General features: G+C 32.3%; 208 protein-coding genes and 3 tRNA genes (2 of these 211 only partly in view). 98 read left to right on the top strand and 113 right to left on the bottom strand.

Annotated features, from left to right (window positions below; genetic code table 11):
* A protein-coding gene (locus HM985_RS12720) for a tryptophan-rich sensory protein (RefSeq protein ID WP_173587958.1) crosses the window boundary here: on the bottom strand, nucleotides 1-762 show its 5' portion. 36 nt of this gene lie to the left of the window's left edge; 762 of the gene's 798 nt are visible here — the first part of the coding sequence; it begins with the start codon at nucleotides 760-762; its stop codon lies off the left edge, out of view.
* Between the two features lie 181 nt (nucleotides 763-943).
* On the opposite strand from HM985_RS12720, the gene HM985_RS12725 reads away from it, so the two are divergent.
* The 5 genes from HM985_RS12725 to HM985_RS12745 all read left to right on the top strand — a co-directional run bounded on the left by HM985_RS12725 (nucleotide 944) and on the right by HM985_RS12745 (nucleotide 7154).
* Nucleotides 944-1510, top strand: coding sequence for a hypothetical protein (locus HM985_RS12725; RefSeq protein WP_179376623.1), 567 nt, complete (start codon nucleotides 944-946; stop codon nucleotides 1508-1510).
* 152 nt (nucleotides 1511-1662) lie between these two features.
* A complete protein-coding gene (locus tag HM985_RS12730) occupies nucleotides 1663-2739 on the top strand; it encodes a YHYH protein (protein WP_179376624.1) in 1077 nt (358 codons plus the stop codon).
* A gap of 40 nt (nucleotides 2740-2779) precedes the next feature.
* Nucleotides 2780-3352 (top strand): hypothetical protein, encoded by a 573-nt coding sequence (locus HM985_RS12735; RefSeq protein ID WP_179376625.1) that lies wholly within the window; start codon nucleotides 2780-2782, stop codon nucleotides 3350-3352.
* A 243-nt stretch (nucleotides 3353-3595) separates the two neighbouring features.
* Nucleotides 3596-5968: a TonB-dependent receptor gene (locus HM985_RS12740; protein ID WP_179376626.1), complete on the top strand. Its 2373-nt coding sequence runs from the start codon at nucleotides 3596-3598 to the stop codon at nucleotides 5966-5968.
* Between the two features lie 64 nt (nucleotides 5969-6032).
* Nucleotides 6033-7154, top strand: a complete 1122-nt coding sequence (locus tag HM985_RS12745; protein ID WP_179376627.1) for a PepSY-associated TM helix domain-containing protein — start codon at nucleotides 6033-6035, stop codon at nucleotides 7152-7154.
* 18 nt (nucleotides 7155-7172) lie between these two features.
* Here the strand turns inward: HM985_RS12745 and HM985_RS12750 are convergent, their stop codons facing one another.
* From HM985_RS12750 to HM985_RS12765, 4 genes are all read right to left on the bottom strand, one after another.
* Nucleotides 7173-7898: a hypothetical protein gene (locus HM985_RS12750; RefSeq protein ID WP_179376628.1), complete on the bottom strand. Its 726-nt coding sequence runs from the start codon at nucleotides 7896-7898 to the stop codon at nucleotides 7173-7175.
* Between the two features lie 29 nt (nucleotides 7899-7927).
* Nucleotides 7928-8686 (bottom strand): peroxide stress protein YaaA, encoded by a 759-nt coding sequence (yaaA, locus tag HM985_RS12755; protein WP_179376629.1) that lies wholly within the window; start codon nucleotides 8684-8686, stop codon nucleotides 7928-7930.
* A 347-nt stretch (nucleotides 8687-9033) separates the two neighbouring features.
* The gene (locus tag HM985_RS12760; protein ID WP_179376630.1) at nucleotides 9034-10071 is read right to left on the bottom strand and encodes an RluA family pseudouridine synthase; all 1038 of its coding nucleotides are present in this window, start codon (nucleotides 10069-10071) and stop codon (nucleotides 9034-9036) included.
* A 9-nt stretch (nucleotides 10072-10080) separates the two neighbouring features.
* Entirely contained in the window at nucleotides 10081-10629 is a 549-nt protein-coding gene (locus HM985_RS12765; RefSeq protein ID WP_179376631.1) for a PASTA domain-containing protein, read from the bottom strand.
* A gap of 125 nt (nucleotides 10630-10754) precedes the next feature.
* On the opposite strand from HM985_RS12765, the gene HM985_RS12770 reads away from it, so the two are divergent.
* The 3 genes from HM985_RS12770 (at nucleotide 10755) to HM985_RS12780 (ending at nucleotide 14404) form a co-directional block, all read left to right on the top strand.
* The gene (locus HM985_RS12770) at nucleotides 10755-11729 is read left to right on the top strand and encodes a D-alanine--D-alanine ligase (protein ID WP_179376632.1); all 975 of its coding nucleotides are present in this window, start codon (nucleotides 10755-10757) and stop codon (nucleotides 11727-11729) included.
* A gap of 61 nt (nucleotides 11730-11790) precedes the next feature.
* Nucleotides 11791-12252 (top strand): pantetheine-phosphate adenylyltransferase, encoded by a 462-nt coding sequence (gene coaD / locus HM985_RS12775; RefSeq protein ID WP_179376633.1) that lies wholly within the window; start codon nucleotides 11791-11793, stop codon nucleotides 12250-12252.
* Between the two features lie 43 nt (nucleotides 12253-12295).
* On the top strand, nucleotides 12296-14404 hold the full coding sequence (locus HM985_RS12780; protein WP_179376634.1) for a glycoside hydrolase family 9 protein: 2109 nt from the start codon (nucleotides 12296-12298) through the stop codon (nucleotides 14402-14404).
* Nucleotides 14405-14434: 30 nt separating this feature from the next.
* On the opposite strand, the gene HM985_RS12785 is transcribed toward HM985_RS12780, so the two are convergent.
* Both HM985_RS12785 and alaS read right to left on the bottom strand, forming a co-directional pair.
* Nucleotides 14435-15388 (bottom strand): GSCFA domain-containing protein, encoded by a 954-nt coding sequence (locus tag HM985_RS12785; protein ID WP_179376635.1) that lies wholly within the window; start codon nucleotides 15386-15388, stop codon nucleotides 14435-14437.
* Nucleotides 15389-15589: 201 nt separating this feature from the next.
* Nucleotides 15590-18226: an alanine--tRNA ligase gene (gene alaS / locus HM985_RS12790; RefSeq protein WP_179376636.1), complete on the bottom strand. Its 2637-nt coding sequence runs from the start codon at nucleotides 18224-18226 to the stop codon at nucleotides 15590-15592.
* A 131-nt stretch (nucleotides 18227-18357) separates the two neighbouring features.
* On the opposite strand from alaS, the gene HM985_RS12795 reads away from it, so the two are divergent.
* The 5 genes from HM985_RS12795 to HM985_RS12815 are packed head-to-tail and all read left to right on the top strand — an operon-like array spanning nucleotide 18358 to nucleotide 21540.
* Entirely contained in the window at nucleotides 18358-19329 is a 972-nt protein-coding gene (locus HM985_RS12795) for a M23 family metallopeptidase (protein ID WP_179376637.1), read from the top strand.
* 1 nt (nucleotide 19330) lies between these two features.
* Entirely contained in the window at nucleotides 19331-19660 is a 330-nt protein-coding gene (locus HM985_RS12800; RefSeq protein WP_179376638.1) for a MerR family transcriptional regulator, read from the top strand.
* A 12-nt stretch (nucleotides 19661-19672) separates the two neighbouring features.
* Entirely contained in the window at nucleotides 19673-20269 is a 597-nt protein-coding gene (locus HM985_RS12805) for a LemA family protein (RefSeq protein WP_179376639.1), read from the top strand.
* A gap of 12 nt (nucleotides 20270-20281) precedes the next feature.
* Nucleotides 20282-20719: a TPM domain-containing protein gene (locus HM985_RS12810; protein ID WP_179376640.1), complete on the top strand. Its 438-nt coding sequence runs from the start codon at nucleotides 20282-20284 to the stop codon at nucleotides 20717-20719.
* Complete coding sequence (locus HM985_RS12815) at nucleotides 20719-21540, top strand: TPM domain-containing protein (protein ID WP_179376641.1); 822 nt, start codon at nucleotides 20719-20721, stop codon at nucleotides 21538-21540. Before HM985_RS12810 ends, HM985_RS12815 begins: the two co-directional genes overlap by 1 nt.
* Before the next feature lie 98 nt (nucleotides 21541-21638).
* Here the strand turns inward: HM985_RS12815 and HM985_RS12820 are convergent, their stop codons facing one another.
* Both HM985_RS12820 and der read right to left on the bottom strand, forming a co-directional pair.
* Nucleotides 21639-24419 carry an outer membrane beta-barrel protein gene (locus tag HM985_RS12820; RefSeq protein ID WP_179376642.1) on the bottom strand — a complete coding sequence of 927 codons (2781 nt, stop codon included), beginning with the start codon at nucleotides 24417-24419 and terminating at the stop codon, nucleotides 21639-21641.
* 290 nt (nucleotides 24420-24709) lie between these two features.
* Nucleotides 24710-26014, bottom strand: coding sequence for a ribosome biogenesis GTPase Der (gene der, locus HM985_RS12825; protein ID WP_179376643.1), 1305 nt, complete (start codon nucleotides 26012-26014; stop codon nucleotides 24710-24712).
* 364 nt (nucleotides 26015-26378) lie between these two features.
* Between der and HM985_RS12830 the strand changes: the two genes are divergently transcribed.
* The 5 genes from HM985_RS12830 to HM985_RS12850 all read left to right on the top strand — a co-directional run bounded on the left by HM985_RS12830 (nucleotide 26379) and on the right by HM985_RS12850 (nucleotide 36211).
* Complete coding sequence (locus HM985_RS12830) at nucleotides 26379-28214, top strand: LysM peptidoglycan-binding domain-containing protein (protein ID WP_179376644.1); 1836 nt, start codon at nucleotides 26379-26381, stop codon at nucleotides 28212-28214.
* Nucleotides 28215-28619: 405 nt separating this feature from the next.
* Entirely contained in the window at nucleotides 28620-32852 is a 4233-nt protein-coding gene (locus HM985_RS12835; RefSeq protein WP_179376645.1) for a gliding motility-associated C-terminal domain-containing protein, read from the top strand.
* 4 nt (nucleotides 32853-32856) lie between these two features.
* Entirely contained in the window at nucleotides 32857-33798 is a 942-nt protein-coding gene (locus HM985_RS12840; RefSeq protein WP_179376646.1) for a PorP/SprF family type IX secretion system membrane protein, read from the top strand.
* Between the two features lie 10 nt (nucleotides 33799-33808).
* Nucleotides 33809-35692, top strand: a complete 1884-nt coding sequence (locus HM985_RS12845; protein ID WP_179376647.1) for an OmpA family protein — start codon at nucleotides 33809-33811, stop codon at nucleotides 35690-35692.
* Between the two features lie 18 nt (nucleotides 35693-35710).
* Nucleotides 35711-36211, top strand: a complete 501-nt coding sequence (locus HM985_RS12850; RefSeq protein WP_179376648.1) for a GTP-binding protein — start codon at nucleotides 35711-35713, stop codon at nucleotides 36209-36211.
* Here HM985_RS12850 and era read toward each other — a convergent pair.
* From era to proS, 4 genes are all read right to left on the bottom strand, one after another.
* A complete protein-coding gene (gene era / locus HM985_RS12855) occupies nucleotides 36202-37083 on the bottom strand; it encodes a GTPase Era (protein WP_179376649.1) in 882 nt (293 codons plus the stop codon). The genes HM985_RS12850 and era overlap by 10 nt on opposite strands.
* 166 nt (nucleotides 37084-37249) lie before the next feature.
* A complete protein-coding gene (gene rpsT / locus HM985_RS12860; RefSeq protein ID WP_179376650.1) occupies nucleotides 37250-37501 on the bottom strand; it encodes a 30S ribosomal protein S20 in 252 nt (83 codons plus the stop codon).
* A gap of 25 nt (nucleotides 37502-37526) precedes the next feature.
* Nucleotides 37527-37598 (bottom strand) — tRNA-Glu (locus tag HM985_RS12865).
* Between the two features lie 108 nt (nucleotides 37599-37706).
* On the bottom strand, nucleotides 37707-39185 hold the full coding sequence (proS, locus tag HM985_RS12870) for a proline--tRNA ligase (protein ID WP_179376651.1): 1479 nt from the start codon (nucleotides 39183-39185) through the stop codon (nucleotides 37707-37709).
* A 101-nt stretch (nucleotides 39186-39286) separates the two neighbouring features.
* Between proS and HM985_RS12875 the strand changes: the two genes are divergently transcribed.
* Nucleotides 39287-40348: a hypothetical protein gene (locus HM985_RS12875; RefSeq protein ID WP_179376652.1), complete on the top strand. Its 1062-nt coding sequence runs from the start codon at nucleotides 39287-39289 to the stop codon at nucleotides 40346-40348.
* Between the two features lie 34 nt (nucleotides 40349-40382).
* On the top strand, nucleotides 40383-41918 hold the full coding sequence (locus tag HM985_RS12880; protein ID WP_179376653.1) for an OmpP1/FadL family transporter: 1536 nt from the start codon (nucleotides 40383-40385) through the stop codon (nucleotides 41916-41918).
* A 315-nt stretch (nucleotides 41919-42233) separates the two neighbouring features.
* Here HM985_RS12880 and HM985_RS12885 read toward each other — a convergent pair whose 3' ends face one another.
* Together HM985_RS12885 and HM985_RS12890 are read right to left on the bottom strand one after the other, a co-directional pair.
* Nucleotides 42234-47414: a T9SS type B sorting domain-containing protein gene (locus HM985_RS12885; RefSeq protein WP_179376654.1), complete on the bottom strand. Its 5181-nt coding sequence runs from the start codon at nucleotides 47412-47414 to the stop codon at nucleotides 42234-42236.
* A 25-nt stretch (nucleotides 47415-47439) separates the two neighbouring features.
* Nucleotides 47440-47901: a hypothetical protein gene (locus HM985_RS12890; protein ID WP_179376655.1), complete on the bottom strand. Its 462-nt coding sequence runs from the start codon at nucleotides 47899-47901 to the stop codon at nucleotides 47440-47442.
* Nucleotides 47902-48078: 177 nt separating this feature from the next.
* Here HM985_RS12890 and folE point away from each other — a divergent pair, with 177 nt between their 5' ends.
* The 5 genes from folE (at nucleotide 48079) to HM985_RS12915 (ending at nucleotide 51909) form a co-directional block, all read left to right on the top strand.
* The gene (gene folE / locus HM985_RS12895) at nucleotides 48079-48756 is read left to right on the top strand and encodes a GTP cyclohydrolase I FolE (RefSeq protein ID WP_179376656.1); all 678 of its coding nucleotides are present in this window, start codon (nucleotides 48079-48081) and stop codon (nucleotides 48754-48756) included.
* Between the two features lie 46 nt (nucleotides 48757-48802).
* Nucleotides 48803-50284: a cysteine--tRNA ligase gene (cysS, locus tag HM985_RS12900; RefSeq protein WP_179376657.1), complete on the top strand. Its 1482-nt coding sequence runs from the start codon at nucleotides 48803-48805 to the stop codon at nucleotides 50282-50284.
* Between the two features lie 4 nt (nucleotides 50285-50288).
* Nucleotides 50289-50522, top strand: coding sequence for a membrane protein insertion efficiency factor YidD (yidD, locus tag HM985_RS12905; protein WP_317167139.1), 234 nt, complete (start codon nucleotides 50289-50291; stop codon nucleotides 50520-50522).
* Nucleotides 50523-50587: 65 nt separating this feature from the next.
* On the top strand, nucleotides 50588-51412 hold the full coding sequence (gene lgt / locus HM985_RS12910; RefSeq protein ID WP_179376658.1) for a prolipoprotein diacylglyceryl transferase: 825 nt from the start codon (nucleotides 50588-50590) through the stop codon (nucleotides 51410-51412).
* Nucleotides 51412-51909, top strand: coding sequence for a DUF192 domain-containing protein (locus HM985_RS12915; protein WP_179376659.1), 498 nt, complete (start codon nucleotides 51412-51414; stop codon nucleotides 51907-51909). The genes lgt and HM985_RS12915 overlap by 1 nt, the downstream gene beginning before the upstream one ends.
* Nucleotides 51910-52331: 422 nt before the next feature.
* On the opposite strand, the gene secDF is transcribed toward HM985_RS12915, so the two are convergent.
* The 8 genes from secDF to asnB all read right to left on the bottom strand — a co-directional run bounded on the left by secDF (nucleotide 52332) and on the right by asnB (nucleotide 63863).
* Nucleotides 52332-55382 (bottom strand): protein translocase subunit SecDF, encoded by a 3051-nt coding sequence (gene secDF, locus HM985_RS12920; protein WP_179376660.1) that lies wholly within the window; start codon nucleotides 55380-55382, stop codon nucleotides 52332-52334.
* Between the two features lie 177 nt (nucleotides 55383-55559).
* Nucleotides 55560-56171: a hypothetical protein gene (locus HM985_RS12925; RefSeq protein ID WP_179376661.1), complete on the bottom strand. Its 612-nt coding sequence runs from the start codon at nucleotides 56169-56171 to the stop codon at nucleotides 55560-55562.
* A gap of 75 nt (nucleotides 56172-56246) precedes the next feature.
* On the bottom strand, nucleotides 56247-56903 hold the full coding sequence (locus HM985_RS12930; RefSeq protein WP_179376662.1) for a DUF4412 domain-containing protein: 657 nt from the start codon (nucleotides 56901-56903) through the stop codon (nucleotides 56247-56249).
* A 91-nt stretch (nucleotides 56904-56994) separates the two neighbouring features.
* Nucleotides 56995-57921, bottom strand: a complete 927-nt coding sequence (gene mdh, locus HM985_RS12935) for a malate dehydrogenase (protein WP_179376663.1) — start codon at nucleotides 57919-57921, stop codon at nucleotides 56995-56997.
* Between the two features lie 309 nt (nucleotides 57922-58230).
* Nucleotides 58231-60180, bottom strand: a complete 1950-nt coding sequence (gyrB, locus tag HM985_RS12940; RefSeq protein WP_179376664.1) for a DNA topoisomerase (ATP-hydrolyzing) subunit B — start codon at nucleotides 60178-60180, stop codon at nucleotides 58231-58233.
* Nucleotides 60181-60541: 361 nt separating this feature from the next.
* Nucleotides 60542-61408: a pirin family protein gene (locus HM985_RS12945; RefSeq protein ID WP_179376665.1), complete on the bottom strand. Its 867-nt coding sequence runs from the start codon at nucleotides 61406-61408 to the stop codon at nucleotides 60542-60544.
* A gap of 82 nt (nucleotides 61409-61490) precedes the next feature.
* On the bottom strand, nucleotides 61491-62087 hold the full coding sequence (locus HM985_RS12950; RefSeq protein ID WP_179376666.1) for a Crp/Fnr family transcriptional regulator: 597 nt from the start codon (nucleotides 62085-62087) through the stop codon (nucleotides 61491-61493).
* Between the two features lie 102 nt (nucleotides 62088-62189).
* A complete protein-coding gene (asnB, locus tag HM985_RS12955; protein WP_179376667.1) occupies nucleotides 62190-63863 on the bottom strand; it encodes an asparagine synthase B in 1674 nt (557 codons plus the stop codon).
* Between the two features lie 270 nt (nucleotides 63864-64133).
* Between asnB and HM985_RS12960 the strand changes: the two genes are divergently transcribed.
* Both HM985_RS12960 and HM985_RS12965 read left to right on the top strand, forming a co-directional pair.
* Nucleotides 64134-64724: a DUF2911 domain-containing protein gene (locus HM985_RS12960; protein ID WP_179376668.1), complete on the top strand. Its 591-nt coding sequence runs from the start codon at nucleotides 64134-64136 to the stop codon at nucleotides 64722-64724.
* Between the two features lie 101 nt (nucleotides 64725-64825).
* A complete protein-coding gene (locus HM985_RS12965; RefSeq protein WP_179376669.1) occupies nucleotides 64826-65362 on the top strand; it encodes a DUF2911 domain-containing protein in 537 nt (178 codons plus the stop codon).
* 95 nt (nucleotides 65363-65457) lie between these two features.
* Here the strand turns inward: HM985_RS12965 and HM985_RS12970 are convergent, their stop codons facing one another.
* Nucleotides 65458-66090, bottom strand: coding sequence for a 7-carboxy-7-deazaguanine synthase QueE (locus HM985_RS12970; RefSeq protein WP_179376670.1), 633 nt, complete (start codon nucleotides 66088-66090; stop codon nucleotides 65458-65460).
* Between the two features lie 183 nt (nucleotides 66091-66273).
* Between HM985_RS12970 and HM985_RS12975 the strand changes: the two genes are divergently transcribed.
* From HM985_RS12975 to HM985_RS13000, 6 genes are read left to right on the top strand one after another with little or no spacing between them, the layout of a single operon-like run.
* Nucleotides 66274-67803 carry a helicase HerA-like domain-containing protein gene (locus tag HM985_RS12975; protein ID WP_179376671.1) on the top strand — a complete coding sequence of 510 codons (1530 nt, stop codon included), beginning with the start codon at nucleotides 66274-66276 and terminating at the stop codon, nucleotides 67801-67803.
* A 17-nt stretch (nucleotides 67804-67820) separates the two neighbouring features.
* On the top strand, nucleotides 67821-68375 hold the full coding sequence (locus HM985_RS12980; RefSeq protein WP_179376672.1) for a hypothetical protein: 555 nt from the start codon (nucleotides 67821-67823) through the stop codon (nucleotides 68373-68375).
* Between the two features lie 23 nt (nucleotides 68376-68398).
* Nucleotides 68399-68770, top strand: coding sequence for a cupin domain-containing protein (locus HM985_RS12985; protein ID WP_179376673.1), 372 nt, complete (start codon nucleotides 68399-68401; stop codon nucleotides 68768-68770).
* Nucleotides 68767-69594, top strand: a complete 828-nt coding sequence (locus HM985_RS12990; RefSeq protein WP_179376674.1) for an alpha/beta fold hydrolase — start codon at nucleotides 68767-68769, stop codon at nucleotides 69592-69594. Before HM985_RS12985 ends, HM985_RS12990 begins: the two co-directional genes overlap by 4 nt.
* A 21-nt stretch (nucleotides 69595-69615) precedes the next feature.
* Nucleotides 69616-70383 (top strand): pseudouridine synthase, encoded by a 768-nt coding sequence (locus tag HM985_RS12995; RefSeq protein ID WP_179376675.1) that lies wholly within the window; start codon nucleotides 69616-69618, stop codon nucleotides 70381-70383.
* Nucleotides 70383-70805 (top strand): VOC family protein, encoded by a 423-nt coding sequence (locus HM985_RS13000; RefSeq protein WP_179376805.1) that lies wholly within the window; start codon nucleotides 70383-70385, stop codon nucleotides 70803-70805. The genes HM985_RS12995 and HM985_RS13000 overlap by 1 nt, the downstream gene beginning before the upstream one ends.
* A gap of 81 nt (nucleotides 70806-70886) precedes the next feature.
* On the opposite strand, the gene HM985_RS13005 is transcribed toward HM985_RS13000, so the two are convergent.
* From HM985_RS13005 to HM985_RS13015, 3 genes are all read right to left on the bottom strand, one after another.
* Complete coding sequence (locus tag HM985_RS13005) at nucleotides 70887-71768, bottom strand: bifunctional 5,10-methylenetetrahydrofolate dehydrogenase/5,10-methenyltetrahydrofolate cyclohydrolase (protein ID WP_179376676.1); 882 nt, start codon at nucleotides 71766-71768, stop codon at nucleotides 70887-70889.
* Nucleotides 71769-71882: 114 nt separating this feature from the next.
* On the bottom strand, nucleotides 71883-73214 hold the full coding sequence (ffh, locus tag HM985_RS13010) for a signal recognition particle protein (protein ID WP_179315600.1): 1332 nt from the start codon (nucleotides 73212-73214) through the stop codon (nucleotides 71883-71885).
* A 250-nt stretch (nucleotides 73215-73464) separates the two neighbouring features.
* Complete coding sequence (locus HM985_RS13015) at nucleotides 73465-75111, bottom strand: hypothetical protein (RefSeq protein ID WP_179376677.1); 1647 nt, start codon at nucleotides 75109-75111, stop codon at nucleotides 73465-73467.
* Nucleotides 75112-75221: 110 nt separating this feature from the next.
* Here HM985_RS13015 and HM985_RS13020 point away from each other — a divergent pair, with 110 nt between their 5' ends.
* The 3 genes from HM985_RS13020 (at nucleotide 75222) to HM985_RS13030 (ending at nucleotide 79038) form a co-directional block, all read left to right on the top strand.
* Nucleotides 75222-75737 carry an RNA polymerase sigma factor gene (locus tag HM985_RS13020; protein WP_179376678.1) on the top strand — a complete coding sequence of 172 codons (516 nt, stop codon included), beginning with the start codon at nucleotides 75222-75224 and terminating at the stop codon, nucleotides 75735-75737.
* Between the two features lie 96 nt (nucleotides 75738-75833).
* Entirely contained in the window at nucleotides 75834-76730 is an 897-nt protein-coding gene (locus tag HM985_RS13025; RefSeq protein WP_179376679.1) for a FecR family protein, read from the top strand.
* Nucleotides 76723-79038 (top strand): TonB-dependent receptor plug domain-containing protein, encoded by a 2316-nt coding sequence (locus tag HM985_RS13030; protein ID WP_179376680.1) that lies wholly within the window; start codon nucleotides 76723-76725, stop codon nucleotides 79036-79038. The genes HM985_RS13025 and HM985_RS13030 overlap by 8 nt, the downstream gene beginning before the upstream one ends.
* A 135-nt stretch (nucleotides 79039-79173) precedes the next feature.
* Here the strand turns inward: HM985_RS13030 and argS are convergent, their stop codons facing one another.
* Nucleotides 79174-80952 (bottom strand): arginine--tRNA ligase, encoded by a 1779-nt coding sequence (gene argS / locus HM985_RS13035; RefSeq protein ID WP_179376681.1) that lies wholly within the window; start codon nucleotides 80950-80952, stop codon nucleotides 79174-79176.
* Nucleotides 80953-81631: 679 nt separating this feature from the next.
* On the opposite strand from argS, the gene HM985_RS13040 reads away from it, so the two are divergent.
* Nucleotides 81632-83668 carry a tetratricopeptide repeat-containing sensor histidine kinase gene (locus HM985_RS13040; protein WP_179376682.1) on the top strand — a complete coding sequence of 679 codons (2037 nt, stop codon included), beginning with the start codon at nucleotides 81632-81634 and terminating at the stop codon, nucleotides 83666-83668.
* Nucleotides 83669-83704: 36 nt separating this feature from the next.
* Here the strand turns inward: HM985_RS13040 and ctlX are convergent, their stop codons facing one another.
* Entirely contained in the window at nucleotides 83705-84637 is a 933-nt protein-coding gene (gene ctlX / locus HM985_RS13045; protein ID WP_179376806.1) for a citrulline utilization hydrolase CtlX, read from the bottom strand.
* 367 nt (nucleotides 84638-85004) lie between these two features.
* Between ctlX and HM985_RS13050 the strand changes: the two genes are divergently transcribed.
* From HM985_RS13050 to HM985_RS13070, 5 genes are all read left to right on the top strand, one after another.
* On the top strand, nucleotides 85005-86762 hold the full coding sequence (locus HM985_RS13050) for a M14 family metallopeptidase (RefSeq protein ID WP_179376683.1): 1758 nt from the start codon (nucleotides 85005-85007) through the stop codon (nucleotides 86760-86762).
* Nucleotides 86763-86817: 55 nt separating this feature from the next.
* Nucleotides 86818-87264 carry a hypothetical protein gene (locus tag HM985_RS13055; protein WP_179376684.1) on the top strand — a complete coding sequence of 149 codons (447 nt, stop codon included), beginning with the start codon at nucleotides 86818-86820 and terminating at the stop codon, nucleotides 87262-87264.
* 135 nt (nucleotides 87265-87399) lie between these two features.
* On the top strand, nucleotides 87400-88845 hold the full coding sequence (locus tag HM985_RS13060) for a RimK family protein (protein WP_179376685.1): 1446 nt from the start codon (nucleotides 87400-87402) through the stop codon (nucleotides 88843-88845).
* 3 nt (nucleotides 88846-88848) lie between these two features.
* Nucleotides 88849-90075, top strand: coding sequence for a glutamate-cysteine ligase family protein (locus HM985_RS13065; RefSeq protein ID WP_179376686.1), 1227 nt, complete (start codon nucleotides 88849-88851; stop codon nucleotides 90073-90075).
* Nucleotides 90072-90755 (top strand): N-formylglutamate amidohydrolase, encoded by a 684-nt coding sequence (locus tag HM985_RS13070; RefSeq protein WP_179376687.1) that lies wholly within the window; start codon nucleotides 90072-90074, stop codon nucleotides 90753-90755. Before HM985_RS13065 ends, HM985_RS13070 begins: the two co-directional genes overlap by 4 nt.
* A gap of 166 nt (nucleotides 90756-90921) precedes the next feature.
* On the opposite strand, the gene HM985_RS13075 is transcribed toward HM985_RS13070, so the two are convergent.
* A complete protein-coding gene (locus tag HM985_RS13075) occupies nucleotides 90922-91503 on the bottom strand; it encodes an NUDIX hydrolase (RefSeq protein ID WP_179376688.1) in 582 nt (193 codons plus the stop codon).
* A 119-nt stretch (nucleotides 91504-91622) separates the two neighbouring features.
* Here HM985_RS13075 and pyrE point away from each other — a divergent pair, with 119 nt between their 5' ends.
* Nucleotides 91623-92267 carry an orotate phosphoribosyltransferase gene (pyrE, locus tag HM985_RS13080; protein WP_179376689.1) on the top strand — a complete coding sequence of 215 codons (645 nt, stop codon included), beginning with the start codon at nucleotides 91623-91625 and terminating at the stop codon, nucleotides 92265-92267.
* A gap of 102 nt (nucleotides 92268-92369) precedes the next feature.
* On the top strand, nucleotides 92370-92765 hold the full coding sequence (locus tag HM985_RS13085; RefSeq protein ID WP_179376690.1) for an SRPBCC family protein: 396 nt from the start codon (nucleotides 92370-92372) through the stop codon (nucleotides 92763-92765).
* A 24-nt stretch (nucleotides 92766-92789) separates the two neighbouring features.
* Here the strand turns inward: HM985_RS13085 and HM985_RS13090 are convergent, their stop codons facing one another.
* Nucleotides 92790-93524, bottom strand: coding sequence for a biotin--[acetyl-CoA-carboxylase] ligase (locus HM985_RS13090; RefSeq protein WP_179376691.1), 735 nt, complete (start codon nucleotides 93522-93524; stop codon nucleotides 92790-92792).
* Nucleotides 93525-93618: 94 nt separating this feature from the next.
* On the opposite strand from HM985_RS13090, the gene rsfS reads away from it, so the two are divergent.
* From rsfS to HM985_RS13120, 6 genes are all read left to right on the top strand, one after another.
* Nucleotides 93619-93990: a ribosome silencing factor gene (gene rsfS / locus HM985_RS13095; protein ID WP_179376692.1), complete on the top strand. Its 372-nt coding sequence runs from the start codon at nucleotides 93619-93621 to the stop codon at nucleotides 93988-93990.
* Nucleotides 93991-94009: 19 nt separating this feature from the next.
* On the top strand, nucleotides 94010-95953 hold the full coding sequence (gene ftsH / locus HM985_RS13100) for an ATP-dependent zinc metalloprotease FtsH (protein WP_179376693.1): 1944 nt from the start codon (nucleotides 94010-94012) through the stop codon (nucleotides 95951-95953).
* Between the two features lie 107 nt (nucleotides 95954-96060).
* Entirely contained in the window at nucleotides 96061-96672 is a 612-nt protein-coding gene (locus HM985_RS13105; RefSeq protein ID WP_179376694.1) for an LUD domain-containing protein, read from the top strand.
* Complete coding sequence (locus HM985_RS13110; protein WP_179376695.1) at nucleotides 96672-97493, top strand: phosphatidate cytidylyltransferase; 822 nt, start codon at nucleotides 96672-96674, stop codon at nucleotides 97491-97493. Before HM985_RS13105 ends, HM985_RS13110 begins: the two co-directional genes overlap by 1 nt.
* Nucleotides 97483-98136, top strand: a complete 654-nt coding sequence (locus HM985_RS13115) for a phosphatidylserine decarboxylase family protein (protein ID WP_179376696.1) — start codon at nucleotides 97483-97485, stop codon at nucleotides 98134-98136. Before HM985_RS13110 ends, HM985_RS13115 begins: the two co-directional genes overlap by 11 nt.
* Nucleotides 98136-98402 (top strand): acyl-CoA-binding protein, encoded by a 267-nt coding sequence (locus HM985_RS13120; protein ID WP_179376697.1) that lies wholly within the window; start codon nucleotides 98136-98138, stop codon nucleotides 98400-98402. Before HM985_RS13115 ends, HM985_RS13120 begins: the two co-directional genes overlap by 1 nt.
* Nucleotide 98403: 1 nt before the next feature.
* Here the strand turns inward: HM985_RS13120 and HM985_RS13125 are convergent, their stop codons facing one another.
* The 36 genes from HM985_RS13125 to rpsL all read right to left on the bottom strand — a co-directional run bounded on the left by HM985_RS13125 (nucleotide 98404) and on the right by rpsL (nucleotide 121326).
* Nucleotides 98404-99315, bottom strand: a complete 912-nt coding sequence (locus HM985_RS13125) for a dimethylarginine dimethylaminohydrolase family protein (RefSeq protein WP_179376698.1) — start codon at nucleotides 99313-99315, stop codon at nucleotides 98404-98406.
* A gap of 142 nt (nucleotides 99316-99457) precedes the next feature.
* Nucleotides 99458-100744: a citrate synthase gene (locus HM985_RS13130; protein ID WP_179376699.1), complete on the bottom strand. Its 1287-nt coding sequence runs from the start codon at nucleotides 100742-100744 to the stop codon at nucleotides 99458-99460.
* Between the two features lie 318 nt (nucleotides 100745-101062).
* Nucleotides 101063-102358 carry a phosphopyruvate hydratase gene (gene eno / locus HM985_RS13135; protein ID WP_179376700.1) on the bottom strand — a complete coding sequence of 432 codons (1296 nt, stop codon included), beginning with the start codon at nucleotides 102356-102358 and terminating at the stop codon, nucleotides 101063-101065.
* Between the two features lie 223 nt (nucleotides 102359-102581).
* Nucleotides 102582-103685, bottom strand: coding sequence for a glutamine-hydrolyzing carbamoyl-phosphate synthase small subunit (carA, locus tag HM985_RS13140; protein WP_179376701.1), 1104 nt, complete (start codon nucleotides 103683-103685; stop codon nucleotides 102582-102584).
* A 262-nt stretch (nucleotides 103686-103947) separates the two neighbouring features.
* Nucleotides 103948-104421, bottom strand: a complete 474-nt coding sequence (gene rplQ, locus HM985_RS13145) for a 50S ribosomal protein L17 (protein WP_179376702.1) — start codon at nucleotides 104419-104421, stop codon at nucleotides 103948-103950.
* 113 nt (nucleotides 104422-104534) lie between these two features.
* Nucleotides 104535-105527 (bottom strand): DNA-directed RNA polymerase subunit alpha, encoded by a 993-nt coding sequence (locus HM985_RS13150; RefSeq protein ID WP_179376703.1) that lies wholly within the window; start codon nucleotides 105525-105527, stop codon nucleotides 104535-104537.
* Nucleotides 105528-105621: 94 nt separating this feature from the next.
* Nucleotides 105622-106227: a 30S ribosomal protein S4 gene (rpsD, locus tag HM985_RS13155; RefSeq protein WP_179376704.1), complete on the bottom strand. Its 606-nt coding sequence runs from the start codon at nucleotides 106225-106227 to the stop codon at nucleotides 105622-105624.
* Between the two features lie 216 nt (nucleotides 106228-106443).
* Nucleotides 106444-106827, bottom strand: coding sequence for a 30S ribosomal protein S11 (gene rpsK, locus HM985_RS13160; RefSeq protein WP_179376705.1), 384 nt, complete (start codon nucleotides 106825-106827; stop codon nucleotides 106444-106446).
* A gap of 100 nt (nucleotides 106828-106927) precedes the next feature.
* Nucleotides 106928-107302 carry a 30S ribosomal protein S13 gene (rpsM, locus tag HM985_RS13165; protein ID WP_173587869.1) on the bottom strand — a complete coding sequence of 125 codons (375 nt, stop codon included), beginning with the start codon at nucleotides 107300-107302 and terminating at the stop codon, nucleotides 106928-106930.
* Nucleotides 107303-107304: 2 nt separating this feature from the next.
* Nucleotides 107305-107421, bottom strand: a complete 117-nt coding sequence (gene ykgO / locus HM985_RS13170; protein WP_008269159.1) for a type B 50S ribosomal protein L36 — start codon at nucleotides 107419-107421, stop codon at nucleotides 107305-107307.
* Between the two features lie 4 nt (nucleotides 107422-107425).
* Nucleotides 107426-107641, bottom strand: a complete 216-nt coding sequence (infA, locus tag HM985_RS13175) for a translation initiation factor IF-1 (protein WP_007094967.1) — start codon at nucleotides 107639-107641, stop codon at nucleotides 107426-107428.
* 9 nt (nucleotides 107642-107650) lie between these two features.
* Nucleotides 107651-109015 carry a preprotein translocase subunit SecY gene (gene secY, locus HM985_RS13180; protein ID WP_179376706.1) on the bottom strand — a complete coding sequence of 455 codons (1365 nt, stop codon included), beginning with the start codon at nucleotides 109013-109015 and terminating at the stop codon, nucleotides 107651-107653.
* Nucleotides 109016-109025: 10 nt separating this feature from the next.
* Nucleotides 109026-109478, bottom strand: coding sequence for a 50S ribosomal protein L15 (rplO, locus tag HM985_RS13185; protein ID WP_179315574.1), 453 nt, complete (start codon nucleotides 109476-109478; stop codon nucleotides 109026-109028).
* 15 nt (nucleotides 109479-109493) lie between these two features.
* Entirely contained in the window at nucleotides 109494-109673 is a 180-nt protein-coding gene (gene rpmD / locus HM985_RS13190; protein WP_020897638.1) for a 50S ribosomal protein L30, read from the bottom strand.
* Between the two features lie 13 nt (nucleotides 109674-109686).
* The gene (rpsE, locus tag HM985_RS13195; protein ID WP_178984433.1) at nucleotides 109687-110211 is read right to left on the bottom strand and encodes a 30S ribosomal protein S5; all 525 of its coding nucleotides are present in this window, start codon (nucleotides 110209-110211) and stop codon (nucleotides 109687-109689) included.
* 6 nt (nucleotides 110212-110217) lie between these two features.
* Nucleotides 110218-110574 carry a 50S ribosomal protein L18 gene (gene rplR, locus HM985_RS13200; protein WP_179376707.1) on the bottom strand — a complete coding sequence of 119 codons (357 nt, stop codon included), beginning with the start codon at nucleotides 110572-110574 and terminating at the stop codon, nucleotides 110218-110220.
* Nucleotides 110575-110584: 10 nt separating this feature from the next.
* A complete protein-coding gene (rplF, locus tag HM985_RS13205) occupies nucleotides 110585-111127 on the bottom strand; it encodes a 50S ribosomal protein L6 (protein ID WP_179376708.1) in 543 nt (180 codons plus the stop codon).
* A gap of 12 nt (nucleotides 111128-111139) precedes the next feature.
* A complete protein-coding gene (rpsH, locus tag HM985_RS13210; RefSeq protein ID WP_173587863.1) occupies nucleotides 111140-111538 on the bottom strand; it encodes a 30S ribosomal protein S8 in 399 nt (132 codons plus the stop codon).
* A gap of 62 nt (nucleotides 111539-111600) precedes the next feature.
* Nucleotides 111601-111870 (bottom strand): 30S ribosomal protein S14, encoded by a 270-nt coding sequence (rpsN, locus tag HM985_RS13215; protein ID WP_179376709.1) that lies wholly within the window; start codon nucleotides 111868-111870, stop codon nucleotides 111601-111603.
* 3 nt (nucleotides 111871-111873) lie between these two features.
* Nucleotides 111874-112425, bottom strand: coding sequence for a 50S ribosomal protein L5 (gene rplE / locus HM985_RS13220; protein WP_179376710.1), 552 nt, complete (start codon nucleotides 112423-112425; stop codon nucleotides 111874-111876).
* Nucleotides 112426-112427: 2 nt separating this feature from the next.
* Nucleotides 112428-112739 carry a 50S ribosomal protein L24 gene (gene rplX, locus HM985_RS13225; protein ID WP_173587860.1) on the bottom strand — a complete coding sequence of 104 codons (312 nt, stop codon included), beginning with the start codon at nucleotides 112737-112739 and terminating at the stop codon, nucleotides 112428-112430.
* 12 nt (nucleotides 112740-112751) lie between these two features.
* Nucleotides 112752-113120, bottom strand: a complete 369-nt coding sequence (gene rplN, locus HM985_RS13230; protein ID WP_179376711.1) for a 50S ribosomal protein L14 — start codon at nucleotides 113118-113120, stop codon at nucleotides 112752-112754.
* A 2-nt stretch (nucleotides 113121-113122) separates the two neighbouring features.
* Nucleotides 113123-113380: a 30S ribosomal protein S17 gene (rpsQ, locus tag HM985_RS13235; protein WP_092469501.1), complete on the bottom strand. Its 258-nt coding sequence runs from the start codon at nucleotides 113378-113380 to the stop codon at nucleotides 113123-113125.
* A 17-nt stretch (nucleotides 113381-113397) separates the two neighbouring features.
* Nucleotides 113398-113589, bottom strand: coding sequence for a 50S ribosomal protein L29 (gene rpmC, locus HM985_RS13240; RefSeq protein ID WP_179376712.1), 192 nt, complete (start codon nucleotides 113587-113589; stop codon nucleotides 113398-113400).
* Nucleotides 113590-113601: 12 nt separating this feature from the next.
* Nucleotides 113602-114021: a 50S ribosomal protein L16 gene (gene rplP / locus HM985_RS13245; RefSeq protein ID WP_179315572.1), complete on the bottom strand. Its 420-nt coding sequence runs from the start codon at nucleotides 114019-114021 to the stop codon at nucleotides 113602-113604.
* A gap of 20 nt (nucleotides 114022-114041) precedes the next feature.
* Nucleotides 114042-114758, bottom strand: coding sequence for a 30S ribosomal protein S3 (gene rpsC, locus HM985_RS13250; protein ID WP_179376713.1), 717 nt, complete (start codon nucleotides 114756-114758; stop codon nucleotides 114042-114044).
* Nucleotides 114759-114767: 9 nt separating this feature from the next.
* On the bottom strand, nucleotides 114768-115175 hold the full coding sequence (rplV, locus tag HM985_RS13255) for a 50S ribosomal protein L22 (RefSeq protein ID WP_179376714.1): 408 nt from the start codon (nucleotides 115173-115175) through the stop codon (nucleotides 114768-114770).
* A 5-nt stretch (nucleotides 115176-115180) separates the two neighbouring features.
* Nucleotides 115181-115459 carry a 30S ribosomal protein S19 gene (gene rpsS / locus HM985_RS13260; protein WP_114310878.1) on the bottom strand — a complete coding sequence of 93 codons (279 nt, stop codon included), beginning with the start codon at nucleotides 115457-115459 and terminating at the stop codon, nucleotides 115181-115183.
* 10 nt (nucleotides 115460-115469) lie between these two features.
* Entirely contained in the window at nucleotides 115470-116297 is an 828-nt protein-coding gene (gene rplB / locus HM985_RS13265) for a 50S ribosomal protein L2 (RefSeq protein ID WP_179376715.1), read from the bottom strand.
* 12 nt (nucleotides 116298-116309) lie between these two features.
* Nucleotides 116310-116600, bottom strand: coding sequence for a 50S ribosomal protein L23 (gene rplW, locus HM985_RS13270; RefSeq protein WP_179376716.1), 291 nt, complete (start codon nucleotides 116598-116600; stop codon nucleotides 116310-116312).
* 5 nt (nucleotides 116601-116605) lie between these two features.
* Nucleotides 116606-117235, bottom strand: coding sequence for a 50S ribosomal protein L4 (rplD, locus tag HM985_RS13275; protein WP_179376717.1), 630 nt, complete (start codon nucleotides 117233-117235; stop codon nucleotides 116606-116608).
* Complete coding sequence (gene rplC / locus HM985_RS13280) at nucleotides 117235-117852, bottom strand: 50S ribosomal protein L3 (RefSeq protein WP_179376718.1); 618 nt, start codon at nucleotides 117850-117852, stop codon at nucleotides 117235-117237. The genes rplD and rplC overlap by 1 nt, the downstream gene beginning before the upstream one ends.
* A gap of 153 nt (nucleotides 117853-118005) precedes the next feature.
* A complete protein-coding gene (gene rpsJ, locus HM985_RS13285; protein WP_007650482.1) occupies nucleotides 118006-118311 on the bottom strand; it encodes a 30S ribosomal protein S10 in 306 nt (101 codons plus the stop codon).
* A gap of 11 nt (nucleotides 118312-118322) precedes the next feature.
* Nucleotides 118323-120449, bottom strand: coding sequence for an elongation factor G (fusA, locus tag HM985_RS13290; RefSeq protein WP_179376719.1), 2127 nt, complete (start codon nucleotides 120447-120449; stop codon nucleotides 118323-118325).
* Between the two features lie 3 nt (nucleotides 120450-120452).
* A complete protein-coding gene (gene rpsG / locus HM985_RS13295; RefSeq protein ID WP_020897658.1) occupies nucleotides 120453-120929 on the bottom strand; it encodes a 30S ribosomal protein S7 in 477 nt (158 codons plus the stop codon).
* A 22-nt stretch (nucleotides 120930-120951) separates the two neighbouring features.
* Nucleotides 120952-121326: a 30S ribosomal protein S12 gene (gene rpsL / locus HM985_RS13300; RefSeq protein ID WP_019386263.1), complete on the bottom strand. Its 375-nt coding sequence runs from the start codon at nucleotides 121324-121326 to the stop codon at nucleotides 120952-120954.
* A 176-nt stretch (nucleotides 121327-121502) separates the two neighbouring features.
* Between rpsL and HM985_RS13305 the strand changes: the two genes are divergently transcribed.
* The 5 genes from HM985_RS13305 to rlmB all read left to right on the top strand — a co-directional run bounded on the left by HM985_RS13305 (nucleotide 121503) and on the right by rlmB (nucleotide 130733).
* Nucleotides 121503-123194, top strand: coding sequence for a POTRA domain-containing protein (locus tag HM985_RS13305; RefSeq protein ID WP_179376720.1), 1692 nt, complete (start codon nucleotides 121503-121505; stop codon nucleotides 123192-123194).
* A 14-nt stretch (nucleotides 123195-123208) separates the two neighbouring features.
* Nucleotides 123209-124840, top strand: a complete 1632-nt coding sequence (locus HM985_RS13310; protein WP_179376721.1) for an aryl-sulfate sulfotransferase — start codon at nucleotides 123209-123211, stop codon at nucleotides 124838-124840.
* A 412-nt stretch (nucleotides 124841-125252) separates the two neighbouring features.
* Nucleotides 125253-128480: a SusC/RagA family TonB-linked outer membrane protein gene (locus HM985_RS13315; RefSeq protein WP_179376722.1), complete on the top strand. Its 3228-nt coding sequence runs from the start codon at nucleotides 125253-125255 to the stop codon at nucleotides 128478-128480.
* 10 nt (nucleotides 128481-128490) lie between these two features.
* Complete coding sequence (locus HM985_RS13320) at nucleotides 128491-129933, top strand: SusD/RagB family nutrient-binding outer membrane lipoprotein (RefSeq protein WP_179376723.1); 1443 nt, start codon at nucleotides 128491-128493, stop codon at nucleotides 129931-129933.
* Nucleotides 129934-129998: 65 nt separating this feature from the next.
* A complete protein-coding gene (gene rlmB / locus HM985_RS13325) occupies nucleotides 129999-130733 on the top strand; it encodes a 23S rRNA (guanosine(2251)-2'-O)-methyltransferase RlmB (protein ID WP_179376724.1) in 735 nt (244 codons plus the stop codon).
* A 29-nt stretch (nucleotides 130734-130762) separates the two neighbouring features.
* On the opposite strand, the gene HM985_RS13330 is transcribed toward rlmB, so the two are convergent.
* Nucleotides 130763-131551 carry a rhomboid family intramembrane serine protease gene (locus tag HM985_RS13330; protein WP_179376725.1) on the bottom strand — a complete coding sequence of 263 codons (789 nt, stop codon included), beginning with the start codon at nucleotides 131549-131551 and terminating at the stop codon, nucleotides 130763-130765.
* A 149-nt stretch (nucleotides 131552-131700) separates the two neighbouring features.
* Between HM985_RS13330 and HM985_RS13335 the strand changes: the two genes are divergently transcribed.
* Nucleotides 131701-132978, top strand: a complete 1278-nt coding sequence (locus tag HM985_RS13335; RefSeq protein ID WP_179376726.1) for a replication-associated recombination protein A — start codon at nucleotides 131701-131703, stop codon at nucleotides 132976-132978.
* Here the strand turns inward: HM985_RS13335 and HM985_RS13340 are convergent.
* From HM985_RS13340 to radC, 4 genes are all read right to left on the bottom strand, one after another.
* Nucleotides 132975-133766: a hypothetical protein gene (locus tag HM985_RS13340; protein WP_179376727.1), complete on the bottom strand. Its 792-nt coding sequence runs from the start codon at nucleotides 133764-133766 to the stop codon at nucleotides 132975-132977. The genes HM985_RS13335 and HM985_RS13340 overlap by 4 nt on opposite strands.
* Nucleotides 133767-133778: 12 nt before the next feature.
* On the bottom strand, nucleotides 133779-134465 hold the full coding sequence (locus HM985_RS13345; protein WP_179376728.1) for a YjjG family noncanonical pyrimidine nucleotidase: 687 nt from the start codon (nucleotides 134463-134465) through the stop codon (nucleotides 133779-133781).
* Nucleotides 134462-135757 carry a polysaccharide deacetylase family protein gene (locus HM985_RS13350; protein ID WP_179376729.1) on the bottom strand — a complete coding sequence of 432 codons (1296 nt, stop codon included), beginning with the start codon at nucleotides 135755-135757 and terminating at the stop codon, nucleotides 134462-134464. The genes HM985_RS13345 and HM985_RS13350 overlap by 4 nt, the downstream gene beginning before the upstream one ends.
* Nucleotides 135758-135862: 105 nt before the next feature.
* Nucleotides 135863-136564, bottom strand: coding sequence for a RadC family protein (gene radC, locus HM985_RS13355; RefSeq protein ID WP_179376730.1), 702 nt, complete (start codon nucleotides 136562-136564; stop codon nucleotides 135863-135865).
* Between the two features lie 51 nt (nucleotides 136565-136615).
* Between radC and HM985_RS13360 the strand changes: the two genes are divergently transcribed.
* The 9 genes from HM985_RS13360 (at nucleotide 136616) to HM985_RS13400 (ending at nucleotide 145040) form a co-directional block, all read left to right on the top strand.
* Nucleotides 136616-137059 (top strand): DUF1569 domain-containing protein, encoded by a 444-nt coding sequence (locus HM985_RS13360; protein ID WP_179376731.1) that lies wholly within the window; start codon nucleotides 136616-136618, stop codon nucleotides 137057-137059.
* Between the two features lie 41 nt (nucleotides 137060-137100).
* On the top strand, nucleotides 137101-137688 hold the full coding sequence (locus HM985_RS13365) for an FMN-binding negative transcriptional regulator (protein ID WP_179376732.1): 588 nt from the start codon (nucleotides 137101-137103) through the stop codon (nucleotides 137686-137688).
* Between the two features lie 10 nt (nucleotides 137689-137698).
* Entirely contained in the window at nucleotides 137699-138106 is a 408-nt protein-coding gene (locus HM985_RS13370; protein ID WP_218843424.1) for a hypothetical protein, read from the top strand.
* Nucleotides 138107-138210: 104 nt separating this feature from the next.
* The gene (locus HM985_RS13375; protein ID WP_179376808.1) at nucleotides 138211-139155 is read left to right on the top strand and encodes a tRNA dihydrouridine synthase; all 945 of its coding nucleotides are present in this window, start codon (nucleotides 138211-138213) and stop codon (nucleotides 139153-139155) included.
* 60 nt (nucleotides 139156-139215) lie between these two features.
* Entirely contained in the window at nucleotides 139216-141396 is a 2181-nt protein-coding gene (locus HM985_RS13380; RefSeq protein WP_179376733.1) for a B12-binding domain-containing radical SAM protein, read from the top strand.
* A gap of 140 nt (nucleotides 141397-141536) precedes the next feature.
* Nucleotides 141537-142097, top strand: a complete 561-nt coding sequence (locus HM985_RS13385; protein WP_179376734.1) for a hypothetical protein — start codon at nucleotides 141537-141539, stop codon at nucleotides 142095-142097.
* Nucleotides 142094-142537 carry a hypothetical protein gene (locus HM985_RS13390; RefSeq protein ID WP_179315555.1) on the top strand — a complete coding sequence of 148 codons (444 nt, stop codon included), beginning with the start codon at nucleotides 142094-142096 and terminating at the stop codon, nucleotides 142535-142537. The genes HM985_RS13385 and HM985_RS13390 overlap by 4 nt, the downstream gene beginning before the upstream one ends.
* Before the next feature lie 164 nt (nucleotides 142538-142701).
* Nucleotides 142702-144546 carry a PLP-dependent aminotransferase family protein gene (locus HM985_RS13395; RefSeq protein ID WP_179376735.1) on the top strand — a complete coding sequence of 615 codons (1845 nt, stop codon included), beginning with the start codon at nucleotides 142702-142704 and terminating at the stop codon, nucleotides 144544-144546.
* 194 nt (nucleotides 144547-144740) lie between these two features.
* On the top strand, nucleotides 144741-145040 hold the full coding sequence (locus tag HM985_RS13400) for an immunity 53 family protein (RefSeq protein WP_179376736.1): 300 nt from the start codon (nucleotides 144741-144743) through the stop codon (nucleotides 145038-145040).
* A gap of 61 nt (nucleotides 145041-145101) precedes the next feature.
* Here the strand turns inward: HM985_RS13400 and HM985_RS13405 are convergent, their stop codons facing one another.
* The 6 genes from HM985_RS13405 to HM985_RS13430 form a co-directional block, all read right to left on the bottom strand.
* A complete protein-coding gene (locus tag HM985_RS13405; RefSeq protein ID WP_179376737.1) occupies nucleotides 145102-146460 on the bottom strand; it encodes a UDP-N-acetylmuramate--L-alanine ligase in 1359 nt (452 codons plus the stop codon).
* Nucleotides 146461-146548: 88 nt separating this feature from the next.
* Nucleotides 146549-147952, bottom strand: a complete 1404-nt coding sequence (locus HM985_RS13410; protein WP_179376738.1) for a TolC family protein — start codon at nucleotides 147950-147952, stop codon at nucleotides 146549-146551.
* 2 nt (nucleotides 147953-147954) lie between these two features.
* A complete protein-coding gene (locus HM985_RS13415) occupies nucleotides 147955-149304 on the bottom strand; it encodes an HlyD family secretion protein (protein ID WP_179376739.1) in 1350 nt (449 codons plus the stop codon).
* 11 nt (nucleotides 149305-149315) lie between these two features.
* Nucleotides 149316-150974: a peptidase domain-containing ABC transporter gene (locus HM985_RS13420; protein ID WP_179376740.1), complete on the bottom strand. Its 1659-nt coding sequence runs from the start codon at nucleotides 150972-150974 to the stop codon at nucleotides 149316-149318.
* A gap of 6 nt (nucleotides 150975-150980) precedes the next feature.
* Nucleotides 150981-151655 carry a TetR/AcrR family transcriptional regulator gene (locus tag HM985_RS13425; RefSeq protein ID WP_179376741.1) on the bottom strand — a complete coding sequence of 225 codons (675 nt, stop codon included), beginning with the start codon at nucleotides 151653-151655 and terminating at the stop codon, nucleotides 150981-150983.
* A 118-nt stretch (nucleotides 151656-151773) separates the two neighbouring features.
* Nucleotides 151774-152727, bottom strand: a complete 954-nt coding sequence (locus tag HM985_RS13430; protein WP_179376742.1) for a tetratricopeptide repeat protein — start codon at nucleotides 152725-152727, stop codon at nucleotides 151774-151776.
* A gap of 149 nt (nucleotides 152728-152876) precedes the next feature.
* On the opposite strand from HM985_RS13430, the gene HM985_RS13435 reads away from it, so the two are divergent.
* Nucleotides 152877-159107, top strand: a complete 6231-nt coding sequence (locus HM985_RS13435) for an alpha-2-macroglobulin family protein (protein ID WP_179376743.1) — start codon at nucleotides 152877-152879, stop codon at nucleotides 159105-159107.
* On the opposite strand, the gene HM985_RS13440 is transcribed toward HM985_RS13435, so the two are convergent.
* The 5 genes from HM985_RS13440 to HM985_RS13460 form a co-directional block, all read right to left on the bottom strand.
* A complete protein-coding gene (locus HM985_RS13440) occupies nucleotides 159104-159838 on the bottom strand; it encodes a LytR/AlgR family response regulator transcription factor (protein WP_179376744.1) in 735 nt (244 codons plus the stop codon). The genes HM985_RS13435 and HM985_RS13440 overlap by 4 nt on opposite strands.
* Nucleotides 159835-160893, bottom strand: a complete 1059-nt coding sequence (locus tag HM985_RS13445; RefSeq protein ID WP_179376745.1) for a sensor histidine kinase — start codon at nucleotides 160891-160893, stop codon at nucleotides 159835-159837. The genes HM985_RS13440 and HM985_RS13445 overlap by 4 nt, the downstream gene beginning before the upstream one ends.
* A gap of 57 nt (nucleotides 160894-160950) precedes the next feature.
* Nucleotides 160951-161460 carry a hypothetical protein gene (locus tag HM985_RS13450; protein WP_179376746.1) on the bottom strand — a complete coding sequence of 170 codons (510 nt, stop codon included), beginning with the start codon at nucleotides 161458-161460 and terminating at the stop codon, nucleotides 160951-160953.
* A gap of 275 nt (nucleotides 161461-161735) precedes the next feature.
* Entirely contained in the window at nucleotides 161736-164015 is a 2280-nt protein-coding gene (locus tag HM985_RS13455) for a S9 family peptidase (protein WP_179376747.1), read from the bottom strand.
* A 343-nt stretch (nucleotides 164016-164358) separates the two neighbouring features.
* On the bottom strand, nucleotides 164359-165084 hold the full coding sequence (locus tag HM985_RS13460) for an SDR family oxidoreductase (protein ID WP_179376748.1): 726 nt from the start codon (nucleotides 165082-165084) through the stop codon (nucleotides 164359-164361).
* Nucleotides 165085-165265: 181 nt separating this feature from the next.
* Here HM985_RS13460 and HM985_RS13465 point away from each other — a divergent pair, with 181 nt between their 5' ends.
* Nucleotides 165266-165754 (top strand): hypothetical protein, encoded by a 489-nt coding sequence (locus tag HM985_RS13465; protein ID WP_179376749.1) that lies wholly within the window; start codon nucleotides 165266-165268, stop codon nucleotides 165752-165754.
* A gap of 2 nt (nucleotides 165755-165756) precedes the next feature.
* Entirely contained in the window at nucleotides 165757-167142 is a 1386-nt protein-coding gene (locus tag HM985_RS13470) for a M64 family metallopeptidase (RefSeq protein ID WP_179376750.1), read from the top strand.
* 2 nt (nucleotides 167143-167144) lie between these two features.
* Here the strand turns inward: HM985_RS13470 and HM985_RS13475 are convergent, their stop codons facing one another.
* The 4 genes from HM985_RS13475 to HM985_RS13490 all read right to left on the bottom strand — a co-directional run bounded on the left by HM985_RS13475 (nucleotide 167145) and on the right by HM985_RS13490 (nucleotide 170652).
* Nucleotides 167145-167666, bottom strand: a complete 522-nt coding sequence (locus HM985_RS13475; RefSeq protein ID WP_179376751.1) for a DUF4136 domain-containing protein — start codon at nucleotides 167664-167666, stop codon at nucleotides 167145-167147.
* 85 nt (nucleotides 167667-167751) lie between these two features.
* Nucleotides 167752-168465, bottom strand: a complete 714-nt coding sequence (locus HM985_RS13480) for an ion transporter (RefSeq protein WP_179376752.1) — start codon at nucleotides 168463-168465, stop codon at nucleotides 167752-167754.
* A 15-nt stretch (nucleotides 168466-168480) separates the two neighbouring features.
* Nucleotides 168481-169479, bottom strand: a complete 999-nt coding sequence (gene obgE, locus HM985_RS13485; RefSeq protein WP_179376753.1) for a GTPase ObgE — start codon at nucleotides 169477-169479, stop codon at nucleotides 168481-168483.
* A gap of 63 nt (nucleotides 169480-169542) precedes the next feature.
* Nucleotides 169543-170652, bottom strand: a complete 1110-nt coding sequence (locus HM985_RS13490) for an adenylate kinase (protein WP_179376754.1) — start codon at nucleotides 170650-170652, stop codon at nucleotides 169543-169545.
* Nucleotides 170653-170818: 166 nt separating this feature from the next.
* Between HM985_RS13490 and HM985_RS13495 the strand changes: the two genes are divergently transcribed.
* From HM985_RS13495 to HM985_RS13550, 12 genes are all read left to right on the top strand, one after another.
* The gene (locus HM985_RS13495; protein ID WP_179376755.1) at nucleotides 170819-171973 is read left to right on the top strand and encodes a 5-(carboxyamino)imidazole ribonucleotide synthase; all 1155 of its coding nucleotides are present in this window, start codon (nucleotides 170819-170821) and stop codon (nucleotides 171971-171973) included.
* A gap of 220 nt (nucleotides 171974-172193) precedes the next feature.
* Nucleotides 172194-172679 carry a 5-(carboxyamino)imidazole ribonucleotide mutase gene (gene purE / locus HM985_RS13500; protein ID WP_173587823.1) on the top strand — a complete coding sequence of 162 codons (486 nt, stop codon included), beginning with the start codon at nucleotides 172194-172196 and terminating at the stop codon, nucleotides 172677-172679.
* A gap of 106 nt (nucleotides 172680-172785) precedes the next feature.
* Nucleotides 172786-173136, top strand: a complete 351-nt coding sequence (locus HM985_RS13505; protein WP_179313650.1) for a GIY-YIG nuclease family protein — start codon at nucleotides 172786-172788, stop codon at nucleotides 173134-173136.
* A 46-nt stretch (nucleotides 173137-173182) separates the two neighbouring features.
* The gene (locus tag HM985_RS13510; RefSeq protein ID WP_179376756.1) at nucleotides 173183-175213 is read left to right on the top strand and encodes a M3 family metallopeptidase; all 2031 of its coding nucleotides are present in this window, start codon (nucleotides 173183-173185) and stop codon (nucleotides 175211-175213) included.
* Nucleotides 175214-175225: 12 nt separating this feature from the next.
* On the top strand, nucleotides 175226-176023 hold the full coding sequence (locus HM985_RS13515) for a hypothetical protein (protein WP_246285009.1): 798 nt from the start codon (nucleotides 175226-175228) through the stop codon (nucleotides 176021-176023).
* A 46-nt stretch (nucleotides 176024-176069) separates the two neighbouring features.
* Nucleotides 176070-176573, top strand: a complete 504-nt coding sequence (locus tag HM985_RS13520) for a GbsR/MarR family transcriptional regulator (RefSeq protein ID WP_179313648.1) — start codon at nucleotides 176070-176072, stop codon at nucleotides 176571-176573.
* Nucleotides 176574-176719: 146 nt separating this feature from the next.
* Nucleotides 176720-177541, top strand: coding sequence for a thiol-disulfide oxidoreductase DCC family protein (locus HM985_RS13525; RefSeq protein WP_179376757.1), 822 nt, complete (start codon nucleotides 176720-176722; stop codon nucleotides 177539-177541).
* 1 nt (nucleotide 177542) lies between these two features.
* On the top strand, nucleotides 177543-177896 hold the full coding sequence (locus HM985_RS13530) for a hypothetical protein (RefSeq protein ID WP_179313646.1): 354 nt from the start codon (nucleotides 177543-177545) through the stop codon (nucleotides 177894-177896).
* A gap of 3 nt (nucleotides 177897-177899) precedes the next feature.
* Entirely contained in the window at nucleotides 177900-178286 is a 387-nt protein-coding gene (locus tag HM985_RS13535) for a hypothetical protein (RefSeq protein WP_173587817.1), read from the top strand.
* A 2-nt stretch (nucleotides 178287-178288) separates the two neighbouring features.
* Complete coding sequence (locus HM985_RS13540; protein WP_179376758.1) at nucleotides 178289-179182, top strand: TIGR01777 family oxidoreductase; 894 nt, start codon at nucleotides 178289-178291, stop codon at nucleotides 179180-179182.
* Between the two features lie 55 nt (nucleotides 179183-179237).
* Nucleotides 179238-179795 carry a sigma-70 family RNA polymerase sigma factor gene (locus tag HM985_RS13545; protein WP_179313644.1) on the top strand — a complete coding sequence of 186 codons (558 nt, stop codon included), beginning with the start codon at nucleotides 179238-179240 and terminating at the stop codon, nucleotides 179793-179795.
* A gap of 32 nt (nucleotides 179796-179827) precedes the next feature.
* A complete protein-coding gene (locus tag HM985_RS13550) occupies nucleotides 179828-180082 on the top strand; it encodes a hypothetical protein (RefSeq protein ID WP_179313643.1) in 255 nt (84 codons plus the stop codon).
* Here HM985_RS13550 and HM985_RS13555 read toward each other — a convergent pair.
* Nucleotides 180068-180904, bottom strand: a complete 837-nt coding sequence (locus HM985_RS13555) for a hypothetical protein (protein ID WP_179376759.1) — start codon at nucleotides 180902-180904, stop codon at nucleotides 180068-180070. The two genes, HM985_RS13550 and HM985_RS13555, sit on opposite strands and share 15 nt — an antisense overlap.
* Nucleotides 180905-181025: 121 nt before the next feature.
* On the opposite strand from HM985_RS13555, the gene gcvP reads away from it, so the two are divergent.
* The 4 genes from gcvP (at nucleotide 181026) to HM985_RS13575 (ending at nucleotide 186587) form a co-directional block, all read left to right on the top strand.
* Entirely contained in the window at nucleotides 181026-183875 is a 2850-nt protein-coding gene (gene gcvP, locus HM985_RS13560; RefSeq protein WP_179376760.1) for an aminomethyl-transferring glycine dehydrogenase, read from the top strand.
* Nucleotides 183876-184045: 170 nt separating this feature from the next.
* Entirely contained in the window at nucleotides 184046-185104 is a 1059-nt protein-coding gene (locus HM985_RS13565) for a 3-oxoacyl-ACP synthase III family protein (protein ID WP_179376761.1), read from the top strand.
* A 33-nt stretch (nucleotides 185105-185137) separates the two neighbouring features.
* Nucleotides 185138-185674: a methyltransferase gene (locus HM985_RS13570; RefSeq protein WP_179376762.1), complete on the top strand. Its 537-nt coding sequence runs from the start codon at nucleotides 185138-185140 to the stop codon at nucleotides 185672-185674.
* A 58-nt stretch (nucleotides 185675-185732) separates the two neighbouring features.
* The gene (locus HM985_RS13575) at nucleotides 185733-186587 is read left to right on the top strand and encodes a glycosyltransferase family 2 protein (protein ID WP_179376763.1); all 855 of its coding nucleotides are present in this window, start codon (nucleotides 185733-185735) and stop codon (nucleotides 186585-186587) included.
* 2 nt (nucleotides 186588-186589) lie between these two features.
* Here HM985_RS13575 and HM985_RS13580 read toward each other — a convergent pair whose 3' ends face one another.
* From HM985_RS13580 to HM985_RS13590, 3 genes are read right to left on the bottom strand one after another with little or no spacing between them, the layout of a single operon-like run.
* The gene (locus tag HM985_RS13580) at nucleotides 186590-187396 is read right to left on the bottom strand and encodes a DNA/RNA non-specific endonuclease (protein WP_179376764.1); all 807 of its coding nucleotides are present in this window, start codon (nucleotides 187394-187396) and stop codon (nucleotides 186590-186592) included.
* Entirely contained in the window at nucleotides 187393-188172 is a 780-nt protein-coding gene (locus tag HM985_RS13585; RefSeq protein WP_179376765.1) for a hypothetical protein, read from the bottom strand. Before HM985_RS13585 ends, HM985_RS13580 begins: the two co-directional genes overlap by 4 nt.
* A 2-nt stretch (nucleotides 188173-188174) precedes the next feature.
* Nucleotides 188175-188738 carry an RNA polymerase sigma factor gene (locus tag HM985_RS13590; RefSeq protein WP_179376766.1) on the bottom strand — a complete coding sequence of 188 codons (564 nt, stop codon included), beginning with the start codon at nucleotides 188736-188738 and terminating at the stop codon, nucleotides 188175-188177.
* 101 nt (nucleotides 188739-188839) lie between these two features.
* Here HM985_RS13590 and HM985_RS13595 point away from each other — a divergent pair, with 101 nt between their 5' ends.
* From HM985_RS13595 to HM985_RS13630, 8 genes are all read left to right on the top strand, one after another.
* Complete coding sequence (locus tag HM985_RS13595) at nucleotides 188840-189373, top strand: hypothetical protein (protein ID WP_179376767.1); 534 nt, start codon at nucleotides 188840-188842, stop codon at nucleotides 189371-189373.
* 81 nt (nucleotides 189374-189454) lie between these two features.
* Nucleotides 189455-192220 (top strand): CHAT domain-containing protein, encoded by a 2766-nt coding sequence (locus tag HM985_RS13600; RefSeq protein ID WP_179376768.1) that lies wholly within the window; start codon nucleotides 189455-189457, stop codon nucleotides 192218-192220.
* 54 nt (nucleotides 192221-192274) lie between these two features.
* Nucleotides 192275-193882 carry a vitamin K epoxide reductase family protein gene (locus HM985_RS13605; protein WP_179376769.1) on the top strand — a complete coding sequence of 536 codons (1608 nt, stop codon included), beginning with the start codon at nucleotides 192275-192277 and terminating at the stop codon, nucleotides 193880-193882.
* Between the two features lie 125 nt (nucleotides 193883-194007).
* Nucleotides 194008-194217 carry a hypothetical protein gene (locus tag HM985_RS13610; RefSeq protein ID WP_179376770.1) on the top strand — a complete coding sequence of 70 codons (210 nt, stop codon included), beginning with the start codon at nucleotides 194008-194010 and terminating at the stop codon, nucleotides 194215-194217.
* A gap of 183 nt (nucleotides 194218-194400) precedes the next feature.
* Nucleotides 194401-196587, top strand: a complete 2187-nt coding sequence (locus HM985_RS13615) for a peptidase domain-containing ABC transporter (protein WP_179376771.1) — start codon at nucleotides 194401-194403, stop codon at nucleotides 196585-196587.
* Between the two features lie 82 nt (nucleotides 196588-196669).
* Entirely contained in the window at nucleotides 196670-196894 is a 225-nt protein-coding gene (locus HM985_RS13620; protein WP_179376772.1) for a hypothetical protein, read from the top strand.
* An 89-nt stretch (nucleotides 196895-196983) separates the two neighbouring features.
* Complete coding sequence (locus HM985_RS13625) at nucleotides 196984-198267, top strand: HlyD family secretion protein (RefSeq protein WP_179376773.1); 1284 nt, start codon at nucleotides 196984-196986, stop codon at nucleotides 198265-198267.
* Between the two features lie 82 nt (nucleotides 198268-198349).
* Nucleotides 198350-198574 (top strand): hypothetical protein, encoded by a 225-nt coding sequence (locus HM985_RS13630; protein WP_179376774.1) that lies wholly within the window; start codon nucleotides 198350-198352, stop codon nucleotides 198572-198574.
* A gap of 460 nt (nucleotides 198575-199034) precedes the next feature.
* Here the strand turns inward: HM985_RS13630 and pafA are convergent, their stop codons facing one another.
* On the bottom strand, nucleotides 199035-200702 hold the full coding sequence (pafA, locus tag HM985_RS13635) for an alkaline phosphatase PafA (RefSeq protein WP_179376775.1): 1668 nt from the start codon (nucleotides 200700-200702) through the stop codon (nucleotides 199035-199037).
* 112 nt (nucleotides 200703-200814) lie between these two features.
* On the opposite strand from pafA, the gene HM985_RS13640 reads away from it, so the two are divergent.
* Complete coding sequence (locus tag HM985_RS13640; protein ID WP_179376776.1) at nucleotides 200815-201552, top strand: MlaE family ABC transporter permease; 738 nt, start codon at nucleotides 200815-200817, stop codon at nucleotides 201550-201552.
* Between the two features lie 2 nt (nucleotides 201553-201554).
* Nucleotides 201555-202325: an ABC transporter ATP-binding protein gene (locus tag HM985_RS13645; protein WP_179376777.1), complete on the top strand. Its 771-nt coding sequence runs from the start codon at nucleotides 201555-201557 to the stop codon at nucleotides 202323-202325.
* A gap of 29 nt (nucleotides 202326-202354) precedes the next feature.
* On the opposite strand, the gene HM985_RS13650 is transcribed toward HM985_RS13645, so the two are convergent.
* From HM985_RS13650 to porU, 10 genes are all read right to left on the bottom strand, one after another.
* The gene (locus HM985_RS13650) at nucleotides 202355-203866 is read right to left on the bottom strand and encodes a DUF389 domain-containing protein (RefSeq protein ID WP_179376778.1); all 1512 of its coding nucleotides are present in this window, start codon (nucleotides 203864-203866) and stop codon (nucleotides 202355-202357) included.
* 71 nt (nucleotides 203867-203937) lie between these two features.
* Nucleotides 203938-205026 (bottom strand): mannose-1-phosphate guanylyltransferase, encoded by a 1089-nt coding sequence (locus HM985_RS13655; RefSeq protein ID WP_246285010.1) that lies wholly within the window; start codon nucleotides 205024-205026, stop codon nucleotides 203938-203940.
* 12 nt (nucleotides 205027-205038) lie between these two features.
* On the bottom strand, nucleotides 205039-205635 hold the full coding sequence (locus HM985_RS13660) for a SprT-like domain-containing protein (RefSeq protein ID WP_179376779.1): 597 nt from the start codon (nucleotides 205633-205635) through the stop codon (nucleotides 205039-205041).
* Between the two features lie 133 nt (nucleotides 205636-205768).
* Nucleotides 205769-206452 carry an SDR family NAD(P)-dependent oxidoreductase gene (locus tag HM985_RS13665; protein WP_179376780.1) on the bottom strand — a complete coding sequence of 228 codons (684 nt, stop codon included), beginning with the start codon at nucleotides 206450-206452 and terminating at the stop codon, nucleotides 205769-205771.
* Nucleotides 206445-207413, bottom strand: a complete 969-nt coding sequence (locus tag HM985_RS13670) for a M28 family metallopeptidase (protein WP_179376781.1) — start codon at nucleotides 207411-207413, stop codon at nucleotides 206445-206447. The genes HM985_RS13665 and HM985_RS13670 overlap by 8 nt, the downstream gene beginning before the upstream one ends.
* A 111-nt stretch (nucleotides 207414-207524) precedes the next feature.
* Nucleotides 207525-209147 carry a pyruvate dehydrogenase complex dihydrolipoamide acetyltransferase gene (locus tag HM985_RS13675; protein ID WP_179376782.1) on the bottom strand — a complete coding sequence of 541 codons (1623 nt, stop codon included), beginning with the start codon at nucleotides 209145-209147 and terminating at the stop codon, nucleotides 207525-207527.
* Between the two features lie 3 nt (nucleotides 209148-209150).
* Complete coding sequence (gene pdhA / locus HM985_RS13680; protein ID WP_179376783.1) at nucleotides 209151-210152, bottom strand: pyruvate dehydrogenase (acetyl-transferring) E1 component subunit alpha; 1002 nt, start codon at nucleotides 210150-210152, stop codon at nucleotides 209151-209153.
* A 111-nt stretch (nucleotides 210153-210263) separates the two neighbouring features.
* Complete coding sequence (cdd, locus tag HM985_RS13685) at nucleotides 210264-210746, bottom strand: cytidine deaminase (protein WP_179376784.1); 483 nt, start codon at nucleotides 210744-210746, stop codon at nucleotides 210264-210266.
* 150 nt (nucleotides 210747-210896) lie between these two features.
* Nucleotides 210897-212138, bottom strand: a complete 1242-nt coding sequence (porV, locus tag HM985_RS13690) for a type IX secretion system outer membrane channel protein PorV (protein ID WP_179376785.1) — start codon at nucleotides 212136-212138, stop codon at nucleotides 210897-210899.
* Nucleotides 212139-212203: 65 nt separating this feature from the next.
* Entirely contained in the window at nucleotides 212204-216070 is a 3867-nt protein-coding gene (porU, locus tag HM985_RS13695; protein ID WP_179376786.1) for a type IX secretion system sortase PorU, read from the bottom strand.
* Between the two features lie 323 nt (nucleotides 216071-216393).
* Here porU and gldJ point away from each other — a divergent pair, with 323 nt between their 5' ends.
* The 3 genes from gldJ to HM985_RS13710 all read left to right on the top strand — a co-directional run bounded on the left by gldJ (nucleotide 216394) and on the right by HM985_RS13710 (nucleotide 220297).
* Complete coding sequence (gldJ, locus tag HM985_RS13700; protein ID WP_179376787.1) at nucleotides 216394-218073, top strand: gliding motility lipoprotein GldJ; 1680 nt, start codon at nucleotides 216394-216396, stop codon at nucleotides 218071-218073.
* A gap of 68 nt (nucleotides 218074-218141) precedes the next feature.
* Nucleotides 218142-219431 (top strand): UDP-N-acetylmuramoyl-tripeptide--D-alanyl-D-alanine ligase, encoded by a 1290-nt coding sequence (locus tag HM985_RS13705; protein ID WP_179376788.1) that lies wholly within the window; start codon nucleotides 218142-218144, stop codon nucleotides 219429-219431.
* A 131-nt stretch (nucleotides 219432-219562) separates the two neighbouring features.
* A complete protein-coding gene (locus tag HM985_RS13710) occupies nucleotides 219563-220297 on the top strand; it encodes a phosphatase PAP2 family protein (protein ID WP_179376789.1) in 735 nt (244 codons plus the stop codon).
* Nucleotides 220298-220363: 66 nt separating this feature from the next.
* Here the strand turns inward: HM985_RS13710 and HM985_RS13715 are convergent, their stop codons facing one another.
* The 10 genes from HM985_RS13715 to HM985_RS13760 form a co-directional block, all read right to left on the bottom strand.
* A complete protein-coding gene (locus tag HM985_RS13715; protein WP_179376790.1) occupies nucleotides 220364-220762 on the bottom strand; it encodes a VOC family protein in 399 nt (132 codons plus the stop codon).
* A 273-nt stretch (nucleotides 220763-221035) separates the two neighbouring features.
* Nucleotides 221036-221110, bottom strand: a tRNA-Val gene (locus HM985_RS13720).
* 49 nt (nucleotides 221111-221159) lie between these two features.
* Nucleotides 221160-221234: transfer RNA gene (locus tag HM985_RS13725), tRNA-Val, on the bottom strand.
* 62 nt (nucleotides 221235-221296) lie between these two features.
* Nucleotides 221297-222514 (bottom strand): bifunctional folylpolyglutamate synthase/dihydrofolate synthase, encoded by a 1218-nt coding sequence (locus tag HM985_RS13730; RefSeq protein ID WP_179376791.1) that lies wholly within the window; start codon nucleotides 222512-222514, stop codon nucleotides 221297-221299.
* 3 nt (nucleotides 222515-222517) lie between these two features.
* Entirely contained in the window at nucleotides 222518-223414 is an 897-nt protein-coding gene (locus tag HM985_RS13735; RefSeq protein ID WP_179376792.1) for an energy transducer TonB, read from the bottom strand.
* 69 nt (nucleotides 223415-223483) lie between these two features.
* Nucleotides 223484-223876, bottom strand: a complete 393-nt coding sequence (locus HM985_RS13740) for an ExbD/TolR family protein (protein WP_179376793.1) — start codon at nucleotides 223874-223876, stop codon at nucleotides 223484-223486.
* Between the two features lie 3 nt (nucleotides 223877-223879).
* Nucleotides 223880-224575 (bottom strand): MotA/TolQ/ExbB proton channel family protein, encoded by a 696-nt coding sequence (locus tag HM985_RS13745; RefSeq protein ID WP_179376794.1) that lies wholly within the window; start codon nucleotides 224573-224575, stop codon nucleotides 223880-223882.
* A gap of 87 nt (nucleotides 224576-224662) precedes the next feature.
* Complete coding sequence (gene nhaD, locus HM985_RS13750; RefSeq protein WP_179376795.1) at nucleotides 224663-226054, bottom strand: sodium:proton antiporter NhaD; 1392 nt, start codon at nucleotides 226052-226054, stop codon at nucleotides 224663-224665.
* 12 nt (nucleotides 226055-226066) lie between these two features.
* The gene (locus tag HM985_RS13755) at nucleotides 226067-227293 is read right to left on the bottom strand and encodes a Glu/Leu/Phe/Val dehydrogenase (protein WP_179376811.1); all 1227 of its coding nucleotides are present in this window, start codon (nucleotides 227291-227293) and stop codon (nucleotides 226067-226069) included.
* A 66-nt stretch (nucleotides 227294-227359) separates the two neighbouring features.
* Nucleotides 227360-228427: an anhydro-N-acetylmuramic acid kinase gene (locus HM985_RS13760; protein ID WP_179376796.1), complete on the bottom strand. Its 1068-nt coding sequence runs from the start codon at nucleotides 228425-228427 to the stop codon at nucleotides 227360-227362.
* A 92-nt stretch (nucleotides 228428-228519) separates the two neighbouring features.
* Here HM985_RS13760 and HM985_RS13765 point away from each other — a divergent pair, with 92 nt between their 5' ends.
* A complete protein-coding gene (locus HM985_RS13765) occupies nucleotides 228520-229662 on the top strand; it encodes an acyl-CoA dehydrogenase (RefSeq protein WP_179376797.1) in 1143 nt (380 codons plus the stop codon).
* Nucleotides 229663-229717: 55 nt separating this feature from the next.
* On the opposite strand, the gene HM985_RS13770 is transcribed toward HM985_RS13765, so the two are convergent.
* A protein-coding gene (locus HM985_RS13770; RefSeq protein ID WP_179376798.1) for a helix-turn-helix domain-containing protein crosses the window boundary here: on the bottom strand, nucleotides 229718-230686 show its 3' end. The gene runs 1464 nt beyond the window's last position; the window shows 969 of its 2433 coding nt (coding positions 1465-2433); its start codon lies off the right edge, out of view; its stop codon occupies nucleotides 229718-229720.

Raw genomic sequence — 230686 nt, forward strand, 5'->3', positions numbered from 1 at the left:
ATTCGTCTCATGATTTTTAAAAGCATGAATAGCGCTGCTAATAATTAAAATCGCTGCACTCACAAAAGCAACATACGTAATAGTCTCTACTGTTAATTTATTAGCATTCCCTATACCTATTAACGCCCAAGCACCAACTAGAGCAAACTCTCTCATATTTCGTTTCCAAGTCACTAGTAAATTAATAACTACAGCTATAAAAATCATTACAATTGTCCAAGTTATATGAGCGTACCCTAAACCACTCCAATCTATTTTTATTAAATAAGTAGAAACATTAGCAATACTTGCCACAGTAACCCAACCTGAATAAATAATAAACGGCCACCAAACAAAAGCAATGATAGGAAACGGTTCATCATCTAATTCCATTCTATTATTCATTACAATTTTTAATAGCGAAAAGAGCAATAAAAAAATAAAGATACAAGACACACCTGTGTATTCATAAATCCAAGCAAATACCCAAAGTGAATTAAAAAGACAAGACCATATAAACCACCATCCTGTTTTTAACACAAAATCATCGTTCTTAACTTTCACAAATAAACTTCTACCTTGATAAATAGCAAAACCTAGAAGTAACAGATAAATTATTCCCCAAATAGCAAATGTATAACCTGCAGGTGTAAATAATGATTTATAGCTATTAGAAACTTCACCTATTGTAGTGTTATTTAATAGCCCTGTATTAGACAGGTAATTAATAACTATTGTTGCAACTAGTGCAATACCATTACCTATTTGTAAAACCTTTTTCATTATACTTATATTTTAAATTGAAATAAAAAACATTCATTATATCAGCTTTTATATGCTTTGATTCTGAATGCATTTATCATTTTATTTTGCGTTTGGTCTAAAGAATTAATTAGTCTCCATAAAGTTAATTTTGTATGTTTAACTGTGAGATAAAACTAGTACATAAATTTAAAGAAATATCATGAAAACCTTAATCTATATCATCCTATTATTACCGCTATACATTGTAGCCCAAGAACAAACTAGTTCAGAAAAATTCTGGAAAAAACTAGAAATACATTGTGGAAAAGCATACCAAGGTAAAATTACGGCAGGCGGAGTTGAAGGAGACGGTTTTACAGATGAAAAATTAGTGATGCATGTGCGATCTTGCGAAACCAATACAATTAGAATTCCTTTTTTTGTAGGTGAAAATAAATCGCGAACCTGGGTTTTACAAATGAATGCAGATAAGATAATGAGCTTAAAACACGATCATCGTCATGAAGATGGTTCTGAAGAAAAACTAACTCAATATGGTGGCACAAGTGCAAATGAAGGACTACCAAATCTTCAAATGTTTCCTGCAGACCAACATACTTCAACTATTTTACCAGCAGCTTCAACAAATATTTGGTGGTTTACTATAGATGAAACAAGCCTAACTTACAATCTTCGTCGTATAGGATCTGACCGCTTATTTAGCTTAAAATTTGATTTAACTAAAACAATTGAAACACCAGTTGCCCCATGGGGAAGTGAGAATTAGATTATAGTACTTTACTTTTAATTTTATGCTCTAAGATATTTCAACTAACTTTCAATCATTATTATCAAGAGTTACCAAAAGTGATGTTTTATTATAAATATCCCCCTTTTAATTAGAATAGTATAATTCATATCAACTAGATAAATATTATTATGGCTAAAAATCATTTTAAATTCATTGCAATAGGATCACTATTAGTAATCTTTTCTGCTTGCAAAAACAATGTTGCTAGCTCAGAAACTACATCCGAAGATGAAGTTGTTATAACGGTTAAAAGTGATAACTTTTTAAATGAAGGATTAGCAGAACCTATTACAATTGAAAGCAGAGAACTCTCTGACGGCACTACTGCTGATTGTTACAAAATTGTTGTGACTTCAGTACCTACAGATCATGACATGGGACCTTGGTGTCCAGATAATATATCAGATGATGCTTCTGCTGGTGGTATTTGGTTAAGTGATGGAAAGGTTTATGATGTAGATGGTGATTTTGTTAAAAATTTAGCCACATTCTATGAAGATGATACTTGGATGTTATACAACCAAGAAACAGGTGAAATTACAAAAACAAGCACAAAACAAGAATGCGAAGATGCAGCAAACCCTAATGTAGGAGAAGAATATCAAAATTATTGTGTAGAATGCTTACCGTCTTATGTAACCGGAATAACGCACACTTACTACATTCCTGTAACTCCGAAGAAAGCAAAAACGGCTTACAGTTTTTCTAGAGGCCCTCAAGGAGGTGGAGGTCTAGGGGGACCACCTCCAGGACATGAAAGACCTAAAAATGGAGAAAGACCTGAAAGACTAGAAGGACATGCTGGTCCACCACAAAATAATTCAACAATGCCATCTAATAGAGGCTTAGCGTTTAATGGTGTAATTTTTAATGCTCCCGCTCCTGTAGATAACATCTTAAGCGCATATACTTTAGCACCTTTTGATGATGCAGGCGGACACATCAATCTGCACGAAGGTTACCATTACCATGCTGCCACAGGTATTTCTACAAAAATTAAACAAGAAGATAAGCACGCAGCAATGATTGGCTATGCTTTTGATGGTTATGGTATTTTTGAAAATACAGATAAAAATGGTAATGAAGAAACAGAGTTAGATGAATCTAGAGGACATTACGATAGTATAAGAGGTTATCATTACCACGTAGATAAAGCAGGAAACAATAATTTTATAGACGGCTTACGTGGTGAATATGCTTTATAAAAAAACTTTATTAAACATATTATTTTTTTGTTGGATGTTAGTGAGCAATTTTATTTTTGCTCACAGTCCTGATTTTTCTAATATTATTATTTCTAAAACGGAAAGTGGACAAATCATTTTACAAGCCAACACCTCACTAACCGCTTTTCAACAGGAAGTAAATTACGTTAACGGAGAAGGTGCTTACAAAAGCCCTGAAGAATTTCAAAAATTGGTGCTTAACCATTTTTACAATAATTTTTCAATTGTTATAAATAATAAAGACACTTTACAGTTTAAGAACCCAAAAGTCTATTTAGGTCATGAAACTAAATTAGTCGCTGAAATAATTGGACTACCAAAAACCATTAGTTCCATTTATATTAATAATAACTTATTTAAAGATATACACCGAAGTGAATCAATCGTTATATTCTTATTAGAAGGTTTTCCTAAAGAAAAACACACTCTAAACCACTCTAATAATCACGAATTAAACATTAGTTTGAAAAATGAGCGTTGGGAAAGTGTAGAAATTGGAGAAACGAATCCTAATTTATCATACCTCTTATATCCTTCTATTTTAATTATACTCGTTTTAATCTTCTTTTTTATTCGAAAAAAATTCAACTAACAACAGTCCTTTCCTAATGCATTTTAATAACCTAAACCATTCTTAGGTGTAACCGTTTATCTTTCCTTATAAATTACTCACACACTTTCACTTATAAAAACACAGCATTTACGGAACTTAACAGACCTTGACATATCTTAAAAATTATTATTTAGATTTATTATAAATAATTTGGTTAATAAATATTACATAAATACATTTGCCAAAATTAACTATTTATATTAAGTCTAAATAAAGCGTAAGATGAAAAATATTTTATCCAGTTTAATACTCATTATATTATTTACACAACTAGGTTTTGCTCAAAACGCAAGCCTATCTGGTACAGTTACGGATAATAACAAAACCTCACTGATTGGTGTAAACTTATTAATTAAAAATACCACAAAAGGAATACAAACTAACGAGAATGGAACATTTGAAATAACAAATATTGAAAATGGAGATTACACACTTTCAGTTTCATACATTGGATTTAAAACAAAGGAGATTGAATTTTCAATTTCTAATAACGAAAACTTAACGCTAGATAACATCATTCTTTATGAGGGAAATGAAATTTTAGAGGAAGTTGTTTTAGATGTGAATCGAAAAAATAAATTTTCACGAAAAACAAGTGCCTATGTTTCTAAAATGCCTTTAAAAAATATTGAAAACTCTCAGGTTTACAATACAATTACCAATCAATTATTAATATCTCAATCCGTTAATACTTTTGAAGACGCCTTAAAAAATGCGGCAGGTATCACTAAACTATGGTCATCTACAGGAAGAAGTGGTGATGGTGCTGGTTATTATTCTAGTCGTGGTTTTGCAGTACAACCACAATTAGTCAATGGTGTTGCGGGTATTACAAACGGATTCATTAACCCTTCAAACGTAGAACGTGTAGAGGTTATTAAAGGACCTTCTGGTACATTGTTTGGTAGTTCTGTAACTTCTTATGGTGGTTTAATAAACATCATTACAAAAAAACCTCATAGCGGAACAGGTGGAGAAATAACAGTTGCTGGTGGTTCTAACGATTTTGCAAAATTTAATGCAGATATTAACGTTAGTCCTACTGATAAATTATCTTTTCGTATCAATACAGGTTTTCAGCAAGAACATAGCTTTCAGGATGCTGGCTTAAAAAAATCAGTATTTATAGCCCCTTCAATTTCTTACAAAGTTAACAATGACCTTACGCTTAACTTTTCTTATGAAGCATCAGATAATGAACAAACTAACGAAACTTTCTTATTCTTAAACCGTTATGCTCCGTTAGCGTTTAATTCTATTGAAGAGTTAGATTATAACACAGACTTATCTTTTACAAGTAATGATGTTACTATTAATAACATTACACAAAACTATCGTGGAGAGGTTGCTTGGAAAATTTCAGACCAATGGTCTTCTCAAACCTTAATCTCAGGTGGCTTAGCAAAATCATTAGGGTATTATACTTATTTATGGAATGGCTCTGATGCACTTTTTAATTTATATGCTCAGGATACGGACTCGAGAACTAAAACAATTAATCTTCAACAAAATTTTACAGGTACTTTTAAAATTGGTGATTTAGAAAATAAATTATTAGTTGGTGCTGATTATTTAGATTATAACATTATTGACAATAGCTCTAATTGGGGTTATTTACACACTATAAATATTGATGGAGATTTAGTTTATGGTGAACCAGAAATTAACGAAGAAAACTTAAGCGCTGCTTTAACAGGATTAGGCTATTTAGATAGTGATATACGTCAAAATGTATTTGGAGCATATGTTTCTGATGTTATTAATATTCTACCTTCTTTATCTGTAATGGCTAGTGTACGTTACGATAGATTTGATTATCAAGGAGACAGAAATACAAACACTGATGATGACAATGAATATACAGAATCTACATTCTCACCAAAATTTGGAATTGTTTTTCAACCTATTATTGATGAATTATCAATTTTTGCCAACTACCAAAATGGCTTTTCTTACGTCAACCCTGAATATATTACAGATTACGATACTGGAGATGTAACATTACAAGCTTTTGATGTTGAACAAGCCAATCAATTTGAAGTTGGAGCAAAATCGAACCTTTTCAATAATAAATTAGAAGCGACTTTAAGTTATTACAACATTAATGTAGACAACGCATATTATTGGGCAACAAAAACGCAAGATGTAGAAGTTAACAGTCAAGGTGTTGAGCTAGAAGTAAATGCCAACCCAATAACTAACTTAAACATTCACTCTGGGTTTAGTTACAACGATTCTGAAATAACAGATTCACCTAGTGCAACTGAATTGGAAGGAAATCGTTACGGAGAATCTGGTGCAGAGTTCACATACAACTTTTGGGCAGACTATAAATTCTTTAAAAACTTTGGTATAGGAACTGGGTTTAACGGTCAATCTGAATATGATACTATGACGGATTACAAAGCTGTTACTGGTAGTTTTTATATTCCTGCTTATACCATATTTAACGCTTCTATTTATTATGAAACGAGTAAGTTTAGAGTTAGTGTAAAAGCAAATAACATTACAGACGAAACTTATTTTTCTGGTTGGAGTACAGTAACACCTCAGCAAAAGCGTGTATTATTAGGTACTTTCTCATATAAATTTTAATTAACTCATACTTAAAGAGCAAGCTTAATTTGTAAGTTTGCTCTTTTTTAATTTAAAAAACAATATGTCCGTAAAAAAAATCATTTTTCAACTACATAAAATTTTAGGTTTAGCAACCGGACTCGTCGTATTTGTTGTTGCTATTACGGGCTGTTCTTGGGCATTTCGAGAAGAAATTGAAGGATTATACGACGATTACAAATATGTTGAACCACAGGATGCAGCTATTCTGACGCCCACCGAAGCTAAGGATTATGCTAAAGTGGTTTTTCCTAATAATACGATTCATGGAACAGTTTTCAAAAAAAATAAAGACGCTATAGAAGTCATTTTTTATGATGCTGAACCTGAATTCTATCAAAGTGTATTTCTTAATCCATACAATGGAGAAGTCATACAAGTAGATGACCATCTTACGGGTTTTTTCGCTTTCATTTTAAAAGGTCATACACGTTTATGGTTACCTAAAGAAATAGGCGAACAATTGGTTGCTGCTTCTATCTTAATTTTTATTCTAATTATTATATCTGGGTTTATTATATGGATCCCTAAAAAGCGTAAAAACCTAAAACAACGTTTAAAATTTGATTGGAAAAAGACAACACGATGGAAACGCAAAAACTTCGATTTACACACTGTTATTGGATTCTACATCTGTTCATTAGCTTTGATAGTCGCGTTTACAGGTTCTGTTATTTCTTATAATTGGTTAAAGTATGTTGTATATAAATCTATTGGTGGAGATAAAGTTCCTGCATTTATTATTCCCGAAAATAAAAGTGAAGCATTAAGTGATAACAGCACGATTCCGATGGATTATCTTATTGTAAAACTTCAAAAAGAATCGCCTGAAGCTGTAGCCTACGAATTACATTATCCTAAAACCGAGGACGAAAGTATCTACGTAGAAGTTTCTAATAGCAAAGGGCTTTATTACGATTCCGATTTTAGATTTTTTGATCAAAATACTTTAGAAGAAATTGAAACACCAGCCATATACGGAAAGTATAAGGATGCTAAATTTGCAGATAAAGTATTACGAATGAATTACGATATTCATATCGGAGCCATTGGTGGTATTGTCGGTAAAATTATAGCCTTTATAATTAGCTTATTAACTGCGACATTACCCGTAACAGGGTTCTTGTTATGGTATGGAAGAAATTATAAAAAGAAGAAAAAATAACTAAAACTGTTTCCTAACTTATTTTAGAGAAGACAACAAACGCTCTACCTCAACAATAGTACTTCCGTATAACTTTTGGTTAGGTTTTGTTAAGCTTTTAGATTCCATAGAAATTTCATTTAACAACGCTTTTCCTTCGGAAGCTTTATTGTTATCTAAATAAAACTTAGCAAGCTCTAAACGTTCTGCGTAATTAGAATACGGTCTATCTATGGTTTTTAATTGCACTTCTGCCTCTTCTCTTTTACCCAATTCATTTAAAGCTAAACCATAACAGAACTGTTGCTTTGAACCTTTAAATTCGTGCTTATCCTTTATCAATTCAGCTTGAGTAATTACAGCATTATAATCACTTAATTGAAAATAACACAAGATCAGTTTTTGTCTCGCATATAAAGGATCTTGAACCGTATCTTCTAAAGTTATGTTATAATTAAGAACGGCTTTATCAAAATCTTTATTTGCGTAATAAGCATCTGCTAAATCAATTCTATTGGTATAGGTGTCAATAAATTTTAGCTTAGCTTCTAAGTCTTTAATCCGTTTTGTAGGATTTAAAACGGTTGTAATTTCCTCTTGTATTTTTTGAGTGTCATTTCTATTATACACCTGAGTGATAATATATATTAATGGCCCCAATATGGGAACAATAAATATAATGAGATACCAATAAAAAGGTTTGTTGTTTTTAAAAGCATGATAGATACAATACGCTTTAAGCGCTAAAAGTAAGAAGTAATACATAGCTGCAAAATTAGCTATTTATATTCACTTTATCTGGTAAACACCAACTCATTTTTTGAAGACAACGCATCGCTAAAACCATAATTCTCATAATTAAAAGCTTTAATATCATCTACCGTTTTTGCATCTGTATCAATAATATATCTGGTCATTAATCCTCTTGCTAATTTGGCATAAAAAGCAACAATTTTATACTTGTCGTTTTTAAATTCTTTGAAAACAATATTTACAACAGGTACTTTTAAAGCTTTAGTGTCAACTGCCTTAAAGTACTCGTTACTTGCTAGGTTGATAAAGAGTTCATCGTCTTCTAATTCTTCATTCAACGCCTTGGTCACCTTCTTTTGCCAGAATTCATACAAATTCTTGTTTTTACCTACAGGCAATTTAGTCCCCATTTCTAATCGGTAAGGTTGCACTAAATCTAAAGGTTTTAAAATTCCATATAAACCTGAAAGAATACGTACAGTATCTTCTACTTTATCTAATTTCTTCGTATCAATTGTATAAGCATCTATTCCTCTGTAAACATCACCACTAAACGCGTAAATAGCTGGTCTGGCATTGTCTTGGGTAAATGGTAATTCCCATTCTTGATTTCGTTCAAAGTTTAACTGCCCTAAATTATCTGAAATGTGCATCAGCTCTGATAAATCCTTTGCTGATTTCTTTTTTAATACTTTATTAAGTTGATCTGCTTCTTTTAAAAATTGACCCTCGGTCGTTTTAGTCGTTGGTAATTTTGTTTCGTAATCTAAAGATTTTGCTGGTGATAATACTAATTTCATATATCGTAAACTGCCAAAGCAGGTGTTTTATTAAAGGTTAAACTATTTTCTTTCTCTATGTAAAAATACAATCTATATGAAAGAGTTTCAAATATTACGGAACACTAATCTAGATAACGATATAAGTGTTTTCTATCAGAATAACAAAAACATAGAGAACATCAATAACACCAAGTAATTTACATTTATAATATTTGAAGAAATAAATTGAAGAAGATCTATTTGAATGATACGCTTCTATCACATTCAAAATAAAATATATAAAAAAACATCTCATTTTTTCTATTAAGCTTAAGATGCTTGTGTAGAAAAAATGAGATGCTGATATAAATAAAAGATAAGTTTATCTACGCATCCATATGCCTTGCATAATGGCGCCACTTCTCAATACATAAGGTCATATCTTCAGGAACTTCAGACTCAAACCTCATAAATTCATTTGTGGTAGGATGCACAAACCCTAAAGTTTTTGCATGCAGCGCTTGTCTTGGTAAAATTTTAAAACAGTTATCTACAAACTGTTTGTATTTTGTAAACGTAGTACCTTTTAAAATACGTTCTCCACCATATCGCTCATCATTAAATAACGTATGTCCTATATATTTCATGTGCACACGTATTTGGTGTGTACGTCCCGTTTCAAGCTTGCAACTCACTAAAGTAACGTAACCTAAACGCTCTATTACCTTATAATGTGTTACAGCATGTTTTCCTTGCTCTTCATCATCGTCTACGAAAACAATGTTTTGTAATCTATTTTTTGGATGGCGACCAATATTACCTTCTATAGTCCCTTCATCTTCTTCCATATTACCCCAAACAATAGCAACATATTCGCGCTCACTTGTTTTCTTAGCAAATTGACTAGAAAGATGTGCCATGGCTTGTTCTGTCTTAGCAACCACTAATAATCCACTGGTATCTTTATCTATTCGGTGTACTAAACCAGGTCTTTCACTTGAGTTATTTGGTAAATTTTCAAAATGAAAAATCAAGGCATTAATTAAAGTCCCAGAGTAATTACCATGACCAGGGTGTACTACCATTCCGGCTGGTTTATTAACTACTAACAAATCATCATCTTCATAAACCACATCAATATCAATATCTTCTGCAACCAAAAGATTTTCATGTGGAGGATGCTCAAATTTTACCGTAATAAAATCATTAGGCTTTACTTTGTAATTCGATTTTACGGGAACGTTATTTACAAAAATACTACCGTCTTTCGCGGCAGCTTGAATTTTATTACGCGTCGCATTTTCAATAAAATTCATTAAGTATTTATCGATACGAAGGGGTTGTTGACCAGCAACAACTTTAAAAGCATGATGCTCGTATAATTCGTTTTCTGCGTCGTCTGAAATTTCAGGAATATTTGGCATTATATAAATTTAAAGTTTACCGTTACCCACTACTAAGTCAATCTTAGAAGTTAAAGGTAATAATGTGCCTGGTTTTAATGTTTTTCCATCATGTGACATAGAAATAACACCTTCGCCTATAGCATCTTTATAGGTTATTTTTCCAATTGTAAACTCTAAGGCTTCTAATTGAGGTTTTGCTTGTCTAAAAGTTCTTTTCAAAATATTTGGCACTTCAACCTTTCTATAACCAGAAGGATTTAAGATTAAATAAATCTTTCTATTCTCTTTGACATTAGATCCTGCGACTGGGTTTTGTTCAATTACAGAATACTTTGGGTATTTTGGATTATAATTTGCAGAATCTTGAATTTCTAAGGCTAAATGATTATCCTTTAACTCGATCCCTACAGTTTCTAGGGATTTACCTTTTAAATCAGGCACAGTTATAAACTCACCATGATTGGTGGTTACACTTAACCATTTTAAGGCTATAAAACACATAACTACAACAGCTATAATAGCTAATGCAATTTGTTTAAAAAAAACTTTACTAGTAAGAAACTTAACAAAACTCATAAGAAAATAATTGTTGGCAAAATTAAGAAATAATAACGACAAGTATATAAAATACGTGCGAACAACTGAATTAGTTTATAAAAAATATATTATACATTTACACTCAGGCTTTTTTAAACTCAAATATGAAGAAAAATATTGCAATAATAATGGGCGGTTATTCTAGCGAATACAAGATTTCCCTCAAGAGTGGTAACGTGGTTTTTAACACTTTAGACAAAGATAAATACAATGCTTACCGCATTCATATTTTTAAAAACAAATGGGTTTTTGTTAATGATTTAGATGAAGAATTTCCTGTAGATAAAAATGATTTTTCGATTCTAATAAACAAAACCAAAATAAAATTTGATTGTGTTTTTAATGCCATTCATGGTTCTCCAGGTGAAGATGGCTATATGCAAGCTTATTTTAAATTACTAAATATGCCACAAACGAGCTGTTCTATGTACCAAGCGGCTTTAACTTTTAACAAACGAGATTTATTAGCTACTTTAAAACCTTTTGGTATTAAAACGGCTGAAAGTTATTACTTAAATTTTGGTGATATTGTAGATGAAGATGCTATTGTCGCAAAAGTAGGTTTACCCTGTTTTGTAAAAGCAAACAAAGCTGGTAGCAGCTTCGGAATTTCTAAAGTATATAAAAAAGAAGAGCTACAAACTGCCATTGACAACTCATTTAAAGAAGATAATGAAATTATAATAGAACAGTTTTTAGATGGTGTAGAAGTCTCTGTTGGTGTAATTACCTATAAAGGAGAAACTCTCGTTTTACCAATCACCGAAATTGTTTCAGAAAATGATTTCTTCGATTACGAAGCAAAGTATTTAGGTAAATCTCAAGAAATAACACCTGCTCGTATTTCTGATGATTATGCAAGTAAAGTGAATATTGAAGCCAAAAGAATTTATGAAACCTTAAACATGAAAGGTTTTTCTAGAAGTGAATTTATCTTTAAAAATGATGAACCTTATTTATTAGAAGTAAATACAGTTCCTGGTCTTATCAATGAAAGCATTTTACCTCAACAAGCTGCACAAGCCGGAATAAGTATGCAAGATTTATTTGATAGTGCAATTAAAGAAGCTCTGAAATAATAATTATCTTTGAATCTATAACGTCTATTTATTTAACGTAAACCACAAAACATTATCACCGATGAAACGAGCCATATTCCCAGGATCTTTTGACCCGCTTACAAACGGACATTACGACATTATAAAACGTGGTATTAAACTTTTTGATGAAGTTATTGTTGCCATCGGTATTAATTCAGACAAGAATTATATGTTTTCATTAGACGAACGAAAACGATTTATTGAAGAAGCATTTATAGATGAACCAAAAGTAAAAGTAGTTACTTACAAAGGATTAACTATTGATTTCTGTAGAGAGATTAATGCAGAATTTATATTAAGAGGTCTACGAAATCCGGCTGATTTCGAGTTTGAAAAAGCCATTGCTCATACCAATAGAAAACTCTCTAAAATAGAAACTGTTTTCTTATTAACTTCATCTAAAACCTCTTTTATATCCTCTTCCATTGTACGTGATGTACTTAGAAATAATGGAGATTATACGGTTTTAGTACCAGAAAGTGTTAGAGTTTCTAAAAGCTAAATAATTTAGAGTTTTATATATTTAACCTTCAAACAAATAAACGATGAAAAAGTTAAGCATACTCTATTTTATTTTTCCTTTATTTTGTTTTGCTCAACACAGTGATTTCATCCATATTGATCAATTTGGTTACAGAACAAATGCGACTAAAGTTGCTGTTATTAGTAATCCGGAGATTGGTTTTAATAGTGATTTAAATTACACACCAAATAGCACACTTGAAGTTCGAAATGCACTAACAGATAATATTGTTTTTTCAGGTACGATTCAACAATGGAATAATGGAAATATACATTCGCAATCTGGCGATATCGGTTGGTGGTTCGATTTTTCATCTGTAATAACCAATGGCAGCTATTATATTTTTGATACTTCTACTAACGAATCTTCAGCAATATTTGAGGTTAATGATACTGTTTATGATAATATTATTAAAACAACCTCTAAAATGTTTTATTATAACAGAGCGGGTATTGAAAAAGCTGAACCTTATGTTTTAGCGCCTTATGTAGATGCTATTTCTTTTACTCAAGATACAGCTGCTCGCGATATTTATGACCAAGATAATACAACAACGACAAAAGATATGAGCGGTGGCTGGTTTGATGCAGGCGATTATAATAAATACGTAACCTTCACAGAATCTACAGTACATAATTTATTATGGGCCTTTACAGAGAATCCTCAAATTTTTGGTGATGATTTTAATATTCCTGAATCGGATAACGGAATTCCAGATCTTATAGATGAAATAAAATGGGAACTCGACTGGTTACTAAAAATGATAAACACAGATGGCTCTGTACATATAAAAATGGGGAGCAGAAATTATAACGAAAACACTAGCACGCCACCAAGCATCAATACAAACACCCGATATTACGGCCCTACCTGTACTTCTGCAGCCATTTCAACGTCCTCTGTACTCGCACATGCTTCTAAAGTCTTAAGTCAATTTACTAGTTTAACAACTTATGCACAAACTCTAGAAGATCAAGCAATTTTATGTTGGAACTGGGCTTTACCCTATTTAAACACGGACACACTTCAAGAAAACTGTGATGATGGTGCCATTGTAGCTGGTGATGCAGATAAAACTATTGAAGAACAACGTGAAATGGCTATTACAGCAGCTATATATCTCTATGCTTTAACGGGCAATAACACATACGATCAATATTTAATTGACAATATTGATGACTCAGCTGTTATTGCCGATGGTGCATGGAATAATTATAATATTTCAAATATTGATGCCTTATTACATTACACGACTTTAAATACGGTAAATACGGCTTTAAAAACCACTATTATTAATTCTGCTCAAACGGCTGCTTCTAATAATTATAGCGAGTATTTTCAATTTAACACGTTAGATTTATATAGAGGATTTACTAATGATTGGATCTACCATTGGGGAAGTAACCAAGCAAAAGCTAATACAGGAAATCTTAATTTAATTTTTAAAAAATATAATATTAACACCTCTAGCACTTCAAGCTATAATCTTAAAGCAAAAGAAATGCTTCACTATTTTCATGGTGTTAATCCATTAGATCTTGTTTACCTAAGTAACATGAATAGTTATGGTGCAGAAAATAGTATTAAAGAAATCTACCACACTTGGTTTTATGATGGGTCTCAATGGGATAATGAAGACATTACAGACTATGGACCCGCTCCAGGCTTTTTAGTTGGAGGTGCTAATGGGGATTATACTGCTAATCCTAATTTAATCCCACCTTATAACCAACCTCTTCAAAAAAGTTACTTAGATTTTAATACAGGTTATCCTGACAACTCATGGGAATTTAGTGAACCAGCCATATACTACCAATCGGCTTATATCCGATTATTAGCAGCTGTATCTCGCATGGAAGAAGACGACACCTTAAACAATGATGACTTTACAATATTAGAAAAGACGCTTAAATTGGTACCAAATCCATCTAAAAATACTTTTAAAATTGAAACACCAAATCTTAATTATGCAAACGTAAATATTATTAATTTGAATGGACAAAAAGTATTAGAATTATCAAATTTTGACACTAGAAAACTTATTGATGTTTCAAATCTGGCTGATGGATTGTATATTGTTTCTGTAGAAGTAAATGGACAGCTTACTAATTTGAAATTTATTAAAAATTAAAAGCACTTTCTTAAGCCTCTATTTTGAATCTTACTCAAAATTAAAAAAAGGATATTCATGTTGTAAATTTTCAATATCAACTTGAAGTTTCTTTAAAAAAACTTGATGAGCTTCAGACTTCGGGTTAAATGGTCGATGTGCTTTTTTAGCCTGTAGAGAAGTTACAATTTTCAAGGTTTTTAAAGTATCATCTGACAACCAAACCGTTTTAAATTTCTCCCAGATGTAATCTATAGCGACCTCACTTGGGTGAATCATGTCGGCATTATAAAACCTATAGTCTCGTAATTCATCCATCATAATTTCATACGACGGAAAATAATACAAATGTTGTCTCGGTTCTACAACTTGATGAATCGCGGTGATTAAATGAGATTTACTCAATGTATTTTCTACAAAACCATCCTTTGTATGTCTCACTGGTGATACTGTAAATAAAAATGAAACTTCGGGATTAACGTTTTTAACTAAGCTGATAATCCCTTCTAAAGATTCTGAAATCTGCTCAACAGAAAGTAATTCTTTTAAAAATTTCTTTTGCGGTAATTTATGGCAATTCGCAACAACATTATCAGATTCTATATCCCTATAAACCCAACTTGTTCCTAATGTAATAATAATATGAGTTGCACTAAGTAAATCATTATAAGTCTTATCTATTTGAGAATTTAAAAGTGTTAATAATTCTTCTTTTGAGGTTTGATTTAATTTTGAATGTGCATCTAAACAAAACCATTGCTCGTTATAAAACTGCAAATCTTCTTCTGTGTAATAATCCTTATTAATTGCTCTGGTGATAAGATTCTCAATTGCTAAAGGATGAAATAATATCCCAAACGGATTAACTACTGTTTGAAATTTATGATACGCAAACTTGTCTCCAATATTCTCAGAAAAACACGAACCAAACAACAGCAATCTAGAGTTATAATCTATTTGATTGTATTGCTGTGGTTGTAATGGTATTTGTGTTATTAGTTTCATGTATTCTCAAAAAAGTCGCAGAGACATAAAGGTTTATCCTATTATCTACTATTCTTATTACTTTTACACAGAGATTCGCAGAGTCTCACTTAGTTTCAGAGAGAGTTGTGATAAAAATATCATCTCCCATTCTATACTAAACAATATATCCCTCTGTAAATCTCTTTGCTTTTCTCTGTGTATCTCTGAGTAATTTCTATTTTACAAATACCCCTTAGCAGCCTCTAAAGCAGCTTCAATCCCCTGAGGATTCTTACCACCTGCAGTTGCAAAGAAAGGTTGTCCTCCACCTCCACCTTGGATGTGTTTTCCTAATTCTCTTACAATAGTACCCGCATTTAAGTTTTTACTCGCTACCAATTCTTTAGAAATGTAACACGACAGAATTGCTTTCCCATCATTCTCAGCTCCAAATAATAAAAATAAGTTATCAAACTGACTTCCTAATTCAAAACAAACATCTTTAACTCCGGCAGCATCTAAATCTAATTTCTTAGCTAAAAACTGAACACCATTAATTTCGGTTAATTCATTTTTAAGCTCCCCTTTAATATTCTTTGCTTTATCTTTTAAGAATCCTTCAATTTGTTTCTTTAATTCAGTATTTTCATCTTGAAGGCTTACTAAAGCTTTTACAGGCTCCTTTACATTATTTAGCAAGGCTTTCATTTGAAGAAAAGCAGAGTTATTATCGGTATAATAATCTCTAACAGATTTATTTGTTATCGCTTCAATTCGTCTAATTCCTGCTGCAACAGCTCCTTCAGAAACTATTTTAAAGTGCCAGATATCTGCAGTATTCTTTACATGAATTCCTCCACATAATTCCATAGACTTTCCAAAACGAATCGTCCTTACGGTATCTCCATATTTCTCACCAAATAATGCCATTGCACCTTCTTCAATAGCTTTTGCCATAGGAACATTCCGCTGTTCTTCTAAAGGAAGCTTTCCTTCTATTCTAGCATTTACAAAATCTTCTATTTCTTGTAATTGCTCTGAAGTTACTTTTGAAAAATGAGAAAAATCAAAGCGTAATGATTTGGGTTTTACTAAGGATCCCTTTTGTTCAACATGCTCTCCTAAAACAGCTCTTAATGCTTGATGCAATAAGTGTGTAGCTGAGTGATTACTAGAAGACAATGCTCTGTGCTCTGCATTAACTACTGCTTTAAAACTTTCATTAATATGTTTTGGTAAATTTTTAGTTAAATGGATAATAACGTTATTTTCCTTTTTAGTATCTAAAATATAAACCACATCGCCATGTGCATCTTGCAACGCTCCTTGCTCTCCTACTTGACCACCACCTTCAGGATAAAATGGTGTTAAATTAAATACCAATTGGTACATTTCACCATCCTTTTTAGAAGTCACTTTTCGGTATCTCGTAATTTTCACATTAGCTTCTAATGCATCATAACCAATAAATTCTTCAACATCATCTTCTGCTAAAACCGTCCAATCTTCCGTAGAAGTTTCACTTGCAGAACGCGATCTTTTTTTCTGTTTTTCTAATTGTTCCTTAAATCCTTTTTCATCGAGTTTTAAATGCTTTTCAGAAAGAATTAAAGCCGTTAAATCTATAGGAAAACCATAAGTATCATATAATTCAAATGCTTTTTCACCAGAAACAGTATCGCCTTTGGTTTCTTCTACAACTCTATTTAATAAAACTAATCCTTGATCTAAAGTTCTAAGAAAAGAAGCTTCTTCTTCTTTAATTACATTTTCAATTAAAGTTTGTTGTGCTTTTAACTCAGGGAATGCATCTCCCATTTTTTTACTCAACACGTCTACTAAACGGTAAATGAAAGGCTCTTTTTTATCCAAAAATGTAAAACCGTATCGTATAGCTCGTCGCAATATTCTACGAATCACATAACCGGCTCCTGTATTACTTGGCAATTGACCATCTGCTATAGAAAATGCTACGGCTCTTACGTGATCTGAAATAACACGAACCGCTATATTTATTTCTTCTTGTTCTTTAGGTAAATTGCTCGATTTCCCTACATATTTTTTATCTGTAATGGTTTCTATTTCACGAATAATCGGCGTAAAAACATCGGTATCGTAATTAGATTGTACATTTTGTAACACCATACATAAGCGCTCAAACCCCATTCCCGTATCAATATGTTTATTTGGCAATGCTTCTAAAGAACCATTGGCTCTTCTGTTGTATTGCATAAATACCAAATTCCAGATTTCCACAACTTGCGGATGATCCATATTCACCAAAGATTTCCCATCTACTTTTGCTTTTTCTTCAGCAGAACGGATATCGACATGGATTTCACTACAAGGTCCGCATGGTCCTTGGTCTCCCATTTCCCAGAAGTTATCTTTCTTGTTTCCTTTTAAAATACGATCTTCAGAAATAAATTGTTTCCAAAGGTCATAAGCTTCCGTATCCATTTCTAAGTTATCAGCATCATCGCTTCCTTCAAAAACAGTAACGTATAAAATATCTTTGTCTATTCCGTAAACCTCAGTAAGTAACTCCCAAGCCCAAGCAATTGCTTCTTTTTTAAAGTAATCACCAAAACTCCAATTCCCTAACATTTCAAATAAAGTATGGTGATAGGTATCGTAACCAACCTCTTCTAAATCGTTATGTTTACCCGAAACACGTAAGCATTTCTGAGAATCTGTCATTCTATTTTTCTTAGGTTCTGCATTTCCTAAAAAGTACTCTTTAAAAGGCGCCATCCCAGCATTAACAAACATTAACGTTGGATCATCTTTTAAAACCATTGGTGCAGAAGGAACAACAAGGTGTTGCTTTTCTTCAAAGAAACTTAAAAATTTAGAACGTATATCTTGAGACTTCATATATTGAAATTAGATCTTGTTTTTAATTAATTGTCAAAAATGCAAAACTATTTTTTTATCTTTGGACGTTAGGCTAATTAAAAAGCTTATTTACTGCCTTTATTAGATGCAAAAATAGTATAAATTCAAACATGGCTAAAGTAAAATATTATTATGATTCTGAAACGCTTTCTTATCGCAGAATAAAGCGAAAAAAAGCGACAACTATTAAGTACGTAAGCGTATTCTTAACAGCTGCAGCACTTTTTGGATTTCTTTTTATTTTTATCTCTAGTCAATATATTGAATCGCCAAAAGAACGACAAATGTCAAGAGAATTGCAAAATATGGAATTGCAATACGAATTGATAAACAAACGTATGGATGACGCTATTGCTGCGTTAGAGAATGTTGAAGAAAGAGACAACGCCATTTACAGATTGTATTTTGAAGCCAACCCAATACCAACAGAACAAAGACGTGCTGGGTTTGGAGGAATTAATCGTTATAAGAAATATGAAGGTTTTGATAATTCACAACTCATTGCTGAAAGTAATAAACGAATGGATATTTTAGAAAAAGCAATCGTTGTACAATCTAAATCTTTAGACGAAATTGCGAAGCTAGCAGATCATAAAGAAAAATTTCTAGAAGCTATCCCAGCTATTCAACCAATAAATAATATAAACCTTACACGGATGGCCTCAGGTTATGGTTATAGAACAGATCCATTTACTAAAGTGCGTAAATTTCATTACGGTATGGATTTTACAGCACCTCGTGGCACTCCAATTTATGCTTCTGGTGATGGTGTTATAAAACGTGCTGATAATAGATCTACAGGTTATGGTAATCATATTCGTATTGACCACGGTTATGGTTACATTTCTTTATATGCGCACATGTATAAGTATAACGTAAAAGTAAACCAACGCGTAAAACGTGGTGATTTAATAGGATTTGTAGGGAGTACAGGCCGCTCAGAAGCACCACATTTACATTATGAAGTTTTTAAGGATGGTGAACGTATAAATCCTATTAATTTCTATTACGGTAATTTATCGGCTGAAGAATACGACATCTTACTGAAGAAAGCTTCTTTAGAAAACCAATCTCTAGATTAAGATGTATATAGACTTACCAGAGAAACTTTATTATGGCATTGGCGAAGTTGCTAAAGCTTTTAAAGTAAATCCTTCGCTCATTAGATTTTGGGAAAAAGAATTTGATGTTTTAAAACCTAAAAAAAACGCTAAAGGCAACAGAAAATTCACTCCTGAAGACATAAAAAATCTTAAGTTTATTTTTCATTTAGTTAAAGAACGGGGATTTACTTTAGATGGAGCTAAAACACATCTAAAAGAAGAAAGAAAACAAGCTTTAGAAAAATTTGAAATCATAGAAAAGCTCGAAAGTATAAAAGCACAACTTAACAAAATAAAAACACAACTTTAAAACTAAATTATCATGAAAAAATGGTTAGTTCCTATAATTATAATCGGACTCTTAGTATTTGCTCTGTACTCTTGGGGTAAAGGTTTCAACAATACCGCTGTAACTCTTAATGAAAATGTAAAAGAATCTTGGGGAAATGTACAAACCTCTTACCAACGTAGAAATGACCTTATCGGAAATTTAGTAAAAACAGTACAAGGTGCTGCCGACTTTGAAAGAGGAACTTTAGAAGCTGTAATTAAAGCTAGATCTGAAGCTACAAAAACAACAATAGACCCTTCTAATATTACACCAGAGCAATTAAAACAATTTAACCAAGCACAAGGAGGGTTAAGCAGTGCTTTATCTAGATTATTAGTTACAGTAGAGAAATATCCTGACTTAAAAACAAATCAAAACTTCTTGAAATTACAAGATGAGTTAACAAGTACAGAAAATACAATTCAAACTGCTAGAACACGCTACAACGAAAAAATCAAACCTTACAACATTCACGTTAACACATTTCCTAATAGCATTTTAGCTGGATTTTTAGATTTTGATGAAAAACCATATTTTGATGCTGAAGTAGGTGCTGAAAAACCAGTAGATGTTGAGTTCGACTTTTAAATAAAATTACAAATGTCTAAACTAGAAGATTTTCTTACCGCAAAAGATGAAGAAAAAATCGTTGAAGCTATACGCCTTGCCGAAAACAAGACTTCAGGTGAAATCCGAGTTCATATAGAAAAAAATTGTACAAAAGATATTCTTGAGCATACCATGGAAGTATTCCATTATCTCAAAATGGACAATACTAAACAACAAAATGGTGTCCTTATTTATGTCGCTATAGAAAATAAGTCTTTTATGATTTATGGAGATGTCGGCATTAATAATGTTGTAGATAATGAGTTTTGGAATACAACACGAGACGTGATCTCTTCTCATTTTAAAAAAGGAGATTTTGCTAACGGATTAATTACTGGTATAGAAAAAGCTGGAAATGAATTAGCAAAATACTTCCCTTGGTTACATGGGGATACTAACGAACTTGAAAACACGATTTCTAAAGGCTAATGCAAAACTTAAAATATACCGTATTCACATTCTTCTTAAGCCTATTAACTAGCTTATGCTTTACTGCTAACGCGCAATACAATATTCCTGAAAAACCAGAATTTATTCCGCCAGTTATTGACAGTACGCATGTTTTACAACAACACGAATTTAATGCGCTTTCAGAAAAACTTCGTCATTACAGCGATAGCACATCCACAGAGGTTATTGTTGTAATAATCCCTACAACTAAAGGTGAGAATATAGGTTTATTAACACCAAAATGGGGACAAAAATGGGGCATTGGACAAGCAGAAGAGGATAACGGGGTATTTATTTTATTAGCGAGAAATGATCGTAACATATGGATCTCACCTGGTTATGGTGTCGAAGATAGGCTCACAGCAGGTATTGTTGGCGAACTTACCCGTAATGTTATTATACCCGAGTTTAAAAATGGAGACTATTATACCGGTCTAGATAAAGGCACTGATGCCATTATAGATGTGCTAAGTGGTGCATATACAAACAATAGAACCAATACTTCTAATGATGGCATGCCAATACAAGTCATTTTTTTCTTAGCTATTATTTTCATCATATTTGTTATTGCCATTTCTAAAACCAGTGGGGGAGGAAATGGTGGAAACGGTGGAAAAAGGTCTCAAGGAAGAGGGCTTCTCGAAGCTATTATTTTAAGCAACATGGGACGCGGCAGTTATTCTCGTGGATCATCTGGTGGTTTTGGCGGAGGTAGTTTTGGTGGAGGCGGAAGCTTTGGAGGTGGTGGCTTCGGCGGCGGGGGCGGTTTCTCTGGTGGAGGTGCTGGCGGAAGTTGGTAAAAGCTATTATACATAACATATCTCAATTACTAAAACTTTGATTTGCTATTCTTTTCTGAAAGATTATAGCAAATCAAAATTATGAGTACTTTTTCTGATTAATCAAAAAAGATAATATCTCCGTCTCTTGACTCTCCCTTACTCCCTAAACTATTAAATTTGTAACTTAAGCTTAGCATAAAATAACGCTTTAATACAATACTTTGACTGTCTTCAATATAATCTTGAGTTGCTAAACGCCTTGCATTAGTATTCTGATTTAATAAATCATATACTTTTAATGTTATAACAGCCTTATCATTAAGAAAGCTATATGCTAATGTTGAATTCCAAAACCAAGCACTTTTTTGAAAATCATCTGCTACATTAGGATTGTAATTAAAATTAATATCGTTTTGCCATTCTAGATCTTTTGGCAAAAAAGTAGTTGTTCTTAATCCAGCGTTATGACTCGTAAACTCTCTATCTTCAAAAGCAGCTATATCATAAGCAGTGTTTGTAAAGCTTAACTGATAATACGGTTTAAAATCTAATACTTTATTCCAAATAAAATCAATTCCTATTCGTGGAGCAATACTCCTTACATGACTAGCATACTTAACATTATTATTAAAATTAATGTTTTTAGAATCACTATAACGCGCTCTAAATTTCAACTTTAAAGTTCTTAAAGTATCAAGTTTAAAATCCTTTGTATAATTCCCTGAAAAACTATAGTTATAATTTCCATCTACGTTTTCATAGGTTGTAGTTCGTTTCAATGTTTCTGTATCCACGATGGTCTTAGACACAACTTGATTATTTGAAAAGCTTGCGTTTGCATTAGCATAAAAACCAGTTCGTTTCTGCCAATCAAAACCATTATAACCAGCATAAATACTATGCCTACTGCTTGGTTCTAAATTAGGATTACCTGTTACCGTCTGCAACGGATTAGACACATCTGTATAAGCTTGTAATTGCCTTAAGCCTGGCGGAGTATTCTCTAACCAATAACCAACGTAAAGTGAAGCTTTTGGACTAAAAGTATAATTTAGAGAATAATCGAGCTCAATATTCTCAAACTCCCTTTCTACATTAAACTGAGGTCTTAATAGATCTTCATTTTTAAGTGTACGCATGTTATAACCAACATTAAAACTTGTGTATAATTTTTCTCCAGAATAGGTTAGTCCAAATGTTGGGATACTCTGCATATCTGTATATTTAAAATCTGTACTTAGATCTGTATTAAAATCTGAATAATCTAGCGTACTATTATTATAATCGAAGGTGCTTTCTCTATTATTATCCTTATCACGTGAATACTCATATTCAAAATTGAGAAAAAACTTTTTAGCAAGTATAGGCAGTCTATATGACAATTCAGTAATAACCCCGTAACCTTCGTTTTCCCCATTCGTATATTGATCTCGACTAATCGTTTCTGGGTTAGAACCAAAAACTTCAGTCTCTGAGTTTAAAAAATCATCACTTTTTTGTTGGTTAACACTTGTCTCTAACTCTAATTTTACAAATCCACCTTTACTACCAAAGCGCTTTGTTGCCGCTATTTGATTTGAAAATGTATTAGCCAAATTTTCTACAATAGAGTTTACATCAGACTGATTGGTTAAAACCAAATTTTCATCTAAAGTCTCTTCATAACTAGAGAATCTTGTTTTTGATTCTGAATAACCAACAGAAGGTTCTATTGTAATTTGAAATGTAGAATCTGTTTCTATTTCAAATTCTAAATTAACAGAATGGCTATCCGTATCATTATCTGATTTTGAATTTGAATTGGTAAAAAATCGAGAATCCGATAAAATAGTTTCGCGTTGCAATGCCGATTCGTTTTCAGAGTTACTTGATGAATAAAAATAATCTGCCGAGACATCTGAATTTTCACCAATAACATCAGCATAATTTATACCTGCGTTTTGAGACGTTGTTATACCTTCTCCTCCTCCGAATGAGCGACCTCCAATAGAAAAAGAACCATTCTCACTAAAAGAAATACCTCCACTGTTTCCAAACATTTTTGATATTTCACCAAAACTAAAGCCTGGTGAATTAGTATTATTACCACCTGCAAGTACACTTACTCTTCTATCATTATCAAACAAATTTACCATCCCTGCAAATTCATAACGATCATCTGTTCCAGCACCCGCAGACACACGTCCAAAAACTCCTTTATTATTTTCTTCTTTAATCGTTAAGTTAATTGTTTTGTTTTCTTTATCTCCTTCTTCTCCTGTAAAAGCTTCAGATTTGGTTTTTGTATCTACAATTTGAATTTTTTCAATAATATCTTTAGTCAAGTTCTTGGTTGTAATTGTTGGATCATCACCAAAAAAGGGTTTACCATTTACTAAAATTTTATTTACAGATTTTCCATTCACAGTGATGTTACCTTCTTCGTCAACCTCAACACCCGGTAATTGTTTTAATAAATCTTCAACATTTGCATCTTTTTTTGTTTTAAAAGATTTTACATTAAATTCTAAGGTATCTTTTTTAATCGTTATTGGAGCTGTAGATTTCACCAGAACTTCACCAAGTTGATTGTCTAGAGACATTAAGATTATTCCTAAATCTATCTTCTCCTTATTTATTTCTATTTTTTTAAAATAAGTACCATAACCTACATACGATACATAAAAATTTAATGCTTGGTCGTAAGTTGAATTTTCAATTTTAAACTTCCCTTTTTTATCTGTAATAGTATAAGTTACCACAGAGCTATCTTTTACACGTTCTAAGTAAACTGTAGCAGATTCTAAGGGTAATTGTGTGTCTTCAGCTTTTAATGTCCCTATTAGTTGGAATGATTTTTCTTGAGAGAATGCTTGTAATACAAATAAGAATGCTAATACTAAGGTTAGTTTCTTCATGTTGCTTGATCGATTGATTGATTGATTGATTGATTGATTGATTGATTGATTGATTGATTGATTGATTGATAATTTTCAATATTACAACGTAAGAAAACTATAAATGGTATTAAAGTTCTTAAAATTATCATAAAACCAAGCCCTAAACAGCTCATAATGAAAATTTACCATAAGACGATTCTTTAACATATCATTTCGAAGATATAATAAAACTAATATTCTTTAAATGAAAAATTCCCCCTGAAAAATATTTCAGGAGGAATTTATAATATTATGGTCTATAAGAAACTTTATTTTTTTCTCATGTAAACACTTACTGGCACACCATTAAAATCGAACTCATCACGTAACTTATTTTCAAGAAAACGTTTATAAGGTTCTTTTACATATTGAGGTAAGTTACAGAAAAATGCAAATTGTGGTTGCGGTGTTGGCAACTGCATAATGTATTTAATTTTTACAAATTTCCCTTTATATGCTGGTGGTGGCTGGTTCTCTATTATAGGTAATAGAGTTTCATTTAACACACTAGTTTTAATACGTTTTGTTCGGTTTTGATAAACCTCTACAGCTGTTTCAATAGCTTTAAAAATACGTTGTTTATTTAATACAGATATAAATACTATTGGCACATCTGTAAATGGAGCCATTTCTTGTCTTATATGCTGTTCAAAAGCTTTAGCTGTTTTTGTATCCTTTTCTATTAAATCCCATTTATTAACAAGAATTACAATTCCTTTTCTGTTACGTTCTGCTAACCAGAAGATATTTTGAACTTGACCATCAAAGCCACGAGTTGCATCTAAAACCACTAAACAAACATCACAATGCTCGATTGCTCTAACACTACGCATTACAGAATAGAACTCTAAATCTTCCTTTACTTTAGATTTACGACGAATACCTGCCGTATCTACCAAATTAAATTCAAATCCAAAACGATTATATTTTGTATCGATAGAATCTCTAGTTGTCCCCGCAATATCTGTTACGATATAGCGCTCTTCACCTATTAATGCATTTATAAAAGAAGATTTTCCTGCATTTGGTCTACCTACTACAGCAAAACGAGGCAATTCATCTTCTTCAACTTCTTCTTTTTCTGGTAAAGCTTTAACAACAGCATCTAATAAATCTCCTGTTCCACTTCCATTGATACTTGCAATGGTAAAATATTCACCTAAACCTAGAGAATAGAATTCAACAGCGTCTTCAGCACGTTTATTATTATCAACTTTATTTACTACTAAAAAAACAGGCTTATCTACTCTTCTAAGTAGTTTAGCTACATCTTCATCCATACCAGTTACGCCAGATTCTACATCCACCATAAAAATAATAGCGTCAGCTTCTTCAATAGCTAACTCTACTTGTTTATCTATTTCTGCTTCGAAAACATCATCACTACCAACGACATAGCCACCAGTATCAATTAAAGAAAATTCTTTCCCGTTCCAATCCGACTTGCCGTAATGACGATCTCTTGTGACACCACTAACAGCATCAACTATAGCTTCACGTCTTTTAATAAGACGGTTAAAAAATGTCGACTTCCCTACATTAGGACGACCTACCACAGCTACTATATTGCTCATTGATTTTTATTTAAGTCTACAAAGATACTATATCCTTGTCTCTTATGATGCACTAATAGTCACTTTTCACTCCTTATATAGTATAAAGAATTTTTATCGCATAAAAATTAAATTAAAAAACCAAATAAAAATTATTCAGCCCCTCTTTATAACATGTGTTATTTTAGGAGAGTTAGCTTAATTTTTAGTAATTTTATCACATGTAATAAATAGGATTTTTTTTACATATTTTTTAATGATTGTATAGATCTATTTGCTCAGGAACAGCTCCTTTCCTGCAGGTTTGTTACAGTTTACAATAATAAAAACGCACGTTAGTTGTTACCTAAAAAACAATGTGTTATACTTAATAATTCAAAAAATAATGGGGAGATTATTTACGCTTATCTTAATTTTAGCTTTAAATTGTAATGTAATATTTGCTCAAGAGAACTACAAAGAGCATGTTATAAAAAAAGGAGAAACTGTTTATATGATTTCTCGACAATATGGTATAAGTCCTAATTCTCTTTTTGAACTCAACCCAGGATCTGAACAAGTAATTTATGTAGGAAGCATTTTGCGTATACCGAATTCTTCTTCAACCAATAATACTCCAAGAAACAACAAACCTGCAGTTAAAACCGTTAATGGCGATGCCATAAAAAATTATGTTGTACAAGAAGGAGATACAAAATTTAGCCTTTCTCGTCGTTTTGGTGTCAGCATTAATAAATTAGAGCAACAAAATCCTCATATTAGAAATATGCTTCAAACTGGGCATATTATTAATTTAGATAAATTTAAAACTAAAGAAACCACTACTGCAAACATAAATGAAACGGTTATTAAAGAAACAGATACTATAACCAACAACACCACTATTAAAGAAGTAAAAACCAAAATCAACGAATATAAAGATTACGTTATAGAACCAAAACAAACACTTTATAGCATTTCTATGATGACAGGTATGTCTACCGAAGAATTAATTACCTTAAATCCACAATTAAGAACAGCAGTTGTTACAGGCGATATAATAAAAATACCTACTAACGCAACACAGGCTAAAGATGTAAAAAACACATTAAACAATTCAGATTCTACTAAAAACATTAAGGCAGAAAAGGTACCAAACATAAAAAACAATAATAACAAAGCTTTATACGCTAATTTAGTAAAAAGCACAGCTAACGGAATTTATTTTTATACTCCTTTTTCAAGCGAAGAGTTTAGTTCTCCTAAGGATCGACAAAAAATATTAGAAACTAATACCGATTATAAAAAATATATTGATTTCTTCCAAGGAGCTCAAATAGCCATTGACTCTGCTAAAGCTTTGAAACTTGAGTTTGATGTTACTTTAATAAAAAAGAATATAGCAGAATCTAAATTAACAGTTGACAGTCCCTATAGCAAGAATGTTATTTTAGTTCCGTTTTTAGATGGTGACTCAAAATTTCCCGAAATTAAATCGGATAAGACTGTTTCAATTATTGATATAAAATCGAATTTAAACAGTAGTGAGAACATTAATATTTATAAATCAATTCCATCAGACACTATTCAGAAAACAAAGACTTTAAATTATTTAGCTCAACAGGATGCCAATACAGTTGTAGTTAGCGATTTAGATGAAGCTAAAAATAAAACTCTAATTAAAAAGATACTTCCTAATTCTAAATTTTTAAAAGTAAATAGTTCCGGTTTTTTTGATTCTGAAAAACTAAAAAATACATTAGACAAAACCAAGCTTAATTATATTGTTTTAGACAGCGAAAAGACGATCATTCTTTTAAATACCACTACAGCCTTAATGAAAGAATTATCAGAGTATAATATTCAGCTGGTTATGATAGAATCTGAACTAATTTCAAAACAAGGTGAAGTTTCAGAAATGAGGTTTAAAATATTAAAACTCATTTTTCCTTCAACCACTAACTCTTTAAATAAGTCTGACATTATAGATTTTGAAAATAAATACAAAACTATTTTCGATACAGCACCTACAGAAAATTCTATTCTAGGTTTTAATGTCACTTTAGATGTATTATTAAGAATCTCTCAAGATTCATCATTTGAAGAAACAATCAGCAATACCATCTCTACACAATCTCATTTAAAGTTTGAGTATAAAAAAATAAGAGATGGTTATTATTTAAATACAGGTATTTATTTAATGCAATATAATTCTGAAGAAGGACTATTAGAAATCGATTAATTGTTCAAAATATTTACATAAATAAGCATCGTAATTATCTTAAATTACATAAATAAAAACTCCTATTCTCATTCAATATCTCGCACTAAAAGAGCTCTTTTTCTAAAAAAGCCACCCATCAAATACATAAAATAACGATAAACAACACTTTTTACTTTTTCAAAAAGACAATTAACACACTTAACAACAGTCTTTTAACGCTAAAAAATGCAAAAATACAAAAGTCAAAAACTGCAAGACTTAATTTTTGCTATATTTAAGCTAATTACATATATTTGTTTCCCTTCCCCTCTGTTTGGCAAGAAGATAGTTTTATTTTGAATTTGCTGCTCTATGCTAATTTCAACAAAAAATAATTATTACAAATTTATGAGAGCCAAAAAGTACAGTTTTAAAAGTTATACTATGTTTTTAGTATTTCTTATGTTGTCAATTACTGGCATACTTACACCTGCTTATGCTCAATGTCCTACAGTAACAGAACCTGCACAATCATTATGTAATGTACAATCTGTTTTAGTTAGTGACTTACAAGCAACTGATACAGGTGGCGGTATTGTTTGGTACGAGTCAGCAACCTCGACAACTCCTTTATCAAATTCTGAAGGTCTAATAAGCGGTGAAGACTACTATGCCGATAGCAGCACAGGTACTTGTACCACAAGAGCTCGAGTAGATGTCATAATCTACAGTGCACCCGTTGGAGATAATTATCAAGGTATTTGTATAGATGATCCTTCACTTGCGACCGTTAGTAGTTTAAATGCTACAGGAAATGACGTACAATGGTATTTAACATCATCAGGAGGCATTCCTTTAAATGAAAATGATGTTCTAATAGATGATACTTTATACTACGCAGATCAATCAAGTCCTGATGGAAACTGTAGAACATCAAGACTATCTGTTTTAGTTAATGTAGGATCCACACTTTTACCTGAAGGAGATCCTATTCAACAGCTTTGTGTTTCATCTAGTTTTCAGCCTACACTTGAAGATTTAGTTGTTACCGGTAGTAATAATTGGTATAACTCCTTATTTTCTGCTGTAACTCTTCCGCTTACAACACCTTTAGTTAATGGACAAACTTATTATGCCACAGCTGTAGATCCACCTTGTGAAAGTACTGCTAGATTAGCTATAACAGTAATTTTAAATAACTATCCTGATGCAGGTGAAAATGCCACAGTAGATATCTGTGAAAATGATAATTCAACAATTGACTTATTTACAGCATTAGGAGGAACACCTCAATCTGGGGGCTTTTGGTCACCGTCACTTAATAGTGGTACGAGTATATTTGATCCTGCTATAGATCCTAGTGGTATTTACACTTACACTGTTGGTGCACCTGCTACTTGTGGTTATGCCACGGCAACAGTTAATGTATCTATTTCTGATAATGAAGACGCTGGTGAAGATGGAACTATAGAGGTTTGCGAAAACAATGGCACTTTTAATCTTTTTAACAGTTTAAATGGCACACCAAACACTGGAGGTACTTGGTCTCCTGCTTTAAATAGCGGAACGGGACTTTTTGATCCTAATTTTGATACTGCAGGAACTTATACTTATACAGTATTAAGCACAACCTCTTGTCCTAATTCTTCTGCAAACGTAGTAGTATCTATTTTACAAGTACCTGATGCTGGTTCTAACGCTATATTAGATATATGTAGTAATAACGAAAACACAATTAACTTATTTGAAACTCTTAATGGAACACCTGAAACAGGAGGGTTTTGGTCACCGTCTCTTAATAGCGGTTCAAATATATTTGATCCATCTATAGATGCTAATGGTGTTTATACTTACACTGTTGGTGACCCTTCTTCTTGTGGTTATGCTACTGCAACAGTTGATATATCTATTTCTATTTATGAGAATGCTGGTGAACATGGAGCTATAGAGGTTTGCGAAAACGACAGTGCTTTTGATCTTTTTAATAGTTTAAATGGCACACCAAGTACTGGTGGTGCTTGGTCACCTACTCTTAATAGCGGAACTGGACTTTTTGATCCTTCTTTTGATACAGCAGGAACATATACCTATACAATATTAGGCACAGCCTCTTGTCCTGGTTCTTCCGCAAACGTTGAAGTTTCTATTTTACAAGAACCTGACGCAGGTTCAAATGCAGTACTAGAAATTTGCAGTAATAATGAAAATACAATTGATTTATTTGACGCTCTTAATGGAACACCTGATACTGGAGGTTTTTGGTCACCGTCTCTTAACAGTGGTACAAATATATTTGATCCTGTTATAGATCCGAGTGGTATATACACTTACACCCTTGGTGATCCTTCTTCTTGTGGTTATGCTACTGCAACAGTAGATATATCTATTTCTGTTTATGAGAATGCTGGTGAACACGGATCTATACAAATTTGCGAAAACGACAGCGCTATTGATCTTTTTAATAGTTTAAATGGCACACCAAGCACAGGAGGTACTTGGTCCCCTGCTCTTAATAGTGGAACTGGACTTTTTGATCCTGCTTTCGATACGGTAGGAACTTATACCTATACAATATCAGGCACAGTTTCTTGTCCTGGTTCTTCTGCAAACATAGAGGTTTCTATTTTACAAGAGCCAGATGCGGGTTCTAATGCTGCTTTAGATATTTGTAGTAATAATGAAAATACAATTAATTTATTTGAAACTCTTAATGGAACACCTGATATTGGGGGAGTATGGACCCCTTCATTAACTAGTGGAACGGGACTTTTTGACCCTACTATAGACCCTAGTGGCATATATACTTATACTATTGGTGACCCTTCTTCTTGTGGTTATGCTACGGCAACAGTAGATATATCTATTTCAGCATATGAAAACGCAGGTGAAAACGGCACTATAGAAGTTTGCGAAAACGACAGTACTTTTGATCTTTTTAATAATTTAAATGGAACACCAAGCACTGGTGGCACTTGGTCCCCTGCTCTAAGTAGTGGAACAGGACTTTTTGACCCTTCTTTTGATACCGCAGGAACTTATACCTATACAATTATAGGCACAGCCTCTTGCCCTGATTCTTCTGCAAACGTAGAGGTTTCTATTTTACAAGAACCTGATTCTGGAACAAATACTACAATAGATATTTGCAGTAATGATATAGTTAACCTATTTGAAAACCTTAGTGGAACACCTGATATTGGAGGAACATGGACTCCTTTATTAAATAGTGGAACAGATATATTTGATCCTAGTGTTGATGTAGCGGGCACTTATACATATGAAGTAAATAATTCATGTGGTACAAGTTCTTCTACTATAATTATAACTATTTCAAACCCCAGTGATGCAGGTATTAACGGTTCTGTTGAATTCTGCTCTGACGAATTAGACACAATTGATTTGTACGATGTTTTAGAAGGAACACCTGAACCAGGAGGAGTATGGAGTCCTACATTAGCTAGTGGCTCAAGCCTTTTTGATCCTAATATTGATGCGCCTGGTATTTACACTTATACCGTTTCAGATACTTCATCTGCCTGTTCTGACGCAACAGCTTCTGTTACTGTCACACTTATAGCACCACCAAATGCAGGTAATGATAGCATAATTAATCTATGTTCTAACGGTACTATTATTGATTTATTTGATAATCTTGATGGTACTCCAGATGCAGGAGGAATCTGGACTCCCTCATTAGCTAGTGGAACAGGCGAATTTGACCCGAGTATAGATCAACCTGGTGATTATACATATACATTAACTTCTCTTGAGTGTGATATTACGGCTACTGCAACAATAACAGTAACCATTATAGAAACACCTAATGCTACAGGACTAACATTACAAATGGAAGATAATTTTGTTTGTCAAAACAATGAAGATATTATCATTAATATAACAAATGCAACTCAATTAACTGATGCTGATTACTCTATAGAATACTCGATAACCGGATCAAACAATTCTATTAATACCTTAATAATAACAATAATTGATGGCAATGCTACGCTGATAATTCCATCCTCACTATTAAGTAATCCTGGAATTAGTATAATAACCATAACTCAGCTTTTTGCATTAGGTCAAAACTGTAGTGCAATAACAGATATTCTAGAACCTATTGAAATTGAAGTCCAAGAATCCTTAATACCCGAAATTATAAATAATGACATTGAGTATTGCTTAGCTGATACTTTAACTATTGCCGATTTAACAAACAATATAGTCTCTGTTGAAGACAATGATATAATTTGGTATGACGAATCTACAAATGGAACTCCATATGATTCTGCAGAAACCTTAGTGGATGGTTTAACGTATTATGCCGCTTATCAATCAGAATATGGTTGTCAAAGTAACACAAGGTTAGAGTTTACTCTTAATTTAGTTTCATGTATTGAAGAACTCTTAATACCCGATGGATTCTCACCAAATGGAGATGGAATTAATGATGTTTTTGATATTTTATTCTTAAATGATTTATACCCCAATTTTAAATTAAGCATCTATAATAGATACGGTAATATATTTTACGAAGGAAATATTAACTCACCTAAATGGAATGGAACAGGTAAAAAAGATAACTCGGTATTACCTTCTGGTGTCTATTTTTACATTTTAGAATTTAATGATGGAGAACGAGAACCAAAACAAGGGAGGGTCTATTTAAATAGATAATTAAATGACAAATAAAATAACAGTATATAGTATTGCGATGATAATCTCATTCTTAAGCTTCTCATCGCATGCACAACAAGATCCACAATTTACGCAATACATGTATAATATGAGTGTTGTGAATCCTGCTTACGCTCTTGATGATGATACTAACATAAATTTAGGTTTATTATACAGGTCACAATGGGTTGGCTCTGTTGGTGGCCCTACAACTGGAACATTTTTTGGCCATACAAAACTTACAGATCGCTTAGAAGGAGGTATTTCTATTGTACATGACGAAATTGGTGATGTTGTAAAGCAAACTAGTACGTATGCAGATATTGCTTATGTAATTCCTGTTGGTCTTAATTCAAAATTATCTTTTGGAATAAAAGCAGGAGCAACATTTTTTAGTACAAATTTTGATGGCTTTTCTTTTTCTGATCAAGTTAATGAAGACCCCGCCTTTTCTGAAAATATAAATAGAACCTTCCCTAATATTGGTGCTGGTCTATATTATTTTTCTGAAAAATATTATTTAGGATTATCTGCACCAAATTTATTACAGTCAAAACATCTTAAAGATGAAAGTGGAGTATTCTCTGAAGCATCAGAAAATATACATTTATTTTTTACAGGAGGTTACGTCTTTAATTTAAATGATAATTTAAAGTTTAAACCTGCTTTTATGACAAAGTACGTAAATAATGCTCCTTTATCTATAGATCTTACAGCAAATGTATTAATGTATGATAAGCTTGAATTTGGTTTAGGTTATCGCTATGATGATTCAATTACTGGTATGATGAATTTTTCAATATCATCAGCAATTAGAATTGGATATGCATATGATTACACACTCACTAATTTAGGAGAATTTAATTCTGGCTCTCACGAAGTTTTTTTATTATTTAACATAGAAAAATTCGGTAAAGGCTATGATAAATCTCCAAGATTTTTCTAATCAAAAATAGATGAAAACACATAAATTTTATATCATATTAGTCCTTTTAATGATCAGTACGCTCTGTTTTTCTCAATCGCAAAGAAGAGCTGATATTTTATATAAAAATAAAGCATACTTAGAAGCAGCTGAAATCTTCTCAACCCTTCCTAAAACGTTAGAAAATTTAGAAAAATTAGGAGATTGTTATTATTATAATACCGATTACGAAAAAGCCTATAAAACTTATAAAAAAATTTATAATACAAAAACGGATAAAAAACTAACAGCGTCGTTCTATTTTAAATATTATGAAGTTTTAAAAGGAACAAAAAATTACAAACAAGCCGATGAGATATCTACATTATACTTAGACGACAAAATAAATACCCCAAATTTTAAAGCTTTATTAGAAAAAATAGTTCCTTATAATTACGAATTAAAAAATCTTACAACAGATGTTGGAGGATCTAATTTTGGCGTAGCACTAAATACGGATAAGATTGTTTTTGCCTCAACAAAAAACATTAAATATCCAAACTATCATTGGAACGGTCAACCTTACTTAGATTTATACGAAACTAAGCTATCTAAAGAAGGAGAAATAAACTTAGACAGTATTCAACCTTTAAGTAAAGAGATTAATAAAGAAAAACAACACGAAAGTAATGCTGTATTTACAAAAGACGGCAAAACAATGTATTTCTCTAGAAATTTAAAAAAACGAATTAGTTTAGACTCTACAAAAATTTCTGTTGTAAGTATATTTAGCGCCCAATTAATTGAAGGTCAATGGACAAATATAAAACCTGTCTCTTTCTCTAGTGATACTTATTCAACCATGCACCCTACCCTTAATAAGAAGGAAGATAAATTATATTTTTCAAGTGATATGCCTGGAACACTTGGGGAATTTGATATTTTTTATGTCGACTTATTCTCAGACGGATCATTCGGTCAAGCCATTAATTTAGGCGGTTCCATTAATTCATTAAGAAGAGAGCAATTTCCTTATATAGCAAATGACACTACCCTATATTTCTCTTCTAATGGTAAGCACGGCTTTGGTGGTTTGGATATTTTTGCAAGTAGTTTTAAAAATGATAAATTTTTAGAAGCTTTAAATTTAGGAGAAACTATAAACAGTGAAAAAGATGACTTTTCCTTTGTACTTATTGATTCTTTAAATACAGGTTTCATCTCGTCAAACAGATCTGGGCTGGACAACATTTACACTTTTAAGCGCTTAGAAAAAGAAAGACACTATTATTTAGAGGGCTTAGTTACAGATATAGTAACAGGTCAAATACTACCAAATACCATAGTTGTATTATATGATAAAAAGGGCAAGAAAATTGGAGAAGAAATTGTAGATAAATATGGAAAATACAGATTCTTAATAAGGCCTAATCAAAGCTACTCTATAGAAGGGTTTCAACCTAAATACATTCCTCATATTGAATATTTTGATACTAATGACAAAGGTGATATTCAATTTAATATTCAATTAAAGATTCGAGCTTATAAGGATGCTGAAGAAATTGTAATTGATGATGGTAAAGGAAATACTTATATTGAGTTAGAAAATATTTATTTCGATTTTGGTCAATGGGATATTAAACCTCAAGCAGCAAAAACACTTGATGTGTTGGTAGAGTTATTAGTAAAATACCCAAGAATGGAGATTCAACTTGGAGCACATACAGATTCTAGATCAAGTGAGCTATTTAATTTAGAATTATCTGAAAAAAGAGCACTTGCCACATTAGAATATTTAGTAGAAAATGGAATTACTAGATCACGTTTAAGATCTAAAGGATATGGAAAAACTCAACCTTTAGTTCGTTGTGGTGATAATTGTACGGAAACAGAACACTCTATCAACAGGCGTTGCGAATTCCTTATTTTACGATAGAAGTTACAGATATACATTATGGAAATTTCTAATGATATTGTTTTACGTCCACGGTTTAAGCTTAAAATCTTAGCGAATAATAATACTGTTTTAGAAAATTTTGAGGTGCATAAAAAAACGCAAACAAAATTTATAATCTCTAGAGTTGATGACCATGTATTTATTAGATTCCCTAAAAAGGATCAACACTTTTGGTCGCCACAGCTTCATTTAGAAATTAATAAAGAAGAAAATAATCATTCTATAGTGCACGGCCTTTTTGGTCCAAATCCTACCGTTTGGACCCTGTTTATATTTCTGCATTTTGTTGTAGCTGTGCTGTGTCTCGGATTTGGAGTTTGGGCATACACCAGCGCCAAACTAGGAAACGCTTTTATTTTACAGCTATGCCTATCATTATTGATGATACTTATTTGGTTTCTGCTTTATTTAGCAGGGAGAATAGGACGTACTAAAGGAAAACCAGAGATGTATCTTCTACATCATTTTATGGAAGAAATTCTTAAAACCTATCGTTGATTATAACCAAAACGTCTCAATTGCGTCTGATTACTTCTCCAATTTTTGTTAACTTTAACATAGAGTTCTAAATGAACTTGTTTGCCAAAGAACTTCTCTAAATCTTTACGAGCTTCTATTCCTACCCGCTTTAATGCTGATCCTTTATGACCGATAATAATACCTTTTTGGGTATCACGTTCAACCATAATCACAGAGCGCATTCTTATAATTTCATCCTCTTCAAAAAATTCTTCTGTATCAACTTCAACAGCATATGGAATTTCCTTTTTATAATGCATTAAGATTTTCTCTCTAATAGCCTCATTTACAAAAAAGCGTTCTGGTTTATCTGTTAACTGATCTTTAGGATAAAATGCAGGAGAAGCTGGTAATAGCTCTATTATCCTATCAAATACATTCTGAACATTAAAACCCTCTAATGCAGATATAGGAAAAAATTCTGCATTAGGCACTTTTTCTTGCCATAACTGAGCTTGCTCTTCTAATTGTTCTTGATTAGAGTTATCTATTTTATTTAATAATAATAAAACTGGAATTTTAGAATTGGTTATTTTATTAAAAAATGCCTCATCCTTTAATTCTTTTTCCCCTATTTCAACCATGTAAACTAAAACATCAGCATCATCAAACGCCGACTTCACAAAGTCCATCATAGAAGCTTGTAGTTCGTAGGCTGGCTTTATAATACCTGGTGTATCACTCAGTATTACCTGAAAATCTTCTCCATTTACAATTCCTAAAATACGATGTCTAGTCGTTTGAGCTTTAGACGTAATTATAGATAATTTTTCACCTATAAACGCATTCATTAATGTAGACTTCCCAACATTCGGATTACCAATAATATTTACAAAACCTGCTTTATGCATTCTTATTTAATTTAGGATATAAAGATAATATTTTTTAAGTATGAAGAGCTTTTACATTCTCTACGCTAGTAAGATAATGATTTTTAAAAAATTAAAGCTAAACTTTAGACACAAAAAAAGTCTTTCCTAATGGAAAGACTTCTTAGTATTTTGAAAGAAAGTATTATTAGATTGCAGCAACATGTTTCGTTAACTGCGATTTTAAGTTACCTGCTTTATTAGAATGTATTACATTCCTTTTCGCTAACTTATCTAACATACTAATAACAGAAGGTAACATTGCTTGCGCCTCTTTAGCATCAGTAATCTCACGTAATTTTTTTATAGCATTACGAGTAGTCTTATGCTGATACTTGTTAAGTACACGTCTTTTTTCGTTACTTCTTATTCTTTTTAAAGCTGACTTATGATTTGCCATTATATTTCTTTCTTGTTAAAAATTGTAGCCCGTAGGGGAATCGAACCCCTCTTACATGGATGAAAACCATGCGTCCTAGCCGATAGACGAACGGGCCATTTGGTTGTTATAATATTTAAATGAACCAACAACGTTTCCATTGCGGGTGCAAATATACAACTCTTTTTTACTTCTGCAACATTAATTTTATTTTTTTTCAAAAAAATTAATATGCCTTAGCAAAAAGCACCCTTTCTTGTGATGGTTTACCACTAAAAACACATACTCCCTCTTCCTTAACATTGTTCATAGGAATACATCTAATCGTTGCTTTTGTTAGTTCTTTGATCTTTTGCTCGGTCTCTGGGGTACCATCCCAATGTGCCGAAATAAATCCTGTCTTTGTTTCTAAAACTTTCTTAAAAGTTTCAAAATCGTCAACTTTAGTAATATGTTCATCTCTATAATTTAAAGCCTTCGCATATAACGCATCTTGAATTACCGTTAAAAGATCTTTTATAGTTGAAGCAATACCATCTATTTGAACGACCTCTTTCGTTAAAGTATCTCGTCGAGCTAATTCAACAGTATTATTTTCTAAATCTTTTGGGCCAATTGCTATACGTAATGGTACACCTTGTAATTCGTGTTGAGCAAATTTAGCCCCTGGTCTATGTGTCGTTCTTTTATCAAACTTACAGCTTACACCTAAAGCTTTTAATTCTTCAATAATAGCTTGAGCTTTATCTGAAATTAATTCGAATTGCTCATCCGTCTTAAATATAGGAACAATCACAACTTGAGATGGCGCTAAGTTTGGTGGTAATACTAAACCTTTATCATCACTATGCGTCATTATTAAGGCTCCCATTAATCTTGTAGATACTCCCCATGATGTTGCCCATACATAATCTTGCTTTCCTTCATTATTAGTAAACTTAACATCAAAGGCTTTAGCGAAATTTTGACCTAAGAAATGAGAAGTACCTGCCTGAAGTGCTTTTCCATCTTGCATTAAAGCTTCAATACAATAGGTATCAAGTGCCCCTGCAAAACGTTCACTTTCTGTTTTTACTCCTTGTATTACAGGAATTGCCATAAAGTTTTGAGCAAACTCTGCATAAACATCATTCATCTGCTCTGCTTCTACTAACGCCTCAGCTTTTGTTGCATGAGCCGTATGCCCTTCTTGCCATAAAAATTCTGCTGTACGTAAAAACAAACGCGTTCGCATTTCCCAACGCACTACATTTGCCCACTGATTAATCAAAATAGGTAAATCTCTATAACTTTGTATCCAGCCTTTATAAGTATTCCAAATAATAGCTTCACTTGTTGGCCTAACCACTAACTCTTCTTCTAATTTAGCTTCAGGGTCTACTCTTAATTTACCTGGATTATCAGGGTCGTTCTGTAATCTATAATGTGTTACAACAGCACATTCTTTAGCAAAACCTTCTGCATTCTTTTCTTCTGCTTCAAATAAACTCTTTGGTACAAATAATGGAAAATAAGCATTCTCATGTCCTGTTTCTTTAAACATTCTATCTAATTCTGCTTGCATCTTTTCCCATATAGCATAACCATAAGGTTTTATAACCATACAACCCCTAACAGCAGAATTTTCTGCTAAATCAGCCTTTACGACTAATTCGTTATACCATTTTGAATAATCTTCAGCTCTACTCGTAAGATTTTTACTCATTTTCCGTGTTTTGGCACAAATATTGCGCTTATGTTAAATGTATTAAATAATACAGCAAAACTAACTATTTTTGCTATGTTCAACAATAAAATAAAAGAGATATGCAATTTAAAACTATAATTACCCAAAAATTGCCATTTTTTGTTGCTCTCGGTTTAATTACCGCGTTAACTTCTTGTGGTTCGTTTCAATATGTAGGCTATGACAATGATGGGATCTACAGCACTGAAGAAAACGAAATAGATGTTGAAGAACCTGTAGTTACAACCTCTGCAAACGACTCTAATTATTATAAAAATTATTTCGCTGAAAATTCAGCAGAAGTTGATGCCATACAAGAAGAATCTGAAGTTTTTACAGATATTGATTCTTATGAAGGTGATTATACTGAACAAGCAATGAATTCTTCAGAAGAACAAGTTGCTTATGGTGGATGGGGTCAAAACAGCAATACCGTTACTATTAATTATATAGATAATGGCTGGTATGGTTATAATAACTACGGTCTGTGGAATGGTGGATTTGGATATTATGGTTGGAATAGGCCTTGGGGTTATAATTATGGTTACGGTTGGAATAACCACTGGAATTATGGTGGATATTATGGTTATGGCTATCATTCCCCTTGGAACTATGGTTATAATAATTACGGCTGGAATAATGGTTACCACAATAACAATAGATATGCTTTTAATAACTCTAGAAGAGGATCCTTATTGTACAGCAACAATTTAAGTCGTAGCTATAACAACAGATTAAGTAGAACAAATAGATCTGCTTTATCTAGAAGAAGTGATTATTCTACACAACGATTATCAAATACATCACGTCTATCTAGAAGCAATTCAACATCTAGAGCAAGTACAACTAGAAGTATTAGAACAACAACACCAAGAACCAGCGCAAGAAGCACCACTAACTTAAGATCTCGTTCTTCAAATACAAGAATATCTAGACCGACAACAACACGATCATCTGCGACAACAAGATCTTCTACAACAAGAAATTCAAGATCATCTTCTGGAACAACTACTAGATCTAGCTCTAACAGCTCTAGATCTAGCGGAACAGCACGATCTTCAGGAAGTTCTAGTTCTAGATCATCTAGTAGCGGTAGCTCATCTAGTAGCAGATCTAGCGGTAGCTCATCTCGTAGAGGATAAAAACATTCATTTTAAAATTATAAAAACACTAACTATGAGAAAGTTACTTATGCTCAGTATAAGCTTAATAAGCACGTCTTATATTATGGCACAAGACATTACCGATGCTGTGAGATATTCTATGGATGAAATTCAAGGCACTGCTCGTTTCAGAGCCATGAGTGGTGCTTTTGGAGCTCTTGGTGGCGATATGTCTAGTATTAATATTAATCCAGCAGGTTCTGCTATATTTAATAGCAGCCATGCCTCTATATCATTAGGAGTATTCAGTTCTAAAAATGATATTAGTTATTTTGACGGAAATAATTCATCATCTAATTCTAATGTTGATTTAAACCAATTAGGTGCTGCTTTTATATTTAAAAACAATAACACAAATTCGGGTTGGAAAAAATTTGCTTTGAGTTTTGCTTATGATCGTTCTGCTGATTTTGATAATGATTGGGTAGCTAGTGGAAATAATGATAATGACAATTCTATAGATAGTTATTTTCTTTCATTTGCAAATGGAAATGAAGTTCCTTTTGGAATATTAAAACTTCAACCAGGCGAATATCTCGAAGAGGCATATGTGGATATTGGAAGAATACCAGAAAATGGTTATGCTATGCAGCAAGCCTTCTTGGGGTATTGGTCTGGAGTTATTGACCCAAACAATCTTGATGATGAAACTAACGATAATGAGACGCTATACAATTCTAATGTAGCTTCTGGAACAATTAATCATAATTACTCTTATTCATCAACAGGCTATAATGGCAAACTTGCTTTTAATTTTGCTACTGATTATAACGATAGGCTGTTTATAGGAATCAACTTGAACTCTCATTTTATTAATTATGAAAAATTCACAAGTTTAAGAGAAACGAACTCTAATAATAGTTCCCTTGTAAATGACGTAGTTTTTGAAAACTTATTAGCAACTACTGGAAGTGGTTTTTCATTTCAATTAGGAACAATTGCCAAACTTACAAATGAATTAAGAGTTGGATTATCTTATAATTCACCAACATGGTATAGAATTAGTGATGAGTTAACCCAAGGTATAAATTCTAACATAGCAGAAGATGATATTAGTTACATTAGTAGCATTATAAATGTTTATGAAGAATACAAATTACAAACGCCAAGCAAAATTACAGGAAGCTTAGCATACATATTTGGACAAACAGGATTATTAAGTTTTGACTATGCAGTTAAAGATTATAGTAATGTAAAATTTAAACCAACATCAGATGTGGTATTTTCAGATTTAAACAATGATATATCCAATACTTTAGATTCATCTATTTCTTATAGATTAGGTGGGGAGTACCGTTATAAACAAATAAGCTTTAGAGGAGGTTATCGTTTTGAAGAAAGTCCATATAAAGATGATAATTTCTATGGTGATTTAAATGGTTATTCATTAGGTTTAGGTTATAATTTTGGAAATATTAATTTAGATTTAGCTTTCAGTCAATCTGAGCGTGATTACAATCATGAACTTTATTCTACAGGTTTAACTGATGCTGCAGAAATTGAATCAAAATATACAGATTTTACTTTAACATTAGGATTTAATCTATAAATCCACGCCTTATCTAGGTTATATTTTATAAAAAGAGCTTAAACATTATATGTTTAAGCTCTTTTTATTTTTAAGGGTAATAGCAATATTCTAAACAAAAAAACATGTTGAATATTACTTATCAGACTAATTTACATACTTAATTTACTAAAACCATATACACCTAAAAGTCATCTTATATCCTCTCTAATCTAAGAAGTAACATATCTTTTAGATCAAAATCTTAATAATAGAAAAAACAGTCATACCGATATAAGATAAAAAAAGCCTGAACATATTAAATGTTCAAGCTTTTTTATTTATTCCGAATTCAATTTATCGTTTTAAAGAAAAATGAGCTTTAAATTCTTTTCGTTCTCCTGTACTTGGTTCATCGTATTCTACTGTAAACCAGTAACCATCTGTTGGCATCGCTTCTCCATTAAATTGACCGTCCCAACCATCTCCATCTGGACTTAACTGCTTTAACAACTTGCCGTATCGGTCAAATATATAAATTTTTGCACTACTTCCAACACCTTCAATGTTCCAAGTTTCATTATTCCCAACACCATTAGGCGTGAAAAACAATGGATAATCTATAACAAATTTTGAGCTCGATCTTAATCCACATCCATTTTTGTCTCTTGCCGTAATCTCATGGTCTCCTGATGACACTCCTGTAAATACTCCTTCATCTTGCCATGGACCTCCGTCTAAACTGTATTCATAGATACCGATTCCGATTGCTGTTGCTTCTAAAACATGGCGATCTGCAAAGGCTTGTGTTAATAGTTCGATTGTTATACTCGGCGGCTCACTTTCTATAACTTCAGTACTATCACTATGAGTACAATTAGTCTCTGTCGAGGTATTTAAATCTGTAACCTCTACACTATAATTACCTTCTTCTAAAGGTATAAGGCTTGCTCCTGTTTCCCCTGCCATTTCTACGTCATTAAAATACCATACAAAACTATAATCTACAGCTGATAAATAGGTGTCTATAACTAAAGGGGCTAAAGCTTCGGTATCATTAGTATTTATACAAAGCACATAACGATCGTCTAAATCAAACTCTGGTAATGCATTTACTTGTAACGTTAATTCGGCTACAGCATAACAAATGGATGTATCAGCACCTGTTACTGGATCTGGAATATCATTATCTACTCTGGCATAAATTACTTGTGGATTTACAATGTTTTCATACAAGGTTGGTAATGGATTCACTTTTAAGTCGGCTTCTTCTTGTGTTTCATAATAAGTTACAATATAATCTGCTGAATTTTGAAGGTCTAAAACCTCGGCATCCATCGTAGCTAAATCAAATTGTACACTATCATTACTTGGGTCTCCATCGATTTCCATTTCATCATCACATAGTTCATATAAGATAGCATCAGTATCTGAATTCGCTTGTGCTGCCTCATGTACTTCTACATTAAAACTTTGGGTACTGATAGAACAACCTGTTGTGTTATCTGTAATTGTTACAAAGATTTGCTGTGGATTACTTGTGTTTGCATAGGGACCTACAATAGCATTCATTCCGGATTCTGCATCAACCAGACTGCTATGGTAGCTCACTATAAATTGGGTTGGGTTTTGACCGTTTAAAACTTCGTCGTCTTTTGTTGTTAAGTCAAAGTTATCAATCCCATCGGTAAATAATTCACATTGTATAAAATCGGTAACGGCAACAACACTTGGTAAAGGGTGAACTATAATCGTAAAGTCGACTAAAGAATAACATCCCGTACTATTTCTGGTTACTCGCACATAGATCTCTTGTTCTGGCGTACCTATATTTGTATACTGTGTTGGATCTGCTATTGCATTTGTCCCTGCGTTCGCATCTTGTAATCTTTCATAATATGTTGCTGTTACTCCAGCCTCACCATTAAGAATTAAGGTTTCATTTGCTGTTAGATCAAAAACTTCCACTCCATCGCCTGTATTTACATCATCACACAACTCAATGTTTGGAATATCTTCACTTAAAGCTGGCGTTGGGTTTGGTAAAACTCTTATGGTTAAAGTAACATAATCTACACAACCGGTATCGGTATCGGTAACCACTGCATAAAGTGTTTGTGGATTAGCATCTAAACCGCCTACTGATGTATTTGTATATTGTGTCGGATCTGCAATAACATTGGTTTGAGATTGTGCATCGGCATTCGTTTCGTAATAAGCTACGGACCAACTGGCATTATCACCTATAATTTCATCGTCTTTAACCGTTAAGTCAAATACGGTGAAATTATCGCCTGGCATCTCTCCTAAATCATCACATAAATTTAATTCGGTTGGTTGTATCGCTTCTGGCAAAGCATTAACTATTAATTCTAAACTCGTGATTTTATAACAACCTTCTATCGTTGTTGTATCTTCTACACGTACCCATATAATTTGATTAAAAGCAGTTGTATTAGTATACGCTGATGGATTAACAATTGCATTAGTTCCTGCTTCTCCATCGGACTCATTGCTATAATAACTAACCTCATACTGTATTGGATTTTGACCATTCAAGATTTCTGGCGCTTTAGCTGTAAGATCAAAACTAATGTAACCATCTGAAGAACCAAGGTCTTCACAAAACTCTAAAGCTGTTGGATCTTCTATTTGAGGTGAAGGCTCTACTATTAATTCTACCACTACAATAACAGCACAATCGGTTGCTATAGTAGGACTTTCAATCCGTGCATATATTATCGCTCCATTAGGATTAATATTCTCATAATCTACAGAAGTATCTATAGCGTTAACCCCATTATTAGCATTGATTTCTGTTTCATGATAAGTGACTTCTAAACCCGGATCACTTCCTGTAATTTCATCATCTAAATCTGTAAGTACAAACAGTCCTAAGCCATCGTTATCTGGATCACAATATATTAATGGTTGCGGTGTATTAGCGATAGGGGCTTGTTCTACTGTAAGTTCTAAACTTGTAGTGCTGTAACATTCTGTTGCTGTATCCTCTACGCGCACGTATACAATTTGCCCATTGCTGGTGTTGGTATATAAGGTTGGTAATGCATTGGTTCCTGACACTGCTTCTGTTGCTAATTCGTGATAAGTCACTGCATACGCCGGGTTATTACCTGTAATTTCTGAGTCCTTTAGGCTTAGATCCATCGCTGTAAGACCATCTGGCGTACCATCGTCACAAACCTCTAATGCCGTCGGATCTATTAATGTGGGTAATGGATTAACTATCACATCAAAATTTGTAGTGCCATAACAATCTGAAAATAATGGATCTTCTACACGCACATAAATTGTTTGTTGATTGGGTGAGCTTGTGTTGGTATAGCTCGTTGGTAAAGCATCTGTATTGGTATTAGCATCATCTTGACTACTATGAAATGTTACATTATACACCGACGCATCTTGACCTCCTAAGATTACAGCTTCTTGGTTACTTAAGTTAAAGGTCTCTATACCATCTCCACCAATATCATCGCACAGTTCTAGGTCTATTGGTGCTGTAGCTAGTGCTCTGATATTTACGACTAAATTGAATAATGGTGTCGCTGATGCATTATAACAGTTTGAGTTAGATGAACTTTCTACTCTCGCATAAATAGGCTGTGAGTTAACACTATTAGTATAAGTTAACGGTAAAGCATTGTCGCCAGATTCTGCATCTTCAGGTGTTAAATAATAAGAAACTGTAAAATCGGCAGCCGCCTGAGAGCCTAAAATTGTGGCCGTTTGATCGCTTAATTCAAAACTCTCAAAACCATTGTTGGAAACATCGTCGCAGGTAAACATATCGGATGCTGAATTGATTGATGGGGCTTCGGCAATAGACAAAGTAACAGTACTTGTTGAATAACAAGCTGCAGCACCTGCAACCTCTACCCTAGCAAAAATAATTTCTCCATCAATACCATTATAAGAATCTGTATTACTAATAGGAGCTGTATTGTTTTCTGCATCATTTAAATTCTCATGAAAATAAACAACATAATCATCAACATTAAGAGGACTTAATATATTAGTAATTTCATCATTTAAATTGAAATCAGCAGAAGTAGCAGTACCACTACAACCTAAAACTGTTATATCATTTAAAACAAAAGGCTCCCCTATAGAAATTACGATGTCGTCTTGAGCAGAACATGCATCTCCATAAACAGCATCAAAACCCTCAGCTATTAATGTATAGGTTCCAGACTCGGTTACAGTTAATGTTGGGCTTGTCTCGCCAGGTATAGTAACACCATCTAATTGCCACTCAAAAGTGTTAAAAGCACCTGTACTATCTGCCGTAATTGTATAATCACCACCACTACACAGGTTTTGATCATCTCCTAAATCTACTTGACAAATAATATCGCAATTCAGAGCCAAACCTGGATTAGGATTTGTATTCTCTAAATTGATATAACCAGCTTGACCACTATAGTTAGTAATTAACAGTACATAATAAGAATTTGCGGGTGCATTAGCTACAAATATATCTTCTTCACCAGATCCTGAGTAACTACAATCTTGTTGATTAGTAGGATTCAAATTTGAAGGCCCACATTCTGGTTGGTCAAACGGTCCCCATATAATAAAGTCTACATCAAGTAAACCTCCTGATCCATTTATACCTGTATTTTGGGTCAATGTAAGCTCTATATTACCTACAACATCACCTGTCTGAATAAAATACCATCTAGGATTAGGTTGAGAAGTTAGACAATCATATTCAATACCAGGTTGAGCAACACTATCACCTACAAGAGATGGCACATCAACAATACCATCACAAATTGGTAATGCACCTACACAGGCATCATTATCTATTACGAAAACCTGAATAGAGCTATCCGAGTCTGAACAACCTAAAGGATTTGTATCTGTAGCAGTAAACGTTACGGTATATGTCCCTGGTACGGCATAGGCGTAATTAACATTTAATCCTTCGATGGTATCACCATTTCCAAAATCCCAAGTATAAGTAGCCCCTGTATCATCATCTGAAAAAATAGCGCTACCCTCAAATGTAATTAAATCGCCTGGGTCTACTTCTATAACACCTAAAGCAGCTGCAGGAGTCGTATTATCTATAGATGCTGTAATATCTTGACACGGAGTAAAACAAGTAATATTAGCTTCCCAACCTGGTTGTGTCCCTGCAGAATTAGAGATAAATTCTACAGTTAAACATCCTGAGCTATTTGCAGAAGAAGCTGAAACCATTCCTGGACCAGTTCCACCTGTGTAAGTATCTATTAAAGGAGCCGAAATATCATCTCCATCATAGATCCTCATTTCATCACCGTCTGTACCAATAAAAAAGAATGGTGTAAAATCTAATTGAATAAAATCACCAACAACATCAGAACAAATTGTCGTTACTAAATTCTCATCTGAGCCATAATTAGCATATTGCGTTCCCGAATCGTAAAACATTCCACTACATTGATTAAATGCACCGTTTTGCATGGTGATGTCTTGAGACAGCACTAAATTAGTTGTAATAAGTGTAAGAAGGAGTAAAATATTTTTCATTATACTGAATTATCCGTTTGTATTATTATTTAAATGTTCTATACTGAGAAGTTACCTGAATAAAATAATTGGTATTGTCAACTTGATAAACATAGGTACCTTTAGCAAAGAAATCTAATTGATACTTTAAAGGGTTAAACTTTTTGAGCTTAAACTTAGTGTCCCTTTTCAAATCTTTATTATATGCATTTGAAAGAGGAACATTAGAAAGCAGCTTACCTTTTTTCTGAGTTTTCGGATCTGTATCCTCATAAATTAAAATCCTATTTCGCAATAGGTGTTTTATATCTTTCAAAAATTCTTCATTGTCATAAACCATTTCTTTGGCTTCACTTTTATACACTTCCTCAATCATGTTTTTCTCCTTTTTTGTGAGAGGAGCATTTACATTATCGGGATAGTTGATATTTGTGCTTTTTTGGTTTTGACTAAAACTCAAAAGACATAAAAATAGGAATGGTAATACTAAGAGGGATTTTAACTTCATTTTTTTTGTATTTAATCTGGCAAATTAAGAAATATATAAGAAAACAGCTGTTCGTTTACCAAGGATAATGGCATTTTAACGCTTTTATAGATATAACAGCTGTAATTATAAAACCCCTACCTTATCCAAACTATTTTTATTGTTTATCTTTGCCCCTCGTTTTAAAAAAAATTTATAATGAAAATCGAAAGTGATTTTAACGATATAGATGCAATAGGTGATGATCATATTGGTACATCTAGTGATACCCCTTTGAGGGCTGATGCCTTTAAGCTTTCTAACACAGAAAAAATAGAAAGTATTAAAACAGATGTTAAGCATATATTAGAAACTTTAGGTCTAGACTTAAATGATGACAGCCTAAAAGGCACACCTAATAGAGTTGCTAAAATGTTTGTTAATGAAATTTTTAGCGGATTAAATCCTAAGAATAAACCAAGTGCTTCTACATTTGATAATAAATATAAATATGGTGAGATGTTAGTTGAAAAAAACATCACTGTTTATTCAACTTGCGAACACCATTTATTACCAATCGTTGGGCGCGCACATATTGCCTATATTTCTAATGGTACCGTTGTTGGTTTATCTAAAATGAATAGAATTGTAGATTATTATTCTAAAAGACCTCAAGTACAAGAACGTTTAACGATTCAAATAGTAAAAGAATTACAAGATGTTTTAGGAACAGATGATGTGGCATGTATTATAGATGCAAAACATTTATGTGTAAACTCTCGTGGTATTAGAGATATTGAAAGTAGCACTGTAACCTCTGAGTTTGGTGGTCAATTCAATAAAAAAGAAACACGCAGAGAACTTTTAGACTATATTAAACTAGAAACGAAGTTTTAGCACTTTACCAAACTTAATTATTGATTCATTCTTTCAACTTCACAACATGTCATTATATCATACGCAACAAATAAAACTTTACAATACACTTACTAGTGAAAAAGAAATTTTTCAACCTATAACAGAAGGCTATGTCGGTATGTACGTTTGCGGCCCAACTGTATATAGTAATGTGCATTTGGGTAATGTAAGGACTTTTATGTCTTTCGATATGATATTTCGCTATTTAAAGCATTTAGGCTATAAAGTACGATATGTTCGTAATATCACTGATGCTGGTCATTTAGAAAATGACGCAGACGTAGGTGAAGATAAAATCACTAAAAAAGCGCGTTTAGAAGCTATAGAGCCAATGGAAATTGTACAGCGCTATACTGTAGATTTTCATAATGTTTTAAACACATTTAATTTTTTACCACCAAGCATAGAACCAACTGCCACAGGTCATATTATAGAACAAATTGAATTAATACAATCTATTATAGATAACGGTTTTGGATACCTTGTAAATGGGTCCGTCTATTTTGATGTTCATAAATACAACGAGTCTAATGAATATGGTATTTTAAGTAAACGTAAGTTAGAAGATTTAATACATAACACACGTGCTCTTGATGGTCAGAGTGACAAGAAGAACCCTCAAGATTTTGCACTTTGGAAAAAAGCCGAACCAACACATATTATGCGTTGGCCTTCTCCATGGAGTGATGGCTTTCCAGGCTGGCATTTAGAGTGTACAGCAATGAGCACTAAATATCTTGGTGAGTTTTTTGATATTCATGGAGGTGGAATGGATTTAAAATTCCCTCATCACGAATGTGAAATTGCACAAAACCAAGCTGCAAAAGGGCAAGCACCTGTTAAATATTGGATGCACGCCAATATGTTAGAACTAAACGGAGCTCGCATGAGTAAATCTACAGGGAATTATATTAACCCTGCAGAATTACTTTCTGGTAATAACGATATAATGTCTAAAGCATATAACCCAAGTGTTATTCGCTTTTTTATAATGCAGGCCTCTTACAGAAGTATTTTAGATTTAACAGATGCAGGATTAGCCGCTGCAGAAAAAGGATTCCATAGATTAATGGAGGCTATTAATTTAACAGACAAATTAAAAACAGGAAAAACATCATCATTTAATATTACAGATTGGAAGCAGAAATGCTACGATGCTATGAATGATGATTTTAATACTCCTATTTTAATTGCAACGCTTTTTGAAGCTGTAAAATTCATCAATCAAATTAAAGATGGAAGTGCAAGCATAACCTCTGAGGATTTAGAATCTCTAAAAACAACTATCGAAACTTTCGTTTTTAACATCCTTGGATTAATAAATGTTGCTGAAACTAATACAGGAACTGATAAGCTCTCTAGCGCTGTAGAAATTCTAATAAACCTTAGAAAAGAAGCTCGTGTTAATAAGGACTTTGCCTTATCTGATAAGATTAGAGATGATTTAGCTGAAGCGGGAATTCAGCTAAAAGATAGCAGAGAAGGTACCACGTTCACAACAAATTAAAATAGTGAAAAAGCTATTAACATATCCTTTTCTCTTTTTAATTAAAGTTTATCAGACTGTAATATCCCCATTTACTCCTGCCACTTGTAGGTATCAACCAACCTGTTCTCATTACGCAAAAGAAGCACTTGAAGTTCATGGTTTTTTTAAAGGTGGATGGTTAGCCGTAAAAAGGATTTTTAGTTGTCATCCATGGGGAGGAAAGGGATTTGACCCAGTTCCTAAAAAAGAAAATTAATATTACGTTAATCTCATTTTCAATCCCTCTCAAAATATTATATTTACCGAATAAATAGATTATCTATGTTTTTATTATCAATTGATTGGGATCCTATAAAGTTTATTGATTTAGGGTTTTTTAAACTTCACTTTTACAGCTTAATGTGGATCACAGCCTTTATTTTGGGCTTTTATGTTACTAAGCGTATTTATAAAAATGAAGGGGAATCAGATGAATCTTTAGATTCTTTGTTTATCTATTCTGTCATAGGTATTATGCTAGGTGCAAGACTTGGTCATGTTATTTTCTACCAACCAGAGCTTATCACAGAAGATTTTTTTAGCATTTTTCTACCTTTTAAATTTAAAGGAGGTTTTGAGTTTACAGGCTTTCAAGGTTTAGCGAGTCATGGAGCTGCTATTGCTATGATAGTTTCTATGTACTTATACAATAAAAAAGTCCTTCATAAAACAGTGTTGTGGATCTTAGATCGTGTCGTAATCCCTGTTGCTTTAGGTGCTGTATTTGTTAGAATCGGAAATTTTATCAATTCAGAAATTATAGGAAAATATACAGGTAGCGACTTCGGTGTTGTCTTTAAGCAACTTGGTGAATCTGCGCCAAGACATCCTGCTCAGTTATATGAAGCATTTTGTTATGTATTTGTATTCTTAATCTTATTTTATTTTTACTGGAAAACAAAAAAATCTGAACAACAAGGCTTTTTATTTGGTCTGTTTCTAGTCTTATTATGGACTGTAAGATTCTTTGTAGAATTTGTAAAAGAAGCTCAGAACGTTGAGCGCGCAGATTGGGCATTAAACACAGGGCAGCTTTTAAGTATTCCTTTTGTATTAATTGGATTATATTTTATGTTTATCTATAAACCAAAAACAAAACTTAGTTAATGCGTATTCAACTGTTTTTAAAGTCTGTAGTTATTGTTTCTGGGCTTGTGTTCCTTTCATCTTGTAAAGAAGAGAAGAAAACAATAACCGAAGATAAAGTTGTGGTTTCCTTTAAGAAAGAAGGCACACTTACACTGAAAAAAGCAGATTCGAATTCTATTATAAAAACAATAGATATTGAGATCGCTGATGATGAATACACTACCCAAACCGGTTTAATGTACAGAAATCAGTTAAAAGTAAATCATGGCATGTTATTTATATTTCCAGATACACAAATGCGCAGTTTCTACATGAAGAATACTAAAATTCCTTTAGATATAATTTATATAGATAAAAACAAAACTATTGTTAGCTTTCAGAAGAATGCGAAGCCAATGGATGAGATATCACTACCTTCTGAAGCACCTGCCAAATATGTGTTAGAAATATATGGTGGACTTAGTGATGTATGGAACCTGAATGTTGGAGATACTATTTCTTTTGAAACTCTATAACAACTTATCATCATAAATAAGATTAATATCTTATCATAAAATTAAAACCCCAGGTTAAATATTAATCTGGGATTTTTTTATTTTAAATTTCATACTCTTACTACTTAAATCCTCAAATGGATATATAAGTTTTAGAAACTGGTTAATTACAAAACAAAACTAGTTAACCTATTAAATAAGTCAATTCCTAACACTGTTAGGTCCTAAATAGAAAATATTTAACAAGAGGACACAACTATAAAATAGCTCTTTAAAACAAGCTCTAATTTAATCTTAAATAGAGATTTCTTACTCTGACACTAATTAGAATAAACACATACTCAATAACACCAACATCTTCTTTTAAGCAAAAAAAATGCCCTTCAACTAAGAAGGGCATTTCTTAATTCTGAATTTAGTTCAGAATTAATAATAATCAAGACTTATACTTCTTCAGTGTCTTCTTCTTTTTCTTTATTCTTAAGTGCATCTGCAGCACTACCTTTTCTAGCAGTATCATACATTATAGGAGTTGCGATAAATACAGAAGAGTAAGTACCCACAATAACACCAACAATTAATGCAAATAATAAATCCTTAAGTGAATCTGCACCAAATAAGAACATCGCTAATAACGCTACTAACGTAGTTAAAGATGTATTTAATGTTCTACTCACCGTACTGTTAATTGATCTGTTAATAGTGGTATCTAATCCCCAACCTAAGTTTTCATTAAAATATTCTCTAATTCTATCGAATACAACAACCGTATCATTCAGCGAGTACCCAATTACAGTTAAGATTGCTGCAATAAACGTTTGGTCAATTTCCATGCTAAATGGCATAATTCTCCATGTTAACGAATAAATCCCTAATACAATTAAAACATCATGGAATACAGCAGCAACTGCACCAAGAGAAAATTGCCATTTCTTAAATCTTAATAAGATATATAAGAATACAACAACTAAAGATCCTAAAATTGCCCAGATAGATGATTTTTTAATATCATCTGCAATTGTTGGACTTACTTTACTTGATAGCATTTTACCAATTTTCTTATCACCAGAGCCATCTAAAAACTCAGCATAAGTCATCCCTTCTGGAAGGTACTTTCTAAGCGTTTCAAACAACATAGATTGTACTTCTTCATCCGCTTCAATAGAACTATCTTCTACCTTATATTTTGTAGAAATTTTTAATTGGTTTGCACCACCAATAGTTTTTACTTCGGCACTTTCAAAAACTTCATGTAGATCATTCTTAACTTCTTCTACACTCATATCTTGATCAAAACGTACTTGGTAAGTTCGTCCCCCAACAAAATCAATACCTTGATCTAATCCTGTTGTAAAAAGCGAACCTAAACTTGCTAAAATAAGCGCTCCAGAAATAATGTAAGCAATCTTACGTTTCTTCAAGAATTCAATATTTAAGTTTGTAAATAAGTTTTTAGTTAAACTTGTAGAGAAATCTAATTTACCACCTCTACCTACATACCAGTCTACTAATAAACGAGTAATGAAAATTGCTGTAAATAATGACGTTAAAATACCTATGATTAATGTTGTTGCAAAACCTTTAATTGGTCCTGTTCCGAAAACAAATAATATAAAAGCAGTTAAACCTGTTGTAATGTTAGCATCTAAAATTGAAGATAATGCATTAGAAAAACCATCTTTAATAGCTTCTTTTTGAGTTTTCCCTTTGGCAATTTCTTCTTTTATCCTTTCAAAGATAAGTACGTTGGCATCGACCGACATACCAATCGTTAATACAATACCAGCAATACCAGGAAGCGTTAATACCGCACCTAAACTTGCTAATACACCAAATATTAATAAGATGTTTAACATTAAAGCGATATCAGCAAATCCACCAGCTTTTCCGTAATAAACCATCATCCAAAGTAATACGAAGGCTAATGCTATCATAAAAGATCGCATTCCACTATCAATAGCTTCTTGACCTAAAGATGGACCAACTTCATCAGCTTGAACGATCTGAGCAGAAGCAGGTAATTTACCAGCTCTTAAAACGTTTGCTAAATCGACAGCTTCTGTTAATGAAAATGATCCTGAAATTTGAGATCTACCACCTGCAATTGGCCCTGAAGATACACTTGGTGCAGAATACACAGTGTTATCTAATACAATAGCAATATACCCTTGAGTTTCGTAAGCTTTTTTAGTCATTTCTTCCCAAACCTTAGAACCTCTAGCATCCATTTGCATACTTACGGCTGGTCTACTTACTTGGTCATAATCTTGACTTGCATCTGTAATAACAGCACCACTTAATTCTGGCTCACCGTCTCTATTACCCTTAATAGCATATAAATCAGAATATTCAGATTCTTCATTTTGAAGTCCCCAAACAAATCTTACATAACGCATTTCTGCCGGTAAAGATGCTCTGTGTTTAGACGAGTTTAATTCCGCCATTACTCTTTCTTTATCTTTAGATAAAAACATACCAACTACAGACCCACCGTTTCCGTAACCTTGAATCCCTAAAGGATTAACATTAGCAACACTTGTAGAGTCTGATTCAATCTGCCCCGTTAACTCATCAATTGCATCTGCTGTACCTTCATCTTCAGTTTCTGTTACATCAGCGACCTCATCTGTAGTTTCCGCTTTTTTATTCGCTTCAACTAATGCTTGGTTTACTTCTAATAAATAAGGAACAACTTCTTCTGTTTTATAAGTTTCCCAAAACTGCAATTGTGCTGTCTTAGTTACTAAATCCTTTACACGTTCAATATCTTTAGCCCCTGGTAATTCTAATAAAATACGACCAGAATTTCCTAAACGTTGAATGTTAGGAGATGTTACACCAAATTTATCAATACGCTTACGTAATACTTCAAAAGCAGAAACGATAGACTCATCTATTTTAGTTTCAAGGATACTTTTAACCTCGCTATCTGACATATCGAATTTAATCTCGTCACTTAACGTACGGTTTGCAAAAATATCTGGTGATGCTAATTTTGTATCTCCTTTAATTGCATCAAATGCCGTAAAGAACGATTGTAAATAAGAGTCTTGTGAATCCTTCTGTAATTCTTCAGCATTATCTAATGCTTTATTAAAAATTGGATCTTTACTATTATCAGCTAATCCTTTTAAAATATCTCTTACAGAAATCTGAAGAATAACATTAATACCACCTTTAAGGTCTAAACCAAGGTTCATAGCATTATTTTCAACTTCAGTATAAGAATACTGAGCGATACCTAAATTATAAACTTCAATAGGCTCAAAGTTATCACCTACTTTAATTTTTGAAGTTTTTAAAGAATCTAGATAACGAAGTTCTTCAATATTTCTTTTTGTTTGGTAATCTTCCTCTGTGTCAGCATATTTTGCTATTGCTGCTGTTTCTGCGGTTTGTTCAATTTGTCCGGATTTGAAAGTAAATGATAATTGATAAATACTTACTAAACCAAATAAAAGCGCAAAAAGCTTAATTATTCCTTTGTTTTGCATTGTGAGTTTTTGTTTAATGTCGACTATTTAATTAATTCCAATAGTTATTGAAACTAGCGCGCAAATATATAGTTTACACTATAATTCGACAATCTTTTTTAATAAATTGATTTTCTGCCTTTAATTGATAAAAGCATTGTAATGTGAAGTGAGAATTATATTAAAGTATTTAATTCCCTAAGCGGTTGGCCCTGCCCTGACCTCAGGAATAATATAAGAGACATTATGAATCGCTGTAGTTAAATCATTAACAATGACTACCGAAATTTTAATATCATAATTATGAATTGAATTTTGGTTATAAAAACCAGAACTATGTATTTTAAAATAAGATAAACGATCCGTTTTTTGATTAACTTCGACAACTTGTGTACCGTTAAAGTCCCAATCGGTATTGTTATTTGTCTTTATTTCTGAAATATTAATCTCGTAATTCTTAAGATGTTTAGAATCTGGAAGATTATGTGATTTATTATGAGAAGAATTGTATGCTATTGTTAAGTCTTCAACATTAAAAAGGGCATGCTGAATATCCTCTACATCTGCATCACTATGATAAATAATTCGAAGTGTTCCTTGATTATTTTCTCCGATTTGAATTTGAGAAACCCCTATGTTTTCTAATTTATTCTGAATAGCAACTATAGCATTTTCAGAATCTTCTGAAGAAATATCCTTGTCTGAAAACTGAATTACAATTTGCTGATTAGGAACTGTATAATGCTCTATATACGTCCCTATAAGCGCCAAGAGTACAGCTAATACAAAAAAATGTAATTTGATTTTCACACGCCAAATATAGACAAAAAAAAGACTGTATTTCTACAGCCTCCTCTAAATTTTACAACTGAATAAAATATTCAATTACATCCCTTCCATTTTAGTATAACCCTCAGGAGGTGTTAAGCTTACTTTATCATCAGAAACAGCTTCTTTCTTAATTTCTATAATTTCTGAAGTCACTTCAATATTAGATCCCATTTGGTTCATCGTCATAACAAAATAAAGCGGAAATCCTTCTACCTGATCTCCCATTGCTGTTGTATTTTGACTTACAGCTGAAATCTTATCTGTTGTAAACATCTCCATTTTTACATCTTGACCGTTTTGTTTCATACTAATCAAATATTGTTGACATTCGTAACCCAATATTGTTTTTGTTTCAGTGCCTTTTGTAACAGTTACTGATTTTAGATCTTCTTCAGTTGGCTGAAAAGATTGTAATACATATTTTTTCCCCATTCCTGGACGATCCATCATCATTAGCATTTGCTTATCTGAAGCATCAATAACAATAACAATATCACCAGTCATAGGACTACTAGTTTCACTTCTCGACTTTTCACCTTTAAAATAGGTCTTAGCCGATGTATCTCCCATAGCTTTAAGCTGTGAATTCATTTGTTCATTATCGCTAGCCATTGTCTGCTTTGCAATAAGAATACCTTCATTAATCTTTTCTTGAGCTGTAACAGCAATACTTAGCATTAATGCTAAACTTAATAATAGTAACTTTTTCATTTCTTATTTTGTGATTTAAATCTAATCACGCAAAAACCTTACCAACAAAATATCGGTAAGGTTTTCACAAATTAGTTATTTATATTATTATCTATAATTCTAATAATGCATTAGTTTTCTTAACACCTTCTGCACTTGCTTTCATGTGTTCTTTTTCTGCATCGCTTAAAGATACATCAACAATTTTTTCGATACCGTTTTTACCTAAAACAACTGGCACACCAATACAAAGATCACTTAAACCATATTCTCCATCTAATAATGTAGAACAAGGATAAATTTTCTTTTGGTCGCAAGCAATTGCTTGTACTAATCCGCTAACAGCTGCTCCTGGAGCATACCAAGCTGAAGTCCCTAATAATTTAGTCAATGTTGCACCACCTACTTTAGTATCTTCTGCAACTTGAGTTAAACGCTCTTCTGATAAAAATTCAGAAACTTTAATACTGTTTCTTGTCGCATGAGATATTAATGGCACCATACCTGTATCGCTATGTCCACCAATTACCATTCCGTCAACATCACTGATAGGCGCTTCTAAAGCTTCAGCTAATCTGTATTTGAAACGTGCAGAATCTAAAGCTCCACCCATACCAATAATTCTATGTTTTGGTAAGCCTGTAGTTTTATGAACCAAATAAGTCATTGTATCCATCGGGTTACTTACAACTATGATAATTGTATTTGGAGAATGTTCTACTAAACTTGAAGATACTGTTTTTACAATACCAGCATTAATACCAATTAATTCTTCTCTTGTCATTCCTGGCTTACGTGGAATACCTGAAGTAATAACACAAATATCACTATCTGCTGTTTTAGAATAATCGTTTGTACTTCCTGTTACTTTAGTATCGAACCCATTTAGAGAAGCACACTGCATTAAATCCATTGCTTTACCTTCTGCATAACCTTCTTTAATATCTAAGATCACTACTTCTGAAGCAAAATTCTTAATTGCGATATACTCTGCACAACTTGCTCCTACGGCACCTGCACCAACTACTGTTACTTTCATGTTTATTATATTTTAATGTGAAACTAAGTGTTATAAATCACTGTAAATTTACAAATAAAATTACTTTTAAAGAAGAAAGGATTAGAGTAAATACCGCTCTTTGTATTAAAAAACGCATAAGATTTATGTATTCTTAAAAATGAAAAAAAATCAATCTTAAGATATCATTATCTATTATTTATAAACCTCAACACCAATTAATACTGAACAGGTTTAATAACCCTTTAAAAATTACAATATATTCTACAAAAAAAGCAACTACGTGAGCTACGTAATTGCTTTTTTTTATAATTTAAATGAAGAATCTATTTAAGCATCAATATTTGCATAAACAGCGTTCTTTTCAATAAACTCTCTACGAGGTGGCACTTCGTCTCCCATTAACATTGAGAATACACGATCTGCTTCAACTCCATTATCAATATGGATTTGACGTAATGTTCTAAACTCAGGATTCATTGTTGTATCCCAAAGTTGTTCTGCATTCATCTCTCCAAGACCTTTATAACGTTGAATTTTTGCACCATCACCATATTGTTCTTGCAATGCCATACGCTCTTCATCGTTCCAAGCATATTCTTTTTTAGCTCCTTTTTTCACTAAGAATAAAGGTGGTGTTGCGATATAAATATGACCATTTTCAATTAACTCCTTCATATAACGGAAGAAGAATGTTAAGATTAAAGTTTCAATGTGAGAACCATCAATATCGGCATCACACATAATCACAATTTTATGATATCTTAATTTTGAAAGATTTAAAGCTTTACTATCTTCTTCTGTTCCGATAGTAACACCTAGAGCTGTAAAAATATTTTTGATTTCTTCGTTTTCGAAAACCTTATGCGTCATCGCTTTTTCTACATTAAGAATCTTACCTCTTAATGGTAGAATAGCTTGAAACATTCTATCACGACCTTGTTTTGCTGTTCCACCTGCCGAATCTCCCTCGACTAAGTAAACTTCACATTTTGAAGGATCTTGTTCTGAACAATCAGAAAGTTTCCCAGGTAACCCCCCAATACTCATTACAGTTTTACGCTGTACCATTTCACGCGCCTTTTGAGCGGCATGACGTGCTTGTGCAGCAAGTATTACTTTTTGAACAATAGTCTTAGCATCATCTGGATTCTCTTCCAAATAATCTGTTAGCATTTCAGAAACAGACTGACTTACTGCTGCAGAAACTTCACGGTTACCTAACTTAGTCTTTGTTTGTCCTTCAAATTGTGGTTCTTGTACTTTTACCGAAATAATTGCAGTTAACCCTTCACGGAAATCATCACCAGCAATATCAAACTTTAATTTGTCTAACATTCCAGATTCATCCGCATACTTTTTAAGGGTATGTGTTAAACCACGACGGAAACCAGAAAGGTGCGTACCTCCTTCATGTGTATTAATATTATTTACATAAGAGTGTAAATTTTCGGCGTATGATGTATTATAAATCATAGCAACCTCTACAGGTACTCCGTTTTTCTCACCTTCAAAAGAAATAACATCTTTCATTAAAGGCTCTCTTGTTGCATCTAAAAATCTGATAAATTCTTTAAGACCTTCTTCAGAATGAAAAGTTTCTCCTTCAAATTCTCCATCTTCTTTTACACTACGCTTATCAATTAAATGAATTGTAATTCCTTTATTCAAATAAGCTAATTCACGCAAACGACTTGCTAAAGTATCGTAGTTATAATCTAAAGTCTGCGTAAAAATTGTTGCATCTGGTTTAAACGTAACAATTGTACCTCTTTTATCAGTTTCACCAACCTTTTTTACAGGATACATGGCTTTACCTCTTTCGTACTCTTGCTCCCAGATTTCACCTTTTCTGTATACGGTAGCTGTTAAATGCTCTGATAATGCGTTAACACAACTTACACCAACACCGTGAAGTCCACCAGAAACTTTGTAAGAATCTTTATCGAATTTACCACCTGCACCAATTTTAGTCATTACAACCTCTAGAGCAGAGACACCTTCTTTTTTGTGTAAATCTACAGGAATACCACGACCGTCATCTTCTGTAGTGATGGAATTATCTTCATTTATAGTAACACTAATATTGTCACAATGACCAGCTAAAGCTTCATCAATTGAGTTATCTACAACCTCATAAACTAAATGGTGTAAACCTCTCACACCTACATCTCCAATGTACATGGAAGGACGCATACGCACGTGCTCCATCCCTTCAAGGGCTTGGATGCTATCTGCGGAATAATTATCCTTGTTAAATTCTTCTCTTTTCTCGCTCATTATTTTGAATACGTTTTAATTCGATTTATGGCATAAAAAAATGACACGTGTGTATCATTTTTGAACACTAACAAATATAAGGATTTAAAAACGCATTTCAAAAGCTTTTTAACCACTCTAAACAATAATCATCACTATTTTCAATTATCACGAAAACGTCTTAAATCGCTTAAAAAGTAGATTAAATCGGATTTCAATGTTTTCAATTCAACATGTAATCTTAAAAAATAAAAAGATGGCTCAGAAGCTTTATTTTGAACCTTATTATTTTATTCATTTAATGCTTTTTCTTCTAAAACAAAGCGTAAATTTAAGATGAAGACTAAACAACTTACTCCTCAGGTCTTGATAATTAATTACACTATTCTAAATATCCAAACTTGCCTGTATTAAAATCTTGAAAAGCTTCTATAAGTTCTTCTTGCGTATTCATTACAAATGGACCGTGAGCTGCAATAGGTTCGTTAATTGGTTCTCCGCTTAATACTAAAATAACACCATCACTTAAGGTTTCTACCGTGAAAGTTTCTCCGTCTGAATTAAATAATACAAAGTGATCTGCTAGCACTTTTGCACCATTAATTGTAGCGCTTCCTTCAACCATTAATAATGAGGTTGTATAATGTTTTGGAAACGTTAATTGTGTTTTTGCACCTTTCTTTAATTTTAAATTGAACATATTCATTGGCGAAAATGTAGATGCTGGTCCTACAACTCCTTGATATGAACCTGCGATGACCTCAACTAAACCTGCTTCATTTGGCAAAATCACTTTTTTTATTTCTGCATTAGAAATCGCTTGATATTTTGGCGGACTCATTTTGTCTTTCGCTGGAAGATTAACCCATAATTGAACCATTTGAAATTCGCCTCCTGTTTTACTCCATTCGGTTTCATGAAACTCTTTATGCAATACTCCTGATGCCGCAGTCATCCATTGTACATCTCCTTCTCCAATTATACCTCCACCTCCTGCACTATCTCCATGTTCCACACGACCTTTGTAAGCAATAGTAACCGTTTCGAATCCGCGATGTGGATGTACACCAACTCCTTTTGGCTTATCTGTTGCTGGAAAATTATATTTTGAATTATAATCTAGCATAATAAAAGGATCCATACGCTTCATCGTTGAAGTTCCTGGAATAAAATTATGTACTCTAAATCCATCACCTACAAAATGAGGTGTTCCTGGTTTTATTATCTTTTCTATAGTTCTTAGCTTCATCGTACTTTACATATTTATTACTGTAAAATTAATAGAACAATAAAGCCTAAGCATTGACCTATGATAAGTAGTTAAGCCTGAATTAATACGGTTTAAAGTTCTCTTTAGATAAAGCTTTACGAACACGACTTAAGCTTTCGGGTGTTATTCCTAAATAAGAGGCGATCATCCATTGTGGTACGCGCAACATAATATCGGGGTACATATTTACAAAATACAGATAACGCTCTCGAGCTGTAGCGCCTAGTAATTGACTTATCCTTTTATATAAATGTCTAATATGATTTTGTAATAGTTTTTCGTTTTCCTTTCTAAAATGAGCATTAACACTTGCTACTTTATTCACAAAATCTTCATCTAACAAAACCGTCACGACATCTTCTATTGCATCTATATAATATGTAGAAGGTTCTTGAAAAAACACACTTCCACGATCGCTAACAATCCAACTTTCTGTAGCAAACTGAAGTATATTTTCCTTTCCTTCTTCATTTAAAGCATAGAATCTTAAAACACCTTGTTCTACAAAAAAGGAATAATTACAAACCACACCTTGTTTAAGTAAAAATTCGCCCTTAGAAATCTTCTTTATTTTTATAAAGCGTTCTATTTCTAAAAATTCAGTTTCAGATAAACCTCCTTTTTCAATAAGGTGTTTCTTAAAATTAGGTAATAACATAGTTCCTTTTAAAGTTATGAATTTACAATATTACTAGACATAAAAAAAAGACCAATCTTTTAATTAGATTGGTCTTTACTATGAAAATTGCTTTTCTTAACATTATGCTTTCACATAAGAATCTGAATGTACTTTCGCTACAGCTCTACCAGAAGGATCATTCATGTTTTTAAATGCTTCATCCCACTCTAAGGCTGTTGCTGTACTACAAGCTACACTTGCTTCTTGCGGTACACTTAATGCTGCTGCATCACTAGGGAAATGACCTTCAAAAATAGTTCTATAATAATACTCTTCTTTGTTTAAAGGTGTATTAATTGGAAAACGGAATTTAGCATTTTTTATTTGCTCATCAGTAACCTCTTTATCAACTAGTTCCTTTAAAGTATCAATCCAACTGTAACCAACTCCATCAGAAAATTGTTCTTTCTGTCGCCATGCTACACTTTCTGGAATCATATCTTCAAATGCCTTACGAACCACCCATTTTTCCATGCGTTCTCCATTAATCATTTTATCTTGTGGGTTGATGCGCATAGCAACATCCATAAATTCTTTATCTAAAAATGGCACACGACCTTCAATTCCCCAAGCTGCTAAACTTTTGTTAGCCCTTAAACAATCGTACATGTGTAATTTATCTAATTTACGCACGGTTTCTTCATGAAACTCTTTTGCATCTGGTGCTTTATGAAAGTATAAATATCCACCAAACAGTTCATCTGCTCCTTCACCAGATAAGACCATTTTTATTCCCATAGATTTAATAACTCGCGCCATTAAATACATTGGTGTAGACGAGCGAATCGTCGTAATATCGTAAGTTTCGATGTTATAAATAACATCTTTGATAGCATCTAAACCTTCTTGGATAGTAAATTTAATTTCATGATGAACAGTACCAATATGATCGGCTACTTTTTTTGCTGCAGCTAAATCTGGCGAACCTTCTAACCCAACAGCAAAAGAATGTAATTGTGGATACCAAGCTTCTGAAACATCATCACTTTCAACACGTTTTTGAGAATATTTTTTTGCAATTGCAGATACTACTGAAGAATCTAATCCTCCAGATAATAATACACCATAAGGCACATCACTCATTAATTGTCTATGCACAGCAGCTTCTAACGCTTCTTTTACTTCTGCAATACTTGTTTCGTTATCTTTTACAGCATCATATTCTGTCCAATCTCTTTTATACCATTGTACAAACTCACCATCTTTACTCGACATGTAATGTCCTGGAGGAAATAATTCAATTTTAGTACAGACACCTTCTAATGCTTTTAATTCTGAAGCCACATAAAAAGTTCCACTTTTATCCCATCCTATATATAAAGGAATAATTCCCATATGATCTCTTGCAATAAAATACTCATCTTTCTCAGCATCATAGATAGCAAAACCAAAAATACCGTTCATCTCATCTACAAAGTCTGCACCCTTTTCTTGATATAAAGCTAAGATGACTTCACAATCACTTTCTGTTTGAAAATCGTACTTACCTTCAAATTGTTTTCTCAATTCTCTATGGTTATAGATTTCTCCGTTGGCTGCTAAAATTAATTTCTTGTCTGGACTTAACAATGGTTGTTTTCCTGAAGCAGGATCAACAATTGCTAAACGCTCATGCGCCATAATTACTTTATCATCACTATATATTCCGCTCCAATCTGGACCACGATGACGAATTGTTTTAGCCATTTCTAATACCTGAGGTCTTAAGTCATCAGTTTTTTGTTTTATATCGAACGCACATACTATTCCGCACATAACTTTTATCTTTTTTGTATTAGGCTTCAATTATTATAAGCCATATATTATTAATTACAGGACAAATATGAACTTAAACTTTCATATTAAAAACACTAACAACAATAATAGTTTCAATATGAAACTAAAAACATAAAATACATGTTAATATAGAATTAAACCAACATTAAATAAACAGATTAACTATTAATCTGTAAATTTTACTATTTAATTACGACTTACGCCACATATTACATTCTAATTTAATCAAACAAAATTTTAATTCTAATTATGAAAACTTCAAACTTATTAACCACTGTTAGCCTAACTTTTGTAATGCTTATTTCACTAAATGTTAATGCTCAAGAATTTGACCAAATGGACAATAGCACAATGGATCGTGCTTATTATCCTTCAAACGCGCCGAAAAGAACCTTTGAAAAAAGTGAAGAAGCTAAGAAACAAGCTGAACCACAAATTAGAGTTACTTATTCTAGACCTGCAAAAAAAGGAAGAGAAGTTTTTGGTAAGCTTTTAAAATTTGGAAAAGCATGGCGCGTTGGAGCTAATGAGTCTACAGAAATATTATTTGTAAATGATGTTACTTTTGGCGGAAAAGAAATTAAAGCCGGACGATATAGCGTGATTATTATTCCTACTGAAAAAGAATGGACTCTTAAATTAAACACAGAACTTGACGGTTGGGGAAATTATGGATACGATGAAACTAAAGACATTGCAAGCGTATCTGTACCTGTAACTAAAAGTAATAAAGAGATTGAAAACTTATCTATAACACTATACAAAGTATCTGAAAATACAGTGAACTTAAAAATAGGATGGGATACAACTATTGCAGAGTTTCCAATGACTCTAAAATAAGACATCAACTTTAACATTCACTTGATACATTTAAGATAAAATTAAGACGAATGGGGTTTATCTTTATCGAATTCACATTAACAAAAACTTAAAAATTAATTATGAAAACACCAAGACTATTAACAACCATTTCATTTGCATTTATGATGCTTATTTCTTTTAATGCTGAAGCACAAAAATTTAGCGGCTTAGACAAAAGCCCTTTAGACGCAGCTTCATTTGGAAGAGGTAATGAACAATTGATAAAAGTATATTATGGTAGACCACAACTTAAAGGTAGAACGGTAAAAGAATTAACTCAAAAAGATAAAATATGGAGAACAGGTGCTAACGAAGCAACTGAACTTATTCTTTTTAAGGATATGAAACTTGGAGGCAAGACGGTTAAAGCTGGCACGTATTCATTATTTACAAATCCTGGAGATAAAGAATGGACTATTATTATAAGTTCTGATGTAAATAACTGGGGAGCTGCAGGATACAAAGAAGACAACACCGTAGCAAGTATTACTGTTCCTGTAACAGAAGGTAAAGAATCATTAGAAGCATTTTCTATTGCTTTTGACAAGTCTGATGATGGCGTACATATGTTCATCGGTTGGGGAACAACTAGAGTTGCTGTACCTTTTACTAAATAAAAAGCTAGAAGCTAGAAGCTAGAAGCTAGAAAAATAAAAAGATCCGATTATATTAATTTATAATCGGATCTTTTTTATTCTGTCTATTTATTATTCTAAGGAATATTTAAATATTTATGTGTCTGTAATGATACTTTCCATTTCGGATTAGCCATAACATAATCTACAATTTTAGGAATTACCTTATCGCGCTTACTCCATTCTGGCTGTAGATATAGAACACAATCCCCATTAACCTTAGCTGCTTCCTCCTCTGCAAACTTAAAATCATCATTATTATAAATAATGCATTTAAGCTCGTGTGCTTTTTCATAAACTTCCTTAGTAGGCAATTTCATTTTCTTAGGAGACAAACAAATCCAATCCCATTCCCCTGTCAACTTATAAGCGCCAGACGTTTCAATATGTGTTTGTACACCTTTAGCTTTTAACTGTGCTGTTAATGGTCCCATATCCCAAGTTAATGGTTCACCACCAGTAACAATAATGGTATTACTATGTTTTACAGCATTCTCTACAATCTTTTCTGTTGCTGTAGGCGGATGTAATTCTGCTAACCAGCTTTCCTTAACGTCGCACCAATGGCAACCAACATCGCAACCACCAATTCTTACAAAATACGCCGCTGTACCTTTGTGAAATCCCTCTCCTTGAATTGTATAAAACTCTTCCATCAAAGGCAGTAATAAGCCTTTATCTATTAACTCTTGTCGTTCTCTTCTTGTCATAAGACCGCAAAGATAGTTATTTAGTTTTCAGTCTCTATATCTGTTTACTGTAAACTATTACTAAAATTCAATATTTACAAATACAAAAATATATCTGCACGTTATTAGCCTCTCTAATTATCAGGTTGAAAACTATTTCATACGTAACATAATTACATTATTTTTATACAAATTTTCTGACCAATGAACAATTCTGAAGCTTTCGTAAAAGAAATTAACGAAGGAAACACCTGTAAAGGCGACTATATTACATTAGGTTCTGCCATGTTAGATGGTAAAACGATGACCAATACTTTTGTAAATGTTCCTTTAAAAACCATGAACAGACATGGACTTATTGCAGGAGCAACAGGTACCGGAAAAACAAAAACATTACAAGTTTTAGCAGAAAATCTTTCTGAAAAAGGTGTTCCTGTTTTGCTAATGGATATTAAAGGCGATTTAAGTGGACTAGCGAAACAAAGTCCTGGTCATACTAAAATAGATGAACGTCACGAACAAATTGGTTTACCTTTTGAACCCAAAGCATTTCCTGTAGAAATGCTAACATTATCCGAACAAGATGGGGTACGTTTAAGAGCAACTATTAGTGAATTTGGTCCTGTTTTAATTTCTAGAATCTTAGACGTTACCGAAACACAAGCTGGCATAATCTCGGTTATTTTTAAATATTGTGACGATAATCATTTACCATTATTAGATCTTAAGGATTTTAAGAAAATTCTTCAATATGCAACTAATGAAGGGAAAGAAGAATTTCAGGAAACTTATGGTCGTATTTCAACAGCTTCGACAGGAGCAATTCTTAGAAAGCTCATTGAAATAGAACAACAAGGTGGGGATTTATTCTTTGGAGAAAAATCTTTTGACACAGATGATTTATTACGAATTGATGACAATGGTCGTGGTTACATAAATATTCTTAGATTAACGGATATACAAGATAAGCCCAAGTTATTTTCGACATTTATGTTGAGTTTGTTAGCTGAAATTTACTCTACTTTCCCAGAGCAAGGTGATACTGGAAGACCAGAGTTAATTATCTTTATTGATGAAGCACATTTAATTTTCGATGAAGCATCAGGTGCCTTACTCAACCAGATTGAAAGTATGGTAAAACTGATCCGCAGTAAAGGTATTGGTTTATATTTTGTAACTCAAAACCCAACAGATGTCCCAGAAGAAGTTTTAGGACAATTGGGATTAAAAATTCAACATGCCTTAAGAGCATTTACAGCAAAAGACCGAAAAGCGATAAAACTAACTGCTCAAAATTATCCTGATTCTGAATATTATGATACTGCAGAAATGCTAACCTCATTAGGAATTGGTGAAGCTTTAGTATCTGCTTTAGATGAAAAAGGAAAACCAACACCATTGGCAGCAACCATGCTACGCGCACCAATGAGCCGAATGGATATTTTAACAGAAACAGAACTCAGCAGCTTAATATCGCAATCGCAACTCGCAAAAAAATATAATGAAGAGATTGATCGTGAAAGTGCTTACGAAATGTTGAATAAAAAAATTAAACAAGCTGAAGCCGAAGAATTAAAACAAAAAGCTAAAAAAGAAAAAGAAGATTTAAAACGCGCCGAAAGCAAAAGAACCACAAGAAGACAAAGCACACGTATGAATCCTTTAATAAAGGTTTTAACAAGTGCTACAGTTATCCGAGGAGTTCTAGGAATTTTAAGTAAAATGATTAAATAAATATAGTAAAACAAAACATGAACAAAACCTTTTTAGCAGCACTTACTGGTGCGCTTATAATTACAAGTTGTACAACAGATAAACCAAATCCTTTTTTAATTAAAAAAAATAATATTGGATTATTAAACGATTCAACTCAAGTTAAAGAATTAGATGCTATTTTCAATAATGATTCTGTTGTCCGCTATATTGCAGGAGATGAGTTTTCAGGCTCAGCAAATATCATTGAAGTTTTTGAAAAAGGAGGAAAAAAATTATTAGATATTTCACCTAGAAAACCCTTAGATTCAACTTCTGTTATCTCAACAGTTCGTATTATAGATGAGCGATTCAAAACCGATAAAAACATTACCGCTTTAAGTACCTTTAAAGATCTTAAGGATAATTATAAAATATCTAAAATCAACATTCTAATTAACTCTATTGTTATTACCGTAGATGAAATCAATGCTTCTTTTACAATAGACAAAAAAGAATTACCCGCTAGTATGCGTTTTAATATGGGATTAACCATAGACCCAATACAGATTCCTGGAAAAGCTAAAATTAAGTTTTTTATGATCCACTGGTAGCCCAAAAAAGATTAATTGACACAATGAAAAAGTACCAAATACAAAACTCGCCCTTTGTTGTTCCAACAAACGATGGTAAAATAATAAAAGAACACTTCGGAAATGCTACTGATGGTAACTCTAAAATTAGTGTTGCACACATGGTTGCACCTGCTGGTTGGTCAGAACCTTTTCAGACACCAGAATTTGAAGAGTATACATTTATCATAAAAGGCAAAAAACAATTTATAATTGAAGGTGAAACTATCATTTTAGAAGCCGGACAATCCATCAAAGTAGAAAAAAACACTAGGCTTCAATATTCAAATCCATTTACAGAACCTTGCGAATACTTAGCGATTTGTTTACCAGCATTTTCAATTGAAGCCGTTAAAAGAGAAGAAGAGTATATATGAGTAGTTTTATTGTTAAATCTATAGGTAGAGCGCTTAATGCAACAAGTATAATCTCTTCAAAATTTGCTTCAAAAAGAGCGCTTAACCTATTTGCATCCCCTAGGAAAGGGCGTTATAACGAAGACCAAAAGCAAATTATTAACTCTGCTTTTTTCGAAGAAACCAGTTATAAAAACATGGAAATTGCAACTTACCGTTGGGTAGGAAAAGGCAAAACGGTTTTATTAGCTCATGGTTGGGAAAGTAATACATCGCGATGGAATTACATTCTAAAAGATCTAAAAGCACAAGACTATAATATTATAGCTTTAGATGCACCAGCTCACGGAAGATCAGACGGAAAACAATTTAATGCTATTCTATATTCTGAATTTATCGCTGCCGTTGCTAAGAAATTTCAACCTGATGTCTTAATAGGTCATTCTGTTGGTGGTATGGCTAGTGTTTTTTGCTTACACGGTAACAAATTACCATCTATAAAGAAATTAGTTTTACTCGGAGCACCAGCACATTTTACAGGTGTTTTTGATCGCTATAAAAGTATGATGGGCTATAACAAAAGAATTTCAAAAGGATTAGATTCTATTATTTTAGATCATTTTAACCAACCTGTATCTTATTTTTCAACAGCTAATTTTACCGAATCTATTGAAGTTAAAGGCTTGGTTATTCATGATAAGAAAGACAGAATAATTCCTTACGAAGACGGACAGTTAATTGCAAATCGCTATAAAAATTCAGAATTTATTACCACTTCTGGTTTTGGACACGGATTAAAAGACACCTCTTTAACACCAAAAATCATTGACTTCATTAATGATTAATCTTTATTGTACTTTTGCAGCATGTCACAAGAATTAAAACGCCTTAACAAATACCTCAGCGAAGCCGGATATTGCTCTCGTAGAGCCGCAGATCGATTAATAGATGCGGGCCGTGTAACAATTAACGATGTTGTACCAGAAATGGGAACAAAAGTGAGCTCTGAAGATATCGTAAAAGTCGATGGAGAAATTATAGGCGAACGTCAACAAGACTTTGTTTACTTAGCATTTAACAAACCTGTCGGTATTGTTTGTACCACAGATACACGTGTTGAAAAAGACAACATCATTGATTATATCAATTACCCAAAACGTATTTTCCCTATAGGTCGATTAGACAAACCAAGTGAGGGATTAATATTACTTACAGATGATGGCGATATCGTTAATAAGATTTTAAGAGCTAGCAATAATCACGAGAAAGAGTACATTGTTACTGTTGATCAACAGATTTCTCAAACCTTTATTGAGCGTATGTCTGGTGGAATCTATATTGAAGACTTAGATAAGCGTACTAAAAAATGTAAGGTTAAGAAAATTGATAAATTTAAGTTTAGTATTATTTTAACTCAAGGTTTAAACCGCCAGATACGTAGAATGTGTGAGTACTTAAATTATGAAGTACAAACTTTAAAGCGTGTGAGGATAATGAATGTAAAGCTTGATATATCTTCAGGTCAATATAGAGAATTAACGAAAGAAGAGTTTAAGGGCTTAACGGAATTGATTAGTGACTCTGATAAAACATTTGAAGAAAGCCAAGAAACCATTAGAAAAAACGGACGTTAATTATGGCATTATCACCTTTTCACTTAGCTATCCCTGTAGATAATCTCTCTGTGTGCAGAAATTTTTATAGTAAAATTTTAAATTTTGAAGAAGGTCGAAGTAGTGATCATTGGGTTGATTATAACTTTTTTGGACATCAATTAGTGATTCATTATAAAAAAAAGCAGACAGAAGATATTGCTACTAATTTAGTTGATGGAAAGGATGTTCCTGTGCCACATTTTGGTGTGGTTTTAGAATGGGCAATTTTTCATGACTTTGCCGAGTTACTAAAATCAAAACATATTAAATTTATTATTGAACCATACCTTCGCTTTGAAGGACAAGTAGGCGAACAAGCCACTATGTTTTTTAAAGATCCTTCAGGAAATGCTTTAGAATTTAAATCTTTTAAAGACAGTAGTCAACTTTTTGCGAAGTAGAAATCTTTTAAATTAAAATCTAACACATAAAAAAAAGGGCAATAAATAAAATTATTGCCCTTTTTTAATATTAACTAATTTTTAGTTATTATTTCTATGTTGGTCTCTAGCAATTAACGTATTCTTTAACAGCATAGCAATAGTCATTGGTCCTACCCCACCAGGAACTGGTGTTATAAAACTTGCTTTTTTACTTACTGTTTCAAAATCTACGTCACCCGTGATATAGTAACCTTTCTCAGAATCATCAGGAACTCGTGTGATTCCTACATCAATAATTACAGCGTCATCTTTAACCATTTCTGCTTTTAAGAATTTAGGAATTCCTAATGCTGAAATAATAATATCTGCTTGAGATGTAATTTGTGTAATATTTTTAGTGTGACTGTGTGTTAGTGTCACTGTAGAGTTTCCTGGAAAACCTTTTCTTCCCATTAAGATACTCATAGGACGGCCAACAATGTGAGAACGACCGATAACAACCGTATGCTTCCCTTTAGTCTCAACACCATAACGATCTAATAACTCTAAGATTCCAAATGGAGTTGCAGGAATAAACGTTGACATATCCAAAGACATTTTTCCAAAGTTCATTGGGTGAAATCCATCGACATCTTTATTAGGATCTACCGCCATTAATACTTTCTGCGTATTAATTTGAGGAGGTAATGGTAACTGAATAATGAAACCATCAATATCATCGTTAGCATTTAATTCTGCTATCTTGTCTAATAATTCTATTTCGCTAGTTGTGTTTGATAATCTTACCATGGTAGACTCAAATCCAACACGCTCACACGCTCTAACTTTACTACCAACGTAAGTTAAACTCGCCCCATCATTACCAACTATAACAGCTGCTAAATGCGGCACTTTTTCACCATTAGCCTTCATCTTATCGACCTCAGCTTTGATTTCGTTTTTAATATCGTTACTTACTTTTTTACCGTCTAAAATTGTCATGCTTTTGGTTATTGTTTTCTTGCAAAAGCGCTATTGCGCAAAAAATTACTGGTTTATAAATTATAATATTTTAAAATCTACTGAAGCCTGTTTTAAAGATAAATACTTTAAACTCTACTTAGGCATATTTTGCATCATCTGCATCATACGTTTTCCACCTCCGCCTTGCATCATCTTCATCATTTTACTCATCTGAGTAAATTGCTTCAAAAGCTGGTTTACTTCTTGAACAGAAGTTCCTGAACCTTTACCAATTCTCTTTTTACGACTTGCATTTATCACTGCAGGATTAGCACGTTCTTCTGGTGTCATAGAATGAATAATGGCTTCAATTCCTTTAAAAGCATCATCATCGATATCGATATCTTTCATCATTTTTCCTGCTCCAGGAATCATGCCTACTAAATCCTTCATGTTACCCATTTTCTTGATCTGCTGAATTTGTTTTAAGAAATCATCAAACCCAAACTGGTTTTTAGCAATCTTCTTTTGAAGTTTTCTTGCTTCCTCTTCGTCAAACTGCTCTTGTGCACGTTCAACTAAAGAAACAACATCTCCCATTCCTAAAATACGATCTGCCATACGTGAAGGATAGAAAACATCAATTGCTTCCATCTTTTCACCTGTACCTATAAATTTAATTGGCTTGTTTACGACAGACTTAATAGAAATTGCAGCACCACCACGTGTATCACCATCTAATTTGGTAAGAATAACACCGTCAAAATTTAAGATATCATTGAAGGCTTTTGCTGTATTAACAGCATCTTGCCCTGTCATAGAATCCACAACAAATAATGTTTCTTGTGGCTTAATTGCTTTATGAATGTTTGAGATTTCAGTCATCATGGCTTCATCTACAGCTAAACGACCTGCGGTATCAATAATTACCACGTTATGTCCGTTTGCTTTAGCATGAGCAATACCTGCCTGCGAAATAGCTACAGGATCTGTATTTCCTCTATCACTAAAAACCTCAACACCTATTTGATCTCCTACAACATGTAATTGATCTATTGCAGCCGGACGATAAACATCACAAGCTACCAATAAAGGTTTCTTAGTTTTTTTGTTTTTTAAGTAATTGGCAAGTTTACCAGAAAAAGTAGTTTTACCAGATCCTTGAAGACCTGACATTAGAATTACACTCGGGTTACCAGAAAGATTAAGTCCTTCTGCATCACCACCCATTAATTCAGTTAACTCATCTTTAACGAGTTTCACCATTAATTGGCCTGGTTGTAACGTAGTCAATACATCTTGACCAAGTGCTTTTTCTTTTACACGAACGGTAAATTCTTTAGCAATTTTAAAGTTAACATCGGCATCTAAAAGCGCTCTTCTTACTTCTTTAAGTGTCTCAGCAACATTAACTTCTGTAATGCTTCCATGACCTTTTAATACGTGTAACGCTTTATCTAACTTATCACTTAAATTATTGAACATGTTTCTAGTATTCTATTTTCAGTCTGCGGATTAGCAGTCTGTGTTATTTTAATAAGTTGCAAATTTAAGAATTTATGAGGGAATTATGAATGTGTTTAAGAAAATGATTTTAATCTAAGCGTGAAAGACTAAAAATCGTTAAAATAGTTTTCCGAAAGAATCATTATTTTCTTTACATTTAAATAAAAAAAAGAGCTGCTCATGGCAGGCAGCCCCTTTTCCTAATCAACTTAACTTAATCATTTTTCTTTTAATCACAGGTGCGATCTAGCACTATTTCGAGATTACTGTCTGTAAGATCATGAAGCACAAACTGATTTGCCGTACACTCTACAATTAGCCAACTTCCGTTTATAGCTTCAATGTTTAGTGCAGCTACATTTGAAAACGTTACAACAACACCTTCATTTGTTTGAGATAGTGACCAACCAGCATCTATTATATTATTAGCACCATAAACAACCATAATTCCTGAATCTTGTTCAAAATCGAGATTATAACTGGCTAAATTATCACTTCCATTATAGTTGGTAATATTCCATAAGCATGAGGTCAATGCTCCTTCTACGTCTTCTATAGTGCAACTCCCCGCATTACAATCTTCTGCAATTAATGTTACCTCGAAGATTTCATATTCATCATTTATGGCTTCAATTCTTATATATACTTGACTGACTAAAGTTTCAAACGCTTCTGTATTTTCTATAGCATTAGTGTTATTTTCTGCATCTATTAGTGTTTCATGAAAAGAAGAAAAATAAGGAACAATGCAATCTACTAGTCCAATGGTATTAGCACTTAAATTATAAATAGGAATGTTATTAGAACCGTTACAAGTTGTAATTTCATAATTATCGAAACAACTAAATGGATTGTTTAAATTGCAATCTTGTTCTAAAGTGAATTCAAAATCAGCTCTACTAATTTCTAATCGACCATCCTCACATTCTACAATAAGCCAATCTCCTTCTAATGTTTCTTGAAATGCTGTTAATTCGGATAAGGTTAAAACAACACCATTTTCGGTTGTAGATAAACCCCAACTTCCACCAATTGCAGATGCTGCCACTCCTTCAGAAATTTGTAGTTGCCCATCAGAATTAAAAATCATCCAATCATTTTCAAAGTTTACAGAGCCATCAGTAAGAGTCCAAGCACACTCCATTAAATCTATCAAAACATCATCTTCAACACAGTTATCATTTTCAACTTCACAAAACTGCTCTGCGGCCTCTATGGCATCACTTAATTCTTCATTGTTATTGACCTCTATAGTTTCGCCATTAGCATATTCTAAATTAATAGGATAATATAAACTTACTATTAATGTATTATTTTCTTCTTCTAAATCATTTAAAAAGTTATGCAATGCTTCGTCATTATTAACAACGACTGCCTCAATTAGACTAAATTCTGAATCAAAAACAGAAAAAGACAATGGATAAATAAAATCCACACATTCAATATATTCATATTGATTATCAGAACATTCATTTATTAACTCTAGAAGTTGATCTTCATTTTCAATTAGAATCTCACTGTAATCTATAAAAATGACAGTCACGGGATATACAAGATCTATATTTTCTTCATTGACCGTAAAATCCCCATGTAATTGCTCTAACTGTTCTAAGTCAATTTCGCTTTCTATAACTATAGTTGAACCATCTACAATAACCGTGACTGGCAATTCTATAGTAAAGCAACTTGTTCCATCTAAGATATCATCTACAGTGCTAAAATTCGCAGCCATATTGCTCATCAGATTTGATAAAGCAGAATCTGGAACTATCGTTTCTTGCTCGGAAGAATTTTCAACTTCGTGAATCTCATCTTGACAAGATGTAAGACAAAAAAGGGCAAAAAAGAAGTAAAGTAGGATTCTATTAAAATTCAATTGTTTAAGATTTGGGTTATATCTTTTTATTATATAACAAGTTACGAAAAAAATCTCCTACTATAATAATTAAAAATTTTATTTCTAATTTGTAAGCCCTATAAAAACCCATGAGTCAACCTTTACATGATAACATTTGCGAATCGCAATTATTTGAGCGTTTGTATAAAAAGTACGCTAAAAACTTGCACGATTTTTTGTATTACAAATTTGGAGCGCACTTAAACCCGCAAGACAAAGTACAAGAGGCGTTTATTAAACTTTGGCAAAACTGTGGTAAAGTTGCACCGCCTAAAGCGAAGAGTTTTTTATTTACAACAGCAAATAATTTAATGCTTAATGCTGTAGCGCACCAAAAGGTTATTTTAAAATACAATGAAAAACCACAAAGAAGAAACACCAATGAAACCCCTCTGTTTATTTTAGAGGAAAAAGAATATCATATTAAGTTACAAAAAGCTATTGGCAATTTAACCGAAGCACAACGTGTTGCTTTTTTAATGAATAGAGTTGAAGGTAAACGTTTTAAAGAAATTGCAACACTCTTAGATATTTCTGTAAAAGGTGTTGAAAAACGCATATACGGTGCTTTAAAAAAATTACGAGAGGAAATTGATGAACTTTAAAGAGTAGGAGTTTTAAAACTTAAACTGTTATATAGTTGAAAACATATTTTAAAACGATTCTGTTTTGTAATCGTTCTTAATGCTATTGAAAAACAAATGAATAGAGAAGAGCTCATAAAAAAATGGCTAGACCATAACCTCAATATTGAAGAGCAACATGCTTTTGAAAAGTTAGAGGATTACTCTCAATTGCTAAAAATAGATTCTACTTTAAAAAACTTTAGAGCACCAGACTTCACTACTGAAAAGTCTTATAAAACCTTACAACCTTTACTAAAATCTAAGACAACTAAAACAAATACTTGGCATAAATCTTTCTTTAAAATTGCTGCTATTTTTATGATAGGGTTTAGTTTCTATTATTATACTACAACTTTAGATACAGAAATTCATACAAAAATTGCAGAGCAGTCTACCATTCAATTACCTGACGCCTCACGTGTAAATCTAAATGCAAATTCTACCGTAACATTTAATAAAAGTAATTGGGATAAAACTAGAGCTGTTCAGCTAAAAGGGGAAGCTTTTTTTAAAGTTGCTAAGGGTCAAAAATTTGATGTTATCACTGATGATGGTATTGTTAGTGTTTTAGGAACACAGTTTAATGTTAAACAACGTGGATCTTACTTTGAAGTTACATGCTTTGAAGGGCTTGTTTCTGTTGCTCATAATGGCAAAACGGTAAAACTAAAACCTGGAAATAGTTTTAAGGTTATAGACGGAAAACAAATTGCAGATATTAAAGAAACTGCTATACAACCGCATTGGCTTAAAGGAGAAAGCAATTTTGAAAGTGTCCCTCTTAAACATGTCATTGCAGAACTAGAAAATCAGTATAACGAAAGTATTACAACAGAAAATATTGATACATCTCGCTTGTTCACCGGAAGTTTTACTCATAATAATTTAGATTTAGCATTGAAATCTGTTACAATACCTTTAAATTTAAGCTATAGTAAATCAGGAAAATCTATTTTATTAAAGCGTGAATAAAAAATTAAAGCTTTTAGGTTTTTTATTTTTAATGTTTTCTATGTGTAACTTAACTTATGGTCAAGTACAACAGGAAGAAAAAGCACTTGTTCAAATTCTTCTAGAATTAGAAAAAAAACACCATATTAAATTTTCTTTTGAAACTAAACTTATTGAAGGTATTTCAATTCTTCCATTAGCTTCAAACCTATCTTTAGAAGAAACAATAAATCAACTAAACCTAGTTACTAAACTAAACTTCAAAACATTAAGCAATCGATTTATTGCTATATCTACTAAGAATAAGTTAAGTAATCCAAACAGCATTCAACAACTTAATGAAGTTATCATTTCTAATTATTTAACCAAAGGAATATCTAAGATTAACAACGGAACAATAAAAGCAACCCCCAAAGCTTTTGATATTTTACCTGGACTTATAGAACCCGATGTTTTACAAATAGTTCAAAGTTTACCTGGTATAATCAGTGTTGATGAACGCGTATCTAATATCAATGTTAGAGGCGGCACAAATGATCAGAATCTAATTATATACGAAGGCATAAGAATGTATCAATCTGGTCATTTTTTTGGATTAATATCCGCTTTTAATCCTTACCTAGCGGAAGATATTACAATTTCTAAAAACGGAACTAGTGCTAGGTTTGGTAACGCAGTATCGAGCACAATAGCCATTAAAAACAGAGATCAATTAGATCAGAAAAATAGTGTTAGTATTGGCGGAAACCTATTAAGTATTGATGGGTTTGCGAAAGTTGCTTTAACTGAAAAAACAGAAATTCAAGTATCTGCAAGACGCTCTTACACCGATGTATTGGTTACAGAAACTTACGACGCTTATTTTAATCGCATTTTTAGAGACTCAGAGTTAAACGAATCTAACACAACCAACACCCAATTAGCCTTAGACGAACGTTTTATTTTTTATGACTTTAATGCTAAGTTTTTATATGATATTAATGATACTTCTAAGTTTCGATTAAATTTATTAACGATATCTAACCATTTAGATTACAACCAAGCTTTTATAACATCTGAACACACTTTACAAGAAACTAGAAGTGAATTAAACCAAGAGAGCCAAGGAGCTAGTGCTAATTATTATAAGCTAGTAAATAGTAATCTTAAATTATCTACTCAAGTCTATTATTCACATTATGATTTAGATGCTACAAATAAAAACACATCCAATAACACCACTTTACAACAAGAAAATAAAGTTGAAGATTTTGGTTTACGATTAGACATAACTAAAACCGTTAACGATGATCTTAACTTTAATGGCGGTTACCAATTTAATGATGTCAGCGTTACGTATTCTGAAGATGTTACGAATCCTAATTACACAAGTCTAAATAAAGAAATTGTTAGAACACATTCTCTTTTTGGCGAGATTGAATGGTACTCTCCAACTCAACACACACATATTAGATTAGGTTCTAGAATTAACTATTTTAGCAAATTATCTGATTTTTTAATTGAACCTCGGTTTTCTATAAATCATAAATTTCTAGATTATTTTAGACTTGAGGTTTTAGGTGAACTAAAAAGTCAATCTATTACGCAAATCATTGACTTACAACAAGATTTTTTCGGTATTGAAAAACGCCGATGGCAACTTGCAAACGGAAATGATGTTCCTCTAATTACTAGCGAACAACTTTCATTAGGCTTGAGCTATAGTCAAAACAATCTATTAATTTCTTTGGAAGGCTACTATAAAAGTGTAAATGATATTACCGCAAAAAGTCAAGGCTTTCAAAATCAATTTCAATTTACTAATGACATTGGTAATTACTCCGTAAAAGGTTTAGACTTCCTTATTAATAAGCGTTTCAATGAGTTTAGCACATGGCTGGGTTATACCTGGAGTAAAAACGATTATACTTTTAGCACCCTTAATGCCAACGAATCTTTCCCAAACACCCTAGATATAAGACATGTTGCAAATGCTTCAATCACTTATAATATTGATCATTTAAAAATAGGACTAGGCCTTAATTGGCATTCAGGAAGACCTTATACTTCTGTATCAGATATCCAAGATAGCAGCAATTCGAACATCGCATACAACTCACCAAATAATGCTCGCTTAAACGATTACTTTAGAACTGATATTTCAGCTATTTATGATTTTTTAATTTCTGAAGGTATTGATGCTGAATTAGGTGCTTCTGTTTGGAATCTCTTTAATCAATCGAATACTATAAATCGTTATTACAGCAAAAATTCAGATGGAGAAGTTAAAGAGGTTAACAATCAATCTTTACAATTGACACCAAATCTTAGCTTTAGAATCAATTTTTAATATTAGATATTATTACGTTGCCCCATGTTTATTTAAACTTAATTAAAAACCTTAAACAACAAAACGTCCACCGATAAGGCAGACGTTTAAAATAAGTTAGTGTATACAACAAACAGTTATCTTAATTCCAAGAACCTACATACGTTCTGGAACTGCGATACCTAAAAGACTTAATGCATTCTTTATCGTTTGACTCACTGTTTTAGATAAATCAACTCTAAACCTTTTTTCTTCATCCGTATCAGCACCAAGAATAGATACATTTTGATAGAATGAATTAAATCCTTTAACCAACTCGTAAGTATAATTAGCAATTAATGCAGGACTGTGTTGTTCTGCCGCATTTTGTATTATCTCAGGAAATTGTTCTAATTGTTTTATCAATTCCTTTTCTTTTTCATGAAAAGAGATATCAGGCACATTTGATGATACATTAACACCAATATTCGCTTTTCTTAGTATCGATTGAATTCTTGCATAAGTATATTGAATAAAAGGCCCTGTATTCCCTTGAAAATCGATAGATTCTTTAGGGTCGAATAAAATCCTTTTCTTAGGGTCTACTTTTAGAATGTAATATTTTAAAGCTCCTAAACCAATTGTTTTATAAAGCTCGTTTTTTTCAGCTTCATCGTATTCTTCAAGCTTCCCTAATTCCTTAGAAATTTCTTCAGCCGTATCAGCCATTTCCTCTATTAAATCATCAGCATCTACAACAGTTCCTTCTCTACTTTTCATTTTTCCACTTGGTAAATCTACCATACCATAACTTAAGTGGAATAGATTTTTTGCCCAATCAAAACCTAATTTTTTCAAAATTAAGAACAATACTTTAAAATGATAATCTTGCTCATTTCCTACCGTATAAACCATACCACCAACATCTGGGTAATCTTTAATACGTTGAATTGCTGTACCAATATCTTGAGTCATGTAAACAGCTGTACCGTCTGCACGAAGTACAATCTTACGGTCTAAACCATCTGCCGTTAAATCGCACCATACAGAACCATCTGCATCTTGCTCAAAAACACCTGTTGATAAACCTTCTGCAACAAATTCTTTCCCTAACAAATAGGTATTACTTTCGTAGTAATAAGTATCAAAATCAACACCTATATTTTTGTAAGTCACATCAAAACCATCATAAACCCATTGGTTCATTTTATTCCAAAGTGCCACAACACCTTCATCACCAGCTTCCCATTTAATCAACATTTCTTGAGCTTCCAGTAACAAAGGTGCGTTTTTCTTAGCTTCTTCTTCTGATTGACCTTGAGTCATTAATTCTGAAATTTCAACTTTATATTCTTGGTCGAACTTCACATAATAATTCCCAACTAACTTATCACCTTTTAAATCTTGAGTTGGTGTTTCACCCTTTCCAAATTTTTGGTAAGCTAGCATACTTTTACAAATATGAATTCCTCTATCGTTGATGATTTGCGTTTTATAAACTTTCTTTCCTGAAGCCTTTAAAATTTCGGCAACACTATATCCTAAAAGCACATTTCTAACATGTCCTAGGTGCAAAGGTTTATTAGTGTTTGGCGAAGAATATTCAACCATTACTGCGTTATCACCCTTCTGATCTTCAAAACCGTATTTAGCGTCATCTTTTATGGATTGAAAGAAACGAAAGTAATAATTATCACTTATTTCAATATTTAAAAACCCTTTTACAACATTAAATCCTTTTACAAAATCTACATTATCTAGCAGGTATTGACCAACTTGTTCGCCTATAACAACAGGATTTCCTTTAACCACGCGTAACATCGGAAATACAACAACTGTGACATCACCTGCAAATTCTTTGCGTGTTGCTTGAAATTCTACTGATTGTAATTCCGATTGAAACAACGCCTTAATCGCTGCTTTTACATGTAATTCTAAAGTCTCTTGAAGCTTCATATTTTGCTGTATTTTTGGTGTTTTAAAACGTGGGCAAAGATAGAAGTTTTATTGTTTTATAGAACCTCATCATAAACATAATTATTCAGCTTATAAAACTCATAGCCAAGGCATACACTTTAGTTAACTTGAAATTGAATATTATTGAGTAATTCAATTAAAAAGTAGTTAAATTATTACCTTTACATAGACACATTGCAATTGCTCTTTTCAAAAACTTAAAAATAGACTTAAACACAGCAATAATTTACTGTTACAATTTCATTTTCAAACCTCAAAACAGAATAACGAATAAATTTAACTACACAATATAAACATTAAAACACCTCGCTTAACAAAACCATAACAAACTGAAAATCAATAAACAACTTAAAAAGTGTATTTCATCGATAAAACAGCATTACTACTGCTAAATTTACCTTTCACCGATAAGTCCGTTTTTTTTTAAATTCATTTAGTCATTTAATCTAATTTTTTTGCTTTAAATCCTAATAATTAGCATATTCACTTTCATAATAGCACTTTTGACTTGCTATTAATTTATGTCCCAAAACATTAATGAAGCTTAATAATCAAACATTAACAATATTGTTATTGTTTTGTGTTAACTTAATTTTTTGTCCTTCCATAAAAGTTGATAAAACCAAAACAGCGCAATTAAGTTTAACGCTACTTTAAGATGAAACAGTTATTTACATTAGCTGTTTGTCTTCTGTCGTTTGCTGTTTTTTCTCAAAATGAAAAAATAGATAAACTAACGGTGCAATTAGCATACTTAAATGCAGACTCTACAAAAGTAAAGCTATCTCTTGCGCTTATAGATGAACTTTATGCTCATAAAGATTATAGCATGGCTCTACTCTATGCTAACGAAACTTCTAAACTTTCTGAAGACCTTAACTATACTAAAGGACAGGCTGAAAGCTGCTACTATAAAGCTTTAATTTTTACAGAACGTAACGACTATTATAACGCCTTAGATTGTTATAATAAATCCAGAAATTTCTATTTAAAAATAAGAGATACACTTGGTATTGCAAGAGTAAGTAATAGCATTGGGCTTATTGAAATAAGAAGAGGAAACTACACTTTAGGGTTGCAAAATTCATTATCGGCAATAGACATTTTTGAAGAAAAATATTTACAAGATGAGCTAAGTTCTGCTTATAATAACCTTGCTGAAGCTTACCATAAAACAAATCAAATTGATAAGTCAATAGAATTTAACTTTAAGGCCTTAGAAGTTAGACAGCTTATAAATGATAGTAATGGCATCATACAATCAACTAAAAATATAGCAGAGCTTTATTCTTTTTTAAAGGAACACCGTAAATCTATTGAATACTACGAAAAAGCACTAGAACTACTAGATTCTAAAACAGATCAAGACTTAAGAGGAGAAATCCTTCCTAAATTAGGTAGTGAATATTTACGTTTTAATGAATATGATAAAGCTTTACATTACTTATCGGAGGGCTTAAAATACAACAGAGAAAACCAGAATAACCAAGGCCTTTTAAGAACACTTAATGCATTTGGTAATTTAAGTCTTAAACAGAAAAAAATAAAATTAGCAGAAAGCCAATTAAATGAAGCTTACACTATTGCTAATAATATAGATAATAAAACAGAGCTTTTAAAAAATTATAAATTACACATTGAGCTAGATTCTACACTTGGATATTTTCAAAGAGCCTTCTATTGGCAAAACAGATTTTACAAATTAAGGGATTCTCTTAATAAGGCAGATGAACCTGTATTTCCAAAAAACATAGAACACTTAAACTTAATTGAAGATCAATCAGAAAACAAGTTATTAGACAAGCCAAAACAGTTAACTTTTGGATATAGCCCTTACCCCTTGTATGTAGCGATAGTTATAATAATTCTATTAGTCCTATTATTAATCTTTAGCTATTTAAAGACCAAATCTCACTACGCCGAGTTAAAACAACAAAAAATTGAATTAGCTGAAGAGAAAGTAAAAACAGAAGCTATACTTGAGCACACTCATCATTTAGAAGAAGTAAACCAGGTTAAAGACAAACTATTCTCTATTGTTTCTCACGATTTAAAAGATTCAATCTCTTCAATTAAAGCTTTTTTAGATTTATTAAATGAAGATAGCATTACTAAAGAAGAGTTCTTCGAATTAATTCCTGAATTAAGTGAAAATGCAAATAATGCATCATCATTACTATATAATTTATTGAACTGGTCTAAATCTCAAATGCAAAATTTAGAACCTAAGCCTGAATTATTTAACATTCAAGAAGTGTTTCAAATCAAAATGGCATTGGTAGAACAAAAAATTGAAGACAAACAGATTATTTTAATTGATGAATCTCAACGCGATTTCATTTATGCTGATAAAAGTATGGTGGAAATTGTAATCCAGAATTTAATTACAAACGCTGTTAAATTTAGTAAGAAAGGTGATGTAATTACAATTTCTAATCAAGATGTTAATGGTAGATCTTTAATTTCAATAGAAGACACAGGTGTTGGTATCCCAAAAGAAAACATAAACAAACTTTTTGCTGCACATAAAAACTTTACAACCACAGGTACTCAAAATGAGAAGGGAACTGGTCTAGGTTTAACTATAGCAAAAGATTTAGTTGAATTAAACAACGGTAAAATCTGGGTTGAAAGCACAGTGAATGTTGGCAGTAAGTTCTTTATTGAACTTCCTAAAGCTGAATCTAGAGCTTAAAACCAACTAACACTGATAATCAGAATAGAAACTAAATTAACTTTTAGGAAGAAATACTTCAGCCATCATACAACGGGCACTTCCACCACCACATGTTTCAATGGTCTCTAATGAACTTGAAATAATAGCACAAAACTTTTCAATATTGTTTATTTGAGATTTAGTTAAACTATTATGAGCTGCTTCGCTCATTACTAAGAAACGTTTATCATTTTCACCTTGTAACTGCAACATGTTTCCAGCAAAACTATGCATCTGAGCCTCTGTGATAGAAATAATTTCTTTTCCATCTTGCCTTAAATGTTTCACAACACCTTTACGCTCTTTTTTATCATCAATACTATCTAAACAGATCACAGCAAATTTTTCTGCGATACACATCATAACATTGGTATGGTAGATTGGTAATCTTTTATCTTCAACAGATTGATAAGCCGTAAAAATCACGGGGCTATATTCAAAATCTTCACAAAACTCTATAAATAACTCTTCATCAGCTCTTGGAGATAGTGCACAATAAGCTTTTCTATTTACTCGGTCTAATATAACACTACCCGTACCTTCTAAGAAAAACCCTTCGTGTTCTGCTGAAGTATAATCAACTACGTTTTCTATTAAAAACCCTTCTTCTTCAAGCCTAATAAAAACTTCATCTCTACGCTCTCGTCTTCTGTTCTCAGCAAACATTGGATATTTTGCTACATCACCATTACTATGAAAACTCACCCAATTATTAGGGAAAATAGAATCTGGCGTGTCATTGGTTTTATCATCTTCTTCTACAATGACATTAATACCTACTGCTCTTAATTTTTCTACAAAAGCGTCAAATTCATTTTGCGCTTTGGCATTAATTTCAGCATTTTTTAAATCTAATTCTTCTTGAAAATAATTATTAATAGCTGTTTGCTCATTCATCCTAAAGTTGATAGGACGAATCATTAATATAGTGTTAGTCGTTTGTTGCATTAAAAATATAGAGTGTAAAATTAAATGCAAAGTTATAATTTTTTATATAGAAATAACGTTAAAATCAATCCTGTTATCCTCATGAATATCAAACGATTTTACGCTTAGAAAACATTTATGTTTATTATAGTAAGGTCACTATTTATAACAACTACAAAAGATTTATCAAAAACGTATTTATGGTCTTTTCATTGATAGGTAATAAAACTGAACCACTCGTTATTATACTAAAAATAAGGATAACTTATTGCTTGTAACTAAATCTCTTAAAGAACCACCCTAACTATAATATTATTTTTAAGTATTGTTGCTCGTATATGTTTTCATGTTAATTATTATAAGTAAATTGTAGGTCAAATTCTACATAATGAAAAAATTATTACTACTAACCTTATTATTAGTTGCTTGTAACGAAAAAACGGATAAACCAGTTGAACCTGAAACTCAACCTAAACCAGATTTCACTACCGTTTTTGAAATAAGTGAAGGATTAGAAACAGCAACTTACAATGAAACTATAGCTTATTATGAAGCATTAGCTAATACATATTCAGAAATTTCAACGCAAGAAATTGGTAAAACAGACGCAGGTAAACCTTTACATATTGTTACATTAAACATGAAGGGTTCTGGTGCAGATTTTGAAACCCTAAAAAAAAATAATAGAATTATTTTAATCAACAACGGTATTCACCCAGGGGAATCTGACGGAATTGATGCTACCATGATGCTTTTTAGAGATATCGCTGAAGGTAAAGTTGAAGCACCAAAAAATACAATTGTAGTAACTATTCCTATTTATAATATAGGTGGAAGTTTAAATAGAAATTCTACGAGTAGAACCAACCAAAATGGACCAGAAGAATATGGTTTTAGAGGCAATGCTCGTAATTACGATTTAAATCGTGATTTTATAAAATCGGACACTGAAAACGCAAAAACATTTGCTCAAATTTTTCATTTAGTACAACCTGATATTTTTATAGATAACCACGTTAGTAATGGTGCAGATTATCAATATACATTAACCCATTTATTTACACAGCATAATAAATTAGGTGGTACGCTTGGTGACTTTATTCACACGGAAATAATGCCAACATTAGAACAAAAACTAGAAACTAAATCTTGGGACATTACACCATATGTCAATGTTTTTAACCGCACACCAGATTCAGGATTTTCACAGTTTTTAGATACACCTCGTTATTCTACGGGTTACACTACTTTATTTAACACGCTTGGTATGATGGTAGAAACTCACATGCTTAAACCTTATAAACAACGTGTAGAAGGCACTTATGAAGTTATAAAAAGCATGATTGAAATCACTGAAGAACAAGGTGAGAAAATAACGAAACTCAGAAAGCAACAAGCTAAATTATGGACTGCTGGTAACCATTACCCTTTAGCCTGGGAAGTTGACACCACCAAATCATCAACAAGAGATTTTAAAGGTTATGAAGGCGAAATGATTCCGAGTGAACTTACCGGAGCCACACGTTTAAAATATGACAGAGCTAAGCCTTTTACTAAAGAAATTAATTATCAAGATTATTTTAAAGCTACAGATTCTGTTACCATTCCTAAAGCCTATATCATTCCACAAGGATGGCATAACGTCATTGATTTATTAAAATTAAATAATGTGGCCTTCACTCAATTTGAAAACGATACAACTCTCACCGTTGAATCTTATAAAATAGGAAATTATGAAACCCGAAAATCACCTTACGAGGGGCACTACGCTCATTACAATACAGAAGTAACAACGTCTAGCAAAAAAATAACATTTAGAAAAGGTGATTATTTGATTTCTACAAATCAAAAGGCAATACGTTATTTAATTGAAACATTAGAACCAACGCCTATAGATTCTTTTTTTAACTGGAATTTCTTCGACACCATTCTACAACAAAAAGAAGGTTTTTCACCTTATGTTTGGGAAGATAAAGCTGAAGAACTTTTAAAAGGAGATAAAAAACTTCAAATGGAATTTAACGTAAAAATCAGTTACGATGATGAATTTGCAAATAGTTGGTATGCACAATTAGATTGGTTACATAAACAAAGCAAACATTATGAGAAGGCTCATTTACAATACCCTGTTTATCGCGTAAAATAATCCTTGCGTAATAATAATATATTTAACTTTCTGAATTACAATAAATAATTATATCATGAAAAATAAAATTTTTAGTCTATTGTTTTTGGTTCTAATAGTTAGTTGTGCATTAGAATCTAAATTTGGGTTACCAAATGACGAAGAAATTAATACAGAATTAATAGGAACTTGGCTTGATATAAAAGCAAACGAAATGCTTATGATTAAAAAAAATAACGAAATGAGTTATAAACTGATTCCTAATGACAGTACAGAGATCATTTCTTATTCTAAAAAAATTAAAGGGTTTAATGTTTTAAACATCGTTACAAATGACAACGGAGTTAAAACAAATTCCTTCTTTGGTTTTGAACTTAGAAATGACACATTAGAATTCTCTGAAGTAAATAAAGACCTAAAAGAAACTGATTTTAATTCTCAAGCTGAATTAATTAAATTTTTCAATGAAAATATTGATAAAAAAGGATTCTTTATTAATCATACAATAGTAATTAGAGAGTAAAAAACGATATATAGAACTAATTTAAGACCTTATTTTCAACACATTAAAATCTGAAAAATGTTTTTAAACGAATGTAAAAGCAATTAAAAAATAATATACATTTACTTAAAATTATAATAGCGTAATGCACTCTAAATGAATAAATATATTGTTGTAAATCAACCTGAAAAATGGAACTTTTCAATTGATAATATAACTGTAATTTCTGCTCAAGATTATCTTACAAATCCTAAGTATTCTTTATTAAAAAATGCACGTATTTTTAATTTGTGCAAAGATTACTCGTATCAATCTAAGGGGTATTACGTATCACTTTTGGCAGAAGCCAGAGGTCACTTACCAATTCCAACTACAAAAAACATTGTAGATCTTAAAGCTTTAAAATTAGTAAGAATAGTCTCTGATGAATTTGATGATGTTATTCAACAAAGTTTAAAGAACATTAAATCGCAAGATTTTACGCTAAGTATTTATTTTGGACAAAATGTAGCTCAGAAATACAAAAACTTAAGTGCTTTGTTTTATAAGCATTTTCAAGTTCCGTTTTTACGTGTTAATTTTAACCATACAACAAAATGGAACATTCAGGGTATTAAAGCGATTTCAGAATCTGAAATTCCAGAAGAACACAAACCTAGCGTTCGCGAATTTGCTAATCAGTATTTTTCTAAGAAAAGATATGACACTGCTAAAGTTGCCAATCATGATTTTGACTTGGCTATTTTAGTTAACCCCAATGATCCGGCTCCACCAAGTAATCCTAAAGCCTTAAAAAAGTTTATAGAAATTGCTGAAAAGATGAATATCTATGCAGAGATTATTGAACCCAAAGATTTATCGAGACTCTCTTCTTTTGATGCATTATTTTTAAGACAAAGCACGGAGGTGAATAATGAAGCCTACACTTTTGCCAGAAAAGCACAACAAGAAGGCATAGCGATCATAGATTATCCAAATGCCATTTTAAAATGCTGCAACAAAGTATATATGGCAGAAGCCATGAACAATGCTAACATTAGTACACCAAAAACAGTCATTGTACACAGTAATAATCGGAATTCTGTTTTAGAACAAACAGGATTACCTTGTGTGTTAAAAGCACCAGATTCTACTTTTTCGTTTGGCGTTAAAAAAGCACAAACACAAGAAGAGTATGATATTCTAGTAACAGAAATGCTTAAGGAATCTGATTTAATAATTGCCCAAGAGTTTTGTCCTTCAGATTATGATTGGCGTATTGGTATTATAGATAATAAACCTTTTTTTGCTTGTAAATATTATATGGCAAAAGGCCATTGGCAAATTTACAATTGGAAAGCAACCAATAAAAACGAACAAGATGGTGATGCTGATTGTTTAGCAATTGAAGATGTGCCAAAAAACGTTATTGATATCGCACTAAAATCTGCTAAATTAATGGGACTTGGACTCTATGGTGTTGACATAAAAGTTGTAGATGGCAAATTAATGGTTATTGAAATTAACGACAATCCTAATATTGATTTTGGTGTAGAGGATGCGCATTATGGAGATGTCGTTTACAAAAAGATTCTTACTGCACTTAAAAAACGACTAGAGTAAATAATGATTAAAAAATATCACTTATTCGAAGTTTATGGAATTGAACTCGAATATATGTTAGTTAACAATAAAACATTTAAAGTTGCGCCTCAAGTTGATGAACTACTCACCTTAAAAGCTGGTAAAATAGAAGCAGATATTGATAACGGAGCTATTGCTTGGAGTAACGAATTGGTTGCGCATGTCATTGAACTAAAAACTAATGGACCAGCAAAAAATACAGATGATTTATCCGACAAATTCCATGCTAACATTTTAGAAATTGATACACTTTTACAGCCATTAGATTTACAGCTTCTGGGCTCTGCATCTCACCCTCTGATGAATCCAAACACAGATACACAACTTTGGAAACACAGTTATAGTAAAGTTTATGCACTTTACAATACTATTTTCAATTGCAAAGGTCACGGTTGGAGTAATGTGCAAAGCACACATATTAATCTACCATTTTATGATGACAAGGAATTTGAAAAACTACATGCAGCAATTAGAATCATCTTACCTATTTTACCAGGATTATCTGCGAGTTCACCAATTTTAGAAGGAAAAATAACAGAATTTAAAGACACAAGATTAGAGTTTTATAAAACGAATCAAAAAGAAATCCCTGAATTAACGGGTTTGGTAATTCCGGAACGGACATTTTCAAAATTAGATTATTATGCTACAATTTTAGAACCTATAAAACGCGCCATTCAACCTTATGATAAAGACAAAATTTTAGATCAACATTTTCTAAATTCTCGTGGTGCTATTGCTCGTTTTGACAGAAATGCAATTGAAATACGTTTGCTAGATATTCAAGAATGTCCCAAAGCAGATATTGCTATTTGTGCATTAATTATTGAAGTTTTAAAAGCGTTAGTCAATAAAGAATTTGGCACTGTGAAAGATCAAAAATCATGGACTAAAGAAGACTTATTTCCTATTTTGAATGACTCTATAAAACACGCCGAAAATTCTAAAATTAAAAATAAAGACTATTTAAAATTATTCGGAATAAAAGAGTCTTCAAGTGTTAGTGAACTTTGGAAACACTTATACCAATCTGTAAAACCAAAATTGCACCAATCTCATTATACTGCAGTTGAATTAATTTTGAAAGAAGGCACTTTGGCTACAAGAATACTCAAAGCAGTTGGTACTGAAAATAATGACACTCATATTATTTCAGTTTACAGACAGCTTCAAAAATGTCTACAAGCTAATGAATTATTTCAACCTTGAAACTCGTTTTAACTTGTGAGCATGGCGGAAACGAAATTCCTACGACTTACAAAAAGCACTTTAAAAATAAAGTTATTTTAAAAACTCATCGCGCTTTAGATTTGGGTGCTTTAGATCTATTTCAAACTTTAAAACCGTTATCTGACGCTTCTTATTTCAGCACAACATCACGTTTATTAATAGAACTAAATCGTTCATTACATCATAAAAACTTATTTTCTGAGTACATAAAAGACCTCACTAAAATTGAGAAAACAAAAATTATAAATATTCATTATTTACCGTACAGAACATCTGTAGAAGATAATATTAGAAGCTTTATTAAAAAGGGTGATTCAGTACTTCATTTATCTATTCATAGTTTTACACCTTCTTTAAATGGAGAAAATAGAAACTGTGATATTGGCTTATTGTATAATTCTTCTAACAAACAAGAAAAACAGTTGTGCAAACAATTAAAGTTAGAACTTTTAAAACAAGACCCGAACTTAAACGTAAGATTCAACTATCCGTATTTAGGAAAAGCTGATGGGTTTACAACCTATTTAAGAAAACAATTTTCAGTACATTATTTAGGAATTGAAATTGAAGTGAATCAGAAATTTACAAAAGACAACCTATTTGATTCTGGTATAAAAACAAAACTATTTAATGCTGTTTCGATATTAAATTCTAAATAAGATTTCTACACTGCATTAGGCAGCAGTCCGTTAATGTGAATGATTTTAGTAGAAGAAAAGGTCTATTAAGAAGTACTGTTAATTTAAGCCTAAATTTAAAAAAGCGTTTTCAAAATTACAAGTACATAATTTTGAAAACGTTTTTTAGCTACACAATAAAACTGTTTTAAACCAATATCCTAATATTTGCATAACTATTCTCTAAAGCTTTTTGAGATGCTTTATCATCTAACCACTCTACTTTAGTAATACCCTCTTTTTCTTGAGGAAACAATTGACCATTAAAACTTGTTTTCATTTCAAACCAATGCGTAATTTTTATTCTAAGTTTACCATGACGTTTAAAAATATGATAAGTCGTCGGTATTGCTTTCACAATTTTTAGACCCTCAACACCTGTTTCTTCTTCAACTTCTCTAATCGCTGTTTCTTCAATAGTTTCATTGCGTTCAGCTTTTCCTTTTGGCAAATCCCATTTATCATTTCTATAAATAAAGAGAATTTCACCTTTATCGTTATAAACTTTACCTCCACCAGCAACAACATTCGGTAATAGCTTCAAAAACTTTTTAAGTAACTTATCCTCATTCTTATGTATTAAATGCACGGCCTTTAAATCCGTATTATTTAAAGTCTTTATGACTTTACCAATATTCACGGATTTTAAAAGAAAAGATTTAAAGTCAGTTTCCTTAGTATTCTCAGTAGTTAAAATTATAGGTTTATCACCTACATATATAGTGTACATCGTTTCGGTTGTTTCAACATTCTATATGTAAAAATATTATTTTTTTCGAGAAAGTATTTGAAATGAAAATTTAATTAATTTAAAATTTCTTAAGATTTAAAAATCATTATTTTTGTAATATGATTTTTAACAAAGACACCGCCAAAAAAACAGCCGAAGTTTTACTGCAAATTAATGCTATAAAATTACAACCCGAAGATCCTTTTACTTGGGCTTCTGGCTGGAAATCTCCAATTTATTGTGATAATAGAATTGTATTATCATTTCCGCTTGTAAGAAATTACATTAGAGAAACAATTGCTAAAAATATTGAAACGCTTTACGGTAAACCAGATGTAATTGCTGGTGTCGCCACTGGTGCAATAGGAATTGGAGCTTTAGTTGCAGAATATTTAAATCTGCCTTTTGTATATGTTAGACCAGAAGCAAAAAAGCATGGTCGTCAAAACCAAATTGAAGGTTATATTGAAAAAGGACAAACTGTTGTTGTTGTTGAAGATTTAATCAGCACCGGAATGAGCAGTCTTAATGCTGTTACGGCTTTAAATGAAGCCGAAGTTAAGGTAAAAGGCATGGTTGCCATTTTTTCTTACGGATTTGATATTGCTAAGAAGAATTTTGAAGAAGCCAATGTAGAATTACACACCCTTGGTAATTATGAAAATTTATTAGAACAAGCTTTAGACAATGACTATATAACAAAAGATCAGCAAGACATTTTAGCAAAATGGAATGCAAATCCAAGTGAGTGGAACGCTAATTGATATATAAAAGTACAAGTGTTAGGTGGTGCAGTTAATAAAAGAATATTTTATTAAAACGTCTGCCATTAACTTAGCAAAACAACAACTTAACAATAAAAAAAGATGAAATTAGAATCTCCAAAAGTAACTTTAGATAAATCAGCTGAATCTACCTTTAATTTTTTATCTGATGTTAAAAATTTTGAAAGCTTAATGCCTGAAAACATAAGTAAATTTGAAGTTTTGGACAACGATAAATTTCTTTTCGCATTAAAAGGAATGCCAGAAATTGTATTGAAGAAAAAAGAAGCAATCCCTAATAGTAAGATTGTTTTAGGTGCAGCAGGCGGAAAATTAGATTTTTCTTTAATCGCAGATATTACAGAAATTGAACCTAACAAAACGGAGGTGAAATTAAATTTTGAAGGTGAATTTAATGCCATGATGGGTATGATGATTAAAGGCCCTATCAGTAAATTTATTGAGACTTTGGTTACCAATATGAAAACTGAAATCTAAAAATTTATAATTCCAAGTTTGGATTTAATAGAGCAGTTTTATTTCCTTTAAATCAAAGGATCTAATAATGTCATCTTCAGTCCAAACTTGTAATTGTCCATTTTCTGTTACTCCTTGTATTATTCCTGCAAAGCGTCGATTGTCACTTACTGTTAAAAATGTAGATGGCTTATCTTTTCTAAATAACTCACCTTCATATGCGGTCTTAATTTCATAAAACCGCTTAGATTCTAAGATTTTAAAATAAAATTGCAGCTGTTTTAATACCTCTGCAAGCACTTCATCTTTATTATAAAGAACTCCCGTAAGCAAGCTCATGGAGGAAGCTTGAGGCAAATTATCAAAAAATTTTTGATTTACATTAAGTCCAAATCCAATTATAGAACCTTGAAGTTGATTATTTTTTATGACATTTTCAATTAAAACTCCACATATCTTCTTGTCCGCTGACAAAATGTCGTTAGGCCATTTAACATGCAATCTAGGTATTTTTAAGATACTCAAAGCTCTAATAATTGCTAACGCCACAGTCATACTTATATAAAACTGATCGGTAACATTAAAACCTGGCAATCTTTTAAACACACTAACAGTAAGGTTTTTTCCGCCTTCCACCTTCCATTTTGCGCCCATTTGACCCTTACCTTTAGTCTGCGAATCTGCAACCACAACACTGTAATCTTTAGGTAGAGATACCGTTGCCAAATCTTTTAGATAGGTATTTGTAGACTCAATGGCATTAAGTTTGATTATGTACATTTACTAGGCAAATTTATTTTATAGTTTTCTTATGACATTATGCGCCTACAAGAACGAAAAATATAATAACTTTGCACAAAATTAATACAAATTAATGACTAAAGATAAAATCCCTACAGACCAACTCATTACAACAATCATCGGAGGCATCGAGGAAGTAAAAGGAAAAGAGATAACAATATTAGATTTACGAGAAATAGAAAATACTGTTTGTGATTATTTTATTGTTTGTGAAGGTTCTTCAAACACACAAGTAAACGCCATTGTCAGTTCTGTTCAAAAACAAGTTAGTAAAGCATTAAAAGATAAGCCTTGGCATGTTGAGGGTACAGAAAATGCTGAATGGGTTTTAATGGATTATGTTAATGTTGTGGTACATGTGTTTCAAAAACATATTAGAGAATATTACAATATTGAAGAGCTTTGGGGAGATGCTAAAATCACTAAAATTGAAACAAGTTACTAAATAAACACACACGCTTAGAATGGCAAAAGACAATAAAAACTTAAACAAAAAACCGAAATTAAATCCTTATTGGATCTACGGAATCATTATAGCTGTATTTATATCATTTCAGATTTTTTCTGGAGGATTTGGTGAATCTACAGGCACACAAACAACTCCTGCACAATTCTTGGATTATTTAAATCAAGGGCAAGTAGACAAAATAGAAATTGTAAATAAGAGAGAAGCTCGTGTATTCTTAACTAAAGAAGCTAAAGAGCAAGCACCTCACAAAAAAACAAATTCTAATTCAATATTTCCTTCTGCAACTCCTTCACCAAACTATAAGTTTGAATTTGGGGATCTTCAGAATTTTGAAAAAGAAGTTAATCAAGTTATTAAAGATAATAACCTGAGTACAGAATTGGTATATGAAACAGAACATAATGTATGGGGAGATTTCCTTTTAACATTATTACCATTTGTATTAATTATTGGTGTTTGGATTTTTATTATGCGTCGTATGTCTGGTGGCGGAGGCGGAGGAGCTGGTGGTCAGCTTTTCAATATTGGAAAATCTAAAGCTAAACTTTTTGATGAAAAAATTGATATAAAAACATCTTTCAAAGATGTTGCAGGTCTAGAAGGAGCTAAAGAAGAAGTACAAGAAATTGTAGATTTCTTAAAATTCCCAGAAAAGTATACCGCTTTAGGTGGTAAAATACCGAAAGGTGCATTATTAGTAGGACCTCCAGGAACAGGAAAAACATTATTAGCAAAAGCTGTTGCAGGTGAAGCTAAAGTTCCTTTTTTCTCTTTATCTGGTTCAGATTTCGTAGAAATGTTTGTTGGTGTAGGTGCATCTCGTGTTAGAGATCTATTTAAACAAGCTAAAGAGAAATCTCCTTCAATTATATTTATTGATGAGATTGATGCTATTGGTAGAGCAAGAGGAAAAAATAACATGTCTGGCTCTAACGATGAACGTGAAAACACATTAAACCAACTCTTAACAGAAATGGATGGGTTTGGTACTAACACAAACGTTATTGTGTTAGCTGCAACAAACAGAGCTGATGTATTAGATAGTGCATTAATGAGAGCTGGTCGTTTTGACCGTCAGATTTATGTAGATCTTCCAGATGTTAGAGAACGTAAAGAGATTTTTGAAGTGCATTTACGTCCACTTAAAAAAGAAGAAACTTTAGATATCGATTTCTTAGCAAAACAAACTCCAGGTTTTTCTGGTGCAGATATTGCTAATGTTTGTAACGAAGCGGCTTTAATTGCAGCTAGAAAAGGTAAAAAATCAGTAAATAAACAAGATTTCTTAGATGCTGTTGATAGAATTATTGGTGGTTTAGAAAAGAAAAATAAAATTATTACCCCGGCAGAAAAAAGAGCTGTTGCTTTTCACGAAGCTGGTCATGCCACAGTGAGTTGGATGTTAGAGCATGCTGCTCCTTTAGTTAAAGTAACTATTGTACCAAGAGGACGTTCTTTAGGTGCTGCATGGTATTTACCAGAAGAACGCTTAATTGTACACCCAGAACAAATGCTAGACGAAATGTGTGCTGCATTAGGTGGTAGAGCTGCAGAAAAAGTGATTTTTGATAAAATTTCTACAGGTGCCTTAAGTGACTTAGAAAAAGTAACTAAGCAAGCACGAGCTATGGTGACTGTTTACGGACTTAGCGATAAAGTTGGTAACTTAACGTATTATGATTCTTCTGGACAATCTGAATATGGTTTTACAAAACCATACAGTGAAAAAACAGCAGAACTTATTGATCAAGAAATATCTGATATTATTGAAAAACAATATCAACGTGCTATACATCTATTAGAAAACAACAAGGATAAATTAACCGAATTAGCAGAAGTGCTTTTAGATAAAGAAGTTATATTTAAAGATAACCTTGAGAAGATATTTGGTAAGCGCGCTTTTGAAACTCCTATATTAAATAGTGAAGAAGAAGCGTAGACCTTCATAGCCTACAATCATATAAAAAACTTAAATTAACCCTGTGTTAGTTTAAGTTTTTTTATATTTGAAAATAACACCATACAAGGATAAATAGCAATTATTGAATGAGCATATTTAGTAAATTCTTCGGAAGAAAATCTGAAAAAACTGAAGAAAACATACCAAATCATGAGCGAGGCAAGTACATGCCTGAAATGAAGCTACCTGTAGATGAACGTTTTACTATTAACTTTAAGGCTAATGGTGGAAAGTTTTTATATTGTGAAAATATTGAAGAAGTGCAACAAAGCTTTAATGCCATTTTAGACGAAAACAACTGGCATGATGATAAAGTTTTCTTGATTGATGAGCGCTTATCAGAATTATTTAAAGATTTTAATTTAAATTCTACTAAAAAACTATCAGAAAGCGCGTATTTTTTATCTACTTGCGAATATTTAATTTCTGACGATGGCTCTTTATTAATTTCTTCAAATCAAATTGCTGAAAAAAAATTAATTGAATTACCAGACAATTTTATAATTTATGCTACTACTAGCCAATTTGTGGAAACAATAGGCGAAGGATTAAACGGAATTATAAAAGCAAAAAGCAAACAAAAAATACCAACCAATATTACTACAATCAAGCATTTTAAAACAGCAGACGATAAAGACTTCTTATCTTATGGAAGTAGTTCGAAAAATTTATATCTACTCTTACTAGAAGATCTATAATGAAAGAGTTAGCAACAAGAGCCTTGTCTGGCGCTATATACGTAGCACTACTCATTGGTTCACTTTATTCTCAAGCCGCAACGGTAGCTCTAATTGGAGTCTTTGGATTTATCTGTCTAACAGAATTTAGTCGTCTTATTAATCTTAAGTCTATTGCGCAATATCTTATTTTTGCTGTCATTTATATTGGCTTTTGGTACATTAGCATCTATAATTCAACGAACTTAATTGCTAATGAAGCAATTAAAATATTACTCATTATAACCATATTTGTAAATCTTATTTTAATTAAAGATTTATTTACATCAAAAAAAATTCCCCTTTTCGAATCTAAGAGACATATTGTAACTGCTTTTTACTTAACAAGTGGTTTTGTTTTTATGTTACTCATTGCTAATTATCAAAATAAATTCACACCTCTAATGCTTTTAGGTGGTTTTGTGCTTATTTGGGTAAATGACAGTGCTGCCTATTTAGTTGGTAAGAATTTTGGAAAACAAAAACTATTCCCAAGTATTTCACCTAAAAAGACCGTAGAGGGTTTTCTAGGTGGGTTATTTTTCGCTTGTATTTCTAGTTATTTTATCGCAAGCTATACAAATACCTTAGGTTTTACTTCTTGGTTAATTTTGGCCATTATTGTAAGTGTTTTTGGTACATTTGGCGACTTAATAGAATCTAAATTTAAACGCCAGGCTGGTGTAAAAGACAGCGGTGTAATAATGCCAGGACACGGTGGACTATTAGATCGTCTAGATAGTATTATCTTTGCAGTACCATTTATATATTTATTCTTAAGAATTTTAAAGTATGTTTCATAAAGAAGGTCATAAAATTATATTTATAACATTAGTTATCGTTGTAGGTTCATTTTTTTTAATAGATGCGTTTATAGCTGTAGAATGGCTTAGAAAGAGCCTGATGCTCCTTGTTTTAGGTTTCTTTGTACTCATTCTTCAATTTTTCAGAAACCCTAAAAGAAGTACAAATCCTGATGAAAAACAGGCCGTATCACCGGTTGACGGTAAAGTTGTTGTAATTGAAGAAGTGCAGGAAAACGAATTTTTTAAAGACAAACGTATTCAGGTATCTGTTTTTATGTCTCCTGTTAATGTCCATGTAACACGCTTCCCTATTTCTGGAAATGTAACTTATAGTAAATATCATCCAGGGAAATATTTAGTTGCTTGGCACCCCAAAGCAAGTGAAGAAAATGAGCGTACTACTGTAGTTGTAGAAAATAAACATTTTGGTAAAATACTATATAGACAAATTGCTGGTGCTTTAGCCAAACGTATTGTTAATTATGCCAAAGTTGATATGCAAGCTAAGCAAGGTGGTGATTCTGGTTTTATTAAATTTGGATCGCGAGTTGATTTATTCTTACCTTTGGATGCTAAAATAAAAGTTGAACTTAATCAGAAAGTTCGTGGTGGTGAAAGTATCATTGCAGAAATAAAATAATGATTTCTAAAGAATTAGACATAAAATTTAAAGACGCTGTGGATCTAGTCAATGATCATACAGAACCTTTTCCTGCCGATTTTTTATTACGCCTCTACGCCTATTATAAAAAAGCTACTCGCAATTATGATACGCCAAGTAGTCGTAAACCTATAATTAATGCTTTTAAGGCTAATGCTTTATTTCAAGTAAAAAACATTAGCCGTGATGAAGCTAAGGAAGAATATATAAATCTTGTTACAAATTATTTCTTATATAGAAAGTAACTTAATCTCTAATTAACGGCATTGTTGAACAACGTAATAAGCCCTCTTGCTTTGCTATTTCAGCATAAGCGACTTCTTCAACAGTAAAACCATTTTCACGCAACCAAGTATTTAATCTTATAAAGTTCTTTTCTGAAATTATTACATCTTCAGAAATTGAAAATATATTACTGTTCATATTAAACATTTCCTCTTTAGTTATTTCAAAAACATTCTCTTTTCCAAAGAAATTTAATAACCATTCATATTCTCTTTCAATTAAGAAACCGTTTTTATGAAGTATCGCTTTATCTTTTCCTATGGGTTGAAAACAACAATCTAAATGAAGTGCATTTTCTTTCGGATCAGTATTAGATTTACGAAGTTCAAATGACTTTACTATTTTGTCTGGAAATAACTCTTGAATGGCAATAACAGCATCCATATTAGTCCTTGCAGTAATGTAATCTGAATAATCCTCACCAGAATATGTTCCTATAAATATATAATCGTTATAAGGCATTACATCGCCTCCTTCTACATGACATTCTTCTGGAAGAACTATGATATTATCCTTCCCTATTAAATCTAATACATGTTGAATAGCCTCGTATTCTCTTTCACGGTCTGGTAGAATATTGGCTTCAATTAATTTGTCTTCAATAACAAATGCAATGTCTCTTGAAAAAATTTGATTATAATTAGAAATTACTTTTGGTCTATATACTGTTACATCATATTTTTTTAAGATCGCTTCTACAGCATCTATTTCTTGCACCATATCCGCTTCTGTTGGGTAAGTCCCTGCCTTTATATGCTGAATAGATTTAGGATCGTAAGCGTCTTCTAATGACGGAACTTTACCTACACTTTCTGCAGTTCCTAAAATCACTGATCTAAGACGAGAACTCTCGTTTTGTATGTTTAATTTCATATGAATATCTTTTTAATCTATGACTCCTTTATTGTGCTTAATTATAATAGAAGTCTCAATTAGTTTTTACTTTTTGATAAAGTCAAAAATAGAAAAAGCTTCATAATAAATATGAAGCTTTTAAAAAATGTTATGTAAAATGTTATCTATTTTCTACTGGTACAAACGGTCTGTATGTTTCACCTGTATATAATTGTCTTGGGCGACCAATAGGTTCTTGATTTCTTCTCATTTCTTTCCATTGCGCTATCCAACCTGGTAAACGACCTAATGCAAACATTACTGTAAACATCTCTACAGGAATTCCCATAGCTCTGTAAATAATACCAGAATAGAAATCAACATTCGGATATAATTTTCTGTCAACAAAATAAGGATCTTCTAAAGCTTCTTTTTCTAATCCTTTAGCAATTTCTAAAATAGGATCTTCAATTCCTAAATCTGCTAATAACTCATCTGCAGCAACTTTAATAATCTTAGCTCTTGGGTCAAAGTTTTTATAAACACGATGACCGAATCCCATAAGACGGAAAGGATCATTTTTATCCTTAGCCTTAGCCATATATTTTTTAGTATCACCACCATCTGCTTGAATAGCTTCTAACATTTCTAATACAGCTTGGTTAGCACCTCCATGTAGAGGTCCCCAAAGTGCAGATATACCAGATGCAAGAGAAACAAAAAGTCCTGCATGAGAAGAACCAGTTATTCTTACTGTAGATGTAGAACAGTTTTGCTCATGATCTGCATGTAAAATTAAAAGTTTATCTAATGCATTAACTAATATAGGATTTTGATTATAATGCCCGTTTGGACTCTTAAACATCATCTTTAAAATATTCTCTACATACCCTAAATCATCATCACCATATTCTAATGGTAAACCTTGTTTTTTACGCATAGTCCAAGACACTATTACAGGAAACTTACCTAAAATAGTAACAATAGAATTATACATCGCTTCTTCTGAAGCAACATCTACTGAAGATGGGTAAAACGCAGTTAGTGCGCTTGTTAGTGAAGACAAAACACCCATTGGATGAGCCGACTTAGGAAAAGCATCTAAAATCTTTTTAAGATCATCATCTACTACAGAGTGAGACTTAATATCTTCATGAAATTGATCTAATTTTTTCTTATTTGGTAATTCTCCGAAAATAAGTAAGTATATTACTTCTAAGAAACTAGCTTTTTCGGCCAGTTCTTCAATAGAGTAACCTCTATATCTTAAGATACCTTTTTCTCCATCTAAAAAAGTAATAGCACTTTCACAACTACCAGTGTTTTTGAAACCTGGATCAATAGTGATAACTCCATTTGTGGCAGTTCTTAAACTTTTGATATCTATAGCAACTTCCTTTTCTGATCCTATTACTATAGGGAATTCGTACTTTTCACCATTAATTTCTAATGTAGCTTTATCTGACATATTTTCTTTTCGGATTTTAATAAATTATAAGGAATGTAAATTTACGAAATATCAAACGATTTAGAAAGCACATTTATAATGGTTTTAACAATTTCTATGAATACTTTAAAATCATTAAAATGTTTTTAGCATAAATAGAAATAAATAGTAGTTAATTTGAATAAAAATAGACTCTTAGGTTGTTAATCTTAATGCTTCTCTCAATAACCAAAATAATTTAAACACTTAAAAAATATATTCTACAATACTCCATCTGTATCATAAAAAAACCATCTAAAATTTCTTTTAGATGGTTTAATATTATTAGAAGCTTAAAATTTAAGCTTTTATTTTAAAAGCATTCGCACCAGGAAAATAAGCAACTTCGCCTAATTCTTCTTCAATGCGTAATAATTGATTGTACTTAGCCATACGGTCACTACGAGATGCAGAACCTGTTTTAATTTGACCACAGTTTAATGCTACAGCTAAATCTGCTATAGTATTATCTTCTGTTTCCCCAGATCTATGAGACATTACAGACGTATAACCTGCATTATGTGCCATATTTACTGCAGCAATAGTTTCTGTTAATGTTCCAATTTGGTTTACTTTTATTAAAATTGAATTGGCTATACCATTTTCAATTCCACGAGATAAACGCTCTACATTAGTTACATACAAATCATCACCAACTAATTGCACTTTATCCCCAATCTTTTCTGTTAAATATTTCCAACCATCCCAATCGTTCTCATCCATTCCATCTTCAATAGAAATAATTGGATAATTAGCAGCTAATTCAGCTAAATAATCAGCTTGTTCTTTACTTGTTCTAATAACACCAGAGTCTCCTTCAAATTTTTTGTAGTCATATTTACCATCTACAAAAAATTCTGCTGCAGCACAATCCAATGCGATCATAATATCTTCACCAAATTTATATCCAGCTTTCTCAACTGCTTTCTTAATTGTATCTAATGCATCTTCAGTTCCTCCTGGTAAGTTTGGAGCAAAACCTCCTTCATCACCAACAGCTGTACTTAAATCTCTATCATGTAATACCTTTTTAAGGCTATGGAAAATCTCAGTTCCCATTTGCATTGCTTGTGTAAAGTTTTTTGCTTTAACAGGCATAATCATGAATTCTTGAAATGCAATTGGAGCATCACTATGAGAACCACCGTTAATAATATTCATCATTGGTAATGGCAATGTATTGGCAGAAACACCACCAACATATCTATATAGTGGCATACCTAACTCATTAGCCGCCGCCTTTGCAACAGCAAGAGACACCCCTAAAATTGCGTTAGCACCTAACTTTGATTTATTGGGAGTACCATCTAAATCAATCATCATTTTATCTATAGCATTTTGTTCAAAAACTGACATGCCTAATAATTCTTGAGCAATTGCAGAGTTTACATTTTCTACAGCCTTAAGAACTCCTTTTCCCATATAAGTATCGCCACCATCTCTAAGTTCAACAGCTTCGTGCTCACCTGTAGATGCACCAGAAGGTACTGCTGCTCTACCCATAACACCGTTTTCTGTTGTAACATCCACTTCTACTGTTGGATTTCCTCGAGAATCGAAAATTTGTCTTGCGTGTACATTAATAATAATACTCATTATTTTTGGTTTTAGTTAACTTTTATTAAATATGTAAGATGTGAGTTTTCAGTCTAATAAATCATTCTAAAGAACGTCAATAACACCTTATTGATAGTAACAAATTTACGAAAATCTATGACTCTAAACTTGACAAAAATCATATTTATGATTAAAGTTTACGATATTGTTTTCGTAACTAAAAAAACGCAATGAAATTTAAATTTCATTGCGTTTTTTATATTTACAATTTTTTGAGATTCTCAATAAACTGATCAAACAGATATAAAGAGTCATTTGGTCCAGGACTTGCTTCTGGATGGTATTGAACTGAGAAACAATTTTTATCTTTTAGCTTGATTCCTGCCACCGTATCATCGTTTAAATGAACGTGGGTGATTTCTACATTGGTGTTAGCTTCAGTTTCTTCACGATTAACAGCAAATCCATGATTTTGAGATGTTATTTCACCTTTTCCTGTAATTAGATTTTTAACAGGATGATTTATACCTCTATGGCCGTTGTGCATCTTATAGGTTGAAATTCCGTTTGCTAAAGCAATCACTTGATGTCCTAAACAAATACCAAATAATGGTTTATTCTTAGCAATTATTTCTTTGGCTAAGTTAATGGCATCTATTAAAGGTTCCGGATCACCAGGACCATTAGATAAGAAATAACCATCTGGATTAAATGCTTCTAACTCTTCAAACTTCGAATTATAAGGAAATACTTTAATATAAGCATCACGCTTAGCTAAGTTTCTAAGAATGTTCTTTTTAATTCCAATATCTAAGGCTGCAATTTTATAAGTCGCATTTTCATCACCTACAAAATATGGCTCTTTAGTTGAAACCTTAGATGCTAGTTCTAACCCAACCATAGAAGGAATTTCAGATAGTTGCTTTTTGAGATCTTCTATATTGTCTACTTCCGTAGAAATAACCGCATTCATTGCACCATTATCTCTAATATAACTCACTAAAGCACGTGTATCTACATCAGAGATGGCTAATGTATTATTTTTCTCAAAAAATTCTTCTAAAGATGCGTCACCTGCTGGTCGTGAATAATTAAAACTAAAATTTTTACAAATTAATCCTGCAATTTTAATAGCATCCGATTCTACTTCATCTTCTTTGGTGCCATAATTACCAATATGAGCATTGGTGGTTACCATTAATTGACCGTAATAAGACGGATCTGTAAAAATTTCTTGATAACCTGTGGTACCTGTATTAAAACATACTTCACCAAAAGCAGATCCTTCTTTTCCTATAGACTTACCATGAAAGATTGTTCCATCGGCTAATAAGATGATCGCTTTTTTTCTTTGTTTATACTTCATGACTTAAATGTGAGTTATTAAGCTGTTTTGTTATTTTATTAATTGTAAACACTAGAGTACTTTTAATACGCCTTATAATTTTTAAATCGTTAAATATTGATTAATTTATTCCTATTACGAGCTAAGAGCCTGTTGTTAAACATTGATTTATCTTAAAACTAAACCAACATATATATTATCAATAATAACTTTTACAAAAATCCAAAAAAAAAGGATAAACTGAAACAGTTTATCCTTTATATTTTTAAATGCTTATTAACATTTATTCTTCTTCGTTTGAAGTGTTAACTTCAGTAGCTGGTGCTTCAGTAGCTTTGTTACCACCTCTTCTACTTCTACGAGTTGTTTTCTTTGGTGCTTTATCAGCATTATAGATTTCGTTGTAATCAACTAATTCTATCATTGCCATATCAGCATTATCACCTAATCTGTTTCCTAATTTGATGATACGTGTATAACCACCTGGACGATCACCAATTTTTGGTGCTACATCTCTAAACAATTCTGCAACTGCATCAGTTTGTCTTAGCTTAGCCATTACAATACGTCTGTTATGTGTAGTATCTGTCTTAGATTTTGTAATCATAGGCTCTACAAACTGCTTTAAAGCTTTCGCTTTAGCAACGGTAGTATTAATACGCTTGTGCTCTATTAAAGAACAAGCCATATTTGCTAACATTGACTTTCTATGTGCTGTTTGTCTACCTAAGTGGTTGAATTTTTTTCCGTGTCTCATGACTTTAGTGTTATCATCTTGCTACCAAACTCTTTATTGAGGAGCAAAATATGATTAATAATAATTTTATTTATTAGAATTGGATTCCTGCTTTCACAAGAATCCTAATCTATTTAATCCTTATCTAATTTATATTTGCTTAAATCCATTCCGAAGTTTAACCCTTTTACATTTACTAGTTCTTCTAGTTCAGTTAAAGACTTCTTACCGAAGTTTCTGAATTTCATTAAATCATTTTTATTGAATGATACTAAGTCACCTAATGTATCAACTTCTGCAGCTTTTAAACAATTAAGAGCACGTACAGAAAGATCCATATCAACTAATTTAGTTTTCAATAGTTGTCTCATGTGAAGTGATTCTTCATCATAAGTTTCAGTCTGTGCAATTTCATCAGCTTCTAAAGTGATACGCTCATCAGAGAATAACATGAAGTGGTGAATTAATATTTTTGCTGCTTCTGTTAAAGCGTCTTTAGGATTAATAGATCCATCAGTTCTAATTTCAAAAACTAATTTTTCGTAATCCGTTTTTTGCTCAACACGGAAGTTTTCAATAGCATATTTTACGTTCTGGATTGGTGTAAAAATTGAATCAATAAAAACAGTTCCTATTGCTGCTGAAGATTTCTTATTCTCTTCTGCAGGAACGTAACCTCTTCCTTTTTCAATAGTCAATTCCATATTGATATTTACTTTAGGGTCTAAGTTACAGATTACTAAATCTGTATTTAAAACTTGGAAACCCGAAATAAACTTCTGAAAATCACCAGCCGTAATTTGATTTTGTCCTGATATAGAAATTGTAACAGTTTCGTTATCAACTTCTTCAATTTGACGCTTAAAGTTAACTTGCTTTAAGTTCAAAATCATTTCAGTAACATCCTCAACTACTCCAGAAATTGTAGAAAACTCATGATCTACACCTTCTATTTTTATTGACGTAATAGCAAAACCTTCTAATGAAGATAATAAAACTCTTCTTAAAGCATTACCAACAGTTAATCCATATCCTGGCTCTAAAGGTCTGAACTCGAATTTACCTTCGAAATCAGTAGAATTAATCATGATTACTTTATCAGGCTTCTGAAAATTTAATATTGCCATATATTCTTCGTTTTAATTGTTATTTGGTTGCGCGATTTATAAGTTTGAAGAAGTCCTATAAAACCTTTGGCCAAATACCAATGTGATTAGATTATTATTTAGAGTAAAGCTCAACGATTAACTGCTCGTTGATTTGTTCTGGAATTTGGATTCTTGCCGGTACTGCAACATAAGTTCCATTCATTGTATTTGTGTTCCATGTAATCCATTCAAAAACTTCACTAGAATTAGATAATGAATTTTGAATAGCCTCCAAAGATTTAGACTTTTCTCTTACAGCAACAACATCACCAGCTTTTAATTGGTAAGAAGGTATGTTTACTTTTTCACCGTTAACGGTAATATGTCTGTGAGAAACTAATTGCCTAGCACCACTTCTAGAAGGAGAAATTCCCATTCTGTAAACAACGTTATCTAAACGAGATTCACATAATTGAAGTAATACTTCACCTGTAATTCCTTTAGCAGAAGTTGCTCTTTTAAACATGTTTCTGAATTGCTTTTCTAAAATACCGTAAGTATATTTAGCTTTTTGCTTTTCCATTAACTGAACAGAATATTCAGATTTTTTACCACGACGACGTGTGTTACCATGTTGTCCAGGTGGATAATTTCTTTTTTCGAAAGCTTTATCGTCTCCGAATATAGCTTGTCCAAATTTACGAGCTATTTTAGTTTTAGGACCAGTATATCTTGCCATTTTAATTTGTTTTTTAAGAGTGATTAATGAATTAAGGTCTTAATCTTATCCTTCATTAATCGTTGACCTCTTATTAATACTTGTTATAATTTTTCAGTTTGCAAATTTACACAAAATAAACTAATATCAACACATATATGGATGATATTAGTTTATAAGGTAATTTAAGTAAGTATTCTAACTATAATAAGTTAGACATCTAAATAAAAATTTAGATTAAACTCTACGTCTTTTTGGTGGACGACAACCGTTATGAGGAAGTGGAGTTACATCAATAATTTCTGAAACTTCAATACCAGCATTATGTATAGATCTGATAGCAGATTCTCTACCATTACCTGGCCCTTTAACGTATGCCTTTACTTTCTTTAATCCAGCTTCTTTAGCAACTCCTGCCGCATCTTCTGCAGCTAATTGAGCAGCATAAGGTGTGTTCTTTTTAGAACCTCTAAATCCCATTTTACCAGCTGATGACCAAGAAATAACGTCACCTTTTTTATTTGTTAAAGAAATAATGATGTTGTTAAATGAAGCAGTGATATGAGCTTCACCAATTGCATCAACTATGACTTTACGTTTTTTTGTACTTGCTTTTGCCATTATATTTTTAGCTTTTAGTATTAGTTAATAGTCGCTAGAATCCTAAACCGTCAAATTTCAAACAGATTCTTTCCAACGTCTAAAGACTAAAGACTATTGATTACTTAGTTACTTTCTTTTTATTAGCAACTGTTTTACGTCTTCCTTTTCTTGTACGTGAGTTATTCTTAGTACGTTGTCCTCTTAATGGAAGACCAACTCTATGACGAATACCTCTGTAACATCCAATATCCATTAATCGCTTAATGTTCATTTGTGTTTCAGAACGTAATTCACCTTCAATTTTAAAAGTTCCAACAGATTCACGGATTGCTCCAATTTCATCGTCAGTCCAATCTTGAACTTTAGTGTTTTCGTCAACTTTAGCTGCTGCTAAAATTTCTTTTGATCTACTTCTACCTACTCCGTAGATATAAGTTAAAGAGATAACTCCTCTTTTCTGTTTTGGTATGTCTACACCTGCAATTCTTGCCATAATTACCCTTGTCTTTGTTTGAATCTAGGATTCTTTTTGTTAATGACGTAAAGTCTACCTTTTCTGCGCACTAACTTACAGTCTGCGCTTCTTTTCTTTACTGATGCTCTTACTTTCATCGTATTAGTATCTATAGGTTATTCGAGCCTTAGTTAAATCGTAAGGACTCATTTCTAATTTCACCTTATCTCCTGGTAACAACTTAATGTAATGCATACGCATTTTACCAGAGATATGTGCGGTCACTATATGACCATTTTCTAATTCAACACGAAACATAGCATTAGATAATGCTTCTATAATTGTCCCGTCTTGTTCTATTGCTGCTTGTTTTGCCATAATTATATCTTATTGCGCAACCGCTTTTCTATTTTTACCTGTTTTCATCAATCCATCATAATGCTTATTTAATAAATAAGAATTAATCTGTTGCATTGTATCAATTGCTACACCAACCATAATTAATAGTGATGTACCACCAAAGAATAATGCCCATCCTTGTTGTACCTTCATTAAGGATACAATAAATGCTGGAAAAACAGCGACTAAAGCTAAAAATATAGAACCTGGTAATGTAATTTGTGACATTACTTTGTCTAAATACTCAGAGGTTTCTGACCCCGGACGAATACCTGGAATAAACCCACCGCTTCGTTTTAAATCATCAGCCATTTTATTAGTTGGTACCGTAATTGCTGTATAGAAATATGTAAATACTATAATCAATAAAGCAAACATTAAATTATACCAAAAACCAAATATATCTGAGAAATTAGCTTGCATCCATACTCCTGAATCGGTATCTTTCAACCATGCTGATCCACCAATTAAACTTGGTACAAACATAATAGCTTGTGCAAAGATAATAGGCATTACACCTGAAGCATTAAGCTTCAATGGTAAAAATTGACGCGATCCAAAAACATTTTTCTCGTAGCCACCAGTTGCAGTTCTTCTTGCGTACTGAACAGCTACTTTTCTAACTGCCATTACTAAGAAGATTGATCCTAGAATAATTAAGAACCAAATAACTAGTTCTATTAATATCATCATGAATCCACCATTACCCCCTTCTAATCTAGAAGCAGCATTTTGTATAAATGACTGTGGTAACGTAGCGATAATACCAACCATAATTAATAATGAGATACCATTACCAATACCTTTATCCGTAATTTTTTCACCCAACCACATTGCAAAAACACAACCAGTTACTAAAATAATTACTGATGAGAAGTAAAAGATATTTTCACTAAAACCTGGTACTAACATAGCTCCCATTGATGAAGCACCTGATAATCCTGGTACGCTTGCTAAATAACCTGGTGCCTGTACCAGACAAATACCAATAGTTAACCAACGTGTTATTTGAGTGATTTTCTTTTGACCACTAGCACCTTCTTTCTGAAGCTTTTGTAAATAAGGAATCGCAATACCCATTAACTGAACAACAATGGAAGCAGATATGTAAGGCATAATACCTAAAGCAAAAACAGATGCATTGGCAAAAGCCCCACCTGTAAATGCATTTAACAATCCTAATATTCCACCATCAACACCAGCTTGTAAACCACCTAATGCATCGATATTAATACCAGGTAATACTACCTGTGCACCAAAACGATAAACCAACAACAAACCTAAGGTTAGAATAATTCTATCCTTAAGTTCTGTGATTTTCCAAACGTTTTTTAATGTTTCTATTATTTTCATCCTAAAAATCTTATAAAGTTACAGCTTCACCACCAGCAGCTTCAATAGCCGCCTTTGCCGTAGCAGTAAATTTATGAGCAGTTACTGTTAATTTTGCTTTTAACTCACCTCTACCTAAAATTTTTACTAGTTCATTCTTACCAGCTAAACCTAAAGATATTAATGTATCAAAATCAATACTACCTTCAATTTTCTTTTCATCTACTAACTTTTGTAGAGTATCTAAGTTTACACCTTGATGCTCAATACGGTTAATATTAGTGAAACCAAACTTAGGTACACGTCTTTGAATTGGCATTTGACCACCTTCAAATCCTACTTTCTTAGAATAACCTGAACGAGACTTTGCTCCTTTGTGACCACGAGTAGCGGTACCACCTTTACCAGAACCTTGTCCACGTCCAATACGCTTTCCTTGATTTTTTACTGAACCTTCTGCAGGTTTTAAATTACTTAAATCCATTCTTAAGTTATATTTTTAAGCTTCTTCTACAGAAACTAAATGTTCAACTTTCTTAACCATACCAAGGATGTTTGGTGTGGCGTCGTGCTCTACAACTTGTCCAATCTTTTTTAAACCTAAAGCTGCTAATGTAAGCTTTTGTCTTTTAGTACGATTGATTGCACTTTTTACTTTCTTTACTTTAATCTTTGCCATCTTATCCTATCGATTATCCGTTAAATACTTTTTCAAGTGAAATTCCACGCTCTTTAGCAACAGACTTAGCATCTCTTAATTGTAATAAAGCATCAAATGTTGCTTTTACCACGTTGTGAGGGTTAGATGATCCTTGAGACTTTGATAATACATCATGTACACCAACTGCTTCAAGTACTATTCTTACCGCACCACCTGCAATAACTCCTGTACCAGGTGCAGCCGGGATTATGTTAACTCTAGCTCCACCATACTTACCTTTTTGCTCATGTGGTATAGTTCCTTTAAGAATTGGAATTCTCACTAAATTTTTCTTAGCATCCTCAATAGCTTTTGCAATTGCAGTAGCTACATCTTTAGATTTACCTAAACCTTGACCTACAACATTTGTTTCGTCACCAACAACAACAATAGCAGAAAAACCAAATGCTCTACCACCTTTTGTTACTTTAGTTACACGCTGCACGCCAACTAAGCGATCTTTTAATTCTAATCCGCTTGGTTTAACAAGCTCTGCGTTTTTATATTTTTGATACATAATGTCTTAAAATTTAAGTCCTGCTTCTCTAGCACCTTCTGCTAATGATTTTACTCTACCGTGATATAAGTATCCACCTCTATCAAAAGAAATAGTTTCAACACCAGCTTTAATAGCTTTTTCGGCAACAGATTTACCTACTAATGTAGCTAATTCTGATTTACTTCCTTCAGACTTTGTAATGTCCTTGTCTCTTGAAGATGCAGCAGCTAAAGTTTTACCAGTTACATCATCTACGACTTGAGCATAAATTTCTTTATTACTTCTAAAAACAGCTAATCTTGGTCTAGTTTCAGTCCCAGATACTACCTTACGGATTCTGCTTTTAATTCTTAATCTTCTTTCGTTCTTTGTCAATGCCATAACTTAATTATTAAGCTGATTTACCTGCTTTTCTTCTGATTTCTTCACCTACAAACTTGATACCTTTTCCTTTGTAAGGCTCAGGTCTTCTAAAGCCGCGAATCTTAGCTGCAACTTGACCTACCAATTGTTTGTCAAAAGACGTTAATTTAACTCTTGGATTTTTACCCTTTTCAGATATTGTCTCAATGATTACCTCTGGAGCAATGTCCAAAACAATATTATGAGAAAATCCAACGGCCAAATCTAACTTTTGTCCTTGATTTGATGCTCTATACCCTACACCAACTAATTCTAGTTCTTTGGTCCAGCCTTTAGAAACACCTTCTATCATATTAGCAATTAATGCTCTATAAAGACCATGTTTTGCTCTTAAATCTTTCTTATCAGAAGAACGCTCTAATGTAATAGTACCGTCTTCTAATTTTATTTCAATCTCCGAATACTCTTGAGTTAATTCACCTAATTTACCTTTAGCAGTAATTAAGTTATCTTTAATCTCAACTGTTACACCTTCAGGAACTGTTATTGGGTTTTTACCTATTCTTGACATAATTTCCTGTTTTTAGTATACGTAACATAAGACTTCACCACCTACATTTTCTCTCTGCGCTTGTTTCCCTGTCATCACTCCGTGAGACGTTGAAACAATTGCAATACCTAATCCGTTAAGGATTCTTGGCATTTCGTTAGATGAAGCATACTTACGTAAACCTGGTTTACTGATTCTTTGAATTTTTTTGATAACTGATTCTTTAGTTTCTTTACTGTACTTCAAAGCAATTTTGATTGTACCCTGTACTGAAGAATCGTCAAACTTATAACTTAAGATAAATCCTTGATCGAATAAAATCTTAGTTATTTCTTTTTTTAAATTAGATGCAGGAATCTCAACCACTCTGTGGTTTGCCTTAACTGCGTTTCTAACTCGCGTTAAATAATCCGCTATTGGATCTGTATTCATATGTATTAATTTGCGGTAGCGGTTTTCGACACTATTGCCAAACCTGAAACCAATTTATAATTTTACCAACTTGCCTTTCTTACACCTGGAATTAAACCTTGGTTAGCCATTTCTCTAAACATTACACGAGAAATTCCAAATTGTCTCATATAACCTTTTGGTCTACCTGTAAGTTTACAACGGTTGTGCTGACGTACTGGTGATGCATTTTTTGGTAACTTTTGTAATGCTTCGTAATCTCCAGCTTCTTTCAAAGCCTTTCTTTTCTCTGCATATTTAGCTACCGTTTTAGAACGCTTCACCTCACGGGCTTTCATTGATTCTTTAGCCATAATTTAGTTCTTTTTAAAAGGTAATCCTAATTCTGTTAATAATGACTTAGCTTCCTTATCGGTTTCTGCTGAAGTCACAAATGTAATATCCATTCCTGAAATCTTATTAACTTTGTCAATATCTATTTCTGGAAATATGATTTGTTCTACTACACCTAAGTTATAGTTTCCACGTCCATCAAAACCAGTAGCTTTGATTCCGTTAAAATCTCTAACACGTGGTAAAGCTGAAGTCACCAAACGATCTAAGAATTCATACATCTGCTCTCCTCTTAACGTAACTTTTGCACCAATTGGCATCCCTTTACGCAATTTAAAAGAAGCAACATCCTTCTTAGACATTGTATGTATAGCTTTCTGTCCAGATATTTTTGTAAGCTCCTCTACTGCGTGATCGATTAATTTCTTATCCGCAACAGCAGCACCAACACCCTTAGATATTACTATCTTAGTAAGCTTAGGTACTTGCATTACATTTTTATATCCAAATTCTTCCGTAAGAGTTGGAACAACTTTGTCCTTATACTCTTGTTTTAATCTTGCAACGTAAGCCATAATTAAATTACTTCATTAGATTTTTTAGAAAATCTTACTTTATTATCACCATCCATCTTATAACCAACTCTAGTTGTTTCTCCCTTAGAAGTTAACAACGATAAGTTAGATATATGTAAAGATGCTTCTTTCTCTACAATACCACCTTGAGGATTTTGCGCACTTGGTTTAGTATGTTTCTTAACCATGTTCACACCTTCTACGATGGCTTTGTTCTTATCTATTAATACTTTAAGTACTTTACCTTCTGATCCTTTATGATCACCAGCAATTACTTTTACTGTATCTCCTGATTTTATTTTAAGCTTTGTCATTTTATTTATCAATTAAAGCACTTCTGGTGCCAATGATACAATTTTCATGAATTGTTTATCACGAAGTTCTCTAGCTACAGGACCGAAAACACGAGTTCCTCTCATTTCCCCTTGAGGATTTAAAAGTACACAAGCGTTATCATCAAATCTAATGTAAGATCCGTCAGGACGTCTTACCTCTTTAGCTGTACGTACAACTACTGCAGTAGAGACAGCACCTTTCTTAATGCTACCATTAGGTGTAGCATCTTTAACAGCTACTACAATCTTATCTCCTACAGAAGCATACCTTCTTTTAGTCCCACCTAATACACGGATAGTTAAAACTTCCTTTGCACCAGTGTTATCAGCTACTTTTAATCTTGATTCTTGTTGTAACATAATTACTTCGCTCTTTCAATTATTTCTACTAATCTCCAACACTTAGATTTACTTAAAGGTCGTGTTTCCATGATCTTTACTGTATCTCCTTCGTTGCAGTCATTTGTCTCATCGTGTGCAACATATTTCTTTGTTTTTAACACGAATTTTCCATACATAGGGTGTTTTACCTTCTTAACTTCAGCAACAACAATAGATTTCTCCATTTTGTTACTCGTTACGATCCCTATACGTTCTTTTCTTAAGTTTCTTTTTTCCATCTTTCAGCAGAATACAATTATTGTACGTCTCTTTTAGTTAGTTCTGTTGCCACTCTAGCTACTGTGCGACGCGCAACTCGTAACTGTATTGGATTATCTAAAGGTGATATAACATGTGCCATCTTAAGGTCTGTATAACTCTTTTTAGATTCACTAAGTTTCTCTTGTAACTCAGCTGTTGAAAGCTGTTTAATGTCTGATTGCTTCATAATATCTTTCTATTAAGCTTCGTAATCTCTAGCTATGATAAACTTAGTTTTTACAGGAAGTTTCTGTGCTGCTAAACGAAGTGCTTCTTGAGCAGTTTCTAATGGCACACCACTTATTTCAAATAACATACGTCCTGGTTTTACAACTGCTGCCCAATATTCAACGGCACCTTTACCCTTACCCATACGTACTTCAAGAGGTTTCTTTGTAATAGGCTTGTCTGGAAAAATTTTAATCCATAACGATCCTTCTCTTTTCATGTAACGTGTAGCGGCAATACGTGCTGCTTCTATTTGACGTGCAGTAATAAATGTTGAATCTAATGATTTAATACCGAAAGTACCATTTGATAACAAATGACCTCTTCCCGCATTTCCTTTCATACGTCCCTTTTGCTGCTTACGAAATTTTGTTCTTTTAGGCTGTAACATTTTGTCTTTTCTTTAAAAAATTACTTTCTACGACGAGATTGGTTCTTATTTCCACCACGTCCACCTTTGCTCTTTTGTTTAGATAAGCCTACTAATGGAGAAAGTTCTCTTTTTCCATATACTTCACCTTTCATTATCCAAACTTTGATACCTAGTCTACCATAAGTAGTATGTGCTTCTACAAGAGCATAATCAATGTCAGCTCTAAAAGTAGATAAAGGAATACGTCCTTCTTTATAGTGTTCAGAACGTGCCATTTCAGCACCATTCAAACGACCACTAATCTGAATTTTAATTCCTTCAGCATTCATACGAATTGCAGCAGCGATAGCCATTTTTATTGCACGTCTGTATGAAATTCTACTTTCAATTTGACGAGCAACACTAGCAGCTACTAAATAAGCATCAAGCTCAGGTCTTTTAATTTCAAAGATGTTCAATTGAACTTCTTTGCCAGTAATTTTCTTAAGCTCTTCTTTCAACTTATCTACCTCTTGTCCACCTTTTCCGATAATAATACCAGGTCTAGCAGTAGTGATAGTAACGGTTACAAGTTTAAGCGTACGCTCAATAATTACTCTACTTACACTAGCTTTAGATAGACGAGCATGAATATACTTTCTAATCTTATCGTCTTCGGCAAGTTTATCACCATAATCGTTTCCTCCGTACCAGTTAGATTCCCATCCTCTGATAATTCCTAAGCGATTTCCGATTGGATTTGTCTTTTGTCCCATATCTCTATCTTAGCTTTGTGTTTTATTTATTGAATCTATTACCACAGTTACGTGATTAGATCTCTTTCTAATTCTATGTGCTCTACCTTGAGGTGCTGGACGCAATCTCTTTAACATAGAACCACCATCTACTCTAATTTCTTTGATAAACAATTTAGCCTCTTCTACATCAGCGTCTTCATTTTTAGCTTGCCAGTTTGCTATTGCAGACATAACAAGTTTCTCTAAACGACGAGATGCTTCTTTTTGACTAAATCTAAGAATCTGAAGAGCTTTCTCTGCCTTTTCACCTCTTACTAAATCCGCAACTAAGCGCATTTTTCTTGGTGATGTAGGACAGTTATTTAGCTTAGCAAAAGCAATCTGCTTTTTCTCGGCTTTAATAGCTTCCGCCATTTGTTTTTTACGACTTCCCATGATTCTTATTTTTTACCTTTATTCTTAGCACCTGCATGACCTCTAAAAGATCTTGTTGGTGAAAATTCTCCTAACTTATGTCCTACCATGTTTTCAGTAACAAATACTGGAACAAACTGACGACCGTTATGAACTGCTATAGTTTGTCCAACGAAATCCGGAGAAATCATTGATGCTCTAGACCAAGTTTTAATAACTGTCTTCTTATTTGAAGCTACATTTTCTGCAACTTTCTTTTCCAATTTATAGTGGATATAAGGTCCTTTTTTTAATGAACGTGCCATACTATCTTAATTATTTCTTTCTACGTTCTACAATATACTTATTACTCGCTTTAGTCTTAGAACGTGTTCTAAATCCTTTAGCAGGAATACCGTTTCTAGACCTTGGATGACCACCTGAAGATTTACCTTCACCACCACCCATTGGGTGATCGACTGGATTCATTACTACTGGTCTTACTCTTGGACGTCTACCTAACCATCTACTTCTACCCGCTTTACCAGATACTAGTAATTGATGATCAGAGTTAGATACAACACCAATAGTTGCCATACATGTTACTAGAATCATTCTAGTTTCACCTGATGGTAACTTAACCGTTGCAAATTTATCTCCTCTAGCCATTAACTGAGCAAATGCACCAGCACTACGAGCCATTACAGCTCCTTGTCCTGGACGAAGTTCTATACAAGAAATAATTGTACCTAAAGGTATTTCACTTAATGGCATTGCATTTCCAATTTCAGGAGCAATACCAGTTTCACCAGACACTATATTTTGACCTACTTGTAAACCATTTTGAGCGACAACATAACGTTTCTCACCATCTTGGTAATTTAATAAAGCAATAAAAGCTGTTCTGTTCGGATCGTATTCAATTGTTTTAACTTCCGCAGGAATCCCCGCTTTGTTACGTTTGAAATCGATAATACGATAACGTTTCTTATGACCTCCACCTACTTGGCGTATGGTCATTTTCCCTTGACTGTTTCTACCACCTGATCGTTTTTTCGGAGCAAGCAAGCTTTTCTCCGGCTTATCAGTAGTAATGGCGTCAAATCCATTAACTACTCTAAATCGCTGACCTGATGTGATCGGTTTTAATTTTCTTACTGACATTAATGTCTAAAATTACATGTTAATGTATAAATCTATTACTTCACCTTCCGCCAGTTGTACAATTGCTTTTTTAACAGCATTTGTTTTACCATGTTGAACACCAGTTTTTGTAAACTTGGTCTTACGATCTGGACGGACATTTATTGTACGAACTTTTTCAACAGAAACTCCATAAGCAGCTTCCACTGCTTTTTTGATCTCTACCTTGTTCGCCTTAGTGTTCACTTCAAATGCATACGCATTAAACAACTCACTTTGCTTCGTTGCTTTTTCTGTGATTATCGGTTTTCTTAAGATACTCATCTGTTCTATTTACTTAAATTCGTTTCAATTCCTTCTAAAGCACCTTCAATTAGAATCACTTTATTAGCGTTCATAATCTTATAAGTACTTAATTCTGAAGCGGTTATAACTTCAGACCCTTTAAAATTGCGGGAAGACAAATATACATTATTATTTGACCCAGCCAACACAATTAAAGATTTTTTGTTCTCTACTTCTAAAGCCTTTAAAACATTAATAAAGTTTTTAGTTTTTGGAGATTCAAAACTGAAATCTTCTAACACTAAAATTGCTTTATCATTTGCCTTAATACTCAATGCAGATTTACGAGCTAATCGCTTAAGGTTTTTGTTTAATTTAAAACCATAATTTCTTGGTCTAGGACCAAACATACGACCACCACCTCTGAATACACCAGATTTGATACTACCTGCTCTTGCAGTACCAGTACCTTTTTGTTTTTTAATCTTACGTGTACTACCAGTAATTTCTGCTCTTTCTTTAGCCTTATGCGTCCCCTGTCTTTGATTTGCTAAGTATTGCTTAACATCTAAATAGACAGCGTGATTATTTGGCTCTATAGCGAACACTTCTTTAGAAAGCTCAGCTTTCCTTCCAGTGTCTTTTCCGTTTATATCTAAAACTGCTATCTCCATTACTTCTCAATGATTACATAAGAATTCTTGTGACCAGGAACACATCCTTTAACCACTAGTAAGTTCTTTTCTGGAACTACTTTGTAAATTCTTAAATTTTGAACTTTTACTGTTTCACCACCCATTCTTCCGGCCATCTTCATTCCCTTGAATACTCTCGCAGGATAAGAAGCTGCACCAATAGAACCTGGAGCTCTTAAACGGTTATGTTGACCATGCGTTGCTTGACCTACACCACCAAAACCATGACGTTTTACTACACCTTGAAAACCTTTACCTTTAGAAGTACCTGCAACATCTACAAATTCTCCTTCAATAAATTGTTCTACTGTGATAGCATCACCTAATTTGTACTCCGAATCAAAACCTTTGAATTCAACAACTTTGCGTTTTACAGAAGTACCCGCTTTTTTAGCATGACCTAAGTCTGCTTTAGTAGCGCTTTTTTCTGTCGCGTCATCGAAACCTAATTGAAGTGCAGAATAACCATCCACTTCTTCAGTTCTGACTTGGGTAACGATACATGGTCCAGCTTCGATTACTGTACAAGGAATGTTCTTCCCATTTTCATCGAAAATGCTGGTCATACCGATTTTTTTTCCAATTAACCCAGACATAATTATTATTTATTTATTATTAATTTAAACTTTGTAATAACAACCTTGTTGCTATTACTATATAAAATTCAAGGCCGAAAATACGTTTCAGCCCTGAATTGTATTTATTACCGTTTTTCCTTCGCACGCAGCTTAGGACATGTTAGTGTCTTATCACACTTTAATTTCAACTTCTACTCCACTTGGCAATTCAAGTTTCATTAAAGCGTCTATTGTTTTAGAAGATGAAGAGTAAATATCTAATAATCTCTTATAAGAGCTTAATTGAAATTGTTCCCTAGACTTCTTATTAACGTGTGGTGAACGTAATACAGTGAATATTTTCTTGTGTGTTGGTAAAGGGATTGGCCCTGTTACTACTGCACCTGTACTTTTTACTGTTTTTACAATCTTATCAGCAGACTTGTCTACTAAATTATGATCGTAAGATTTTAATTTTATTCTGATTTTTTGACTCATTTTCTTAAGATTTACGATTCAAGACCTTTAGCTGCTTTGATTACTTCTTCTGATACATTAGAAGGAGTTTCTGCATAGTGTGAAAATTCCATTGTTGATGTAGCTCTACCTGAAGATAATGTTCTTAATGTAGTTACATAACCAAACATTTCTGATAATGGTACAGTAGCTTTTACAGTTTTTGCACCAGCTCTATCACCCATGCTAGTCATTTGACCTCTCCTTCTGTTTAAGTCACCTACAATATCACCCATGTTTTCTTCTGGTGTAATCACCTCAAGTTTCATGATAGGTTCCATTATAACCGCCTTAGCTGCTTTTGCCGAATTTTTAAATCCTAATTTAGCTGCTAATTCAAAAGATAGTTGATCTGAATCGACATCATGATAAGATCCATCTCTCAATGTGACTTTCATTGCATCTACCTCAAATCCTGCCAATGGACCATTTTGCATAGCCATTTTAAATCCTTTTTCGATAGAAGGTATAAATTCCTTAGGAACGTTACCACCTTTAATTACAGATTCAAACTGAAGACCTACTACACCTTCATCTGCTGGTTCAATCGTAAATACGATATCAGCAAACTTACCACGACCACCAGATTGTTTCTTGTAAACTTCTCTATGATCTGCAGATCTTGTAATAGCCTCTTTATATTCAACTTGTGGCTGACCTTGATTAACCTCAACTTTAAATTCTCTCTTTAAACGATCTACAATTACATCTAAGTGTAATTCACCCATTCCAGAAATAATAGTCTGTCCTGAAGCTTCGTCTGAACGCACTGTAAATGTAGGATCTTCTTCAGCCAATTTAGCTAAGCCCATTCCTAATTTATCTACATCTGCTTTTGTCTTAGGCTCAACCGCAATACCAATTACTGGATCGGGAAAGTCCATAGACTCTAATACTAAAGGATGTTTCTCGTCTGTAAGTGTATCTCCTGTTTTGATAGATTTAAATCCAACAGCAGCTCCAATATCTCCAGCTTCAATATAATCAATTGCATTTTGCTTGTTAGCATGCATTTGATAAATACGAGAAATACGCTCTTTCTTACCTGAACGATTATTCAAAACGTAAGAACCTGCATCTAAACGACCAGAATAAGCTCTAAAGAATGCTAAACGCCCTACAAAAGGATCAGTAGCAATTTTAAATGCTAAAGCAGCAAACGGCTCCTTTACATCTGGCTTACGAAGCTCTTCTTTTTCAGTATCTGGATTCACACCAACAATACCATCCTTATCCATAGGAGAAGGTAAGTAACGACATACAGCATCTAATAAGAACTGTACACCCTTATTTTTAAAAGCAGAACCACAAATCATAGGAATGATTGCCATGTCCATAACAGCAGCTCTAAGTGCAGCATGCACTTCTTCTTCTGAAATAGAATCTTCATCTTCCATGAACTTCTCTAATAAATTCTCATCGTAACCAGCAACTTCTTCAATAAGTAGTGCTCTATACTTTTTAGCCTCAGCTTTAAGATTTTCTGGAATTTCAATAACATCAAAGGTAGCCCCTTGAGTTTCATCATGCCAAACAATCGCTCTGTTCTTAACTAAATCTATAATTCCTTTAAAATCTTCTTCGTCACCAATGTTTAAAACGATTGGCACCGCGTTAGATTTTAACATATCTTTTACTTGTTGACAAACACTTAAAAAGTCTGATCCTTGACGGTCCATTTTATTAACGAAACCAATACGAGGCACTTTATAGTTATCTGCAAGTCTCCAATTAGTTTCAGATTGTGGCTCAACACCATCAACTGCACTAAACAAGAAAACTAAACCATCAAGCACACGTAATGAACGGTTTACTTCAACAGTAAAATCTACGTGACCTGGTGTGTCAATAATATTAAAATGGTAGCTCTGTGCTTCAGGAGTTGGTTGTGCATTTTCCTTTGGAAAAACCCACTCACATGTAGTAGCTGCAGAAGTAATTGTAATACCTCTTTCTTGCTCTTGCTCCATCCAGTCCATAGTTGCAGCACCATCATGTACTTCACCTATTTTATGTGAAACACCTGTATAATAAAGAACACGTTCTGTAGTTGTAGTTTTTCCAGCATCAATGTGAGCTGCAATTCCTATATTTCTTGTAAGTCTTAAATCTCTTGCCATTTCTTAAAATCTAAAGTGTGAGAAAGCCTTATTTGCTTCTGCCATTTTATGAGTATCAGTCCTTTTCTTAACTGCTGCTCCTTCTTCTTTAGCTGCTGCTAAAACTTCTGCCGCTAAACGTTGCGCCATAGATTTTTCGTTTCTCTTACGCGAAAAGCTAATTAGCCATTTCATTGCAGTTGAAACCTTACGGTCTGGACGAATCTGCATTGGAATCTGAAATGTAGCACCACCAACACGACGACTACGTACTTCTACGTGAGGCATTACGTTAGATAAAGCTTCTTTCCAAATCTCTAAAGCTGTTTTTTCGTCATCATTCTTTTTCTCTTCAACAATATCAATTGCATCATAGAATACTTTAAAAGCGATAGACTTCTTACCATCCCACATCATCATGTTAACAAAACGTGTTACTAACTGATCATTAAATCTTGGATCTGGTAAAAGCGGTCTCTTTTTTGCTGCTCTTTTTCTCATGTCTTCTTCTTAAAGTTTTAAATTACTTCTTAGGGCGTTTTGCACCATACTTAGATCTACGTTGCGTTCTTCCCGATACACCTGCTGTATCTAAAGCACCACGAACGATGTGATATCTAACTCCTGGTAAATCTTTTACCCTTCCACCTCTAACCAATACTATCGAGTGCTCTTGTAAATTGTGACCTTCTCCACCAATGTATGCATTTACTTCGTTTCCGTTTGTTAAACGAACCCTTGCTACCTTACGCATTGCTGAGTTAGGTTTTTTAGGTGTCGTTGTATAAACACGAGTACATACACCACGTCTTTGAGGACACGAATCTAAAGCAGCCGATTTACTCTTCTTGGTTATTTTGGCTCTTCCTTTTCGTACTAATTGTGAAATTGTTGGCATATATTTCTATATAAAATTTATTAATCCTCACTTTTGAGGGCTGCAAAGGTACAAATTAATATCTATAATTCAAATAGTTGTGTATTAATTTTTTGAATAAGTAGAGAAATTTATTTCAACCTTATATAATATCAGCTATTTTTACGTTGAGACAATAGTAATTCTATTAAATATCGATGCCAGTAATTAAACAAGTTATTTCTGTTTTTATAATCTTATTGATTTATTCAAATCAAAGTTATACTCAATCACTTGGATTAAAAATACAGGCTGAGAGTATTGAAAATACTAGAATTATTGATTCTATCGATTACACCAAAATTTTTGACAATTTTATTAAGCTTCAAACGGAGCTTACTAATTTACAATTAAAACTTTCTAGAATTGGATACATAGATTCTAACATAGAACAGATTACAAAACCTAATGATACTCTTTTTTTAGCCTCTCTATTTTTAGGAAAAAAAACAACCACAATTAGAGTTTACTACGATTCTAGTTTTGACCCTGAGTTTTTAAATTTAATTTCCCACACAGCAGGTAAGTCTTATTTTGAATTGGATATAGAAGATTTAGAAAGTTCATTAAACACTTTAAATTCTAAAATAGCTGAACAGGGTGATCCGTTTTCTACTTTACAACTTACGGATTTATTAAAATTTAATTCAAATATAATTTCTACAAAATTAAAAATTGTAACAAATCAAAAAAGGCGTATTGATAAAATAATCATTAAAGGTTATGAAAAATTCCCAAAATCTTATGTTAAGCGCTTCCTTAAGTTAAAAACAGGAAAATCATTTAACTTAAATGCTATAAAAGATAAAATAGAACTGTTAAACAATATTCAATTTGCAAATAAGATAAAAGATCCCGAAGTGCTTTTTACCAAAGACTCAACTACACTATATATATATATTGAAAAAACGAAAACTAACAATTTTGACGGCTTCTTAGGCTTTGGAACTAATGAAGATACTAATGAGATAGAATTTGATGGTTATTTAGACCTACGTCTTATAAATAATCTTAACTACGGTGAGACAATTAATCTATTTTACAAAAGTGATGAGATTGATCAGCAAACTTTTAAAGTCGATGCTGACCTTCCTTATTTATTTTCTTCACCTATTGGTTTACAAGTTGGGCTTAATCTTTTCAAAAAAGATTCAACCTTCTTAAATGCTAGTCAATATGCTAAAATAAATTATCTCCTTAATGCAGAGCAAAAAATAGGCATTGGTATAACGTCAACTAAATCGACAAACTTATTAGAAGATGACACTACAACTTTAAATGATTATACTACAAATTATTTTACAATTAGCTATAATTATTCGAAACTACAATCTTACGACCCTCTATTCCCTGTGAATTTCTATTTAGATTTTTCATCTGGGTTCGGAGACAGAACAAACGATTTTGGTGCTCAGAAACAAATGATGTTCAACATTGAAAGCTTCAAAATATTTAGTCTTAATAATAAGAATAGTATTTTTACAAAAATAAGTGGAGCTATTCTAACTTCTGATGATTACTTAGATAATGAATTGTTCCGTTTTGGTGGTATAAACTCCATTAGAGGTTTTGAAGAAAATAGTTTAGTTGCAAACTTGTATGGAGTTTTAAACACAGAATACCGCTACCGATTAAGTAATAGCCTCTATGTCCATTCTGTTATTGATGCTGCTTATTTTGAAAACCAACTTACAAATAGCAAAGAGAAACTTTTTGGATTTGGATTTGGATTAGGTTTATTAACCAATGCTGGTTTATTCCGCCTAAACTACTCTAGTGGTAAAACTGAAAGTAGACAATTTAAATTATCGGATTCTAAAGTTCACATTAGCTTGACAGCTACTTTTTAAAAAAAAATTAAAATATGATTACGAAATCACTCTTCATTCTTTTAATAACTATAAATTTCACTTACTCACAAAACACTATAGGTACCACCCACATAACTAATCAAGTATCTGAAGGTTTTACTTTATTCTCTGCCTTTACTGAAACTTATCTCATTAATAATTGCGGTGAGGTTATAAATCAATGGTCTAGTAATTTTCCACCTGGAAATGCGGTTTACCTGTTAGACGACGGAAGTATTTTAAGAGCTGGTAGAACTGCAACCCAAGATATTATATTTGGAGGACAAGGAGGCGTTATTGAAATCTATGATTGGTATGGTAACTTAACTTGGCAATATTTCTATGATACACCATTAATGAGACAACATCATGATGTCTTCCCTATGCCAAATGGTAATATTCTTATTCTCGCAGTAATGAAAGTATCTAATGCAGAAGCCATTCAGTTTGGAAGAAATCCTACATTATTAACTGATAATGAACTTTATAGTGAACAGATTATAGAAATAACACCTATCGGAACAAATAGTGCTAATATAGTATGGCAATGGAATATTATGGATCATATTGTTCAAGATTTTGATGCCACCAAAGACAACTTTGGGAATGTTAGTTTAAGCCCTGAAAAATTAGATATCAATTTCTTAAATGGCGGCAATGGTAGTGCCAATTGGCTTCACTTTAATTCAATTTATTTCAATTCCGTTTTAGATCAAATTGTAATAAGCTCTAGAAGCCTAAGTGAAATTTACATTATAGATCACTCTACAACAACAGCACAAGCTGCAAGCAATACAGGTGGTACTTATAGCAAAGGTGGGGATTTATTATATCGTTGGGGCAATCCACAAGCATATAAACAAGGAAATGAGTCAGACAGAAAACTTTATGGACAACATTCGCCATACGTTATAGAGGAGGGCTTAGCCGACGAAAACAAAATAATGTTGTTTAATAATGGGCGTGATCGAGGAGAACAATTTTCCGAAATCAATATTCTAAATCCAGAAACTGAAAGCCCAGGAGTGTACTCTTATCAAACCAACACACCTTACAGCCCTTCCCAAGCAGATTATACATATGGTAATCCAACAGGTACTGATATATTTTTTTCTGGCATATTAAGTAGTGCCCAACGTTTACCCAATGGCAACACTCTAATTTGTGAAGGTAGCAGTGGACGATTTTTTGAAATAACTAAAAGTGAAGATATTGTTTGGGAATATATTAACCCTATAAATACATCGAATGGAAATATCATTTCACAAGGTGTTAGTTCATCAACTTTTTCTAACGTGAGTTTTAGAGCTCATAAATACGATATTAATTATGAAGCTTTTTCAAATAAAGATTTAACACCAAGTAGTCCAATTGAATTGAATCCTAATGTAGCAGCATGTCAAAACCTGAGTACTTCAAAATATAATCTAGAGTTGATTAAATTACATCCTAACCCTACACGTGGTAAAATCACAATAACCTCTAATTCAGTTATTAATAAAGTAGAAATTTACAATATATTTGGTCAAAAGATAAATACCACATCTTCAGAAAACATAGATTTATCAGATAATATTAATGGCGTCTATTTTCTAAAAATTCATATAGGACATATAGTCCTTCTTAAAAAAGTAATAAAGAATTAACACCACGTAATCCTATATTATTTTACAACCATAGAAGCCATTATTACACTGATTAACTCTACAGGTTAGATCTATCTATTTAATCATTCAATAAATTATATTGAAATAGACAACTTCATATAATAAAGCAATCCTTCCTTCTTTGTAAAATAAACGCTTAATTACAGCCATCACTAATTCAATTATAAGCTTTTTTTTATTAAATCTTTATTATTACTTTAACAATTATTTATAGTATATCAATTAGCTACACCCCTTTATCTATCGGGAAAACACCCTCAATCATAATTCAATATTTATGCAATAAAAATCAACATAAACCAACAATAAATCAAACATTTAACATAATCATATTGTTTTCTTAACTTTTTTTTTATACTTTTCACGTATTACTAACTCAAAAAACAAAAACATGAAAACAAAGTTTAGTAGAATTCTCACGCTACTACTAGCGTTTATTGTGCAATTAACTTTTGCGCAAGAAAGGACAGTTTCAGGTGTGGTAACAGATCCCTCTGGCCTACCTCTTCCAGGAGTAAACATTGTAGTAAAAGGAACAAACAATGGAACTCAATCAGATTTTGATGGCAAATACTCCATCTCGGTCAATACAGGTGACATTCTTTCTTTTAGTTACGTAGGACTCAAACCTGAAGAAATTACAGTTGGAACATCCGATCAAATTAACGCAACACTCACCGAAGACACCGCTGCATTAGACGAAGTTGTTATTACCGCTCTAGGTATTAAACGGGAAAAGAAAAGCCTAGGTTATGCGACTCAAGAAGTTGACGGAGATGAAGTCTCCAAGGTTAAAAGTTCTAATTTTGTCAACTCCCTTTCCGGTAAAGTTGCAGGTTTAGATATTAAATCCTCAGGAACACTTGGTGGGTCTACCAATGTAGTAATAAGAGGAAGCAACTCTATTTCAGGTAATAACCAAGCTCTTTTTGTAATAGATGGAGTACCTATTAGCAATCAAAATACAAATACAAGCGCTCAAACACTAGGTCAAGGTGGTTATGATTACGGTAATGCATCATCTGACATTAACCCTGATGATATTGAAACTATAAACGTTTTAAAAGGTGCAGCAGCAACAGCACTTTACGGATCTAGAGGTATGCATGGTGCAGTCATTATCACTACTAAAAAAGGTAAGACTAAAAACGGTATTGGCATAACAATAAGCTCAAGCCTTATGATTGGTACAGCTGATAGCGAAACATTACCCAAATATCAAAAAAAATATGGAGCTGGCTATGGAGCTTATTATGGAACATCTGAAGATCAGTATTTTAATGATTTTGAAGATATCACTGGTGATGGAAATCCAGATATCACCGTACCTTTTACAGAAGATGCCTCTTACGGAGCTGCATTTGACCCAAGTTTACTAGTCTATCAATGGAATTCAATTTACCCACAGCTAGACGGATATCGTGAAGCAACACCATGGGTGGCTGGACAAAATGATCCTAATTATGTTTGGGGATCCTCTGGAACTTATGTAAATTCTATAGGACTAGATGGTTCTGATGAATCAAGTTCTTTTAGATTAGGCTACACTAATATGATGCAAGAAGGTAATTTACCCAATAGTGAGATTAAAAGAAATTCGATAAATTTTAATGGTTCTCACAAATTCACAGATAAACTTACTGCATCTACGTCTTTTACATACACTAAGACGAGCGGAAAAGGTCGTTATGGTACAGGTTATGATTCTAACAACGTTATGCAACAATTTAGACAATGGTGGCAAACAAATGTAGATCTTGAAGCTCAAAAGAATGCCTATCTAAGTACTGGGGACAATATCACTTGGAATACAAGATCAGGAACAGACACAGCACCTATTTACTCTGACAATCCATATTGGACATTTTATGAAAACTACGAAACAGATTCTAGAAATAGATATTTTGGTAATGTAATGTTAGATTATAAAATTAATGATTGGGTTAGTGTTATGGGAAGATTTTCTTACGATACTTATACCGAGTTTCAAGAAGAACGTACTAACGTAGGTAGTGCTAATGTAGCTCAATATTCAAGGTTTAATAATCAAGTTGCTGAATACAATTATGATTTCTTTTTGAATTTTAATAAAGACTTAAACGAAAAACTTAACCTAGATGGAAATATAGGTTTTAACTTAAGAAGACAAACATGGGAGTCTATGAGAGCTGTAACCAATGGTGGGCTTGGTATTCCTGGACTTTATTCTTTATCTAACTCTACAAATCCTATCGAAGCCCCTACAGAATATGATGCGACTAAAATGGTTGACGGTGCTTTTGTAAGAGCCAGTCTAGGTTATGATAACTTTGGTTTTATTGAAGCGACTTATAGAAGAGATCGCTCATCTGCATTACCTCAGGAGAACAACACATTTGGTTATTATTCAGTTTCAGGAAGTTTTATATTTTCAGAATTCATAGACAGCAACTGGATTACATTTGGTAAATTAAGAGCTAATTATGCTGAAGTAGGTGATGATACTGGACCATATAGAGTATATAATACTTATAATATTTCCGCACCCTTTGATGGTTCGGGTATAGCATCAAACCCTTCTTCTTTAAATAATTTAGAATTAAAACCACAACGTCAAAATTCATATGAGTTTGGTATCGAAATGTCATTTCTAAATAAAAGAGCAGGATTCGATTTCGCTTATTACAACACAACTACAGAAGATCAAATTGTAAATGTTCCTTACTCAGGATCTACAGGATACGCTTCTCGTTGGTTAAATGCAGGAACTATTGAAAATAAAGGTTTAGAAGTTCAGCTTTATGGCACACCAATTAAAACAGAAGATTTCCAATGGAACTTAATGGTTAATTGGTCTAAGAACGAGAACAAAGTAATAAAATTACTTGAAGGTATTGAAAACTTACAGCTAGCAGATTTACAAGGTGGTGTATCAATAAATGCAACACCAGGTGAAGCATACGGAACAATCAGAGGAACAAATTTCGTCTATCAAGATGGGCAAAAAGTTGTTGGAACTGATGGCTACTATTTAACAAGTGACACTTCTAATGAAGTTATTGGAAATGTAAATCCTGACTGGAAAGCAGGTATAAGCAACACCGTGTCTTACAAAAATCTAAGCTTAAGTTTCTTAATTGATATCCAAAAAGGTGGAGATATTTTCTCATTAGACACATGGTATGGTTATGCAACTGGTTTATATGATTTCACAGCAGGAACAAATGATTTAGGAAACCCCGTAAGAAATCCTGTGACTTCAGGTGCTGATAGTGGAGGTGTAATTTTATCTGGTGTACAAGCTGATGGAACACCTAACAACGTAAGAGCAGATGCTACAACATACTCAAACCCTTGGGGATATGCTCAAACACCAAATGCTGAACATGTATATGATGCTTCATTTGTAAAACTAAGAGAAATGAGTTTAACTTATAGCTTGAGTCCAAAAACATTAGAATCATTGCCATTTACAAATGCATCATTCTCAATTATAGGTCGAAACTTGTGGATTATTCATAAAAACCTCCCATACTCTGATCCAGAGGCAGGTTTAAGCTCAGGAAATATCCAAGGATATCAATCTGGAGCATATCCTTCAATCAGAGAAATAGGTGCTAGTTTAAAGTTACAATTTTAAAAAATCAATTATGAGAAAAATACTAATTCCAATATTAAGCTTCACACTTATATTTTCTTGTATGAGTGATGAGCAATATGATGATCTAAATCAAGATCCCAAAAACCCAACTCAAGTCACCGCGGACGTATTATTCACCTCCGCTACAAAAAGCTTGTTTGATCAAATGTCTAGTACTAATGTAAACAACAACGTATTTAAATTGTTTGCACAATACTTTACACAAACAACCTATATTGATGAATCTAACTACGACTTAAATGGAAGAACGATAACCGATTCTCATTGGTCTGAAATGTATAGTAATGTGCTATTTGATCTTAAAGACTCAAGTGAAAAAGTAATGGCAGATGCCGCTTTAACTGAGAATGAAAAATCAGGTCGCTTAGCTCAAATAGAAGTCTTATCTGTTTATACTTGGCAACAGCTCGTAGATACTTTTGGAGATATTCCTTATACACAAGCTTTAGATATCGCACAATATCCTTTACCTGAATATGATGATGCAGAAACCGTTATTTATCCAGATTTAATCACACGAATTGATGCTATTTTAGCTAATTTCGATTCTGGAGAAGGTTTTGACAGTACTGGTGATAGAGTTTACGAAGGAGACATGGACGCATGGAAGAAATTTGCAAACTCCTTAAAACTAAGAATAGGGATACGCTTATCTGATAAAAATCCTGTTCTTTCTAGAGCTGCTGTAGAATCTGCAGTATCTGATGGAGTATTTACATCTAACGCAGATAATGCATTACTAAACTACCTTAGTGCAACACCAAATACAAACCCATTATGGGTAGATTTAGTAGAGTCAGGACGTCAAGATTTTGTGGCTGCAAATACTATCGTTGATATTATGAATGGCCTAGATGACCCAAGAAGATCATTATACTTTAGAGAGAATTTAGGATTAGACACTTTTGTTGGTGGAGAATATGGTGATTCTAATAGTTACACCACAAATTCTCAACTCGGTGATCTACTGCATGAAGCTAGTTTTGCTGGCGTATTAATGGATTATTCTGAAGTCTCTTTTTATTTAGCTGAGGCTGCAGAACGCTCATATAATGTCGGTGGCACTGCTGACGAATTTTATAATAATGGTATAACTGCCTCAATAGAATATTGGGGAGGAACTCCAAGTGACGTAACAAGCTACTTAGCAGCTTCAGATGTAGATTATGCGACTGCAACTGGTACATGGAGAGAGAAAATTGGAACTCAATTTTGGTTAGCTATGTATAACAGAGGTTTTGAAGGTTGGACTGTATGGAGAAAATTTGACTATCCAATCTTAAATATTGCTGCTGACTCTGAAGATCCAGTACCTCTTAGGTATACTTACCCTGTTGATGAACAGAACTTAAATAGCGCAAATTGGGATGCTGCATCTACAAGTATAGGTGGCGATGCACAGTCTACTAAACTATTTTGGGATACCATGTAATATAGTTTTAAAATAATTAAAAGCCTCATGATTTTCTTATGAGGCTTTTTTTATACCTTTACCGCATGAAGAACGAAACTACAATTTTTGGAATTAGAGCAATTATAGAAGCCATTAAGTCTGGCGAAACTATAGATAAGGTATTTATGCAGAAAGGCCTTCATGGTGAATTATTTCAAGGATTAGAACTTGCCATCCGCACGGAAGGTATTAATTCTTCATATGTGCCTGTTGAAAAACTTAACCGCTTAACTAAAGGAAATCATCAAGGTGCAGTTGCTCAGATATCTCCTATTGAGTTTCATGATTTAGATGAATTGGTGGTAAATGTTCTTGAATCTGGTAAAACACCGTTATTTTTATTACTCGATCAATTGAGTGATGTTAGAAACTTTGGCGCCATTGTCCGTACTGCAGAATGTACAGGTGTTAATGGTATTGTTATTCAGAAAAAAGGTGGTGCCCCAATTAATGGTGACACTATTAAAACAAGTGCTGGTGCAATTTTTAAAATTCCTATCTGTAAAGTAGATCATATTAAAGATGCTGTGTTTCATATGCAAGCCTCTGGAATACGCGTAATTGCTGCAACAGAAAAAGCAGAAAATTATGTATACAATGTTTCATTTAAAGAACCTTGCGCCATAATCATGGGATCTGAAGGTAGAGGGATTAATCCTTCCGTATTAAAAGTCGTTGACGACAAAGCCAAACTTCCTATTTTAGGTGAAATAGAATCATTAAACGTTTCTGTAGCTTGTGGTGCATTTTTATATGAAGCAGTAAGGCAGCGCAGTTAATATTGACTTATAACAGGACCTACTCTATATTATTTGTTTTTAATAATCTCATTTTCTGATTTTTTAAAGGTATAATTAATACAAATATTTTTGTGATGACTAGAAGTCTCTTGAATATTTTCATCTTCAATTTCAGGCTCTATTATTTCCTCTTGTTCTAATTCTATAAAGTTTCCATTCTCGTCAAAATGCTTCATAAAAGGATCGTCATCTTCATTATAATTAGGTTGCTCCCACTTATAACGATCTGGTTTTGCTACTTGTTTTCTAAACAATAAGGCAAATACTAAACCTGTAATTAAACCTCCCAAATGCCCTTCCCAGGACATACCGTTTTTTATAGGAAACACATACCAAATCATACTTCCATATAAAAAAATCACCACTAAAGAAAGCGCTATTAATCTATAGTGCTTAGCAAAAATCCCTTTAAAAAACATAAAGCTAACTAAAACATAGATTAACCCACTTACCCCTATATGATTTCCAGACTCACCTATAAACCAAGTTAAAAGTCCAGAAAGAATAATACCAAAACCTATAACCTTCCAAGCTATTTTACGATAGAAATAAAACAATGCTATTGATAGCACAAATAACGAAACAGAATTGTTATAAATATGATTTATATCGCCATGTAAAAAAGGACTTGTAAAAATTCCTAGAAGCCCCTCTAGTTTTTGAGGCCTAATTCCAAATGCTTTAATACCGCTATCAATTCTTACTTGATACCAAAACACAATCCATATAACAAATATGATCACTAACGGATAGATGATTATGTTGTTAGAGTATTTAAAATGTTGTGTTTTATTCATAATCTAATTTAAAGAGTGTATTTCAAAATTATAGCCAAAGATCAATTGTCTGAAATATTGGCAGAAATACAATTCTAAACTTATTAATTTTTATATGAATTTAATCAAATTCATCAATACATCACAAAAGCATTTTGTAATTTTGAATTATGAATATTCCATTAGCAGAACGTTTACGACCTCATAACCTAAATGACTATTTGAGTCAACAACATTTAGTAGGTAAAGAGGGCATGTTGTATCATCAGATAAAAAGTGGAGTTCTTCCTTCGCTTATACTTTGGGGGCCACCAGGAATTGGCAAAACAACATTAGCTAATATTATTGCTAACGAATCTGAACGGCCTTTTTTTAAATTAAGCGCAATCAATTCTGGTGTTAAAGACATTAGAGAAGTTATTGATAAAGCAAAGAAAAGTGGAGGATTATTTACAGCTAAAAATCCTATTTTATTTATTGACGAAATACATAGATTCAGCAAATCTCAACAAGACTCATTACTAGAAGCTGTAGAAAAAGGTTGGGTTACATTAATTGGTGCTACAACTGAAAACCCAAGTTTTGAAGTCATTTCTGCATTATTATCTAGATGTCAAGTCTATACTTTAAACGCTTTTAGTAAAACCGATTTAGAAGCCTTATTACAACGCGCAATTACACAAGACACTGCTCTTTCAAAGTTAAATATTACACTAAAAGAAACAGAAGCTTTATTGAGATTATCTGGGGGAGATGCTAGAAAGTTATTAAACGTTTTTGAATTACTGGTCTCTTCTTTTAAAGGAGAAGATGTTATTATCACAAATGATTTGGTGATGAAACAAGTACAACACAAAGCGGCTCGATACGATAAAACTGGCGAACAACATTATGACATTATTTCTGCGTTTATAAAATCTATTCGTGGTAGTGATCCTAATGCTGCTGTATATTATTTAGCGCGAATGATTGAAGGTGGTGAAGATGTAAAATTTATAGCAAGACGTTTATTGATTTTAGCGAGTGAAGATATTGGCAATGCAAACCCTACAGCTTTGGTGCTTGCCAACACCACTTTTCAGGCCGTTTCTGTTATTGGTAATCCAGAATCACGGATTATACTAAGTCAATGCGCCACGTATTTGGCGAGTTCACCAAAAAGTAATGCAGCCTACGAAGCGATAGGCAGAGCACAACAATTAGTAAAGGAAACAGGAGATTTATCAGTTCCTATTCCTATGCGAAATGCTCCAACAAAATTAATGAAAGAACTCGGTTATGGAGAAGCTTATAAATATTCTCACAATTACCAAAATAACTTTGCACATCAAGAGTTTCTTCCTGAAGAAATAGCAGACACCAAATTATATAACCCAGGGAACAATGCCCGAGAACAATCGCAACGCAATTATTTAAAAACGCTTTGGAAAGACAAGTATGATTATTAAAATTTAATATTTAAAACCTTTGTTTCGGTTATTGTTCCATCATTTTTTGAATAAACCCATTGCCCATCTTTATTAAAAACAATAGCATTAGCATCTTTTACTAAAAACACATCTTTAGCTTGCGTAATAAGTAAAATCATGACCACTTTTGGTTCTGAGTTTACAAGTTGAAATCCTCTTGTTATAGCTTGTGCATAAAATAAGTTTTCAGCTGTTTTATTAGTTGAAAAGGTTGCAGCTATATCCCCCTTTACTTTCTCTTCATTTTCTACAGCCTTACTTACAACTTCAGCTTTTACAACTTCTTCGCTTAAAGATTTCTCTTCTTCTGCTGTTTTAGTAACGTTTTCTACTCCTGTATATTTATAATCTAAATCTTGAAAACTTTCAAACGCCCCTCTTAAGGCTAGGTTGTATGCTTTAGCATATTCTTTTAATCGTGATTCTCCAATCTTAGAAGTCATAACCACATTATCAAAGCAGTCTTTCAATGTTATTTCTAAGCTAGTTTTAAACATTGAACTTTGCTCATTTGAAACATGAACAAATAAACCTTTGCATCGATTATTTTTTAAATCTTCAGGAGCATCATCTATAGAGTAGGCGTCATACCCATACTTATTGAATAAAAATTTAGTGAGAGAATTTAATTGATATTGATCATCTCCTTTAGAAAACTCAAAAGCTTTTGGTATAATGATGTACTTATAATCATTAATGCTCTTTTGAGCATTTCCAATGATGCTTATTAGAATAAATGAAACTGTAAATATTATCTTTTTAAACATTTTATTTAAATTTTAAAGGTGATTTGTAAGCATTTTTAAATTTGTAATTCTTTTATAAGCATGGTTCTGTTCAGCATCCTTATAATCAAAATGAATTGTGTCCATTCCTATATTATGGGCACCTTCAATATCGGCTTCTAAACTATCTCCAATCATCAAACTTTCATTTGCATTTGCTTTAGCAAGGTCTAATGCAAAATTGAAAATTTTGGGATTAGGTTTTTTAACGCCTACCATTTCTGAGTTTGTAACGGTATTAAAGTACTTTTTAATATTTGAAGAGATCATTTTTTTTTCTTGAGCTTCCTCAAACCCGTTAGTAATAATATGTAATTGGTATTTATCTTTCAAATAGTCTAAAATTTCAAAAGCACCATCAAAGAGGTGATTAAATGATGATAGATTATCAATATAGGCATCAGATAAATGATTAATTACATCATCTTCAACTTCAACACCTACTCCATCAAAAGTATCTTTTAATCTGCCGTAGCGTAATGCAGATTTGGAAACTTTCTCTTCTCTATAAAGTTTCCAGTAATTAAGATTTATAGATTCGTAAACTGGCAAAAAATCAATTAAACTAACGTTAATCTTATTCAGTTTAAAAATCTTTTCAAAAGTTAATCCCGAATTTTTATCAAAGTCCCAAAGTGTATGGTCCAAATCAAAAAAAACATGTTTTATCTGCTTATTCATTCTTCGGATTCTAATATTAAGTTGAATAGCGACCTAAAACCTTTCCATCGTTCTAAATCACTAAATGAATAATTGTGAAATATTGGCGTAAAGATACCGTTTACGGCTTTCACCTCTTCAATTATTTTTTGCAAATGTTCTGTTTTATCTAGTAACGAATGATATTTTAATAACGCAAAATCTAAACAATGATATGGGTTTATTTGCAGTGGTGTTTGCACCTCATAATCTAAATCGTAAAATTGAAACGGTGTACAAGTACCTGCTCTAAAACCTAAAGTGTCTATGTATCCCATTGTAAAATCTTGATTAATTTCTAATTCTACCAAGTTCCTGTACGAAATAGGCAAATTTAATTTAGAAAAGGAATGGCGCACTGCATTTAAATCTACATGCGTTATTGTCTCCATTTTAAGTTTTTCTTTCTTAAGAATAGCAACATCATTTAATGAAAAATAAGATGCTTTAAGACCAACACTACAGTAATCTGAGATAGACTTAATTAGAGATATAAAATCTTTTTTGGTTGTGTTTATATTTTTGTCATAAGTAGAATAATCACCTATTAAAAACAACACCATAAACTTAATTTTATTAGACTTCTGTTTTCTAACAATCCATTTAAAAGTATCATAAGGATCACGTTTAAACCCCATTAAAACAGTGTATCTATAATATAACTGTTTCAACTTTAAACGTCGTAAATCATTTAATGTTCCTCCAATGGTGCGCAAAAAACCTTTATGCTTAAAATAGTATGCCATTGGCACATCTATTACAGGTTGCACCATATATTTTCTTCCTGGGAAATTATAATCTGAAAAACGTGCTTGCAGTACATCCTGTAGTTTATAAGCCCAAATATCAACCACTGGTTGGCTTAAAAAATCGTTATGATAGGCTAAACTTTCAGAAGCTAAAAAGCGACCATAATCATCCTTAACATGAGGTAAGTATTCTTCATACCGACTTAACAAATAAAAAGATGCGGCAAAAATATCGAAAGGCAAATCACTTCGCTCGCTTGTTGCAAAAAAACCTTTGGTATCATCCCATTTTTGAACATTAATTTCGAGATCAGTTAAACCATGATCAAACAATAAATCATTACTTCTAACAAACAATTCATTACTTAAGGGCTTCTTGGCATAAGACATTTTAAGACTATCATGAGCTATAAAATCTTCCACTTTAGATGTAAATCTCACTTCTAAACCTAAAATACGTTTGCAGATATGCTTAAACGTGTAGGTAACACGTGGTGTAATTTTATGAGTATAAACTAATAACATAAGGGCTTTAAAATTCTAAAAGATAAAAATAAGAAATTCGAACTGCATTAGCTGTTAATTCTAATATGAGTTCACACGTAAATATAAAGTTGTCGTTTTAAAAGACTAGCTCATTTGATTTTCATCGGCAAAGCTATAATAAGCATTTTCTGTTATAATGAGATGATCTAAAACTGAAATATCTAAGCTTTGAGCAGCAAGTTTCAATTTCTGAGTAATATCTATATCAGCTCTACTAGGCTTTAAGGTTCCTGAAGGATGATTATGACATAATATTAAAGCGACAGCCCCAACTTCTAAGGCATTCTTAAGAACCAAGCGGACATCTACTAAAGTTCCTGTTATTCCCCCTTTACTTAATTGATTTTTCTTAATTACCTTATTAGAGTTATTAAGATAGAGAATCCAAAATTCTTCATGGGGTAAATCTCCAATAATGGGTTGCATTATATCAAAAACAGATCGACTAGAGTTAACCTTATCTAACCGCAACGCATCTTCTAGCCTTCTACGCCTCCCCAATTCTAAAGCCGCAGTAATCGTAATTGCCTTAGCTTCACCAATACCTTTAAACTCCATTAATTGCGCAATAGACAATTTACCCAAAGCATTAAGATTGTTATTTACACTTGCAAATATGCGTTTACAAAGAGCAACAGCACTTTCTTCTCGATTACCACTACCTATTAAAATAGCTATAAGTTCGGCATCACTCAAAGTCGTTTTCCCCTTGTCTCTAAGCTTCTCTCGAGGCTGATCATCTTGTGACCAATTTTTAATTGAAAACGAATTAGGTTTCTCTGACATGCACTAAAGATAAAAAATTGTAAATTTCGAGTGTCATTAAATTCAAATATTATGAAATCTATTTTTGAAGAATCCGGTTATAACGAAATTAAAACACGTATCGTAACTCTAAATAAAGACTCTGAATCTCAATGGGGTAAAATGAATATCGGACAAATGGCCTGGCATTGCCAAGGTCCTTTTAATATTATGCTAGAAAAAGAAGACTATAAATTAAAACCTAACTGGTTAGCTAAAGTATTTTTCAAAAAGTCTCTATATAATGATAAACCCTGGAAAAAAGGATTACCAACAGCTAGGGTTTTAAAAACAAAAGAATCTAAAGATTTTAATACTGAAATATCTAAGTTAAAACCTTTAATTAACGAAAGCTATGCTCTTAAAGACAAAACGGAATGGACACCTCACCCTGCATTTGGTTATTTTACAGCACAACAATGGGGACAAATGCAATACAAACATTTAGATCACCATCTTAAACAGTTTGGCGCATAAATTAACCTAACAACCATTTTTAATCATTAACTATATTTCATTTGTATCCACCAAAACAACATCAAGATAACGACATAAATCATTTGATTGAAGTCATCAAAACATACCCTTTAGCAACCGTAATATCAGTAGCAAATAATCTTCCCTTAATTACTCATTTACCTTTAATTTATAAAGATAAAAAGCTAATTGGCCACATTGATATTAATAACCCACAAGCTAAATTATTAAAAGACAATCGTGATGTGACACTTATTTTTAGCGGACCAGAATGCTATATATCACCTAGTATTTTTGAAACAGCGCATCTTCCGACTTGGAATTATATTAAAGTACACTTAACAGGAAAAGCTAGAGCTAATACAGATAAAGTAGCTTTAAAAAGATCATTAATAAGCATGACTGAATTTTTAGAAGCTCCTGAACAGAAATATGTTTTAAATGCAGATAATCCTCGATTAGATAAAAACCTTGATTACATTGTAATGTTCGAAATTACCATTACCCATTGGGAAGGTAAATTTAAACTATCTCAAGATAAAAAACCTAGTGATATAAATGCCGCTAGAGAAGAGTTAGTCAGAGCCTACAAAATAAATATTGAACAATTTCTAAAGAACATATTCTAAACCCTAAATTATGAAATATCTAATTAGCTTTTTTATTGCCCCCCTTTTTATTTTAAGCGCTGTCAGCCAAAAAGAAACCTTTATTGGTAAGTGGACTGCAGAAGATCATAACGAAATCGGTTATCTGCTTTTTGACAGTGAAGGCTATGCTGCATTTGAAATTAGCGGACAAATTATGGGAGGGAAAGAGTTCTATATAAACGACCAAAAAGGAAAAATGACCTACGCTATTAATTATGAAACTACTCCTATTGAAATAGACTTTACATTGACTAAAATTGAATCTGGAGAATCTAAAAAACTTCTTGGCATAGCTGAATTCACGGATAAAAACACAGTAAATTTCAATATCAATTTTGACAATGTAAGACCATCTCAGTTCGATAAAAATTCAATCACACTAAAACGCGTGAAGTAAAACTTGCTTTTCAAATTATAAACTACCTTATATAATCGTAATTATAAGGTAGTTTTTTGTTATTTAGCAGTTCCATAAAATTGAATCTAAAAACAGAATACGGAATGCCAATTACACTTTTATCATCACCATTACAAGGGTTTACTGACTTTCGATTTCGGAATGCCTTTAATCATTATTTTGGTGGAATTGATACATTTTATGCGCCTTACATAAGATTCAATAAAAAATTAATCATAAAAAACTCTTATAAACTCGACTTACAACTCGAAAATAATTCTGAACTCGAAGTGATTCCGCAAATCATGACCAATAGTGCTGATGAATTTCTATTTGTTGTCGATTATATTCAAGAATTAGACTACAAAGAATTAAACTGGAATTTAGGTTGTCCATACCCAATGGTAACAAAACGTGGTATGGGTTCTGGATTGATATGCGACCCGGAAAAAATCAATCATATTTTAGATCGTGTGCACCGTGAAACAGATATTCTTGTTTCAATGAAAATGCGCATGGGTTATGAAAACCCAGAAGAAATATTAAACACCTTCCCTATTCTAGATCAATATCCACTAAAAAATATAGCGATTCACGCCCGTATAGGAAAACAACTTTATAAAGGTGGTGTAAATTTAGAGGCCTTTGAAAAATGTACAGAAAGCACCAAACACAAACTCTATTACAATGGTGATATTACATCTGTGGCAAAATTAAAAGAGATGCAAACCCGTTTTCCTAGTATCGATCATTTTATGATTGGTAGAGGACTCATTGCTGATCCGTTTTTACCTAGTATGATTAAAAATGATACTACAGAATATCCAGAAAATAGATGGGAAATTTTTAGAGAATTCCATGATACTATTTACCATCAGTATGATGAAGCTTTATCTGGGCCAACTCCTATAAAAATGAAAATGCAAGGGTTTTGGGAATATTTTGCTCAGTCGTTTTCAAACCCACAGAAAGCATTCAAAAAAATAAAAAAAGCAAATAATCCTAAAGCTTACCAACAAGCTGTTGCTGAGATTTTAAAGAATGGGTAGATTTCAAACTATATTTGCATCAAACTATTTCAAATTTAGTTTCATTTTCAACTTCAACATGTGAAAGATCTTTTACTCATAACACCTCCATTCACCCAATTAAATACGCCTTATCCTGGCACAGCCTATCTTAAAGGTTTTTTAAACACGAAAAGTATAGACGCTTTTCAAATGGATTTGGGTATTGAAGTTATTTTAGAACTTTTCACTAAAAGCACATTTAAAGAAATTTTTGAACTTGCTTTTGAAAACAATCGCATTCAAACAGAAAACTGTCAACGTATTTATGCTCTAAAAGAGCATTATTTACAATCGCTAGATGATATAATCTTATTTCTACAAGGTAAAAATCAAACTTTTGCTAGACAGATTTGTACCAATGGTTTTTTACCACAAGCCTCACGTTTTGAACAATTAGATGATATGGATTGGGCTTTTGGCTCTATGGGAAACCAGGACAAGGCTAAACATTTATCTACGTTATATATTGAAGATTTATCAGACTTTATTGTAGAATGTATTGATCCCGATTTTGGTTTTAGCCGTTACGCTGAGCGCTTAGGACAAAGTGCAAATTCTTTTGATGAACTTTATGAGAATTTACAAGATGACAGTACTTTTATAGATCAAATTACATTAGAAATATTAGACGCTCAAATTAAAGAAACACAGCCAAAACTGATTTGCTTTTCGGTACCTTTCCCTGGTAATTTATATAGTGCTTTTCGTTGTGCACAATTTATAAAATCTAATTATCCTGAGATTAAAATTGCCATGGGAGGCGGATTTCCGAATACAGAATTGCGTTCCGTAAATGATGTTAGAGTTTTTGAGTTTTTCGACTTTATAACTTTAGATGATGGTGAACTTCCAATTGAGTTATTACATAACGTTGTCCTTAAAAACGAAACTTCTTTTAAACGTACTTTTCTATTAGAAAACGGAAGCATAGTTTATAAAAATAATAACACAGCCCCAGATTACAAACAACAAGATGTTGGCACCCCTGATTATTCCGATTTATTATTAGATCAATATATTTCTGTTATAGAAATTGCAAATCCTATGCATAGTTTATGGAGTGATGGCCGATGGAACAAACTAACCATGGCACATGGTTGTTATTGGGGGAAATGTACGTTTTGCGACATTTCATTAGACTATATTAAAATTTACGAGCCTATTGCTGCAAGTCTTTTAGTAGACCGCATGGAAACGTTAATTGAACAAACTGAAGAAACTGGATTTCACTTTGTAGATGAAGCTGCACCACCGTCTTTAATGAAAGCTTTAGCACTCGAAATTATTAAAAGAAACCTCAGCGTTACTTGGTGGACAAACATTAGATTCGAGAAGAATTTTACGCAAGACCTTTGTGTTTTACTAAAAGCATCTGGATGCATTGCTGTTTCTGGTGGTTTAGAAGTAGCTTCCGACCGTTTACTTGCATTGATTGATAAAGGTGTTACAGTAGAGCAAGTAGCACAAGTAACACGTAATTTTACCGAAGCAAACATTATGGTACACTCATACTTAATGTATGGCTACCCAACACAAACTGTGCAAGAAACCGTTGATAGTTTAGAAATGGTACGTCAGCTTTTTGAAGTTGGAATTTTACAGTCTGGCTTTTGGCACCAATTTGCATTAACAGCTCACAGTCCTGTTGGTTTACACCCGGAAGAATATGGCATTTCACCTAATTACAAAAACATCACTTTTGCGAATAATGATGTTGATTTCACGGATTCTACAGGCATTGATCACGCACAATTTAGTTTCGGATTAAAAAAATCACTCTTTAACTTTATGCATGGTATTGGTTTTGAAATCCCTTTACAAGATTGGTTTGAATTCGATATTCCTGAAACTGATATTGATCCTGATTTTATTTATAATTGCTTAGCACAAGAACCTGTTTTTAATATTAAACCAACAGCAAAAATTGCTTGGTTAGGTACATTTCCTTTAGTTCACGAATTTTCTAAAACTAAAAAAGGACATAAAAATGACTTTATGGAAATCACATTTCATGATACCGTAGAAACATTTCAGATTACAACAGAAAAAGAAAAAGGAAACTGGTTATTAGATACTTTAGAACAAATTACCCCTCAAAACAAACCGCAATCTTTTAAACAATTAAAAGTCAGTTTTGAAACACATTTTGAAGATTTTGAATTGTTTTGGTATTCAAAACCTATTCATGTATTGAGAGATCATGGTTTATTGGTTTTATAAATTCAACTTAAAAAACAACAATTAAAGCATGATAAATTATTAGCCTACAATTTGTCATCTCCAAAAATTTCGCAGAACTTTGACGCTTCAAAATGCTGAGTTATAAAACTTAGTTTCAAACTAAAAAAGATAATTTCTTAATGAGAAGACACAAAGCCATTCGATTTTTAATGGTCATATCTGTGTTATTGGTACTCGTTATGTTTTTAACCATGGTGGTCAAAGAATATTACGAATTGAAGGGCACTATTTTTATATCTGCGCTTCTAATTCTACCAACATTAATTTTCGGATACAAATATTTAGATTTACACCACGAAGATTACGCCTACGAGAAAATATCTATCGTCATTTGGGTTCCTATAGGCGCAGTACTATGCTATCTCTTAAATATTGTTGGTGGTTTAGGTAGTATTTTAGCGGTTGGTATTGTTGGTACAATTGCTGCATTTTTACCTCATCTTAATAAAAGATCTAATTATTTAAAACAATTACCTGCAAGTATTTATTGTGGTGCTTTTGTAGGAATGTCTAGTGTAGAAACAACGCCTCATATTTGGTTTGTAATTGCTGCCGGAACCTTAGCGGGTTTCTTTTTTATGATCTCTAAAAATTTATTTTTAGGTGTTGGCGGTAAGCTAGGAACTATGGCTTTTGGCGGTGTTATTGCTGCTTCATTTATATACTGGTTAATTGTATGAACGAATTTATCCTCATCATATCCGGTATTTTAGGTGCAACACTAACCTTTTTCATTAGTGAAAAACTTAGGCAAGGCGCTGTTAAAGCTTCAGCATTACTGTCTTTAATTGTTGGATTGTTCTTTTATTGCTTTCCAGACTTACTTAGCCCTTACTTAACGAAGCATATTCAAATTGTATTTATAGGCTCATCATTTATCGGCATGGTTTCAGCAAGCACCATGAAGAGTTATACACTATTAGCGATAGCAGGAACACTATTCACTATTATCTATATGAGTAAAAAAAATGTATTTAATGGCTATGGCGGATCATTAGGAACGCTTGCTTTTGTTTCATTACTGAGCACAATGGCATTTGCTACCGCTGTATCTCAGCAAACTAAAATTAAGAATACAATTTCAGTATTTTGGAAAAAGATATTCAAACGTAAAAAGTAATTTCGCTGTTCTTATTTCAAATCTTTTTTTCATCTCAAAACCTTATAAGAAGCATGTCTTATAGATTATAACATGGTCTTATGAAAACTATAACAAACATCCTGTAAGGCTTTAAAGAAATTCTTAACTAACGTATCTTTACAACCTATTTAAAAGTGGAAATTATGCAAGACAATAAAACACTCAATTATATAAAAGATGTATTAGAACAAATGCCTTCAGACTGGCTAAATCTAACAACGCATCGCTTAGATATTTACAATGAAAAATTGGCTAAAACACAATTTTTAGATCAGTTTGAAACCTTATACAAAGACAATAATTCAGAATCTTCTGCATTAAAAGTTTTACCTACAGCATACGATTATATTCGATTAGGTCACCCTTTATCTAGTATTTTAGAATGGGGAATTGCCAACTTGAATGATTTACATTCTGAAAACGTGATTAGTTTTGGCTCTCAAACAGTTCCTGTTTTAGCAATTCTAAGAACCAATTTATTAGAAAACAAAAACACGCAAATTGTTTATACAGATGAATTACCAAAATATTTTGATGCTGAACTTATAAAGCATGTTTATGGTTACAATTTTGAAGTAAAACAAGTTGGAAAAGTAAACGAAATTCCTAAGTTTGAAGGCAGTACTATTTTTATTTCTAAAGAAGATAAAATTGGTACATATGACCTGAATCCTAATATAGACTTCATTATAAGTCTGCACGATCACCTTGGAAGTATTTTAGTCGTTAATGGGGAAGAAAACGAACATTATGTTTCCGATATTCAGCATGTAAGACGAAGAGAAACTGTTGCCATGACACCTTCAAATTCACTTATTGCTTTAAAAGCATTAGTTGCTCAAACATTTATAGCGACTAAAGACGATAACGTTGAAGCAAATAAAGTTAGTGTTTTAAATTCACTTAAAGACATTACAGCAACCACAGCATTACCTTTAGTGGCTTCTAGCGGACTTTCTATGCAATATGCCATTATGATGGGATTAGTTGATGATGCTTTAGAAAAACACAAAGGAAAAGCTATTAAATTTATTGTACCACCAAACTGTTATGGCGGCACCAATGACCAAGCCAGACGTGTTGCGGCATGTTTAGATAATGTGGAAGTTGTAGATTTACCTGTGGATGGTGATAACGATATGGTGCAAAGTATTCATACTGTTTTAACTAAAGTTGCTTTAGAGGATGCCGTTCCTTATATCATTGCTGAAATCCCAACAAATCCTAGAGTTGAAGTTCCGGATTTAGATGCCTTAAAAGCAGCTCTAAGTAAAGAACGTAAAACAGCCGAAGGTGACATTGCTATTGATCCGGTTTTTATACTAGATCAGACGTTCTGCCCTAACGTTCATTTTTTAGGTGAAGGTGAAATATTATCAACGGTAAGAACTATTTCTTACGCTAGTGGATCTAAATTTCCAAGTGGCGGAAAATGTACTGCAGGTTATTGTGTGGCCAACAATAAAGCAGAAGCGCTAATTGAAAAAATAGAACTTCATTTAACGTTATGTGATAATGAAGCTACAGATCAGCAATACGAAATATTAGCAAAGCAATTACCGTCTATGAATCAAAGAATTGCAGATGCTTACACTAACACACGCGATTTTGTAAACTATATTCATGAAACATTACCTGGTGCTAAAATCAATTTTGTTTCTGAAGAATTAGCTGCACAAGGATTTACACCTTCTGTTTTTTCATTAGATCTTCCTACAAAAGGAAATACTGCTGAAGAAAAAGAAACGTATAAACGTGCTTTAAATCATAAGTTAATCAACTTAATGATTACAGAAATCCCTGATGAGAGTAAATACTGTGTGAGTTACGGTCAATTAAAAGGTTGTTACTGGACGATTCCGGCAACTTCTACCCAAGGTACCACAAAAGAAGGCGATAAAGATTATATTGCACGTGTTGCTTTGTCACCAAATATGGATTTAGAATTACACAAAAAAGTGTTTTTAGATTTTGTTGAAAGCATATAAATAATAGTCATCGTCAGTTCGAGTGTTTATTGATTTGAAGTGCAACGGAAAATCAATAAATGTATCGAGAACAATTTGTTTTACTAACCGTTCCCGATACGATTTTAAAAAAATAAAATCACTAGAACTGACGTTGAATATCGATTGAGGATTTCAAAACATACAAGTAAAATCAATTTTAATAAAAAATACAAATGGAAATTTTAGAGTGGATACAAGATTGGTTTAAAGAGAATGCTGATGGCGAATGGGAAAAAGGTGATGCGATCCAAATAACCACTTTAGACAATCCAGGTTGGGATGTTGAAATTGATATTTCAAAAACATCAATAGCTAATCTTGAAATAAAATGGGTTCTTAACGAAAACGGCAGACAAGATTGGTATGGTGTAAAAATATCAAATCAAAGATTCAGAGCTGCTGGTGATGCTAGCAAACTAACTTTTCTATTGAATCTTTTTAGAGAGATGATTGAGAAAATTGAAAACGAATAAGATATTTATTTTTAGATTTCAACTAAAAAAATAATATAATTTATACAAATTAAAAGAACTCCTACTTTCGTAGGAGTTCTTTTATTGCATTAAAATCTAAACCACCATAGTTACCAGAACTCATTAATAATAACGACTTATTATTGAAATTCTGTTGGAATAAAAAAGCCTTAAAATCTTCTGGATTGGTGTAAATAATTAAATCCTTACGTTCAAAAGCATTTGCAATTTGCTCATGCGATACTTCTTCTAATTGTTTTATTTCAACAGCATGCGGCGAGTAGAAAACTACAGCAACATCTGCTGCATCTAAAGTGCCTTTATATTCTTTTAGAAATTCAGCATTTAAGCTACTATAGGTATGTAGTTCTAAACACGCTACCAAAGTTCGATCACTATATTGTTCTTTTACAGCTCTTGTTGTGGCCTGTACTTTACTTGGAGAATGCGCAAAATCCTTATAAGCTACACTTGTTTTAGACTCTGCAATTTTCTCTAAACGTTTGCTTGCTCCCTTAAAAGTAGAAATAGCTTCATAGAAATCATCTTCATCGATTCCCATGTGTTGGCAAATCCATTTGGCTCCTGCTAAATTATTCAAATTGTGTGCACCAAATATTTCAATTGGCATTGGTCCTTCTGGGGTTTCCAATAACGTTTCACCATCTTCAACCGTATATTCAGGTGTTGTATATGGAATTTTTCGAATCTGATTTTCTGACGCTTCAACGACGCGCTTAACCTCAGCATCTTCCTCATTGTAACTTATACTTCCTCCTGTAACTATGGAATCTACAAATATCTTGAATTGCTCTACGTAATTTTGATAAGTAGGAAATACGTTAATATGATCCCAAGCTATGCCACTTAATAAGGCAATATTTGGCTTATATAAATGAAATTTTGGTCGCATATCAATCGGAGAGCTTAAATACTCATCTCCTTCTAACACCATAAAATCATTATCTTCAGTAAGTTTTACCATCACATCAAAACCTTCAAGCTGCGCACCAACCATATAATCTACATCGCGATCGTGATAATGCATTACATGCAAAATCATAGATGTTATTGTTGTCTTTCCATGACTTCCACCAATAACCACACGTGTTTTATTTTTAGCTTGCTCATATAAAAATTCTGGATAACTATAGATTTTTAAACCGAGTGCTTGCGCTTTTAACAATTCTGGGTTATCAGCTTTAGCATGCATACCTAATACAATAGCTTCTAAAGCTGAAGTTATTTTTTCAGGATACCAACCAAAAGCTTCAGGCAATAAACCTTTAGCGTCTAATCTCGATTTTGAAGGTTCAAAAATAGTATCGTCGCTTCCTGTAACTTTATAACCTTTATTGTGAAGTGCTATGGCCAAATTGTGCATTGCTGCACCACCTATAGCGATAAAATGTACGTTCATAGTATCCTTAAATATGTCCCGTAAAAATACTATAAGTTTTTTTAAATGTGAAGAACTAACAGGTATACCTTATTATCAAGTTAAGTTACTAAAGATTTGGATTAACGGACAAACTATTAAATAATTTAGCTTTAGTATTAAAAAATTTATTTTGAATCGCTATTGCTTTTAATTGCCCATCTATTAGCTTAGACTCTCTTGAATTCACTAGAAACAAAGAACTTTCACCGAGTTGAAATTTGCGCTCTTCCGCTTGTAACATGCGTTCATAATCGAAAACCATTTCGTTGGTAATTTCATTTTGAATACTATAAGATTCTAGCTCTTGCTTTAAAGCTGAAATTTTATTTTGAAGATTAACACGAGTTGCGTCAATTTCAAATTGGGTATCTTGCTGTTTTAACTTAGCTAGTTTTAAATCGCCACGTTCTTTTCTTAAAAACAATGGAAAACTAACCGTTAATCCACCTTTATAATCTGCTGTATTAAACGTCTGAGTAACCTCTGGTGCTTCGGTTAAAAAATTATAATCAGCATTAATCTTTGGTAAAAGCTTATTTGCTTTCAATCTTCGCTCCACATCTAAACCTTCTAATTTATAATTTAGAGACAGCATTTTTGGATGTTCATCTAATATAACATCTTGTGTTCGTAATTTATTGATATTAAAAGCTGCATCTACAATAGATTCTGTATGCACATCAGGAACCATATCTGGCTGCAATTCTACTGGCACATTATTTTCTAACCATAAAAAATTAGACAATTCTAATGCTGTCTTCATTAGTTTAACTTTGGATTGCTCTAAACTTAACTTTCTATTATTAACTGCAATTCGAGCCTCAGTAGCTTCAATTTCTGCATTTTCTCCTACCTCAACTCCTTTTTCTATTCCTGTGTAACGCAATTCTGCATTGATTAAAATATTTTCGAATAATTTAAGTTCGTTATACGCTTGCAGCCATTTGAAATAAACCAGAGCTGCATCGTACAATATAGTATTTACATAAACATCTCTATCTAGTTCTGCTTGCTTTCTATACAGTTTAGCCTGTTTTAAAGCTGCCATTCTGCTATTTATCCACAAACCTTGACCTAAAGGAACTGAAACACCAGCACTATATAAACCGTTATCTGGCACGTTAGATTCTGGATTTAAATAATAACCGGAGTTATCATCAAAAGCGGCCTTTACTTCTACCCCAAACCACGTTGGAATTTTAAATGTTCCGTTAAGTTTATCGTAATAATCTGTGTTCTTGAATTTCTTTTGACTGTAATCTACTTCAATTTTGGGATCAAAAGCACCTCGAGATTTCATCAGTTTGGCTTGACTTTCATCAATAATCAATTCGGCTTGTTTTACAATAGGATGAAACTTTTTTACATAACCTAAATATTCATCAAAACGAAGAACTTTAGAAACCGCATTGGATTGTGTAAATCCAAAACAAGTATAGCTGACAAAAAACAATGTTAATACATACTTCATTTTCACTTAGTTTTAGTATTAGCAGATGCTTTTGGCTGATAGTAATTAGGTGGAAATCCGTTAAGCTGCCTCCATAATTCAAACCAAATAGGAACATCTTCTAATAACGCCATTGTATATGCTCCAGAACCTGCTCTAATTGCTTCTGGCCAAGCTTGAGTATCCTCATCTGGCGCTAATAAAACTCTAAACTTTCCATTTGGACTTATAAAATTTTCTACAGCAACTACTTTTGCACCATATGTACCGTAGGATATATCTGGCCAACCACTAAATATCATTGCTGGCCAACCATCAAATTGTACCCGTACTTTTTCGCCGATATTAATTAACGGCAAATCAATAGGTGCTACGTAAGTTTCTACTGCTAAATCCACGTTTGCAGGCATAATCCCTACTAAATTTTCACCTTCTTTAAACGTTTGTCCTATACCTCCTCTAATTGCTCTATTGATATAGCCATCATAAGGCGCTCTAACAAATCGTAAATCATTACGCATTTGGTAATTTGAATACGCATTATCTAATTTAGACACCTGAGCTTCTGTATCAAATTGACTAGACTGTGCAGTATACTTGTCGCTCTGTGCTTTAGAAATTTTATCTGCATACATTGCATTTACTCTAGAAATTTCTACCCGCGCATTAATAATTTCATTTCTACTAGCTAATAATTTATTTTCTTGAGATATCAATTTCGCTTCGGTTTCTTGAAGTTTCAATCTCGCATCTTCTACATCTTTTGTTGCCTTAAACCCTTCTTCCTTTAAGGTTGCTGTTCTGTTATACTTTGACTGCGCTATTGCAATATTTGTTTTTGCAGCTTCAAAATCTATGCTGTCACTTTTTACTTTAAGTTTAGATTGTAACAATTTATTTTTTGCTTGCTCTAATTTTAAACCTCGCTCATTTAATAATGCAGCTATCTGTCGGTCCAATGCTTTTACTTTTTCTTCATACGAACCAACAGATTGTGCTTTAGAACTGCGTTGTTCTGCTGTTCGCTTTACCAAATCTGGATCAAAATATTCACTTTTAATTTCAGAAATTTGCATAATAGTATCACCTTTAGCCACAAAATTCCCTTCTGAAACGTACCACTTTTCTATTCTACCTGGAATTGGAGACTGAATTGTTTGTGGTCTTTGATCTAAACTTAATGTTGTTACATTTCCATTACCCGATATATTTTGCGTCCATGGCAAGAACAAAATAAAACCAATAATAATTGCTGAGGCTAATAAAAAACGATTGAAATACTTATAATATCTACTATTAAAAATACGCTGTCCTGATTTAAATTTTTTTAAATCTACAGACTTGTTAAGTTGGTTATGAGATATGTTTAACATTGCAAATTCTTTTAAATTATTTCTCCTTTTTTAAGCGTAATTACTTGAGTACAATTTTTCTTCCAATTATCGGTTTTACTCACGACTACTAAAGCCCAAGGATTTGCCGTATCGGTTAAAAAATCTACTATTCTATCTGATTCATCAGCCTCAAAATACTCTAAAGGGTCTTCTAAAATTAATAACCTAGGCTTATTTACAATGGCTCGTGCTAAAGCTATTTTTTTGGTAATTGTAAATGATGTTTGTTTTCCTTCTGGGTTTAATATGGTGTTTAATCCTTTTGGACTTTCTTTTACAAATTGATTCAATTCTACTTTATCTATAGCCCATAATAATTGTGCTTCCGAAATGTTTTTATTTCCGAAGGTGATATTTTCCCTAATGGTTGCTTCAAAAGGTGTTTCATCTGAAAGCGATAACCCTACATGCGATCTATAGTGATTGATATTAATGTTTTTTACATCATAATCATTTATAAAAACACGTCCTTTTGTAGGCTCTACAACACCACCTATTAAACGTAACAAACTAGATTTACCCGAACCACTCTCACCGGTTATTAGTAACTTACAATTAGTCGTTATTTTTAAAGAGATTTTCTTTAAAATATGTAATTCTCTGTTAGGAACTCCGTAAGAAACATTATCTAATTCAACAGTAAAGTCGCCATTAAAAAGTGGTTTATCACCTTCTTGGTTTTCCAATTTTTTATCGACTACTTGTCCCATTTTTTCTAATGAGGTTAAGACATCATAAAAAGACTCTAGGCTAAGAATTAATTTCTCTACAGAGGTAATTACTAATAGAATGATGATTTCAGCTGCCACAAATTGCCCTATATTCATTTCTTGATTTAAAACCAATAAGCCACCAATTGACAATAAACCTGCAGTTACTAAAACTTTAAAGCCTATCATTTGTATAAATTGAATGACTAAAATCTTAAAATGCTTTTCTCTAGACTCTAAATAATCATGAACTAAATCATCATTTTTATCAATCGCTAATGACGTTTGACCAGAGAGTTTAAAACTAACAACAGCTCTGGCAACTTCTTGAATCCAATGTGCAACCTTATATTTAAATTTAGATTCTACCAAACTGGTATCCATACCTGATTGCGCAGTAAATTTGAATACCGTATATATTAAGACTAATAATAAAATACCAAATGCAATAAAGAAAGGGTGATAAAAAGACAATAATATTAAGGCGAAAATAATTTGTAAAATAGCTGCTGGGATATCAACTAAAATTTTAGATAAACCTTTTTGAATATTCAAAATATCGAAAAAACGATTGGCTAATTCTGGCGGATAATGACTTCTTAATTCACTCATTTTCATTTTTGGAAAACGATACGTAAACTCAAAGGAAGCGCGCATAAAAATTCGCTGCTGAATTGTTTCAATAATTCTTAACTGCATTAACTGCAAAACACCAACAAAAGCAACTCCCAAGGTTACCAAAATAACCAAAACCACCCAAGACGTACTAACCTGAGCCCCTTGTAATAGATTAATAATAGCTTGGATCCCTAAAGGCAAAGTCATGCTTAATAATCCTGAAAAAATAGCGTAATAAATTACTTGCCTAATATCTCTTTTTTCAAGCTTTACAAGACCTACAAAGCGCTCCCAAGGCGACATAACATTTTTATTTTTCATCTAAATTTAATTGGTTATAGCGTTAATAGTTAAATCCTTGAAAAATTCTGAAGGCGAAATATTATCATTACAATCCGTAATAGATGTAAAATGTTCTTTTAAAAAATGTTGATGTAAAGCACCTTCTACAATTGTACTTGCCAAACTTGAAGCAAATTTGTAATCCGAATTCACTTCCAAAATCATATTTCTTAAACGCTTAATCATACGTTTATAAACAATAAAATAACCGTCTTTATTTTCGTTATCTACCTCTTTTGTTAAATAAGATTTAGAAGATTCATCGATTATAATCTTATTAAGTAAAACCTCATTGATATGAGAAAAACTATCATCTTGTTCAATGGTTTCTGTAACAACTTCTATAGCCTTTAACAACTTCTCTTTAGGCTCTTGCACATTAAATGTAGTAAATACCATTTGGTATTCTATCCAAGCCCAATACCAAGAAGTAAGATAAACTAAGAGTTTATGTTTACTTTCAAAATAACGATAAATAGAACTTTCGTTAGAACCAATTTCAACACCTAGTTTTTTAAATGTAAAACTGTCAAATCCAATTTTATCTATAAGAAGTATACTGTGTTCAATAATGCGCTTACCCAATTTAGAGGATTCAGGGTCCTTAAGGTAAATTTTATCAGGTACCGAAATTTTTAAATTTGAGAGTAAACTTTTCATAATAAATAAGTTTGATTGCAAATATAATAGCATTACTATCAACCTTAATTAATTAACAAAAAATTAGCTCTTTTCTTTGAAGAGCTAATAAAAGCAAAACCTGTTAGATTTAAAATTATTAAAGCTTAGAAATTATTATTTTTTCTTCTTTGAATATTACAATATCTGGCAGACCTGAAATAGCCTTATTAATCCAATTTAAAGCCTCTACCTTATTCTTTTTATGCCTGTATATTTGAGCCATCCTGTAATAAGCCCATTCCTTTGGAACACCGTCTTTAGCAGAATAATGAGACAAATATGCTTTTAAACATTTTTCACCTTTATCTAACTGAACATTGTAGTCTGCAGAAACTTTACCTATTTGATAATGCAGTGCATTCCGTTGATGCTTATTTTGTGCTTTTTCTAAATTACCTATTGCTTTGTCTGGTTGATTTTGACCTTCATAAAAATCCGTTAACTTATCATAACATGTTATAGAACCTCCTACTTTAATCGCTAATCTGTAATATTTTTCAGCAAGTTCTGGTTCATCATCATATTCATATACATACCCTTTTGCTAAATAGCCATCTACTTTAGATAACGCCTCTAATTCTTCTGCATACCTTAAAGCTTTAGAGTTACTACCTCCAATAATCCCTGGTAGCGACACATACAATTCTACTAAAGCCCAACGTGTATCAATATGTTGCGGATCTAATTGTGCTGCCTTTAAAAAAGCATCTTTTACATCACCAATAATAGCAACCGCTTTAATTTTACTTATACTCAAAGCTTTCATGCCCATAGCCCCTCCATATTTGTAATGGTAATTAGCGTTTTCCGGACGTTTTTGTTTTAATTTTTGATATTGAACAATAGCTTTATCCCATTTCTTCTGATGACCATAAGCATCACCCAAAAGTTCAATTGCTTCTAAGTTATTTGGATTAGATTCCAAAAATGTTGTCATTTCATTTTGTGCATTTACAAACTCTTTCTTAGCAATATAATTTTCTGCACTCTCAATTGAAGACTGAGAATAACAATAGGATGACAGCAGTAAAATAAATAGTAATCTAACCATGTAATATTAATTATTTTTGTGAAAATACAATTTAATAACGCTTTGTGTCCCTTGTAGATTGTTTAACTTCACTCATTAAAATAGAGACTTTACTCATTTCCTCTGTTTTGGAATGCATTTTGAAACTACATTGCAAAAAAAATCATATCATGAAAAACCACTTATCACTCCTTATATTAATTTGTTTCGCTTCTTTCTCTAACGCTCAAAATGATTTTGAAAATCAATGGACAGAAGTGACTAAACTTGAAAATGAAGGATTAACAAAGAGTGCTTCTGACTTGGTTGAAACTATATATAAGGATGCAGTAAAAGCGGAAAACACACAGCAACGGATTAAAGCATTATTTCACATAAGCAAATACATACTAACACTTGAAGAAGATGCACAACTTACTATTGTGAGTCGGTTTGAGTCCGAAATTGATACAAGCAAAGACCTCGTTACAAAACATCTATTAGAAAACATATTGGCCACCATGTATTGGCAATATTTTCAACAAAGTCGTTACCAATTTTACAACAGAACAAAAACCTCTGAAAAAGTTAGTGATGATTTTAGAACATGGGATTTAGAAACTATTTTTAATGAAATCCATACCTATTACCAACGCTCTCTAGAAAATGGTATTTTGTTGCAACAAGAATCGTTGAGCAACTATAGTTTATTATTAAAAGAGACCGGAAACTCTAAAGAATATAGACCTACATTATATGATTTATTAAGCCATAATGCCTTAAGCTTTTACAAAACTGACGAAAGTAGTATTACACAACCTTCTTATAAATTCACTATTGATAATGAAGATTTTATTGTAGGAAGCGAGGTTTTTATTAATGCTGACTTAAACTCTAAAGACACGTTATCGCTACAACGCAATGCTTTAAAAATATATCAGAATTTAATAAAATTCCATCATCGTAAAAAAGAAACCAAAGCATTTGTAGATGTAGACATAGAACGCCTAAATTTTGTAAAACAACATGCTACATTCAAAAATGCAGAAGATTTACTTATTGAAACTTTAAAGTCGAAATCAGCAGCATTAAAGACCTCTGAGCTATCCGCTTTATATGATTATGAAATTGCTTTAGCGTATCAACGTCAAGGCAATACTTATTACTTTAATCTTGAAGACAGCGCATCCAAGGATAAAAACCGTTGGAAATTAAAAGAAGCTATAGCAATCTGTAATTCTGCAATTGAAAAATTCCCAGAAAGCATTGGCTCACAAAAATGTGCGGTTTTAATTGAGCAAATTCAACAACCAAATTTACATTTACAAGCCGAAGAATTTATAGGAATCAATTCACCTTCAAGAACCTTAGTGACGTATAAGAATTTAGAAGAGTTAGATTTTAAAATTTATGAAGTCTCTAACAGTCAATTAAAACGTTACAATAACATTTACAGAACTGAAGAAAAAGAAGCTTTTTTCAAAAAACTGAATCCTATTGAAACATTTTCGAGTGCATTAAAAACGGAAGGTGATTATCAAAATCACAGTACAGAAATTGTATTGCCAAATTTAGCCAATGGTCTATATTTAATTAAAGCAAATACAGCTACTAAAGACAATGTCTTTGCTACAACACATATCCAAGTTACAGATTTGGTATTGGCTGAAAGCTACGAGAACAGCCATCATTTTTACCAGATTATAGACAGACATAATGGCAAACCAAAAGTAGATGCTACCATAGAATTATCCTATTCAAACAACAGAAACGACAATAGAAAAACGAAATCATTTACAACAGACCGTTTTGGGAAATTCGAGTTTAAAAAAGATGATAATTACTATAGAGATGTACAAATTAAAGTAAAAACTAAAGATGACACTGGCCATTTTGGCGAATTCTACATCAATAGAACCTACGACAACAGCCCAAATAATGATACACATTATAGAAATTTCTTGTTTACTGACCGTAGTATTTATAGACCAGGACAAACAGTTTACTTTAAAGGTATTGCCACAAAATCTAGAAAAGGAAAAACAGAAGTTTCAGCAGATGAGGCTGCAAAAATCAGATTAAAAAATGTGAATGGCGAAGTGGTTAGCGAGCGTTTATTACAGACTAATGAATTTGGTTCTGTGCATGGTGAATTTATATTACCTAACGATGGTTTAACTGGTAATTTCACTATTGAAATGTTTTCCCATAATTCTACGTATGCCTACATCTCGGTTGAAGAATACAAGCGACCTAAGTTTAAAACCGAATTTCAACCTGTTACTGAAACTTATAAAGTAAACGATAGTATTACCGTAAACGGAACAGCTATAGCTTTTGCTGGTAGCAATATTACAGATGCCAAAGTGCTTTATCGTGTAAAAAGAAATGTGCGTTTTCCGAGCTGGTACTATTGGAGGCGCTCGTATTTTAATGCGGAAGCCCAAGAAATTACGTTTGGTGAAACAAAAACAAATGCTAAAGGCGAATTTGAAGTCACCTTTAAGGCTTTACCAGATGACAGTGTTTATAAAGACAACCTTCCTGTTTTTAATTACGAAATTACAGCAGACGTTACTGATATAAATGGAGAAACACGCTCTACCTCTACCATTGTAAATATTGGCTATCATGCCATGACACTCAATATTGCAGCACCTCAAAAAATTAACAAAGATAAAAACGAGATAGAATTCTCTATAAATTCTCAAAATCTAAATGGACAATTTACACCTGCAAAAGGTGAATTAAAAATATATAAACTGAATGCTCCAAACCGCGTATTAAGAACAAGACCTTGGCAAGCACCAGATTATCAAACACTCTCTGAAACAGAATTTATAAACCTATTTCCGCATGAAGCTTATGACAACGAAGGTTTATTAACCAATTGGAAAAAAGGAGACGTAGTTTTTAGCACAACATTTGACACTGAAAAAGACAAAACCATAACGCTTAAAAAACTTAAGAAATGGAATTCTGGTCAATACATTATTTTTGCAGAGAGTAAAGACAAATTTGGGCAACTCATAAAAAACCAAATCTTTACAATGCTATTTAGTGATAAAGATAAGACTGTAGCGGATAACCAAATCTATGAAGTACAATTAGATAAAGCAACCTACGATATGAATTCTATTGCAAAACTAACCTTAGGTTCTGCTGCTAAAAACATCACGGTTACTGTAGAAATTGAAAAGGACAACACAATTATAATGACACAGTTAGTCCAACTCAACGATTCTAAAAAAACAATTAGTATTCCTGTATCAGAAAGTGATTTAGGCGGATTTACAGTACATACATCTTTTGCCGCTTTTAACGAATTTAAATCTCAAAGTTTTAACATTAATGTACCTTATCCGAGTACTGATTTAGACATTGAAACCACCACTTTTAGAGATAAATTACAACCAGGACAAGATGAAACTTGGAGTTTTAAAATTAAAGGGCCTCAAGGAGATAAAGTGTCTGCCGAATTATTAGCAAGCATGTATGATGCCTCTTTAGATGAATTTAAAGGACACCATTGGAGTTTTAATCCTATTAGCAATCCTAATTATTCTGGAAGAATTTATAAAAATTCAAGACAGAGTTTTGGACACACCAGCTTTAGAATTCACAATCAATTCAACACTACAGCATCTTATCCTTACCAAGGTTACGACCAATTAAATTGGTTTGGATTTTATATTGGAAATAACAGCCGTTACATGTTTAAACGGAAAACACTTAGTGCAGTAGAAGATGATGTTCCTACAATGTCATTAAACGAAGTACTTTCAGGACAAGCGGCTGGAGTAAATGTATCAACTGCACCTGGTCAACCAGACCAAGATACGACTATAATAATTAGAGGCAGAAATTCCGTAAATGGTGAAACTAGCCCTTTATACATTATAAATGGTGTTCCGGTTGATGAAATAACGTTTCGTAAATTGAATGAAAGTGATATTTCAGAAATAAAAGTTTTAAAAAGCGAAGAAGCTATTGCCCTATATGGAGACAGAGGTGCTGGTGGAGTAATACTAATTAAAACATCGCGTCCTTTTCTGAACACTGAACAAATAAAAGTCCGAAAAAACCTAAACGAAACAGCCTTCTTCTTTCCACAATTACAAACAGACAAAGAAGGCAACGTCAGTTTCAACTTTACAGCACCAGAGGCTTTAACTAAATGGAAATTGCAATTATTGGCGCACACTAAAACTTTAGAAAGTGGCACTACACAATTAACTACGGTTACACAAAAAGAGTTAATGGTAATACCTAATACACCTCGTTTTTTAAGAGAAGGTGATAAAATTAGAATCAGCACTAAAATTGCTAATCTTACAGAAAATGCTTTAGATGGTGTTGCACAATTATTGCTTACAGACCCAATTACAGGTAAATCGATTGATGGCGAATTATCTAATGCTTATAATGATTTAGGTTTTAAAGTAGATGCCAAAGGAAATACACAAGTAACTTGGAATTTAGAGATTCCGGAAGGTATACAAGCAGTACAATATAAAATTATTGCTAAAGCAGGTGCTTTTAGTGATGGTGAACAAAGCGCCTTACCTGTTCTATCTAACAGAATGCTAGTTACAGAAACGATGCCAATGTGGATTCGTTCTAACGAAACAAAAACTTTTACTTTAGATAAACTGAAGAATACTACGTCAACAACACTTACCAATCATAAGTTGACATTAGAAATGACTTCAAATCCGGCTTGGTATGCTGTACAAGCGTTGCCGTATTTAATGGAATATCCTTATGAGTGTAATGAGCAAACATTTTCGCGTTATTATGCAAATGCATTAGCACAACATATTGTAAAATCGAATCCTAAAATTGAAGCAGTATTCAATCAATGGAAATCGACTGACGCATTACTCTCAAATTTAGAAAAGAACCAAGAATTGAAATCATTATTGATTCAAGAAACACCTTGGTTACGTGATGCACAATCTGAAACCGAACAGAAAAAACGTATTGGGTTGTTATTCGACCTAAATAAAATGAATAACGAATTACAATCTGCCATAAGAAAACTAAAGAACAACCAACACAGTTCTGGAGCTTGGCCTTGGTTTAATGGTGGACGCGATAATCGCTACATCACGCAACATATCATAGCTGGATTTGGGCACTTAAAACAACTAAATGTCTCACAGAGCAATAGCGAAGAATCTATGATTCAAAACGCATTACGTTATTTAGATGCAGAATTTATTCAAGAATATAAAAACATCAAAAAATACAATAAAGATGCCGATTTAAGTAAAGACCATTTATCGCAAATGCAATTGCATTTTTTATACACACGAAGTTTTTATCCTGAAATAAAGCCTTCTAAAGAAGTTAAGACCATTATGCATTATTATCAGACTCAGATTCAAAACTATTGGTTAAAACGTTCATTATACGCCAAAGGATTAATGGCTTTAACCATGAACCGAATGGACGATTCTAAAACGGCTGGTAAGATTATAAAATCTTTAAAAGAAAATAGTATTACTACAGATGAATTAGGCATGTATTGGAAAACCAACACCAACTCATGGCATTGGTACCAAGCACCAATTGAAACACAAGCGCTCATGATTGAAGCATTTTCTGAAGTTGGAAATGAAATACAGAGTGAAGCGAAGAATCTCACAGACATTGATAACCTAAAAATCTGGTTACTAAAGAATAAGCAAACTAATCAATGGAAAACCACTAAAGCAACGACTGAAGCAGTATATGCTTTACTACTTCAAGGTAGCGATTGGCTTAGCGTTACCAAACAAGTGGACGTTAAAGTTGGCAATGAAACTATTTCGCCTGAAACATTAGACAATGTAAAATTGGAGGCTGGTACTGGTTATTATAAAACATCTTGGACAGGTTCTGAAATTAAAAAAGAACAAGCCGATGTTACTATTACCAAAAAAGGAGAAGGTATTGCTTGGGGAGCATTATACTGGCAATACTTTGAAGATTTAGATAACATAACCTCAGCTGAAACACCTTTAAAATTAGGCAAGAAACTCTTCTTAAAAACCAATACTGATAAAGGTGAAGAAATTACCGAGATTACGAAAGACTTAAAATTAAAAGTTGGTGACTTAGTTAGAGTGAGAATAGAATTAAGAACTGATAGAAATATGGAATTTGTACATCTTAAAGATATGCGCGCTTCTGGTTTAGAACCTATAAATGTATTATCGCAATACAAATGGCAAGATGGATTAGGCTATTATGAAAGTACCAAAGATGCAGCCACCAATTTCTTTATGGACTATTTACCAAAAGGTGTTTATGTTTTTGAATATGACTTACGTGTGAATAACGCTGGAGATATGAGTAATGGCATTAGTACCATTCAGAGTATGTATGCGCCAGAATTTAGCAGTCATAGTGAAGGTGTTCGAATTTTAGTGGACTAAAAACTTAATTGATCTTTAAATATATAGGATTGTCTTCTGGAGATTTCAATTTCTTCTCCAGAATTCATTTCAATTTTAAGTTTTCCATTAAACCATGACACTACTTTTTTTACATGATTAATATTAATGATTTGTTGTCTATTCGCTCTAAAAAAGACATGCGAAGGCAGCTTTTCTTCAATTTGAGCTAAGGACTTATAAATTAAAGGTTTATTTGAATCAAAAAAAACACGTGTATAATTCCCGACGATTTCAAATAATGAAATGTCTTGTATCCTCACCAACCAACAGTCTTCTCCGTCCTTAATAAAAATCTGTTTATCTAATGAAAGTCCTCCACCGCCATCATTAGTGTTTGTTATTGGCTTTAAAGTACTTTTTTCTATAACTTTATTAATAGAACTTGAAAATCGTTTCTGACTAATAGGTTTTAATAAATAATCGAAAGCATTATACTCAAAAGACTTAATAGCATAATCGTCGAAAGCTGTTGTAAAAATGGTTATTGGTACTTCATCTAACATTTCGAGAAGTTCAAAACCATCTTTTTCTGGCATGTTAATATCTAAAAAAAGTAAATCGGGATTTGTACTGTTAATCAGTTCAAAACCTTCGTCTACGTTTTCGGCTTCACCAATAAGTTCAATTTCGTTATGCACTTTTAATAGTTCTTTCAACTCATTACGAGCCAAACGCGAATCTTCTACAATGACGGCCTTTAAAATCTTCATACTATTGGCATTTTAATAGTGGCAACTACAGTATTATTTATTTCTTCTAAGGTAAATGTAGCATTTTTACCATAAAGCAACTCTAAACGTTTTTCTATATTCTTTATACCTAACCGTGTAGAATTTTCATTTTTTTGAAGTGTTCCAGAATTAGTGACTTTTATTTGTAATTGCCGATCTATAATTAGCGTTGACAAGTGTACTTTACCTCCACTCTTAATATTTGAAATGCCATGTTTAAGCGCATTCTCAATAAGCATCTGTATGATCATTGGTGGAATCTGCTCGTTTAAAGCGTCTTCATCAGTTTTCATTTCAAATTGCAAACGATCTTCAAACTGAATTTTAGAAATTTCAATATAGTTTTCTACCATTTCTAATTCATCTTCTAATGAAATAGAATTCAATTCACTTTTAGTGAGTGAATATCGTAAAGTTTCAGATAAATTGGTAAGCATATCTCTAGCAATATCCGCATCTTCTAACATTAACCCGCGGATATTATTCAAACTATTAAACATAAAGTGTGGATTTATTTGCCCTTTTAGAGTGTTGAGTTGCGCTTCTTTTAAGTTCGCCTCCAATTCGAGTTGCTTTACTTTAATAGTATTAATATAATACACCAATTTAAACGTTAAAACCACAAATAACCAAACTACAAAATAAACTAAAAAATGAGGTACATTGGTTAACTTTTGTAATATGGTTAAGTCAATATGCTCATTTAAAAAATGAAATGCTGGAATACTTAACATTGGCCAAAGTAAACCGTGATATATAAACTGAGTTAGTACTACGACTGCTATAAGTTTATAAACATCAACCTTAGAATAATTACCTATATTAAAATGATTTTCTATAAAATAAAGTATAACAAACGAAAGCACAAAACCTAATAAGCCACACAAAACACCTTCAGATAAAAGATAGTATAACTTATTAATTGATGCATCTTGCACGTAGGTAATTTTATCAATAGTCAGCATAAAAAGCGAAAATAGAATCCACCCAAAAAAGTTTATAATCCAGTATTTATAATTTGATAATAGTTTCATTTACGCTTTTTAATAGATAGGCTTATTATATGCAAGATATGAGTTAAAACGTATTTATTACAACTGTAATTCATATTCCATTGTGCTTTCTAACAACGCTATTTGTTTCTCTGTTTTTTTGTAAGATAAATAACCAAAAACACCTACAAAAGTTAAATAAGCCAACACACTTAAAATACCGAAAATATTAGAATCAAAATGAATAGACGCTGAAGGTATTAATGTTAAAATCCAAAACGCCATAAAATACATTTCATATTTTTTGCGGCTATCCATATAGGTTTTAAATTTAGAAATCCCAGAGACTAAAGAGGTCTGTGTGTATGATTTTTGTTTTATTTCTTTTAATGACAAAAATTTATCTATAAAAAAGACTACGGCTAAAACTCCCATTAATAATAACATCACATATAAATTATTTTCTCTAGAACGAATAGCAAGTCCTATGGAAACTCCTACCAAGATACATGACGATAGCTTAGCCATTTTTGCACCCATCAATAATTTTTCGAACGTTTTTAGTTGCTTTTGAAATGTGTCTTGTTGTTGGTGGTTTAAATTTTTCATAATTTGATTGATTCAACGGATTACAATGTCAATAATAAATTCGATAACTACTTTCACTAAATTGATCATAATACTATATTCTTTTTTGATTGATAAATACTACCCGTTTTCTGATTGATAGTATAAATATAGATCAGAGTTAAGCTTATAAAATCGAAAATATGACGAGTGGTAAATAGAATATGATGAGCGGAAACCATTTATATAATACCTCAAAAAAACCTCTTAAGATAAATTCTTAAAAGGCTTTTGTGAACTAAAAATGATTGGTTGATTTACTTTAGATGCTGTGCGAAAAAACCTAGCATAGTTTTGTACAACTCTACTTTATTCGCTTCGTGAGAGAAGCCATGTCCTTCATCGTATTTTACCATATAAGGCACTTCAATACCTCTCGCTCTCATACTTTTCACCACTTGATCGGATTCATCAATATTTACTCTTGGGTCATTAGCTCCTTGTATTACAAATAATGGTTTTGTAATCTTGTCAACGTGTAAAGCTGGAGACACGGCGGCCATAATTTTTTGATCAGTTTCATCTTCAGAATTATACCATTGCTCATTAAATTGTGCCATATAAGGTTTCCAATATTCCGGGAATGACTCAAAAAATGTAAATAAATTACTAACACCTACATAATCAATTCCACATGTATATAAATCTGGTGTTTTAACAAGACTTCCTAAAGTGGCTAAACCTCCGTAACTAGCCCCATAAATGGCTACTTTTTCATCATCAATAAAATCTAAAGTTTTTGCATAAGCAACGGCGTCTTCTAGATCATTAAGCATGTTTCTTCCTATTTGTTTATTTCCGGCTAGAAAGAAATCTTTACCATAACCGCCAGAACCTCTATAATTAACTTGTAACGTGGCATAGCCTCTACTTGCAAACAATTGTGTTTCTGGATTAAACCCCCAATGATCTCTTACACCATAAGGTCCACCATGCGGATTTACTATTAACGGAACATCTTCTCCCTTTTTTATATTATTAGGGATGGTGATGTAACCATAAACTTTTAGACCATCTCTAGTTATAAAATTAATAGGTCTCATTTCTGCCATGTCTTCTTCGTGCAACTGAGGCATTAAATCTAATAATTTAGTAAATTCGTTTTTCTTTACATCATAAGTAAAATAGGTGCCATAAAGTTTATCTGTCTGTACAATGATTAGATATTTATCTTCAGCATCCGTAACGTCTACAATAGAATATACCTTATCACCAAATTCTTTCTTAAAGGTCTTATCTAGCTTTTTAAAATAACGACTTACTGGAACCACGTGAGTTTTCTCACCTGTATAATAGTAATAATCTACTTCATAGTTTCTTTTTTTAGAGCGACTTATACCGCCAACATCAAAAATATTATTACTATAAATTTTCTCTATAATTACCTTTTTTTCTAAATCGTAAAGCACCAATTCGCTTGTATTACTTTCTAAATTAGTTAATACATAAGCATCATGTTTATATGGTGTATTGTAATTAAATGCGACTAAGGAGAATGAATCTTTCCAATTTGTGGTTACTATTTCATTAAATGGTTGGTCAACACCCGTTCTGTAATATAAAACATACTCTACACCATTCTGTTGCTTTGTATACCCTCTAAGTTCACCGTCTTTATCAAACTCGTAACTAGCAATTGGAGAAGTAACATCTTTGTTTTCAAATAATTTTTCCATATCTCCTGTTACAATATTTAATTTATAAGGCTCAAAGATTTGTTTATTATCCTTATTCATCATTACAATAACATGGTCTGGCTGATCTTCTAAAAGGTTAGAAAAATTAACTTGTACATCATCAAAAGGTGTTAATGCTTTTGGATTGCTGCCGTCTAAATTAGCTGCAAAAAGTTGATAGTTTTCATTACCGCCGTTGTCTTTTATGTATACTAATCTATTATCATTAGCCCAACCGTAACCTCTAATAAGCTCTTCGTCTTCTTCAATAGCTAGTGTTACTTTTTCTGTTTTAGTATCTTTTACATAAACATGATTTTTTCCTTTTTCATCTTTCTCTCTAAATGAAAAATAGTTTCCTTTTGGTGAAAATTGAAATGAGCTTTTACTTGGATCCTGAAAATAATCTTCTGCAGAATATTTATAAGAACCATTATCAAAAGCAGCCAACTTTTTAAGTGCGTCTTCAGATGAAGGTAATGAGACATCTCCTGGTTTTGTTTTAACAGTCTTAGTTAAATCTAAAGGAAATTCCATACCGCCTTGAAAGAATGTGCCATTTATAGCTTCATTTTCTAAAAGCCCAATAAATTTAATACCACCTTGTGTAAATGCGATAGTTAATTCGTTGCCTTCAAAAATTGTTTTATCCATGGGGATATCTGTAGCTCCTTGACTAGGACTATCCATAGTAGACGAGAGAACACCATTGTCATTTTTAACATTAAATAATAAAGGAATTTCTTGTCCTTGTACATTTAATACACCTTTCCAAGATCCTGAAATATCTTGAGCAAAAGTGCTAATTGAAAATACTAAAGCCATAATGCTTAGCATTAATTTTGATTTTGTTTTTTTCATGATGATTATTTTAATAGTTAATTGATTTACAGTATCAACTGGTATTTTATAAGTGATTATTCTTATAATTTTGTTACACTTATTTCCGTAAATATATCTTCGAAACAGCACCCATTACCTAAAAATATGACGAGCGGTTCTTAGATTATGATAAACGGAAAATACACCTACACGACTAAATTACAGAAGTATAAATGCTAATAAAAAACTATTCTAATAAGAGAAATCAACTAAGAGTATTTCAATTCAACTCTTAGTGATCACAATGGAAAGATTCACCAAGAAAAAAAAAAAAAAAAAGAGGTCTCATTAAATGAAACCTCTCTTACATTATTTACTTATTCTATTTACTCGGAGGAGTGGTAGGCCTCACTTCAATTTTACTTGGTAAGGTTCTTGGATTCATTTTTAATAAATCGACCACCAATTCACCAATATCTTCACTTTGAATTTTCCAAGCTTGTTCATCACTCGGAGTATTTCCGTTAAAATGTGTAGAAACAGAACCTGGCATAATGGTACTTACTTTAACCCCATATTTGCGCAAATCTAACATCACTGCCTGGGTAAAACCTGTCACCCCAAACTTACTCGCGTTATAAGCAGAACCATTAGCGAAAAAATTTGCACCAGCCAAACTAGATATTGTTATGTAGTATCCTTTAGATTCTTTAAGCGCTTTAACACTTGCCTTAATTGAATTAAATGCACCTGTAAGGTTAGTATCAATCATATCATTCCATTGCTCAATTGTCAAATCCTCAATACTAGCAAAATGACCTAAACCAGCATTTGCAATCACCATATCTAATTGACCAAATGTACTTAAAGCTTGTTTTACAGCTGCTTCTTGACTTTCTAATTGCCTAACATCTGCTTGGATTCCAATAACAGATCCTACTCCATTTGTTTTAGAAGCTAAATCTTTTGCTGCTTTATCTGCCGATTCCTTAGTTCTACTCGTAATAATAACTTTTAAACCTTCATTAAGTAAAGCTTCAGCAACTCCAAATCCTATTCCTTTTGTACCACCTGTAATTAAGGCTACTTTCCCTTTTAAATCTTTCATCTTTATTCGTTTTTATCAAATTTACGAAAGAAGACTAAAATCTACGTTTTTAAAATGTTAGGATTATGATAAATTGATAATTAAAATATTCACAGCAACTTATTATTGAGGATTTTATTTGTTTTTTCGCACGTTTTTTATACCTAACTTTAACACCTAAAAAACACGTTTAATTTCCCGAATGAAAATTTATAAATCCATCAAAATGACTTATTTATTTGTGCTTTTAATAAGTTTACTTTCTTGCGCCAGTACACAACAATTAGTTACAGATAAAGTCCCTGAAAAACCACAAGCGAAACTGCTTTTTTTAAATTTTGAAATCGTAAAATTAAACGACACCAAAAGTGTTTCGTTAATCAATCAAATTACAGCCGATGGTCAACAGAAAAGAAACAGAAACAAAGATATTAGTGGAACTATAGGCGATTTAGAATGCGTACTTCTCGACAAAGACTATAATCAACTCGAAACATATTACATCAAAAACCCTTTACATAAAATAATTGAGTTTATAAATGACTCTGGAGATTTAGAAAAAAAAATATTAGATTTAGACCGGTCTGAATTCTCGTTAAAATTACAACAAAACCCAAACGCTGAATACATTATAATCAGCGAAATAACAACAGAAGGCACTATAAAATTGAGCAATTCAAAAATTGAATAAATATGAAAAAACTTTTACTCTTCGTACTTATTTCCCTTAATATTCAATTTGTTTTTTCTCAAACTTTTGATGTTCAGGCTATCAAAAATTCTGGTGATACTGACAAACGTATTAACCTTGTTATTTTGGCTGATGGTTATTTAGCTAACGAATTACCACAGTTTGAAATCGATGCGACTAATTTTATGAATGATATGTTTTCTCAAGAGCCTTTTGCGAGTTACGAAAACTACTTTAATGTTTATATTATAAAAGTACCATCTAATGAAAGTGGCGCCACACACCCAGGTACGGCATCAGATGAACCAACTCCAATAGTGCCTACGATAACTGTTGATAATTATTTTGGAACAACTTATGATAGTTACAATGTACATAGGTTGTTATATACGGGAAATACAGCTTTAATCTCTACGGTTTTAGCTAATAATTTTCCACTATATGACCAAGCCCTTATTTTAGTAAACTCGCCATATTATGGTGGCAGCGGAGGGCAGTTTCCAATTTCTTCAATAGGTGAAGATGCCAGTGAAATTGCTATTCATGAATTAGGGCATTCGTTTGTAGATTTGAAAGATGAATATTACCCTGGAGATATACTTGCTGCTGAAGCTATAAACATGACCCAAGAAACAGATCCTTCGTCTATAAAATGGAAAAATTGGATAGGAACTTCTAATGTTGGTATATATCCTTATGCTTCAACCGGGGTAGCATCTACATGGAACAGACCGCATCAGAGTTGTAAAATGCGCTATTTGGGTTTTGATTTTTGTGCCGTTTGTAAAGAAGGAATTATTGAACAGATACACGATTTAATTTCACCAATAGATTCATATACACCAACGGAAACCGCAGTTAGCGCCGCTAGTTTCCCTTTGAATTTTGAAATTAATACTATTGAAACTCTTCCTGTAAATACTTTAGAGTCAAACTGGTCTCTTAATAGTGATGCTATTGCCTCTAATATAAATACTGTTACTCTTGAAGAAAATGATCTAAATGGGGGAACAAATAATTTAAGCATTGCGGTCAACGATGCCACGACTTTAATTAATGTAGATAGCCATGAAACCATTCATATTGCTACCGTAACATGGACTATAGATAATACATTAGGAGTACAAGACGTAACCGTTAATGATTATAGCTTAACAATGTATCCTAATCCATCACAAAACAGTTTAAATATAAAGCTAGATAATGTACGCAGCGAAACTGTTCGTGTTGAAATATTGAGCCTTGATGGAAAAAGAATCAAATCAGCATTAGTTAAAAATGATGAAACTACAGCAATAGATATTAGTGCATTAAGCAATGGCGTTTACATCACTAATTTTTATACGAATTCAGTTTTAATTGCTAGTAAAAAGCTAATCAAGAACTAGAACTATTTAGATTTAGGTGGATAGTTTGAAAACACCTTTTCAACAACTGCTTGAAACTGTTCTTCTCGCTTTTCGGGAGTGGCATTTGCGTTATAACTACTTTCACTTATGGCTTGCCAAAACATTCCTTTTTTAGTATCGTCAACGAACTCAATTACTAATTCTCTTGTGTTTTTATTACCACCAATTGGTAAGCCTACAGAAATTCCACCACCAACATTACCTCCGCCTCCACCAAGGCCAACTCCAACATTGCTATTGTTTCTACTCTGGATCTCTTGACTTTGAATATCGATATAAAAATCTGGATTATCGGATCGTACGAATCCCATGGTTTCTAACTTAGTATCCATTGTTCTAATTAAACGTTTAAGGTCTAATTCGGACAAGCCCGTTTTCATGTCTCCAAAATAATTGTAACTTTTATAGGTCTTAAAATCGGTTGCCCTTTCGTAATCGTAGTTAACTTTTATACCACAAGACACCAATAAAAAAGCAATCAATAGAAATTTTAAAAACTTCATTTTTTTTTATTTTAAAAGTATAAAAAATCAATCACTAATTCAGAAATGTTTTCACTAATTAAATGTTAACATATTAGTTTTAAAACTATTCCTCCTCTTCATTAGGTTCAATAGCCTTCGTTAAAGAAGACGAAATAATACCCGTAGGAATTGCCACAACTCCTAATCCTATTAATAGCATAAAGAAAGTAAACACCCGACCACCAATAGTAATTGGGTATACATCACCATAACCAACGGTTGTTAATGTTACGATAGACCACCAAAGACTTGAAAATATAGAAGAGAAATGCTCTGGTTGTGCTTCGTTTTCAAAATAATAAATACCAACCGCTGTAAAATAAATAAGCATCAAAGTAATCATCATAAAGAGAATAATCTGCTCTTTAGCCAAGCGCATAGCCTTTGCAAAATGACGCATTGCCTTATTATAACGCACTAGCTTAAATAATCTAAACAAACGAAACATACGTAATAAACGCAACGAACGCAAATCGATGCCAAAAGATAAATAAAAAGGTAGAATAGCTAAAAAATCTACGATGCCGAAAAAACTAAAAATAAATTTTGGTTTATGATCAGCGACGTAGATACGAGCTAAATATTCGAATGTGAATACAATGACACAAAAAGCTTCAATAGCTTTTAGAACCACACGTGTTTGTGGTTTTAAGTCAGGTAGAGTTTCAATCGAAAATGTTATAACAGATAATATAATTAGAAACTGAATAAAATAAGCAAAACGTCTACTCCTTTTAGTTCCGTTAAGTTCCACTAGGCCTTTGAGATATGCTTTCATTCTAATAAATAATCCTTAGTTGTTTAATAGTTTCCAAAGTTCATCTTTTAATTCCACTAAACCTTGTTGTGCTACAGAGGATATAAATAGGTAATCTACAGATAGATCTTTATCTAAAATTACAGATATTTCAGACTTCAATTCGTCATCTAACATATCTGATTTTGAAACCACCACAAGGCGATCTTTATCTAACATTTCAGGATTGTATCGTCTAAGTTCGTCTTCTAATATTTCGTATTGCTTAACAATATCTTCAGCATCCGCAGGAATTAAAAATAACAGAATTGAGTTACGTTCAATGTGTCTTAAGAAATAATAACCTAAGCCTTTTCCTTCAGCAGCACCTTCTATAATACCAGGGATATCTGCCATTACAAACGACTTAAAGTCACGATATTCAACGATACCTAAGTTAGGTTTTAAAGTTGTAAACTCATAATCTGCAATTTTAGGTTTTGCAGAAGTTAAAACAGAAAGCAACGTTGATTTTCCTGCGTTAGGAAATCCTACCAATCCAACATCTGCTAAAACTTTAAGTTCTAAAGTAATATCGAGTTCTTCAAGTGGAATTCCAGGCTGTGCATAACGTGGTGTTTGGTTTACTGAATTTTTAAAATGCCAGTTACCACGTCCACCCATTCCTCCTTTTACTACAATTCTTTCTTCACCTTCTTCGGTAATTTCAAACATTATAGTATCAGTCTCAGAATCACGAACAACAGTTCCTAATGGTACATCTACATAAATATCTTCACCATCAGCTCCTGTACTTCTCCCTGAACTACCATGAGAACCATGACCTGCTCTAAAGTGTCTTTTAAACTTTAAATGGATTAATGTCCAAAGATTAGAGTTTCCTCGTAAAATTACGTGACCTCCTCGTCCGCCATCTCCACCATCTGGACCACCTTTAGCAATATATTTTTCGCGATGTAAATGCGATGATCCTTTTCCTCCGTTACCAGAAGATACATGCATTTTTACGTAGTCTACAAAATTTCCTTCAGTCATATTCATTTCCCACCGAAGTAGGAATCTTTTTAGTTATATCCCTTTTTTAATAGGAATGATATTTTATAATTTATCAATCGCAGCACTTAAACGTACTGTAATGTCTTCAATACTACCAACGCCATCAACACCATAATACTTATTTTGCTCAGCGTAATAATCTTTTAAAATGGCAGTTTTTTTATAGTATTCTTTTATTCTGTTTCTAATAATACCTTCATCAGCATCATCTGCTCTTCCACTTGTTTCTCCACGTTTTAATAAACGCTGTACTAAAACTTCATCATCTACTTCTAGCGCAACCATAGCATTAATTTGAGAATCTTTGTTCTCCATTAATTCATCTAATGCTTTAGCTTGTGCGTTAGTCCTTGGAAAACCATCAAAAATGAAACCTTTAGCATCTGCATTTTTCTCAACTTCTTTATTTAACATATCTATAGTAACCTGATCTGGCACTAATTCTCCTTTATCAATAAAAGACTTTGCTAACATCCCTAAAGCTGTTTTGTTTTTAATATTAAATCTAAAAACATCGCCTGTAGAAATATGAACTAGGTCATATTTTTCCTTTAAAAAATCAGCTTGGGTTCCTTTTCCTGCACCTGGAGGGCCAAATAGCACTAAGTTTGTCATGTGTTGTGTAGTTTTTAATTGATATACTGCTGGTAAATCTCTTCCTAATCCATCATAATCAAGGCCGTAACCAACGATGAATTTATTAGGGATTTCCATACCAACATAATGAAGTTTAAAATCTTTATTGTAAGCTTCAGGTTTGTAAAACAACGTTGCAATAAGTAATTGTTTTACATTTTCATTTTTAAAAATACGGTGTACTTCCTCTAATGTGTTACCTGTATCTATAATATCTTCTAAAATAACAACTGTTCTTCCTGTTAAATCTTGAGTCAATCCAATGAGACGCTGAATATCTTCAGTAGACTTTACACCTTCATAAGACGCTAATTTGATAAAAGTAACTTCACATGGTTTTGGATATTTCTTAACAAAATCGCTTACTACCATAAATGAGCCATTCAAAATCCCAATAAACACAGGCACTTCATCGCCTAAATCTGCAGCGACATCATTTGCCATTTTCTCTACAATAGCGTCTAATTTTTGTTCAGACACAAAAGGTTTAAAGTATAAATCGTGAAGCTTTACCACTGTCTTTTTATTTTAGAATGGCAAAGATACATATTTGATGGCTGATTGCACATTTTTTGATTTAGGAATTTATAAGTATATCTCATTTTTACCGTATTTTTGCTCTTGAAAAGCAGATATTTAATCCTAAAAAAGTTTCTCTTTATAAAGAGAACAACAAACATTGATGAACTATTTTTCTTCAAATTTTAAACTTGGTATTCTTGGCGGCGGACAACTTGGTAAAATGATGTTGTACGACACTCGTAAATTTGACATTTATACTTGTGTTATAGATCCTAGCCCAGAAGCACCATCACGACTCGCTTGCGATGAATTTACTATTGGTGATTTAATGGATTACCAAACCGTTGTTGACTTCGGAAAAAAAGTAGATGTTTTAACTTTTGAAATTGAAAACGTTAATGTTGATGCTTTAGAAACCCTTGAAAAAGAAGGTGTAAAAGTTTTCCCTTCTTCTAAAACATTAAGAACCATTCATAATAAAGCGACTCAAAAATTATTTTATCGCGATAATGACATTCCAACTGCTGAATTTTCAAGATTTGCTTACACTTCTGAAATTGATGAAGCGGTTGACAATGGAGGATTAAGCTATCCTTTTGTATGGAAAAGTGCGCGATTTGGTTATGATGGCACAGGTGTAAAAGTGGTTAGAAGTCTTACGGATTTAAGTGATTTACCAAATGTAGAATGTATCACCGAAAAGTTAATTCCTTTTAAAAATGAATTAGCTGTCATCGTTGCGAGAAACGAAAAAGGAGATGTAAAAACATATCCTGTGGTAGAGATGGAATTTCATCCAGAAGCTAACCAAGTTGAATATGTTATTTGTCCGGCCCGTATTCCTAATGCCATTGCAAAAAAAGCAGAAGCTGTAGCTTTAAAGGTCGCTTCTACTTTTAAACACGTTGGTTTATTGGCTGTTGAAATGTTTCAGACTGAAAACGATGAAATCTTAGTAAACGAAGTTGCACCAAGACCACATAACTCTGGTCATTACAGTATTGAAGCAAGCTACACGTCTCAATTTGAACAACAAATTAGATGTGTCTTAGGATTACCTCTTGGTAATACTGAAAGTAAAGTTGCTGGTGTTATGGTAAATCTTGTAGGTGCTGAAGGCCATACAGGAAATGTAGTCTATAAAAATATAGAAAACATCTTAGCGATGGATGGCGTTACACCGCACATTTATGGTAAAAAGCAAACAAGACCTTTTAGAAAAATGGGACATGTTACTATTGTAAATGAAGATATTGCTGTGGCTAGAGAAATTGCTGAACAAGTAAAACAATCCATCGAAGTCATTAGTGAGTAATCTTGATTTTACATCCCTCAAAAGTTATAATTATTTCATTTAATAAATCAATACGTTACATCTTAAAAAAAAGACCAAAGTCCTTTTTAGCACTTTCTGTTAACGGATTCAAAAAAATTGGTAATACTACCTTAGTTACCTTAACTTTGGTGTTATCATTTTGTACCCTATAAACAAGGGTGCCAAAAGTAATATTATCAAAAAATAATCAACACAGAGAATGAGTAAAGTAGCCGTAATAATGGGAAGTAACAGCGACATGCCAGTAATGCAAGACGCTATAGATATATTAAAAGAATTTGATATTGAAGTTGAAGTTGATATCGTTTCTGCACATCGTACACCCGAAAAATTATTCGATTTTAGTAAAAACGCACACACTAGAGGTATCAAAGTTATTATTGCTGGTGCTGGTGGAGCTGCACATTTACCAGGTATGGTTGCCTCTTTATCACCATTACCAATTATTGGAGTGCCTGTAAAAAGCAGTAATTCTATTGATGGTTGGGATTCTGTATTATCTATTTTACAAATGCCAGGTGGCGTTCCTGTAGCAACTGTTGCACTTAATGGCGCTAAAAACGCTGGGATTTTAGCGGCTCAGATATTAGGTAGTGCAGACCAAAGTATTTTAAACAAAATTGTAGATTATAAAGAAGGATTGAAAGCTAAAGTTATTGATTCTGCTAAGGGTTTAAATAACTAAGCACTCAATGTTTCTCGATGTCTGGTCGAGCGCAGTCGAGACCTATTTGGAGTTCTAGACTGCGCTCGAACGGACAAACATCTGTTGAACGAAACTAAGCAATTGTATGAAATCCTATTTTATTTACATTATTAAATGTTCCGATAATCTATTATACACTGGATTTACAAATAATATTTCGCGACGATTTAATGAACATGCAGAAGGATTAAACAAAACATGTTTCACTTTTAAAAGAAGGCCTTTAGAATTAATATTTCATCAAGAATTTAATGATGTAAATCAAGCTATTTATTTTGAGAAGAAAATCAAAAAATGGAGTTCTAAAAAGAAATTAGCATTAGCTAATGATGATTTCGATAGGCTTCAAATTTTATCTGAATGTAGAAATTTCACACATTCAAAATATAAACCTACAGAAATAGAGGTATCGACCGCACTCGACCAGACATACTAATAGATTACAAGTATCAATAATGTAATTCATATCAAAACAGAAAACAATGACAATTCTTAATAAAGCATTTGAAACACCATATAACACAGCGCCTTTTTCAAAAATAAAAACAGAAGATTATTTACCTGCTTTTAAAGAAGGAATTAAAAAATCTAAAGCTGAAATCGATGCTATAACAGCAAATACTGAAGCACCAACTTTTGAAAACACAATTGAAGCCTTAGATTATTCTGGCGAAGAATTAGATCGTTTGTCTAGTATTTTCTTCAATTTGAATTCAGCTGAAACTAATGATGAAATTCAGAAAATAGCACAAGAAGTTTCACCACTTTTATCTGAATTTGGTAATGACATCACCTTAAATGAAGCTTTATTTAAACGTGTAAAAGCGGTTTATGATTCTAAATCGACTTTAGATTTAACAACAGAACAAGCCACACTTCTTGATAAAAGATATAAAGGATTCTCTAGAAACGGAGCAAATTTAGCTGAAGACAAAAAGACCAAACTAAGAGCGATTGACAAAGAATTAAGTCAATTAAAATTAAAATTTGGCGAACATATTCTTGCCGAAACCAACGCTTACGAATTACACCTTACCAACGAAGACGATCTTTCAGGTTTGCCTGAAGGTGCAAAAGAAGCCGCTAAGCAATTAGCAGAAAGCAAGGATAAAGACGGTTGGTTAATTACGTTAGATTACCCAAGTTATATTCCGTTTATGACGTATGCGGACAATAGAAAATTAAGAGAAGAACTCTCTAAGGCTTTTGGTAGAAAAGGATTTCAGAATAACGAATTAGACAATCAAGATATCGTTCTTAAAATTGCAAAGCTACGTTTTGAGCGCGCTCAACTTTTAGGCTATAAAACGCATGCACATTTTGTTTTAGAAGAACGTATGGCACAAACGCCAGAAAAAGTAACGTCTTTTTTAAATGAATTATTAGAAAAAGCAAAACCTGCTGCTAAAGATGAATTTAAAGCACTTGAAGATTTTGCTAAAGATTTAGATGATATTGACCAACTTCAAAAATGGGATTCTGGTTATTATTCTGAAAAATTGAAACAAAAATTATTCAATTTAGATGACGAACAATTAAAGCCTTATTTCAAATTAGAAAACGTTATTAACGGTGCTTTTACTGTTGCTGAAAAATTATTTGGATTACAATTTGAAGAAATTGATACTATTGATAAATACCACGAAGATGTATTAACATATAAAGTTACAGATGCTGATGGCGAATTAGTTTCTATATTCTATGCTGATTTTTTTCCAAGAGCAGGGAAACGAAACGGCGCATGGATGACCTCATACAAACCGCAAATGATTAAAGATGGTAAAAACGAAAGACCACACATTTCTAACGTTTGTAATTTTACTAAACCAACAAAAAGTAAACCTTCTTTATTAACGTTTAATGAAGTTACTACGTTGTTTCATGAATTTGGTCACGGACTTCACGGCATGTTAGCCAACACAACCTACCCAAGTTTATCGGGAACAAGTGTGTATTGGGATTTTGTTGAATTACCAAGTCAGGTATTAGAAAACTGGTGTTACGAAAAAGAAGCTTTAGAGTTATTTGCGACGCATTATGAAACAGGTGAAGTGATTCCGATGGAATTGATTGAAAAAATTAAAGCCTCTGCTACATTTCACGAAGGTATGCAAACACTACGTCAGTTAAGTTTTGGATTATTAGACATGGCATGGCATGGTGTTGATCCTTCAGAAATTAAAGATGTAAAAGCTTACGAAGTTGAAGCTTTTGGTGACACAAGTCTATATCCAGATGTTGCTGAGAATTGTATGAGTACAGCATTCTCTCATATATTTCAAGGTGGTTATTCTTCTGGTTATTATAGTTACAAATGGGCAGAAGTTTTAGATGCTGACGCTTTTGAATATTTTAAAGAAGAAGGCATTTTCAATAAAACGGTTGCTGATAAATTTAAAACTTTTGTTTTATCTCAAGGTGGAACTGAAAACCCAATGACTTTATATAAAAAATTTAGAGGACAAGAACCAAAACCTGAAGCTTTATTGCGACGTGCTGGATTGTTGAAATAAAATGAGAAGCTTATGCGTTCAATATTTATGAAACTATTACAATTTATTGGACACATTATCATCGTTATAATTTTAACAACAATTACTCAAGTTGGTGGATTAATATGGTTGCTTGCTATTATTATTTCATATAAAATAAAAAAGGGAAAGCGCATTGTTTTCCCTTTACTTTATCTACTCTTCAATCTCGTAATTATTCCACCTATTGCATCTTATTTAGGACGAGAAAAACTACCAACATTTAAAGAAAATTTGAAACCTCATAATTGGTTTTATCCATTAGCGTTTAGAAATTACGTTAATCCAGATTTAAAAAGCGAATTAGAAAAATCCGCACAAGCTTTAAGTGCATCAAATATCAACATAACTTATTTAGATGCCAATTTTCCTTTTATTAATGGATTTCCGTTGCTTCCGCATTTAAGCCATAGTGATGGAAAAAAGATAGATATTTCATTGATGTATTTAGATCAAGATGGAAATTCCACCAATAAAAAACCATCTGTTTCTGGTTATGGTGTTTATGCTAACTCTAGTCAAAATCACACCTCTGTAAATTGTATAAAAAAAGGCTATTGGCAATATGATTTCACTAAATATCTTACCCTTGGCACTATTAATAATTTAAAATTAGATAATAAAAACACTAAATTATTAATAGAACAACTACTATCCATCCCAACAACGGAAAAGGTATTTATAGAACCTCATCTTAAACAATCATTGGGATTACGTCATCAATCTAAAATTAGATTTACCGGTTGCCAAGCAGTAAGACACGACGACCATATTCATTATCAAACAAAATAAACTTTCAATAATTATTGAAAGTTTAAAAATTATTATATATTTGCGTATGGAATATCAAGAAGCAAAAGAAAAATTTATTAGTACTTGGGGAAGTTTAGGGTCACTTTGGGGCATAAACAAAGCTATGGCACAAATACAAGCATTGCTTTTTATTTCTACCAAACCATTATCTATGGAAGAGGTGATGGAAGAACTTAAAATTTCTCGTGGTAATACGAGTATGAATTTAAGACAATTAATGGATTGGGGAATTGTTACCAAAGTTTTAGTTTCTGGTGAACGAAAAGAATTCTTTACTACCGAAAAAGATGTACAAGAATTAGCACGTATTATCGCAAAAGAACGAAGCAGAAGAGAAATAAGACCTGTAATAAAAGTTTTAGAAGACGTCTCTTCTATTAAAGATGATGGCACGGAAAAAACAAAAGAGTTAATAAAACAAACCAAAGCTTTAAATCTACTTACACAAGACTTAGATACCTTAATGAATAAAATGGTCAATCAGAAACAGAATTGGCTAACGAAATCAGTTATGAAACTGATGAAATAGCCCAACTAATAATCTCAATAAAAATTATTAAATGAATGCTCTATATGACAATTGAAAAGCAATAAACAAAAACAAAGGAAATAAGATTATATTTTTTTTAAATAAAACTTTCATTATTTTCTGAAAGTTTAAAACAAACAAAAAGAATGAAAACACTACAAAACCAAACCTTACTTTACGACAGAGATTGCCCATTATGCAATGTTTATACAAGTGGATTCATAAAAACTAAAATGTTAGATCATAATGGTAGAAAAGCCTTTTGCAATTTAACTGATGAAGAACAAAATTTCATAGATTTAAATAGAGCTTCAAACGAAATTGCCCTTTTTAACAACCAAAGCAAAACAGTAATTTATGGTGTAGATAGTTTACTTAAAGTGATTGGTCATTCAATCCCTCTAGTAGAAAGCATAGGGAATTTTAAACCTATAAAGTTTGGACTCAAAAAATCATATGCATTCATTTCATATAATAGAAAAGTAATTATCCCGAGTAAAATAGACAAAACAGAAACGTTACAGTGTGTACCAAGTTTTAATACTAAATACAAGTTAATTTATATTGTATTTGCAGCCATCATTACAAGTATTGTACTCTTTAAATTCAGTAAATTAATTACTATAATTCCGGCATCTAATTTATTAAGAGAAAGTGTAATTGCATTCGGTCAAATTGGGTTTCAAGCTTTATTCATTTCAAAATTAAACTTTAAAAAGCAACTGAATTACTTTGGTAATCTTATGACTATTTCACTGATGGGAAGTTTCATATTGATTCCTGTATTAATCCTAAACTCAATCATAGAACTACCACAAATAGTATTACTTTTTTGGTTTGGGCTAACAGTCTCATTTATGTTGTGTGAGCATATAAGACGTATTAAACTATTAGCGTTACCAAAGCATTTATCTGCAACTTGGATACTTTACCGCCTTCTCGTTTTACTACTAATTTTATTTTTATAAGATGACTTACAACGCCATAACATATCTCTTGTATTTACCTCTAATTAGTTTTATTATGCTAAAGGTTGGCTGGCTATTTTATAAAAATGGCGAAGTTTTTTTACTGAATTTATTCAACCAAAACCGCCCCTTAGTCACGAGTATTAATAAACTCTTATTAATTGGTTATTACTTACTAAATATTGGATACGCCATCTTAACTATTGCTTATTGGGAACATTTAGAAAGCGTAACAGATATCATCAACTCTTTAAGTCTAACCTTAGGAAGAATTATCATCGCATTAGCAATAATGCACTATAACAACATTTTTATTTTAAAATACATTCACAAACAAAAACTTTTAAATCAATAAATTATGGAAAATTCTAAAATCATTATCGGCTACATTATTTACTTACCAATAGTTATTTTACTAACAATTTACATTTCTAAAATGCTATTTAAAAATGGCAAAATATTTATGATCGATATTTTTAAAGGCAAAGAAGAAATAGCATTAGCAACCAATAAGTTATTCGAAATTGGATTTTACCTCATAAATATCGGGTTCGCACTATATATCATGAAAATCTACTCTAGCGCATACTCAACCATAAGCTATCAAACCTTGATGGAAATATTGAGCAAAAAAATTGGTGGATTCACCATCTATTTAGGCGTGATGTTATTCTTAAATCTATACTTATTTTTTAGAGGACGAAGAAAATCGAAACAAGTATTCACAACAACTAAAGCGTCTTAACCATGAAAACAATCATCATAGCAGGAGGCACTGGCTTCTTAGGCCAAGTTTTAGAAAACTATTTTACAAGTAATGGTTACGGCATTATAATCTTAACTAGAAAACCCACCAAATCAAATCATATTTACTGGAACGCAAAAAATCTAGACCAATGGACCAAAGCACTTGAGGGTACATATGCACTCATCAACCTTACAGGTAAATCTGTAGATTGTAGATATACTGAAGCTAATAAAAAACTGATTCACGATTCTCGTATAGATTCTACTAACGTATTAGGAAAAGCAATTCTTAAAAGCAAAAAACCACCAAAGGTGTGGCTTAACATGTCTACTTCAACAATTTATGAAGATTCATATCAAAAACAAATGACGGAAGAAAACGGTGATGTTGGTAACGACTTTTCTATGAATATTGCTAAATCATGGGAAGCTACCTTTAATAATATAGAAACACCACATACAAGAAAGGTCATCTTAAGAACCTCAATTGTATTAGGTAAAAACGGAGGTGCATTAATCCCTTTAAAACAATTAACAAAATTTGGATTAGGAGGAAAACAATGGCATGGCAAACAAAAAGTTAGTTGGATTCACGAAACAGATTTTGCAAGAGCTATTGATTTTTTAATAGAGAACAACCTCAACGGAGTCTTTAACATTGTTTCACCAAAACCAACTACAAATGCTAAATTAATGACTACACTTAGAAAATCATTTAAAGTTCCTTTCGGAATTCCCCAACCAAAATGGTTAATAACGTTTGGTGCAAAACTAATAGGCACAGAACCAGAGTTAGTTCTAAAAAGTAGAAACGTCATTCCAGAAAAATTAATTAATAATGGCTTCACATTTAAACATCAATCTATAGGACAAGCTATAAGTAATCTAACATAACTAAATTAATTCTCAATTTTTTAACTTATTTTTGACTTAGTAATCAAATCAATAAATGCCTAAGCACCAAATCAACCCAAACGATTGGGTAAAACTATATTCAGACTACCTCTTCAATTACACCATTACACGTGTAAGTGACAGAGAAATTGCTCAGGATTTAATTTCTGAAACATTTCTTGCTGGATTAAAATCAATGGTTAATTTTAAAGGAGAAGCAAGTGAACGCACTTGGCTAATTTCAATTTTAAAACGAAAGATCATTGATCATTATCGAAAAATAAATTCTAATAAAGGTAAAGCTGAAGTTAGAATGAACTATCACAGTGATACCGAAACGGAAGGCGATTGGCTAGAAGAGCGCGTTTCTGATGCCTCAGACAAAACAGCTGAAGACACATTAGTAAATTCTGAATTAGGTGATGCGATCTACGATTGCCTAGGTAAATTACCAGAAAAACAAGCCGAAGTTTTTAAAATGAAAACAATGTTAGATTATGATACAGAAACAATTTGTAAAGAATTGGATATTACTGCGTCTAACTTATGGGTGATTATCCACAGAGCACGAACAAGTTTAGCTGAGTGCATGGAAAAAAATTGGTATAATTAAATTGAAAATTCTGTTTACAGAAAAATATTAAGATGAAAAAAAGTTTTTTATTTGTTAGTTGCGATGAAGCTCAACATATTTGTGATAAAGCACAATACGGTGAAGCTTCAACCAGTGAACGACTTAAATTAATGTTGCGCTTGCTTTATTGCCATGTAACAAAAACCTATTCTAAAAAAAACACAAAATTATCAGAAACCATAGAAACTTCTAAAGTTCAATGTTTAAAAGCAGAAGAACGAAACAAGCTTCAATCTGAATTTGAAAAAGAATTAAGCAAACAGTAATAAAATTAATAACCAAACTATAGGTAAGCTCTCTACACAAAAAGCACTATAGTATTTCGATTGATTTTTATTCGAAAAAAGTAAAAACAATAATGTTACAGATGTAATTAGTAATGTTGATAAAACTGTATCAGCAACCAATTCATCTTTAAAAAAATCTAACATAAAGAAAATAGCCAAGAGTGAAACACCAATCACCTTGGTTTTTTTTACGCCTATTTTTTGAGGAATTGTTGCTAATTTTAAACTATCATAATTTAAATCTCTTATCTCAAAAGGGAGCATTAAAACAAGAACGTAACATAAACGTTGCAAACCAATAATAAGGACATCAGTGTTAATTTCATAATCTTGATTTACTACAGGTAAAACAACAGCAGTCACCGTCCAAATTAAAGCAATGAGATAAACTTTTAAACCTCCTATTTGCCTTAAATTTTTATGATCGTCAAATAAATAATGTTTCGGAATCATAATAGGAATAGCATAGAAAAAAGTAATAATACCAAGAACAGTTATACATATTAATGTATTTAACTTAAGCTGAAACAAGTAATAGCTCATTGCAAAAAAAGCAAACAAAGAAAACACCTGTATGCTTTTTAACCATCCCGCTAAACTTCTATGGTGAAATTTAGCTACACCAAAAAACTTCACAAAATTGTAGCCTGTTATTGTTGCAAAAAAAACAAAATAGAGCAACTCTTTATCAAATTTTAAATTCAGCTCTATAAGTGTTACCCATGCTAATGCTAATGCTGCAAATGCAACATGAACACTACTATTTAGGTAAAAGTTAAAAATCCATTTCAACACATTCATAAAGCAAAAATAAGCATTGTGTTAATAACCTCTAATTTCGGTTAAAAACTTTAGCTTTCCTTAACTAAAAAATTAGGCTAAATATGTACTTTTGCACAACTCAATAAATTATAATTATTTAATGGATACAACCTCTTTCGCACTAAGACATATTGGCCCAAATTCAGATGAGCAAAAAGCCATGTTAGACACTATAGGTGTTAAAAATATAGCTCAATTAATCACTGAAACTATTCCAGGCAATATACGTCTAGAAAAAGATTTAGACCTTGATGCTGCTTTAAGTGAACAAGAATATCTTAGCCACATCAACGAGCTATCTCAACGAAATAAAATATTTAAAACTTATATTGGCTTAGGCTACTACCCTACTAATTTACCTGCAGTAATTCAGCGTAATGTATTAGAAAACCCGGGTTGGTATACTGCCTACACACCTTATCAAGCTGAAATTGCCCAAGGTCGATTAGAAGCTTTGTTGAATTTCCAAACCATGATTATTGATTTAACAGGTATGGAAATCGCTAATGCATCACTATTAGATGAAAGTACTGCCGCTGCTGAAGCCATGGCATTATTATTTGCTGTAAGGGATCGTAGCCAAAAGAAAGCTAACGTTAATAAATTCTTTGTTTCAGATTTAGTTTTACCTCAAACTATTGCTTTATTAGAGACAAGAGCTACACCAATAGGTATTGATTTAGTTATTGGTAACGAAAGCGAATACAATCTTTCAGACGAATATTTTGGTGCACTATTGCAATACCCAGGAAAAAACGGTCAGATCACAGACATTAAATCATTTATAGAACAAGCTAATGCTAAAAATATAAAAGTTGCTGTTGCAGCAGATATTTTAAGCTTAGTAAAACTTGAAGCACCAGGGAAATTTGGTGCAGATGTTGTTATTGGTACCACACAACGTTTTGGAATCCCAATGGGTTATGGAGGTCCTCATGCAGCATATTTTGCAACAAAAGATGCTTATAAAAGAGATATACCAGGTCGTATTATTGGAGTTACAAAAGACGCAAATGGTAATAGAGCTTTACGTATGGCGTTGCAAACAAGAGAGCAACACATTAAACGAGATAAAGCAACCTCAAATATTTGTACTGCACAAGTACTTTTAGCAGTTATGGCAGCAATGTATGCTGTTTATCATGGTCCAAAAGGGCTTACTTTTATTGCAGACAAAATAAAAAATTCTGCTTCTACCCTTTCTGGTTCTTTAGTAAAATTAGGATTAGAGCAAGTTAATTCTCATTACTTTGATACTATACAAATAAAAGCAGATGCGGTTAAAGTAAAATACGAAGCAGAGAAAAAAGAAGTTAACTTTCACTACCCAGATACAAATACAGTAACGATTTCTATTAACGAAACGACTAACATTTCAGATTTAAATGATATCATTTCAATTTTTGAAACGGTTACAGGTGAAACGACTGCTAAGATTGAAAGCATTTCAACTAATGAAACTATTCCTGATCATTTAAAACGTGTCAGTGATTTCTTAACGGTAGATGTTTTTAACACTTATCATTCTGAAACAGAATTGATGCGTTACATAAAACGTTTAGAGCGTAAGGATTTAGCCTTAAATCATTCTATGATTTCACTAGGTTCTTGTACCATGAAACTAAATGCAGCCTCAGAAATGTTACCTTTAAGCTGGCCAAGTTGGGGAAATGTACATCCATTTGTTCCTTCGGATCAAGCAACAGGTTACAAATTAATGCTAAAAGCATTAGAAGATCAACTCTCTGAAATTACTGGTTTTGCAGCCACTTCACTTCAACCAAATTCTGGTGCACAAGGTGAATTTGCAGGTTTAATGGTTATTAAAGCATATCATGAATCTCGTGGAGATCACCATAGAAATATTTGCTTAATTCCTTCATCTGCACACGGAACAAATCCGGCAAGTGCTGTAATGGCAGGAATGAAAGTTGTGGTAACTAAAGCATCTGAAGATGGAAACATTGATGTTGAAGACTTAAGAGAAAAAGCAGAGTTACATAAAGATAATCTTTCTGCATTAATGGTAACGTACCCATCTACTCATGGTGTTTACGAATCAGCTATTAAAGAAATTACACAAATTATTCACGACAACGGCGGACAAGTTTATATGGATGGTGCCAATATGAATGCGCAAGTTGGTTTAACCAATCCAGGAAATATTGGAGCTGATGTTTGTCACTTAAATTTACATAAAACATTTGCAATTCCTCACGGAGGTGGTGGACCAGGTGTTGGGCCAATTTGTGTTGCAAAACAATTAGTACCTTTCTTACCAGGAAATCCAATTATTAAAACAGGAGGTCACCAAGCAATCTCAGCAATCTCTGGAGCACCATTTGGCTCTGCATTAGTATGTCTTATTTCTTATGGCTATATAAAAATGTTAGGCTATAGAGGTTTAAAGAAAGCTACAGAAGTTGCAATTCTTAATGCTAACTATATTAAAGAGCGCTTAAGCGAATGTTACCCCACATTATATTCAGGTGAAAACGGAAGAGCTGCTCACGAAATGATTATTGATTGTCGTGGTTTTAAAGCAAATGGCATTGAAGTTACTGATATAGCGAAACGCTTAATGGATTATGGTTTCCACTCGCCTACAGTATCATTCCCTGTAGCAGGAACTATGATGATTGAACCTACAGAAAGTGAAAGTAAAGCTGAAATGGATCGTTTTTGTGATGCTATGATTTCAATTCGAAAAGAAATTGAAACAACTTCTAAAGATGAACCTAATAACATGTTAAAAAACGCACCTCACACTTTAGAGATGCTTACTTCTGATGAATGGGTTTTACCCTACACAAGAGAAGCTGCAGCATATCCATTAGAATTTGTTAGAGACAATAAATTTTGGCCAAGTGTTAGACGTGTAAATGATGCCTTTGGCGATAGAAATTTAATGTGTAGTTGTGCACCCATTGAAGACTATATGGATGCATAATCTAACTTTATAACATAAAAAAAAGTATTCAATTTGAATACTTTTTTTATGTTTTATATATTCACATATAACAATTAGTAAGAATTCATCAAAAATTTAATCTTTAGAACTTTGCAATGGCAAAAGCTCTTTAATATTGATTATTTTTGTAAGTACGAAAATATACACCGATGGCAATTAAAATAGCAGGTACAGGAAGTTACATACCCAGTCACGTAGAAAAAAATGAAGATTTCTACAATCATCAATTTTTAAATGCAGATGGATCTACAATTAAGAATTCTAATGAAATTATTGTAGAAAAATTTAAAGCTATTACAGGTATAGATCAGCGTAGGTATGTTACAGAAGAATTATCAAATTCTGACATTGCTAGTTTTGCTGCCGAAAAAGCTATTGAAGATACTAAAATAGACCGAGAAACTCTTGATTATATTATTGTAGCTCACAATTACGGTAATGTACAATACAACACAGAACAAAGTGATACGGTTCCTAGTATAGCCTCTCGAGTAAAACATTTACTAAAAATTAAAAATCCAAAATGTGTCGGTTATGACTTACTTTTTGGTTGTCCAGGATGGATTGAAGGCGTTATCCAAGCTAAAGCTTTTATTGCTTCTGGCATCGCTAAACGCTGTTTAGTAATTGGTAGTGAAACCTTGTCTAGAGTTATAGATCCGCACGATAGAGATTCAATGATATATAGTGATGGTGCTGGTGCTGTAATTGTAGAAGAAAACAATGATGAAGGAGGTATTTTAGCACATGAAAGTGCAACTTATGCATTAGAAGAAGCACATTATATTTTCTTTGGAGAAACCAATGATAAAGACAATGATGCTAAACGCAAATACATAAAAATGCATGGTAGAAAAATTTATGAATTTGCACTTTTAAATGTTCCTCAAGCTCTAAAATCTTGTTTAGAGAATAGTGGAAAATCTATAAATGATGTAAAGAAAATTCTAATACATCAAGCAAATGAAAAAATGGACGAAGCCATCATTAAACGTTTTTACAAGCAATATAAAATGGAAATGCCAGAAGGTATTATGCCAATGTCTATAAACATGCTTGGAAATTCTAGCGTTGCAACGGTACCTACATTATTAGATATGATTCTTAAAGGGCAATTAGAAAACCAAGAAATCAATAAAGGTGATATCATTATGTTTGCAAGCGTAGGCGCAGGTATGAATATTAATGCTATTGTATATCAATATTAATTTAATACGATTTCTGATTCTCTAAAAATAAAGATGTACGAAAAAACATATCCAAATAAGCGTTTTAACCTTACGCTTCAGTTTTTAAAAAAACATATCTCTACTTCAGAAACCATCTTAGACTTAGGTGTAAAAAACCCATTCTCTGAGATTATGATTTCCGAAGGTTTTTCAGTTGAAAATACAACAGGAGAAGATTTAGATGAAAATCGTAATGCTATTGAAACCTCATCAACTAATGTTGTTACGGCTTTTGAAATATTTGAACACCTTTTATCACCTTACGAAATTTTAAAATCAGTTAAAGCAGATAAAATTATTATCAGTATTCCATTAAGACTTTGGTTTTCTTCGGCATATAGAAGCAAAACAGATATGCGAGATCGCCATTATCATGAATTTGAAGACTGGCAGTTAGATTGGCTTTTAGAGAAAACAGGTTGGGTGATTAAAGACCGTCAAAAATGGACAAACCCTGTAAATAAATTAGGAATTAGACCTATTTTAAGACGCTTTACACCGCGTTATTATATTGTTTATGCAGAAAGAAATGTAAATTCACAAAAGTAAATTCAAAATTCCAAAATGCTTTACTTAGTTTTGGGCTTTCTAATTTAGAATTTGAAGTTTGAATTTTTACATCATCATCCCAGCGCATAACGAAGAAGATTTTATTGGTAAAACTTTAGAGTCTTTAGTGCAACAGACCACACTTCCTAAAGCTGTTGTTGTTGTAAATGACAACTCTAATGACAATACACAAACTATTTGTGAAGATTACGCTTCAAGACATCCATGGATTTCGGTGTTAAACTCTAAGTCTTCAGACAAACATTTGCCTGGTTCTAAAATTATTCATGCGTTTAATAAAGGCTTAAATACACTTGATGCCAATTATGACATCATTTGTAAATTTGATGCCGACCTTATTTTCCCTGATAATTATTTAGAAAAATTAACGAATCATTTTAAGGCTAATCCTAAATTAGGAATGGCTTCTGGCTTCTGTTATATTCAAAAGAATAAGGAATGGATACTAGAAAACCTTACCAATAAAGATCACATTAGAGGAGCACTTAAAGCTTATAGAAAAGATTGTTTTAATCAAATAGGTCAATTAAAAGCCTCTATGGGTTGGGATACCGTTGATGAATTGCTTGCAAAATATAATGGATGGGAAATCCTTACGGATGAAACACTTCATGTAAAACATTTAAAACCTACAGGAAAATCTTATAACAAAGCTTCAAAATATTTACAAGGTGAAGCGATGTATAAAATGCGCTATGAATTTTCTATCACTTTAATTTCAGCATTAAAATTAGCCTATAAAAAAGGGAGCCTTCAATTATTCAGAGATTATATGTCTGGCTATTTTAAGGCTAAAGCTAAAGGAATAGACTTTTTAATTTCTAAAGATGAAGGTAAATTTATTAGAAATCTACGTTGGAAAGGCATTCTTAATAAATTCTCAAATAAATAATACTAAAAAGACCAGCTTTTATAGCTAGCAGAAGCTTCTAATTTATTTTCAATATCATCATCCAATTCTGGAAAGAAATCAATTCCTGTTAAAGTTTCAAGAGAATCAACAGGCACTACAAATTTATATAAAGGTAAACTTGAGTTTTCATGATCCATTAAAAACGCTAACATCTTTATTTTCCCATTAGTGTTATCTAAAATCACTTTGTAGAATTGATTAGGTACTGATACGTTTTCGTCACCAATAGTTTTTAAATTATCTTTTAAAACACCTCCTGTAACTACAAAAATACCATCATTCTTTTTTGCCCAATATCTAACTTTCTGCTCTAAACGATTCCACACACCAGCATTAAATTGATGTTCTTGTGGGCTAATATTACTTGTTAAAAAAGTTTCATCGTGTGCCGCTTTGGTAAAACGCCTATCACCTGCAGGACATAAATGTCCTTTATCGTAGCTTGATTTTTTATAATTTCTCCAATGTGCTGCTCCTGTTTTTACAGTATCATCAATTTCAAAATATGGACGTTTACGGTTTGTAGAACTTAAATGTGCGGACTTTAACTCGTATGCCACCCACTCTGCTTGTTCGTGAGGCTCGCTATAAGATAACGAATAATTTTGATGATGGATAATTTGATTGGTCGTGCTTGATGGTAAATAATATTCGTTGGTGTTTTCTTTTACAATTTTACCTTCAGTTATAACTTCTTCTTTAGACTTTTGTTCTATAAAAAAATCATAACTATAAATTGCAATTACTATTATGGTGGCAGTTATTGTGAATATTGGCTTTCTTTTCAATCTTTAATTTTTTCTAAAAGTTCTTTCGCTTCCGAATGGTTATATAGTTTACGAGAAATAATCTCAGCTAATATAGCTTTCGCTGCTTCAACCTTATCTGCTTTTATATATGTCAATGCCTTATACCAAAACCCTTTTTCTGCATCTAAGAGATTACTATTTATAAGATTATTAAATGTTTCTTTAGCATCATTATAGTGTCCCAATTCAGCTTGAGTAATTCCTTTATATATTTCTAGAGTTCCGTCTTGTTGTTTAAGTGATTTAAAAATATCTAATGCTTCCGTATATTTCTTGTCTTCAAAAAACCCTTGTCCTTCTGTTAATTGAGTAACTTCATCACTTCTAGAAACAAAAGATGGCAAATCATTTAAAGCCAAATAATCATAATACAATTCTTGATTGGAAACGGTTTTATTAAAAAAGAATTGAAACCCTAAGAAAACAACGATTGAAGCCGCTGCTAAATAGTATAGTAATTTTTTTCTTTTACTGTTGTTATTCTTTGCTTTAAATTTTGAATTAGCGTCAACTAATGTTTTTTTTAAATTTTGTAAATCGTTCTGCTCTAATAAGTGTATATATTCATTAACCTCAACATTTTTATTCTTAAAAAAACTCCAGCTATTTTCATCTAAAGCATTAAAAAGTTGCTCTTCTAATTTAAATTTATATTTAAATTCCTCATTAGACTTTAAGCGTTCTAAAAATGACTTTTCTTCATTTTTAGACAACAAGCCTTCAAGGTAATTATCTATTAAAATATCATCTTCCATGACTACAATTCTGTCAACGATTGAAATCGCTTATCTTTTTTAATCAGTTCTTTTAAACTGTTTTTACATTTAAACACACGTTGCCTGACCACTGTTTCGGAATTATAATTAAATATTTCGACCATTTCCGCATAAGATGTTTTAGCAAAAAACAATTTTAATATCTTCTTACAATTCTCTGAAATTAATTCTAGGCTCTCATTGAATAATTCCCAGCGTTTTTGCTCTAAAACAGCCAAGGCAATATCTTCATTATCATCTCTTAGTTCAATTAAACCTTCTTTTGTTACCTCAATTTTTGATTTATTTAACTCTCTACGCCAAAGATTCTTACATACTGTAAATAAATAAGGCTCAAAACTAGTTTTAATAACAAACTTCTCTTTTTTATAGCGAACAGCTAACTGTAGTAATGCTTTCTGAAAGATATCTTCTGCATCTTGTTGTTGACCTTTGTTTTTAAGTACAAAAGATTTTACTTTGTAAAAGTTATTCTTATAAATAGAGTTAATAATCTTAGCATCGTTATTAAGTAAAGCCTTTAAGTAATAAGAATTATCAGTCACGCGTTTTTGTTGTATTGTAAAACAAAAATAAACTTTTATATTTAGTGGGTAACAAATATGTGTTTGTAGAACAATATGATATAACTTAAAATATCAAAACAATGAAAAAAATTATCTACTTATTTTTATTAGCTACGTTAACATTAACTTTTGCGTGTGAAAAAAATGAAGTTCTAACAGAAGAAAGGAGTGCCGTTTCAATTGATAAAGAACAATATCAATCTCGACAAGGAAACAATAATAGAGGCTCTGGATTCCTAGTGGTAGCTACTGTTTTAAATGAAGTTCCACCAGGAACAGAAACACTTGAAATTTATTTTGACATGGGCAGTTTAGAAACTCTCTATCGCTCTTTTCCGAATAATCCATTAATTGAAGGACCATTTAATGTATTTTACAGAAACCAATGGTTAACTTCCTTTACAATTTATACAATTGCTTATTCTAGTTTAAATTGTGATGTTAGCAGAGAGAAATGGACTGTAAACAAGTCTGAATACGAAAACTTTATTCTTTTACAGCCCATCGAAGGAGTTAATTCATCAGTTCTAAAACCAAGGCCAGTACCAAAAGATATTATAGAAGAAGAAGATGAACCTATAATTTCAGTAATAGATTATTCAAGTTGCTTTTAATTTTAAAGTATCTATATAAGAAGTATTAATTTAATAATGCATAATTTTCACAAACAGAATCTTCTATTATTAATAAGTTATATGAAATATATTTCGTTTATAATTCCTCTATTATGTCTTTTACTTTGTAATAAAATTCTTGCCCAAGAACCATCCAATGAAGCATTAAAAATATTAGAAAAAACAAATATAAGTTATAACGAAAAAAGGAATAAACTTCAATCACTAATCAAAATTCATAATGATAATAAGGAATACGATTTTTTTTTAGCAGACAGTTATGAACTGTTAAGATTGAATTATAAAAATGGATACATAATTGAAACTATTGAACTTAATAAGGAAAATCTAAGTTTAATGGATTCTTTAGGCTATAAAAATAAAAACTTCTATAGAAAAAATCTTTATAGCCTAGGATATTACCAAAAAACAAACCTAAACCAAGAAGAAGCTTTAACAACATTTTTAAGGTTATTAGATTATGACATTTCTGATATTTTAACTTTAAAAAGCGCCTTTTTTACAGGTAAAATCTACGACGATTTAGAGGATTATTATAAAGCTTCCGAATATTACAATATTTCGAGTAAACTAGCTAAACAATTGGGTGAAAACAATTATTTAGTTAGATCAGCTCTAGCTACGGCAGTTTTATGTCGAACTATCAACACTAATAAGAGTCTTCAAATAGGGATAAATGCACTAAATGAAATATTGGCCCTCAGTGAATCCTTAAAAAAAGACCATAATGTAGACAATGATATTTCAGATATATTTATGTATCAAACCTACAGTGAATTAGGTAAATTATATGGAGATAGAGCTGACTACGATTTCATAAAAGGGAAAAAGTATCATGAGGAAGCGTTAAAATTAGCAAATAAAATCAAAGACTCTTTTTATATAGGCAATGCATATCTGGACATCGGATTATTACACCTTAATGATAAGAAAAAAAATGCAGAATTTTACTTTAAAGAAGCATTGAAATATAAAGAAGAAACGAATGATATCTTAAACATCTCAATAGTGAATAAGAATCTAAGTCGTCATTATTTAAACTTCAAAGAATATGATAAAGCTTTGAAACACATTCAGAAATCAATTAGCCTACTCGCACCTCTAACCAGTAATAACATTGAAAATCTTCCAACTAAAACAAAACTAAAAAACTCAAAATCAAAACTATATATTTGCGCTGCATTGATTGAAAAATCAAAAATATGGTTAACGCTTGCTGAAAATAATCCTAAAGTAGAAAAATTTTATAACGAAAGCATAAAAACCTTAAAATTAGCAGATTATATAATCGATGAATCTCGATTAGAAAGCAAAGAAAGCAATACTAAATTGTTCTGGAGAAAAACTGCTACTGAGATATACTTGTTAGGCACAAAGGCAAGTATAATAGCCAATAATATCGAAGATGCTTTTTATTATATAGAAAAAAGTAAAGCTATTTTACTTTTAGAAGATATAGCGTTAAGAAACATTAGGAATAATTCTAATATACCTAAGACCATCTCTAATAAAGACCTAGAATTAAAAGAAAAAATAACAGAATTAGAAAATCTTAATAATTCTACAAACAATTCCTCTTTACAAAGACAATTATTATTAGCCAAGGAGAACTACATACAATTTATTGAGGTATTAGACATAAAATATCGTCTTTACTACAAAACATTACAACCTGCAGAAGTTATAACCTACAATAGTTTTAAAGAGAAATATATCACAAAAAACAATGCATATTTACAATACATTATTGGTGACGAAAGAGGTTATGGTCTTTTAATTACTAAAAACGAATCTAAGCTTTTTGAAATTGAAGATGTTGAAACCTTAAAAGCTTTAACGATAAGATATAGAAGACTTTTGGATATACCATTTAAAGACAAATCTTCTATCGCAGAATACACAAAAGTTTCTAATTCCATTTACAATACTTTATTTCCACAAGAAATACGAACATTACTAAAAGATAAAAAATTAACTATAAGTCCAGATAATTATCTTCAAAATATTCCTTTTGAGTCCTTAATGACCTCAACAAAAGAGCGTAGTTATTTAATATTCGAGAATGAGATAAGCTATGCCTATTCGTTAACATTTCTCGATGAAAATAGTAAAATTAAACGAAATAATAATAATAATAATAATGAAAACTTTGTTGGCTTTGCACCTGTGAATTTTTCTTCAGAATTATCTCAACTTCCAAACACAAAAGAAGAATTAAATAGTATAGAAAAGCTATTCTCAACTAAAATGCATTTAAATGAAGAAGCTACTAGCAGAACTTTTTTTAAAGAAATTAGTGATGCCAACATTATTCATATTGCGTCTCATGCCAATGCTAATGATAGTATAAGTCCTTGGATTGCTTTTCACGATTCAAAAATAAATTTAAACGAACTATATAATCATAATACCTCCGCAGAATTAGTTGTTCTCAGTGCTTGTAACACATCTCTTGGCGAACTTTATAAAGGAGAAGGTGTAATGAGCCTATCTAGAGGGTTCTTCAATACAGGCTCTCACAGTGTGCTTCCTACGCTCTGGGAAGTTAATGACCGCTCAACTGTAGAGCTATTAAATTCATTTTACACAAATCTTAAAGCTGGTCAAAGTAAATCGCGAGCACTTCATAATGCTAAATTAAAATATTTAGAAACCAACTCGCTAAGTGAGGCTTCCCCTTATTATTGGGCTGGTTTTGTTTTGATAGGTGATGATAGCCCAATAGAATTAAGCTCTAATTTTAATATCTATTATTATTTAATTTTAGCTGTTCTTATTGGTCTTTTAGTCTTCATTTTAAAAAAAATAAAAATAAATAAACTTTAGTGGGTAACAAATCTTAGTGCTAAGGAACACTATAGTAAATTAAACCTTAGCATTGTGAAAGACCCTCTATTCCTGCACGTTCAACAATTATTGAAATTAAACTCGATTCCTTTTGATAAAACCGAATTAGAATTCCAAATACAAAGTCATCCATCTTATCCAAGTTTACATGCCATAACGGGTGTTCTAGACCACTTTGAGATCGATAATATTGCATTAGACGTTCCACAGACAGAAGAAATTCTTGAGCAACTCCCAACCTCTTTTTTAGCGCAGTTAAAGATTGATAACAATGAAGATTTTTCTGTAATAAAAAAAAGAGGTAAATCTTTAGATATTTACAATCCAAGTTCTAGAAAAAAACAAACTATTGACTCCTCCATTTTCTTGAATCAATTTACAGGCATCATGGTAGCCGTAGAAAAAGAAGTTAATAAAAAAGCTAATACCTACGAAAACACAAGATCAAAAGACACTATTACAATTGCAACCATTATTCTAATAGCCTTAACGTTCTTTCTAATGCAACCAACTTTTAGTGAAAGCGCAATTTTCGTTTTTTCGATTCTAGGAATTATTATAAGTATTGCCATATTTAAGCAAGCACAAGGAGAAAACTCCGTTATCGGTAATGCTTTTTGTAACGGAGAGTCAACAACAAAAAGTTGTAATGATGTTTTAAACTCAAAAGGTGCGACACTTTTTAAAAACTTTAAATTAAGTGATTTAAGTATTGTGTATTTTTCTGGACTAGCCCTTGCTTTATTTGTAATTACTGCTTCTCAAAATACTATATCCATACTGTATCTCATCAGTTTTGCCTCAGTACCTATTACCATATTCTCAATCTATTACCAAATACAGATTGTAAAAAAATGGTGTGCCTTGTGCTTAAGTATTATTGTTGTTCTCTGGCTTCAAGCAGGTGTCTCTAGTCTTAATACAAATTCAATATTAGAATTCTCCCCACAGAGTGCTTCTCTAATATTAGTGTCGTTTGCAATAGCTCTTGTAAGTTGGAATTATATAAATCCACTACTAAAGCGAGAAGATGAATTTAAAAAATTGAAAATTGAATATTATAAGTTTAAGAGAAACTTTAATTTATTTAGTTCCTTGTTAAATCAAACTAAACAAATCACAATTCCAAACAACTTAGATAACATAATACTTGGAGACTCTAATAGTAATTTAGAAATAAGTGTCATAACCAATCCGTTTTGTGGGCACTGTAAATCTGTTCATTTCCTCATTGAGGATATTTTACGAAAGACTGATAACATCAAAATAAATATAATTTTTAATGTTAACACAAATGCAATCAGCTCTGACTCAGCAATGGTTTCTAATAAACTATTAGAACTATACCACGAAGAAAATTTAGATACATTATTAAAGGCAATGGACGATATCTATGAAAATCCTATGGCTGAAAAATGGCTAGTTAAATGGGGGAAATGTAATAATGAAGATCATTATTTTACAATGTTAAAGCAACAAAAAGATTGGAGCCAATCTAATGATATCAATTTTACTCCAGAATTACTTATTAACGGTAAAAGCTACCCTAAGGAATATAATAGAGAAGACTTAATCTTATTTATTGAAGACTTACAAGAAGTCTCTAGCATACCAAATACAATTGAACCAATTAAAACATAAAAAACCAAAGCCATCAATAAAGATGACCTTGGAATTTTGAACAAAATTCTCTCGCGAAGAATAGACACAATCTGTGAGTGTCTTTAAATGTTCACTGCAAATTTAATTTCTAAAATTTTAGTAAAATGAAAAAATCAATTTTAAAACTTGGTAAAGCTCTAAGTAAAAATGAGCAAAAACAAATTTCCGGTGGAACCCCATCAGTGACAGAAACAACACCAGGGTTCGGTAATCATTATCCAAATTGTCCAAATCCTTGGGTACCATGCGATAGTGATTTACGTGATTGTAGGTTTCCTTTTCACGTCAACTCTTTTGGTAGATGTACTCTGTAATAAAAATGTTAAATGATTAACACAAAAAGTGGAAGTTTTATAAAATTTCCACTTTTTAACAATTTTCTAACAGATGTAAATATCACATAGTCTTTATAAATCTATAATTAATTATAAGCTTGACTTATTATTAATTAATATTTAAACTCAAAGTGTGCACCACTTTTAATTCACGTCTTTTTTTTGATAATATTCCCAACATATAAACAAACAGAATCCAAAGATTGTGGACCAACATGTATTAAGATTATCGCCAAGTACTATGGTAAAATCATTAATACACAGCAATTACGAAAACTTAGCGAAACAACTAGAGAAGGTAGTAGTTTATTAGGTATAAGCGAAGCATCAGAACAAATCGGATTTAGATCTTTAGGAATTCAATTAAGTTTTCAAAAGCTTAAAGAAGCCCCTTTACCATGTATTATTCATTGGAACAACGACCACTATGTTGTTCTCTATAAAATTAAAAAAGATAAAATCCATATTTCAGATCCTGCTCATGGTCTTGTAAATTATACTAAAGAAGAATTTCTAAAATTTTGGATAGGAAATAATGCCGATGAAACTACCCAAGAAGGTATCGCATTAATGATTGAACCTACACCAAAATTTTATGATTCTGAATTTGAAGAGGATGAAAAATTTGGTTTTAATTTTATTTTTAGGTACCTCTTTAAATACAAGAAATTTATTGTTCAATTAATAATAGGCTTACTTGCTGGAAGCTTATTACAATTAATATTACCTTTTTTAACCCAAGCCATTGTAGATGTTGGTATAGCAAACCAAGATCTCAATTTTGTTTATTTAATTCTTTTTGCTCAATTATTTCTATTTCTAGGAAAAGCTTCTCTAGACATTATTAAAAGTTGGATTTTACTGCACCTAAGCACCAGAATTAATATTTCTCTTATTTCAGATTTTTTTATCAAATTAATGAAACTGCCTATTTCTTATTTCGATACTAGAATGACAGGCGATTTACTGCAACGCATCAACGATCATAAACGGATAGAACAAATACTTACAACATCATCGTTAACTATTCTTTTTTCATTTTTTAACCTTATCATTTTTAGTCTTGTACTCTGTTATTATAGCATTCAAATCTTTGGAGTTTTTGTTATTGGTAGTGTGCTCTATTTCACTTGGGTTTTGTTCTTTTTTAAAAAACGTAAAGAATTAGATTATAAGCGTTTTTCTGAAGTTAGTAAAGAACAAAGCAAGGTCATTGAACTCATTAATGGCATGCAAGAAATAAAGTTACACAATGCAGAAAAACGCATGCGTTGGAATTGGGAGTATGTGCAAGCACGTCTATTTAAAGTAGCAACCAAAAGTTTAGCATTAGAGCAAAAACAAAGTGTAGGTTCTAATTTAATTAATGAGCTCAAAAATATGTTCATCACAGTGTTATCTGCAACACTTGTAATTGATGGCAGCATTACTTTAGGTATGATGATGGCTATAAGCTATATCGTTGGGCAACTTAATGGTCCAATAACACAACTCATAAGTTTTATGCGAGACGTACAAGATGCCAAAATATCTCTAGATCGATTAGGTGAAATTCATAACATGGAAGATGAAGAAAAACCAGAAGACAATAAAATAAAAGTTATACCACAGAATGCAGACTTAAAACTGAGCAACATTAGTTTTAGATATACAGGTGCCCTAGAACCTGTTATAAAAAACTTGTCATTAACAATCCCAGCAAATAAAACAACTGCAATTGTGGGAGTTAGTGGAAGTGGTAAAACCACATTAATGAAGTTGCTGATGGGATTTTACAAACTAGATTCTGGAGATATCTATATTGACAAATACAACTTAAATAATATTTCTCAAACGGCATGGCGTGCCAATTGCGGTGTAGTCATGCAAGAAGGCTATATTTTCAATGACACTATCGCTAGTAACATCGCTGTTGGCGAAGATTACATAGACCAACAAAAATTAGAATACGCTATAGATATTGCAAACATATCAAATTACATCGATGGGCTTCCAAAAGGCTACAACACCAAAATTGGTAATGAAGGATCTGGCTTAAGTACAGGTCAAAAACAGCGTTTATTAATTGCAAGATCTGTTTACAAAAACCCTGATGTCCTATTTTTTGATGAAGCAACTTCTGCTTTAGACGCTAATAATGAAAAAGTGATTATGGAAAAACTAAATAGTTTTTTCATTAATAAAACAGCAATAGTTATAGCTCATAGATTAAGCACTGTGAAAAACGCCCATCAAATTGTAGTATTAGATAACGGTAAAATTGCAGAAAAAGGAACTCATAAAGAACTTATTGCATTAAAAGGTAACTATTACAACCTAGTAAAAAATCAATTAGAACTAGGTAAATAACAATATTCTCTCGCGAGGAATAGGCACAATCCTTGAGTGTCTTTAAATGATCAAAATTTTAAAATTTATAAATAATTTAATTATGAAAAATTTATCAAAATTAGGTAAGGCTTTAAGCAAAGTTGAACAAAAAGAAATTATTGGTGGTAAACGAACTACTAGAATAGGGCAATGCTACACGAATGCTGATTGTTGCATATTTCAAAACAATCAATCTTATGGTTATGTCTGCTATGCACCTACGGGAGATCGTGGTAATTGTGTTCCAGGTATATTCGATCCTTTTAACAATCCATGTGGAAATTAATTTACAGCCCCTTTATTTGAATAATCCATTAAGGGTAGTAGAAATTAAGAAGGTATTCTCTTAAGAATACCTTCTTTTAAAAAAAAATTATGCCACAAGATATAGATATAAGAAGCGAACACGTTCAAGAAATTCTAACTAAAGTCCCAAACTGGATGATTAGGTTTGGAAACACCCTTATATTAGGATTAATTGGGATGTTGCTCTTTATTTCTTGGTTTGTAAAATACCCAGACCTTATTACTACAGAAGCTCAAATAACCACAAAGATTCCGCCACAAAAAAAATACGCGCAAACTACAGGTAAATTAGATACTGTTTTTATACAAGACAATCAATCTTTAAAAGAGGGGCAAATAATCGCAGTATTAGAGAATAGTGCAAATTTTAAACATATTACATTACTAAAATCCATAATAGACACTATAAAACCAAACAATAAAAATTTCAACTTTCCTTTAGATGAATTACCAGTCCTATTTTTAGGTGATGTGGATTCAGAATATGCTTTATTCGAAAACAGTTACATACAATACCAATTAAATAGAGAACTTCAACCTTATTCAAACGAACAGAATTCTAATCGTTTTACAAAATCTCAACTTTATTCACGCCTAAATACGCTTGAAGCACAAAAACAACTCAATCAATCAGAATTAGAATTTCAACAAAGAGAATTAAAACGACATCAACAACTTTTTAATAAAGGAGTTATAGCAAAGCAAACCATTGAATCTAAAGAAATAGCCTATTTGCAAGCTCAGCGTAACTTTGCAAATATGGATGCCTCAATATCTCAGATAAGAGAGGCCATTAGTAATGCAAGCACTACCTCAATAAATACAAAAATTAAACAAACTAAAGAAGAAATTAGTTTACTTAAAAATGTATTACAAGCATTTAGCCAATTAAAAAGAGCACTCATTAATTGGGAAATGCGAAACGCTGTTATTTCAGATATTGATGGTAAAGTTGCATTTGCTAAATTCTGGAGTAAAAACCAAACTGTAAAACAAGGACAGCTATTATTTACCATAATCCCAGAAGAAAATTCAGCATATATCGCTAGACTTAAAACACCAGCACAAAATTTCGGCAAAATAAAAACTGGGCAAACCGTAAATATTAAATTAGAGAATTATCCAGATGCTGAATTTGGGACTCTAAAAGGACAAATAGAATCTATCGCTTTATTACCAGATGAAGATGGCTTTTATCTTGTTACAGTAATTCTACCTTCAACACTAATTACATCTTATAAAAAAGAGATAACTTTTAGACATGAAATGCGAGGTTCAGCAGAAATCATCACTGAAGATTTAAGGTTAATGGAACGTTTCTTTTATCAACTAAAAAATGTCTTTAAGAATTAAAAATATTCTCTCGCGAGGAATAGACACAACCTTGAGTGTCTTTAAATGATCAAGATTAATTTAGTTATTAAATATTTTTATTATGAAAAATTTATTAAATCTAGGAAAAGCTTTAAACAAAGCTGAACAGAAAAGTATTAACGGAGGTCAATTTACTTATACCGCTTGTAATAGCAATAACTGCGCTAGCCTTTTTATTGTTAGTGGATTTGGAGGAAATGGAGCAGCATGTGTATTCCCTATCTCAAACACAAATTCAGCATTATGCTCTGGAACAGTACAGGATAATACGTGCTGTCCATCATAACACATGTGTTTTTTAATGGTAGTTCGTCAGTATGACGAACTACTTTTATATGCCTTATATAATATAAAAAACATATTTAAATGATACTAAATTATATAATAACAAATTGAAACGGCCAAAAATTCTCTTTTATTTTATTTTTGAGAACTATTTAATAAATATTATTCTCTCGCGAGGCGTAGACACAACCCCTGAGTGTCTTTTACTCATGAAGGCTAATTTAATTATGGGAAATTTAAAAAACTTAGGCAAAACTTTAAATAAAACTGAAAAAAAATGTATTTAGAGGTGGTAAACTAGTAGCTATCATACCTGATTTATGTGGCGGATACCTATATGAGGCAGAAAATGATTGTTGTGTTAATTAATAATCCTAATCCTTGGCAGTATGCAGAACAACAGGCACGATAGGAACTAGTGCTTTTCCAAATATTTGTAAATCTTAAGCATCTTTTAAAAATTAATCAATCACAAATCCTAAAGGTTGTCCAGTTGCTCCGTTAGGGAAACTAATACCTAACAATGCAGACATAGTTGGTGCAATATCTGGAATTATAGTTTTATTGAATGTTTCACCATGTTTAATTCCTTTTCCAAAGAATAACAATGGAACGTGTGTATCATAATTTGAACTACTTCCATGAGTAGATCCCGTTTTACTATATGAAATAAATGCAATATCATTTACCAAAATTACATCTCCCGAACGTTTTTGGTTAAACCCATTTTCAATAAGTTCCTCCACTCCTACAGGAAAACTAGTAGTACTCATTGTTGATGCCGTATAAACTTTAGAGATATTTGGATAACTTAATTGCTCCATTGCAATGGCATCTTGAACATCACTTAATTTTAGTCCTAATTCTTTAACTTTATTTCGATCTAAAAAGATCTGATTGTTACTAATGTTTTCTACAATAGACTCTGTACCATACGTAGCATTTAAAAAAGCATTAAATCTTGCTTTTCTATCTTTATTGTCTACGTAACCTGCAGGAACTCTAACAGACTCTAAATAAGATGGTACATCAACAGCACCATGATCTGCAGTAAGAAAAACAGTATATTCTCCTTTTCCAACAGTCGCATCTAAATAATTAAAGAAACGCTCTAAATCCTTATCTAAACGCAAGTAGGTATCTTCTACTTCTTTAGAGTTAACCCCAAAATTGTGACCAACATAATCCGTTGCAGAAAAGCTAACAGCAAGCACGTCTGTAATTTGATCTTTTCCTAAATTCTCTGCCTTTACTGCTGCAATTGCAAAATCTACAGTTAAACTATTTCCATAAGGTGTTGCTTTTAAAATATCAAAACCATTATTCTCTTTGCTTAATTTTTTTAAGTCATAAGGGAATGTTGCTTTATCTTTTCCTTTAAAACCACCTTCAAACGTATTTTCATCAACACCACTTTCCGTATATGTTGAAATATCATAAAGTGTATTCCATTCTTTTAAATACGATTTTGCCTTTTTAGAAACATTAAAATCCTTAACCCATTGTGGCAATTCATTCATATAAAAAGAACTTGTAATCCAAGCACCTTCTTCTTTACCATGAAACCAATAAGCTGCATTTGCTGTATGCCCTGCAGGTAAAATTGCTCCTCTATCTTTTAATGAAATTCCAATTGTTTTACCTTGCATTTGAGTAAACAATCTATTTTCATCACCAAAGGTAGTCGTTTGCATTCTGTGTGGAGACATCTGACCTGCTTCATCTTCTGTTCCCACAGACTTTACATTATCATCACCAGCACAATACACCATTGCTTTGGTCTCTTTATTGTACCAATTATTACCTATAATACCATGAGTTTTGGGTGTTGTACCTGTATATACCGACGCATGACCCGGGCCTGTATAAGTTGGCACGTAATTAAAATGATTATTTTTACAATTAAAACCTTCACTTATCATACGATTAAACCCACCATCACCAAACTTAGACTGAAAGCGCGTTAAATAGTCGTAACGCATCTGATCGACTACAATACCTACGACAAGTTTAGGTCTTTCGGTTATTTCTAAACTGGTTGTTTGGCTTTTAGAATCTGTAGTTGTATTTTGAGCACCGCATGCTATAAATAAAAATAGTGCAGCAGCTAAAGTGATGATATTTTTCATTAGAAATAAGACATTAATTTAAGATTCAAAAATACAATTTTTAAACTATCTTAGTTTAAATTAACATTAATAACTAATCATTTTTTATACTTTAGCACTAATAAAATATAACATGACTTACCTACATAATATTGGTACCTATTTTATAATGATTAAGGATATTTTTCGTAGACCTACCAAATGGTCTGTGATGAAACCCTTAATATTAAAAGACATTGATGACCTTATCATTGGTTCTCTCGGTATTGTTGCATTTATTTCATTTTTTGTTGGTGGTGTTGTAGCCATACAAACCTCGTTAAATATGACGAGTCCACTAATGCCAAAATACTTAGTAGGCTTTGCAACGCGCCAATCCATAATTTTAGAATTTGCTCCTACATTTATATCCATAATTATGGCTGGTAAAGTAGGTTCTTTTATAACATCGAGTATAGGAACTATGCGTGTTACAGAGCAAATTGATGCCTTAGAGGTTATGGGCATAAATGGAATTAACTACCTCGTTTTCCCTAAGTTTATTGCCTTAACACTTTACCCATTTGTAATTTCTATTGCCATGTTTTTAGGTATATTAGGTGGACTTATGGCTTGCGTATATGGCGGTTATGGTACAATGGAAGATTATATAGAAGGGGTTCAGTTAGACTTTATTCCTTTTCATTTTATATACGCATTTCTAAAAACCTTAGTTTTTGCTTTTCTACTCGCAACCATCCCCTCTTATTATGGTTATTTTATGAAAGGTGGAGCATTAGAAGTTGGTAAAGCTAGTACAACATCATTTGTTTGGACAAGCGTTATGATTATTATAGTTAACTTTTTACTAACCAGCTTATTATTAGGATAATTATGATAGAAGTAAAAGACTTACAAAAATCGTTTGGAGATTCTCATATTTTAAAAGGAATTACAACTTCTTTCGAAAAAGGGAAGACCAATTTAATTATTGGTCAGAGTGGATCTGGTAAAACCGTTTTTTTAAAATGCCTCCTTGGGTTATTCGATTATGAAGAAGGCTCTATTTGCTATGAGGGTAAAAATTTCAGCAAACTATCTCGGAATGAAAAAACAAACTTACGTTCAGAAATGGGAATGGTTTTTCAAGGTAGTGCGCTGTTTGACTCAATGACTATTGCAGAGAATATTATGTTTCCTTTAAGAATGTTTACAAAACAGAGTAAAAGTGAAATGGAAGATCGTGTTAATATTGTTTTAAAACGTGTTAATTTAGATAATGCACATGATAAGAAACCTAGTGAAGCATCTGGTGGTATGCAAAAACGTGTTGCTATTGCAAGAGCTATAGTAAACAGACCTAAGTTTTTATTTTGTGATGAACCAAACTCTGGATTAGATCCTAAAACAGCTATTGTAATTGATAATTTAATTAAAGAAATTACAGAAGAATTTGATATCACTACTGTTATTAATACACACGATATGAACTCTGTAATGGAAATTGGAAAAAAGATAGTTTTCCTTAAAGATGGATTATTAGAATGGGAAGGCTCTAACGAAACTATTTTTAAAACAGAAAACGAAGCCGTTACTGACTTCGTTTATTCTTCTGAATTATTTAGAAAAGTACGTAAAATGTATTTAGAAGAAGATACTAAATAACGGTTTACATCATTTTAATCTTTATTGACTTAATTTCTCTTAATAAATACGGTATCGACTTTTAGTTCATTCTTAAGCCACTTTTGTAAATCACGCTCTTTAGAGAACACAATACTATCCGTAAGTTTCACTTTCCATCTTACATTAGCTACACTTACTGTATCAATGTTTATAAAATCTTTAGATTCCAACATTTTAGCATATCCAAAAGATTCTAAATCACTAAATTTAATTTTAGCATCTCGAGACAATGACGTAAATGAAACTGAATTTTGATCTGAACTCTTAGACTCTATTTGCTTATTCAAGTTAGTAATATTTTTCTGTAAATCTTCAATCTGACTTTGGAGACCATTTATTATATTATCTTTTTGATCTAAATCTTTGATGGCTCTATCATAAGCATCAGAAATTTTATCAAAACTTCTATTCTTATTACCCTTTATAATCAGCTTAAAATCTTTTATTTTATCGTAAGTTTTAATTTCATTATTCAAATCGGCTACCATAGCATCAGAAACCTCACCATTAATATATAACACAATTTCTTTATCTTCCCAATGAGGAATAGCATTCTGATACCACAACTCATTATTAGACTTTACCTCATCCTCTATAAATTTCTGATAATCACCATCTAAACCGCTTTGAGTAATAAAATTCATAAAAGTCCATATTGCAGGTGCCATAACAAGTATCGCAATCAATGATGCCAATTGTGCAATTCGTTTTCGTTTTTTAGAATTGGCATATTTTAACATTGGAAATCCAAGAACCTTCAACACTATAAATGTCGCTAAAGCAATGAATATAGTATTAATTGTAAACAAATACATCGCGCCAATAAAAACCTCCCAATCGTGGGCCAAGCCGTAACCTGCAGTACACAGTGGTGGCATTAACGCCGTTGCAATAGCGACACCAAAAATCACCGATGCTATGGTACCCTTTTTAGTTCGAGCTATAATGAGGGCTGCACCCCCAAAAAAAGCAATTAAGACATCTCGTAAGTCTGGTTTAGTTCTACCAAAAAGTTCATTAGTCATTAAGTCTGCAGACGGAAAGAACTTGAAAAATAAATAGGCCGTTAATAAACTTAGCACAATCATTGTCGCTAAATTAATTAACGACTTTCTAAGCGTATCAATATCATTTAGCGCAATAGACATTCCAACCCCTAATATAGGTCCCATTAAAGGTGAAATTAACATGGCACCAATAACAACAGCTGTAGAGTTAGCGTTAAGACCAATAGAGGCCACAAATATAGAACAGATTAAAATCCATGCTGTTGCTCCTTTAAAAGGAATATCTGCTTTAATAGCTGCTATGGTAGCATCTCGATCAGTGTCATCCCTAAAATCTAATAACTCATGCAAGAAGGTTTTAACACTTATAAATAAGCCTTGAGCATCTTTTCTTATCGCATCCTTCTTATCTTCAACAGCTTTATCTTTATTGATTTGCTTCTCTTCGTCTTTGTGCTGCTCTTGCTCTAATCTTTCTTCTTCTGAAAAATTAAATTTATGTTCGTCACTCATAATGGTAAAAGTTCTAAATTAAATGTCTGAATTTTATGAGATAATTCTATTTTATAAGTTTCAATAATCGATTAACCGTATTGTTCTCCAAATTTCGCTTTTACGGTTTGAAGCACTTTTTTAATATCTTGTTCTTTAGTTTTTGGAAAGATAAGTAAAACTTCCTCCTTGTCTACAACGATATAATCCTTTAAACCATCTATAACTACAACCTTTCCTTTTTTAGAACGAATCATATTTCCGCTTGAGTCTTCCAATAAAATTTTAGCATTTACAACGGCATTATGGTCTTCATCCTTATCTAATTTATCATAAAGACTTCCCCAAGTTCCAAGGTCATTCCAATCAAAAGTAGCAGGAATTACAAAAACATTACTGCTTTTCTCCATTAATGCATAATCGACAGAAATATTTTCAGCTTTTTTATAATTCTCTTTTATAAATTCGTCTTCATGCTCTGTATTATACACGTTGTAACCACTTTCGAATAACTGAAACAATTCTGGCTGATTATTTTTAAAAGCTGAAACAACAGATTTCACACTCCACATAAAAATCCCTGCATTCCAAAGAAAATTACCTTGATCAATAAAAGATTTAGCAGTGGCATAATCTGGTTTTTCTCTAAATTGACTCACCTGCTTAATCGCTGTAGATGCAGATTCATCATATTCAATATAACCATAACCTGTGTTTGGAAATGTTGGAGTAATCCCCAAAGTCATTAGAGCATCATTAGATTCACAATAATCAAAAGCAGTTTTTACATTCTCTGAAAACGCTTGTTCATCTTCTATCCAGTGATCACTTGGTGCTACAATCATAACAGCATCTTTGTTCTCCTTCTCAATTTTTAAAGACGCATACAATATGCAAGGTGCTGTATTTCGCATTGCAGGCTCTAAAACAACTTGTCGCTTTGTAACCTGAGGCAATTGTTCAAAAACAAGATCATTGTAACGTTCATTTGTTAGAATGAATATATTTTCTTGTGGGATTAACTGCGCTAAACGATTAAATGTTTTTTGAATTAAAGTATCTCCTGTTCCTAGCATATCATGAAATTGCTTTGGAAAATCTTGAGTACTTACAGGCCAAAATCTTGAACCTACTCCACCCGCCATTAATATGGCATAATAATTTGAATTTTTGGTATTCATCAATCTATCTTTTTAGTCTAGAACTTCTACTTCTGCATTTGGATTAAACAAATATAATTTTCCTGTGTTAATTTCAACACATTCATATCGTTTTCTTCTTTTATTTCCTTTCTTAAAAACTCTGCCATTATAGAGTTTAAACCTGCTATTTAAGGGCACATCAAAAACATAAGTCTTATCATTGTCTTCGTTAAATTGTTTTAAAGCTAAAGCTAATTTTGTATCTGTATCGCTAGATGCTTTTGGATTTTTAAAATGATTAGCTAATAATGGCAGTAATTCTAATGGAAAAATTTCTGGGCGTAAAAATGGTAACATTAAATGTTGAAATGTATGTTTCCATTCTTTACCATGCGGTTTAATAAACCTCCCATAGTTGTTATAAGCTTCAAAATGTGCTATTTCATGAATTAACGTTATTAAAAAACGATAACGATTTAAATTAGAGTTAATTGTTATTTGATGCTTTCCGTTAGGTAATTCTCGATAATCTCCATGACGCGTTTTACGTTCTTTTTTAACTTTTACTATTAAGTTATCAATAGCCAAAAGCTCAGCAATTAAAGTTTGCGCTTCTTCAGGAATATAATTTAAAAGTGATGTCTGCATTACCACAAAAATAGTTGTTATATTCTAATTTAGTTTAAGCTAAAAATTAAGATTCATAAAAACAATTATAGATATCTAAAAGCTATCTCAACTTTAGCACATAATAAACTAAAAGACTAGAATTAGAAACAAATTAAGGCGTAGAATTAGAAACTTGTAATACTTTTCCGTTGTAATATTTATTTCCTGTTAAAGCAAAATCTTTAATATATTGTGCCATTTCTGCTGGCGTAGTGGATGCCTTGTAGCCAGGAAATGCTTCTTCTAACATCTCGGTTTGTACAGCCCCAAGAGCTAAAACATTAAATTGCGGACCTGTCTCTTTATACTCTTCCGCTAATAATTCTACCAACGTTATTACAGCTCCTTTACTAGAACTATACGCTGATAGTCCTGGGAATTTCATACTTCCCTGAATTCCTCCCATAGAACTCACAGTAACAACATGTCCTTCTTTCTTCATAAAAGGAACGACTGTTCTTGTTAATTCTGAAACCCCAAAAACATTAGTTTGGTAAATTTCTGTAAAATCTTTAAACGTTGTTTCTGCAAAAGGTTTATTAATGATAGCACCTGCATTATTGATTAAAATATCAACATGGCGCCATTCCTTTTTAATAAAATCAGTTACTTTCTGATAATCTTCTTCAATACATAAATCGAAAGCAAACGCCGATACATTATCAATATTGAGTTCTAATATTGCTTTGGTGTTTCGAGATAATGCTAATACATTATGACCTTGTTCGGCTAATAATTGTACTAATTGAAACCCAATACCACGGCTTGTACCTGTTATAATTATATTTTTATTCATCTTTTAAAATCACTTCTTTTGTTGGTGCGTTCATCAAACCTTCTAATGCTGGAATCATTTTTTCAATAAAAGTAACCATATGTTCATAATTCATTTTATCTGCTTCATCATATACATGATGATAATAATCAAAATTAGTAAAATCGAATGTAGAAATAGCTTGTGCCGGAATACCTAATTCTTGGTAAAATGGATAATTATCTGACCTTCTAAAAAGCTGCATTTCTTTTGCTTTGTCAAAAAAACCAACAACTTCTTCATTTCCATATTCATTTAATTTCGTTGCAAAATTAGATTTCTCAAAACCACTGATATAAGCCATTGTTTCACTTTTTGCTCTAGGAACACCTATCATTTCAAAATTAATCATCGTATAAGCATCAATACCTTCTTTTTTAAGACGAGCTGCTAAATGTTCTGATCCTTTTAACCCTAATTCTTCTGCTGTATAAAGTGTAATTAAAATACTACGCTTATTAGATTTAGTTTTTGCAAAATATTTACCAAACTCCATGGCCGCTATAGTTCCTGAAGCATCATCATTTGCTCCGTTTGCAATAGAATCGCCTTCAACCACATTACCAAAACCAATATGATCGTAATGCCCCCCAAGAATAATGTATTCGTTCTTAAGTTTTGGATCATTTCCTTCAATTACACCAACAATATTATAAGCGTCGAGATCATTTAATTTGAAAGAATCTCTATAGGTTTTAAAATAGGGTTTAATGCCATTTAACTCTAAATACTTTTCAATAAAAACTGCCGCTTTTTCAATCCCCTCCGTACCTGTTGCGCGTCCTTGTAATTCATCTGAAGCTAGATATTCCATACTGGCTTTAATAGCTTCTTGGCTAATTTTAGGTTTTTCAACCACTTTATCATCTAAAACAGACTTGCTTTTATTGGATTTACATGAGCAAACGAATGCAATTAACAGAACAAATAATATTTTTTTCATAGTTAGTTTTTAAGGTACGGCTTAAAGATAAAAAATCCTGATTCGAAAAATTATCAAATCAGGATTATATTATATAGATTCTAAAAATTAATTTAGAATGAAGTATTAAAATTATACAACCATAGTTACTGGATTCTCAATATATCCTTTTAATGTTTGAAGGAATTGAGCTCCTGTAGCACCATCAACTGTTCTATGATCACAAGCTAAACATAATTGCATTGTGTTACCTACAACGATTTGACCGTTTTTAACTACTGGTTTTTCAACGATATTTCCAACAGATAAGATTGCTGAGTTAGGTTGATTGATAATAGATGTAAAGCTATCTATACCAAACATTCCTAAGTTAGAAACCGTAAATGTACTGCCTTCCATTTCGTCTAATGCTAATTTTTTATTTCTAGCTTTACCTGCATATTCTCTAACTGCTGCACCAATTTGTGGTAAACTTTGTTCGTTAGCAAATTTAACAACAGGAACTAATAAACCATCTGGCACTGCTACAGCTACACCAATATGAACGTGATTGTTTAATTGCATTCTATCATCAAACCACTGTGAGTTTACTTGAGGATGCTGCTTCAATGCTAAAGCACATGCTTTAACAATCATATCATTGTATGAAATTTTTGTGTCTGGAATAGAATTGTATTGCTTTCTAAAAGCAATAGCGTTTTCCATATCAAACTCCACATTTAAATAATAATGTGGCGCTGTAAATTTAGACTTCGCTAAGTTTTTAGCAATAGCTTTACGCATATTAGAATTAGGTACCTCATCAAAATCTTCTTGACCTGTAGCAACAAATTTCCCTACAGAAGCAGATTGAGCAGATGGTGTAAAGTTTTCAATATCTTTCTTTACAATTCTTCCGTTTTCACCAGAACCTTTAACCTGACCTAGATCTACACCCTTTTCTTCAGCCATTTTCTTTGCCAATGGAGATGCAAAAACACGTCCTGTTGTAGACGTCGAGTTTGAAACTGTTGGTGTTTCTTTCTTAGCTTCTGCTTTTTTAGGCTCAGCTTTTGGTGCTTCCTTTTTAGCTTCTACTTTAGGAGTTTCCTTTTTTGTTTCGCCAGTGTTGTTTGAAAAGTTTTTAGAAATCCCTGAAACATCAGTTCCTTTAGGACCTATGATAGCTAATAATGAATCTACCTTGGCAGTCTCACCTTCTTCTAGACCTACAAATAATAAATTACCTGACTGGAATGATTCAAACTCCATAGTTGCTTTATCTGTTTCAATCTCGGCTAAAATATCACCTTCTTCGACTTCATCACCAACTTTCTTTAACCAAGTAGCAACAGTTCCTTCTTCCATGGTATCACTTAATCGTGGCATGGTCACAACTGTAACTCCTTCTGGTAATTCTTCTTCGCTAGAATTAGAAGTTTCTGTTTCTTTAGATTCTGAAGCATTATCTTCTTTAGCTGTTTCTTCAGAGTCTTCTGATGATGATTCTCCGTTTAAGTAACTAGAAATATCTTCACCTTCTTCTCCTATGATGGCTAAAAGCGTATCTACTTTAGCTGTTTCGCCTTCTGCAATACCAATATGAAGTAAAGTCCCTTCGTTAAAAGACTCAAATTCCATAGTGGCTTTGTCAGTTTCGATTTCTGCTAAAATATCACCTTCTTCAACCTTATCTCCAACTTTCTTTAACCAAGAGGCAACTGTTCCCTCTTCCATGGTGTCGCTTAAACGCGGCATATTTATTACTTCTGCCATAGTTTATTTTATTTTGTGATCTATAAATGGATAATCTTCCTGCTCATACACAACATCGTACATCACATTCTTTTCTGGATACGGAGATTCGTCTGCAAATTTCTCGCATTCTGAAACGCGTGTCTTCACATCTTTATCAATCGCTTTTAAATCTGCTTCAGAAGCATATCCTTCTTCAAGAATAATATCTTTAACTTGTGTAATTGGGTCAATTTTTTTGTATTCTGCAACCTCATCTTTAGTTCTGTAATGTTGTGCATCTGACATAGAGTGACCTCTATAACGGTAAGTTTTAACCTCTAAAAATGAAGGTCCACCACCATTTCTTGCGCGCTGAATAGCTTCATCAAAAGCTTCAGCTACTTTTATTGGGTTCATACCATCAACTGGTCCTGAAGGCATATCATAGCCTAAACCTAGTTTCCAAATATCGGTATGGTTTGCTGTACGTGCTACCGAAGTTCCCATAGCATATCCATTGTTTTCACAAACAAATACTACTGGTAAATTCCATAACATAGCAAGGTTAAATGTTTCGTGTAAAGATCCTTGTCTTGCAGCACCATCACCAAAGCAACAGATTGTAACAGCATCACTATCGTGATATTTGTCACCAAAAGCAATACCTGCTCCTAAAGGAATTTGACCTCCAACAATACCATGACCACCGTAAAAACGATGTTCTTTAGAGAAAATGTGCATAGAACCACCCAATCCTTGAGACGTTCCTGTTGCTTTTCCAAACAATTCTGCCATTACTCTTTTTGGATCCACCCCCATACCTATAGGTTGAACGTGATTACGATAAGCCGTAATCATCTTATCCTTAGTTAAGTCCATAGCATGTAATGCACCTGCTAATACAGCTTCTTGTCCATTATATAAATGAAGGAAACCTCTAACTTTTTGTTGAATATAAACTGCGGCAAGTTTGTCTTCAAACTTACGCCAGAACAACATGTCCTCATACCACTTTAGGTAAACTTCTTTAGTTATTTTTTGCATTTCTTGATGAGTTCTTTAAATAGAATAACAAAAATAACACATTAGACAATAATGAAGAAACTGTATGCCATAAAAAATTAAGTATTTACTGAATTTTCTACAACAAAATCACTATAATACTGAACTTTCAAAAAGAAGTGGTAATAAGTTGGCTAAAGAGTGGGATTTTATCACTTTGCCTTGAGCACCCATAAAGTAAATTTCTATTGGCAAATCTTGTTTCATTTCATACTCTGCTATAGATTGTCTACAGGCTCCACAAGGTGGTATAGGTTTGTCTGTAATTTGATTTTGCGAAGCAGCTGTAATGGCCATCTTTAAGATTTTGGCCTTAGGATATTTAGCACCCGCATAAAAAATAGCCGTTCGTTCTGCACAAAGACCAGAAGGGAAGCAAGCATTTTCTTGATTGCTTCCTATAACAACTTCGTTATTATCTAATAAAATTGCAGCTCCAACATTAAATTTAGAATATGGTGCATAAGCATTTTCTCTTGCTTCTATTGCTGCAGTCATTAAATTTTGCATAGCCTTAGAAAGTTCGTTAAAATCATTATAAACCTCTAATGTTGTTTCTATTTTTATTTCATTCATATTTGAGACATTATTTGAGACAAAAAAACTATTGTTTAACAAACAATAGTTTTTTTAATATAAATTATTTTTTCTTGATTATCAAAATCTTTCTAGTGTATAAATTGAGTATTCATTCTCAAACAACAAAAGAAATATTGCGTTAAATCATTAGTACTCATTGTATTCTCCGTCTCCAAAATTAAAGATTAACGAGAAACGAAGTGTGTTTTCTAATGGACTCTGTACTTTTGATGCTGAAAACAAATATGACAAATCTACATTGATCGTTGTATACTTAAAACCTGCACCGAGTGCAAAAAACTTACGCGCACCTTTATCATCTGCTTCATTAAAATAACCTGTTCTAAGTGAAAAACTCTCTTGGTAAGTATATTCTGCACTTAAAGCCCAAGTAAATTCTCTCAACTCTTCACTTAAACCACCTGGCGCATCACCAAACGATTGGAAAACCCCGGTTAAGAAACCAACATCAGGATCTTGTCCATCATATATAACATTAGTATTGATAGGATCATCATATTCTTCACCATCATCATATGTACCGTTTCCATTTTCATCATCATACTGATATTCATCACCATAAATTGGTGGAGTAGGAACCAAATATTTAGATACCTCACCTGTTACAGACAATGTACTATATTGATCAAAAATAAAGTCGAAACCAGCACCTAATCTTAAGTTTGTTGGTTGAAAAACATCTTGCCCACCATCATCGTATTGAAATTTTGGTCCTAAATTCTGAATTGCAAAACCAGCTCTCCATCGTCCGTTATAATCATTATAAGCTTCTTCTTCACTTTGGTAATAACCTGTAATATCTGCACCAAAAGTACTTCCGGCATTTGCATTAGAATCTACTTGCCCTAATCTTAAAGCAGAACGCATATAACGCATTGCTACAGCCATTGAAAATTGATCACTCAATCTTAAAGAGTAAGCGGCGTCAATAGCGTATTCATTTGGCTTAACAGCTACACCAGGATCGTTAGCATCTTGAGTTAATACAATTTCGCCCAATGAAAAATATTTTAGACTCGCTGAAAAAGCACTTTGTTCGTTTATTCTATTAAAGTAAGTAAGATAACTTAAAGAAATATCGTTAACTAACCTTGTTAAATAAGGTGTGTAAGTTATACCAATACCTTGCTTTGTTTCTGAAAAAGCGTATTTAGCAGGATTATATTGTTGTGAAAATCCATCGACAGATGTTGCAACTCCCATATCACCTAAAGACGCTGATCTTGCATCTGGCGCAATAAGCATAAACGGTAATCCTGTAGTAATCACCCTACTATCATTAGGATCTTGTATTATTACAGTGCCATCTTGAGCAATAGCGTTACTAATTGTAGCAAAAGCCAATAAGGCTATAAATTGTTTTTTCATGTTAATTTATTGATATATTAATACCCTATGAGTACAACTGATCTGGTAACAAATATAATTTATTATTATAGTATGACAAGTTTTTGAATTTTTTCAACTTGTTTATTTAAACGGTTAGATTTAACTTTTAGTTTATAGACATAGACTCCTTTTCCTATTCTATCACCAAAATCGTCTCTTCCGTCCCAAACAATATTTCTTGATAACGACGAAGAACCATACGAACAACATTCTTCAGCACTTGTTTGTCCATTTAATGTTCTTACCAATTTCCCTGAAACCGTAAATATCTGAACTGAAATATCGAGCGGATCAGAACTGTTATGATTAAACCAGAACTCGGTATAACTTACAAATGGATTTGGATAATTTAGTACATTATTAATAACTAACTCTTCATCTTCATCGAAAACCATAAATTGAATTTCTGATGTTGAAGAATTATTATAAACATCCCAAGCTTTTAATGTTAACGTATGTAAACCTGGTTCTAAATCTCTAAAAGGATAACTTACAGTCCCATTAGTATAATCGTCTACATTAGCTTGATAATAATTATTTAATACAATTGGGTTGGTTTCATCTGCATCTATAATAGCTGTTATATCATGCCCAATTCCACTTGCTGTATTTATTCCGTTATCATCCTGAAGCTGCACTAAGAATGTTGGAGATTCATTAGTGATACCCCCTGAAACAAAATTCTCATCATTCATATACAAATTAATAACAGGTCCCAGATTATCCTCTGGAGCATCTTCATTAATTCCACCTATTTTAATATCTAAATTTGAACCTGCTTGATTTGATGACGAATTATCTGTTTGAGCATAAAAGCTTACTTTACCATTACCTATTGGAATACCTATATCTTTGGGCACAATAAAATCGAACTCAAATAACCCGTTAGCTATGCTTGCTTGACCTTTAAAAACTACTTCACCTAATGTTGTAAAATCCATAATAATTAAATCATTGGCTGTATCTTTAACACCATCATTCCCTATCGTTTGACGGTCAATAAGTTTATCATAAACAGTTGCAGTTAAGGTTCCATTATAACTAGACAGCAAGTTACCATTAGTATCAACTACTTCTCCAGCTAATTTTGTATAACTCAAAGCTTTTAATGTATCTATTGCTTGTGTAATCTCGACATCATTTACTTTCGTTAATCTTACATCAGGTTCTGCAAAAGCTAATTTCATTGCTGGGTCTCCGATAAAAAAGACTAATCTCTTTTGAGTAGAACCTGAGATATTATTATCTATTTTAGTTAACCTCAAAGCCTCAGCTACAGATGGGTAGTCATTAGAACCAAAAGCAAATAGGTAATCATCTAATACATTATTGAGAGATTCTCCTACAGAAACAATAATTTGTCTTGTTGTAGTAATTAAACCAATAGCTCCTCCATTCTGATTCCAAAATGTAAATTCACCTGCCGTGTCTCGTTCTGGGTCATCGAACTTAGTATACTCGCAGGTTACTGTAATAAATAAATTGTATTTACATATATTATTAATTTCTTGCGAATCTATTTTATCAAAAATTCGTTCTTTTGCAAGTCCATCTTCACCTCCATGTCCAAAATAATTCACTACAAGTGCACCTACTTCAATAGCATCTTTAATAGCTTCATTAACTTTTGGATATCTATCTCCTGCTGCTGAAGACTCTTGTTCAAATGCATCTGAATGAATTTTTATAACATTTAGAAATGGTTTTTCTTCATCTATAGTAGTTCCTAAATCATCTGTAGTTTCTTGTAATCTAGTTTCCCATGCTTCATCTACATCATCAGAGATTAACAAAACGTTATTTCTCCAACTCCCAAAAGATTCTGGTTGGTAATATGAATTAACCTTATCTACCATCTCATTACCGCGCTGAACATTTTCTGCTAAAATTCTACCTACCGCAATGTCCATCCGATCACTTATAGACATCCCGCCTTCCGTATCGTCTAACATAGCATAAAAATCATCTGACACAAAAGAGCTGGTTAAACTAAAACTACTATTAGAATACCATGTTGGCACAAGGTTAGTATTGTTATCTACTCTATCTTTATAATCGTAAGATCCATCTCCGAATAAGCATAAGTATTTTAACCTATCACTTGGAGTACTAGCATTATCATAGACATATTTTATAAAGTTTCTTAATGCTGCAATATCTTGACTTCCTGTACTAAATTCATTATATACTGTTTGTAGATCTACAACTTTTACATTTAGATCATATTGATCCCTATTAATTTGGGCTAATCTTTCTGCTGGTGATAAAAGTTCTGTTGGAGCTAAAATAATATAATCAACATCTTCAAACTGTCCCTCAGAATTTGTAAAAATTGTCCCTTTTAAATTCTGATTAGATACCGTAGTTCTCGAATCCGTTTTGGGCGTTAACACATTTCCATTAGAAAAAGCCAAATATTTTCGCTCTTCTCCAGATTGTGCTTTAAATGAGAATATACTTTCGTCGTCTGAATTAAAGACTGTCCTTACATTAAAACGATCCGTTACATCCCATATTTCTCTAACATTAGATGCATTACTTATATTATATTGTACAATACCAGGAGTTGTAATTACTTCATTATTTTTAAATAGTAATTGTTCTCCTTCATAAGACAATGCTCTAGTTGCTTCAATATTAATATAATCCAAATAAGCATTAGCAGAAGGGTTTCCACTATTATTATAGTCTAATGTAACGGTTATTAAATCTGAACCGACAGTTTGAGGTTGACTATATGAAGCAGCAGTACCCAATACAGATCCTGGATTAATAACACCTAATCCCATATTTGTTACCTGACTACCATTAATTGAGACACTCATTGATGTAGAAACTTCTGACACCGACCCCACAGCAATCTCAAAATCTACTGGTGTACTAGTTAATAAATTAGGGAATTCAAACTCATAAACGCGTTGATTTTCAATATCAAAATCATCACCAAACCAACGGCGACCTAGTTTCGCCAAATTGTAATCATCTACTTCGTAAAATTGATAATCTTGAAATTCATTAATTTCAAAATCAGCAGCTGCACTTATACTCGTCATTGGATCTATTCGTTTTCCGTTTCCAGATCCGACGTTCACATAATAGTAAGTTTTATCTGTATATAAGTTTAAATTAGTATCGCTTTCTTCATTATAAACATTAGGTCCCTCTCCATAAAAGAGAATATAATCTGCATTATCTATGGTCCCATCTGCTTCACCAACAAATTCTATTGCATTTTCAACGACATCAAAAGGATAATTTTCTGAATTTTCTAATGGTAACATTCGACCTCCATTACCAAATATCCTAATTGTTCGAGGATCTACAGCATTAGTATTTATACCCAAATTACTCAGAAAACTCTTAGATAGTTTAAATACACCAGACTCTTCTATATAAAAGCGATACCATTGCCCCGAGCTTAAAACCGAATTTGTAATATCATTAACGCCCATAACACTATTTGCAGAACGACTATTAAGTGAACTATAAGCTACAGTAAAGGAGGTCATTTTCTTATAACCACCGCCAGCTTTAATAATAGGAGTAATTTCAAAATAATGAGAAAGCACACCTCTAGCATTAACATTATACAATTTATATTCTGGTGAAGTAGGGATAAGTTTAATATTTAGACCTTTTAACTCTGATGAAGAAATGTTTTGATAAGTAATATTAGTGACAACTACAGAACTTTCGTCAATTTGACCTCCATTACTTTTCCATTGTGCATAAAATTTTAGACCGTGATTATCATTGTAACTAAAATGATTTTCATCAAAGGCAGGAACTTCAATAGTACTAAAACCAGTTTCTAAAATTTTATTTTCACCCCAACTAATGCTAAATTGTTTTTGTTGACTAAAACAAAGCATATTAACTAAGAGTAAAGCGATTAAATAGTAATTTTTCATTAATTCATTTCGTTTTTATCCTAAAATAAAATTACATGGCATGATCTTTAGAAGATCAAAACCCTTTATTCACAATACAATAACGCCTATTCAAGCTTGATATTATGGTCGTGCAATTTTTATTTCAAAAATACAACAATAAATTATTTATCAACTCGTTATAAAAGGGCAAAATACATCGATAAATTGAAAAATATCCGTTGTTGTGTTCAAAAAAAAGGATGAAATGCATGCTTTTTTGCATTTAAACGAAAAAAAAAGTTGTCAGTTTACCTTTAATTGTTATATTGCGACTCTAAAATTAAACGAGCTTACTTAAACGTATGGATATGAAAAATGTCTCAACCCTAAAATTTTTATTAGCAATAACGCTTTGTGCTACAATTGTAAGTTGCAATCGTTCTTCTAATTCTGGCAACATAGATAGTGCCACAGGCTGGAAAATCAACGACAAAAACGGTGGTTTTCAGTACAACACACAATTCAAGGAACAAGAAACTCCTCCTGGAACTGCTTTTGTAGAAGGTGGAACCTTTACAATGGGAAAAGTACAAGATGATCCTATGCATGATTGGAACAACACTCCGACTCAACAGCATATTCAATCATTTTATATGGATGAAACAGAAGTTACCAATGTAAACTATTTGTTTTATTTAGATTATTTAAAAAATGTATACCCACCAGACGATCCAAATTATGCCTTAATATATAAAGGTGCACTTCCAGATACATTGGTTTGGAGAAATCGTTTAGGATACAACGAAATGATGACAGAAAACTATTTACGTCATCCTGGTTACGCTAATTATCCTGTTGTAGGTGTTAGCTGGATCCAAGCTGTAGAATACGCAAACTGGAGAACTGACCGTGTTGCAGAAATGTCTTTGCAAGATGCTGGTTATATTAAAAGAGATGCTCATGTTACAGATGTAAGTGCAGAAAGTACATTTAGTACAGATACTTATATTAATGCTCCATCTCAAACTTATGGTGGTAACACTGAAGTATTAGAAGGCGGACAGAGAAGACAACAAACAGATGCTGAAGGAAATCCTATTAACGTTTATGCTAATAGAGAATCTGGATTAATCCCTGTAAAATACAGACTTCCTACAGAAGCTGAATGGGAATACGCAGCATTAGGTATGAGTGAATTACGTAGCTATAATGTTTATAGAGGTCGTAAAAAATATCCTTGGGATGGTCAATATACAAGATCTGGAAAACGTGTAAATCGCGGAGATCAAATGGCTAATTTTAAGCAAGGAAAAGGTGATTATGGTGGAATAGCAGGTTGGTCTGATGATGGAGCTGATATTACTGCAGAAGTTAAAACATACGACCCTAACGATTACGGTTTATATGATATGGCTGGTAATGTTGCTGAATGGGTAGCTGATGTCTACAGACCTATAGTAGATGATGAATTTAATGACTTTAACTACTACAGAGGTAACGTATATACTAAAAACGCGATAAACGAAGATGGTACTGTTAAGATAGTAACTGTTGATGAAATTGTATATGACACATTAAGTAACGGTAAGGTTGTAGCGAGAGATTTACCAGGTGAAATAGCAAGAGTCCCTGTAGATGAAGAAGAAACTTATTTAAGAACTAACTTTAGCCAAAGTGATAACAGAAACTTTAGAGATGGAGACAAGCGTTCTTCTCGTTCTTATAGAGAAAGTTTTGATGAAACAGATGGAGAAAAAAGTCAGACAAGTAAGATGTATAACTCACCTAAGCATAGCGTTGAAGTAGATTCTACTGAAGGTAAAATGTTAAGAGGGTACGATCAATCTGATAGTAGAACTTCATTAATTAATGACGAAGCAAGAGTATTTAAAGGAGGTTCTTGGAGAGATAGAGCTTACTGGATCGACCCAGCTCAACGTCGTTATTTCCCACAAGATATGGCAACTGACTATATTGGTTTTAGATGTGCTGTTTCTAGAGTAGGATCTAAAAGTGAACAAGGCGGAAAGAGACGTAACTAGTAAACGTTTAATAAAATTTTAGAAAAGTCCTGATAATTATATCAGGACTTTTTTTTATTTTTAATCCAATGAAAATACAAGACCTATATAAAAAATTTAAAACTTGTTCCGTTATATCAACAGACACAAGAAAACTGGCAAAGGACTGTATGTACTTTGCTCTTAAAGGTGACAACTTTGATGGTCATAAATTTGTTCAAAATGCTTTCAATGGTGGAGCTAAATTTTGCGTTATAGATAACAGAGATTCACAAATAAACGATAATTGTATTCTTGTAAAAGACACGCTTAAGACCTTACAAGATTTAGCAACCTATCATAGACAGCAGATTAATATCCCAATTATTTCATTAACTGGAAGTAATGGAAAAACAACGACTAAAGAATTAATTAACGTTGTTTTAAAAACAACCTACAATGTACAGTCTACTCTAGGGAACTTAAATAATCATATAGGTGTACCATTAACCCTGCTAAGTTTTACCGAAGATTTAGATTTTGGTATCGTAGAAATGGGTGCTAATCACCTAAAAGAAATTGAATTTCTCTGTAAAATTGCTCAACCAAATTATGGTTTAATAACAAATTTTGGAAAAGCACACTTAGAGGGCTTTGGCAGTATTGACGGTGTTATTAAAGCAAAATCAGAATTATACGATTATATTAAATCTCACGATGGAACCGTTTTTATAAATTCTAACGACAATAAACAGAAACAACAAATTGGTCATTATTCTAATATCATAACATTTGGAGACAGCCCAACCAATGATTGCGTTGTTGCTTTTAAAAATGCTGATCCTTATGTTAACTTATCTTACAATGCTAGAGATATAAAAAGTCAACTCATTGGTGACTACAATTACGGAAATATAGCCGCAGCAGTTGCTATTGGAAAACACTTTAATGTAAAAACTGAAGCTATTAAAAAAGCTATTGAAAATTATCAGCCAGATAATAATCGATCTGAAATTATTAAAAAAGGAAACATAGAAATTATCCTTGATGCTTACAATGCAAATCCTACAAGTATGCTAGCAGCACTTAAAAATTTCAAACAATTAAATGCAGAAAATAAATATATATTTATTGGTGATATGTTCGAATTAGGAGAAGAAGCTAAGACTGAGCATCAAAACATAGTTCAATTTTTAGAATCCAATTTTCAAAATAATATATTTATAATTGGAGAGAATTTTTATAGCACTAAAGCGAAACCATTTATTCAAAAATTCGCAAATTTTAATAACTTAAAAGAAACTTTAGAATCGTTAGAAATAAATGATGCCTCAATATTGATAAAAGGATCTAGAGGAATGGCTTTAGAACGCATTTTAAATCACCTTAAACTAAATTAACAGCTGATTATCAATTATCAACAATGAATATAGGTTTATTGAACAACCTAATTTGGCAAAACATTAGATATTGCAATTAATACGCTGTATTTTTAGACTAGAATTCCGCTCTAAAAAGCTTTTGAAATCACATGCAAAATGAAATTAAAATAATAATCAATAAGGTAAGGCAGCTACTTTCTAGGGTATTTAAACACCAAAATGAACAATTGCCTTATATAGTAATCTCAATAGTCGCAATCTTAATTGTAATTGGTAGTGTTAATGTATTTATTGAATTAACACAAAATCTTAAGACCAATGCGTTAGCTGAATTTGATACCATAATTACAGATTATATATTAACCTATAGAGCCCCCTCACTTACACAATACTTTATTTATATAACAAATATTGGTGATGTTTTTGGTTACTTAATTGTATTTATACTTAGTAATTTAGCCTTTCTAATGATATTTAAGAACTGGAAATATGTAATTCAGCTTAGTGTTGTATTGGTTTTGGCTTTAAGTTCTAATTTAATTTTGAAAAGAATTATTAATAGATCTAGACCAGAATTAGAGCACCTCGTAACTGTAGAAACGTTAAGTTATCCAAGTGGACACGCAATGACAGCTATGGCTTTTTATGGTTTTCTTATTTATCTTTTTTATACGTTTAGGATTAATCCAATATTAAAAATAGGAATTATTATACTATTGACTTTTCTAATACTAAGCATTGGTATTAGCCGTATCTATCTTGGTGTGCACTTTCCATCAGATATTGTCGGTGGTTTTATTGCCGGTTTTATATGGGTTATTCTGTGCGCATTAATATTTAATTTTATTCGAGTCTTTAGGAAAGATCCTAGAACAAAATTCTAAGAATAAAAAAAAGCCTTTTGATAACATTATCAAAAGGCTTTTTCTAGTGTTTATATGACGTGTTTCTTATTCATTATGGTTAACCATCCATCCAATACCAAATTTATCAGTACAGCGTCCAAAATAACCCCATTCTCTTTCTCGGTAATTGTGATGTACTTGACCTCCTTTAGATAACGCTTCAAAAAGCTCTTGACCCTCTTCTTTACTATCAGTCTCAATACTCATATGCATTTGACTACCACTATTAAGAGGTGTATCTGGAGCAGCATCATACGCCATAAAATACACGTTTTTCCCTTTTAGCTCGGCATGTTGTAATTTACTTCTATAAGAAGCAGGTACATCTATTTTCTTGTCCTCATAACTTTGACGGTTTATAATATCTGCATTAAATAATTCGCTGTAAAACTTGAGTGCTTCTTGACAGTTTCCGCTGAAGGATAAATATGCTTGTACTTTCATGTTTTATAAATTTTTAGTTCAACTTATTGTGAACCCCAATTTATTTTATTCTATTCTAAACGTTTAACTATATTCATATTATTACTTGCTCTATTACCTACTACGATATATTCTAAGATTTAAATAAGTTGAATTATTAAAAGAAATAAGGAAGATTAAGTAATGGTATGTAGTAATTGACCTTATAAAATAATTTTTCAAATTTTAGAAAAATTGAAGAAATACACTAAAATATAAGCACAAAAAAAAAGTCCACATCTCTGTGAACTTTTGTGGGCGACAAGGGATTCGAACCCCTGACCCCTTGGGTGTAAACCAAGTGCTCTGAACCAACTGAGCTAGTCGCCCTAATAAATCAATATCTGTATAAAAAAAGCTCACATTACTGTGAACTTTGTGGGCGACAAGGGATTCGAACCCCTGACCCCTTGGGTGTAAACCAAGTGCTCTGAACCAACTGAGCTAGTCGCCCTATTTATTAGGACTGCAAAGATACTCTAGTTTTCAACATTACAAAACATTTTCGTGAAAAAATTAAATTATTTCTGCTACAACAAAAGTACTTCCTCCAACATAAATTAAATCCGTTACTTTAGCATTTGATTTTGCGGCACTTAACGCAGATCCCACACTATTATAAGCTTTTCCTATTAAACCGCTTTTTTTAAAAGTTTTTTTTAAAATCTCAGCATCGAGTCCTCTTTGCACATTCGGTTTGCAGAAATAATAGGTTGCATCTGCAGGAAGCAACGGAATTATACGTTCTAAATCTTTATCATTAACAACTCCAAACACTATATGTAGTAGGTCGAAAGTTTCTTTTTGTAGCTGATCCATAACGTAGGTCAATCCTTCTTTGTTATGAGCGGTATCACAAACAACTTTAGGCTTATCACCTATTTGTTGCCATCGTCCTTGTAAACCTGTATTGCCACTAACATTTAAAAACCCCTTTTGAATCGCTTCATCTGAAATAGAATAACCTAACTCTTTTAGAATAATTAAAGATTGTAAAACTGTTTTCTTATTATGAACTTGATATGATCCTTTTAAATCACTTTCTAAAATTTCATGAATGAGTTGATCTGCAAAATAAATATTAGATTTTGTTGACTTCGCTTTCAACTTAAAGACTTCTTCTGTTTCGGGCTGTGTTTCACCAATAACTACTGGAATGTTCTTTTTAATAATTCCTGCTTTCTCTCCCGCTATTAATTGAAGCGTATCCCCTAACATTTGGGTATGATCGTAACCTATATTGGTAATAACTGATAATTCTGGTGTTATAATATTTGTAGAATCTAGTCGACCACCTAAACCTACTTCAATAATAGCAATATCAACATCCTGCTTTGCAAAATAACTAAAAGCCATCCCAACAGTCATTTCAAAAAATGACAATTGATTCGTTTCAAAAAATTTAAGATTATCTTCAACAAAATGAATAACAAAATCTTCACTAATGACATCTCCATTGATACGAATACGCTCTCTAAAATCTTTTAAATGAGGTGAAGTATATAAACCGACTTTGTAACCTGCTTCTTGTAAAACAGAAGCTAGTATATGGCTGGTTGACCCTTTTCCGTTTGTACCAGCAACGTGTATCGATTTAAAATCATCTTCCGGATGATTTAGATGTGCTGCTAAATTAAGGGTATTAGTAATATCGGTTTTAAAGGCAGATTTGCCTTTATTCTGATACATTGGAAGCTGTTGAAACATCCAATTTACAGTATCTTGATAATTCATGAGTTATTGACCTACATCAAAATTAATACTTACAAAACCAACTTGAGTTGCTGGTGCATCGTTATCTACTGGCCATTTGTGAGACATTGCAATTTTTTTTGCTGGTTCTAATAAACAAGGATGTGTATTTGTTGTTCCTCTAATTCCGGGTTCAGCTTTTACAACTTTACCTTGTCTATTTACCTCTATTCTAACAACTACGAGACCATATTCATTACAATTTTGTTCGAAAATCTGTCGAGATGGTTTTCCACGACCTCCTAAACCGTAACCAATGCCACCTTTCCCTGGTCCAGATCCACCAAAATAACTAGTTGCATATGGATCACCGTCTAATTGTCCTTTATTACCACCTTTACTATCTGGTCCTTCTCCTCCATCAGTATTTCCAGCTGCATTTTTAACACCACCAATAAGGTTATCTAGTTTCCTTTTCTTTTCAGCTTCTTCTGCTCTTTTCTTCTCCTCAGCTTCACGTTTTTCACGCTCTACTTTTTCTGCTGCAGCTTTTGCCTCTGCCTTTGCTTTCGCCTCTGCTGCCTTGGCTTTTGCTTCTGCTTCTTTTTGCTTTTTAATAGCAATAGCTTCAGCATTATCTTCGGTCATTACTTCTTCGGCTTTAGTGCTCGCCTCTGTAGGTGTAACTTGTGTTTCTTCTGGTATCGATTCTTGCGTAGCGCTTTCTTCTACAATCTTTTCTTCAATAGCCTTTTTAGGCTCACTTAATGGTTTATTACCACTACCAAAATCTGTTGTACCAAAATTAACGGCCACACCATATTCTTCTGGTGGATCCATATATTGAGGACCAACAACAAATAAAAGTAACAGCAAAATCAAAATAATAAGTGTGGTTATTTTGGCTGAATTACGTTGATGAGTGGTCTCTAAATATTTCACTTTTATATTTCTAAATTTATTAGATGATTAAAATCTTACTTGTTAATTATAATTTTAATAAAGTTAGTACTAATTAGGTTGCACTGCTAAAATAACTTTAAACTTATTTCGATTGGCTATGTCCATTACCTTAACAACATGTTCTACAGGTACAGATTTTTCAGCCCTTAATACAATAGTAGGAGCTTCTTGATTAGCCATAATGGATATTAATTGTGTTTCTAAAACACTTTCTCCAACACGTTCTTGATCGATATAAAAGGTCAAATCTTTTTTGATACTCACTGCCGTTGATTTTTTATTTTCCGTTTTGCCACTTGCTTTAGGTAAAACGATATCAATTGCATTTGTAGATACCAAAGTTGACGCTATCATAAAAAATATTAATAACAAGAACACAATATCGGTCATAGATGCCATATTGAATTCTGGTGTTACTTTATTTCGTCCTTTAATATTCATAAATTAGATAGGTTCATTTAAGTGATCTAAAAACTCTACAGAATTAGCTTCCATTTGGTACACTACCTTATTTGTTTTTCCTACAATATGATTATAAGTAACATAAGCTATAATACCAACAATAAGACCAGCAACGGTTGTAGTCATCGCTGTATATAAACCGCTTGCTAAAACATCCATCTGAATTGTACCTCCTGCATTTGCTAATTCAAAGATTGAAATAATCATACCAACAACGGTACCTAAGAAACCAATCATTGGTGCGACTCCAGAAATGGTTGCTAAGACACTTACGTTTTTCTCTAAACTGTAAATTTCTAAACGCCCTGCATTTTCAATCGCTGAATTTATATCTTCTAAAGGCTTCCCTATTCTTGTAATTCCTTTGGCGATTAACCTAGACACAGGTGAGTTTTGCTGTGCACATAACATTTGTGCAGAATCTATCTTACCATTACTTACATGATCTTTTATTTGATTCATAAAATTAGAATCAACTTGAGATGCCGCTTTTATAGCAAATATTCTTTCAAAATAAATATAAACAGCGACTATTAAGAGTATAAATAGAATCAGAATAATTACGACTCCAGATGTTCCTCCACTTGATATTAATTCAATTATTGATAAAGTCTTTTCTACTGACTCTCCGTCAGCTAAAACATCTACTTCATCTTGAATGGCACTTAGTAAAATCATACTAATAAATTTAAGTTTTAAATTCTTGTTTTTATAACGTTAAGTTTTACACTTAAGTATATTTCTATTTTCAATTTTATAATGAAATTAAAAAATTGATCTTGTTACCATAAATGCAGCTGCACCAGCTAAAAAACCAACTAATGCTAACCATGATATTTTTTTAAAATACCAAAAGAAATCAATTTTCTCCATTCCCATTGCAACAACACCTGCAGCAGAACCAATAATTAACATGCTACCACCTGTACCAGCTGAATAGGCAATGAAATGCCATAATTCATTATCTAAGGGTTCTGAAAACATTCCTAAACTTGCTGCTACCAAAGGTACATTATCTATTACTGCAGAACCAGCTCCTAGTAATAAAACTACTAAATCAGATACACCTTCATGATGAAACTCTGTTCCCAACATTGGCATAGTATCTTGCAACGAATTAGCAAAACCAAATAATATACCTAATGATTCTAAAGCCGCTACTGCCATTAAAATTCCTAAGAAAAATAAAATACTTGGCAATTCAATTTTTGATAATGAATAATGAACAGGACTGTGACTAGAACCTGCAGCATGTTCATCAGATATCACTTCAGAAATAGCAAATTTAGAATTGCTATATACTTCTGCAAAAATAGCAACTACACCTAATGAAAGCATCATACCAACATAAGGAGGTAAATGTGTAATAACTTTAAATATTGGCACAAAAACTATAGCACCAAGACCTAAGAATAACATCCTAGAACTAAATTTATTCTTTACTTTATTATCTGATTCTTGAAGTTCTAAAGTTCCTTTAAACGGCTTTAACATTGACGCAATAAACGTCGGAACAACCATACAAAGCAGTGATGGTATAAATAAATACGCAAATAATTTCCCTGAAGAAACTTTATTACCAATCCATAACATTGTAGTTGTTACATCACCAATTGGAGACCACGCACCACCTGCATTTGCTGCAATTATAATTAAACCTGCATACCAAATTCTTACATCTCTATCTTTAACAATTTTCTGAAGAATCGATATTAAAACGATTGTAGCTGTTAAGTTATCTATAATAGCAGAAAGCAAAAATGCCAAAATTGAAAACATCCAAAGTAGCTTCTTTCTACTATTAAACTTTACTGCATTTTTTATGGTAGAGAATCCATCAAAATAATCGATTATTTCTACGATAGTCATCGCACCTAATAAAAAGACTAAGATCTCTGCAGTTTTACCCAAATGATGTAGTAATGTTTCTTCCATTAAATGAAGTTTTTCTTCATGCCCAAGCATTCCAAAATTTTCCATTAAAACATGTTTACCTGAATCAAACCACTGTGTAAAACTATCAATACCCAACGAAATTAATGCCCAACTTATAGCCATCATCACTAAAGCTGGAATTAATTTATCGATTTTTATGTTATGCTCTAAAGTAATCGCTAAGTAACCAAAAACGAATACTAGAATTATAACTGTTTCCATAAAATTAAAAAATTATATTAATTGTCTTAGAGCAATTTCGAAAGCAGTTTCGCTTATGCCTGTTTTTGTTGGGTTAACCTTATTTACTTCTATTAAAGCTTTTCTTATGATAGTTGAAGTATCATTAAAAATATCTTCATCTGTCATTTGTACTTTACGCTCCATGAAATAAGCAAAAACTCTTGCCATACCACAATTTGAAATAAAGTCTGGTATAAGACTAATTTTTTGATCTGTATGCTCCATAATAGAGCCAAAGAAAATTTCTTTATCTGCAAAAGGAACATTTGCACCACAAGTTATAACTTCTAAACCTGAAGAAATCATTTGATCAATTTGATCTTGGGTTACTAATCGAGATGCGGCACATGGTGCAAAAACTTCTGCATTAACAGACCATATTGCTTTATTAATTTCTTCGAAAGGAATAATATTATCAGTTACTAACGTATTCCCATTTTTTGCAAGGTATAAGTCTGTAATTTCTTTATAAGAGAATCCTAATTCATTTAATAAACCACCATCTCTATCAATAATACCAACAACTTTTGCGCCCATTTGAGCAAAATAAAATGCTGCTGCTGCACCTACGTTTCCAAAACCTTGAACAACGACACGTTTTCCTTTTATAGAATCATCATGAATATCATAAAAATGTTGAGCAGCTGTCGCAACACCATAGCCAGTAATCATATCTGCTATAGTATATTTCTCACTTACGCTTGGTGAATATTTTGAATTTTCAATAACCTTAATAACACCATGTCTTAATTGACCGATTCTATTAATTTTATCTGCTATAGTGGGCTTAAAATGGCCTTCAAAAACACCTTCTTGAGGATGCCAAACACCACTTTGTTCAGTAATTGGGATTACTTCGTGAATTTCATCTACATTTAAATCACCACCTGTACCATAATAACTTTTTAATAATGGAGAAACGGCAGCATACCAACGCTCTAAAACACCTGTTTTTCTTGGATCTTGTGGATCAAAGTTAATTCCAGATTTTGCACCACCTATCGCCGGACCAGAAACTGTAAATTTCACCTCCATCGTTTTAGCTAATGATAGCACTTCATTTTGGTCTAAACCTTTACGCATACGTGTTCCACCACCTGCTGCTCCTCCTCGTAATGAGTTAATAACAGTCCAACCTTCTGCTTCTGTTTCTGGGTCGTTCCAATGAAATACGATTTCGGGAGACTTATTCTCGTATTTTTGAAGTAATTCTTTTATCAATTTTAATCCGTTTATTATAGGGTAACAAATATAAAAAACAATCGGAGCAATTGTTAAATAAGTTTAATTTTTAGGAATTAATATTTTTCCAGATGAATGGTCATGACTAGCGCCTGTAACACTCTTTAAACAATTGACTTCATCTCTTTCTTTCAACACACCGAGCAATCCAAAAATTAAAGCTTCCTTAAATTCTACAATTTCATTATTTGGAATTAAAACTTTATTAGTTAGGTAATAGTTGATTCGATTTAATAAATAATCATTATAAACTCCACCACCTGTTACTAAAATTTTAGTTGCATCTTTTATGATAACATTAGAAATCTGAAACCCTATATGTTCTATATAAGTACATAAAATATCTTCAAGCTTAAGTTGATAAGAATCAATTAATGGAAAAATAGTCAACTCTACCCATTCTAAACCTAAGGATTTAGGCGGTGCTTCATTATAAAACTTAAGTGCATTGAGCTCATTTAATAAATCGTGATTTATTTGTCCTGTTGACGCTAATTTACCTCGATCATCAAACTCTAATCCTATTTTAGATACATAATAATTTAAAACAATGTTTAGAGGACAAATATCAAATGCAATACGTTCATTATTAAGTTCAGATGAAATATTAGCAAAACCTCCTAAATTAATGCAATAATCATAATCGTTAAATAATAGACGATCTCCAATAGGAACTAATGGTGCACCTTGACCTCTATATTCAACATCCTGAACTCTGAAATCACAGATTACTTTTTTATTCAAAATATCTGCTAAAATTTGTTGATTACCAATTTGATAAGTCATACTATTTTCAGGTTGGTGTAAAGCTGTGTGACCATGAGAAGCAATAAAATCAATCAATTCAATGTTATACTTATTTATAAATTCTAAAATTACAAAACCTAGAAACTCAGAATAGCTAGCATCAATATCTTGTAATTGTTCTAGTTTTTGATTTACCAAATTACTCAAAGTAGTTTTCCAATTCTTAGGATATTTAACAGTTTCAGCAAAATCAATTTTAAAACTCCATTTTTTATCTATGTCATAACTGGCATATATAATGTCAATACCATCTAAGGAAGTTCCAGACATCACAGCAATAATATTATAAGCAGATTTTATCATATATGTAAAAATAGTATTACTTATTGAAAATACCACAATAAAAATTTATCTTTACATTAAATTTTTAAGAAAACAACAACAAAATATAGAATATGAATTTTAGTCTAACAGAAGAACACTTAATGATTCGTGATGCCGCACGAGATTTCGCTCAAACTGAATTATTACCTGGTGTTATAGAACGCGATAATACACAAACATTTCCTGACAGTTTAGTGCGTAAAATGGGCGAACTAGGTTTTTTAGGTGTTATGGTAGATCCTAAATATGGAGGAAGTGGCATGGATGCTATTTCTTACGCCATAATTATGGAAGAGTTATCTAAAATAGATGCTTCGGCATCTGTAATCGTATCGGTAAATAATTCACTAGTCTGTTATGGTCTTGAAGCTTATGGAAATGAAGAACAAAAACAAAAATATTTAACAAAATTAGCCTCAGGACAATCTGTGGGTGCTTTTTGTTTAAGTGAACCTGAAGCAGGGAGTGATGCTACATCGCAACGTACTACTGCTATAGATAAAGGTGATCATTACTTAATTAACGGTACCAAAAACTGGATTACAAGTGGTGGACGTGCGGATGTATATATCGTAATTGCACAAACTGATAAGCATAAAGGATCTCACGGTATCAACGCATTTATTCTTGAAAAAGGGATGCCAGGCTTTGATATTGGACCTAAAGAAGATAAGCTTGGTATTAGAGGTAGTGATACACATACATTGCAGTTTAATGACGTAAAAGTGCCTAAAGAAAATAGAATTGGTGCCAATGGTTCTGGATTTAGATTTGCAATGAAAACACTCTCTGGAGGACGTATTGGTATTGCAGCTCAGGCTTTAGGTATTGCAGCTGGAGCTTACGAATTAGCATTAAAATACTCTAAAGAGCGTAAAGCTTTTGGAACTGAAATTTGTAATCATCAAGCCATTGCTTTTAAGCTAGCTGATATGCATACTGAAATTGAAGCGGCAAGAATGTTAGTTATGAGAGCAGCTTGGGATAAAGATCAAGGTTATAACTATGATATGAGTAGTGCAATGGCTAAACTTTATGCTAGTAAAGTCGCTATGGAACATACTGTTGAAGCTGTACAAATACATGGTGGAAATGGATTTGTAAAAGAATACCACGTAGAGCGCTTAATGCGTGATGCAAAGATTACTCAGATTTATGAAGGTACATCTGAAATTCAAAAAATTGTAATTTCTAGAGGCATAATAAAAGAATAAAGTAAATATTAACAACAGAAAAAAGGCTTCAAAATTGTATTTTGAAGCCTTTTTTTTAACCTAAATCATCCAAAACTAAACGAATTTCAGCATATGAATACTTATCGTCAAGTTGACTCTTTAAATCTGAAAGATTATCGAATTTTTTAGTAGGAATAACTTTCTTTAATTCTTGATAATTTTTTTTTGACATTAATTCAGTTATCAAGACTTCCCCAGAAGAAATAAAACTAGCCAAATGTCCAAAAATGGTATTCGAATTAAGTTCACGTTCTAAACCAATTTGATCAATCGATTTTCCTGCTCTAAATAAATCTAAGGAGATTTTCTTAGTATCACCTTTTTTTGTTTTTGGTTGTAACTTCTCAATAACAGAAATATCCCTTGATACTTCTATATCGTTTTCATCACAATAACTGGTGATCACTTTTAATATTTCAGTCCCATATTTTGCAACACGTGTCTTACCCATACCATGCACTTCATTTAATTCCTTAACAGAAGTTGGTAAGGTCTCACACATAGCATAAAGTGATTTTTGAGTAAAAACCTGAAAGTGTACTAAATCTTCACGATTAGCTATCTGATTTCTTAACTCTCTCAATAATTCAAATAGTTCAACATTTGTCGTTCCATCAATTACAGCAGCACGTTGTACTTTTGGTTTTTCTTTTGCTAAGAAAACAGATTTTGCCCTTAAACTCAAAAATTCCTGGGTAACAAACCCATTTTTTAATCCTTCAAAAAGTAAGAGTTTAATTGCTAATAATTCATCTAATGTTATAAGCTGTTTCTTAATATCTTTTTCTATTGCTTTGTTATCTGTAGAAAAATTAAATTCCTTCAAACTTTTATCAATAGTTGTAGTTGTCTGTTTTTTAAAATAATCTAAAGCTTTTTTAAACCGATCTTGTACCAAATCACTATTTTCTGGTGTTTCACCCCCTGTATCTAGCTGGCTCAATTGCGATTTAAAAGAGTTCGCTATTTTAAGTAAACTAGTGGCATTATCCTTAATGGAAAT

The organism is Winogradskyella wichelsiae (assembly GCF_013403925.1).
Lineage (GTDB): Bacteria > Bacteroidota > Bacteroidia > Flavobacteriales > Flavobacteriaceae > Winogradskyella > Winogradskyella wichelsiae.

Coding starts and splice junctions, on each gene's coding strand:
- HM985_RS12965 (WP_179376669.1), top strand. CDS start 64,826: ATGAAAACACCAAGACTATTAACAACCATTTCATTTGCATTTATGATG.
- gldJ (WP_179376787.1), top strand. CDS start 216,394: ATGGATATGAAAAATGTCTCAACCCTAAAATTTTTATTAGCAATAACG.
- pdhA (WP_179376783.1), bottom strand. CDS start 210,152: ATGCAAAAAATAACTAAAGAAGTTTACCTAAAGTGGTATGAGGACATG.
- coaD (WP_179376633.1), top strand. CDS start 11,791: ATGAAACGAGCCATATTCCCAGGATCTTTTGACCCGCTTACAAACGGA.
- nhaD (WP_179376795.1), bottom strand. CDS start 226,054: ATGGAAACAGTTATAATTCTAGTATTCGTTTTTGGTTACTTAGCGATT.
- HM985_RS13065 (WP_179376686.1), top strand. CDS start 88,849: ATGATTAAAAAATATCACTTATTCGAAGTTTATGGAATTGAACTCGAA.
- rplP (WP_179315572.1), bottom strand. CDS start 114,021: ATGTTACAGCCTAAAAGAACAAAATTTCGTAAGCAGCAAAAGGGACGT.
- rpsL (WP_019386263.1), bottom strand. CDS start 121,326: ATGCCAACAATTTCACAATTAGTACGAAAAGGAAGAGCCAAAATAACC.
- HM985_RS12890 (WP_179376655.1), bottom strand. CDS start 47,901: ATGAAGTTAAAATCCCTCTTAGTATTACCATTCCTATTTTTATGTCTT.
- HM985_RS13650 (WP_179376778.1), bottom strand. CDS start 203,866: ATGAGTGACGAACATAAATTTAATTTTTCAGAAGAAGAAAGATTAGAG.
- gyrB (WP_179376664.1), bottom strand. CDS start 60,180: ATGAGCGAGAAAAGAGAAGAATTTAACAAGGATAATTATTCCGCAGAT.
- HM985_RS13730 (WP_179376791.1), bottom strand. CDS start 222,514: ATGAATTATCAAGATACTGTAAATTGGATGTTTCAACAGCTTCCAATG.
- der (WP_179376643.1), bottom strand. CDS start 26,014: ATGAGCAATATAGTAGCTGTGGTAGGTCGTCCTAATGTAGGGAAGTCG.
- HM985_RS13055 (WP_179376684.1), top strand. CDS start 86,818: ATGAAAAATAAAATTTTTAGTCTATTGTTTTTGGTTCTAATAGTTAGT.
- HM985_RS13665 (WP_179376780.1), bottom strand. CDS start 206,452: ATGAATAAAAATATAATTATAACAGGTACAAGCCGTGGTATTGGGTTT.
- gcvP (WP_179376760.1), top strand. CDS start 181,026: ATGGATACAACCTCTTTCGCACTAAGACATATTGGCCCAAATTCAGAT.
- HM985_RS12835 (WP_179376645.1), top strand. CDS start 28,620: ATGTTTTTAGTATTTCTTATGTTGTCAATTACTGGCATACTTACACCT.
- HM985_RS13600 (WP_179376768.1), top strand. CDS start 189,455: ATGAAATATATTTCGTTTATAATTCCTCTATTATGTCTTTTACTTTGT.
- HM985_RS13660 (WP_179376779.1), bottom strand. CDS start 205,635: ATGCAGACATCACTTTTAAATTATATTCCTGAAGAAGCGCAAACTTTA.
- cysS (WP_179376657.1), top strand. CDS start 48,803: ATGTCATTATATCATACGCAACAAATAAAACTTTACAATACACTTACT.
- rplO (WP_179315574.1), bottom strand. CDS start 109,478: ATGGATTTAAGTAATTTAAAACCTGCAGAAGGTTCAGTAAAAAATCAA.
- HM985_RS13400 (WP_179376736.1), top strand. CDS start 144,741: ATGGAAATTTTAGAGTGGATACAAGATTGGTTTAAAGAGAATGCTGAT.
- rplF (WP_179376708.1), bottom strand. CDS start 111,127: ATGTCAAGAATAGGTAAAAACCCAATAACAGTTCCTGAAGGTGTAACA.
- HM985_RS13705 (WP_179376788.1), top strand. CDS start 218,142: ATGAAAATACAAGACCTATATAAAAAATTTAAAACTTGTTCCGTTATA.
- HM985_RS13440 (WP_179376744.1), bottom strand. CDS start 159,838: ATGAAGATTTTAAAGGCCGTCATTGTAGAAGATTCGCGTTTGGCTCGT.
- HM985_RS13625 (WP_179376773.1), top strand. CDS start 196,984: ATGCCACAAGATATAGATATAAGAAGCGAACACGTTCAAGAAATTCTA.
- rpsG (WP_020897658.1), bottom strand. CDS start 120,929: ATGAGAAAAAGAGCAGCAAAAAAGAGACCGCTTTTACCAGATCCAAGA.
- HM985_RS13105 (WP_179376694.1), top strand. CDS start 96,061: ATGAGCATATTTAGTAAATTCTTCGGAAGAAAATCTGAAAAAACTGAA.
- ftsH (WP_179376693.1), top strand. CDS start 94,010: ATGGCAAAAGACAATAAAAACTTAAACAAAAAACCGAAATTAAATCCT.
- cdd (WP_179376784.1), bottom strand. CDS start 210,746: ATGAATGAAATAAAAATAGAAACAACATTAGAGGTTTATAATGATTTT.
- HM985_RS13085 (WP_179376690.1), top strand. CDS start 92,370: ATGAAATTAGAATCTCCAAAAGTAACTTTAGATAAATCAGCTGAATCT.
- HM985_RS12850 (WP_179376648.1), top strand. CDS start 35,711: ATGGAAATTTCTAATGATATTGTTTTACGTCCACGGTTTAAGCTTAAA.
- HM985_RS13320 (WP_179376723.1), top strand. CDS start 128,491: ATGAGAAAAATACTAATTCCAATATTAAGCTTCACACTTATATTTTCT.
- HM985_RS12990 (WP_179376674.1), top strand. CDS start 68,767: ATGAGTAGTTTTATTGTTAAATCTATAGGTAGAGCGCTTAATGCAACA.
- HM985_RS13520 (WP_179313648.1), top strand. CDS start 176,070: ATGGAATATCAAGAAGCAAAAGAAAAATTTATTAGTACTTGGGGAAGT.
- HM985_RS13335 (WP_179376726.1), top strand. CDS start 131,701: ATGAATATTCCATTAGCAGAACGTTTACGACCTCATAACCTAAATGAC.
- HM985_RS13540 (WP_179376758.1), top strand. CDS start 178,289: ATGAAAACAATCATCATAGCAGGAGGCACTGGCTTCTTAGGCCAAGTT.
- HM985_RS12815 (WP_179376641.1), top strand. CDS start 20,719: ATGCAAAACTTAAAATATACCGTATTCACATTCTTCTTAAGCCTATTA.
- HM985_RS12805 (WP_179376639.1), top strand. CDS start 19,673: ATGAAAAAATGGTTAGTTCCTATAATTATAATCGGACTCTTAGTATTT.
- alaS (WP_179376636.1), bottom strand. CDS start 18,226: ATGAAGTCTCAAGATATACGTTCTAAATTTTTAAGTTTCTTTGAAGAA.
- rplW (WP_179376716.1), bottom strand. CDS start 116,600: ATGAGTATCTTAAGAAAACCGATAATCACAGAAAAAGCAACGAAGCAA.
- porV (WP_179376785.1), bottom strand. CDS start 212,138: ATGAAAAAACAATTTATAGCCTTATTGGCTTTTGCTACAATTAGTAAC.
- HM985_RS12980 (WP_179376672.1), top strand. CDS start 67,821: ATGAACAAAACCTTTTTAGCAGCACTTACTGGTGCGCTTATAATTACA.
- HM985_RS13585 (WP_179376765.1), bottom strand. CDS start 188,172: ATGGAAGATGATATTTTAATAGATAATTACCTTGAAGGCTTGTTGTCT.
- rlmB (WP_179376724.1), top strand. CDS start 129,999: ATGAAGAACGAAACTACAATTTTTGGAATTAGAGCAATTATAGAAGCC.
- HM985_RS12915 (WP_179376659.1), top strand. CDS start 51,412: ATGCGTATTCAACTGTTTTTAAAGTCTGTAGTTATTGTTTCTGGGCTT.
- HM985_RS13530 (WP_179313646.1), top strand. CDS start 177,543: ATGACTTACAACGCCATAACATATCTCTTGTATTTACCTCTAATTAGT.
- HM985_RS12780 (WP_179376634.1), top strand. CDS start 12,296: ATGAAAAAGTTAAGCATACTCTATTTTATTTTTCCTTTATTTTGTTTT.
- HM985_RS13570 (WP_179376762.1), top strand. CDS start 185,138: ATGTACGAAAAAACATATCCAAATAAGCGTTTTAACCTTACGCTTCAG.
- HM985_RS12840 (WP_179376646.1), top strand. CDS start 32,857: ATGACAAATAAAATAACAGTATATAGTATTGCGATGATAATCTCATTC.
- HM985_RS12985 (WP_179376673.1), top strand. CDS start 68,399: ATGAAAAAGTACCAAATACAAAACTCGCCCTTTGTTGTTCCAACAAAC.
- rpsC (WP_179376713.1), bottom strand. CDS start 114,758: ATGGGACAAAAGACAAATCCAATCGGAAATCGCTTAGGAATTATCAGA.
- HM985_RS13385 (WP_179376734.1), top strand. CDS start 141,537: ATGAGAAGACACAAAGCCATTCGATTTTTAATGGTCATATCTGTGTTA.
- rpsQ (WP_092469501.1), bottom strand. CDS start 113,380: ATGGAAAAAAGAAACTTAAGAAAAGAACGTATAGGGATCGTAACGAGT.
- HM985_RS13390 (WP_179315555.1), top strand. CDS start 142,094: ATGAACGAATTTATCCTCATCATATCCGGTATTTTAGGTGCAACACTA.
- HM985_RS13475 (WP_179376751.1), bottom strand. CDS start 167,666: ATGAAGTTTTTAAAATTTCTATTGATTGCTTTTTTATTGGTGTCTTGT.
- HM985_RS12845 (WP_179376647.1), top strand. CDS start 33,809: ATGAAAACACATAAATTTTATATCATATTAGTCCTTTTAATGATCAGT.
- rpmD (WP_020897638.1), bottom strand. CDS start 109,673: ATGGCAAAGATTAAAGTAAAGAAAGTAAAAAGTGCAATCAATCGTACT.
- rplE (WP_179376710.1), bottom strand. CDS start 112,425: ATGGCTTACGTTGCAAGATTAAAACAAGAGTATAAGGACAAAGTTGTT.
- HM985_RS13550 (WP_179313643.1), top strand. CDS start 179,828: ATGAAAAAAAGTTTTTTATTTGTTAGTTGCGATGAAGCTCAACATATT.
- pyrE (WP_179376689.1), top strand. CDS start 91,623: ATGATTTTTAACAAAGACACCGCCAAAAAAACAGCCGAAGTTTTACTG.
- proS (WP_179376651.1), bottom strand. CDS start 39,185: ATGAGTAAAAATCTTACGAGTAGAGCTGAAGATTATTCAAAATGGTAT.
- HM985_RS13760 (WP_179376796.1), bottom strand. CDS start 228,427: ATGATAAAATCTGCTTATAATATTATTGCTGTGATGTCTGGAACTTCC.
- purE (WP_173587823.1), top strand. CDS start 172,194: ATGAGTAAAGTAGCCGTAATAATGGGAAGTAACAGCGACATGCCAGTA.
- HM985_RS13050 (WP_179376683.1), top strand. CDS start 85,005: ATGAAAAAATTATTACTACTAACCTTATTATTAGTTGCTTGTAACGAA.
- HM985_RS12795 (WP_179376637.1), top strand. CDS start 18,358: ATGGCTAAAGTAAAATATTATTATGATTCTGAAACGCTTTCTTATCGC.
- carA (WP_179376701.1), bottom strand. CDS start 103,685: ATGAAGTATAAACAAAGAAAAAAAGCGATCATCTTATTAGCCGATGGA.
- rplB (WP_179376715.1), bottom strand. CDS start 116,297: ATGTCAGTAAGAAAATTAAAACCGATCACATCAGGTCAGCGATTTAGA.
- HM985_RS13465 (WP_179376749.1), top strand. CDS start 165,266: ATGAAAATTTATAAATCCATCAAAATGACTTATTTATTTGTGCTTTTA.
- obgE (WP_179376753.1), bottom strand. CDS start 169,479: ATGACTGAAGGAAATTTTGTAGACTACGTAAAAATGCATGTATCTTCT.
- HM985_RS12740 (WP_179376626.1), top strand. CDS start 3,596: ATGAAAAATATTTTATCCAGTTTAATACTCATTATATTATTTACACAA.
- HM985_RS12875 (WP_179376652.1), top strand. CDS start 39,287: ATGCAATTTAAAACTATAATTACCCAAAAATTGCCATTTTTTGTTGCT.
- asnB (WP_179376667.1), bottom strand. CDS start 63,863: ATGTGCGGAATAGTATGTGCGTTCGATATAAAACAAAAAACTGATGAC.
- rpsS (WP_114310878.1), bottom strand. CDS start 115,459: ATGGCACGTTCATTAAAAAAAGGACCTTATATCCACTATAAATTGGAA.
- HM985_RS12725 (WP_179376623.1), top strand. CDS start 944: ATGAAAACCTTAATCTATATCATCCTATTATTACCGCTATACATTGTA.
- HM985_RS13340 (WP_179376727.1), bottom strand. CDS start 133,766: ATGTTTAAAAAGATAATATTTACAGTTTCATTTATTCTAATAAGCATC.
- HM985_RS12950 (WP_179376666.1), bottom strand. CDS start 62,087: ATGTTATTACCTAATTTTAAGAAACACCTTATTGAAAAAGGAGGTTTA.
- HM985_RS13150 (WP_179376703.1), bottom strand. CDS start 105,527: ATGGCAATATTAAATTTTCAGAAGCCTGATAAAGTAATCATGATTAAT.
- HM985_RS13350 (WP_179376729.1), bottom strand. CDS start 135,757: ATGTTATTAGTTTATACTCATAAAATTACACCACGTGTTACCTACACG.
- rpsK (WP_179376705.1), bottom strand. CDS start 106,827: ATGGCAAAAGCAAGTACAAAAAAACGTAAAGTCATAGTTGATGCAATT.
- HM985_RS13655 (WP_246285010.1), bottom strand. CDS start 205,026: ATGAATACCAAAAATTCAAATTATTATGCCATATTAATGGCGGGTGGA.
- HM985_RS13310 (WP_179376721.1), top strand. CDS start 123,209: ATGATTACGAAATCACTCTTCATTCTTTTAATAACTATAAATTTCACT.
- HM985_RS13670 (WP_179376781.1), bottom strand. CDS start 207,413: ATGAAAAAAATATTATTTGTTCTGTTAATTGCATTCGTTTGCTCATGT.
- HM985_RS13515 (WP_246285009.1), top strand. CDS start 175,226: ATGCGTTCAATATTTATGAAACTATTACAATTTATTGGACACATTATC.
- HM985_RS13110 (WP_179376695.1), top strand. CDS start 96,672: ATGAAAGAGTTAGCAACAAGAGCCTTGTCTGGCGCTATATACGTAGCA.
- secDF (WP_179376660.1), bottom strand. CDS start 55,382: ATGCAAAACAAAGGAATAATTAAGCTTTTTGCGCTTTTATTTGGTTTA.
- rplD (WP_179376717.1), bottom strand. CDS start 117,235: ATGGAGATAGCAGTTTTAGATATAAACGGAAAAGACACTGGAAGGAAA.
- HM985_RS12745 (WP_179376627.1), top strand. CDS start 6,033: ATGTCCGTAAAAAAAATCATTTTTCAACTACATAAAATTTTAGGTTTA.
- HM985_RS12995 (WP_179376675.1), top strand. CDS start 69,616: ATGTCACAAGAATTAAAACGCCTTAACAAATACCTCAGCGAAGCCGGA.
- radC (WP_179376730.1), bottom strand. CDS start 136,564: ATGTCAGAGAAACCTAATTCGTTTTCAATTAAAAATTGGTCACAAGAT.
- HM985_RS12880 (WP_179376653.1), top strand. CDS start 40,383: ATGAGAAAGTTACTTATGCTCAGTATAAGCTTAATAAGCACGTCTTAT.
- HM985_RS13315 (WP_179376722.1), top strand. CDS start 125,253: ATGAAAACAAAGTTTAGTAGAATTCTCACGCTACTACTAGCGTTTATT.
- HM985_RS13545 (WP_179313644.1), top strand. CDS start 179,238: ATGCCTAAGCACCAAATCAACCCAAACGATTGGGTAAAACTATATTCA.
- rpsD (WP_179376704.1), bottom strand. CDS start 106,227: ATGGCAAGATATACTGGTCCTAAAACTAAAATAGCTCGTAAATTTGGA.
- HM985_RS13330 (WP_179376725.1), bottom strand. CDS start 131,551: ATGAATAAAACACAACATTTTAAATACTCTAACAACATAATCATCTAT.
- folE (WP_179376656.1), top strand. CDS start 48,079: ATGAAAATCGAAAGTGATTTTAACGATATAGATGCAATAGGTGATGAT.
- HM985_RS13460 (WP_179376748.1), bottom strand. CDS start 165,084: ATGAAAGATTTAAAAGGGAAAGTAGCCTTAATTACAGGTGGTACAAAA.
- rpmC (WP_179376712.1), bottom strand. CDS start 113,589: ATGAAGCAATCAGACATTAAACAGCTTTCAACAGCTGAGTTACAAGAG.
- HM985_RS13060 (WP_179376685.1), top strand. CDS start 87,400: ATGAATAAATATATTGTTGTAAATCAACCTGAAAAATGGAACTTTTCA.
- porU (WP_179376786.1), bottom strand. CDS start 216,070: ATGAAAAATTACTATTTAATCGCTTTACTCTTAGTTAATATGCTTTGT.
- HM985_RS12930 (WP_179376662.1), bottom strand. CDS start 56,903: ATGAAAAAGTTACTATTATTAAGTTTAGCATTAATGCTAAGTATTGCT.
- HM985_RS13595 (WP_179376767.1), top strand. CDS start 188,840: ATGAAAAAAATTATCTACTTATTTTTATTAGCTACGTTAACATTAACT.
- fusA (WP_179376719.1), bottom strand. CDS start 120,449: ATGGCAAGAGATTTAAGACTTACAAGAAATATAGGAATTGCAGCTCAC.
- HM985_RS13675 (WP_179376782.1), bottom strand. CDS start 209,147: ATGGCAGAAGTAATAAATATGCCGCGTTTAAGCGACACCATGGAAGAG.
- HM985_RS13370 (WP_218843424.1), top strand. CDS start 137,699: ATGAAATATCTAATTAGCTTTTTTATTGCCCCCCTTTTTATTTTAAGC.
- HM985_RS13505 (WP_179313650.1), top strand. CDS start 172,786: ATGAAATCCTATTTTATTTACATTATTAAATGTTCCGATAATCTATTA.
- HM985_RS12885 (WP_179376654.1), bottom strand. CDS start 47,414: ATGAAAAATATTTTACTCCTTCTTACACTTATTACAACTAATTTAGTG.
- ffh (WP_179315600.1), bottom strand. CDS start 73,214: ATGTTCAATAATTTAAGTGATAAGTTAGATAAAGCGTTACACGTATTA.
- HM985_RS13430 (WP_179376742.1), bottom strand. CDS start 152,727: ATGGTTAGATTACTATTTATTTTACTGCTGTCATCCTATTGTTATTCT.
- rplC (WP_179376718.1), bottom strand. CDS start 117,852: ATGTCTGGGTTAATTGGAAAAAAAATCGGTATGACCAGCATTTTCGAT.
- HM985_RS13405 (WP_179376737.1), bottom strand. CDS start 146,460: ATGAACGTACATTTTATCGCTATAGGTGGTGCAGCAATGCACAATTTG.
- HM985_RS13120 (WP_179376697.1), top strand. CDS start 98,136: ATGATTTCTAAAGAATTAGACATAAAATTTAAAGACGCTGTGGATCTA.
- HM985_RS13640 (WP_179376776.1), top strand. CDS start 200,815: ATGACTTACCTACATAATATTGGTACCTATTTTATAATGATTAAGGAT.
- HM985_RS13445 (WP_179376745.1), bottom strand. CDS start 160,893: ATGAAACTATTATCAAATTATAAATACTGGATTATAAACTTTTTTGGG.
- rplX (WP_173587860.1), bottom strand. CDS start 112,739: ATGACAAAGCTTAAAATAAAATCAGGAGATACAGTAAAAGTAATTGCT.
- HM985_RS13075 (WP_179376688.1), bottom strand. CDS start 91,503: ATGTACACTATATATGTAGGTGATAAACCTATAATTTTAACTACTGAG.
- HM985_RS13630 (WP_179376774.1), top strand. CDS start 198,350: ATGAAAAATTTATTAAATCTAGGAAAAGCTTTAAACAAAGCTGAACAG.
- HM985_RS13415 (WP_179376739.1), bottom strand. CDS start 149,304: ATGTTAAACATATCTCATAACCAACTTAACAAGTCTGTAGATTTAAAA.
- rsfS (WP_179376692.1), top strand. CDS start 93,619: ATGACTAAAGATAAAATCCCTACAGACCAACTCATTACAACAATCATC.
- HM985_RS12765 (WP_179376631.1), bottom strand. CDS start 10,629: ATGAGTTTTGTTAAGTTTCTTACTAGTAAAGTTTTTTTTAAACAAATT.
- HM985_RS13450 (WP_179376746.1), bottom strand. CDS start 161,460: ATGAAAAATTTAAACCACCAACAACAAGACACATTTCAAAAGCAACTA.
- HM985_RS13715 (WP_179376790.1), bottom strand. CDS start 220,762: ATGAAAGTACAAGCATATTTATCCTTCAGCGGAAACTGTCAAGAAGCA.
- HM985_RS12945 (WP_179376665.1), bottom strand. CDS start 61,408: ATGAAGCTAAGAACTATAGAAAAGATAATAAAACCAGGAACACCTCAT.
- era (WP_179376649.1), bottom strand. CDS start 37,083: ATGCATAAAGCAGGTTTTGTAAATATTATTGGTAATCCGAATGTTGGG.
- HM985_RS13375 (WP_179376808.1), top strand. CDS start 138,211: ATGCCAATTACACTTTTATCATCACCATTACAAGGGTTTACTGACTTT.
- lgt (WP_179376658.1), top strand. CDS start 50,588: ATGTTTTTATTATCAATTGATTGGGATCCTATAAAGTTTATTGATTTA.
- HM985_RS12820 (WP_179376642.1), bottom strand. CDS start 24,419: ATGAAGAAACTAACCTTAGTATTAGCATTCTTATTTGTATTACAAGCA.
- HM985_RS13090 (WP_179376691.1), bottom strand. CDS start 93,524: ATGTACATAATCAAACTTAATGCCATTGAGTCTACAAATACCTATCTA.
- HM985_RS13025 (WP_179376679.1), top strand. CDS start 75,834: ATGAATAGAGAAGAGCTCATAAAAAAATGGCTAGACCATAACCTCAAT.
- HM985_RS12785 (WP_179376635.1), bottom strand. CDS start 15,388: ATGAAACTAATAACACAAATACCATTACAACCACAGCAATACAATCAA.
- HM985_RS12800 (WP_179376638.1), top strand. CDS start 19,331: ATGTATATAGACTTACCAGAGAAACTTTATTATGGCATTGGCGAAGTT.
- HM985_RS13555 (WP_179376759.1), bottom strand. CDS start 180,904: ATGAATGTGTTGAAATGGATTTTTAACTTTTACCTAAATAGTAGTGTT.
- HM985_RS13745 (WP_179376794.1), bottom strand. CDS start 224,575: ATGATTTTACTAAGTGCCATTCAAGATGAAGTAGATGTTTTAGCTGAC.
- HM985_RS13425 (WP_179376741.1), bottom strand. CDS start 151,655: ATGAAAAGTTTACTCTCAAATTTAAAAATTTCGGTACCTGATAAAATT.
- yaaA (WP_179376629.1), bottom strand. CDS start 8,686: ATGAAATTAGTATTATCACCAGCAAAATCTTTAGATTACGAAACAAAA.
- rplR (WP_179376707.1), bottom strand. CDS start 110,574: ATGGCATTGACAAAGAACGAAAGAAGATTAAGAATTAAAAGCAGAATC.
- HM985_RS12750 (WP_179376628.1), bottom strand. CDS start 7,898: ATGTATTACTTCTTACTTTTAGCGCTTAAAGCGTATTGTATCTATCAT.
- HM985_RS13395 (WP_179376735.1), top strand. CDS start 142,702: ATGCAAGACAATAAAACACTCAATTATATAAAAGATGTATTAGAACAA.
- rpsH (WP_173587863.1), bottom strand. CDS start 111,538: ATGAATACAGATCCAATAGCGGATTATTTAACGCGAGTTAGAAACGCA.
- HM985_RS13020 (WP_179376678.1), top strand. CDS start 75,222: ATGAGTCAACCTTTACATGATAACATTTGCGAATCGCAATTATTTGAG.
- HM985_RS13420 (WP_179376740.1), bottom strand. CDS start 150,974: ATGAAAAATAAAAATGTTATGTCGCCTTGGGAGCGCTTTGTAGGTCTT.
- secY (WP_179376706.1), bottom strand. CDS start 109,015: ATGAAAATAATAGAAACATTAAAAAACGTTTGGAAAATCACAGAACTT.
- HM985_RS13565 (WP_179376761.1), top strand. CDS start 184,046: ATGGCAATTAAAATAGCAGGTACAGGAAGTTACATACCCAGTCACGTA.
- HM985_RS13610 (WP_179376770.1), top strand. CDS start 194,008: ATGAAAAAATCAATTTTAAAACTTGGTAAAGCTCTAAGTAAAAATGAG.
- rplV (WP_179376714.1), bottom strand. CDS start 115,175: ATGGGAAGTCGTAAAAAACAAATGGCGGAAGCTATTAAAGCCGAGAAA.
- pafA (WP_179376775.1), bottom strand. CDS start 200,702: ATGAAAAATATCATCACTTTAGCTGCTGCACTATTTTTATTTATAGCA.
- HM985_RS13620 (WP_179376772.1), top strand. CDS start 196,670: ATGAAAAATTTATCAAAATTAGGTAAGGCTTTAAGCAAAGTTGAACAA.
- ykgO (WP_008269159.1), bottom strand. CDS start 107,421: ATGAAAGTAAGAGCATCAGTAAAGAAAAGAAGCGCAGACTGTAAGTTA.
- argS (WP_179376681.1), bottom strand. CDS start 80,952: ATGAAGCTTCAAGAGACTTTAGAATTACATGTAAAAGCAGCGATTAAG.
- HM985_RS13455 (WP_179376747.1), bottom strand. CDS start 164,015: ATGAAAAAAACAAAATCAAAATTAATGCTAAGCATTATGGCTTTAGTA.
- HM985_RS13495 (WP_179376755.1), top strand. CDS start 170,819: ATGAACTATTTTTCTTCAAATTTTAAACTTGGTATTCTTGGCGGCGGA.
- HM985_RS13410 (WP_179376738.1), bottom strand. CDS start 147,952: ATGAAGTATGTATTAACATTGTTTTTTGTCAGCTATACTTGTTTTGGA.
- HM985_RS13470 (WP_179376750.1), top strand. CDS start 165,757: ATGAAAAAACTTTTACTCTTCGTACTTATTTCCCTTAATATTCAATTT.
- HM985_RS13305 (WP_179376720.1), top strand. CDS start 121,503: ATGCCAGTAATTAAACAAGTTATTTCTGTTTTTATAATCTTATTGATT.
- HM985_RS12830 (WP_179376644.1), top strand. CDS start 26,379: ATGGGGAGATTATTTACGCTTATCTTAATTTTAGCTTTAAATTGTAAT.
- HM985_RS13710 (WP_179376789.1), top strand. CDS start 219,563: ATGCAAAATGAAATTAAAATAATAATCAATAAGGTAAGGCAGCTACTT.
- HM985_RS13360 (WP_179376731.1), top strand. CDS start 136,616: ATGAAATCTATTTTTGAAGAATCCGGTTATAACGAAATTAAAACACGT.
- rplN (WP_179376711.1), bottom strand. CDS start 113,120: ATGTTACAACAAGAATCAAGATTAAAAGTAGCTGATAACACTGGTGCA.
- HM985_RS13510 (WP_179376756.1), top strand. CDS start 173,183: ATGACAATTCTTAATAAAGCATTTGAAACACCATATAACACAGCGCCT.
- HM985_RS13480 (WP_179376752.1), bottom strand. CDS start 168,465: ATGAAAGCATATCTCAAAGGCCTAGTGGAACTTAACGGAACTAAAAGG.
- ctlX (WP_179376806.1), bottom strand. CDS start 84,637: ATGCAACAAACGACTAACACTATATTAATGATTCGTCCTATCAACTTT.
- eno (WP_179376700.1), bottom strand. CDS start 102,358: ATGAGTATTATTATTAATGTACACGCAAGACAAATTTTCGATTCTCGA.
- HM985_RS12960 (WP_179376668.1), top strand. CDS start 64,134: ATGAAAACTTCAAACTTATTAACCACTGTTAGCCTAACTTTTGTAATG.
- HM985_RS12975 (WP_179376671.1), top strand. CDS start 66,274: ATGAACAATTCTGAAGCTTTCGTAAAAGAAATTAACGAAGGAAACACC.
- rpsJ (WP_007650482.1), bottom strand. CDS start 118,311: ATGAGTCAAAAAATCAGAATAAAATTAAAATCTTACGATCATAATTTA.
- rpsE (WP_178984433.1), bottom strand. CDS start 110,211: ATGTATCAAAAATATAAAAACGCAGAGCTTGTTAAACCAAGCGGATTA.
- HM985_RS12810 (WP_179376640.1), top strand. CDS start 20,282: ATGTCTAAACTAGAAGATTTTCTTACCGCAAAAGATGAAGAAAAAATC.
- HM985_RS13115 (WP_179376696.1), top strand. CDS start 97,483: ATGTTTCATAAAGAAGGTCATAAAATTATATTTATAACATTAGTTATC.
- HM985_RS13345 (WP_179376728.1), bottom strand. CDS start 134,465: ATGAATAAGCAGATAAAACATGTTTTTTTTGATTTGGACCATACACTT.
- HM985_RS13765 (WP_179376797.1), top strand. CDS start 228,520: ATGAATTTTAGTCTAACAGAAGAACACTTAATGATTCGTGATGCCGCA.
- rpsT (WP_179376650.1), bottom strand. CDS start 37,501: ATGGCAAATCATAAGTCAGCTTTAAAAAGAATAAGAAGTAACGAAAAA.
- HM985_RS12970 (WP_179376670.1), bottom strand. CDS start 66,090: ATGACAAGAAGAGAACGACAAGAGTTAATAGATAAAGGCTTATTACTG.
- mdh (WP_179376663.1), bottom strand. CDS start 57,921: ATGAAAGTAACAGTAGTTGGTGCAGGTGCCGTAGGAGCAAGTTGTGCA.
- rpsM (WP_173587869.1), bottom strand. CDS start 107,302: ATGGCAAGAATTGCAGGTGTAGACATACCAAAACAGAAAAGAGGAGTT.
- infA (WP_007094967.1), bottom strand. CDS start 107,641: ATGGCAAAACAAGCAGCAATAGAACAAGACGGGACAATTATAGAAGCA.
- HM985_RS13005 (WP_179376676.1), bottom strand. CDS start 71,768: ATGACAATTTTAGACGGTAAAAAAGTAAGTAACGATATTAAAAACGAA.
- HM985_RS13740 (WP_179376793.1), bottom strand. CDS start 223,876: ATGAATATTAAAGGACGAAATAAAGTAACACCAGAATTCAATATGGCA.
- rplQ (WP_179376702.1), bottom strand. CDS start 104,421: ATGAGACACGGAAAAAAATTCAACCACTTAGGTAGACAAACAGCACAT.
- HM985_RS13040 (WP_179376682.1), top strand. CDS start 81,632: ATGAAACAGTTATTTACATTAGCTGTTTGTCTTCTGTCGTTTGCTGTT.
- HM985_RS13130 (WP_179376699.1), bottom strand. CDS start 100,744: ATGTCAGATAAAGCTACATTAGAAATTAATGGTGAAAAGTACGAATTC.
- HM985_RS13645 (WP_179376777.1), top strand. CDS start 201,555: ATGATAGAAGTAAAAGACTTACAAAAATCGTTTGGAGATTCTCATATT.
- HM985_RS13535 (WP_173587817.1), top strand. CDS start 177,900: ATGGAAAATTCTAAAATCATTATCGGCTACATTATTTACTTACCAATA.
- HM985_RS12730 (WP_179376624.1), top strand. CDS start 1,663: ATGGCTAAAAATCATTTTAAATTCATTGCAATAGGATCACTATTAGTA.
- rpsN (WP_179376709.1), bottom strand. CDS start 111,870: ATGGCTAAAGAATCAATGAAAGCCCGTGAGGTGAAGCGTTCTAAAACG.
- HM985_RS12770 (WP_179376632.1), top strand. CDS start 10,755: ATGAAGAAAAATATTGCAATAATAATGGGCGGTTATTCTAGCGAATAC.
- HM985_RS12760 (WP_179376630.1), bottom strand. CDS start 10,071: ATGCCAAATATTCCTGAAATTTCAGACGACGCAGAAAACGAATTATAC.
- HM985_RS13125 (WP_179376698.1), bottom strand. CDS start 99,315: ATGAAATTAAACATACAAAACGAGAGTTCTCGTCTTAGATCAGTGATT.
- HM985_RS13525 (WP_179376757.1), top strand. CDS start 176,720: ATGAAAACACTACAAAACCAAACCTTACTTTACGACAGAGATTGCCCA.
- HM985_RS13435 (WP_179376743.1), top strand. CDS start 152,877: ATGAAAAACCACTTATCACTCCTTATATTAATTTGTTTCGCTTCTTTC.